This is a genomic window from Streptomyces antnestii (genome assembly GCF_004005495.1).
In the GTDB taxonomy this organism is placed as follows: Bacteria; Actinomycetota; Actinomycetes; order Streptomycetales; family Streptomycetaceae; genus Streptomyces; species Streptomyces antnestii.
In genome coordinates this window covers 1-227,655 of sequence record NZ_RZYA01000004.1, presented here as the reverse complement: position 1 = coordinate 227,655, position 227,655 = coordinate 1, and the positions used below count along the sequence as shown (strand labels likewise).

The 227,655-nt window shown below is 71.4% G+C and carries 196 protein-coding genes, 4 tRNA genes, 1 rRNA gene, 1 pseudogene and 1 riboswitch (1 of these 203 only partly in view); of the genes and pseudogenes, 103 read left to right on the top strand and 99 right to left on the bottom strand.

From position 1 onward, the window contains the following. Positions 1-31, bottom strand: the start of a protein-coding gene (locus EOT10_RS11435; protein ID WP_127828010.1) for an RNB domain-containing ribonuclease. It extends 1,430 nt beyond the left edge of the window; the window shows 31 of its 1,461 coding nt (coding positions 1-31); the start codon lies at positions 29-31; its stop codon lies off the left edge, out of view. 124 nt (positions 32-155) lie between these two features. On the opposite strand from EOT10_RS11435, the gene yaaA reads away from it, so the two are divergent. Both yaaA and eda read left to right on the top strand, forming a co-directional pair. Beyond that, positions 156-962, top strand: a complete 807-nt coding sequence (yaaA, locus tag EOT10_RS11430) for a peroxide stress protein YaaA (RefSeq protein ID WP_127828009.1) — start codon at positions 156-158, stop codon at positions 960-962. Between the two features lie 242 nt (positions 963-1,204). Next, positions 1,205-1,825: a bifunctional 4-hydroxy-2-oxoglutarate aldolase/2-dehydro-3-deoxy-phosphogluconate aldolase gene (eda, locus tag EOT10_RS11425; protein ID WP_127828008.1), complete on the top strand. Its 621-nt coding sequence runs from the start codon at positions 1,205-1,207 to the stop codon at positions 1,823-1,825. Positions 1,826-1,890: 65 nt separating this feature from the next. Here the strand turns inward: eda and EOT10_RS11420 are convergent, their stop codons facing one another. The 3 genes from EOT10_RS11420 to EOT10_RS11410 are packed head-to-tail and all read right to left on the bottom strand — an operon-like array spanning position 1,891 to position 4,786. Next, entirely contained in the window at positions 1,891-3,177 is a 1,287-nt protein-coding gene (locus EOT10_RS11420; RefSeq protein ID WP_127828007.1) for a bifunctional RNase H/acid phosphatase, read from the bottom strand. An 11-nt stretch (positions 3,178-3,188) separates the two neighbouring features. After that, a complete protein-coding gene (locus EOT10_RS11415; RefSeq protein ID WP_189491473.1) occupies positions 3,189-3,932 on the bottom strand; it encodes a zinc ribbon domain-containing protein in 744 nt (247 codons plus the stop codon). After that, a complete protein-coding gene (locus tag EOT10_RS11410; RefSeq protein ID WP_127828005.1) occupies positions 3,929-4,786 on the bottom strand; it encodes a Nif3-like dinuclear metal center hexameric protein in 858 nt (285 codons plus the stop codon). The genes EOT10_RS11415 and EOT10_RS11410 overlap by 4 nt, the downstream gene beginning before the upstream one ends. A gap of 1,001 nt (positions 4,787-5,787) precedes the next feature. On the opposite strand from EOT10_RS11410, the gene EOT10_RS11405 reads away from it, so the two are divergent. Together EOT10_RS11405 and EOT10_RS41270 are read left to right on the top strand one after the other, a co-directional pair. Beyond that, a complete protein-coding gene (locus tag EOT10_RS11405) occupies positions 5,788-7,029 on the top strand; it encodes a hypothetical protein (protein WP_223280947.1) in 1,242 nt (413 codons plus the stop codon). Positions 7,030-7,075: 46 nt separating this feature from the next. Then, on the top strand, positions 7,076-7,234 hold the full coding sequence (locus EOT10_RS41270; RefSeq protein ID WP_189491439.1) for a hypothetical protein: 159 nt from the start codon (positions 7,076-7,078) through the stop codon (positions 7,232-7,234). A 55-nt stretch (positions 7,235-7,289) separates the two neighbouring features. Here EOT10_RS41270 and EOT10_RS11400 read toward each other — a convergent pair whose 3' ends face one another. From EOT10_RS11400 to EOT10_RS11390, 3 genes are all read right to left on the bottom strand, one after another. Continuing rightward, a complete protein-coding gene (locus EOT10_RS11400; protein WP_127828004.1) occupies positions 7,290-8,231 on the bottom strand; it encodes a 3-oxoacyl-ACP reductase in 942 nt (313 codons plus the stop codon). 126 nt (positions 8,232-8,357) lie between these two features. Continuing rightward, complete coding sequence (locus tag EOT10_RS11395) at positions 8,358-9,434, bottom strand: Zn-dependent alcohol dehydrogenase (protein ID WP_127828003.1); 1,077 nt, start codon at positions 9,432-9,434, stop codon at positions 8,358-8,360. Positions 9,435-9,514: 80 nt separating this feature from the next. After that, positions 9,515-10,369, bottom strand: a complete 855-nt coding sequence (locus EOT10_RS11390; protein ID WP_127828002.1) for a MaoC/PaaZ C-terminal domain-containing protein — start codon at positions 10,367-10,369, stop codon at positions 9,515-9,517. 344 nt (positions 10,370-10,713) lie between these two features. Here EOT10_RS11390 and EOT10_RS11385 point away from each other — a divergent pair, with 344 nt between their 5' ends. From EOT10_RS11385 to EOT10_RS11375, 3 genes are read left to right on the top strand one after another with little or no spacing between them, the layout of a single operon-like run. Continuing rightward, entirely contained in the window at positions 10,714-11,736 is a 1,023-nt protein-coding gene (locus EOT10_RS11385; protein WP_127828001.1) for an ABC transporter ATP-binding protein, read from the top strand. Beyond that, on the top strand, positions 11,733-12,449 hold the full coding sequence (locus EOT10_RS11380) for an ABC transporter permease (protein ID WP_127828000.1): 717 nt from the start codon (positions 11,733-11,735) through the stop codon (positions 12,447-12,449). The genes EOT10_RS11385 and EOT10_RS11380 overlap by 4 nt, the downstream gene beginning before the upstream one ends. Before the next feature lie 19 nt (positions 12,450-12,468). After that, the gene (locus tag EOT10_RS11375) at positions 12,469-13,725 is read left to right on the top strand and encodes a sensor histidine kinase (RefSeq protein ID WP_127827999.1); all 1,257 of its coding nucleotides are present in this window, start codon (positions 12,469-12,471) and stop codon (positions 13,723-13,725) included. A 117-nt stretch (positions 13,726-13,842) separates the two neighbouring features. Here the strand turns inward: EOT10_RS11375 and EOT10_RS11370 are convergent, their stop codons facing one another. The 4 genes from EOT10_RS11370 to EOT10_RS11355 all read right to left on the bottom strand — a co-directional run bounded on the left by EOT10_RS11370 (position 13,843) and on the right by EOT10_RS11355 (position 19,477). Then, positions 13,843-14,391: an EF-hand domain-containing protein gene (locus EOT10_RS11370; RefSeq protein WP_127827998.1), complete on the bottom strand. Its 549-nt coding sequence runs from the start codon at positions 14,389-14,391 to the stop codon at positions 13,843-13,845. A gap of 718 nt (positions 14,392-15,109) precedes the next feature. Further along, a complete protein-coding gene (locus EOT10_RS11365) occupies positions 15,110-17,365 on the bottom strand; it encodes a protein kinase domain-containing protein (protein ID WP_127827997.1) in 2,256 nt (751 codons plus the stop codon). A 280-nt stretch (positions 17,366-17,645) separates the two neighbouring features. Next, positions 17,646-18,206 (bottom strand): GNAT family N-acetyltransferase, encoded by a 561-nt coding sequence (locus EOT10_RS11360; protein ID WP_127827996.1) that lies wholly within the window; start codon positions 18,204-18,206, stop codon positions 17,646-17,648. Next, positions 18,203-19,477 carry an NsdA family TPR-like regulatory protein gene (locus EOT10_RS11355; RefSeq protein ID WP_127827995.1) on the bottom strand — a complete coding sequence of 425 codons (1,275 nt, stop codon included), beginning with the start codon at positions 19,475-19,477 and terminating at the stop codon, positions 18,203-18,205. Before EOT10_RS11355 ends, EOT10_RS11360 begins: the two co-directional genes overlap by 4 nt. Before the next feature lie 236 nt (positions 19,478-19,713). Between EOT10_RS11355 and EOT10_RS11350 the strand changes: the two genes are divergently transcribed. The 3 genes from EOT10_RS11350 to EOT10_RS11340 all read left to right on the top strand — a co-directional run bounded on the left by EOT10_RS11350 (position 19,714) and on the right by EOT10_RS11340 (position 21,435). Next, positions 19,714-20,085: a hypothetical protein gene (locus EOT10_RS11350; protein WP_127827994.1), complete on the top strand. Its 372-nt coding sequence runs from the start codon at positions 19,714-19,716 to the stop codon at positions 20,083-20,085. Then, entirely contained in the window at positions 20,082-20,525 is a 444-nt protein-coding gene (locus EOT10_RS11345; RefSeq protein ID WP_127827993.1) for a glycine-rich domain-containing protein, read from the top strand. Before EOT10_RS11350 ends, EOT10_RS11345 begins: the two co-directional genes overlap by 4 nt. Positions 20,526-20,628: 103 nt before the next feature. Beyond that, complete coding sequence (locus EOT10_RS11340) at positions 20,629-21,435, top strand: protein kinase family protein (protein WP_317617337.1); 807 nt, start codon at positions 20,629-20,631, stop codon at positions 21,433-21,435. A 97-nt stretch (positions 21,436-21,532) separates the two neighbouring features. On the opposite strand, the gene EOT10_RS43090 is transcribed toward EOT10_RS11340, so the two are convergent. Continuing rightward, positions 21,533-21,805, bottom strand: coding sequence for a DUF6968 family protein (locus EOT10_RS43090; protein ID WP_431313276.1), 273 nt, complete (start codon positions 21,803-21,805; stop codon positions 21,533-21,535). Positions 21,806-22,517: 712 nt separating this feature from the next. Here EOT10_RS43090 and EOT10_RS11330 point away from each other — a divergent pair. Then, positions 22,518-22,895: a nuclear transport factor 2 family protein gene (locus EOT10_RS11330; RefSeq protein WP_127827991.1), complete on the top strand. Its 378-nt coding sequence runs from the start codon at positions 22,518-22,520 to the stop codon at positions 22,893-22,895. A gap of 72 nt (positions 22,896-22,967) precedes the next feature. Here EOT10_RS11330 and EOT10_RS11325 read toward each other — a convergent pair. Further along, positions 22,968-23,126: pseudogene (locus EOT10_RS11325) on the bottom strand (IS630 family transposase); the annotation flags it as partial. A gap of 58 nt (positions 23,127-23,184) precedes the next feature. Here EOT10_RS11325 and EOT10_RS11320 point away from each other — a divergent pair. Beyond that, positions 23,185-23,817, top strand: coding sequence for a response regulator transcription factor (locus EOT10_RS11320; RefSeq protein ID WP_127828214.1), 633 nt, complete (start codon positions 23,185-23,187; stop codon positions 23,815-23,817). 40 nt (positions 23,818-23,857) lie between these two features. Here the strand turns inward: EOT10_RS11320 and EOT10_RS11315 are convergent, their stop codons facing one another. The 7 genes from EOT10_RS11315 to EOT10_RS11285 all read right to left on the bottom strand — a co-directional run bounded on the left by EOT10_RS11315 (position 23,858) and on the right by EOT10_RS11285 (position 34,486). Next, entirely contained in the window at positions 23,858-25,336 is a 1,479-nt protein-coding gene (locus tag EOT10_RS11315) for an MFS transporter (protein WP_127827990.1), read from the bottom strand. A gap of 153 nt (positions 25,337-25,489) precedes the next feature. Beyond that, positions 25,490-26,683 (bottom strand): lipid-transfer protein, encoded by a 1,194-nt coding sequence (locus tag EOT10_RS11310; RefSeq protein ID WP_127827989.1) that lies wholly within the window; start codon positions 26,681-26,683, stop codon positions 25,490-25,492. Between the two features lie 72 nt (positions 26,684-26,755). Then, positions 26,756-27,937 carry an acyl-CoA dehydrogenase family protein gene (locus EOT10_RS11305; protein WP_127827988.1) on the bottom strand — a complete coding sequence of 394 codons (1,182 nt, stop codon included), beginning with the start codon at positions 27,935-27,937 and terminating at the stop codon, positions 26,756-26,758. A 2-nt stretch (positions 27,938-27,939) separates the two neighbouring features. After that, positions 27,940-29,244, bottom strand: a complete 1,305-nt coding sequence (locus EOT10_RS11300) for a CaiB/BaiF CoA transferase family protein (RefSeq protein WP_223280928.1) — start codon at positions 29,242-29,244, stop codon at positions 27,940-27,942. After that, positions 29,222-30,895, bottom strand: a complete 1,674-nt coding sequence (locus EOT10_RS11295) for an acyl-CoA dehydrogenase family protein (RefSeq protein WP_127827987.1) — start codon at positions 30,893-30,895, stop codon at positions 29,222-29,224. Before EOT10_RS11295 ends, EOT10_RS11300 begins: the two co-directional genes overlap by 23 nt. Before the next feature lie 390 nt (positions 30,896-31,285). Then, a complete protein-coding gene (locus EOT10_RS11290) occupies positions 31,286-32,200 on the bottom strand; it encodes a LysR substrate-binding domain-containing protein (protein ID WP_127827986.1) in 915 nt (304 codons plus the stop codon). Positions 32,201-32,284: 84 nt separating this feature from the next. Continuing rightward, the gene (locus EOT10_RS11285; protein ID WP_127827985.1) at positions 32,285-34,486 is read right to left on the bottom strand and encodes an acyl-CoA dehydrogenase family protein; all 2,202 of its coding nucleotides are present in this window, start codon (positions 34,484-34,486) and stop codon (positions 32,285-32,287) included. 261 nt (positions 34,487-34,747) lie between these two features. Here EOT10_RS11285 and EOT10_RS11280 point away from each other — a divergent pair, with 261 nt between their 5' ends. Then, entirely contained in the window at positions 34,748-36,505 is a 1,758-nt protein-coding gene (locus EOT10_RS11280) for an MFS transporter (protein WP_127827984.1), read from the top strand. 253 nt (positions 36,506-36,758) lie between these two features. Here the strand turns inward: EOT10_RS11280 and pepE are convergent, their stop codons facing one another. Together pepE and EOT10_RS11270 are read right to left on the bottom strand one after the other, a co-directional pair. Next, positions 36,759-37,484 (bottom strand): dipeptidase PepE, encoded by a 726-nt coding sequence (gene pepE / locus EOT10_RS11275; protein WP_127828212.1) that lies wholly within the window; start codon positions 37,482-37,484, stop codon positions 36,759-36,761. 56 nt (positions 37,485-37,540) lie between these two features. Further along, positions 37,541-38,359, bottom strand: coding sequence for an IclR family transcriptional regulator (locus EOT10_RS11270; RefSeq protein WP_127827983.1), 819 nt, complete (start codon positions 38,357-38,359; stop codon positions 37,541-37,543). Between the two features lie 130 nt (positions 38,360-38,489). Here EOT10_RS11270 and EOT10_RS11265 point away from each other — a divergent pair, with 130 nt between their 5' ends. The 8 genes from EOT10_RS11265 to EOT10_RS11230 all read left to right on the top strand — a co-directional run bounded on the left by EOT10_RS11265 (position 38,490) and on the right by EOT10_RS11230 (position 46,675). Beyond that, positions 38,490-39,443, top strand: coding sequence for a DUF1177 domain-containing protein (locus tag EOT10_RS11265; protein WP_127827982.1), 954 nt, complete (start codon positions 38,490-38,492; stop codon positions 39,441-39,443). Positions 39,444-39,447: 4 nt separating this feature from the next. After that, on the top strand, positions 39,448-40,821 hold the full coding sequence (locus EOT10_RS11260) for a cytosine permease (RefSeq protein ID WP_127827981.1): 1,374 nt from the start codon (positions 39,448-39,450) through the stop codon (positions 40,819-40,821). Then, positions 40,818-42,128, top strand: a complete 1,311-nt coding sequence (locus EOT10_RS11255) for a M20/M25/M40 family metallo-hydrolase (RefSeq protein WP_127827980.1) — start codon at positions 40,818-40,820, stop codon at positions 42,126-42,128. Before EOT10_RS11260 ends, EOT10_RS11255 begins: the two co-directional genes overlap by 4 nt. A 277-nt stretch (positions 42,129-42,405) precedes the next feature. After that, on the top strand, positions 42,406-43,071 hold the full coding sequence (locus tag EOT10_RS11250) for a class I SAM-dependent methyltransferase (RefSeq protein ID WP_127827979.1): 666 nt from the start codon (positions 42,406-42,408) through the stop codon (positions 43,069-43,071). 22 nt (positions 43,072-43,093) lie between these two features. Next, positions 43,094-44,122 carry an N-acetylmuramoyl-L-alanine amidase gene (locus tag EOT10_RS11245; RefSeq protein ID WP_127827978.1) on the top strand — a complete coding sequence of 343 codons (1,029 nt, stop codon included), beginning with the start codon at positions 43,094-43,096 and terminating at the stop codon, positions 44,120-44,122. Between the two features lie 149 nt (positions 44,123-44,271). After that, on the top strand, positions 44,272-45,117 hold the full coding sequence (locus EOT10_RS11240; RefSeq protein WP_127827977.1) for a hypothetical protein: 846 nt from the start codon (positions 44,272-44,274) through the stop codon (positions 45,115-45,117). 186 nt (positions 45,118-45,303) lie between these two features. Further along, positions 45,304-46,314: an LLM class F420-dependent oxidoreductase gene (locus EOT10_RS11235; protein WP_127827976.1), complete on the top strand. Its 1,011-nt coding sequence runs from the start codon at positions 45,304-45,306 to the stop codon at positions 46,312-46,314. Positions 46,315-46,378: 64 nt separating this feature from the next. After that, entirely contained in the window at positions 46,379-46,675 is a 297-nt protein-coding gene (locus tag EOT10_RS11230) for a hypothetical protein (protein WP_127827975.1), read from the top strand. A gap of 8 nt (positions 46,676-46,683) precedes the next feature. On the opposite strand, the gene EOT10_RS11225 is transcribed toward EOT10_RS11230, so the two are convergent. Genes EOT10_RS11225 through EOT10_RS11215 form a run of 3 tightly spaced genes read right to left on the bottom strand, consistent with a single transcriptional unit; the run spans position 46,684 to position 49,891 of the window. Then, positions 46,684-47,772 carry a prenyltransferase/squalene oxidase repeat-containing protein gene (locus tag EOT10_RS11225; RefSeq protein ID WP_127827974.1) on the bottom strand — a complete coding sequence of 363 codons (1,089 nt, stop codon included), beginning with the start codon at positions 47,770-47,772 and terminating at the stop codon, positions 46,684-46,686. Beyond that, positions 47,769-48,500, bottom strand: coding sequence for a class I SAM-dependent methyltransferase (locus EOT10_RS11220; protein WP_127827973.1), 732 nt, complete (start codon positions 48,498-48,500; stop codon positions 47,769-47,771). Before EOT10_RS11220 ends, EOT10_RS11225 begins: the two co-directional genes overlap by 4 nt. Further along, positions 48,494-49,891, bottom strand: a complete 1,398-nt coding sequence (locus EOT10_RS11215) for a glycosyltransferase family 4 protein (RefSeq protein WP_189491435.1) — start codon at positions 49,889-49,891, stop codon at positions 48,494-48,496. Before EOT10_RS11215 ends, EOT10_RS11220 begins: the two co-directional genes overlap by 7 nt. Before the next feature lie 249 nt (positions 49,892-50,140). On the opposite strand from EOT10_RS11215, the gene EOT10_RS11210 reads away from it, so the two are divergent. Beyond that, a complete protein-coding gene (locus tag EOT10_RS11210) occupies positions 50,141-50,806 on the top strand; it encodes a TetR family transcriptional regulator (RefSeq protein ID WP_127827972.1) in 666 nt (221 codons plus the stop codon). 25 nt (positions 50,807-50,831) lie between these two features. Here EOT10_RS11210 and EOT10_RS11205 read toward each other — a convergent pair whose 3' ends face one another. Then, on the bottom strand, positions 50,832-51,065 hold the full coding sequence (locus tag EOT10_RS11205; RefSeq protein WP_127827971.1) for a ferredoxin: 234 nt from the start codon (positions 51,063-51,065) through the stop codon (positions 50,832-50,834). Next, complete coding sequence (locus tag EOT10_RS11200) at positions 51,065-52,522, bottom strand: aldehyde dehydrogenase (RefSeq protein ID WP_127827970.1); 1,458 nt, start codon at positions 52,520-52,522, stop codon at positions 51,065-51,067. Before EOT10_RS11200 ends, EOT10_RS11205 begins: the two co-directional genes overlap by 1 nt. A gap of 179 nt (positions 52,523-52,701) precedes the next feature. Between EOT10_RS11200 and EOT10_RS11195 the strand changes: the two genes are divergently transcribed. The 9 genes from EOT10_RS11195 (at position 52,702) to EOT10_RS11155 (ending at position 62,245) form a co-directional block, all read left to right on the top strand. Next, complete coding sequence (locus tag EOT10_RS11195; protein ID WP_127827969.1) at positions 52,702-53,751, top strand: Strvi_7410 family MBL fold metallo-hydrolase; 1,050 nt, start codon at positions 52,702-52,704, stop codon at positions 53,749-53,751. A gap of 102 nt (positions 53,752-53,853) precedes the next feature. Next, positions 53,854-54,117 (top strand): hypothetical protein, encoded by a 264-nt coding sequence (locus EOT10_RS11190; RefSeq protein ID WP_127827968.1) that lies wholly within the window; start codon positions 53,854-53,856, stop codon positions 54,115-54,117. 12 nt (positions 54,118-54,129) lie between these two features. Continuing rightward, positions 54,130-55,332, top strand: a complete 1,203-nt coding sequence (locus EOT10_RS11185; RefSeq protein WP_127827967.1) for an SPFH domain-containing protein — start codon at positions 54,130-54,132, stop codon at positions 55,330-55,332. 259 nt (positions 55,333-55,591) lie between these two features. Further along, positions 55,592-55,725, top strand: a riboswitch (cobalamin riboswitch). Between the two features lie 120 nt (positions 55,726-55,845). Continuing rightward, positions 55,846-57,039 carry an SCO2321 family membrane protein gene (locus EOT10_RS11180; RefSeq protein ID WP_127827966.1) on the top strand — a complete coding sequence of 398 codons (1,194 nt, stop codon included), beginning with the start codon at positions 55,846-55,848 and terminating at the stop codon, positions 57,037-57,039. Then, entirely contained in the window at positions 57,036-57,704 is a 669-nt protein-coding gene (locus tag EOT10_RS11175) for an SCO2322 family protein (RefSeq protein WP_127827965.1), read from the top strand. Before EOT10_RS11180 ends, EOT10_RS11175 begins: the two co-directional genes overlap by 4 nt. A gap of 25 nt (positions 57,705-57,729) precedes the next feature. Continuing rightward, positions 57,730-58,953 carry a CbiQ family ECF transporter T component gene (locus tag EOT10_RS11170; RefSeq protein ID WP_127827964.1) on the top strand — a complete coding sequence of 408 codons (1,224 nt, stop codon included), beginning with the start codon at positions 57,730-57,732 and terminating at the stop codon, positions 58,951-58,953. After that, positions 58,950-60,683: an ABC transporter ATP-binding protein gene (locus EOT10_RS11165; protein WP_127827963.1), complete on the top strand. Its 1,734-nt coding sequence runs from the start codon at positions 58,950-58,952 to the stop codon at positions 60,681-60,683. Before EOT10_RS11170 ends, EOT10_RS11165 begins: the two co-directional genes overlap by 4 nt. Next, the gene (locus tag EOT10_RS11160) at positions 60,680-61,510 is read left to right on the top strand and encodes an ECF transporter S component (RefSeq protein WP_127827962.1); all 831 of its coding nucleotides are present in this window, start codon (positions 60,680-60,682) and stop codon (positions 61,508-61,510) included. The genes EOT10_RS11165 and EOT10_RS11160 overlap by 4 nt, the downstream gene beginning before the upstream one ends. Positions 61,511-61,840: 330 nt before the next feature. After that, positions 61,841-62,245, top strand: a complete 405-nt coding sequence (locus tag EOT10_RS11155; protein ID WP_127827961.1) for an aggregation-promoting factor C-terminal-like domain-containing protein — start codon at positions 61,841-61,843, stop codon at positions 62,243-62,245. Between the two features lie 130 nt (positions 62,246-62,375). On the opposite strand, the gene EOT10_RS11150 is transcribed toward EOT10_RS11155, so the two are convergent. Then, on the bottom strand, positions 62,376-63,545 hold the full coding sequence (locus EOT10_RS11150; RefSeq protein WP_127827960.1) for a steroid 3-ketoacyl-CoA thiolase: 1,170 nt from the start codon (positions 63,543-63,545) through the stop codon (positions 62,376-62,378). Between the two features lie 221 nt (positions 63,546-63,766). On the opposite strand from EOT10_RS11150, the gene EOT10_RS11145 reads away from it, so the two are divergent. After that, positions 63,767-65,011, top strand: a complete 1,245-nt coding sequence (locus EOT10_RS11145; protein ID WP_127827959.1) for a cytochrome P450 — start codon at positions 63,767-63,769, stop codon at positions 65,009-65,011. 7 nt (positions 65,012-65,018) lie between these two features. Here the strand turns inward: EOT10_RS11145 and EOT10_RS11140 are convergent, their stop codons facing one another. From EOT10_RS11140 to EOT10_RS11075, 14 genes are all read right to left on the bottom strand, one after another. After that, positions 65,019-66,302: a lytic transglycosylase domain-containing protein gene (locus EOT10_RS11140; RefSeq protein WP_223280926.1), complete on the bottom strand. Its 1,284-nt coding sequence runs from the start codon at positions 66,300-66,302 to the stop codon at positions 65,019-65,021. Between the two features lie 101 nt (positions 66,303-66,403). Then, a complete protein-coding gene (locus EOT10_RS11135; RefSeq protein WP_127827957.1) occupies positions 66,404-67,072 on the bottom strand; it encodes a hypothetical protein in 669 nt (222 codons plus the stop codon). Positions 67,073-67,094: 22 nt separating this feature from the next. Continuing rightward, the gene (locus tag EOT10_RS11130; protein WP_431313275.1) at positions 67,095-67,652 is read right to left on the bottom strand and encodes a hypothetical protein; all 558 of its coding nucleotides are present in this window, start codon (positions 67,650-67,652) and stop codon (positions 67,095-67,097) included. Between the two features lie 29 nt (positions 67,653-67,681). Next, entirely contained in the window at positions 67,682-68,320 is a 639-nt protein-coding gene (locus EOT10_RS11125; protein WP_223280925.1) for a hypothetical protein, read from the bottom strand. Then, positions 68,317-68,838, bottom strand: coding sequence for a hypothetical protein (locus EOT10_RS11120; RefSeq protein ID WP_127827956.1), 522 nt, complete (start codon positions 68,836-68,838; stop codon positions 68,317-68,319). The genes EOT10_RS11125 and EOT10_RS11120 overlap by 4 nt, the downstream gene beginning before the upstream one ends. Next, a complete protein-coding gene (locus EOT10_RS11115; RefSeq protein WP_127827955.1) occupies positions 68,835-70,181 on the bottom strand; it encodes an MCE family protein in 1,347 nt (448 codons plus the stop codon). Before EOT10_RS11115 ends, EOT10_RS11120 begins: the two co-directional genes overlap by 4 nt. Then, on the bottom strand, positions 70,178-71,422 hold the full coding sequence (locus EOT10_RS11110) for an MCE family protein (RefSeq protein ID WP_127827954.1): 1,245 nt from the start codon (positions 71,420-71,422) through the stop codon (positions 70,178-70,180). Before EOT10_RS11110 ends, EOT10_RS11115 begins: the two co-directional genes overlap by 4 nt. Then, the gene (locus EOT10_RS11105; protein ID WP_223280924.1) at positions 71,422-72,444 is read right to left on the bottom strand and encodes an MCE family protein; all 1,023 of its coding nucleotides are present in this window, start codon (positions 72,442-72,444) and stop codon (positions 71,422-71,424) included. The genes EOT10_RS11110 and EOT10_RS11105 overlap by 1 nt, the downstream gene beginning before the upstream one ends. Further along, positions 72,441-73,481: an MCE family protein gene (locus EOT10_RS11100; protein ID WP_127827953.1), complete on the bottom strand. Its 1,041-nt coding sequence runs from the start codon at positions 73,479-73,481 to the stop codon at positions 72,441-72,443. The genes EOT10_RS11105 and EOT10_RS11100 overlap by 4 nt, the downstream gene beginning before the upstream one ends. After that, a complete protein-coding gene (locus EOT10_RS11095) occupies positions 73,478-74,560 on the bottom strand; it encodes an MCE family protein (protein ID WP_127828208.1) in 1,083 nt (360 codons plus the stop codon). The genes EOT10_RS11100 and EOT10_RS11095 overlap by 4 nt, the downstream gene beginning before the upstream one ends. A 26-nt stretch (positions 74,561-74,586) precedes the next feature. Continuing rightward, a complete protein-coding gene (locus EOT10_RS11090) occupies positions 74,587-75,837 on the bottom strand; it encodes an MCE family protein (RefSeq protein WP_127827952.1) in 1,251 nt (416 codons plus the stop codon). Between the two features lies 1 nt (position 75,838). Then, positions 75,839-76,645, bottom strand: coding sequence for an MlaE family ABC transporter permease (locus EOT10_RS11085; protein WP_127827951.1), 807 nt, complete (start codon positions 76,643-76,645; stop codon positions 75,839-75,841). 5 nt (positions 76,646-76,650) lie between these two features. Beyond that, complete coding sequence (locus EOT10_RS11080) at positions 76,651-77,439, bottom strand: MlaE family ABC transporter permease (protein ID WP_127828206.1); 789 nt, start codon at positions 77,437-77,439, stop codon at positions 76,651-76,653. 56 nt (positions 77,440-77,495) lie between these two features. Continuing rightward, a complete protein-coding gene (locus tag EOT10_RS11075) occupies positions 77,496-78,509 on the bottom strand; it encodes an ABC transporter ATP-binding protein (protein WP_127827950.1) in 1,014 nt (337 codons plus the stop codon). A gap of 666 nt (positions 78,510-79,175) precedes the next feature. Between EOT10_RS11075 and EOT10_RS11070 the strand changes: the two genes are divergently transcribed. From EOT10_RS11070 to EOT10_RS11055, 4 genes are all read left to right on the top strand, one after another. Then, complete coding sequence (locus EOT10_RS11070) at positions 79,176-79,820, top strand: hypothetical protein (protein WP_127827949.1); 645 nt, start codon at positions 79,176-79,178, stop codon at positions 79,818-79,820. Positions 79,821-79,967: 147 nt separating this feature from the next. Then, the gene (locus EOT10_RS41260; protein WP_189491433.1) at positions 79,968-81,485 is read left to right on the top strand and encodes a DUF6801 domain-containing protein; all 1,518 of its coding nucleotides are present in this window, start codon (positions 79,968-79,970) and stop codon (positions 81,483-81,485) included. A gap of 14 nt (positions 81,486-81,499) precedes the next feature. Next, positions 81,500-82,465 carry a hypothetical protein gene (locus EOT10_RS11060; RefSeq protein WP_223280923.1) on the top strand — a complete coding sequence of 322 codons (966 nt, stop codon included), beginning with the start codon at positions 81,500-81,502 and terminating at the stop codon, positions 82,463-82,465. Between the two features lie 387 nt (positions 82,466-82,852). Next, positions 82,853-84,085 carry a PucR-like N-terminal domain-containing protein gene (locus tag EOT10_RS11055; protein WP_127827948.1) on the top strand — a complete coding sequence of 411 codons (1,233 nt, stop codon included), beginning with the start codon at positions 82,853-82,855 and terminating at the stop codon, positions 84,083-84,085. Between the two features lie 34 nt (positions 84,086-84,119). Here EOT10_RS11055 and EOT10_RS11050 read toward each other — a convergent pair whose 3' ends face one another. After that, complete coding sequence (locus EOT10_RS11050; protein WP_431313274.1) at positions 84,120-86,168, bottom strand: bifunctional glycosyltransferase 87/phosphatase PAP2 family protein; 2,049 nt, start codon at positions 86,166-86,168, stop codon at positions 84,120-84,122. Between the two features lie 363 nt (positions 86,169-86,531). Between EOT10_RS11050 and proP the strand changes: the two genes are divergently transcribed. Together proP and EOT10_RS11040 are read left to right on the top strand one after the other, a co-directional pair. Then, positions 86,532-87,947, top strand: coding sequence for a glycine betaine/L-proline transporter ProP (gene proP / locus EOT10_RS11045; RefSeq protein ID WP_127827946.1), 1,416 nt, complete (start codon positions 86,532-86,534; stop codon positions 87,945-87,947). 90 nt (positions 87,948-88,037) lie between these two features. Continuing rightward, a complete protein-coding gene (locus EOT10_RS11040) occupies positions 88,038-88,763 on the top strand; it encodes an O-methyltransferase (protein ID WP_127827945.1) in 726 nt (241 codons plus the stop codon). On the opposite strand, the gene EOT10_RS11035 is transcribed toward EOT10_RS11040, so the two are convergent. Further along, positions 88,748-89,143: an FHA domain-containing protein gene (locus EOT10_RS11035; RefSeq protein WP_127827944.1), complete on the bottom strand. Its 396-nt coding sequence runs from the start codon at positions 89,141-89,143 to the stop codon at positions 88,748-88,750. The genes EOT10_RS11040 and EOT10_RS11035 overlap by 16 nt on opposite strands. A gap of 106 nt (positions 89,144-89,249) precedes the next feature. Between EOT10_RS11035 and EOT10_RS11030 the strand changes: the two genes are divergently transcribed. The 3 genes from EOT10_RS11030 to EOT10_RS11020 all read left to right on the top strand — a co-directional run bounded on the left by EOT10_RS11030 (position 89,250) and on the right by EOT10_RS11020 (position 90,598). Then, on the top strand, positions 89,250-89,663 hold the full coding sequence (locus EOT10_RS11030; RefSeq protein ID WP_127827943.1) for a DnaJ family domain-containing protein: 414 nt from the start codon (positions 89,250-89,252) through the stop codon (positions 89,661-89,663). Positions 89,664-89,700: 37 nt separating this feature from the next. Next, positions 89,701-90,027, top strand: a complete 327-nt coding sequence (locus tag EOT10_RS11025) for an antibiotic biosynthesis monooxygenase family protein (protein WP_127827942.1) — start codon at positions 89,701-89,703, stop codon at positions 90,025-90,027. Positions 90,028-90,100: 73 nt separating this feature from the next. Next, the gene (locus tag EOT10_RS11020) at positions 90,101-90,598 is read left to right on the top strand and encodes a GNAT family N-acetyltransferase (RefSeq protein WP_127827941.1); all 498 of its coding nucleotides are present in this window, start codon (positions 90,101-90,103) and stop codon (positions 90,596-90,598) included. A gap of 20 nt (positions 90,599-90,618) precedes the next feature. Here the strand turns inward: EOT10_RS11020 and EOT10_RS11015 are convergent, their stop codons facing one another. The 3 genes from EOT10_RS11015 to EOT10_RS11005 all read right to left on the bottom strand — a co-directional run bounded on the left by EOT10_RS11015 (position 90,619) and on the right by EOT10_RS11005 (position 94,591). Further along, positions 90,619-92,697: an MDR family MFS transporter gene (locus EOT10_RS11015; RefSeq protein ID WP_127827940.1), complete on the bottom strand. Its 2,079-nt coding sequence runs from the start codon at positions 92,695-92,697 to the stop codon at positions 90,619-90,621. Between the two features lie 134 nt (positions 92,698-92,831). Next, entirely contained in the window at positions 92,832-93,497 is a 666-nt protein-coding gene (locus EOT10_RS11010; protein WP_127827939.1) for an HAD-IA family hydrolase, read from the bottom strand. A gap of 515 nt (positions 93,498-94,012) precedes the next feature. Continuing rightward, positions 94,013-94,591: a TMEM165/GDT1 family protein gene (locus EOT10_RS11005; protein WP_127827938.1), complete on the bottom strand. Its 579-nt coding sequence runs from the start codon at positions 94,589-94,591 to the stop codon at positions 94,013-94,015. A gap of 482 nt (positions 94,592-95,073) precedes the next feature. On the opposite strand from EOT10_RS11005, the gene EOT10_RS11000 reads away from it, so the two are divergent. The 5 genes from EOT10_RS11000 (at position 95,074) to EOT10_RS10980 (ending at position 101,246) form a co-directional block, all read left to right on the top strand. Next, a complete protein-coding gene (locus EOT10_RS11000; protein WP_127827937.1) occupies positions 95,074-95,721 on the top strand; it encodes an HNH endonuclease family protein in 648 nt (215 codons plus the stop codon). Positions 95,722-95,843: 122 nt separating this feature from the next. Next, positions 95,844-97,577 (top strand): alkaline phosphatase D family protein, encoded by a 1,734-nt coding sequence (locus tag EOT10_RS10995; protein ID WP_127827936.1) that lies wholly within the window; start codon positions 95,844-95,846, stop codon positions 97,575-97,577. Between the two features lie 153 nt (positions 97,578-97,730). Further along, positions 97,731-99,755 (top strand): FAD/NAD(P)-binding protein, encoded by a 2,025-nt coding sequence (locus tag EOT10_RS10990; protein WP_127828204.1) that lies wholly within the window; start codon positions 97,731-97,733, stop codon positions 99,753-99,755. Between the two features lie 51 nt (positions 99,756-99,806). Then, the gene (locus EOT10_RS10985; RefSeq protein ID WP_127827935.1) at positions 99,807-100,271 is read left to right on the top strand and encodes a DoxX family protein; all 465 of its coding nucleotides are present in this window, start codon (positions 99,807-99,809) and stop codon (positions 100,269-100,271) included. Positions 100,272-100,589: 318 nt separating this feature from the next. Next, complete coding sequence (locus tag EOT10_RS10980) at positions 100,590-101,246, top strand: DedA family protein (RefSeq protein ID WP_127827934.1); 657 nt, start codon at positions 100,590-100,592, stop codon at positions 101,244-101,246. Between the two features lie 55 nt (positions 101,247-101,301). On the opposite strand, the gene EOT10_RS10975 is transcribed toward EOT10_RS10980, so the two are convergent. Beyond that, positions 101,302-101,541 (bottom strand): DUF2277 domain-containing protein, encoded by a 240-nt coding sequence (locus EOT10_RS10975; protein WP_127827933.1) that lies wholly within the window; start codon positions 101,539-101,541, stop codon positions 101,302-101,304. Between the two features lie 130 nt (positions 101,542-101,671). On the opposite strand from EOT10_RS10975, the gene EOT10_RS10970 reads away from it, so the two are divergent. Then, positions 101,672-102,001, top strand: a complete 330-nt coding sequence (locus tag EOT10_RS10970) for a DUF8825 domain-containing protein (RefSeq protein WP_127827932.1) — start codon at positions 101,672-101,674, stop codon at positions 101,999-102,001. Positions 102,002-102,024: 23 nt separating this feature from the next. On the opposite strand, the gene EOT10_RS41255 is transcribed toward EOT10_RS10970, so the two are convergent. The 3 genes from EOT10_RS41255 to EOT10_RS10960 all read right to left on the bottom strand — a co-directional run bounded on the left by EOT10_RS41255 (position 102,025) and on the right by EOT10_RS10960 (position 103,817). Next, positions 102,025-102,189 carry a hypothetical protein gene (locus EOT10_RS41255; RefSeq protein WP_189491428.1) on the bottom strand — a complete coding sequence of 55 codons (165 nt, stop codon included), beginning with the start codon at positions 102,187-102,189 and terminating at the stop codon, positions 102,025-102,027. Between the two features lie 233 nt (positions 102,190-102,422). Further along, positions 102,423-102,842, bottom strand: coding sequence for a hypothetical protein (locus tag EOT10_RS10965; RefSeq protein WP_127827931.1), 420 nt, complete (start codon positions 102,840-102,842; stop codon positions 102,423-102,425). A 246-nt stretch (positions 102,843-103,088) separates the two neighbouring features. Then, the gene (locus EOT10_RS10960) at positions 103,089-103,817 is read right to left on the bottom strand and encodes a hypothetical protein (protein WP_127827930.1); all 729 of its coding nucleotides are present in this window, start codon (positions 103,815-103,817) and stop codon (positions 103,089-103,091) included. A gap of 672 nt (positions 103,818-104,489) precedes the next feature. On the opposite strand from EOT10_RS10960, the gene EOT10_RS10955 reads away from it, so the two are divergent. Together EOT10_RS10955 and EOT10_RS10950 are read left to right on the top strand one after the other, a co-directional pair. Continuing rightward, positions 104,490-105,050, top strand: a complete 561-nt coding sequence (locus EOT10_RS10955) for an SMI1/KNR4 family protein (protein WP_127827929.1) — start codon at positions 104,490-104,492, stop codon at positions 105,048-105,050. Between the two features lie 279 nt (positions 105,051-105,329). Beyond that, on the top strand, positions 105,330-105,767 hold the full coding sequence (locus EOT10_RS10950; protein WP_127827928.1) for a hypothetical protein: 438 nt from the start codon (positions 105,330-105,332) through the stop codon (positions 105,765-105,767). Between the two features lie 240 nt (positions 105,768-106,007). Here EOT10_RS10950 and EOT10_RS10945 read toward each other — a convergent pair. Next, positions 106,008-106,079, bottom strand: a tRNA-Val gene (locus tag EOT10_RS10945). Between the two features lie 185 nt (positions 106,080-106,264). Here EOT10_RS10945 and EOT10_RS10940 point away from each other — a divergent pair. The 3 genes from EOT10_RS10940 (at position 106,265) to EOT10_RS10930 (ending at position 108,804) form a co-directional block, all read left to right on the top strand. Beyond that, positions 106,265-107,695, top strand: a complete 1,431-nt coding sequence (locus EOT10_RS10940) for a hypothetical protein (protein ID WP_127827927.1) — start codon at positions 106,265-106,267, stop codon at positions 107,693-107,695. 98 nt (positions 107,696-107,793) lie between these two features. Continuing rightward, complete coding sequence (locus EOT10_RS10935) at positions 107,794-108,438, top strand: DUF4383 domain-containing protein (protein WP_127827926.1); 645 nt, start codon at positions 107,794-107,796, stop codon at positions 108,436-108,438. Positions 108,439-108,585: 147 nt separating this feature from the next. Then, the gene (locus EOT10_RS10930; RefSeq protein ID WP_127827925.1) at positions 108,586-108,804 is read left to right on the top strand and encodes an FmdB family zinc ribbon protein; all 219 of its coding nucleotides are present in this window, start codon (positions 108,586-108,588) and stop codon (positions 108,802-108,804) included. A 142-nt stretch (positions 108,805-108,946) separates the two neighbouring features. Here the strand turns inward: EOT10_RS10930 and EOT10_RS10925 are convergent, their stop codons facing one another. From EOT10_RS10925 to EOT10_RS10915, 3 genes are all read right to left on the bottom strand, one after another. Then, a complete protein-coding gene (locus tag EOT10_RS10925; RefSeq protein WP_223280943.1) occupies positions 108,947-109,726 on the bottom strand; it encodes an HAD family hydrolase in 780 nt (259 codons plus the stop codon). 77 nt (positions 109,727-109,803) lie between these two features. Then, positions 109,804-112,266 carry a phosphoribosyltransferase gene (locus EOT10_RS10920; protein ID WP_223280921.1) on the bottom strand — a complete coding sequence of 821 codons (2,463 nt, stop codon included), beginning with the start codon at positions 112,264-112,266 and terminating at the stop codon, positions 109,804-109,806. Between the two features lie 35 nt (positions 112,267-112,301). Then, positions 112,302-113,468 carry an HpcH/HpaI aldolase/citrate lyase family protein gene (locus EOT10_RS10915; protein ID WP_127827923.1) on the bottom strand — a complete coding sequence of 389 codons (1,167 nt, stop codon included), beginning with the start codon at positions 113,466-113,468 and terminating at the stop codon, positions 112,302-112,304. 188 nt (positions 113,469-113,656) lie between these two features. On the opposite strand from EOT10_RS10915, the gene EOT10_RS10910 reads away from it, so the two are divergent. After that, complete coding sequence (locus EOT10_RS10910) at positions 113,657-114,589, top strand: TerD family protein (protein WP_127827922.1); 933 nt, start codon at positions 113,657-113,659, stop codon at positions 114,587-114,589. 50 nt (positions 114,590-114,639) lie between these two features. Here the strand turns inward: EOT10_RS10910 and EOT10_RS10905 are convergent, their stop codons facing one another. From EOT10_RS10905 to EOT10_RS10880, 6 genes are all read right to left on the bottom strand, one after another. Then, on the bottom strand, positions 114,640-115,380 hold the full coding sequence (locus tag EOT10_RS10905) for a TerD family protein (RefSeq protein WP_127827921.1): 741 nt from the start codon (positions 115,378-115,380) through the stop codon (positions 114,640-114,642). A 125-nt stretch (positions 115,381-115,505) separates the two neighbouring features. Further along, a complete protein-coding gene (locus EOT10_RS10900) occupies positions 115,506-116,654 on the bottom strand; it encodes a DUF475 domain-containing protein (protein ID WP_127827920.1) in 1,149 nt (382 codons plus the stop codon). 72 nt (positions 116,655-116,726) lie between these two features. Further along, on the bottom strand, positions 116,727-117,302 hold the full coding sequence (locus tag EOT10_RS10895) for a TerD family protein (RefSeq protein ID WP_127827919.1): 576 nt from the start codon (positions 117,300-117,302) through the stop codon (positions 116,727-116,729). Between the two features lie 100 nt (positions 117,303-117,402). Then, positions 117,403-117,978 (bottom strand): TerD family protein, encoded by a 576-nt coding sequence (locus tag EOT10_RS10890; protein ID WP_127827918.1) that lies wholly within the window; start codon positions 117,976-117,978, stop codon positions 117,403-117,405. 179 nt (positions 117,979-118,157) lie between these two features. Further along, positions 118,158-118,616: a peroxiredoxin gene (locus EOT10_RS10885; RefSeq protein WP_127827917.1), complete on the bottom strand. Its 459-nt coding sequence runs from the start codon at positions 118,614-118,616 to the stop codon at positions 118,158-118,160. Positions 118,617-118,781: 165 nt separating this feature from the next. Next, entirely contained in the window at positions 118,782-119,213 is a 432-nt protein-coding gene (locus tag EOT10_RS10880) for a DUF3052 domain-containing protein (protein WP_127827916.1), read from the bottom strand. A 452-nt stretch (positions 119,214-119,665) separates the two neighbouring features. Here EOT10_RS10880 and aceE point away from each other — a divergent pair, with 452 nt between their 5' ends. Beyond that, a complete protein-coding gene (aceE, locus tag EOT10_RS10875; RefSeq protein ID WP_127827915.1) occupies positions 119,666-122,413 on the top strand; it encodes a pyruvate dehydrogenase (acetyl-transferring), homodimeric type in 2,748 nt (915 codons plus the stop codon). Between the two features lie 79 nt (positions 122,414-122,492). Here aceE and EOT10_RS10870 read toward each other — a convergent pair whose 3' ends face one another. Both EOT10_RS10870 and EOT10_RS10865 read right to left on the bottom strand, forming a co-directional pair. Beyond that, positions 122,493-122,864 (bottom strand): peptidase inhibitor family I36 protein, encoded by a 372-nt coding sequence (locus EOT10_RS10870; RefSeq protein ID WP_431313281.1) that lies wholly within the window; start codon positions 122,862-122,864, stop codon positions 122,493-122,495. A gap of 231 nt (positions 122,865-123,095) precedes the next feature. Beyond that, positions 123,096-124,706 (bottom strand): MFS transporter, encoded by a 1,611-nt coding sequence (locus tag EOT10_RS10865; RefSeq protein ID WP_127827914.1) that lies wholly within the window; start codon positions 124,704-124,706, stop codon positions 123,096-123,098. Between the two features lie 116 nt (positions 124,707-124,822). Between EOT10_RS10865 and EOT10_RS10860 the strand changes: the two genes are divergently transcribed. From EOT10_RS10860 to EOT10_RS10830, 7 genes are all read left to right on the top strand, one after another. Beyond that, positions 124,823-125,467, top strand: a complete 645-nt coding sequence (locus EOT10_RS10860; RefSeq protein ID WP_223280920.1) for a TetR/AcrR family transcriptional regulator — start codon at positions 124,823-124,825, stop codon at positions 125,465-125,467. 160 nt (positions 125,468-125,627) lie between these two features. After that, positions 125,628-126,836: an alpha/beta hydrolase gene (locus EOT10_RS10855; RefSeq protein WP_127827913.1), complete on the top strand. Its 1,209-nt coding sequence runs from the start codon at positions 125,628-125,630 to the stop codon at positions 126,834-126,836. 76 nt (positions 126,837-126,912) lie between these two features. Further along, positions 126,913-127,770: a DUF4429 domain-containing protein gene (locus EOT10_RS10850; protein WP_189491425.1), complete on the top strand. Its 858-nt coding sequence runs from the start codon at positions 126,913-126,915 to the stop codon at positions 127,768-127,770. Positions 127,771-127,920: 150 nt separating this feature from the next. Further along, on the top strand, positions 127,921-129,285 hold the full coding sequence (locus EOT10_RS10845; RefSeq protein ID WP_127827912.1) for a sensor histidine kinase: 1,365 nt from the start codon (positions 127,921-127,923) through the stop codon (positions 129,283-129,285). Between the two features lie 16 nt (positions 129,286-129,301). Continuing rightward, on the top strand, positions 129,302-129,979 hold the full coding sequence (locus tag EOT10_RS10840; protein ID WP_127827911.1) for a response regulator: 678 nt from the start codon (positions 129,302-129,304) through the stop codon (positions 129,977-129,979). A 186-nt stretch (positions 129,980-130,165) separates the two neighbouring features. Continuing rightward, positions 130,166-131,296 (top strand): alpha/beta hydrolase, encoded by a 1,131-nt coding sequence (locus tag EOT10_RS10835; protein WP_127827910.1) that lies wholly within the window; start codon positions 130,166-130,168, stop codon positions 131,294-131,296. After that, entirely contained in the window at positions 131,293-132,516 is a 1,224-nt protein-coding gene (locus EOT10_RS10830) for an acyltransferase family protein (protein ID WP_127827909.1), read from the top strand. The genes EOT10_RS10835 and EOT10_RS10830 overlap by 4 nt, the downstream gene beginning before the upstream one ends. A 72-nt stretch (positions 132,517-132,588) precedes the next feature. Here the strand turns inward: EOT10_RS10830 and EOT10_RS10825 are convergent, their stop codons facing one another. Together EOT10_RS10825 and EOT10_RS10820 are read right to left on the bottom strand one after the other, a co-directional pair. Then, entirely contained in the window at positions 132,589-133,653 is a 1,065-nt protein-coding gene (locus EOT10_RS10825) for an aldo/keto reductase (protein ID WP_127827908.1), read from the bottom strand. Beyond that, positions 133,650-134,120, bottom strand: coding sequence for a MerR family transcriptional regulator (locus EOT10_RS10820; protein WP_127827907.1), 471 nt, complete (start codon positions 134,118-134,120; stop codon positions 133,650-133,652). Before EOT10_RS10820 ends, EOT10_RS10825 begins: the two co-directional genes overlap by 4 nt. A 109-nt stretch (positions 134,121-134,229) precedes the next feature. Here EOT10_RS10820 and EOT10_RS10815 point away from each other — a divergent pair, with 109 nt between their 5' ends. Next, complete coding sequence (locus EOT10_RS10815) at positions 134,230-135,039, top strand: serine hydrolase domain-containing protein (RefSeq protein WP_127827906.1); 810 nt, start codon at positions 134,230-134,232, stop codon at positions 135,037-135,039. Positions 135,040-135,090: 51 nt separating this feature from the next. On the opposite strand, the gene EOT10_RS10810 is transcribed toward EOT10_RS10815, so the two are convergent. Further along, on the bottom strand, positions 135,091-135,747 hold the full coding sequence (locus tag EOT10_RS10810) for a pirin family protein (protein WP_127828199.1): 657 nt from the start codon (positions 135,745-135,747) through the stop codon (positions 135,091-135,093). A gap of 97 nt (positions 135,748-135,844) precedes the next feature. Here EOT10_RS10810 and EOT10_RS10805 point away from each other — a divergent pair, with 97 nt between their 5' ends. From EOT10_RS10805 to EOT10_RS10785, 5 genes are all read left to right on the top strand, one after another. Next, on the top strand, positions 135,845-137,059 hold the full coding sequence (locus EOT10_RS10805) for a PucR family transcriptional regulator (RefSeq protein ID WP_127827905.1): 1,215 nt from the start codon (positions 135,845-135,847) through the stop codon (positions 137,057-137,059). Positions 137,060-137,148: 89 nt separating this feature from the next. Then, positions 137,149-138,087 carry an ACP S-malonyltransferase gene (locus EOT10_RS10800; protein WP_127827904.1) on the top strand — a complete coding sequence of 313 codons (939 nt, stop codon included), beginning with the start codon at positions 137,149-137,151 and terminating at the stop codon, positions 138,085-138,087. Between the two features lie 17 nt (positions 138,088-138,104). Then, complete coding sequence (locus EOT10_RS10795; RefSeq protein ID WP_127827903.1) at positions 138,105-139,136, top strand: ketoacyl-ACP synthase III; 1,032 nt, start codon at positions 138,105-138,107, stop codon at positions 139,134-139,136. Positions 139,137-139,205: 69 nt separating this feature from the next. Beyond that, on the top strand, positions 139,206-139,454 hold the full coding sequence (locus EOT10_RS10790) for an acyl carrier protein (RefSeq protein WP_127827902.1): 249 nt from the start codon (positions 139,206-139,208) through the stop codon (positions 139,452-139,454). 83 nt (positions 139,455-139,537) lie between these two features. Next, positions 139,538-140,809 (top strand): beta-ketoacyl-[acyl-carrier-protein] synthase family protein, encoded by a 1,272-nt coding sequence (locus EOT10_RS10785; RefSeq protein WP_127827901.1) that lies wholly within the window; start codon positions 139,538-139,540, stop codon positions 140,807-140,809. Between the two features lie 164 nt (positions 140,810-140,973). Here EOT10_RS10785 and EOT10_RS10780 read toward each other — a convergent pair whose 3' ends face one another. Further along, the gene (locus EOT10_RS10780; RefSeq protein WP_127827900.1) at positions 140,974-141,468 is read right to left on the bottom strand and encodes a DUF3145 domain-containing protein; all 495 of its coding nucleotides are present in this window, start codon (positions 141,466-141,468) and stop codon (positions 140,974-140,976) included. A gap of 380 nt (positions 141,469-141,848) precedes the next feature. Here EOT10_RS10780 and EOT10_RS10775 point away from each other — a divergent pair, with 380 nt between their 5' ends. Both EOT10_RS10775 and EOT10_RS10770 read left to right on the top strand, forming a co-directional pair. Beyond that, positions 141,849-142,769 carry an SGNH/GDSL hydrolase family protein gene (locus EOT10_RS10775; protein ID WP_127827899.1) on the top strand — a complete coding sequence of 307 codons (921 nt, stop codon included), beginning with the start codon at positions 141,849-141,851 and terminating at the stop codon, positions 142,767-142,769. Between the two features lie 61 nt (positions 142,770-142,830). Further along, a complete protein-coding gene (locus EOT10_RS10770; RefSeq protein WP_127827898.1) occupies positions 142,831-143,865 on the top strand; it encodes an aldose epimerase family protein in 1,035 nt (344 codons plus the stop codon). A gap of 56 nt (positions 143,866-143,921) precedes the next feature. Here the strand turns inward: EOT10_RS10770 and EOT10_RS10765 are convergent, their stop codons facing one another. The 5 genes from EOT10_RS10765 to EOT10_RS10745 form a co-directional block, all read right to left on the bottom strand. Then, positions 143,922-144,251, bottom strand: coding sequence for a YrdB family protein (locus EOT10_RS10765; RefSeq protein ID WP_127827897.1), 330 nt, complete (start codon positions 144,249-144,251; stop codon positions 143,922-143,924). 20 nt (positions 144,252-144,271) lie between these two features. Beyond that, on the bottom strand, positions 144,272-145,081 hold the full coding sequence (locus tag EOT10_RS10760; RefSeq protein WP_127827896.1) for an NAD(P)-dependent oxidoreductase: 810 nt from the start codon (positions 145,079-145,081) through the stop codon (positions 144,272-144,274). Between the two features lie 116 nt (positions 145,082-145,197). Further along, the gene (locus EOT10_RS10755; RefSeq protein ID WP_127827895.1) at positions 145,198-145,977 is read right to left on the bottom strand and encodes an EI24 domain-containing protein; all 780 of its coding nucleotides are present in this window, start codon (positions 145,975-145,977) and stop codon (positions 145,198-145,200) included. A gap of 65 nt (positions 145,978-146,042) precedes the next feature. Further along, the gene (locus EOT10_RS10750; RefSeq protein ID WP_127827894.1) at positions 146,043-146,465 is read right to left on the bottom strand and encodes an organic hydroperoxide resistance protein; all 423 of its coding nucleotides are present in this window, start codon (positions 146,463-146,465) and stop codon (positions 146,043-146,045) included. 118 nt (positions 146,466-146,583) lie between these two features. Further along, positions 146,584-147,615 carry an NADP-dependent oxidoreductase gene (locus tag EOT10_RS10745; RefSeq protein ID WP_127827893.1) on the bottom strand — a complete coding sequence of 344 codons (1,032 nt, stop codon included), beginning with the start codon at positions 147,613-147,615 and terminating at the stop codon, positions 146,584-146,586. 87 nt (positions 147,616-147,702) lie between these two features. On the opposite strand from EOT10_RS10745, the gene EOT10_RS10740 reads away from it, so the two are divergent. Then, entirely contained in the window at positions 147,703-148,152 is a 450-nt protein-coding gene (locus EOT10_RS10740) for a MarR family winged helix-turn-helix transcriptional regulator (protein ID WP_127827892.1), read from the top strand. 57 nt (positions 148,153-148,209) lie between these two features. Here EOT10_RS10740 and EOT10_RS10735 read toward each other — a convergent pair whose 3' ends face one another. From EOT10_RS10735 to EOT10_RS41250, 3 genes are all read right to left on the bottom strand, one after another. Continuing rightward, entirely contained in the window at positions 148,210-148,896 is a 687-nt protein-coding gene (locus EOT10_RS10735; protein ID WP_127827891.1) for an SCO2400 family protein, read from the bottom strand. 124 nt (positions 148,897-149,020) lie between these two features. Then, positions 149,021-150,178 (bottom strand): PucR family transcriptional regulator, encoded by a 1,158-nt coding sequence (locus EOT10_RS10730; RefSeq protein WP_127828198.1) that lies wholly within the window; start codon positions 150,176-150,178, stop codon positions 149,021-149,023. 834 nt (positions 150,179-151,012) lie between these two features. Then, positions 151,013-151,165 carry a hypothetical protein gene (locus tag EOT10_RS41250; RefSeq protein ID WP_189491421.1) on the bottom strand — a complete coding sequence of 51 codons (153 nt, stop codon included), beginning with the start codon at positions 151,163-151,165 and terminating at the stop codon, positions 151,013-151,015. Positions 151,166-151,364: 199 nt separating this feature from the next. Here EOT10_RS41250 and pgfA point away from each other — a divergent pair, with 199 nt between their 5' ends. The 9 genes from pgfA to EOT10_RS10685 all read left to right on the top strand — a co-directional run bounded on the left by pgfA (position 151,365) and on the right by EOT10_RS10685 (position 162,579). Beyond that, on the top strand, positions 151,365-152,375 hold the full coding sequence (pgfA, locus tag EOT10_RS10725; protein WP_127827890.1) for a cell envelope lipid trafficking protein PgfA: 1,011 nt from the start codon (positions 151,365-151,367) through the stop codon (positions 152,373-152,375). A gap of 240 nt (positions 152,376-152,615) precedes the next feature. After that, positions 152,616-153,767 (top strand): glycosyltransferase family 4 protein, encoded by a 1,152-nt coding sequence (locus EOT10_RS10720; protein WP_127827889.1) that lies wholly within the window; start codon positions 152,616-152,618, stop codon positions 153,765-153,767. Continuing rightward, positions 153,764-154,585, top strand: coding sequence for a class I SAM-dependent methyltransferase (locus EOT10_RS10715; RefSeq protein ID WP_127827888.1), 822 nt, complete (start codon positions 153,764-153,766; stop codon positions 154,583-154,585). Before EOT10_RS10720 ends, EOT10_RS10715 begins: the two co-directional genes overlap by 4 nt. Then, positions 154,582-158,712 carry an alpha-(1->3)-arabinofuranosyltransferase gene (locus EOT10_RS10710; RefSeq protein WP_127828197.1) on the top strand — a complete coding sequence of 1,377 codons (4,131 nt, stop codon included), beginning with the start codon at positions 154,582-154,584 and terminating at the stop codon, positions 158,710-158,712. Before EOT10_RS10715 ends, EOT10_RS10710 begins: the two co-directional genes overlap by 4 nt. Beyond that, positions 158,709-160,010, top strand: a complete 1,302-nt coding sequence (locus tag EOT10_RS10705; protein WP_127827887.1) for a condensation protein — start codon at positions 158,709-158,711, stop codon at positions 160,008-160,010. The genes EOT10_RS10710 and EOT10_RS10705 overlap by 4 nt, the downstream gene beginning before the upstream one ends. Next, complete coding sequence (locus tag EOT10_RS10700) at positions 160,007-160,738, top strand: class I SAM-dependent methyltransferase (RefSeq protein WP_127827886.1); 732 nt, start codon at positions 160,007-160,009, stop codon at positions 160,736-160,738. Before EOT10_RS10705 ends, EOT10_RS10700 begins: the two co-directional genes overlap by 4 nt. A 14-nt stretch (positions 160,739-160,752) precedes the next feature. Beyond that, entirely contained in the window at positions 160,753-161,682 is a 930-nt protein-coding gene (locus EOT10_RS10695) for a hypothetical protein (RefSeq protein ID WP_127828196.1), read from the top strand. Continuing rightward, positions 161,669-161,929 (top strand): Trm112 family protein, encoded by a 261-nt coding sequence (locus tag EOT10_RS10690; protein WP_127827885.1) that lies wholly within the window; start codon positions 161,669-161,671, stop codon positions 161,927-161,929. The genes EOT10_RS10695 and EOT10_RS10690 overlap by 14 nt, the downstream gene beginning before the upstream one ends. 50 nt (positions 161,930-161,979) lie before the next feature. Beyond that, entirely contained in the window at positions 161,980-162,579 is a 600-nt protein-coding gene (locus tag EOT10_RS10685; protein ID WP_127827884.1) for a hypothetical protein, read from the top strand. 21 nt (positions 162,580-162,600) lie between these two features. Here EOT10_RS10685 and EOT10_RS10680 read toward each other — a convergent pair whose 3' ends face one another. Together EOT10_RS10680 and EOT10_RS10675 are read right to left on the bottom strand one after the other, a co-directional pair. Continuing rightward, positions 162,601-163,503 (bottom strand): ATP-grasp domain-containing protein, encoded by a 903-nt coding sequence (locus EOT10_RS10680; protein WP_431313273.1) that lies wholly within the window; start codon positions 163,501-163,503, stop codon positions 162,601-162,603. 150 nt (positions 163,504-163,653) lie between these two features. Next, positions 163,654-164,364, bottom strand: a complete 711-nt coding sequence (locus EOT10_RS10675) for a FadR/GntR family transcriptional regulator (RefSeq protein ID WP_127827883.1) — start codon at positions 164,362-164,364, stop codon at positions 163,654-163,656. 175 nt (positions 164,365-164,539) lie between these two features. Here EOT10_RS10675 and EOT10_RS10670 point away from each other — a divergent pair, with 175 nt between their 5' ends. Beyond that, positions 164,540-165,997, top strand: coding sequence for an acyl-CoA synthetase (locus EOT10_RS10670; RefSeq protein WP_127827882.1), 1,458 nt, complete (start codon positions 164,540-164,542; stop codon positions 165,995-165,997). Further along, complete coding sequence (locus EOT10_RS10665; protein ID WP_127827881.1) at positions 165,990-167,342, top strand: carboxyl transferase domain-containing protein; 1,353 nt, start codon at positions 165,990-165,992, stop codon at positions 167,340-167,342. Before EOT10_RS10670 ends, EOT10_RS10665 begins: the two co-directional genes overlap by 8 nt. Before the next feature lie 382 nt (positions 167,343-167,724). Here EOT10_RS10665 and EOT10_RS10660 read toward each other — a convergent pair whose 3' ends face one another. After that, on the bottom strand, positions 167,725-168,627 hold the full coding sequence (locus EOT10_RS10660) for an LLM class flavin-dependent oxidoreductase (protein WP_127827880.1): 903 nt from the start codon (positions 168,625-168,627) through the stop codon (positions 167,725-167,727). Positions 168,628-169,017: 390 nt separating this feature from the next. Further along, on the bottom strand, positions 169,018-172,692 hold the full coding sequence (locus EOT10_RS10655) for a S8 family serine peptidase (protein WP_127827879.1): 3,675 nt from the start codon (positions 172,690-172,692) through the stop codon (positions 169,018-169,020). A gap of 236 nt (positions 172,693-172,928) precedes the next feature. On the opposite strand from EOT10_RS10655, the gene EOT10_RS10650 reads away from it, so the two are divergent. The 4 genes from EOT10_RS10650 to EOT10_RS10635 all read left to right on the top strand — a co-directional run bounded on the left by EOT10_RS10650 (position 172,929) and on the right by EOT10_RS10635 (position 180,669). Continuing rightward, on the top strand, positions 172,929-173,273 hold the full coding sequence (locus EOT10_RS10650) for a CU044_2847 family protein (protein WP_127827878.1): 345 nt from the start codon (positions 172,929-172,931) through the stop codon (positions 173,271-173,273). Then, positions 173,270-174,976, top strand: a complete 1,707-nt coding sequence (locus tag EOT10_RS10645) for a VMAP-C domain-containing protein (RefSeq protein ID WP_127827877.1) — start codon at positions 173,270-173,272, stop codon at positions 174,974-174,976. The genes EOT10_RS10650 and EOT10_RS10645 overlap by 4 nt, the downstream gene beginning before the upstream one ends. Before the next feature lie 64 nt (positions 174,977-175,040). Then, on the top strand, positions 175,041-176,057 hold the full coding sequence (locus EOT10_RS10640) for an AAA family ATPase (protein WP_127827876.1): 1,017 nt from the start codon (positions 175,041-175,043) through the stop codon (positions 176,055-176,057). After that, entirely contained in the window at positions 176,047-180,669 is a 4,623-nt protein-coding gene (locus tag EOT10_RS10635; RefSeq protein WP_127827875.1) for an SAV_2336 N-terminal domain-related protein, read from the top strand. The genes EOT10_RS10640 and EOT10_RS10635 overlap by 11 nt, the downstream gene beginning before the upstream one ends. A 3-nt stretch (positions 180,670-180,672) precedes the next feature. Here the strand turns inward: EOT10_RS10635 and EOT10_RS10630 are convergent, their stop codons facing one another. Then, entirely contained in the window at positions 180,673-181,899 is a 1,227-nt protein-coding gene (locus EOT10_RS10630; protein WP_223280940.1) for an MFS transporter, read from the bottom strand. Positions 181,900-182,156: 257 nt separating this feature from the next. On the opposite strand from EOT10_RS10630, the gene EOT10_RS10625 reads away from it, so the two are divergent. Both EOT10_RS10625 and EOT10_RS10620 read left to right on the top strand, forming a co-directional pair. Then, complete coding sequence (locus EOT10_RS10625) at positions 182,157-183,194, top strand: rod shape-determining protein (RefSeq protein WP_127827873.1); 1,038 nt, start codon at positions 182,157-182,159, stop codon at positions 183,192-183,194. A 54-nt stretch (positions 183,195-183,248) separates the two neighbouring features. Then, the gene (locus tag EOT10_RS10620) at positions 183,249-184,718 is read left to right on the top strand and encodes a sensor histidine kinase (RefSeq protein ID WP_127827872.1); all 1,470 of its coding nucleotides are present in this window, start codon (positions 183,249-183,251) and stop codon (positions 184,716-184,718) included. Between the two features lie 176 nt (positions 184,719-184,894). Here EOT10_RS10620 and EOT10_RS10615 read toward each other — a convergent pair. The 3 genes from EOT10_RS10615 to EOT10_RS10605 all read right to left on the bottom strand — a co-directional run bounded on the left by EOT10_RS10615 (position 184,895) and on the right by EOT10_RS10605 (position 185,308). After that, positions 184,895-184,971, bottom strand: a tRNA-Ile gene (locus EOT10_RS10615). Between the two features lie 186 nt (positions 184,972-185,157). Further along, a tRNA-Asn gene (locus EOT10_RS10610) sits at positions 185,158-185,230 on the bottom strand. A gap of 5 nt (positions 185,231-185,235) precedes the next feature. Then, positions 185,236-185,308 (bottom strand) — tRNA-Asn (locus EOT10_RS10605). Between the two features lie 137 nt (positions 185,309-185,445). Between EOT10_RS10605 and EOT10_RS10600 the strand changes: the two genes are divergently transcribed. From EOT10_RS10600 to EOT10_RS10585, 4 genes are all read left to right on the top strand, one after another. Further along, positions 185,446-185,754, top strand: a complete 309-nt coding sequence (locus EOT10_RS10600; RefSeq protein ID WP_127827871.1) for a YtxH domain-containing protein — start codon at positions 185,446-185,448, stop codon at positions 185,752-185,754. A gap of 50 nt (positions 185,755-185,804) precedes the next feature. Next, positions 185,805-187,244 (top strand): xylulokinase, encoded by a 1,440-nt coding sequence (locus EOT10_RS10595; RefSeq protein ID WP_127827870.1) that lies wholly within the window; start codon positions 185,805-185,807, stop codon positions 187,242-187,244. A gap of 146 nt (positions 187,245-187,390) precedes the next feature. After that, entirely contained in the window at positions 187,391-189,124 is a 1,734-nt protein-coding gene (locus EOT10_RS10590) for an ABC transporter ATP-binding protein (RefSeq protein WP_127827869.1), read from the top strand. Then, positions 189,124-191,052: an ABC transporter ATP-binding protein gene (locus EOT10_RS10585; protein ID WP_127827868.1), complete on the top strand. Its 1,929-nt coding sequence runs from the start codon at positions 189,124-189,126 to the stop codon at positions 191,050-191,052. Before EOT10_RS10590 ends, EOT10_RS10585 begins: the two co-directional genes overlap by 1 nt. A 39-nt stretch (positions 191,053-191,091) precedes the next feature. Here the strand turns inward: EOT10_RS10585 and EOT10_RS10580 are convergent, their stop codons facing one another. The 5 genes from EOT10_RS10580 to EOT10_RS10560 all read right to left on the bottom strand — a co-directional run bounded on the left by EOT10_RS10580 (position 191,092) and on the right by EOT10_RS10560 (position 198,198). Continuing rightward, positions 191,092-192,411 carry an RNA polymerase sigma factor gene (locus EOT10_RS10580; RefSeq protein ID WP_223280918.1) on the bottom strand — a complete coding sequence of 440 codons (1,320 nt, stop codon included), beginning with the start codon at positions 192,409-192,411 and terminating at the stop codon, positions 191,092-191,094. Between the two features lie 102 nt (positions 192,412-192,513). After that, the gene (dnaG, locus tag EOT10_RS10575) at positions 192,514-194,412 is read right to left on the bottom strand and encodes a DNA primase (protein WP_127827866.1); all 1,899 of its coding nucleotides are present in this window, start codon (positions 194,410-194,412) and stop codon (positions 192,514-192,516) included. A 34-nt stretch (positions 194,413-194,446) separates the two neighbouring features. Continuing rightward, positions 194,447-195,721 (bottom strand): NAD(P)/FAD-dependent oxidoreductase, encoded by a 1,275-nt coding sequence (locus EOT10_RS10570; protein ID WP_127827865.1) that lies wholly within the window; start codon positions 195,719-195,721, stop codon positions 194,447-194,449. A gap of 161 nt (positions 195,722-195,882) precedes the next feature. Beyond that, positions 195,883-197,226 (bottom strand): deoxyguanosinetriphosphate triphosphohydrolase, encoded by a 1,344-nt coding sequence (locus EOT10_RS10565; protein ID WP_127827864.1) that lies wholly within the window; start codon positions 197,224-197,226, stop codon positions 195,883-195,885. 33 nt (positions 197,227-197,259) lie between these two features. Then, positions 197,260-198,198, bottom strand: a complete 939-nt coding sequence (locus EOT10_RS10560; protein ID WP_127827863.1) for a sirohydrochlorin chelatase — start codon at positions 198,196-198,198, stop codon at positions 197,260-197,262. Between the two features lie 219 nt (positions 198,199-198,417). Here EOT10_RS10560 and EOT10_RS10555 point away from each other — a divergent pair, with 219 nt between their 5' ends. After that, entirely contained in the window at positions 198,418-199,032 is a 615-nt protein-coding gene (locus tag EOT10_RS10555) for a SanA/YdcF family protein (protein WP_127827862.1), read from the top strand. Positions 199,033-199,295: 263 nt separating this feature from the next. Next, complete coding sequence (locus EOT10_RS10550; RefSeq protein ID WP_127827861.1) at positions 199,296-201,359, top strand: molybdopterin oxidoreductase family protein; 2,064 nt, start codon at positions 199,296-199,298, stop codon at positions 201,357-201,359. Positions 201,360-201,364: 5 nt separating this feature from the next. Here EOT10_RS10550 and cutA read toward each other — a convergent pair whose 3' ends face one another. Beyond that, positions 201,365-201,679 carry a divalent-cation tolerance protein CutA gene (gene cutA / locus EOT10_RS10545; RefSeq protein WP_127827860.1) on the bottom strand — a complete coding sequence of 105 codons (315 nt, stop codon included), beginning with the start codon at positions 201,677-201,679 and terminating at the stop codon, positions 201,365-201,367. 157 nt (positions 201,680-201,836) lie between these two features. Here cutA and EOT10_RS10540 point away from each other — a divergent pair, with 157 nt between their 5' ends. Then, positions 201,837-203,477, top strand: coding sequence for a M4 family metallopeptidase (locus tag EOT10_RS10540; RefSeq protein ID WP_127827859.1), 1,641 nt, complete (start codon positions 201,837-201,839; stop codon positions 203,475-203,477). Positions 203,478-203,533: 56 nt separating this feature from the next. On the opposite strand, the gene EOT10_RS10535 is transcribed toward EOT10_RS10540, so the two are convergent. Continuing rightward, positions 203,534-204,139, bottom strand: a complete 606-nt coding sequence (locus EOT10_RS10535) for an NADPH-dependent FMN reductase (protein WP_127827858.1) — start codon at positions 204,137-204,139, stop codon at positions 203,534-203,536. A gap of 291 nt (positions 204,140-204,430) precedes the next feature. Here EOT10_RS10535 and EOT10_RS10530 point away from each other — a divergent pair, with 291 nt between their 5' ends. The 5 genes from EOT10_RS10530 to nirD all read left to right on the top strand — a co-directional run bounded on the left by EOT10_RS10530 (position 204,431) and on the right by nirD (position 209,949). After that, positions 204,431-204,952, top strand: coding sequence for a GVDTG sorting domain-containing protein (locus EOT10_RS10530; RefSeq protein WP_127827857.1), 522 nt, complete (start codon positions 204,431-204,433; stop codon positions 204,950-204,952). A 132-nt stretch (positions 204,953-205,084) separates the two neighbouring features. Next, on the top strand, positions 205,085-205,723 hold the full coding sequence (locus EOT10_RS10525; RefSeq protein WP_127827856.1) for a class F sortase: 639 nt from the start codon (positions 205,085-205,087) through the stop codon (positions 205,721-205,723). 98 nt (positions 205,724-205,821) lie between these two features. Beyond that, positions 205,822-207,045 (top strand): NAD(P)/FAD-dependent oxidoreductase, encoded by a 1,224-nt coding sequence (locus tag EOT10_RS10520; RefSeq protein WP_127827855.1) that lies wholly within the window; start codon positions 205,822-205,824, stop codon positions 207,043-207,045. 1 nt (position 207,046) lies between these two features. Then, on the top strand, positions 207,047-209,590 hold the full coding sequence (gene nirB / locus EOT10_RS10515; protein ID WP_127827854.1) for a nitrite reductase large subunit NirB: 2,544 nt from the start codon (positions 207,047-207,049) through the stop codon (positions 209,588-209,590). Beyond that, positions 209,587-209,949 (top strand): nitrite reductase small subunit NirD, encoded by a 363-nt coding sequence (gene nirD, locus EOT10_RS10510; protein ID WP_127827853.1) that lies wholly within the window; start codon positions 209,587-209,589, stop codon positions 209,947-209,949. The genes nirB and nirD overlap by 4 nt, the downstream gene beginning before the upstream one ends. A 17-nt stretch (positions 209,950-209,966) precedes the next feature. Here the strand turns inward: nirD and EOT10_RS10505 are convergent, their stop codons facing one another. From EOT10_RS10505 to EOT10_RS10495, 3 genes are read right to left on the bottom strand one after another with little or no spacing between them, the layout of a single operon-like run. Then, entirely contained in the window at positions 209,967-210,806 is an 840-nt protein-coding gene (locus tag EOT10_RS10505) for a carbohydrate ABC transporter permease (RefSeq protein ID WP_127827852.1), read from the bottom strand. After that, positions 210,803-211,741 (bottom strand): carbohydrate ABC transporter permease, encoded by a 939-nt coding sequence (locus EOT10_RS10500; protein ID WP_127827851.1) that lies wholly within the window; start codon positions 211,739-211,741, stop codon positions 210,803-210,805. The genes EOT10_RS10505 and EOT10_RS10500 overlap by 4 nt, the downstream gene beginning before the upstream one ends. Before the next feature lie 8 nt (positions 211,742-211,749). Then, the gene (locus EOT10_RS10495; RefSeq protein WP_189491418.1) at positions 211,750-212,997 is read right to left on the bottom strand and encodes an ABC transporter substrate-binding protein; all 1,248 of its coding nucleotides are present in this window, start codon (positions 212,995-212,997) and stop codon (positions 211,750-211,752) included. A gap of 225 nt (positions 212,998-213,222) precedes the next feature. Between EOT10_RS10495 and EOT10_RS10490 the strand changes: the two genes are divergently transcribed. Continuing rightward, entirely contained in the window at positions 213,223-213,786 is a 564-nt protein-coding gene (locus EOT10_RS10490; protein ID WP_223280917.1) for a hypothetical protein, read from the top strand. Positions 213,787-213,814: 28 nt separating this feature from the next. On the opposite strand, the gene EOT10_RS10485 is transcribed toward EOT10_RS10490, so the two are convergent. From EOT10_RS10485 to ppdK, 3 genes are all read right to left on the bottom strand, one after another. Beyond that, a complete protein-coding gene (locus EOT10_RS10485) occupies positions 213,815-214,729 on the bottom strand; it encodes an oxidoreductase (RefSeq protein WP_127827850.1) in 915 nt (304 codons plus the stop codon). 88 nt (positions 214,730-214,817) lie between these two features. Continuing rightward, a complete protein-coding gene (locus EOT10_RS10480; RefSeq protein ID WP_127827849.1) occupies positions 214,818-217,202 on the bottom strand; it encodes a glycoside hydrolase family 20 protein in 2,385 nt (794 codons plus the stop codon). 211 nt (positions 217,203-217,413) lie between these two features. Further along, a complete protein-coding gene (ppdK, locus tag EOT10_RS10475) occupies positions 217,414-220,131 on the bottom strand; it encodes a pyruvate, phosphate dikinase (protein ID WP_127827848.1) in 2,718 nt (905 codons plus the stop codon). A gap of 575 nt (positions 220,132-220,706) precedes the next feature. Between ppdK and EOT10_RS10470 the strand changes: the two genes are divergently transcribed. Continuing rightward, positions 220,707-222,119 carry an MGH1-like glycoside hydrolase domain-containing protein gene (locus tag EOT10_RS10470; RefSeq protein WP_223280916.1) on the top strand — a complete coding sequence of 471 codons (1,413 nt, stop codon included), beginning with the start codon at positions 220,707-220,709 and terminating at the stop codon, positions 222,117-222,119. A 6-nt stretch (positions 222,120-222,125) separates the two neighbouring features. Here the strand turns inward: EOT10_RS10470 and dusB are convergent, their stop codons facing one another. Further along, a complete protein-coding gene (dusB, locus tag EOT10_RS10465; RefSeq protein ID WP_127827847.1) occupies positions 222,126-223,256 on the bottom strand; it encodes a tRNA dihydrouridine synthase DusB in 1,131 nt (376 codons plus the stop codon). A gap of 252 nt (positions 223,257-223,508) precedes the next feature. Here dusB and EOT10_RS10460 point away from each other — a divergent pair, with 252 nt between their 5' ends. After that, positions 223,509-224,966, top strand: coding sequence for an MFS transporter (locus EOT10_RS10460; protein ID WP_127827846.1), 1,458 nt, complete (start codon positions 223,509-223,511; stop codon positions 224,964-224,966). Here the strand turns inward: EOT10_RS10460 and EOT10_RS10455 are convergent. Then, positions 224,936-225,823 carry a helix-turn-helix transcriptional regulator gene (locus EOT10_RS10455; RefSeq protein WP_223280915.1) on the bottom strand — a complete coding sequence of 296 codons (888 nt, stop codon included), beginning with the start codon at positions 225,821-225,823 and terminating at the stop codon, positions 224,936-224,938. The genes EOT10_RS10460 and EOT10_RS10455 overlap by 31 nt on opposite strands. 224 nt (positions 225,824-226,047) lie before the next feature. Between EOT10_RS10455 and EOT10_RS10450 the strand changes: the two genes are divergently transcribed. Further along, positions 226,048-227,490 carry an MFS transporter gene (locus tag EOT10_RS10450; RefSeq protein WP_127827845.1) on the top strand — a complete coding sequence of 481 codons (1,443 nt, stop codon included), beginning with the start codon at positions 226,048-226,050 and terminating at the stop codon, positions 227,488-227,490. A gap of 70 nt (positions 227,491-227,560) precedes the next feature. Here the strand turns inward: EOT10_RS10450 and rrf are convergent. After that, positions 227,561-227,655: ribosomal RNA gene (gene rrf, locus EOT10_RS10445) — 5S ribosomal RNA — on the bottom strand; the annotation flags it as partial.

Below are 227,655 nucleotides of genomic sequence, written 5' to 3'. Positions count from 1 at the left end.
CGCCGGTCACACGGAGATGACGGCGGGGCATGCACCGAGCGTAGGACGGGGCGGGGCGGTCGGCACCCCGTGCTTTTCCGTACCCTTTCGCAGGGGCCCCGCACGGCCCGCACCCCCGTCACGCGTTACGCGCCACCGCCCCGAGGAGTCCGATCGTGCTCGTGCTGCTGCCGCCGTCCGAAGGCAAGGCCCCGTCGGGCCGCGGCGCCCCGCTGAAGCCTGAGTCGCTGTCCCTGCCGGGGCTCGCCGGGGCGCGGCAGGCCGTGTTCGACGAGCTGGTCGAGCTGTGCGCCGCCGACGAGGACAAGGCGCGCGACGTCCTCGGTCTCAGCGAGGGGCTGCGCGGCGAGGTCGCCAAGAACGCGGAGCTGCGTACGGCGGGCGCGCGTCCCGCCGGGGAGATCTACACCGGTGTCCTCTACGACGCCCTGGGTCTCGCCACCCTGGACGCGGCGGCGAAGCGCCGGGCGGCGCGTTCGCTGCTCGTCTTCTCCGGCCTGTGGGGCGCGGTGCGGGTGAGCGACCGGATCCCGTCGTACCGCTGCTCGATGGGCGTGAAGCTGCCGGGGCTCGGCGCGCTCGGCGCGCACTGGCGGGCGCCGATGGCCGAGGTGCTGCCGGAGGCTGCCGGGGACGGGCTCGTGCTCGACCTGCGCTCGTCGGCGTACACGGGCGCGTGGAAGCCGAAGGGTGAGGTCGCGGGGCGTACGGCGACGGTGCGGGTGCTGCACGCGCAGACCGACCCGGTGACCGGCATGGAGAAGCGGTCGGTCGTCTCGCACTTCAACAAGGCGACGAAGGGCCGGATCGTGCGCACGCTCCTGGAGACCGGTGTCGCGCCCGCGGGCCCGGCCGAGCTGGTCGAGGCGCTGCGGGATCTGGGCTACGTGGTGGAGGCGAAGGCGCCCGCGAAGGCGGGGACGGCGTGGGCGCTCGATGTCGTGGTGACGCAGATCCACTGACGTGAGCCGGTTGGCGTGAGCCGGCTGACGTGAGCCAGCGACGTGAGCCGGGTGACGTGAGCCAGCGACGTGAGCCGGGTGACGTGAGCCAGCGACGTGAGCCGGGTGACGTGAGCCAGCGACGTGAGCCGGTGGGCGTGAGCCAGCGACGTGAGCCGGTGGGCGTGAGCCGGTAGAAGCAGGCATTGCAGCATGCGCAACGGTCTTTGCGCATGCTGCTCGCGCCGGGGCAGGATGGCCCCATGACTGAATCCTCCGTGCTCGATCTCGCCCCCGTCGTCCCCGTCGTCGTCGTGGAGGACGTCGCCGACGCCGTGCCGCTCGCGCGGGCGCTCGTCGCGGGTGGCCTGCCGGCGATCGAGGTGACGCTGCGGACCCCGGCCGCGCTCGACGCGATCCGCGCCATCGCCGCCGAGGTGCCGGACGCCGTCGTCGGCGCGGGCACGGTCATCTCGCCGCGGAACGTCGCCGACTCCGTCGCCGCCGGCGCGCGCTTCCTCGTCAGCCCCGGCTGGACGGACGCGCTGCTCGACGCGATGAAGGCGTCCGGGGTGCCGTTCCTGCCGGGCGTCTCCACGACGTCCGAGGTCGTGGCGCTCCTGGAGCGCGGGGTGAGCGAGATGAAGTTCTTCCCGGCCGAGGCCGCCGGTGGTGTGCCGTATCTGAAGTCCCTCGCGGGCCCCCTGCCTCAGGCGCGCTTCTGCCCGACCGGCGGGGTCTCCCTCGGCTCGGCGCCCTCGTACCTGGCACTGAAGAACGTGGGCTGTGTGGGCGGCAGTTGGATGCTTCCTGCGGACGCGGTGGCGGCCAAGGACTGGGCGCGGATCGAGACGCTGGCCCACGAAGCGGCCGGCCTGCGCTGATCTCGGAGGCCCCGCCCCCGAAACCCCCGAACCCTCGCGCCCCCGAACCCCCGCGCCCCTCGTCCTCAGACGCCGGACGGGTTGTTCGTCCTCAGGTGTGCCGTCTCGTTGAAAAGCCGCACGCTCGCGTTCCCGTCCCGGTAATACGCGACCGCCGAGAGCGACGCCGCCGAGAGCTCCATCCGGAACAGTGACTCCGGCGGCGCGCCCAGCGCGAGGCGCAGCAGCGTCTTGATGGGCGTGACGTGCGTGACCAGGAGGACCGTGCGGCCCGCGTACTGGCCCACGAGCCGGTCCCGGGCCGCGGCGACCCGGCGGGAGACCGCCGCGAAGCTCTCGCCGCCCCCGGTCGGCTCCGCCTTCGACGAGGAGAGCCAGGCGCTGATGTCGTCCGGGTAGCGCTCGCGGACCTCCCCGAAGGTGAGCCCCTCCCACGCCCCGAAGTCGGTCTCGCGCAGGCCCTCTTCGATGTGCACGTCGAGCCCGAGGCGCGCGGCGACGGCCCCCGCCGTCTCCTGGCAGCGCCTGAGCGGCGACGACACGATCGCCTCGACGGTGCCGCGCGCGGCGAGCGCGGCCGCGACCCGCTCGGCCTGCTCGCGTCCCGCCGCGGACAGCTCGGGGTCACCGCCGCCCGAGCCGGAGAACCGCTTCTCGGGCGTCAGCGCGGTCTCCCCGTGGCGGAGGAGTACGAAGGTGGCGGGCGCGCCGAGATCGGGAGCTCCCGACCAGCCGGGCGCGGCGGTCGTGGAAGCAGCGGGAGCCGTGGTCGTGGCCGGGGCCGCCACGTTCTGCGCGGCCCGCACGTCCGCCCCGGCACCGCCCCGTGTCCCCGCGAGCGCGGCCCGCGCCTTCGCCGCGCCGGCCGCCGCGTCCCCTGGCGGGCCCGAGGGCTTCGGCACGTCGAGTTCGGCCGTGGACCGGGCGGCGGACCACTGCTCGCCCCGCTTGCCCGCGTCCATCGCCTCGTTGGCGAGCCGGTCCGCGTGCTTGTTCCGCTCGCGCGGGATCCACTCGTACGTCACCTGCGCCGACGGGAAGACGGTCGACGCCTCCGCGGCGAGGGGGCGCATGTCGGGGTGCTTGATCTTCCAGCGGCCCGACATCTGCTCGACGACGAGCTTGGAGTCCATGCGTACGTGGACGGCGGCGGCCGGGTCGAGGGCATGGGCGGCGCGCAGGCCGGCCACGAGCCCCCGGTACTCGGCGACGTTGTTCGTCGCGATACCGATGTACTCGGCGGCCTCCGCCAGGGTCTCCCCCGTCGCCGCGTCGATGACGACCGAGCCGTAGCCCGCGGGACCCGGGTTGCCCCGGGAACCGCCGTCGGCCTCGACGATGAACTCCCGCACGACGAAGGCTCCTACAGGCCGGACTCGGACGTGCGCACCAGGATCCGGTGGCAGTTCTCGCAGCGCACGACCTCGTCGGGGGCGGCGGCGCGCACCTCGTTGAGCTCGGTGATGTTCAGCTCCAGCTGGCAGCCCTCGCAGCGGCGCTGGTAGAGGCGGGCCGCACCGACGCCGGCCTCCTTCGCGCGCAGCTTGTCGTAGAGCTTCAGCAGGTCCTCGGGGACGGAACCGGCGATGACCTGGCGCTCCTTGGTGACCGAGGCGACCTCGCCGTCGATCTCCTCGAACGCGGCGTCGCGGCGGGCCGTCGCGTCGTTGATCTTGCCCTCGACGGAGGCGACCCGGCCGGTCAGCTCCTCGAAACGCTCCTGCGCGGACTCGCGGCGCTCCATGACCTCGAGGACGACGTCCTCCAGGTCACCCTGGCGCTTGGCGAGCGAGGCGATCTCGTGCTGGAGGTTCTCCAGGTCCCGGGGGGACGTGACGGCGCCGGAGTCGAGGCGCTGCTGGTCGCGGGCGGCGCGCTGGCGGACCTGGTCGACGTCCTGCTCGGCCTTGGTCTGCTCGCGGGCGCAGTCGCTCTCCTCGGTCTGCGCGGCGACGTGCAGGTCGCGCAGCTGCGTGAGGTCCTTGTTCAGCGACTCGATCTCGGCGTGCTCGGGCAGCGACTTGCGCTTGTGGGCGAGCTGCGACAGTCGTACGTCCAGGGCCTGGACGTCGAGGAGTCGGATCTGGTCGGCGGGCGCGGCGTTCAGTTGGGGGCTCCAGTTGGGATCGGTGTGGCGTTGGACGCCGCGTGGGCGGTCCAGGGGTCGGTGACCGTCTTCGAGACGTGGACGCGAAGTCCCCATCCGCTGCGGTCGGAGATCTCGTCGAGCTGGGCTGCGGCCAGCTCGCACCAAGGCTGTTCGGTGGCCCAGTGCGCGGCGTCGAGCAGCGCGAGGGGGCTCTGCTCGCGGGCCTCGGAGGCGGGGTGGTGGCGCAGGTCCGCGGTGAGGAAGGCGTCGACGCCCGCGGCGCGCACGTCGGCGAAGAGGCTGTCGCCGGAGCCGCCGCTGACGGCGACCGTGCGGATCGTCGCTTCGAGGTCGCCGGATACGCGGATGCCCTGGGCGGTGGCGGGCAGCCGGTCGGCGGCCCGCCCGACCAGTTCGCGCAGGGTGACGGGGTGTTCGAGCTCGCAGATCCGGCCGAGTCCGCGGCGGCCCGCGGGGTCGGTCGGGTCCGGTACGAGGGGGCCGGTGACGCGCAGGTCGAGGGCGCCGGCGAGCGCGTCGGAGACTCCCGGGTCGGCGCGGTCGGCGTTGGTGTGCGCGACGTGCAGCGCGACGTCGTTCTTGATCAGGGTGTGGACGACACGACCCTTGAACGTGGAGGCGGCGACGGTCGTCGTGCCGCGCAGATAGAGCGGGTGGTGCGTGACCAGGAGGTCCGCGCCCAGCTTCACCGCCTCGTCGACGGTCTCCTGGACGGGGTCCACGGCGAACAGGACCCGCGTGACCTCGGCGTCGGGGTCGCCGGCGACCGTACCGACCGCGTCCCACGACTCGGCCCGCTCGGGGGGCCACAGCTTCTCGAGCGCGGCGATGACTTCAGACAGACGGGGCACGGTGAAAGGCTACCTTCCCTCCTCACCCCCTCGGCCCTGCCTCACGTCCGTCCGGGTCCGGTAGCGGTACGGGCTCACGTACCGCTACCGGACGCGGACGGTCGGCTACTTGGCGTGGTGGCCGCGCAGGTCGTCGAGGACGGAGTTCGCGGCGCTGACGCCAGCCCTCCCGGACGTGCAAGCACATCCGACCCACGCCTTTCAGGCAGATACGGACATGGCCACCCTTTGGTGTGAAGCCTGGGCCGCGAGTGCCACGGCAGCGCGTGCGAAAACTAGCTTCGGCTCGGACGAACCGGAGGTGAGTGATCCCCATGACGGCCTTGGCGATCGAGCCCACGACGGAGCCGGAGAGCGGAGCGGGCCCGGAGAGTGGACCGGGCCCGGCGTGCGGACCGGACCCGGACAGCGGGGAGGCCCCGGACCCCGACCCGGCCCGGGAGGAGGGACCCGCGGTCCCGGACAGCGCGCGGACCCCTGAGCACCGGCAGGACGACGGCACCGGGGAGCCCCCGGAGAGCGGCCACGCCGTGGAGAAGGAACGGGTCCCGCACGACGGGCCGCGACAGGAACACCGGCGGGCGCTGGGACGCGGGGTGGCGCAGGACGCCGCCCGCGGCCGTGCGGACGAGCAGCCCGGGCGGTCCCCCCAGGTCCCCGGCACCACGCAGGAGCCACGGGCCGCCCAGGACCCACGGGCCGCCCAGGACCCACGGGCCGCCCAGGAGCCGAGCGGCCCCCCGCGCGCGGGCAACCCGTCGGACGCCGAGTCCGCCGCACCTGCCATAGCTGCCACGCCCGACATGCCTGCGGCGCCCGCCGCGCCCGCCGCGCCTACGACGACGCCCGCCGCCCCGGCCCCCCGGATGCCCGGCCCCCTCGCGCCCACCCGGCCCACGGCCGCTTCCCCGAACGTCGCTCCCCCGACGCCCGGCCCCCTGACACCGGTCCTGCCGACGGCCACTGCCCCCGTACCCGCCCGGCCGACGGCCGCTCCCCCGATGCCCGCCGCGCCCGTGCCCACGCCCGCCCCACCGGCACCCACGCCCGCCCCACCCACAGCCACCCCACACACCCCCACCTCACCCCCCACTCCCCCACCCGCCGCCTGCGTCCTCACCGCCGACGGGGCCTACGCCGCGCGGCTCGCCTGCGACGGGACGTCGTGGTTCCCGGAGCGCTGGACCCTGGACGGGCCCGAGCCGTACGCCGTGCCGTTGCCCGGGAATCAGCCGGAGGAGCCCGGGACCGAGGTGGCGCCCATGGGCGACGGGCGGGTGCTCATCCGGCGCGTGGTGGACGGACGGCACGCGTTCTCGCTGCTGTATCCGACCGGCCCCGGGACGGGCGAGGTGCCTCTCGGGGCCGTGGAATGCGGGGAGTTGGCCCTGTTACCGCCGGCGCCGGACGGCAGGTGCGCGTACGCCGTCGCCGTGGGCGAGACGTCGACGACGCTGTGGCGGGTCGCGGGCGGCGCGTTCGGGCCCGAGTGCGTGACCGAGATCCCGGGGCACTGCACGGGCGGCGTGTGGCTGGACCGTACGGGCCGGATGCTGGCCCTGGACCGCTCACTCGACGGTGGTCCCGCCAAGGCGGTCGCCGTGGACCTGGGGCGGGGCGGCGAGGTGACGCCGCTGCTGCAGATCACGGACGGCAGCGCGGACCGGCTGCTGCTGGCCGACCCGGACAGCGGGCTGCTGCTGCTCCGCTCGGACGCGCCGTCGCCCGGCCATGAGCGCCTCGGCTGGGGCGTGCTTGGCTCGACGCTGCCGGTGCGCTTCCCCGAGTGTCTGCGCCTCGACGACTGCGCGGTGACGCCGTTCGCGATCCAGCCGGGTCAGACGCTGATGCCGGAGAGCTGTGCGGTGGCGCTGCGGATCGACGGCGCGGCGGGCACCTGGCTGGGACTGTGGCGGCCCGCGGAACGGCGGCTGCACCAAGTCGCCGCCCCACAGGGCTGGTTGGCGGGCGCAGGGCTGTGGACGCGTGACGGCGAGCTGCAACTCCCGTACTCCACCGGGGTCGTGCCGTGCGGTGTCGCACGGACGTCGGTGCCGGATCCCGCCGACCATTCCGCCGGCCATCCCGCCGGCCATCCCGCCTGCCATCAGGCCGAGTCGGTCGCGCGGGCGGTGCCCGAGCCGCCTTCCGCGCCCCGTCCGGTGCCGCTCCAGCAGGCTCCTCTAGCGGGACTCAGGCGACGCGCGACAACCGCCGGGACACGGACGGCGCCCGCCGGTTAGACTCGCCCGGCTGTATCGAAGGATCTTGTTACGGGGTGAGTTTCCGATGGCCGAGACGATGAACGCGGAGATGACCACGGCGGAGTCCAGGGAGGCGGCGGACCGGTCCGCCGGTCCCGGCCGGCACCGTGGTGGAGTGTCCTCGCGCGACGAGAACGCGGCGCCGCGAGGCCGGCACCGCAGGGTCCAGTCCGAACAGGGCTGAACGGCATGACAGAGGGGCCCGGAACCACACGGTTCCGGGTCCCTTTGTCGTCGCGTCAGGCGTGCTTGAGCCCGAGCACCTCCGCCGCGGCGAACGTCTCGTTCGGCGGCCGGTCCGCGTAGTGCGGGGTGAGCAGGGCGTCCAGCTCCTCGTAACTGAACGCGTCCTTCGTGGTGTCGAACTTGGCGGAGACCTTGGGGCGTTCGACGACGGCGACGATACCGCCGTGCACGACGAGCAGCTGGCCGTTGACGTTGCCCGCGGCCGGGGACGCGAGGTAGCCGACGAGCGGGGCGACGTGTTCGGGTGCCAGCGGGTCGAGTTGACCCTCCCCCGGCTCCTGGAAGCCCGCGAAGACGTCCTCGGTCATCCGGGTGCGGGCGCGCGGGCAGATGACGTTGGACGTGACGCCGTACTTGGCGAGTGCCAGGGCCGTGGACGTGGTGAGGCCGACGATGCCGCCCTTGGCCGCCGCGTAGTTGGGCTGGCCGGCCGAGCCGGCGAGGAACGCCTCGGAGGAGGTGTTGACGATGCGGCCGTACACCGGGCCGCCCGCCTCCTTGGAGCGGGCGCGCCAGTGGACGGACGCGAAGTGGGTCGTGTTGAAGTGGCCCTTGAGGTGGACGCGGATCACCGAGTCCCACTCGTCCTCGCTCATCGAGAAGATCATGCGGTCGCGCAGGATGCCCGCGTTGTTGACGAGGATGTCGAGTTTGCCGTAGGTGTCGACGGCCAACTGGACGAGTGCGCGGGCCTGTTCGTGGTCGGCGACGTCGCCGAGGTGGGCGACGGCCTGTCCGCCCGCGGCCCGGATCTCGGCGGCGACCTCCTCGGCCGGGGTGGCGTCCGCGCCGCCGGAGCCGTCGCGGCCCGGCTGCCCGAAGTCGTTCACGACGACGGATGCGCCGAGCCGGGCGAGTTCGAGCGCCTCGGCGCGGCCCAGGCCGCGGCCCGCGCCGGTGACTATTGCGGTGAGGCCCTGGAGCGGCGTTGACATGGTGGGGCTTTCCTCTCGCCGTTGCCGGTTGCTGTGTCGTCGGTGCGTGCGGCTTGCGTCGTGGCCGGTCGCGCGGTTCCCCGCGTCACTGGCGGGGCGCGTCTTCCCCGGCGGCCGGCTGCGGAGCTAGATCTCGATGCACGTCCTCAGCGCCGCGCCCGTCCTCATCTGGTCGAGCGCCTCGTTGATCTCCGCCAGGGGGACCCGGTGCGTGATCAGGGACTCCAGGTCGATGCGGCCCGCGCGCCACAGGGCGATGGCCCGCTCGTAGGACGTCAGGACGTCGCCGCCGCCGTACATGGACGGCAGGATCTTCTTCTCGTCGAAGAACAGCTCGAACATGTTGAGCTGGAGGAAGTCGTCGAGGGCGCCCGCGCCGACGACGCACAGGGTGCCGCCGCGGCGGGTCGTCTCGTAGGCGGTGCGGGCCGTGGCGGACTTGCCGACGACCTCGAAGACGTAGTCGAAGCCCTCGCCTGCGGTGATCCGCTGCTTGGCGTCGGCGAGCGCGTCCGGGGCGACGGCTTCGGTGGCGCCGAATTTGAGGGCGGCCTCGCGGCGGGATTCCACGGGGTCGACGGCGATGATCTGGGCGGCGCCCTTGAGGCGGGCGCCCTGGATGGCGGAGATGCCGACGCCGCCGCAGCCGATGACGGCGACGGACGAACCGGCCGCGACATCCGCGGTGTTGATGGCGGCGCCGAGTCCGGTGGTGACGCCGCAGCCGATGAGCGCGGCGATGTCGAAGGGCACGTCGTCGGGGATGGGCACGGCGCAGCCCGCGTCGACGACGACCTCCTCGGTGAAGGTGCCGGTGCCGGCGAAGCCGAAGACGTCTCCGCCGGGGCGCTTGAAGTTGGGGGTGCCGGCGTTCATGAACCCGGCGAGGCAGAGCTGGGTCTGGCCGCGCTTGCAGGAGGGACAGGCGCCGCACGCGGGCAGCCAGCAGACGAGGACGCGGTCGCCCGGCTTGACGTGGGTGACGCCGTCGCCGACGTCAAGGATCTCGCCGGCACCCTCGTGGCCCGGGATGAAGGGGGCGGGCTGGGGCAGCACGCCGTTCATCGCGGACACGTCGGAGTGGCACAGGCCGGTCGCCCGGATCCGGATCTTCACCTTGCCGGGGCCGAAGCCCACCGCCTCGACGTCGTCGAGGACCTCGAGTTTGTCCTGGCCTATCTCGTGCAGTACGGCTGCGCGCATGACGTGCGGCTCCTCTCCCGGAGGGTCTCGAAGGGCTCAGGGGTGGGTCGGGCGTGGGTCAGGCGTGGATCAGGCGTGGATCAGGCGTGTTCGACGATGGTGTCGGCGAGTACGGGTGCCTCGTCGCGCTCGACGGCCGTGACCGTGACCTGGATCCGGCCCTCGGTGCGCCACATGCGGATCCGCAGGGTCTCGCCCGGGTAGACGACGCCGGCGAACCGGGTCGCGTACGAGCGCACGCGGGACACGTCGCCGTCGAGGAGCGTGTCGACGACGGCCTTGAGCGTGATGCCGTACGAGCACAGGCCGTGCAGGATGGGCCGGTCGAAGCCGGCGAGCTTGGCGAACTCCGGGTCGGCGTGCAGGGGGTTCCAGTCGCCGGAGAGGCGGTAGAGGAGGGCCTGGTCCTCCCGGATGGTGCGGTCGACGGTCTTGTCCGGGTCGCCGGTGGGTGCCTCGACGCGGGTGGAGGGTCCGCGGTCGCCGCCGAAGCCGCCCTCGCCGCGGACGAAGATCTGGGCGTCGGCGGTCCACAACGGGCCGTCGGCATCGGCGACTTCGGTGCGCAGGACGAGGATGGCGGCCTTGCCCTTGTCGTAGACGGCGGCGACGCGGGAGGTGGAGGTGGCGCTGCCCTTGACGGGGATGGGGCGGTGCAGTTGGACGGTCTGGCCGCCGTGCAGGACGTGGGCGAGATTGACGTCGATGCCCGGTGCGGAGAGGCCGCCGACGACGCCCATGCCGGCGCCCGCGACGGTGGCGAAGCTGGGCAGGACGTGGAGCTTCGACTCCAGGGTGTAGCGCAGCTCGTCGGGGTCGGTGGCGGGGGTGCCCGCTCCGAGGCCCAGGTGGTAGAGCTGGATGTCCTTGTGGTCCCAGGTGATCTCGGCGGACCGGGGTTCGGCAGCTACGGCCTTGGCGGCGTCGATCGGCATCAGACACAGACTCCTTGTGCGGGGAAGACCTCGGTGCGGCCGTCCGCACCGTCGGTCGCACCGAGGTCGTTGCAGGGCCGGGTGGAGCACGGGCGAACACGGGTGCACACGGGTGACGCGTCAGGCGCCCGCCCCGTTCTAGAACGCGTTCCAGTCCGGCGATCCCATGTATAGCCAAGACCACGGCAGTTGGGAAGACTCCTGACGGCATGTCAGATTCTCTCGTACGAGTTCCGGAGCGGAACCGGAACGGGACCGAAGCCGGCGGCCGTGACATTTGTACTGCCCGGCCGCGTACACAATTCTCTGCCGCCGCACCGGCCCCCGTCCGTAGTGTCGTCGTCATGACGAAGACAGACGGGACACCGGCACCACCGGTCGCCGTGTCCTTCACGGGGGCGGTCAAGACGTTCGGCGCGGTACGCGCCGTGAACGGGGTCGATCTGGAGATCAGGCGCGGCGAGACCGTCGCCCTGCTCGGCCGCAACGGCGCGGGCAAGTCCTCCACGATCGCCCTTCTGCTGGGCCTGGACGAGCCCGACGAGGGCTCGGTATCGCTGTTCGGCACGTCCGTGGCGCAGAGCGTGCGCGCCGGACGCGTCGGCGCGATGCTCCAGGAGGGCCGCGCGGTCCCCCGGGTCACGGTCCGCGAACTGGTCTCCTTCGTGGCGGGCCGCTACCCGGCGCCGATGCCGGTCGGCGAGGCGCTGGCGCTCGCCGGGATCGAGGAGCTCGCCGGGCGGCGCGTCGACAAGCTGTCCGGGGGCCAGACCCAGCGGGTCCGCTTCGCGGTGGCCCTGGCGGGCAACCCCGCCCTGCTCGTGCTCGACGAGCCGACGGCGGCCCTGGACGTGGAGGCGCGGCACGCGTTCTGGGCGTCGATGCGGGCGTACGCGCGGCGCGGTCACACGGTGCTGTTCTCCACGCACTACCTGGAGGAGGCCGACGCCCACGCCGACCGGATCGTCGTGATCGACCACGGCCGGATCGTCGCCGACGGCAGCGGCGAGGAGCTGAAGCGGGCCGCGGGCGGCAGCCTCGTCGCGTTCGACCTGGCCGGGCGCGGCACGGAGGGGCTCTCGCTGCTGCCCGGTGTGACCGCGGTCGAGGTCCGCGGGGACCGGGCCAGGCTGCGTACGGACGACTCGGACGCGACGGTGATCGCGCTCGCCGAGCTGGGCGCGATCCGGGGCCTGGAGGTCGCCCCGGCCTCGCTCGACGACGCGTTCATGGCGCTGACCAGCGCATCTGACAGCGTTTCCGAAAGCAGCTCCCCCGGCGCTTCCGGTACTCCCGGTACTCCCGGTACTCCCGGCGCTTCCGGCGCTTCCGGCGCTTCCGACACGGATCTGGAGACGGTTCGATGATCGACTACCTGAGGCTCGAAGTGCGCAGGACCCTGCGCGACCACGGGTTCGTGATCTTCGGTGTCGGGATGCCGGTGATGATGTACCTGCTGTTCACCAACCTGGGCGAGAACGACCCCGCGTGGAAGACGGTCTCCATGGTCGGCATGGCCGCGTACGGCGCGGTGGGCTCGGCCCTGAACACCGGCGGCGGGGTCGCCGAGGACAAGACGATCGGGTGGCTGCGGCAGCTGCGGGTCACCCCGATGACTCCGCGTCAGGTGGTGACGGGGCGGGCGCTGACCGGGTCGGTGACGGTGCTGCCGTCGATCGCCGCGGTGCTCCTTGCCGGCGGCCTGGTCAACGGGGTGCGCCTGGACGTGTGGCAGTGGGCCGCCATCGCCGTCCTGCTGTGGCTCGGCTCGATCCCCTTCACGCTGCTCGGGCTCGGCAACGGCTACCGGCTGACCGCGCAGACCACGGGCGTCGCGAACATGGTGTGCAACCTGGGCCTCGCGGTCCTCGGCGGCCTGTGGTTCCCGATCACCCTGTTCCCCGGCTGGCTGCGGTCCGTGTCGTCGTACACGCCGACGAACCGGTTCGCGCAGCTCGGCACGGCCGTCGCCGAGGGACACGCTCCGGCGCCCGCCGCGGTCGCCGTGCTCGCCGCCTGGCTGCTGGCCTTCGGCTCGTACGCTGTGGTGTCGTACCGCAGGTCCGCCCGGACCGTCTGAACGGGGAGCGGGGAACGTCATGTCCTGGATGCGCCGGGCCGGCCGCCGGATCAGTGAGCTGCGGGACGCCCGCGCGCGGCGGAAGGCCGACCGGGACGCGTGCAGGCCGGGCCGGACAGTGGAGGACATGGGGCCGCCGCGCAGCGGATTCACGCTGCTGCCCTGGCTCCTGATGGGGCTCGGCGCGTTCTCGAACCTCCTCCAGGGCAAGACGGCCAACCCGTGGGTCGGCGGCATCGGCCTGCTCGCCTTCAACTCCCTCTACATCGCGGTCGTGTTCCGCGCGTTCGACAAGCGGCGGCGCGAGGCCCGCTCCACGATCCTGGCGCTGACCGCCATGGGCGTCCTCACCTGCGGTCTCGCCATCGGTTACGGCGGCAGCTGGCTGGTGTTCTTCCCGCTGTTCGGCCTCGCGGCGGGCTCGGTCCTGAGGAGTCGCCGCCTCGGCCTGGCCGGGCTCGGCCTGAGCGTTTTCGCCGGGAGCGTCGCCACGTTCAAGGAGGGCATGGGCTGGGACGCGGTCAACATCGCGTACGGCACGTTCCTGTCGACGATGGTGACCGCCGCGATCCTCTCCCTGTCCGAGGCGGTGAGCGAACTGCGCGCGGCACGCGAGGAGTTGGCGCATCGGGCGGTGGAGAAGGAGCGGCTGCGGTTCTCCCGGGACCTGCACGACCTGCTCGGGCACACGCTCTCCGTGATCGTGGTGAAGTCGGAGGCGGCCCGCCGGCTCGCGCACCGCGACCTCGACGCGGCGCTCACCCAGGTCTCCGACATCGAGTCCGTGGGCCGGCAGGCGCTCACCGAGATCCGTGAGGCCGTCACCGGCTACCGGGAGGGCAGCCTCACCACGGAACTCGACCGGGCCCGCTCGGCGCTCACGGCGGCCGGGATCGAGCCCGTCGTACGGCAGTCGGGCCCGCCGCTCGCCGCACAGACGGAGGCGCTGCTCGGCTGGGTGGTGCGGGAGGCGGTCACGAACGTGGTGCGCCACAGTGGGGCGGCGCGCTGCGAGATCTCGGTGGACGGGGGCCCGGAGCGGGTCCGGCTCCGGGTCCACGACAACGGGCGCGGCGCCGCCGCCGACCCGCCGGAGCCGGGCATCGGCGGCACGGGCCTGCGCGGCCTGACCGAACGACTCGCCGCGGCGGGCGGCTCCCTGGAGGCGGGCCCCGCCCCACGCGGCTTCACGGTGACGGCCGAGCTACCGGTCCTACCGGCCCCGCCGAGCGGCGCGGACCCGGACGGGGTACGGGAGCGGGAACGCGCGGGGTGAGACAGGGGGTCCGGCGCCGGCACGGCCCTGCCCCCGTGAATGCTGCCCCCCATGGGGGTCGCTACTGCTAGGCCCCGGCGTCTGGTCGTGACGCCGGGGCCTGGCCGCGGTCCGGTCCTAGACGCGACCGTAGAGCAAGGATCCCGGAGCGTCAGGGTCCTCGGAGTAGTGGTACTCCTGGACCGTCCGGATGAACTCCTGCCTGGAGATGGCGCCGTCCCCATCCGTGTCGATCCTCACGAAGGTCTCCATGGCAGGGGCGGTCACCTGCCACACGTCCTTGAGGTAGCGGGTGAACTCGTCCTGGCTGATCTCGTTGTCCCCATCGGTGTCGATGACGTCGAACACTGCGTGGGCGTGGCTGTCCGCGACGTTGAACCGGCTGGTGTCGTTGCTGACCTGCCGCGAAGCCGTCACGTACTGCTCGCGGTCGAGGCGATCGCCGGAGGCGTCTGCGTGGCGCCGCAATTCCGACCACTGCATCTGGAAGACGACCTTCAGGCTCTGGACGCGTCGGTCGTCCTTGGTCAGGCTGTAGGCCGTGATGAAGCGGCCGATCAGGGCCTCGTAGTCCGTCCAGGCGAGGTACCCGTCCTTGTCGGCGTCGAGGGTGTCGAAGACGAGCCCGTGCTTCTTGCTGATCGGGTCGTTCACCGCTGTGGTCATGCCAGATTCCCCTTTGTGCATTGATGTCGCGCCGGTCGCGCTCATCCTTCGTGGTCCTCGCGCAGGAGACGGGGGCTTCGCTTCATGATCACCCATTGGTGTGATCAACATCTGGCCACCGATAAACAGCCACCATCCGGCTCCACATCGCGGCCGGCCGGGCCGGATCGCGTTGGCCGCTCAGTATTCGATCTAGTGGTCTTTTGCGAAAGTGGATCTTGATTGCGGATGATCACATGCTCAGGCGCGTGGAGGCCTGCCGGATGCACAGTGGTCACGGCGGTCCTGAAAACACCGTTGCCGCAAAGGAGTTGGCGTCTCGCATGAGATGTCAACGCTCGCGGTCACTGGACGTCACCACCAACTGCGGGACCCGGGGAGCCATGACGGCAAGCGCCGACGCCCGCGCGATAGAACTTTCCCTACTTCATCAAGACCCGCCCACAGCGCGGGCGCGCCCCGCCTCCTGTCTCCGCCCCAGCTGGCCGCTCCCGGCGGCGCGCTCGGCGGCTACGGGCATAAAGCGGGAGACACCCTCGTGGCTGGGGCGATCGGCTCCACGGCTTTAGGCAGCCACTTTGGGGCGAGCCTCTAAGATCATGGCTCCAACGTCGTGCCCTACCGGGCAGCCTCACAGACTGCCCGACTCGCTGGAAGCTTAAGGGGCCATGATCACTCGCCCCAAAGCTGCTCCGCCGACCTATTTGTCGAAGCAGCTCTACTGTTCGAGAGCCGAGAAGACCCCTCGAAGCACATCAGCAAGCTCCAGGACATCCGCCCGAACCATACGCGAGGGAAACCACTCAACGAATACCTCGAAAGCTCCCCGTTGCCCTGGATGACGGGCAGCCTTATTCCTGTGCGACTGTAGGGCTTGATCCACTCTTCTATTCAATATCCGCCTCATTCTATCGTTGGACACGTTCTCCAGCGACACACGTCGGGTGGGCGCCAGGCGCATGACCAGCAAAGGGCGGAACTCCCTGCCAGCCAACTTTTCTCGCCACTCAACCGAAACTTCCCAGGCCCCCGAAGCGCTGAGAAAAGAGGTTGCTTCATCCTGCCTCTGCGCCTTTCGAGTGATCTGAAAAGCAAGCTCCTTTGCGTACTGCGCAGTGGTGATGCGAGCGTCTAGCTCAGTATGCTGAAGTTCATTGTAGATTTCCCCCAAACGGCCTACTATCTCGGGAAAACCTTGAACTCGCTCACGCGGGTTGAACTGGACGCAATCCTCGTACAGGCCGATCAGCTTAGAAGACGTCTCGTTCGAGCAGGAACCCTTAACCGAATCACCAAGCTTCTCGGCGTTTCCCGCCACATTGAGTGGGTCGGGGTCACGATTCACAAAGCAGAATGCGAGCAACTGGCCGAATGAGAATACGTCCAGCGTTGGTTCCCTGCTATAGGCAGCCTTTGGATCGAATGAAATGTATTGCTCGGGAGCTGCATAGTAGACGACCCCCATTGCGCTTTTTGTCGCCCTCTGCGTTTGCGTACTAAACCAAGCCAGGTCAAAGTCTGTGAGATATGGGAGGTATTCCCCATCGTCACTATAATTGCACACAATATTTTCGGGCTTGATGTCGCGATGAATCACACCATGTGCATGCGCATGCTCGATTGCCTCTGCAGATTTCAACAAGATGGCAACTATTTCTGCGGGGTGAAGAAATGTTCCCGGCTGCAGTTCTCGAAGATTGCTGCCGTCCACATAATCCATCACGAATCCAGTTGGGCAGTCGCTGTAGCGATGCACTTTGACGATTCGCGGGTGAGCCAATAGCTGCATCGCATCATAGCCGTTCTTAAAACGCTTCACCTTCTCTCGATCATGCAGCTCGTGTGGATGATAGACCTTATAGGCGTAAGCCCTGCCCGCCTCATCCGCACTCTCCAGCTTCCAAACAGACCCAAAACCGCCGGCGCCGATTTGCTTGGAGACCACCCCCTCTTTCATTCTCGTTTCAACCTCAATCAGGCCAAGCTCGGTTTGATAGCGCGTCAGCGTGTCACGGGCTTGCCTATAGCGGAGCCTTGAATAAAGCCCCTGAATCTTATCCTTCTCGTCGAACCATTTCGCAATATGCTCTAGTCGCCGGCAAGAGTCATAGTGGCCAATTGTGCGCCATTTACTAATGTCGAACGCGGACTTAAATTTGTTGTAAGAATCCAGAAATCCTTGGGCCTCACCCTCATAACGCTCATACTCCGATTCTGGAGGGGGTGGCCCGAGCTCGGGAGTGAAGCCATCTCCAATAATAAGCCTTCCGTGAACACGACCACCAAATACGGGCAACTGGTCGTGTTCGTGATTCCCCTGCGCCATTTCACGAGAAATCACCTCATAGACGCTATGCGCGGTCACATTTCCCGTATGGTCAGCTGCTGCACCGGTAAGTGCATACAGGAGGTAGTACGTGAATATTCCGTGCCCGAGGTTGTTCACTTCCCAAGCTGCTTGATTTGCTGTACAGGCTGCCACCACTGCCGAAGACGATTCCACTCGGTGCACCACTTCTAGCACATCCGAGTTCTTTAGTTCCGTCACGCGAAGAGCAGACCCGCCAGCTCCAGTCACTGCACCACCAGAGTGGCAGCTATCAAGCAGAACGAAAACTTGACACTCTTGCGCTTCGTCGGGCTCCAAGATGCGAAGAATATCGGGAAGCGCCACCCCCTCATCAAGATCTCGGTTGTCGTACGTCACAAGATAGTGGCCTAGGTCCGTGGAAGCTCCATGCCCAGAAAAGTAGAACAGAATTCTTTCAGCGCCAGAATTTCTTGCGTCAATGAGCCAACGCAGAATATCTGTCTTAGTAGCCTGCTCATTCTGAAGAAGCGTGACACTGAAACCGTATTCCTCCATCTCTAAAACTGCCGCAACCTGGTCAGCGTCATGCGCACAGCAAGAGAGCTTGGACCAACGATCTTTGTAGGTATCAATCCCGATTACCAGTGCCAGCGCGAGCCCCATAACCCCTCCTGTGGCGTGAGTCACAGCATCATAGGGAAAATAGACTGCCCGCACTACGGGTTCGACACCTTCAAAGTAGGACGCGGCAGCAGCCGCCACTGTTTCTGGCCATCAGGCAGGGCCCGTTCGTCTGGCTGCGACACAGCAACTCGGAGCCGAGGTATCTGCTGCACGCGTGCCCAAGGAGGGCCGCAACCCCACCCGGGGAAGATCAAGACCCTAACGCGTTCCCAGGGCCGAGCGCCCTCCCGGATCACAACGTGGCCGGCCTGCCGTCGCCCTAGGCGTCAACAGAGGAGGCAGACAGGTGGATCGGGCGGATCATGACCGTCAGCGCGGGTGCGTCCGGGGCCGACTGGGAACGGCCGATCACCTCGTAACCCCACTTCGTGTACAGGGCCTGGACGCGGCCGTCCTGGTTGGCCGGGGACACCATCAGTGTTGCCTGCACTTCTTCGCGGCCGGCGAGGAGGGAGTCGTGGAAGGCTCGGGCGATACCTCGGCGCCGGAAGATGTCCAGGACCATCATTTCCTTGATGGCCACCGTCGTCCGGGCCAAGACCTCCGGTGCGGGGGCGGGGTCGGTGCGCTTCCACCAGCGGTCTTCGACCGGGATGAGGGTGTTGCAGTAGCCGTAGCCGACCGGGACGCCGTCCACGCGGGCGATCACGGTTTCCCAGCCGGGCTCCTTGCCGTGCCGGGCCAGACGTTCGGCGTAGCGCTCCACCGAGTAGTGCGGGAGGTGGAGCTGCTCGGCGCGGACCTGGGCGTAGATGTCGATCAGGGTCTCCCACACGGCGTCGATGTCGTGGGCGTGTTCCAGGGTGACGTCGTTGGTCATCGCAGGGGTCCTTTGAGGTGGTGGTCGTGGGCGTAGCCGGCCCACAGGCGGGCGTGACTGGAGCCGGCGGCGATGCGTTCCAGGTTCTGGCCGAAGGTGGTCAGCATGCCGTGGACGCGCGGGTGCGCGGCCTGTGGGTCGGGCATGGACATCGCGGTGCGGACGGCCGGCCCGATGTCGCCCTGGCCGAGCTGGGCGCGGGCGAGGCGGGTGGTGGTGATGGCGCGGGAGCGGGTCAGCGGGGCGCGCAGGAGGGCGAGGCTCTTGTGGGCGTGGCCTTCTGCCGCTTCGTAGTCGTGTGCCGCGAGGTGGGCGGCGGTGGCCAGGGAGTGGAGTTCGGCCCGGTCGAAGAACGCGGTGAGCCATACCGGGCGGGGTGCTTCGGGCTCGGCGCGGTCGTAGGCGTCGATGGCCAGGTCCATGCACCGCTCGATCGCTCTCGTATCGCGGCCGACGCCGTGGATGGCGGCCTGCCGGGCGTGCCCGAGGGCGGCGAACATCGGGTCGGTGCGGGTGATGCGCAGGTGCCGGGCGGCGTCGTTGGCGGCGAGGGCGTCGACGGGGCGGCCGAGGTGGCGGTACATGGATCCGGCGTGGGACCAGATACGGAACTGGATGGCCTGGTCGCCGGACATGCCGGCCAGGGCGGTGGCCCGGTCGAAGTGACGTTGCGCTGCGTCGAAGCGCCGGCCGTCGATCGCGGCCCACATCGCCGAGCTGGTGAAGGAGGCTGCGGTGGCGAACAGCATGCTTTTCACGCGCTGCGACGACGAGCCGGTCTGCACCAGGCCCAGTGCTTCGCCGGCCAGAGCGAGCGCTTGATGCTCGATGCTCGCCCGTCCGCCTTGGCGGTGATCCTTGGCGACGATCTCCGCGAACTTGCGATGCAGGCGGGTGACGTCGCTCGCGCCGACGCGGTGCACGGTGGCTCCCGCTGTCGTCGCGGGCAGGGCGGCGCCGATCGCCAACGAGGCGGTCAGGGTTCCGAAGGCGCGGCGGTGCACGTCAGGGTCCTCACTCTCGACGGGCGTGTTCGTCCGCGGGGTGAAGCCCAACTCGACGGCGGGCAACCCGAACACGATCTCCAACGCCATGCGCTGCTTGGTGCGCGGCCAACGGGTTCTGTAGACCAGGTTGTAGACGGTGCGCGCCGACATCGAGCCTCGCGTACCGGTGAGGGACTCGATCGCTTCGTTGCACGCCTCGGCTAACTCGTCCTGTGTCAGGTCGAGTTCACCCATCCGATCCAGAAGTACCCGGTTGGCCTCCATGCCCTGGACGGTAGCGGTGCGGTGACCTGCGTCTGAAGCCCGAAGGTAAAACTTTCCGGTCAGCCGCGTCCAGCCGCCACCCGAACTTTCCTGGGCCCTGGCGCCCGCCGGCCCTGTACTGGGTGACGCAACACAACGCCCCTCCGGGAGCTGCCACCCGTAACGGCTCTCCCCGCGCTCCCGGAGGGCGCGCACCAGACATCCCGCACGAGGCGAGGGACCCCTAGGTGAGTGCCGTGACGACCAGCAGACCGCACCAGCAGCAGGACGATCCGACCGACGTCAGGCAGGTCGACGCCGACGTGCAGTGGGCTCGGCAGATCCGCCTCACCCTGCCCCCTCGCGGGACGGTGATCGAGCGCGCCATGCGGCTGCGTGGGCTGCTCGCCGACCTCGTCTCATGCGGCGTCGTCCCCGAGAACACCCATACACGGCCTCTGTACCGCGACGCCCACTTCCTCATCCAGCTCGACGTCCACGGGATGAAGCACACCGGTGCCGTGGACCACCTGCGGGCGCTGGCGACTTCGGCCCGCGCCTTCAACGCCCTGTACCGACTCCACCGACCGAAAACCCAACCCAGCACGGAGATCGAGGAGAAGGCATGACCATCACCGACAGCGCCCTGAAGACCGGCCGCGACATCGCCGGCGAGGAGCTCTTCGACAGCCTCGCGCACTTCGTCGTCCTCCACGACCACGTCGAACGGGAGGTCGCCGAACAGGTCGCGGACCAGGCCGTCGCCTTCCTGGTGACAGTCGCTACCGCTACGGTGCCGATGGTGCCGTCCGACGAGGTGGACATGGGCCTGCACGCCCTCATCCTTCACACCAAGGAGTACGCCGAGCTCTGCGACCGGTTCGCCGGCCGCTTCCTGCACCACAACCCCAAGCCCGGCGGTGGCGCACGCGACCCAGAGCTGGTGGCAGCCTCCGCCCACGCGATGAAGGTCGCGGGGTTCCGCGTGTTCGACGCACGGTGGACGGTCGACGGCGAGAATCTCGCCCAGTGCGACTCGGACTGCGGCCGCCCGTACGGCGCTGCCTGAACCCCCCGATGCCCACGGCGCCCCCGCCCGCTCTCCACTCGGCGGGGGCGCGCCCCTTCGGCCCGCGAGAGGACCCTCAGTGCCGCCGTCCATCCCCCACGACTTGCTGACCAGCCTTTCCATCGAGTCCCACCACCTCGTCCTCGACCGCCGCGGCTCGACCGTGTGGGACATCGTTACGGGTTCCGGCCGCTACGCCCTCAAGCTCGGCTATCCCGTCGCAGCCACCCCTGAATGGCCCGGCCAGCACTGGACAGCATTCGCCCCGGGCCGGGAAGCCGCCGTCCTCGCCCACCTGGACACCCAGCACGTGGCATCCGGCTACTGGGAAAAGGGCACCTGGAACATCCAGCCCTGGCACGAGGGCCCAGACCTCCAGCACCTGTGGACGCACTCCCGCACCGACGGCACCCCACCGGACGTACAGACGGCCATGGAGTGCGCCGGCGCTTTGGCCGACCTGCACAAGGCCGGATGGGCCCACGGAGACGTACAACCCGCCCACTTCCTCATCGGCCCCGACCGCACCCACCTCATCGACCTGGCCCTCGCACACGGCAAGCCAGTCCCCGAGGCCGTCGACTTCCCCTTCAAGGGCTGCCTGGTCCACTACGAGGCGCCGGAGATCTCCGCCGCCGTCCTCGACGAAGGACACGCCGCCCCCTCACAGGCGGCCGACGTGTACGGACTGGGCGCCACTCTGCTCATGGCGGCGACCGGCAAACGCGCGGTGATCTACCCCGACGACGCACCCAGGCCGGCACAACGCGCGGCGATCGTGGCAGGCAACCGGCGGGCTGTGACGATGCCCGGCCCGATGGGACCGCTGGTCGTCGAGATGCTGCGGTACGCACCGCAAGACCGCCCGACCATCACCGAAGCCGTGAGCCAACTCGCCGAACTCACCTGATTCCATGAGCAGTCCAGGTCGCCACTGCCCTCGCGACCGTTGGCCACTCCGATTGCACGGCCTCAGGGGAACAGAAGGTTCTCTTCGCCGTTGAGGGTCAGGGCGAACCGTGGAGGTCGTGCGCCCCGCGCAGGGCGCCGCCGATCGCGATGCAGGCGTTCTGGATCGCTTGGATGCTGTCCACGCCGAAGACCCGCATCCGGTGCTCCTTGGTCAGCCCGCTGATGCGGTACTCGCACGCCCAGTCGCCGCCTGAGGCGGTGTCCGGCACGGGTTTCCCAATCTCCACGACTACTTGACGAGCGCCCTGGATGCCTTCCCTCGTCGCCTCCAGTTCCCGTGTTGCGATGACGTCGAAGTCAGAGCACAAGGTGGGCCCTTCTCTCGTTGACGGACCAGGTGCAGATCTGTACCTGTCGGCATCATCTCCTCAACGGCCCAGCTCGGTCCGTGCGGTCGGACGGGCCGCGGTGGAGTCCCCCTCCCACCTGCGACTGACGGCCCCTGCGGCCCGCGCCTGCCTCAGCCCCCGCGCGGCAACGTCCCCGGACGACGGGCGACGTGTCGTCTGGCTGCTCGCCGCCGACGGGTCATGGGCACGCGCCGAAGACGGGACCACGCCCATGGTTCACCAGGCGGACCGCGCCGACTTTGGGATGACTTGGAACGTGTCCGTCGCAAGTCGGGCAAGACCAACCGGTTCCCTCTGCACACGCTGCGGGTGGAACTGACCGCCGATGGCAGTTCCCTACTGTCCCCGGACGGGTCCTGGTCCTTCCGCATCCGACAGGCACTCGCGCCTGCCGAAGGCCGCAAGCGCCGTCCGCTCGTTCGGCACGTTGAGCCGACGGGCGGGGGGATGACGTGATCAGCACCCGCTAGTCCAGCCCGCACAGAGCCCCGCTCGGCCACATGCCGAGCGGGGCTTTCGTGTGCCCCGAACCTGCGCGGCACTGCCTCAACAGGCCACCAGTCACACCCTGTTTCGATACACGGCCTAGTGCTGTGACCGGGATGGTCCACCGTGATCGAAAGGCGGCTCGCGGGACGGGCGCACGCGCAACGGCTGGTATTACTGGGGCATGCAGGAAGAGACGGCACGCTCCGCGATCGACACGTTCATCTCCGCATTCAACGCCTCGGACGACAGCTATGTGACTGCCCTGCTCTCCCAGGCCCTGACCTCAGACGTGGTCTTCTGGGGGCCGTTGGGTCGCAGCGAAGGAATCGCGGCGGTCGAGCGGTTCGTGCTGGACATCCGGCGCCACCCGGCGGGGACCGGCACGATGGTGCGCTGCTCAGCGGTGGACATGCCTGACGAGTGGGCCCGGTACCAGTGGGTCTTCACCACGCCGGATGGAGGCCCCCGCCTTGCGGGAACGGACGTCGTCCATCTGCGGCGGAGCCTCATCGACCAGGTCATCGTCTTTGCGGGGGAGATCGGGCCGTCCGCCTCCTGAGTCGTCCGTCTGTCGCTGTCCTTCTCGTGAACTTGTCCCTTTCGGCACTCCGGGGCTGCGGTTCGCGGTCGGTCAGGCTGCGGCGTTGAGGGGGCCGCCCCAGCGGATGTCCTTCTCGCTGCGGATGCGGGCGCGTTCCTTGCAATGGGCGGCAAGTACGTCGGGGTGGCGGGCGTTGGCGTTGTGCCAGCGCACGTAGCGGTGCCGGGCCTGGGTTTGCGTGGGGTGGCTGAGACCCGCCGCGCTGCCCCAACAGGCCACCAGCCATACCCTGTTCCCCGTGAACGAGATGCCGCGCGACCATCGGCCCACGAAGTCCATCCGGGTGCTCCTCGCCGAGGATCAGGGCATGATGCGGGGCGCGCTCGCGCTGCTGCTCGGGCTGGAGGAGGACATCGAGGTCGTGGCGCAGGTCGCGACGGGGGACGCGATCGTCGCCCGGGCGCTGGAGACGCGGCCCGACGTGGCGCTGCTCGACATCGAACTGCCCGGCCGCAGCGGCCTGGACGCGGCGGCCGACCTGCGCGAGGAGTGCCCGGACTGCCGGGTTCTGATCCTGACGACGTTCGGCAGGCCGGGCTATCTGCGCCGGGCGATGGAGGCGGGCGCGGCCGGCTTCCTGGTGAAGGACGGTCCGGTGGAGGACCTGGCGGAGGCCGTACGGCGGGTGCTGCGCGGCGAGACGGTCATCGATCCGGCCCTCGCCGCGGCGGCGCTGAGCGCTGGCCCGAACCCGCTGACGGCCCGCGAGTGCGACGTCCTGAAGGCGTCCGTGGACGGGGCGACGGTCTCCGACATCGCGGGCAAGCTGCACCTGTCGGAGTCGACGGTGCGGAACTATCTTTCGTCGGCCATCGGCAAGACGGGGACGCGTAACCGGATGGAGGCGGTGCGGGAGGCTCGGCAGCAGGGGTGGCTCTGAGCGCTCCCACCTCTCGGGGCTCCGCCCCGGACCCCGCTCCTCAAGCTCCCCCAGACTCCGTCCGGGGGGACCCCCAGGGGCTGGATTTCCGGAGGCTGAGCTTCCTGGTTCGCGGCATCCATGTCAGCAGTACCAGCGCCGCCACCAGCAGGATTCCCGTACCCCACTGGAAAGCCGCCGCGTAGCCGCGTGTGAGGTCCTCCGGTCCCGCTCCCCCGGCGGACCGGCTCGCCGCGACCGTGGACAGGATCGCGAGGCCGAGCGAACCGCCCAGCGTCCGCGACGTGTTGACGAGCCCGGACACGAGTCCCGCGTCGCCGGGCGCGGCCCCCGACGTGGCGAGCGAGGCGAGCGGCGTCATCGCGAGGCCCGCGCCCGCCATCATCGCCATGCCGGGCAGCATGATCGCGGTGACGTACTGGCCGTGCGCGGTCATCGTCGACTGCCAGGCGAATCCGGCGGCCGTGATGAGGACGCCGGCCATCGCGACGTTGCGCGCGCCGACGCGCCGCATCAGACTCGGGGCGATCTTGGATCCGGCGACGACGGCGAGCGAGCTGGGCACGAGGGCGATGCCGGACTCGACCGGGGTGTAGCCGAGGACGTTCTGCGCGTAGAGCGTCATGAAGAACCACATCGCGAAGCTGCCCATGCCGCACACGAACATCGTCGCGTTGGCCGCGGCGACCGAACGGACCCGGAACAGGCCTAGCGGCATGAGCGGCACCCGCGTCCGCGCCTCGACGACGAGGAACGCCGCGATCAGGGCGAGGGCGGCGCCGAGGGGCACAAGCGTCGCCGCCGCGCCCCAGCCCTCGGCCTCCGTCTGGACGACGCCGTACGCGAGGGTGGCGGTGCCCGCGGTGACGAGCAGCGCGCCCGGCAGGTCGAGGCGCCGCTCGCCGCCCGCCCTGGACTCCCTGATCCAGCGGGCGGCGGCCGCGAGGACCAGGGCGCCCAGGGGAACGTTGATGAGCAGCACCCAGCGCCAGCCGAGGCTCTCGGTGAGGACGCCGCCGACGAGGCCGCCGGCCGCGCCGCCGCCCGCGCCGACCGCGGTCCAGGTGGCGATGGCGCGGGCGCGCGCCGGGCCCTCGGGGACGGCGGACGTCAGGATGGTGAGCGTCGACGGCGCGAGGACGGCGGCGCCGAGTCCCTGGACGGCGCGCGCGGCGAGCAGTTGCCAGCCCTCCTGCGCGAGCCCGCCCGCGAGGGAGGCGAGCGTGAAGAGGCCGAGGCCCACGAGGAACATCCGCTTGCGCCCGAACAGGTCGCCGGCCCGCCCGCCGAGCAGCATGAACCCGGCGAACGCGATGGAGTAGGCGTTGACGACCCATTGCAGGCCGGTGGCGGAGAGTCCCAGGTCGGCGCGCATGGACGGCAGGGCCACGTTGACGACGGAGACGTCGAGGACGACCAGGAACTGTCCGGCGCAGGCGGCGGCCACGACCAGCCAGGTGGGCGGCGCGGCCGTGCGGGCTATGGCGGTGTCGGCAGGGGCTTCGAGCATGGGTGTCATGGTCGCAGGCCCGGGACGGTCCCGTACATCAGGATTTCGGCGCACCCCGTCTGGGTCACCGGCCCTGGGCCGTCGGACCTAGGACCGGCGGGCCCAGGATGGGTGCGCCCAGGACCGGCGGGTCCAGGACAGGCGGGCGTAGGACCGGCGGAGCTAGGAGCGGCGGAGCATGGTGACCACCGCCGCGCCGCCGAGGCCGATGTTGTGGGCGAGTGCGACGCGGGCGTCCGCGACCTGCCGTGCCCCGGCCTCGCCCCTCAACTGCCAGGTGAGTTCGGCGGCTTGGGCGATGCCGGTGGCGCCGAGCGGGTGCCCCTTGGAGATGAGGCCGCCGGACGGGTTCACGACCCAGCGTCCGCCGTACGTGGTGGCGCCGTCCTCGATGAGCTTGCCGGACTCTCCCGGTCCGCACATGCCGAGCGCCTCGTAGGTGAGGAGTTCGTTGATGGAGAAGCAGTCGTGGAGCTCGATGACGTCGACGTCTTCGATGCCGAGTCCTGACGCCTCGTAGACGCGGGCGGCCGCGGCGCGTGACATGGGCTGGCCGACGACGTCGATGCAGGAGCCGGACGCGAAGGACTCCCCCGTGTCGGTCGTCATGGCCTGCGCGGCGATCTCGACGGCCTTGTCGTCCAGGTCGTGGCGTTCCACGAACCGCTCGGACACGACGACGGCCGCCGCCGCGCCGTCCGAGGTGGGCGAGCACTGGAGCTTGGTGAGCGGAGCATGGATGGTCTTGGCGGCGAGGATCTCGTCGACCGTGTACGCGTCCTGGAACTGCGCGTAGGGGTTGTTGACCGAGTGCCGGTGGTTCTTGGCGCCGACCGCGGCGAGCTGGGCCGCTGTCGTGCCGTACTGCTCCATGTGCTCGCGGGCCGCGTCGCCGAAGATCTGGGCGGTGGGCGGGGACATCTCGAAGCCGTGCTTCGCGGCCATGATGCCGTAGTGCCGGGCGACCGGTGAGGTCTTGAAGTCACCGCCGTCGGCGCCGCCGCCGAGCGCCCCGCGCTGCATCTTCTCGAAGCCGAGCGCGAGGACGCAGTCGCTGATGCCGCCCTCTACGAACTGGCGGGCGAGCATCAGCGCGCTGGATCCGGTCGCGCAGTTGTTGTTGACGTTGTAGACGGGGACGCCCGTCAATCCCAGTTCGTACGTGGCCCGTTGGCCCGCCGTCGACGCCTGGAAGCAGTAGCCGACGGGTACCTGCTCCACGTCCTCGTACGAGATCCCCGCGTCGTCGAGGGCTTTGGTGCCGGCCTCCTTCGCCATGTCCCAGTACTGCCAGTCACGGCTCTCGGGCTTCTCGAACTTGGTCATTCCGACGCCGACTATGTACGCCTTGCCCATGGAAACGGCCTCCTGCCAGTATCTGACGAGTCGTCAGATACTGGCAGGAGTGAGCTGCCTATGGAAGGGCTTCTAGCGGAACGCCGCGTGCCCCGTGAGCGCCTGGCCGAGGGCCAGCGTGTGCATCTCGGTCGTGCCCTCGTACGTCAGCACGGACTCCAGGTTGTTGGCGTGCCGGATCACCGGGTACTCCAGGGAGATGCCGTTGGCGCCGAGGATCGTGCGGGCGGTGCGGCAGATCTCGATGGCCTCGCGGACGTTGTTCAGCTTGCCGAAGCTGATCTGCGCCGGGTGGACGCCGGCGGGCGAGTCCTTGAGCGCGGACAGGTGCAGGGCCGTCAGCGTCGCCTTGTGGAGTTCGAGCGCCATGTCGACGAGCTTCTGCTGCGTCAGCTGGAACGCGGCGATCGGCTTGCCGAACTGCTCGCGCTGGAGGGCGTATTCACGCGCCGCCTGCCAGGCCGAGCGCGCGGCGCCGGTGACGCCCCACACGATGCCGTAGCGCGCCTCGTTCAGGCAGGTCAGCGGCGCGCCCACGCCACGCGCCTCGGGGAGCTGCGCCGAGGCGGGCAGCCGTACACCGTCCAGGACCAGCTCGCTGGTGACGCTCGCCCGCAGCGACATCTTGTGCTTGATGAGGGGAGCGGAGAAGCCGGGGGTGTCGGTCGGGACGACGAAGCCGCGCACGCCGTCCTCGGTCTGCGCCCAGACGACGGCGACGGCCGCGACCGAGCCGTTCGTGATCCACATCTTGCGGCCGTCGAGAACCCAGTCGTCACCGTCGCGGCGGGCCCGCGTCGTCATGGACGACGGGTCGGAGCCGTGGTCGGGCTCGGTCAGGCCGAAGCAGCCGATGGCCTCGCCCGCCGCCATGCGCGGCAGCCACTCCTGCTTCTGCTCCTCGGAGCCAAAGCGGTGGATCGCGAACATGGCGAGCGAGCCCTGGACGGACACGAAGGAGCGCAGACCCGAGTCGGTGGCCTCCAGCTCGCGACATGCGATGCCGTACGCGCGGGCCGACATGCCGGCGCAGCCGTAGCCCTCCAGGTGCATGCCGAGCAGGCCCATCTTGCCGAATTCGCGGGCGAGTTCGGGCAGCGCGGGCAGCTCCCCGCTCTCGAACCACTCGGCGATGTGCGGCTCGACCTTGTCGTCGAGGTACTGGCGGACCGTGTCGCGCACGGCACGCTCCTCGTCGGTGAAGAGCGCTTCGAGGTTCAGCGGGTCGACGGGGTCGAGGGCGGCGAACGCCATGGTCAGGCTCCTTGAGGGTGGTTGAGCAGCCGGTCGATCCCGGCTTCGTCGTAGCCGAGTTCGGCGAGTATGTCCCGGCTGTGCAGGCCGAGGGTGGGCGGTGCGGTGCGCACGGCGGGGCGCTCACCGCGGAACGTGACGGGGAAGGCGACCTGCTGGAGCGGGCCCACCTCCGGGTGGTCGACCTTCTGCACCATGCCGAGCGCCTCGGTCTGCGGGCAGTCGTACACCTCGTCGAGGGTGCGGATGGCGGCGACGGGGACGCCGCGCGGCTTGAGCAGGGCGATCCAGTGCGCGACGGGCTCGTCGACGAGGACCGACTCCAGCTTGGCGTTGAGGGCCGCCCGGTTCGTGACGCGGTCGCGGTTGGCCGCGAAGCGCGGGTCGTCCGCCCACTCCGGGTGCCCGAGGGCGTCGACGAGGCGGCGGAACAGGCCGTCGTTGCCGACCGCGATCACGAAGTGCCCGTCGGACGCCGGGTAGGCCTGGTACGGGACGAGGCTCGGGTGACCCGAGCCGAGGCGGGTGGGGCGCTCCCCGGTGGCGAAGTAGCCGGTGGCCCAGTTGATGTGCAGGGCGAGCTGGGACTCGTAGAGCGAGGTCGTGACGTACTGGCCCCTGCCGGTGCGTTCGCGTTCGACGAGGGCGGAGGTGACGCCGATGAGGCCGAAGAGGGCGGCACCGAGGTCGCCCATCGCGTAGCCGGCCTTGACCGGGGGGCCGTCGGGTTCACCGGTCAGGGACATCAGGCCGGCCGACGCCTGGGCGACCATGTCGTAGCCGGGCTCGTCCCGGAGGGGGCCCGTGTCGCCGAACGCGGAGATGTGCAGGAGGACCAGGCGCGGGTAACGCTCGCTGAGTTCGCGGTAGTCGAAGGCGCGGGCGAGGGAGCTGCCGGGGCGGAAGTTCTCCACCATCACGTCCGCGTCCGCGAGCATGCGGTGGACGGCCTCCTGCCCCTCGGGGGACTTGAGGTCGAGGGTCACCGAGCGCTTGTTGCGGTTCGCGGCCAGGTAGTAGGTGGCGTCGGGGCCGTTGAAGGGCGGGCCCCAGGCGCGGGTGGGGTCGCCGCCGTCGGGGTGCTCGACCTTGATGACGTCGGCACCCAGGTCCGCGAGGGACATGGTGACGTAGGGCCCGGCGAGGATCTTGGACAGGTCCACGACCTTCATCCCGGCCAGGGGGGATGCGGGGCGGGGCGGCTCGGGCGGGTGGGGCTGGGGCAGGTGCGGCTCGGGCAGGTACTGGTCAGGCTCAGACATGTGCGGCTCGGGCATGTGCTGGTCAGGCATGTGCGGCTCGGGCATGTGCGGCGGGCTCCTCGGCCGTTTCGAGCGGGATGTGTCCACCCTCGGCCAGTTCGGCCAGGTGGTCCAGGGCGGTGCGGGGCGGCGTGTCCGGGTCGTCGAGAAGCGCGGTGCAGGTGCGGGCGACGAGGAGGGCGCGGCCGTTGCCGGTGGTCCGCGCCTCGTGGGCGCCCTGTTCGTACAGGAGGGTCTCCATGACGGCGCGCGTCAGCTCGTCCGCGTAGCGTCCGATCCTCATCTCCTGTTCCTCCGGCGGGAGTTCGAGGAGGGCGTCGCCCTTCGTGCGGAGCCGTTCCCAGCGCTCCCGCGTCTCGGCGACGCGGTCGCCGTAGGTGTCGGCGAGGGTGCGGTGGGCGGCCTGGCGGCGCATGCAGCGCAGGACGTCGAGCGCGATGACGTTCGAGGAGCCCTCCCAGATGGAGCCGAGGTGGGCGTCGCGCAGGAGCCGGGGGTTGACCCAGTCCTCGATGTAGCCGTTGCCGCCGCGGATCTCCATGGCCTCGCCGGTGACGGAACGGGCGCGCTTGCACAGGGTGTGCTTGGCGAGGGGGGTGAGGACGCGGACGAGTTCGCGGGCGGCGGCGTCCCCGGCGTCGGCCTCGGTGAGCCGGGCCGCTGCCTCGACGACCAGGTGCAGGGCGGCTTCCGCGTCGATGATCATCGGCAGCAGCGTGGCCCGCATGAGCGGCTGGTCGAAGAGCGGCTTGCCGAAGACGTGGCGTTCGCGGGTGTGGTCGATGGACTCGCGGACGGCGCGGCGCATCAGGGCGGTGGCGCGCATGGCGTTGGAGAGCCGGGAGACGTTGACCATCTCGGCCATCTGCCGAAATCCGTCGGTGAGTTGACCGACGGGAGTCGCGTACGCCTCGTCGAGCGTCACCTCACCGCTGGCGATGGACTTCGAGCCGAGTTTGTCCTTGAGCCGGTCGATGCGGATCGCGTTGCGGGTGCCGTCGGGGCGCAGGCGCGGGACCAGGAACATGCCTAGGCCGCGCGTGCCGTCGCCCTGGCCGGGGACGCGGGCGAGGGTGAGGACGACGTCGGCGGAGGGGTTCGACGCGAACCACTTCTTGCCGGTAAGAGTCCAGTGGGTGCCCTGGTCGGTGGCGACGGTCTCCGTGCGGCCGACGTCGGTGCCGCCTTGCTTCTCCGTCATGAACATCGCGCCGGTGGCCCGGATTTCGGGGTCGGTGGAGGACAGCGCGGCGATCTCGGCGGCGTACCGCTCGGGGTCGAACAGGCGCAGAATGCGGGCGGCGGAGTCCGTCATCGACAGGGGGCAGGCCATGCCGAACTCGGACTGCACGTACAGGTAGGACAGGGCGTACTTGACGGTGTGCGGGACCTTGGTGGGCCAGCCGTGGACGCCGGGGCGGTGCGACATCGCGGCGAGGCCGAAGCGCTCGTAGGCGATCGCGGCGGCCCTGTCGTGGGCCGGGTGGAAGGCGATCTCGTCGATCCGGGTGCCGTCGGGGGCGTACTGCACGAGCTGCGGCGGGTTGGCGTCGGCGAGGGCGGCCTGCCGGTCGAGCTCGCCGGCGGCCAGCTCACCGAGCTCGGCGAGCAGCGGCTCGACGCGGGCGCGGTCGTCGGCGGACAGGACACGGTCGAGGAGGGGCCGCAGGGCGGGGTCACGGTCGGCGAAGTTCATACGGATCCCTCCGGGTCAGGAGCGGGAGGCGTTGGTGCGGGTGTGCCGTTAGGGGTGTCGCGGTCGGCGGGTGCGGGTTTCGTCGTGGCTGGTCGCGCCCACGCGGCGGAGCCGCATGTCGACACAGCCCCGCGCCCCTGGGGCATGCGGCTTCGCCGCTGCCCCGTCGCGCGCCCCTGAGATGGCGCACGAAGTGCGCCTTTCAGGGGCGCGGGGAACTGCGCGACCAGCCACGACGAAACCCGCACCCGCCGGACGCCCCCGCCTTCGTCGGCACCACATGCGGGGCGTCCTCTCGTCTCTCCGTCCTCGCTCCGTCGCGAGCTGCTGATCACTCTGCCCCGCACCATTAGGTGCTGTCCAAGACCAATAGCGACCCCGATTAAGACGCTATCCAGCAAGATCCGGGGCGTCCGGCGGCGTCGGAAGGACCTCTTCCGCCACCCGGAGGACCGCTTCGAGCGCCGCCGAGGTGTTGCCGGTGCGCCAGCCCAGGGCGATCGGCAGCACCGGTACGTCGTCCCCGGCGAGCGGCCGGAAGACGACGTGCTCCAGATGGATGTTGCGCGCGGACTCGACCACGACGGCCACCCCGACACCGGCGCCCACCAGGGCCAGCATGTTGTACGAGTCCGGCGCCTCCTGCGCGATCCGGGGCGCGAACCCGGCGTCGTGGCACGCCTGCACCATCGCCTCGCGCACCGCCGACTCCCGGGAGAGCGGGAACGTCACGATGGGCTCGCCCGCGAGCTCGCGCACGGGGACCTCGGCGCGGTCCGCGAGAGGGTGGCTGTCCGGCAGGGCGAGCACGAGGCGCTCCATGCGGACGACGCGGGCGGTGATGCCGCGCCGCACCGGCAGCGCGACGAACCCGACGTCGAGGCTGCCTTCGGTGACCCTCCGCAGCGCCTCGCCCGTATACATCTGACCCTCCAACACCAGCTCGATGCCGGGGAGTTGGGAGGTCACGGCCCGAGTGAGCAGGGGCAGCGCGGAGTAGCTGCTGGCCCCCGCGAAGCCGACCGTGACCCGGCCGACCTCGCCGAGGTGGGCGGCGCGCACGGTGCGGCGCACGGCGGAGGCGTCGGCGAGCAGCCGCCGGGCCGGCTCCACGAGGGCCTGCCCGGCGGGGGTGAGCCGGACCGTGCGTGTCGTCCGCTCGAAGAGCTTCACCCCGAGGTCGCGCTCGAGCAGCTTGATCTGCTGGCTGAGCGGTGACTGCGCGATGTGCAGCCGTTCCGCTGCGCGGCCGAAGTGCAGTTCCTCTGCGACGGCGACGAATCCTGACAGGTGACGTAGCTCCACGGGGCGACGATACGGCGGGGCGTTGTCGTCTGCGGGTGAGTGGGGGCTGGTCGCGCAGTTCCCCGCGCCCCTTCGGGGCGCCCCTTAGTCCCTGGGCAACCCAAGAATCCGTTCCGCCACCACGTTCAACTGCACCTGCGTGGTCCCGCCGGCGATCGTCAGGCACCGCGACATCAGGAATCCGTGCAGCGCCCGCTCCCCCACGCCCTCCCTCACCGCGCCCTCCGGGCCGAGCAGCTCGAGCGCCAGCTCGGCGACCTTCTGCTGGTGCGGCGTCTGTACGAGTTTCCTCACCGAAGCCCCCGGCCCCGGCTCCGCCCCGGCCACCTGCCGCATCGTCGTCCGCAGCCCGATGCAGCCCAGCGCGTGTGCCTCCGCCGCGAGGGCGCCCACGCGCGCCCGGTACGCGCCGTCGAGGGAGCCGGCCCGGGCGATCAGTGCCTCCAGGCCCGTGTCGAATGTCAACTGGTCGGCCATGTGGACCCGTTCGTTGCCGAGGGTGTTCCGGGCGACGCGCCAGCCGTCGTCCACCTGCCCCACCACGGCGTCCGCGGGAAGCAGCACGTCGTCGAAGTACACCTCGTTGAAGAGCGCGTCCCCGGTGATCTCCTTCAGGGGCCGTACGTCGATGCCCTCGGTCCGCTTCATGTCGACGACGAAGTAGGTGAGCCCCTTGTGTTTGGGGGCGTCCGGGTTCGTGCGGGCGAGCAGGATGCCGTGGTCGGCCCACTGGGCGGCGCTCGTCCACACCTTCTGCCCGTTGACGCGCCAGCGCCCGTCCTCGGTGCGCTCGGCCTTCGTGCGCAGGGAGGCGAGGTCGGAGCCCGCGCCGGGTTCGGAGAAGAGCTGGCACCACAGGAGGTCGCCGCGCAGGGTGGGCAGGAGGTAGCGGTCCCGCTGCTCCGGGGTGCCGAAGGCGAGGAGCGAGGGGACGACCCAGGTTCCGATGCCGAGGTCGCTGACGCGGACGCCCGCGGCCGTGAGTTCCTGCTGCACGGCGAGCTGCTGGACCGGGCCCGCGCCGAGCCCGTACGGCTCGGGCAGATGGGGCGCCGCGTATCCGGTGGGCACGAGGGCGCGGCGCGCGGCGGCCGGATCGAGACCCCGCACCTCCCGCACGGCCTCGCGGGCCCGCACCTTGAACTCCTCGGCCTCCGCGGGCAGTTCGAGGCGCAGCTCCCGCCGCGCCCCGCCCTCCGCGAGCCGTACCGCCCTGAGCCGGTGCGCGTCCCCCGCGCCGAGCAGCTGCCGCGCGACGACGGCCCGCCGCAGGTACAGATGCGCGTCATGCTCCCAGGTGAAGCCGATCCCGCCGAGGATCTGGATGCAGTCCTTGGCGCAGGAGTACGCGGCGTCGAGCGCGGTCCCGGCGGCTAGGGCGACGACGAGGCCGCGCCCGTCACCCGACTCACCGTCCCCGCCCATGTGCCCGCCCATGTGCTCGCCCGCTGCGCGCGCCGCGTCCCACACGAGGGCCCGCGCCTGTTCGACGCGTACGAGCATGTCCGCGCACAGGTGCTTGACGCCCTGGAACTGTCCGATGGGCCGGCCGAACTGTTCCCGTACCTTCGCGTACTCGGCCGCCGTGTGCAGCGCCCACGCCGCGACTCCGCAGGCGTCGGCCGCGAGGACGACGGAGGCGAGGTCGCGGACGGTGGCCGTGTCGACGGCGAGGATCCGGGCGGCCGGGACGAGGGCTCCGCGGGCGGTGATCTCCGCGGTGGGGCGTGTGGGGTCGGCGCTCGTGTGGACACGGCTGCTGAGCCCGGGGGCGGTGGCGTCGACGGCGACCCATACCGTCCCGGCGGCGGACTCGGCGGCCAGGACGAGGAGGTCCGCGTCGCCGCCGGACAGGACGGGCGGCGCCACTCCGTCGAGGACGAGCCCGTCGGCCACCTCGACGGCGGTGAGCGTGCCCGTACCGAGAGCGACGGCCCCGATGCGGTCGCCGGACGCGAGGGGCCCGGCGAGGTCCGCCGCGCCCGCGTGGCTGAGGACGAGCGAGGCGGCGGCGTTGGCCGCGAAGGGGCCGGGCAGCGCGGCCCGTCCCGTCTCTTCGAGGACGACCGCGAGGTCGACGAGGTCACCTCCCCCGCCGCCGTGTTCCTCGGGCAGGTGGAGGCCGAGCAGCCCCTGCCCGGCGAGCCCGTCCCAGTGGGCGGGGCGGCCTCCGGCGGCGGGGGCGTCGAGCAGTTTGCGCACTTCCTCGGGCGGTACGGCGCGCGCGAGCCAGCCGCGTACGGCGTCCGCCAACTCCTCTTGCTCCTGCGTGATCGCGATGCCCATGCGGCGCACGGTAGAACACGTTTCAATCTGACGGAAGGTCAGATGCGGATCTCGCGACCCCCGGGCGTGTAATCAAAAGGTAAAAACCGTCAAGACTTCCCCTTGTACGACACCCGTCGGAATAGTCGCCCCGGGTAACAGGTTCACCTTGCACGTACAGACCGCTCGCACGTATCGCACGTACAGACCGCGCATTGCACGTACCAGACCGCGCACCCCCGCCCGCAAGACCCCTCATCTCTGCCTCCGGAGGCCCTACGTATGCCGCAGACGACCCAACAGCCGACCGCGCAACGCGGAATACGCGGAGTCGTCCCCGTACTCGCCTTCGCCGGCATCACCGTCGCGGTGATGCAGACGCTTCTCGTGCCGGTCATCAAGGACCTCCCGGTCCTGCTCGGCACCGCACCCTCCAACGCGACCTGGGTCATGACCTCGACCCTCCTCGCGGGCGCCGTCTCCACCCCGATCATGGGCCGCCTCGGCGACCTCTACGGCAAGCGCCGGATGCTGCTCGCCAGCCTCGCCGTCATGGTCGTCGGCTCACTGATCGCCGGATTCACCAGCGACCTCGTCGTGATGATCGTGGGCCGCGCGCTCCAGGGCTTCGCCATGGGTGCCATCCCCCTCGGCATCGGCCTGATGCGCGACGAGCTGCCGCGCGAGAAGCTCGGCTCCGCGATGGCCCTGATGAGCTCCTCCATCGGCGTCGGCGGCGGACTCGCGCTGCCGCTCGCGGCCCTGGTCGCCCAGCACGCCGACTGGCACGCCCTCTTCTTCGGCGCGGCGGGCCTCGGCGTCGTCGCGATCCTGCTCACCCTCGCCTTCGTCCCCGAGAGCAAGGTCAAGGCCGAGGGCACCTTCGACGTCCTCGGCGCGCTCGGTCTGTCGGCCGGACTCGTCCTCTTCCTGCTGCCGATCACCAAGGGCAGCGACTGGGGCTGGACCGACCCGATGACGCTCGGCCTGTTCGGCGCCGCCGCCGTGGTGCTCGTGCTGTGGGGCGTGATGGAGCTGCGTGTCAAGGCCCCGCTCGTGGACCTGCGCACCACCGCGCGCCGTGAGGTGCTGCTCACCAACCTCGCCTCGATCATGGTCGGTGTCGCGTTCTACGCGATCTCGCTGGTCCTCCCCCAGCTCCTCCAGCTCCCGAAGGCCACCGGCTACGGCCTCGGCCAGTCGATGGTCGTCGCGGGCCTGTGCGTGGCACCGCTCGGCCTGACGATGATGTTCACGGCCCCCGTGTACGCGCGTCTCTCGGCGAAGTACGGCCCCAAGATCACCCTGCTCCTCGGCATGCTGATCATCGGGATCGGCTACGGGTCCGGCCTCGGCCTGATGGACGCCGCCTGGCAGACCATCATCATCTCGGTGGTCGTGGGCGCCGGCATCGGACTCGCGTACTCCTCGCTGCCCGCCCTGATCATCGGCGCCGTAGACGCGTCCGAGACGGGCGCGGCCAACGGTCTCAACACGCTGATGCGCTCGATCGGCACCTCGGTGTCGAGCGCCGTGATCGGCATGGTCCTCGCCAACACCGCGAACCACGTCGGCGGGGCGGCCCTGCCCTCGATGCACGGCTTCCGGATCTCGTTCATGATCGCCACCGGCGCGGTCGCGATGGGCGTCGTGCTCGCCGTGTTCCTGCCGAAGCAGCGCCGGGCCACCCGGCCGCAGCTGCGCGCGAGCAGCGAGGAGGACGCCGCGCTCGCCCGCGCGGAGGAGGTGCTCGGCGGAGGGTTCCGGGGCCAGGTGCTCGACGCGGCCGGACTGCCGGTCGCCCGCGCCAAGGTCACGCTGATCGACCGGCGCGGCCGCCAGGCGGGCGCCGCGCTCACCGACCACGAGGGCCGTTACGCCCTCGCGGTCCCGGACGGCGGCTCGTACGTCCTGGCCGCGACGGCCACCGGACACGCGCCGCGGGCCGCCGCGGCGACGCACCACGGCGAGGACCGGCCGGTCGACGTCGACCTGGCGCTGCAGGCGATCGCCGAACAGGCCGCGCAGGCCGCCCGATAGGCGAACCGGGGCCGCGGGCGGCCCTGCCGAAGACGCGTCGCGCATCCGCGCGGCGCGTCTTCTTGTTGCCCGGGGGCCTGATGCCTGGCGGTTTATCGCGTGGCGGCTTATTGCGTGGCGGTTTATTTCGTGGCGGCGCCGTGGAACCGGCGGCTACCGTCCGCCCCATGCCCGGTCTCACGAGCACGCGCTGACGACTCCGTGGCAGCCAGCGCCCACGGGCGCCTCTAGCCCCGTACGTCAGCCTCGTACGTCAGTCCCGTACGTCGAACCGGGGCTTCCCGTCGAGGAGTTCGGAGACGTCGGTGCCGACGGCCAGTTCTCGCGGTGCGGCGCCCCGCCGGAACAGACGGGCGTCGCACGCGCCCTCCACCGTGGCGCGTTCGCCGTTCACCCGCAGCCAGGAACCCTCGCGGAGCCCGAGCACCGGTACGTCGTTCTCCTCCAGGAACTCGGTGAGGCGCTCCTCGCGGGTCTCGCCCTTGTGGGTGGAGGACGGGTCCGGGTCCAGGTAGTGCGGGTTGATCTGGAACGGGACGAGGCCGAGCGTCTCGAAGGACGGGGGCTGCACGATCGGCATGTCGTTGGTCGTGCGGAGGGTGGGCGCGGCCATGTTCGTGCCCGCGCTGGCGCCCATGTACGGCAGGCCGGACCCCGCCGCCTTGATCAGGGCGTCGCGCAGACCTGTGCGGTAGAGCGTGCTCAGCAGCCGGAAGGAGTTGCCGCCGCCGATGAACACGGCGTCCGCGGCGGCGAGTTCGGCCACCGGGTCGTCACCCTCGTGGACGCCGCGTACGGAGATCCCGGTCCCGTCGAGCGCGCCGCGCACCCGGTCCGTGTAGGTGTCGTGGTCCGCAAGGGCGTACGGCACGAACGCGAGACGGGCCCTGGGCGGCAGAAAGCCGGTGACGGTGTCCAGGGCGTGGGCGAGGTACCCGCGGCCGTGCTGGGTGGAGTTGGAGAGCAGCAGCAGATTCATCTTGGAGTGACTCATTTCAACAGGCGCACATAAAGGTCAGCAGGCGCATATAAAGGTCAGTTGGGGCGGGCCGCGCGGCGCGTGCGCTGCGGCGGGTGGGTGAGGCGCTGCTCCAGCAGACGGGCCGCCTTGCGCAGTGCGTCGAGCCGGTCGCCGGGCCCGTCCGGGAAGCGCTCCTTGGCGGCGCCGAGGCTGAGGCTGCCGTAGGGCTCACGGCCCAGGAACACCGGGACGGCGACCGTGCCGATCCCGGCGTCGTACTCGCCGACCGTCCAGGCGTACCCCTGGGCACGCACGGCGAGGAACTCCCGCTCCAGTTCGTCGGGGTCGGTCACCGTGCGCTCGGTGAAGCGGGCCATGGGGCGGCCGCGGAAGAGGCGGTGGCGCTGCTCGTCGGGCAGGAACGCGTAGTACGACTTGCTGGTGGCGCCCGCGTGCGCCGGGTACAGCTCGCCGACCAGCGGGTAGTAGCGCAGCGGCCCTTCCTTGCCCTCGACGGCCGCGACGCAGCGCATGTGGAAGCTGTCGGGCAGGCAGAACAGGACGGTGTCGCCGGTGGCGGCGCGCAGTTCCTCCAGGACCGGCCCGGCCAGCAGCTCCAGTGAGCCCGAGCGCTCCCAGAGCCTTCCGAGCCGAAGCACGGCCGGACCGATCCGGTAGCGCCGGGTCGCCGGGTCCGAGACCAGGAAGCCGCGCCCCGCCAGCGTCGACAGCAGCCGCTGTGCGACGGACGTGTCCCAGCCGAATTCTGCGGCGACCTCCGTCACGCCCCAGTCGGGCCGGGTTCGCTCGAAGGCGAGCAGCACGAGGAGCGCACGGTCGACGGTCTGCAGGGCCCCGGCCGGTGTCTTCCGGTCCAGCGGGATCTCTGTCACGCCATCTCACCATCCAGACCTTAATTGCAGATAACGGGAAACAGTTGCCGACAACGCTAGCCGATCCCGAATCTGCTGTCAGCACCGGTGGAACCGCGACCGGGCGCCGAGCAGTGAGAGGGACCCCCGCATGCTGAAGTACGTCCTGGATGTCGTCGATCTGCTGGACGACCCCAACGCCGATGGCAAGCGCGCCGTCGCCCATCTCGACTCGCTCGCCGGCCCGGAGGGCTCCGGCGCCGAGGTGACCACGGTGGAAGGCGAGCGCGGATCGACCGATTTCGTCCGCGTCCTCATCCCCGGCGCCCAGGGGCGCAGCCGGGGCGGCAGCGCCCGCACGCTCGGCGTGATCGGCCGGCTCGGCGGCGTCGGCGCCCGGCCCGAGATGACGGGCCTCGTCTCCGACGCGGACGGCGCCGCCGCCGCGCTCGCCACCGCCGCCAAGCTGCTCGACATGCGCCGCAAGGGCGATGTGCTGCCGGGCGACGTCATCGTCGCCACGCACATCTGCCCCGACGCGCCCACCGCGCCGCACGACCCGGTCCCTTTCATGGACTCCCCGGTCGACATCGCCACGATGAACCGGCACGAGGTCACCGACGAGATGGAGGCCGTGCTCTCCATCGACACCACCAAGGGCAACCGGATCATCAACCACAAGGGCCTCGCCCTGTCCCCCACGGTCAAGGAGGGCTGGGTGCTGCGCGTGAGCGAACAGCTCGGCGAGCTGCTCGCGGTCGTCACCGGTGAGCCGTTGGTCACGTATCCGGTGACCACGCAGGACATCACCCCGTACGGTAACGGGGCACATCACATCAATTCGATCCTCCAGCCGGCCACGGCGACCGCCGCCCCGGTCGTCGGCCTCGCGGTCACCTCGGCCGCCGCGGTCCCCGGCTGCCAGACCGGCGCGAGCCACGAGACCGACATCGCCGCCGCCGCCCGCTTCGCCGTGGAGACCGCCAAGGCGTACGGCGCCGGCCGCCTCGACTTCCACGACGCGGAAGAGTTCGACGCCCTCGTGAGCCGCTACGGCTCCCTCGCCCACCTGCAGACCCTCGGCAACGCACCCTCGGAGTCGTGACGCCATGGCCACCAACACCACCACCAAGAAGAACGTGGGCAGCGACGACTACGCGTTGTCCCGGGTCCCTCGCGACCAGCGCCTCGGCTTCTGGACGATGCTGCTCCAGTGGCTCGCCCAGTCGGGATCGATCTCGCAGTTCACGCTGGGCGCCACCATCGGCGTCGGCATGACCTTCAAGGGCGCGTTCCTCGCGTTCACGCTCGGCGCGGTCATCCTCGAAGTGGTGATCTTCGCGATCGGCCTGGCCGGCATGCGCGAGGGCCTCGCGACGCCGATGCTCACCCGCTGGATCGGCTTCGGACGTAACGGCTCCGCGCTGGTCAGCTTCGTCATCGCGGTGAGCCTCGTCGGCTGGTTCGGCGTGCAGAACACGATCTTCGGCACCAGCGTCTCGGCGCTCGTCGGCGGCCCGGCCTGGGTGTGGTGCGTGGCCGCGGGCCTCGCCATCACCGTCCTGGTCATCTTCGGCTTCCGCTACATGGCACTGTTCGCGAAGATCGTCACGCCGCTGTTCTTCGCGCTGGTCGCCTGGTCGGTCACCAGCACCCTGGCCGACCACTCCATCGGTGACCTGATCAGCTCCCCGGCCCCCGGCCCGACGATCCCGCTGGCCGTCGCGGCCACCGCCATCGCCGGCGGCTACATGACCGGCGCGATCGTCTCCCCCGAGATGACCCGCTACAACCGCAAGGGCTCGCACGTCTTCCTGCAGAGCGCCTCCTCGATGATCCTCTCCGAGTACATCGTGGGCCTCACGGGCGTCCTGCTCGGCCACCTGGTGAAGTCCAACCAGGTGTCGCACATCGTGCTCTCCACCTCGGGCGCCATCGGCGTCATCGTGGTCCTGATGTCCACCGCGAAGATCAACGACTGGAACCTGTACGGCTCCTCGCTCGGCGTCGTGAACTTCTTCCAGGTCGTCTTCGGCAAGCGCCTGCACCGCGGCGCGGTCACCGTCGCGCTCGGCCTCGCCGGCACCCTGCTCTCGGCCGTCGGCATCATGACCCACTTCACCGAGTTCCTGTCCGTGCTCGGCGTCGCCATCCCGCCCGTCGGCGGCATCGTCGTGGCCGAGTACTGGGTCGTACGCCGCATGCGCAAGCCGCTCGACGAGACGCGTGAATCCGGCACACTGCCCACGTCGTCGCCGACCTGGGTGCCCCTGTCGATCGTGATCTGGATCGCCGCGTTCTGCGTCGGCAAGTACGTGACCGTCGGCATCCCCGCGCTCAACTCCCTGGCCACCGCCTTCGCCCTGTACTCCGTCCTCGGCCTCCTCGGCCTCGTGCGGCCGTACGGCACCTCCGCCCTGGACGACGAGGACACCACCACCGCCCCCGCCGCCCCCGACGCGACCCCCGTAGGAGCAGCATGACCACCCTCGCCTCCGAAGACGCCCAGGCCGAGGTCGTCGAGCTGTGCGCCGAGCTGATCCGCTTCGACACCTCCAACCCGACGAGCGACGAGCGCGCCTGCGCCCACCGGGTCGTGGAACGTCTCGCCGAGACCGGCATCGAGTCGGTCCTGGTCGAGAGCGCCCCCGGCCGGGCGAACGTCATCGCACGGATCCCCGGCACGGACCGCGAGCGCGGCGCGCTCCTGGTCCACGGCCACCTCGACGTCGTGCCCGCCGACGCCTCCGAGTGGCAGGTGCCGCCCTTCTCCGGCGAGATCCGCGACGGTTACCTGTGGGGCCGCGGGGCGATCGACATGAAGGACACGGTGGCCGTCATGCTGGCCACCGCCCGCCACTTCGCCCGCACCGGCACCCGCCCCTCGCGCGACATCGTCCTCGCCTTCCTCGCCGACGAGGAGGCGGGCGGCAGGTTCGGCGCGCACTGGCTCGTCGAGCACCGCCCCGAGCTGTTCGAGGGCGTCACGGAGGCGATCGGCGAGGGCGGCGGATTCTCGTACGCGCTCGACGGCACCCGGCGCCTCTACCCGATCGAGAACGCCCAGCGCGGCATGGCCTGGATGGAGCTCACAGCGACGGGCCGGGCGGGCCACGGCTCGTCCCCCAACGACGAGAACGCGGTCACCGACCTCGCCGAGTCCCTCACCCGCATCGGCCGCCACACGTTCCCGATCCGCCTCATCGAGCCCGTACGGGCGCTGCTGGCGGAGGCCGCCGCGCTCACGGGCGTGAAGGTCGACTTCGAGGCCGAGGACCTCGACGCGGAGCTGGCCAAGCTGGGCCCGGTCGCCGACTTCATGCAGGTGGTGCTCCGCAACTCCGCGAACCCCACCATGTTCTCGGCCGGCTATCAGACGAACGTCATCCCCGGCAGGGCCACCGCCCGCGTCGACGGCCGCTTCCTGCCCGGCCACGAGCAGGAACTCGTCGACACCATCGACGAGTTGCTCCTGCCGTCCGTGCGGCGTGAGTGGGTCAACCACGACATCGCCATGGAGACCACGTTCGACGGACCGCTCGTCGACGCGATGTGCGACGCCGTGCGCGCCGAGGACCCCGACGGCCACCCGGTCCCGTACTGCAACCCCGGCGGCACCGACGCCAAGGCCTTCACGAAGCTGGGCATCCGCTGCTTCGGCTTCAAGGGCCTCAAGCTGCCGCACGACCTGGACTACGGCCGCCTCTTCCACGGCGTCGACGAGCGCGTCCCGCTCGAAGGCCTGCGGTTCGGTGTCCGCGTCATGACCCGCCTCTGGCAATCCTGCTGACCGAACCGCCACCCCGGGCGGCCCGCCGCCCACCCACCCCCCGCCGCCGCCTTGGGCAGTCTGCCGCCCAAGCCCACCCCTCCCCCGCCGCCTTGGGCAGTCTGCCGCCCAAGCCCACCCCTCCCCCGCCGCCTTGGGCAGTCTGCCGCCTGGGGCGGCAGGGTGGGCAAGGCGGCACCCCGGCGCGGGGCGAGCGCTCACACCCGGCCTCAGCCACCACCCGGGGCGCCCAGAACCCGCCGGGCCCGCGCCGGACGGCGTAGGGCAGCATGTCGCCATGACCACGACCGCCGCCGGACACACCCCCGCCCCCGAGATCGTCGCCGCCTTCGAGGCCGCCAAGGGCTTCATGCCGCTCGACGAGGGACTCGCCCTGTACGCGGCCGCGGCCGAGGCCACCGCGCTCGGGCTGCCGCTCCTGGAGGTCGGCACGTACTGCGGGCGCTCCACGATCCTGCTCGCCGACGCGGCCCGGCAGGCCGGGGTGAGCGCGCTCACCGTGGACCACCACCGCGGCAGCGAGGAGCAGCAGCCGGGCTGGGACTATCACGACCCGGAGACCGTGGACCCGGTCGTCGGCCGCATGGACACGCTCCCCACGTTCCGCCGCACCCTGCACGCGGCCGGCCTGGAGGACCACGTCGTCGCGCTCGTCGGCCGTTCCCCGCAGGTCGCCGCGGTCTGGGGCGGCCCGCTCGGCCTGGTCTTCGTCGACGGCGGCCACACCGACGAGCACGCCACCGCCGACTACGAGGGCTGGTCCCCGCACCTCGCGGAGGGCGGCCTGCTCCTCATCCACGACGTGTTCCCGGTCAAGCTCGACGAGTGGACGGGCCAGGCCCCGTACCGCGTCTACCTCAGGGCGCTGGAGTCCGGCGCGTTCACCGGGGTCTCGGCGACCGGATCCCTGCGCGTCCTGCGCCGAACGGGCCCTGGCATCTGAGCGCGGCGTTAGGCTCCTAGGCGTGTCATACGTAGGTCCGGACAGCGACGGTTTCTTCGACGATGCCGACAACAACGACGACGGCCCGCGGCGGCCGCGCCGGTTCAGCGGTGGTCCGCTGACCGTGACGCTCGCCGCACTCGTGCCCACGGCTCTCGCCGGGTGGCTGATCTGGCAGGTGACGGGCGGCGGCCCGGGCGAGGGCGAGCCCGCGAAGACGCTGCCCGCCGCGAGCCGGTCGTCGACGGCGCGGCAGGACAGCCCCACCCCCTCCCCGTCGAGGTCCGGCGACGACGGGAAGAAGGGCCACGGGTCGCCGAGCGCCACCCCGTCGGCGTCGAAACCGCCCGCCTCCTCGGCCGGGCCCGCCGGGTCCGGCGCCCTCAAGGGCAAGATCATCGTCATCGACCCGGGTCACAATCCGGGCAACTTCCGGCACACCGCCGAGATCAACCGGCTCGTCGACATCGGGACAAATCGCAAGGAATGCGATACGACAGGCACGTCGACCAATGGCGGTTACACCGAGGCCCAGTTCAGCCTCGACGTCTCGCGCCGGCTGCGCACACTGCTCCAACAGCAGGGCGCCACCGTCGAGTTGACCCAGAACGGCGACCGCGCCTGGGGCCCGTGCGTGGACGAGCGCGCCCGCATCGGCAACAAGGCGCACGCCGACGCCGTGATCTCCGTGCACGCGGACGGCTCCGCGGCCGGCAACCGCGGCTTCCATGTGATCCTTCCCGCATCCGTGAAGGCCGGCGCCGCGGACACGACGGCGATCACGGCCCCCTCGCGCGCACTCGGCGAACGCATCGCGGGCAACTTCGTCCGCGCCACCGGCTCGGCCCCTTCGAACTACATCGGCGACGGCACCGGCCTCGACGTGCGCCGGGACCTGGGAGGCCTCAACCTCTCGACCGTGCCGAAGGTGTTCATCGAGTGCGGCAACATGCGCGACCCGAAGGACGCGGCCCTTCTGACGAGCGGCACGTGGCGGCAGAAGGCGGCTCAGGGGATGTCTGACGGAATCGTGAGTTTCCTGCGGGGGTAGTTCCCGGCCTGCGGATCGCGGCAGACACCCCCGGCGCGTGGACGATAGTGTCTCCATACGATGTGGGGCCACCCCCGCGCTTCGCACGGCACAGCAGCGACAGCGACGCCTCCGCCGACGACCTGACGACTGACGAAGGACCTCCTGAAGTGAATATCCGCTCCCTCACTCGAGGCGACGGCGTGGTGATCGGAGCAGCGGTGTTGCTGTTCATCGCCTCGTTCCTCGACATCTATTCGATCGACGGGATCTCCAGCGGCGCAGACCTCCCGAACGCGTGGGAGAGCGCACCGCTCCTGATGAGCGTCTTCCTCGCGGGCATCTTCGCCGCGGTGCTGATCGTCGTCGCCCGCGGGCTGCCCACCGTGCCGAAGGTCGCCGGTCTCGACCTCGGCCAGTTCGGTGTCGCTCTCGCCGTCTTCTCCGCGTGGAGCGCGCTCGGGAACATCTTCGACCCGGCGGGTGGCTTCAACAACAGCGGCCAGGGCACGAGCGGCTTCGGCGCCGGTACCGGCGTGATCCTCGCTCTGATCGCGACCCTCGTGCTCGCGGGTGCCGCCGTCGCCACGCCGCTCGTGCCCGCGCTGAAGGGTGCCCTCGTCGGCGCCCCGCGCCCGCAGGCCCCGCTGCCGTACGGCGCGCAGCCCGCCGGCGGCTACGGCTACCCGGGTGCCCAGCAGCCGGGCCAGCCGTACGGTGCGCAGGCCGGCCAGCCGGGGCAGCCCGGTCAGCCTTACGGTGCGGCCCAGCCGCAGCAGCAGGCGCCCGCGCCGCAGGCCGCGCAGGCCCCGGCCGGCGACTTCTCGCCGTTCTGGTTCGCCGTTCCGGTGCCTCGTCCGCTGTATGCGGAGGACGGGGCGCCTACGCCGATCGCCGAGTTGGCGCCCGGTACGTGGTACCTGGCGGTTGAGCAGCGTGGGCCTGGGCTTGTCGCCCAGACCCAGGATGGTCGCCGGGGTGTGCTGCAGGACACGACCGGGATTCAGCGGGGCTGATCGCTCCTGTTGGCTGCGAGCCGCCTCTGGCTGGTCGCGCCCACGCGGCGGAGCCGCAAATGTCACAGCCCCGCGCCCCTTACGGGGCGCTCTTCTCGGCCCCTCGCCCGTCTTCCGGGTGAGGGGCCGTTGTCGTACAGTCGCCCCCGGCACGTGAACTGACACTGCGTCAGAAAAGGGGATGGCATGCGACTCGGACTCGCGCTCGGGTACTGGGGGCGGGGGCCCGACCCGCATCATCTCGAACTCGCCCGGGAGGCCGAGCGGTTGGGGTACGACTCGGTGTGGACCGCCGAGTCCTGGGGCAGTGACGCGTTCACGCCGCTCACCTGGATCGCGGCGCACACCTCCCGCATCCGGCTCGGCACCGCGATCGCGCAGATGGCCGCCCGCTCCCCCACCACGACGGCGATGCACGCCCTCACCCTCGACCATCTCTCCGGTGGCCGCATGATGCTGGGGCTCGGCCTCTCGGGGCCGCAGGTGGTGGAGGGCTGGTACGGGCGGCCGTTCCCGAGGTCACCGCTGACGGCCACCCGCGAGTACGTGGACGCCGTGCGCCAGGTGCTCCGGCGGGAAGGGCCGGTCGAGGTCGACGGACGCTTCCATTCCCACCCCTACCGCGGCGAGGACGGCACCGGCCTCGGCAAGCCCCTCAAGCCGATCACCCACCCCCTGCGCGCCGGTCTGCCCATCCTCCTCGGGGCCGAGGGGCCGAAGAACATCGCGCAGACGACCCGTATCGCGGATGGCTGGCTCCCGCTGTACTGGTCGCCGACGCGCACGGACGCGTACGAGGCGTCCCTCACCGACCTGCCCGAGGACTTCGTGATCGCGCCGATGGCCCGTGTCACGGTCTGCGACGACGTCGCCGAGGGGCTGCTGCCGGTGAAGGCGATGCTGGGCTTCTACATCGGCGGCATGGGCCACGCCAAGCGGAACTTCCACGCGGACCTGATGGCGCGCATGGGGTACGAGGAGGAGGCCCGCCGCATCCAGGAGCTGTTCCTCGCGGGGCGGCGCGAGGAGGCGATCATGGCCGTGCCGGACGCGTTCGCCGACGAGATCTCGCTCATCGGCCCGCGGGCCCGTATCGCCGAACGGCTCGAACTGTGGCGCAAGGGCCCGGTCACCGACCTGCTCGTCCTGGCCCCGGACCCGCACACCCTTCGGGTCCTGGCCGAGCTCAACTCGTAGCGCCAGACGTCTGCTCAGAGGCTCGGGCATGTTTCGGCGTGCGAGGAAGGGAGACCCGTGCTCCATGTCTCACAGCCGCACGATCCGAGGCACCAACCAAGCCGCGACGATCGTCACGGTCGTCGCCGACATCCTGGCCGCCGTCCTCGGCCTGTGGATCCTGATGTACCTGCTGGACGCGAACCGGGCCAACGACCTGGTGGGGTTCATCCACGGCGCGGCCCGGTGGCTCGCCGGCTGGTCGCACGACCTGTTCACGTTCGACGACGCCTGGGCACGGGTGGTCGCGGGCTACGGCCTGGCGGCCGTGGTGTACCTGGTCGTCGGCCACGCGCTCGCCGACCGCCTGCGCCGCTACTGAACGCGCCCCTACTGAGCTGCGCTTCCCTCACAGCAGTCCGGCTCGAACCCCGCAGGGAGCCGCTTCCCGTCGAACACCGAACACGTCGCGTCGTCGCCGCCGAGGGCCGCGACGGCGAGGAGGACCGAGCCCGCCGTCCACGCGGTGAGTTCCCTGGGCCAGATCGCCTCGTCCTCGAAGACGTAGCCGGTCCAGTACAGGCCCGACTCCGGGTCGCGCAGGTGCTGGATGGACTGGAGGATCTCCAGGGCCCGGTCGGACTCACCCACCGCCCACAGCGCGAGGGCGAGTTCGGCGCTCTCGCCGCCGGTGACCCACGGGTTGGGGACGACGCAGCGCACGCCGAGGCCGGGGACGACGAAGCGGTCCCAGGAGGCCGCGATGCGTTCCTGGGCCTCGGGGCCGGTCAGGGCGCCGCCGAGGACGGGGTAGTACCAGTCCATCGAGTAGCGGTCCTTGTCGAGGAACCGCTCGGGGTGGCACCGGATCGCGTGCCGCAGGCTCCCGGCGGCCAACTCCCAGTCGGGCTGGGGTTCTTCGCGCTGTTCGGCGATGGCGAGGGCGCAGCGCAGAGCGTGGTGGACCGACGAACTGCCGGTGAGGAGCGCGTCGTCGACGGGTGTCCCGTCGGGTTCGCGCTTCCAGCCGATCTGCCCGCCGGGCTGCTGGAGCCGCAGGACGAACTCCATGGCCGCGTACACGGTGGGCCACATGCGGTCGAGGAAGGCGTCGTCACCGGTGGAGAGGTAGTGGTGCCAGGCGCCTACGGCGACGTAGGCGACGAAGTTGGACTCGCGGCCGTGGTCGGTGACGTCGGCGGCGTCCCCGTCGGCGTACGCCGCGTACCAGGAGCCGTCGTCGTTCTGATGGCGGGCGAGCCAGTCGTAGGCGCGTTCCGCGGCGGTGTGCTCGCCCGCCGCGTCGAGAGCCATCGCGGCCTCGGTGTGGTCCCACGGGTCGAGGTGGTGGCCGCGGAACCACGGTATGGCGCCGTCCTCGCGCTGCACGGCGAGCAGGCCGCGCACGGTCGCGGCGGCCTGATCGGCCGTCAGAACGCCGGGCAGGACGAGGAGTTCGGTCTTCTCCGGGCTCGTCACGCCTCGGCCTTGGGCAGGTGCGGCTTGGTGGCGTAGGCGACGAAGCTCTTGCCGACGACGGGGTTGAGGAGCTGCTCGGTGACCCGGGTGAGCGCCGGCTTCTTCATGATGTCCCAGACGAGGAGCTTGTGGTACGCCCGCACGGGCAGCGCCTTGTCGTTGTCGACGCCGAACGCGCACTTGAGCCACCAGTACGGCGCGTGCAGTGCGTGCGCGTGGTGGGTGCCGTACGGCTTGAGGCCCGCTTCGCGCATCTTGCCGAGGAGTTCGTCGGCCTTGTAGATGCGGATGTGCCCGCCCTCGACCTCGTGGTACGCGTCGCTGAGCGCCCAGCAGACCTTCTCGGGGCCGTAGCGCGGGACGGTCACGGCGATGCGGCCGCCCGGCTTGAGGACGCGCACCATCTCGGCGAGGACGCCCTTGTCGTCGGGGATGTGCTCCATGACCTCGGAGATGATCACGACGTCGAACGACTCGTCCGGGAAGGGGAGGTTGAGGGCGTCGCCCTCCATGGCGGTGGCCGTGGCCCCGGCCGGCGCCTCGCCCGCCTCCTTCATCGCGGCGAACCACTTGGCGACCTCGCGGATCTCCTCGCCGTTCTGGTCGAGGGCGACCACCTGGGCCCCGCGCCGGTAGCACTCGAACGCGTGCCGACCGGCTCCACAGCCGAGGTCGAGGACGCGGTCGCCTGCGGCGAGCGGGAAGCGGGTGAAGTCGACGGTCAGCACGTGGCCCTGCTTTCGCGGTCGGATCCTGCACGTTCGTGGGGGGTGGTGGCGCGGGCCCCGGCGGGCACCCGGCCGGCCGAGCGGGCGATGGACTCGCGGTAGAGCTCGGCGGTGCCGAGCGCGGCGCGGGCCCAGGTGAAGTTCCGCAGGACCCGCTCGCGGCCCGCGGCGCCGAGCCGCTTCCGCAGTTCCGGGTCGTCCAGGAGCCGGGTCAGGGCGGCGGCCAGGGCGCCCGCGTCGCCGGTGGGCACCGCGAGGCAGGTCTCGCCGTCGCGCCCGGCGACCTCGGGGATCGCGCCGCCGGTGGTGGCGACGAGCGGGGTGCCGGTGGCCATGGCCTCGGCCGCGGGCAGCGAGAAGCCCTCGTACAGGGAGGGCACGCAGGCGACTTCGGCGGAGCGCACGAGGTCGACGAGTTCGGCGTCCGTGATGCCCTTGACGAAGGTGACGGCGCCTTCGAGGCCGTACCGCTCGATGGCCGCGGCGACGGGCCCGTCCTCGGCACGCTTGCCGACGACGACGAGATGGGCGTCCGGGTTCTCGGTGCGGACCTTGGCGAGCGCCTCGACGAGGAAGACGAGTCCCTTGAGGGGGACGTCGGCGCTGGACGTCGTCACGATGCGGCCCGGCACCTCGGCCACCGACCGGTCCGGTGAGAAGAGGTCGGTGTCGGCGCCGATGTGCACGACGCGGATCCGGTCCTGGCGTACGCCGAGGTGGTCGACGATCTCCTGGCGCGAGGTCCCGGAGACGGTGAGGACGGACGGCAGGCGGCGGGCGACGCGCTTCTGCATGCGCGTGAACGCGTACCAGCGGCGCTTGGACATCCGCTGCTGCCACGTCTCGGCGGCGTCGATCTCCAGCTGCCGGTCGACGGTGATGGGGTGGTGGATCGTGGTGACGAGGGGGGCGCCGAGCGCGGCGGGCCCGCCCAACAGGCCGTAGCCGAGGGTCTGGTTGTCGTGCACGACGTCGAACTCGCCGCGCCTGGCCCGCAGATGACGCCGGGCGCGCAGCGAGAACGTGAGGGGTTCGGGGAAGCCGCCGGTCCACATGGTGCCGACCTCGAGGGCGTCGACCCAGTCGCGGTACTCGTCGCGCTTGGGTGTGCGGAACGGGTCGGGGCTGCGGTAGAGGTCGAGGCTGGGGAGTTCGGTGAGGCGGAGACCGGTGAGGTCCTCGCCCTCGTCGAGGACGGGGTAGGGCTGGGATCCGATGACCTCGACCTGGTGCCCGAGCCGGGCGAGTTCGCGGGACAGGTGGCGTACGTAGACGCCCTGTCCGCCGCAGAACGGGTTCCCCTTGTACGTGAGGAGAGCGATGCGCAACGGACGGTCACCGTCAGTGCGCGACCCCGCCCGGGGACCGGCCTCCATGGCCTCAGCGGTCACTCGGGGCCCCCTTCTCACGGCATGTTCACGCGAGAGTACGCGTGGGCGGTAATCTAGAACAAGTTTCAGACTTGCTGACTCTTCGATAGCTCGAGGAGCACAGAATCTACCGGCAGGTAGCTTCGTTGTGACGCCCGGATCAGGTGATTCACGCCACGACGGAGCCGGCGAGGCCCTGCCATGATGAGCTCCCTGGAAAAACCGGACACGAAAAACCGGACACCGGCTGACGGCCACGGAACGGGACCCATGACAGCGGAAGCGAAGACCGCGGAAGCGAAGACCTCCGAAGCGAAGACCTCGGACGTCAGGACGGCACATCCGGCGTCGCCGCCCCTCACCGAGCGCCAGGAGGCGCGCCGCCGCCGCATCCTGCACGCGAGCGCGCAGCTGGCCAGCCGGGGCGGGTTCGACGCCGTACAGATGCGTGAGGTCGCCGAGTCCTCGCAGGTCGCGCTCGGCACGCTGTACCGCTACTTCCCCTCCAAGGTCCATCTGCTCGTGGCGACGATGCAGGACCAGCTCCAGCACATGCACGCCACGGTCCGCAAGCGCCCGCCGTCGTCCGACCTGCCCTCGGAGCGGGTCGCGGAGACCCTGATGCGGGCCTTCCGCGCGCTCCAGCGCGAGCCGCACCTCGCCGACGCGATGGTGCGCGCCCTGACGTTCGCCGACCGCAGTGTGAGCCCCGAGGTCGACCAGGTCTCCCGGCAGACGACGGCGATCATCCTGGACGCGATGGAGCTGGACGCCCCGACCCCGCAGCAGCTCTCGGCGGTCCGCGTCATCGAGCACACGTGGCACTCGGCCCTCATCACCTGGCTGTCGGGGCGCGCCTCGATCGCGCAGGTGAAGATCGACATCGAGACGGTGTGCCGCCTGATCGACCTCACGGAGCCGGAACCGCGGAAGTAGCGGCCCGGCTCCCGTCGACACCGCGCTACTCCTCGGGCGGGAACACCACTTCGCCGCTGTCGGACAGCGTGATCGTGATGGCCTCCACCGGGCAGCCCTCGGCCGCCGTGAGCACCTTCTCGTTGGCGTCCGTCTCCGCCTCCGCCGGGTGGGACTGGCGGGCGGAGTCGAGGCGGAAGCCGCCCGGGGCATGGTTCACACACATTCCGGAGCCGATGCAGACGCCCCGGTCGACCTCGACGTGCCAGCGGTCCCCCATCACGCCTCCCAGCCGGCCGGCAGATGGATCATCTTGTGCTCCAGATATGCGCCGTACCCCTCGGGCCCGAACTCCCGCCCGAGACCGGAGTTCTTGTAGCCGCCGAAGGGGCCGAGCATGTCGAGGCTGAAGGTGTTCACGCTGTACGTGCCGGTGCGCACCTGCCGTGCGACGTCGATGCCGTGCGCGACGTCGGCTGTCCACACGCTGCCGCTCAGCCCGTAGTCGGAGTCGTTGGCGATCTTCACGGCCTCGGCCTCGTCGCCGTACGGGAGCAGGCAGATGACGGGGCCGAAGATCTCCTCGCGGGCGACGCGCATGGAGTTGTCGACGTCGCCGAAGAGGGTCGGCTCGACATACCAGCCGTGGTCGAGGCCTGCCGGACGGCCGCCGCCGGTGAGGATCTTGGCGCCCTCCTCCTGGCCGATGCGGATGTAGTCGAGCGAGCGGCGCTGCTGGCGCTCGGCGACCAGCGGGCCGACCTGGGTCGCCGGGTCGAGCGGGTCGCCGACGACGAGCGCGGCCGCCGCCTCCGTGAGGGCCCCGGCGAACTCGTCGTAGCGGGAGCGGGGCAGGAGGATGCGGGTCTGGGCGACGCAGGCCTGGCCGTTGTTCATCCAGGCGGACTGGACGAGGCCGGGGACGGTCGTCGCGAGGTCCGCGTCCGGCAGGACGACGGCCGCGGACTTGCCGCCGAGTTCGAGGGTGACGTGGGTCAGGTTGCGCGAGGCGACCTCCATGACGCGCTTGCCGGCGGCCACGGATCCGGTGAAGGACACCTTGTCGACGCCGGGGTGCCCGACCAGGTACTCGCTGGTCTCGCGGTCGGCCGGGAGGATCGACAGGACACCCTCCGGCAGGCCCGCCTCCTTCGCGATCTCGCCGAGCAGATACGCGTCGAGCGGCGACTCCGGAGACGGCTTGAGGACGACCGTGCACCCGGCGAGCAGCGCGGGCGCGAGCTTGGCCGCGGCGACGAACTGCGGGACGTTCCACGGGACCACGGCCGCCACGACGCCGACCGGTTCGCGCCGCACGAGGATCTTGCCGAGCGCGCCGTCGCGCGTCTCCTCGTACGTGAAGTTCCTGGCGACGTTGATCGCCGAGTCCCACACCATCATCGCGCCGAGGGCCTGCGCGAGGACGCTCCACGAGTACGGGGAGCCGTTCTCGGAGGAGATGAGGCGGGCGATCTCCTCGTGCCGTACGGCGATCGCGTCCTTGATGCGGGTGACGACCGCGATGCGTTCGTCGAGGGTGGCCCGTGGCCAGGGCCCCTCGTCGAAGGCCCGGCGGGCGGCGGCGACGGCGCGGTCCACGTCGGCGGGGGCCGCGTGCGGTACGCGGCCGAAGACCTCGCCGGTGTGCGGGGAGATCACCTCGATGACGTCCGTGCCGAGGGGATCGGTCAACTCCCCGCCGATGAACAGCTGTCCGTGTTCCACGAGCTCGGTCATGGCTGACTTGCCTCCTGCGGCCGTTTCCTGACGCCGTTTCAGAACTGATACCAGTTCTAGTTCGCATCCGGAAGGGTCGCGCCGCCTTCACCGGCCCTGGATCTGACGGTTGATCAGGTAGATACTTGCAACAAGTTTCAAAGACAGTGTTCGGCGGTGCACGCGAGAAGTGGGGACCCATGACTGAGGCGACCGGCCAGGTGAAGGACCACGGCGGAGGGGTCTGGAGCATCCAGGTCCCGATCCCGGACAACCCCCTCGGCTACACCCTCGTCCACCTCGTGGCCACCGACGCGGGCCCCGTCCTCGTCGACACCGGCTGGGACGACCCGACGTCCTGGGACACCCTCACCGCCGGTCTGGCCGCGTGCGGCACGTCCGTCGGCGAACTCACCGGCGTCCTCGTCACCCATCACCACCCCGACCACCACGGCCTGTCCGCCAAGGTCCGCGAGGCCTCCGGTGCCTGGATCGCGATGCACGAGGCGGACGCGGCCGTCGTCCGCCGCACCCGCCAGAACCCGCCGTCACGCTGGTACGGGTACATGGTCACCAAGCTCATTGGCGCCGGCGCCCCCGAGGAGCACATCGCCCCGCTGATCGCGGCCCGCGACAACGGCCGTACCCGCAGCATGCCCGGCCTCGACCCGGCCCTGCCCGACCGCACCATCACCCCCGGCGACCTGCTCGACCTGCCGGGCCGCAGACTCCGCGCGATCTGGACCCCCGGCCACACCCCGGGCCACGTCTGCCTGCACCTGGACGAGGAGCACCCCGCCGGGCTCGAGGGCAACGGCCGCCTCTTCTCCGGCGACCACCTGCTCCCCGGCATCACCCCGCACATCGGCCTGTACGAGGACCCGGATGACGCCACCGTCACCGACCCCCTGGGCGACTACCTGGCCTCCCTCGAACTCATCGGCCGCCTCGCCCCCGCCGAGGTGCTCCCCGCCCACCAGCACACCTTCACCGACGCTCCCGCCCGCGTACGGGAGCTGCTCGACCACCACGAGGAGCGCCTCGCCGGGCTGCGGGCGCTGCTCGCCGGCCCGCTCACCCCGTGGCAGCTCGCCGAGCGGATGGAGTGGAACCGGCCCTGGGAACAGATCCCCTACGGGTCGCGCACCATCGCCGTCTCGGAGGCCGAGTCCCACCTGCGCCGCCTGGTGAAGCTGGGCCACGTGCAGGCCGTGGACGGGAGCGATCCGGTGACGTACGTGGCCGTCTGACGCGATCACCGCACCGTCGGCCGCCCTGCACGTAGTCCACCGGTCCCAACCGGCGTAATGTCAGTCACCTCAGAACCGGAAACAACAAGGGGGCGGCCACCGATGGCGCCGGACGAGGCCGTGGTCGGCTGCACGGGGAAGCTGATCATCGGCACGCGCGGATCGGAGGGCCCGGGCGAGGTACTGGTGAGGGTCAGGGGCGGCAGCGAGACGTTCTTCGCCTGGTCCGACGAGCCTCTGCGACGCGGGACGACGGTGCTGGTCATCGAGTCGCGCGGCACCCGCCAGGTCGTCGTCATGCCCTGGTCCGATCCGTCGCTGGACGAGCCCGACCACGGCTCCGGCGACATCGGCGGCTCCCGCTAAGGAGACTCAAGGATGTTCGGATATCGCGTCCCCTCACCCGACGAGGCAATGCTGATCTCGGGTGGCAGGCGGGGACTTGGGGGAGCGCCGTTCCGGGTGGTGACCGGGCACGGAAAGTTCGTCCTGCCAATCTTCCGCAAGACCCGTTTCCTTTCCTTGGCCATGTCGGAGGCCGAGGTCGTCGAGAAGTGCGTGACCCGGCAGGGCATCTCCCTGACCGTGCGCGCCGTCATCGCCTTCAAGGTGGGCAATGACACGGAGAGCATCGTCAACGCCGGCCAGCGGTTCCTCTCCGACCAGGACCAGATGTCGGTCCTCACCGGCCGGATCTTCGCCGGTCACCTGCGCTCCATCATCGGCTCGATGACGGTCGAGGAGATCGTCACCGAGCGGCAGAAGCTCGCCGCCGAGGTCCTCGACACCTCGAAGGCCGAGATGGCGAAGATCGGCCTGATCGTGGACTCGCTCCAGATCCAGTCCATCGACGACGGCGCGACCGGCTACATCGACGCGATGTCGGCCCCGCACAAGGCCGCGATCCAGCGGCAGGCCCAGATCGCCCAGGCGCAGGCCACCCAGGCCTCGACCCAGGCGGAGCAGGAGGCCCAGCGCAACCAGGCCGAGTACGCCCGGCAGACCGCCGTCGTCCAGGCCCAGTACAAGGCCGAGATCGACCGCGCCCAGGCCGCGGCCGCCCAGGCCGGCCCGCTGGCGCAGGCGCACGCGGAGCAGGAAGTGCTCATGGCGCGCACCGAACTGGCCGAGCGTGCGGCCGAACTGCGCCAGCAGCAGCTGGTGGCCGAGGTCGTGAAGCCCGCCGAGGCCGACGCCGAGCGGATCCGCGTGATGGCGATCGCCGAGGCCGAGCGGATGAAGATCCAGGCCGAGGCGGCGGCGTCGTACGACCGGGTCGCGCTCGACCGCATGCTCATCGACCAGCTGCCGCAGATCGTGAAGGAGGCGGCCAGCGGTCTCGCGGGCGCCAACGTGAACGTGCTGAACGGCGCGGACGGTCTCGGCGAGATCGCCGCCGGGCTCGTCGGCCAGGGCCTGACCATCCTCGACTCGGTCCGCCGCAACCTCGGCACACCCGACGGCGAGACGAAGCAGCCGGGCGGCGACATCCAGCGCTACCTGGGCGCGGCGTCGAGCCCGGTGGACGGCGGCAACGCCGCCAAGCGCTCGGGCGACGACGGTCCGGTCGACATCCGCTAGGGGGTGACCGTCGGATCAGGGTCGGACAGGTCACGGCGTCCGGTGCGGTGCATCGCAAGGCGCCGGAGCGTCCTGGCAGCGGAGCTGTCCGGGCGTTTCGGCAACGCGGCGAGGTGCCGTGCGAATGCGGGCACCTTCCAGCGGTAGCTGGGGAGTCGCGACCCCGGCCATGATCCGCCGGACACGCCCTAGGCACATCGGCTGTGAAGGGGGCGGGGCAGGTGTCTGCCCCGCCCCCTTCGGGCACCCCGTGGGGGTGTGGCTACGGGCCGGTACAGTGAGCGGGTCGTTCTCATGCCCGCACGGGGGGAAGCCGGTGCGAATCCGGCGCTGACCCCGCAACCGTGAGCCACCTCCGTGGCGAGCCGGACTGCCTCGTACGGGACATGACCGGCTCGTGTCATCGGCAGCCGCCGGTGGCCGGCACCGTCGAGGCATACGGAGCCGGAGCCGCCCGGTGCCCGCGTGTGCCGTGCCGCCCGGCTCCCCGCAGGGAGAGGCACCCGCCCCACCATGAACATTCGCCGCAGCGCCGCGCTCGTCGGCGCGACCGTCGTGATCGGCGCCGTCTGTGCGCCCGCCGCGGTCGCGGACAGCGCCTCGCCCTCCCCCAAGGTCGTCGTCCCCTCCGGTCTCTACGGCACGTCCGACCCGACGTACGACGGTGTCTGGCGGCAGTCGCTCTCGCTGCTCGCCCAGGACACCGTCGGTGTGAAGCCCGCGGCCAAGGCCGTGGACTGGCTGACCGGGCAGCAGTGCGCGAACGGCGGCTTCGCCGCGTTCCGCGTCGACCCGGGCAAGGCGTGCGACGCCAAGACCCCTCTCGACTCGAACAGCACGGCCGCCGCGGTGCAGGCCCTCGCCGCGCTCGGCGGGCACGACGCCGAGGTCGGCAAGGCCGTGACGTGGCTGAAGTCCGTCCAGGTCAAGGGCGGCGGCTGGGGGTACACCCCGGGCGGCGCCGCCGACGCCAACTCCACGTCCGTCGTGATCGGCGCGCTCGCCGCGGCCGGCGAGAAGGTGACGTCGGCGCAGGACGCGCTCGTGAAGCTGTCGATCCCGTGCGGCGAGGACGGCGGGGGCGCGTTCGCGTACCAGCCGGACAAGAAGGGGAAGCTCGCGGCCAACGCGGACGCGACGGCGGCCGGTGTGCTCGGCGGGCTCGGCAAGGGCCTCGCCGCCGACGGCGCGAAGCAGGCCGGGAAGCCGGTCTGCAAGGGCTCCGGCACCCCCGGCGCGGCGCAGGCCGCACAGAACGGCGCCGCGTATCTGACCCAGGCGCTGGCCAAGGACCACCACCTCATGTCGGCGATGCCGGGCGCCAAGGCACAGCCCGACTTCGGCAACACGGCCGATGCGGTCACCGCGCTCGCCGCCTCCGGTCACCCCGACCAGGCCGCCCCCGCGCTGAGCTGGCTGGAGAAGAACTCCTCGAAGTGGGCCGAGCAGAGCGGCCCGGCCGCCTACGCCCAGCTGATCCTCGCCGCGCACGCGGCCGGCGCGGACCCGCGCGACTTCGGCGGCACCGACCTGGTGAAGTCCCTGAACGCGACGGGCCCCGCGCCCGCCACCACGCAGGCCGGCAAGAAGGACGAGAAGAAGAAGGACGGCGGCGGCATCAGCGTCTGGTACGTCGTCGCCGTGGCGGCCGTCGCCGGTATCGGCATCGGCTTCCTGTTCAGCGGCCGCAAGAAGCAGCAGCTGTGAGCAGCCGCCGACGCCTGCCCGTCCTCGCCCTCGCGTTCGGCGCGCTGCTCGCGCTCCTGGCCGGCGCGGGCCAGGCCCAGGCCACCGGGTACCGCTACTGGTCGTTCTGGGACCGCGCCGGGGACCACTGGGTGTACGCGTCCCAGGGGCCGTCGACCGCGCGTCCCTCGGACGGTGACGTCCAGGGGTTCCGGTTCTCCGTGAGCGAGGACTCGCAGGACTCGGCGAAGCCGCGCGGTACGGCCTCCTTCGCGTCGATCTGCGCGGCCACTCCCGCGCGGGGCGGCGAGAAGCGGGTCGCGCTCGTCATCGACCCCGGCACCGCGCAGGACGCGCCGTCCGGTGAGACGCCGCCGAAGCCGCGTGCCGCGTGTGCGCGCGTCGCGGACGACGCGACCACCGCGGAGGCGCTGGCCGCCGTCGCGAAGCCGCTGCGGTACGACAACCAGGCCCTGCTGTGCGCGATCAACGGCTACCCGAAGTCGGGCTGCGGTGAGCAGGTGTCCGCCTCCAACTCCAAGGACACGAAGGCGGTGACCGGGAAGGGCGAGGCGAAGGGCGACTCCGGCAGCGGTGGGCCCTCCGTCGGTCTGCTCGCCGGGGGCGGCGCCGTGGTCGTGCTCGGCGCGGCCGCGGTCTGGCAGGCGCGCCGCCGGCGCGGCTGACCCGGAACACGGAAACGACGACACGATGAGCGCCGGCGCGGACGCCTCGCACCCCATACCGCCCCCCATACCGCACCCCGCACCCCGTCCGCGCCTCGCGCACGGGACGGGGGCGGGGCCTTCCGTGCGTCCGCGTCCGCTCGCCGCGCCCCGGGCCCACCGTTCGAACGCGCTGCATCCCGGCGCGTGGTGGCTCTGGGCGCTCGGGCTCGGCACGGCGGCGTCCCGGACGACGAATCCGCTGCTGCTCGCGCTGCTCGTCGGGGTCGCCGGGTATGTGGTGGCGGCGCGGCGCACGTCGGCGCCGTGGGCACGGTCGTACGGGGCGTTCGTGAAGCTGGGGCTCGCGGTGATCGGGATCCGGCTGGTGTTCGCGGTGCTCCTGGGGTCGCCGATCCCGGGGACGCACGTCCTCGTCACGCTGCCCGAGGTGCCGCTGCCCGCGTGGGCGCAAGGGGTGCGGATCGGCGGCCGGGTCACGGTCGAGGGCCTGGTGTTCGCGCTGTACGACGGCCTGAAGCTGGCCGCGCTGCTGATCTGTGTGGGCGCGGCGAACGCGCTCGCGAGCCCGGCCCGGCTCCTCAAGTCGCTGCCGGGCGCGCTGTACGAGGCCGGGGTCGCGGTCGTCGTCGCGATGACGTTCGCGCCGAACCTGATCGCCGACGTACGGCGGCTGCGTGCGGCGCGCCGCCTGCGAGGGCGGCCCGACAAGGGGCTGCGCGGTCTGGTGCAGGTCGGACTCCCGGTCCTGGAAGGCGCGTTGGAGCGGTCCGTGGCGCTGGCCGCCGCGATGGACGCGCGCGGGTACGGGCGTACGGCCGAGGTGCCCGCCGTCGTGCGGCGGACCGGGGCGGCGCTGACGCTCGGCGGTCTGGTCGGGGTGTGCGCGGGCACGTACGGGCTGCTGACCGCGGACGGCGCGCGGTACGGGCTGCCCGTGCTGCTCGCCGGGGTGGCGGCCTCGCTCGGCGGGCTCTGGGTGGGCGGGCGCCGTTCGGTCCGCACCCGGTACCGGCCCGACGTGTGGGGCGTGCGGGCGTGGCTCGTCGCCGCGTCGGGGGCGGCCGTCGCCGCCGTGATGATCCTGGCCGGTTCCCACGATCCCGCGGCGCTGGCGCCCGGCGTGGTGCCGCTGGCCGCGCCGGCGCTGCCCCTGTGGCCGGCGGCCGGGGTGCTGCTCGGGCTGCTGCCCGCGTTCGTGGCGCCCGCGCCGCCGCTCGCCGAAACGCCCTCGAAGGAGGCTTCATGATCCGGTTCGAGGACGTCTCGGTGACGTACGACGGGGCCGCCGAACCCACGGTCCGCAACATCGAACTCCATGTGCCCGAGGGCGAGTTGGTGCTGCTCGTCGGGCCTTCGGGGGTCGGCAAGTCGACGCTGCTCGGCGCGGTGAGCGGGCTCGTGCCGCACTTCACCGGGGGCACGCTCAGCGGGCGCGTCACCGTGGCGGGCCGGGACACGCGGACGCACAAGCCGCGCGAACTCGCCGACGTGGTCGGCACGGTGGGGCAGGACCCGCTCTCCCACTTCGTCACCGACACCGTCGAGGACGAACTCGCGTACGGCATGGAGTCGTTGGGCCTCCCGCCGGGCGTGATGCGGCGGCGCGTCGAGGAGACCCTCGACCTGCTCGGCCTCGCCGAGCTGCGCGACCGCCCCATCGCGACGCTGTCCGGCGGGCAGCAGCAGCGCGTCGCCATCGGTTCCGTCCTCACCCCGCACCCGCGGGTCCTGGTCCTCGACGAGCCGACGTCCGCGCTCGACCCGGCCGCCGCGGAGGAGGTCCTCGCGGTGATCCAGCGCCTCGTCCACGACCTCGGCACGACGGTCCTGATGGCCGAGCACCGCCTGGAGCGGGTGGTCCAGTACGCGGACCAGGTCGCACTCCTGCCGGGCCCCGGCGAACGTCTCCAACTCGGCGCCCCCGCCGAGATCATGGCCGTGTCACCGGTGTTCCCGCCGGTCGTGGACCTGGGCCGGCTCGCCGGCTGGTCACCGCTGCCGCTGACGGTGCGGGACGCGCGGCGCAGGTCCGGGGAGCTGCGGCAACGCCTGGCGGGACACGAGCCGGGCGAGCCCCCGGCCCCGGCCCCGGCCCCGGCCCCGGCTCCGGCCCCGGCTCCGGCTCCGGCTCCGGCTCCGGGTCCGGGTCCGGTGGAGTCCCCCGCCCCGCGCCGGCCCCCGCTGCGTTCCCGTAAGCAGCCCGCCGTACCAGCCGTCGCCGAGGTCACGGGGCTTGCCGTGCGGCGGGGGCGGGTCGAGGCGCTGCGTCACGTGGACCTCACGGTCGCGCCCGGCGAGATCGTCGCCCTGATGGGCCGCAACGGCGCCGGAAAGTCCACCCTCCTGTCCACCCTGGTCGGCCTGGTCCGCCCCTCCTCCGGCACCGTCCTGGTCGGCGGCGCGGTCCCGCACCGCACGGGCCCGCGCGAGCTGATCCGCCGCGTCGGCCTCGTCCCGCAGGAACCACGTGACCTGCTGTACGCGGACACGGTCGCCGCGGAGTGCGCGGCCGCGGACCAGGACGCGGGCGCGGATCCGGGCACCTGCCGTGATCTGATCTCGCGGCTCCTGCCGGGCATCGCGGACGACACCCACCCCCGTGACCTCTCGGAGGGCCAGCGCCTCACACTCGCCCTGGCGATCGTGCTGACGGCGCGCCCTCCGCTGCTCCTGCTGGACGAGCCGACGCGCGGCCTCGACTACGCGGCGAAGGCCCGCCTGGTCACGGTGCTGCGCGGCCTCGCGGCCGACGGACACGCCGTCGTCCTGGCCACGCACGACGTGGAACTGGCCGCCGAGCTGTCCCACCGCGTCGCGGTCCTGGCCGACGGCGAGATCGTGGCGAACGGCCCCACCCCCGAGGTGGTCGTGGCGTCCCCCGCGTTCTCCCCGCAGGTCGCGAAGGTCCTGGCGCCGGGCAGGTGGCTCACGGTGTCCCAGGTCCGCGAGGCCCTGGCCGCACAGGAGGAGGCATGAGCACGCGCCGGCAGCCGCAGGCGCGGGCCATCCGCCTCGGCCCCCGCTCGGTGATCGCCTTGCTCCTCGTCAGCGCCGTGGGCGTGGCCGCCTTCGGGTGGCCGCTGCTCGCGGGCCCTTCGTCGCAGGTCAGCGCCCATGCGCAGGACGCGCCCTGGTTGTTCGCGGGGCTGCTCGTGCTCCTTGTGGGGGTGGTCACGGCGGCCGTGTCGGACGGCGGGGTCGGGCCGAAGGCGGTGGCGATGCTGGGGGTCCTCGCCGCGACGGGCGCGGCGCTGCGGCCGATCGGGGCGGGCACGGCGGGCATCGAGCCGATGTTCTTCCTGATGGTGCTGAGCGGGCGCGTTCTCGGGCCCGGCTTCGGGTTCGTGCTCGGGTCGGTGAGCATGTTCGCGTCGGCGCTGCTCACCGGCGGGGTCGGGCCGTGGATGCCGTTCCAGATGCTGTCGATGGGCTGGTTCACGATGGGCGCGGGACTGCTGCCGGGCCCTGACCGGCTGCGCGGCCGCGCGGAGGTCCTGATGCTGGCCGCGTACGGGTTCCTCGCCTCGTTCGCGTACGGCACGGTCATGAATCTGGCGGGCTGGCCGTTCCTGGACTCGCTGTCGTCGAGCGTCGCCTTCCAGGCGGGGGCCCCGCTGCACGAGAACCTGGTCCGCTTCCTCGCGTACTGCCTGGCCACGTCGCTGGGCTGGGACCTCGGGCGCGCGGTGATCACCGTCGTACTGACCCTCACCGTCGGGCCGGCCCTCCTGAGGGCGCTGCGGCGGGCCACGCGCCGGGCCGCGTTCGAGGCCCCCGTCACATTCGAGAGCGCCGAGCCGTAGGGGCGTGCGCGCGCTGCGTCACCGGGACCCGCCCGCGCCGTGAAGCACCCCACATGACGCACGTCACCTACGATGCGCGGCCGTAGACCCGATCGTTTGACGCGTCCGGGCCAAAATGCCCGCTGACCTGGGGAATGAGAGCCAGCTCACATGGGGGACATTTCAACCATATGCGACCTCCACTAGTAAAAGGGGTGATTGCGGCGGCGGTCCCGGCCTGTTTCTCTGGAGGAGTCGCAAGGCGCCGACGGCCCCCGCCAGGGCCCCGGCGCCTCCGTACGCCGCAGGGCGGACGGCGCGACTCCCCCGTCCTCCACGGAAGGCCACCTCTTGTCCGCCACCATCCTCCGCCGCATCGCCACCCCGAAGAAGGCCCTCGCCGGTGTCGCCCTGGCCGCCGCCACCGCCGGCATGGTCATGGCCGCCGCCCCCGCGTCGAACGCGGCCTCCGCTTCACCCAAGGCGATCGCCCAGCAGAAGATGAGCGCCGCACAGTTCCAGTGCTTCGACAAGATCGTGTCCCACGAGTCCGGCTGGAACCCGCACGCGACGAACGCGTCCTCGGGTGCCTACGGTCTCGTCCAGGCCCTGCCCGCCAACAAGATGGCGTCGGCCGGCGGCGACTGGAAGACCAACCCCGAGACCCAGATCAAGTGGGGTCTGAAGTACATGAACGAGCGCTACGGCAGCCCCTGTGGCGCCTGGGCCCACTGGCAGACCGCCCACTCGTACTGAGCCGGGCCCCACGCGTGACGCGACCTCGCACGAGGTGACCTCACATGACGAAAGCGGCGCCCTCCCCCCTCGGGAGGGCGCTGCTTTCGTCATGCCGGACGCCCGCCTTCGTCATGCCGGACGCCCGCCGTCACAGCCGCTGGATGATCGTGCCCGTCGCCACCGCGCCGCCCGCACACATCGTGATCAGCGCGAACTCCTTGTCCCGGCGCTCCAGTTCGTGCAGGGCGGTGGTGATGAGCCGGGCGCCGGTCGACCCCACGGGGTGGCCGAGCGCGATGGCGCCGCCGTTCACGTTGACCTTCTCCAGGTCCTGCTCGAAGACCTGCGCCCAGCTGAGCACGACGGACGCGAACGCCTCGTTGATCTCGACGAGGTCGATGTCCTTGAGGGACATGCCGGCCTTGCCGAGCACGGCACGGGTGGCGTCGACCGGCCCGTCCAGGTGGTAGTGCGGGTCGGCGCCGACGAGCGCCTGGGCGACGATCCGGGCGCGCGGCTTGAGCTTGAGGGCGCGCGCCATCCGCTTGGACGCCCACATGATCGCGGCGGCGCCGTCGGAGATCTGCGAGGAGTTGCCCGCGGTGTGCACGGCGGTCGGCATGACGGGCTTGAGCCCGGCGAGCGCCTCCATGGTCGTGTCGCGCAGCCCCTCGTCGCGGTCCACGAGCCGCCACATGCCCTGCCCCGCGGCCTGTTCCTCCTCGGTCGTGGGCACCTGCACGGCGAACGTCTCGCGCTTGAAGCGCTCCTCGGCCCAGGCGGCCGCGGCGCGTTCCTGCGAGATGAGGCCGAGCGAGTCGACGTTCTCGCGGGTCAGTCCGCGCTTGCGCGCGATCCGTTCGGCGGCCTCGAACTGGTTGGGCAGGTCGACGTTCCACTCCTCGGGGAACGGCTTGCCGGGCCCGTGCTTGGAGCCGGAGCCGAGCGGCACCCGCGACATCGCCTCGACGCCGCAGCTGATGCCGATGTCGATGACACCGGCGGCGATCATGTTGGCGGTCATGTGCGAGGCCTGCTGCGAGGAGCCGCACTGGCAGTCGACGGTCGTCGCGGCGGTCTCGTACGGGAGGCCCATGGTGAGCCAGGCCGTGCGCGCCGGGTTCATGGACTGTTCGCCCGCGTGCGTGACCGTGCCGCCCACGATCTGCTCGACACAGTCGGCGTGGATGCCGGTCCTGCCGAGGAGTTCGCGGTATGTCTCGCCGAGGAGATACGCGGGATGAAGATTGGCGAGCGCGCCTCCGCGCTTGCCGATGGGGGTACGTACGGCTTCGACGATGACGGGTTCCGCGGCCATTGCTCGTCCTCTCCACACTTTCCCGGACCGAACCAGAAGACGTCAGAACTAGAACGCGTACCAGTTCTCCGTGCAGTCTCGACGGTGCTACTCCCGGTACGCAAGGGTCGTGCACGTACCGCGCGCGCAATCGGACTTACCGCGGGTATTGCACCTTGTAGAACCCGTTACTACCGTGCCGACAAGCTGACGCCCCGTCAGACCGTCACCGGGAGTTGCCCATGCCGTGCCCCGCGCTGCCCGAAGGGTTCGACTTCACCGACCCCGACCTGCTAGAACACCGCGTCCCCTTCCCCGAGTTCGCCCAGCTTCGGCAGTCCGAACCGGTCACCTGGATCGCCCAGCCGGCCGGCATCGCCGGTTTCGGAGACTCGGGCTACTGGGCCGTGACGCGGCACGCGGACGTCAAGTACGTCTCCACGCATCCCGAGATCTTCTCCTCGAACCTCAACACCGCGGTCATCCGCTTCAACGAGTCGATCAGCCGCGACCAGATCGACGTCCAGAGGCTGATCATGCTGAACATGGACCCGCCGGAGCACACCCGGGTCCGGCAGATCGTCCAGCGCGGCTTCACACCCCGTTCCATCCGGGCCCTGGAGGACACCCTGCGCACCAGGGCCCGTGCCATCGTCGAGGCGGCCCTCGCGAACGCCAAGTCCGACGGCTCCTTCGACTTCGTCACGAACGTCGCCGTCGAACTCCCCCTCCAGGCCATCGCCGAGCTCATCGGCGTACCGCAGGACGACCGCACCAAGATCTTCGACTGGTCCAACAAGATGGCCGCGTACGACGATCCGGAGTACGCGATCACCGAGGAGGTCGGCGCCGAGGCGGCCATGGAGCTCGTCAGCTACGCGATGAACCTGGCCGCCGCCCGCAAGGAGTGCCCGGCCAAGGACATCGTCAGCCAGCTGGTGGCCGCGGAGGACGAGGGCAACCTGAGCTCGGACGAGTTCGGTTTCTTCGTGATCCTGCTGGCCGTGGCCGGCAACGAGACGACGCGCAACGCCATCACGCACGGCATGCACGCCTTCCTCACCCACCCCGACCAGTGGGAACTGTTCAAGCGGGAGCGTCCGGAGACGACGGCCGAGGAGATCGTCCGCTGGGCCACCCCCGTGGTCTCCTTCCAGCGCACCGCGACCCAGGACACCGAACTGGGCGGCGCGCAGATCAAGAAGGGCGACCGGGTCGGCATCTTCTACTCGTCGGCCAACCACGACCCCGAAGTCTTCGAGAACCCCGGTGCGTTCGACATCACCCGCGACCCGAACCCGCACCTCGGCTTCGGCGGCGGCGGCCCGCACTTCTGCCTCGGCAAGTCACTGGCCGTCCTTGAGATCAACCTCATCTTCAACGCCGTGGCCGACGCGATGCCGGATCTGCGCCTGACCGGCGACCCGCGCCGGCTTCGCTCGGCCTGGCTCAACGGCGTCAAGGAGCTCCAGGTCAGCACCCGCTGACCCGCCGTCACGCGCCCGGCGCCGGGCATCCTGACGTCGAGGGATCCGGCGACGGGGTCGCGGGCGGGGACTCCCCCGGCCCGGCGGAGGGGTCCGGGCCGGGGGACGGGGACGCCGTGCCCGTGGGGCAGTCCGCCGACGGCTCGGGGTTGCCGGGGCCGGTGGGCGTGCCCGGGTCCTGCGTCACCGGAGGGTCGCTGGGGCCGGGCGAGGGGGACGACGGATCCGCCGGGTCGCCGCCCGGGCCGGGACCGGGGTTCGGATCAGGGCTCGGATCAGGGCTCGGATGAGGGTTGGAACCGCCGCCGTGGGGCCCGGAGGGTGTCGGATCGGGACCCACGACGATGCCGCTGCCGTTCCCCGGGCCCTTCCCCGGCCCCCTTCCGCCGCCCACCGGCCGGGTCGCCGGGGTGTCGCCTCCCGCGCCGGGGCTCTTCGGCAGGACACCCTTGCCGTCGGGCACGGTGTGCACGCCCTCGCGGTAGAACTCCATCCAGTACAGGACCAGCCGGAGATAGTCGCGCGAGTAGTTGTAGCTGAGGATGGCGCGTTCCCGGCCCGCCGCGCGGCTGACATCGCGGTCGCCCGCGCACAGGTAGTGGCCCGCCGCCAGGGCCGCGTCGAAGATGTTGTTCGGGTTCCTGTCCCCGTCCCCGTTCCCGTCGGCGCCCCAGCGACGCCACGTCGACGGCAGGAACTGCAGGGGCCCGACCGCCCGGTCGTACACCGTGTCCCCGTCCCACGCCCCGCCGTCCGAGTCCCTGATCAGCGCGAACCCCTGGCCGTCGAGCGCGGGCCCGGTGATACGGCGGAGGGTCGTGCCGTGCGCGTCGACGGCGCCCCCGCGCGCCTGGCCCGACTCCACCTTGCCGATGGCCGCGAGCAGTTCCCAGGGCAGCCGGCAGCCCGCGTCGGTCCGGGCGAGCGCCGCCTCGGCCCTGCGGTACGCGGCCAGGACGGTCGCCGGGACGCCGGCCTGGGCGCGGATCTGGGCGGCCGGAAAGAGGTGCGTGGGCGCGTCCGGGGTGTTCAGGGGCGGGAGTTCGGTGTGGTACGAGTCGTCGCCCTGCGAAGCCACGTCGGGCAGCGGCGCGGCGGCCGGCCCCGGGCTCCGCGTGCCGCCCCCGTCCCGCCCGGTGGCCGCGCGGTCGATGAGTGACGGGGCCTGGGACGCCGTGAGCAGGGCCACCGCGGCCGCGGCGACGGCGGTGCCGCGCAGACCCCGGCGGGCGCGGGCGTCGCGGGGGCGCAGGCGCGCCAGGAGGTGCGGGGCTCGCTTCACGGATCTCACGGGTCGGTCTCCTTGTCTCACGTGATGCCGGGGGCGCGTCGGTCGAGCCGGTCTGATCGGTGTGGGCGGTGCCGGTCGCGTCAGCCGTGCCAGCCGCGTGCTCAGCGGCCGAAGGTGTCGATGCCCGAGACCAGCCAGCGGCCCTCCTGGCGCACCCACTCGACGGCGAACATGGCCCCGGCGTACGCCGTGCCGCTCTTGCCGTGCGTGGTGCTGCTGCTCTGGTCGGCGAAGACGAGCACGCGGGCGCGGTCGCCGCTGATGCGCTCGACGGCGCTCTCGGTGACCGTCGTCGTGATCACAGCCTTGGACTTCCTGGCCTGCGCGAGGACACCCCCGAGCAGCTGCTGGTGCTGGGCCACGGCCTTGCCGGTGAGCAGCGAGGACACGGCCTTCCGCGCGGCCTCGGGGTGGGCGTAGTCGTACGAGAACAGGTCCGCCACGGCCTTGTCGGTGCGGCCCTTGATCTCGCTGGTGCGGGCGACGTCGGTGAGCGCGGTGTTGCGTGCGGCCGGCACGTCCCGTTCCGCGGCGGCCCGGGCGTGCGCCCACCCGGCGAACGCGCCGAGGAGCAGGGTGAGCGCGCAGACGACGAGGAGGGCGCGGCGTGGCCGGGGGGTGGGGATGACCGAGCTCTGCCCCGTGGCAGCCTTTCGGTCAACAGGCCGTTTTCGTACGGGTTTTGGCTCGGCGACCGCTTCAAGTCGGCGTGGCCTGGGGGCCGCGGCCAGGCGGCGGGTGCGGTTGATGTGGTGACGCGTCGTCGACATGGTCCGTCCGTCCTCTCCCGGCTCAGTCGGCCGAGGTGTCTCCGACCGGCGCCTGCCCGAGCGCGCTCAGCTTCCAGTGGCCTTCGGTGCGGGTGAGTTCGCCGAGCATGCGGCTGTCCTTGTCGCTCGCCTCGCCGCCGGGCGCGCGCACCGTGACGCGCAGCGCGATCAGGACGCGGGCCCGGCCCGCCCGGTCGTCGAGTTCCGTCACGGCGCCGGACAGCACCTTCGCCGTGCTGACCGTCTTCGCCTGCCTCACCTGTTCCTCGAACTTGGCTCGCCCTGCGACGAGTTGGCTGTGCAGCTCGCCCGTCGTGGACGACTCCCACAGGTCGAGGCCGCGCTCCAGGCTGTTGTGGTCGAGCGTGTTGAGGTTCTGCACGGACTGTTCGCCGGCCGACAGCGCGTTGTCGCGCTCGACGGCGTACGCGGCGGAGTCGTCGTGCGCGGCGCGGTACCAGGACACGCCGGACCGGGCCGCGAACCCGCCCGCGACGAGCAGGAGCGCGAGGGCCGCCACGAGCAGCGGCCGCGCGACGAGGGCCGCGCGCAGGAGATGGTGCGGGCGCGTGCGTGGCACAGGGTGCCCCTTTCTGTCCCGTACGGCCCTCAGCGGGCCTTGATGTCGACGATCTGCCAGTGGTCGCCGCGCAGTCGCGCCGTCACCGAGAGCTGGGCGGCGGACGTCACCGGCTTGTGGTCGCCCCGCCGCGCGGTCTGGTCGAGGAACACCAGGACCTGCGCGCTGTCGCCGTCGAGGCTGACCACCCCGGATCTGACGCTCTGGGTGGTGAGCGTGACGCGCTGTTCGGCGACGCGCTCGCGCACCTGCGCGAAGAGCTGCGTGTACTGGCGCGCCGCCCGCCCGCCGAGCAGTTCCCGCGCAGAACGCCCGGTGGCCCCGGTGCCGTCCGGGGTGTACGAGAAGATCTTGGCGAGCGCGCTGCTGACGTCCCCGTTGACGCGGGTGGTGGCCTCGGTGTCGGTGAGGGCATGGTTGGCGGCGGCGGGCGCCGCCCTCAACTCCTGTGCCTTGACGAGGAGTCCGGCCCCGGCGAGCACGAGCACGACCGTGACACCGCCGAGCAGGAAGCGCCGACGCCGCGACCGCGCGGGCGGCCGGTCCGGCGCGTCCGTGTCCCCGCTCTCCTCGACGGCCCCACTCTCCCCGACGGCCTCGGTCTCCGTCGTCACGGCCTCCCCCTCCGCCACCTTCACCACGCGCCCGATCCCCTCCCACACGCTCATGGCTGCGAACTCCCCGTGACAGGCACGGCGTTGAGGGCCTTGAGCTTCCAGCCGCCGTCCCCCGTGCGGGCCAGGACCGCCTCCAGGCGTTTACGGTCCGTGCTCGCCGCCCCGCCGCCCTTCGGCGTGACCGAGACCCGTACCGTCGCGATGACCTTCGCCGTTCCCGCCCGCGTGTCGAGCGCGGTGACGGCGGCCTCGGTGACCGTGCCGCGCGCCGAGGCGCCCACCGCCGGCCGGGTGTGCCCGAGTTCCGTGCGCAGCGCCCCGGTGGAGGCGCGGGTCCAGGCGCGGACGCCCTCCCTGGCCCGCTGTCCGGTCGTCGCGTCGAGTGTGGTGAGCGTGGCGATGCCCCGGCGCCCGTCCGCGAGCGCCTGGTCGCGCGCCCTGCTGTAGGCGAGCGCGTCGTCGCCGCGGGCCTGGGCGTAGGACACGGCGCCGTATCCGCAGAAGGCCGCCGCGGCCACGAGCACCGCCCCGGCCAGGACGGCCCCGCGCCGGTCACGGATCACGTTCATCTCCCGCCTCCTGTGGTGAGCCCGCTTCCTGTGGCGAGACCGCTTCCCGTGGTGAGCCCGCCTCCTGCGGTGAGCCCGCCTTTGCTGGTGAGGCCGAGCAGTCCGGCCATCCCGGTCGCGCCCGGCGCGTCGGCGAGGCCGAGCGCTCCCGGCAGCGCCGCGGCCTGTGTGGCGGCGGCGGGTGCCCGGTTGCCCGAAGGCAGCGACCCCGGTTTCGCGGCTTCCGGGACGGGGCCGCCCTTGGGCGCGTTCGCCGAGCCCCGGACGTCGATTCCGCTGGAGGGCGACGACGCGCAGCGGGCCGCGGTGTTGAGCGGCGGGGCGGTGCCGAGGTCGAGGCCGCCGCGGTAGCGCGTGCCCGAGTAGCCGGCCGTGCAGGGCAGCGGCTTGAAGAAGGTGACCGCCATGCCGAAGTTCACCTTGTCGCCCTCGACGGCCGTGGCGCCCGCCGCGACCGCCTGCGGGACCTTCACGAGCAGCTCCTCGGTGCCGTGCTGCCGGGTGACGGCCACCTCGGACGTGGTGAGGAGGTTGGCGAGGACGACACCGAGGCTCGGGTCGAGGTCGCGCAGCAGCCCGCTCAACTGGGTCGCGGCGGCGGGCGCCGCCTCGATGAGGCGACGCAGGTCCGCGTCCGAGCCCTTCAGCGCGGCGGCGAGTTCCTTCGCCCCGCCGGCGAAGTCGCGTATGGCCCGGGCCTCGTCGGCCTGGGTGCGCAGGACCACCTCGCCGTCCCCCATGAGTTTCGTCGTGGCGGGCAGGGCCCGGTCGGCGGCCCGCACGAAGGCGCTGCCGTTGTCCATGAGGACCTGGAGGTCGTCGCCCCGGCCCTCGAAGGCCTTCCCGAACTCGTCGACGACGGTGCGCAGGGAGTCCAGGGGGACGGAGGACGTGAGGTCGTTCATGCTGGTCAGTACGGAGGTGACCGGTTCCGGGACGCTGGTCTGCGCCTCGTCGATGTGTGCTCCGTCGGCGAGGTAGGGGCCGTCCGCGCGCTCGGGCCGCAGGTCGATGTACTGCTCGCCGACGGCGGACAGGCTCGCGACGACGGCGTGCGCGTCGGTCGGGATGCGCGGGGCGGACTTCTTGATGCGCAGCTCGGCGACGACCCCGTCCGCGGTCAGCCCGATGGGTCCGACGCGGCCCACGGAGACACCCCGGTAGGTGACGTCGGAGTATGTGAACAGGCCGCCGGTGCGCGGGAGTTCGACCTTCACCGTGTAGTAGTCGGCGACGCCCGCGTACCGGCCGAGGTCCGCGTACCGGATGCCGAGGAAGCTGAGGACGAGGACGGCGATGACGAGGAAGGCGAGGTTCTTGAGGCGGATCGCGAGGGTGATCACGGGGTTTCACCGCCGGACGTCGTCACCGACGGGAGCGGCAGCGGCGGGTCGGCGTGGCTCGTCGAATCCGGCGTCGGATCCGGCGTCGAATCCGGCCCGGCCTTACGGGAGCCACCCTTACCGGGAGCGGCCTTCGCCGGCGACGGGCTTGACGACGGTGTCGGTACCAGCGGCGGGATCACCTGCGTGCCCGGCTCCGCGACCACGTCCAGATAGGTGTTGAGGTAGTCCCCCTTGACGCCCCGCAGCACCTCGTCGGTGAAGGGGTACGTCAGGAGCACCTGGAGCGAGTCCGGCAGGTCCTTGCCCGCGTCCGCGAGGGACCTGAGGGTCGGGGCGAGGGCTTTGAGGTCGGCGACCATGTCCTCCTTGCCCTGGTCGATGGTGGACACGGCGACCGTGGAGAGGCGGTCGAGGGAGCGCAGCATCGTCAGGAGCGAACCGCGTTGCTCCTCAAGGGTCTTGAGTCCCGGGGACAGGCCGGTGAGGACCGTGCCGACGTCCTGCTTGCGTGTGGCGAGGGTCGCGGAGAGCTTGTTGACGCCGTCGAGGGCGTCCGTGATGTCGCCGCGGTGGTCGTCCAGGGTGGTCACCAGCTTGTTCACCCGTTTCAGCATTGAGCGGACCTGGGGTTCGCGGCCGCCGAGCGCGGCGTCGAGTTCCTTGGTGATGGTCTTGAGCTGGTTGACGCCACCGCCGTTGAGCAGCAGGGACAGGGCGCCGAACACCTCCTCGACCTCGGTGTCGCGGCCGGTGCGGGCGAGCGGGATGGTGACGCCGTCCGCGAGCCGGGCGCCGCCGCCGCTCCGCTTCCCGGTCCCGCTCCCGGTGGCCGTCCTGCCCGGCGCGATCAGCTGGATGTACTTCTCCCCGAGCAGGCCGGTCTGTTCGAGGCGGGCCGTGGTGTCCGCGGGCAGCCGCACCTCCCCGTTGATCTTCATGGTCACGCGCGCCGTCCAGTCGTTCCCGCCGAGCCGGACGGCGGTCACGCGGCCCACCGCGACGTCGTTGACCTTGACCGCGGACTGCGGCACCAGGCTGAGCACGTCGGCGAGTTCGGCGTGCACGGTGTACGGATGGCTGCCGAGGTCGGCGCCGCCGGGCAGCGGCAGGTCCTGGATGCCGTCGAACTTCGGCGCGGTCGCGGAGAACGCGCCGAACGCGAGCGCGAACCCCAGGCCGAGCGCGACGAGCCCGCCGAGTCCCGCCCCCGCGATCCCTCCCTTCCTGAACCGTCGCATCACCGACCGCCTCCCCCGACCGCGGGCAGCGGCAGCAGATTCCCGCCCATGCTCAGCTCGTTGAGGTTCGCCCGCCCGTCGAGCGTGCGACTGTCCTTGTCGTACGCGCTGACGACGTTGTCCGCGGCGAGGGGCGCCGTGTCGAGCGCCTCGGCCAGCGAGGCGCGCTGCTTGACGAGGGTGCGGGTGATCGGCACGAGTTTGTCGACGTTCTTCTTCAGTTCGCCGCGGTTGTCCTCGATGAACGTCTTCACCTGGCCGAGCGCCTTGCCGAGTTCCTTCAGGGCGCCCGTGAGGTCGTCCTTGTTGTCGGCGAAGAACCCGACGACGTCGTCGAGGCGTTCCTGGGCGGTGCGCACCCCGCCGTCCTTGTTTCTGAGCATCGTGGTGAACGCCTGGAGCTGGGCGAGCGTCGTGAAGAGGTCGTCGCTGCTGCCGTCCAGGGTCTTCGCGGCCTTGCCGAACTGCTCGATCGTGTCGCCGATCGCGGCGCCGTTCCCGTCGAGATTCCTCGCCCCGGTGTCGAGGAGGTCGGACAGGGCGCCGTGCGCGTTGGCGCCGTTGGGGCCGAGAGCCCGGCCGAGTTCGGTGATGCTGTCGTAGAGCTGGTCGATCTCGACGGGGGTGCGGTTGCGGGACGCCGGCAGGACGGCCCCGGCGGCGAGTGCGGGTCCCCCGGTGTAGGCGGGGGTGAGCTGGACGTACCGGTCGGCGACGATGCTGGGGGCTACCACGACCGCCCGCGCGCCGTCGGGGACGCGTACGCCCTCGTCGAGGCCGAGGGTGACCCTCACCTGCTTGCCCTGGGGGTGCACGGAGCCGACCGAGCCGACGCGCACGCCGAGGATCCGCACGTCGGATCCGGCGTAGACGCCGACGGTCCGGTCGAAGTAGGCGGTGACGGTGGTCCCGTCGCCGCCGAGGGCCCGTACACCCACCAGGCCGCCCGCCGCGAGGATCGCCAACACGAAGGTCCCGACGACGAGTTGGCGCTTCCTGCCCTTGATCCATGCCCGCGTCACCGGCCGGCTCCCTTCGCGCTCACGCCCTGCTGCGGTGGCTTGCAGTCCTTCGTCCGCTGTTCCTTCGGGAGGTACGCGGCCGGCACGACACCGCACAGATAGCTGTCGAACCAGCGGCCGTTGCCGAGGGTGTTGCCGATGAGCCGGTAGTAGGGGCCGACCAGCGCCAGCGTCCGGTCGAGGTTCCTGTTGTTCTTCTCCAGGACCGTGGTGACCCGGCCGAGCGCCTTCAGGGTCGGGCCGAGCTGTTTGTCGTTGTCGTCGACGACTCCCCTCAGCTGCGTGCCGAGTTCCTCGCTGCCCTTGAGGAGCGCCTTGATGGCGGCGCGCCGGTCCTTCAGCTCGCCGAGCAGCGAGCCCCCGTCGTCGATGAGCGTCTCGAAGCTGGACTTCTTCGACTTGAGGGTCCTGGTGAGCGTGCGGCTTCCCTTCAGGAGTTCGGCGAGCTGCGTGTCCCTCTTCGAGACGGACCTGGACAGTTCGGAGAGTCCGGTCGCGGCGGCGCGCACGTCGGGCGGCGAGTCCTTGAAGGTGTCCGAGATGGTCTCGAAGCTCTTGGCGAGCTGTGCGGTGTCGATGGCGTCGACGGTGCCGCTGAGGTCCTGGAAGGCCTGCGTCACGTCGTACGGGGACGTGGTCCGACTGACCGGGATGCGGGTGCCGGGGTCCTGGCGGGCGGAGCCCAGCGGGTCGACGGCGAGGTACTTGTCGCCGAGGAGGGTCTTGATGGCGATGGCGGCGGTGGACCGGTCCCCGATCCAGGCGTCGCCCGCGTCGAACGTCACCTTCACCCGGCCGCCGTCCAGCGAGACGCCGGTGACCTCGCCGACCTTGACGCCGGCGATGCGCACCTCGTCGCCCTCGCCCAGACCCGCGGCCTCGGTGAAGTCGGCGGAGTAGGTGGTGCCGGAGCCGATGAGGGGGAGCCGGCCGGCGTTGAACGCGGCGAGCGCGACGACGGCGAGCACGACGAGCCCGGCCAGCGCGACGGCCACGGGGTTGCGCTCCTTGACGGGTCTGGGTCTGGGCAGTCTCATCCCCGGCACCTGTCCTGACTGAGGGCGATGCCGGTCGGCGGCTTCGACCCGTCGCTGGTCGTGACGCCGCTGACCCTGGCCTCGCAGAGGTAGAGGTTGAACCAGGACCCGTACGACGACAGGCGGGTGAGGGCCGTCAGCTTCGCCGGGCTCCTGTTCAGGAAGTTCTCGATCTGCGGGATGTGGTCGCCCAACGTCCCGGACAGCCGCCCGAGTTGGCGGATGTCCTGCTTGAGCGGCCGCCGCCCGTCCTGGAGGAGTCCGGCGGTGGCGGTCGTGAGGTCGCCCATTGCCGTGACGGCCCTGCCGAGGGGTTTACGGTCGCTGTTGAAGCCGGACACCATCGCCTTGAGCGTCTCGACGAGGTCCTTGAAGCCCGCCTCACGGGTGTTGATGGTCGTCAGCACGGTGTTGAGGTTGCCGACGACCTCGCCGATCACCTTGTCCTTGGCCGCGACGGTCCCGGTCAGGGACCCGACGTGCTTGATGAGGCTGTCGACGGTGCCGCCCTCGCCCTGGAGGACCTGCACGATCGAGCCGGCGAGCTCGTTGACGTCCTTGGGTGACAGGCCCTCGAAGAGCGGCTTGAAGCCGTTGAAAAGGAGGGTCAGGTCGAGTGCGGGCGTGGTGCGGGTGAGGGGGATGGTGTCCCCGGGCCGCAGCGTGCCGCCGACGGCTCCGCTGCCCCGGCCGAGCGCCACATAGCGCTGCCCGACCATGTTCAGGTACTTCACGGAGGCGGTCGCGGACCCGGGCAGGTCGCGCTCGTCCCGCACGGAGAACGTGACCTGGGCGGTGCGGTGGCGCACCACGCGGACGTCGGTCACCTCGCCGACCTTGACCCCCGAGATCCGTACGCTGTCGCCGTCCATCAGCCCTGTGACGTCCGTGAAGAGGGCCTTGTACGTCGTGGTGGGGCCGCCCACGCCGGTGTTGGCGATGCTGAAGCCGAGGACGGTCGTGGCGAGGGCGGTGACGAGCACGAAGACGAGGGACTTCACGAGGGGGCCCGTGAGGCTCCTGCGCCGGATCGCGCTGTTCTCGGAGTCTTCGCCGGTGTGCGTGTCGTCGGTGTGCATGTCGTCGGTCGTGTCGCTGGTGTCGCTCACTTGAGGTTCACCTCCGCTCCCCGGAAGGCGGGCCCGGCGAGCAGGCTGCTCCAGTCGGGCAGGTTCTCGGGCCGCTCCCTGAGGGCCGGCGCGAGCAGTTCGTTGACGAGTTCGTTCTCCTGCGGCGAGTTCGCGGGCCCCAGGTCCTGCCGCGCCGACACGGTGCCCGCGGGGGATCTGGCCGGGGCGCCGAGGTAGGGAACGGGGTAGCAGTGCGGGCCGCCCCCGGAGCCGTAGACGGGGGTGTCGCGTCCGGGGACGTAGGCGCCGCGCGAGGGCACCATGGTGACGTCGACGTGCAGACCCGGACGGTTCGTGCCCTTGCCGAGCGCCTTGTCCATGCGGGGGACGAACGCGGCGAGGGTGCGCAGGGTGCACGGGAAGGACGAGGAGTACCGGCCGAGGAGTTCGAGGGTCGGCCGGCTCGTGGCGCTCAGCCGGATGATGTTGTCCTTGTTCTGCCGGAGGAAGGCGGTCAGGTCCTCGGCGGTCCTGGTCGTGGCGCCGTAGGTGGCGGCGAGGCCCTGTTCCTTCTCGGCGATCGTGCCGCTGGTGGTGGTGAAGTCGGTGAGTGCGTCGAGGACGTCGGGCGCGGCGTCCGCGTAGACGTGGCTGACCTTCACCAGCTCCTTCAGGTCGCGGGTGAGGGTGGGCAGGTTCGGGTTGAACTTCCTGAGGTGCGCGTCGAGTTGGGCGAGGGTGGCGCCGAGCTGGTCGCCGCGCCCGCCGAGCGCCTGCGCGACGGCGGACAGGGTGGCGGAGAGCTTCTGGGGCTGTACGGCGGTCAGCATCGGCAGCACGTTGTCGAGGACCTGCTGGAGTTCGACGGCGTTCCGCGAGCGGTCCTGCGGGATGGTGGCCCCGGCCGGCAGCGGCTCGGCGGAGGGGTTCGCCGGGGGCACGAGCGCCACGAACCGCTCTCCGAACAGGGTCGTCGGCAGCATCTGGGCCCGTACGTCGGAAGGCACGTGCCGCAGCGCGCCCGGCTTCAGGGCGAGGGTCAGACGGGCGCCGGCCGACGTCGTGTCGATCTTCCGGACCTCGCCGACGACGACGCCGCGCAGCTTCACCTCGGCGCCCAGGTGCATCTCGTTGCCGACGCTGCCGGTCTCCACGGTCACCGGGTCGGAGCGCGTGAAGTCCTTGTCGTAGACGGCGACCGCGAGCCGGATCAGCAGCACGGGTACCAGCAGGAACGCCACGCCGGCGAGTCTGCGGCGCACGACGGAGCTCTTCGTCTCGCTCATCTCACCCCGCCACCTTCACCGTCGTGGTCGCCCCCCACAGGGCCAGCGACAGGAAGAAGTCGGTGACGCTGATCAGGACGATGGCGTTGCGCACGGACCGGCCGACCGCGACGCCCACCCCAGCGGGGCCGCCGCTCGCGCGGAAGCCGTAGTAGCAGTGGGCGACGATCACCATGACGCTGAAGATCAGCACCTTGAGCACGGAGAGCAGCACGTCGGTCGGGGAGAGGAAGAGGTTGAAGTAGTGGTCGTACGTTCCCTGCGACTGGCCGTTGAACCAGACGGTCACGTAGCGGGACGCGAGGTAGGAGGACAGGAGCCCGATCGCGTACAGCGGGACGATCGCGACGACGCCGGCGATGATGCGGGTGGTGACGAGGTAGGGCATGGAGCGGATGCCCATGCCTTCCAGGGCGTCGACCTCCTCGTTGATGCGCATGGCGCCGAGCTGCGCGGTGAATCCGGCGCCGACGGTCGCGGACAGGGCGAGCCCGGCGACCAGGGGCGCGATCTCGCGGGTGTTGAAGTACGCGGAGACGAAGCCGGTGAACGCGGCCGTGCCGATCTGGTCGAGGGCCGCGTACCCCTGGAGTCCGACGACGGTGCCGGTGAACAGCGTCATCGCGAACATCACGCCGATGGTGCCGCCGATGACACCGAGCCCGCCGGACCCGAAGGCGACCTCGGCGAGGAGGCGCTGCACCTCTTTCAGATAGCGGCGCAGGGTGCGCGGGATCCACACCAATGCCCGTACGTAGAAGATGAGTTGGTCACCGGAGCGGTCGAGCCAGACGAGCGGGGACGCCATCGCGGTCAGCCACCCTTCGGCGGAACGATCTGGAGGTAGATCCCCGTCAGCACCATGTTCACGAAGAAGAGGAGCATGAAGGTGATGACGACGGACTGGTTGACGGCGTCGCCGACGCCCTTGGGGCCGCCGCGCGGGTTGAGGCCCCGGTAGGCGGCGACGATCCCGGCGATGAACCCGAAGACCAGCGCCTTGAGTTCGCTGACGTAGAGGTCGGGGAGCTGGGCGAGCGCGGAGAAGCTGGAGAGGTACGCGCCCGGGGTGCCGCCCTGGAGGACGATGTTGAAGAAGTAGCCGCCGAGGGTGCCGACGACGGAGACCATGCCGTTGAGCAGGAGTGCCACGGACATGGTGGCGAGCACGCGCGGCACGACGAGCCGCTGCACCGGCGAGACGCCCATGACCTCCATGGCGTCCAGCTCCTCGCGGATCGTGCGGGAGCCGAGGTCCGCGCAGATCGCGGAGCCGCCCGCGCCGGAGATCAGCAGCGCCACGATGAGCGGGCTCGCCTGCTGGATGACGGCGAGGACGCTGGCGCCGCCGGTGAACGACTGGGCGCCCAACTGTTCGGTGAGGGAGCCCACTTGGAGGGCGATCACCGCGCCGAACGGGATGGACACGAGGGCGGCGGGCAGGATCGTCACGCTCGCGATGAACCAGAACTGCTCGACGAACTCCCGGAACTGGAAGGGCCGTCGGAAGATCGCCCGCGCCACTTCGAGCGCGAGCGCGAAGAGGCGTCCGGTCTGGCGGAGGGCACCGAGGCCGGGGACGGGAGCGCGGGGGGCCCGCATTTCGGGCGACTCCGGCGGCTCCGACTCCCCTTTCGGGGACTGCCGTTCGTCCAGGCTCATGAGGCGCTCCCCGCCGACGGCATCGCGAGGGTCGGCTCCTCGCCGCTGCCGGCGTACGTCGCCTCGATCGCGGCCCGCGCGGCCGGCGGCAGCCCGTCGAGCATGCCGAGGACGCGCTCGCGGCGCCGGGCGACGGCCCTGCGCGGCGACAGCCCCGGAGAGGGTTCGAGCTGCGGCACGATCACGCGGGGCGGGCGCTCCTCGTCGCCGGTGCGGCCCGCGGCCTCCGCGGCGAGCGTCGCGGCGTCCTTCTCCTCGGACATGCCGATGGGGCCTTCGACGCTGCCGCTCAGGAACTGGGCCACGACGGGCTCTTCGCTGGTCAGCAGCACCTCGCGGGGCCCGAACGTGACGAGTCCGCGCCGGAACAGCATGCCCATGTTGTCGGGCACCGTGGAGGCGATGTCGAGGTTGTGCGTGACGATGAGCATCGTGGCGTCGATCTGCGCGTTCAGGTCGACCAGGAGCTGGGAGATGAACGCCGTGCGCACCGGGTCGAGTCCGGAGTCCGGCTCGTCGCAGAGGATGATCTGCGGGTCGAGCACGAGAGCGCGGGCGAGCCCGGCCCGCTTGCGCATACCGCCGCTGATCTCCCCCGGCAGCTTCCCCTCGGCGCCGAGGAGTCCGACGATGTCGATCCGCTCCATGACGATGCGGCGGATCTCGGACTCCTTCTTCCGCGTGTGCTCGCGCAGCGGGAAGGCGATGTTGTCGAAGAGGGACATGGAGCCGAAGAGGGCACCGTCCTGGAACATCAGCCCGAAGAGCTTCCGGGTCTCGTAGATGTCGCGCTCGCGGCCGCCCGCCATGTCGACACCGTCGATGAGGACGCGGCCGCGCTCCGGTTTGAGTAGACCGATGATCGACTTCAGGAAGACCGTCTTCCCGGTGCCGGACGGCCCGAGCATGACGCTGATCTCACCGGCGGGCAGGGTGAGCGACACGTCCTGCCAGATGTTCTGCCTGCCGAAGGACTTCGTCAGACCCTCGACCTTGACCTCGATTCCCATCTCACCTCCAGCACGCTCGAATTTCTCCGGACTTGTCACGCCCGTGACAGGCGAGGACCGCGGGGCGCACGGTAAGTCGCCCTGAATCGCCCGGACAAGACCCGGGACCCACATTCCTGCCCCCCTCACCGAACTTGTCGCCGGGCGATAATGCGCGCCGCTCTTTTTGTCATCGCGGAGATATGTACGAGGACGCCTACGGCAATACCTGACGAAAGGAAAGCGGGGTCTCGCGCTTCCGGGGGGTTGGATTCGCGAGGCCCCGCTCACCGGGGTCGGCCGATCCGGAAGGAGGGTCGGCCGGCCGATTCCCCGTTGCCGCTCCGAGCCGACAAGGGGGCGCCGACCAGGAGTTCAGCGGCCACGCCAGCGACGCTACGGCCGGGTAACCTCCGTCGGCAATACCGGTGTCCCAGATTTGGCACGAGCCGCGCACACGATGTCGACTTTCCTCACCGCGGAACCAATACGGGGATTCTGCTTTCTCACCGGGGAAACAGAACACGGCGCCCGAAAAAGAATCATGGACGGCGGGATTGTTCCGTGAAGTTTCCGGCCAGTAACGTCACGGCTCGCGAGACTCTCGGCCTGTGCGAATCCACTCGGGACCGGCCACCCCGACTCGGCGCAGGCGAAATCCGAATGGGACGATTCCGGAGGACCAGCATGAAGTCTCCCCTGAGAAAGACCGCACTCGTCGTCGCGGCGGCGGGCGCCGCCCTGGGCCTGGCGGCAGCCCCGTCGTCGGCCGCCTCCACCAACTGGGCCGTGGGCCCGGGCTCACCCGAGACCGTGACCGCGACCACCGGCCACGCGTCGCTCGGCGTCAACGGCATCGACATGACCTGCACCTACGCCGACGCCGAGGCGGTCCTTGCGAGCGCCACCGGCAACCCGGCCAAGATCGGCACCATCAACTCGGCCAACTTCGGCCGCACCGGCGAGCCGTGCACCAGCATCCTCGGCAACGTCACCGCCACGACGACCATGCCGTGGACCCTGTGGGCGTACGGCGACTACGACCCGGCGACGGGGACCACACCGGGCTACATCGACAACATCAAGGCCCGGGTCAGCGTCGCCACCTGCGCCTTCGACGTCACCGGCACCGCGCACGGGAACTACAAGAACGGCGGTGCCGGCACGGCCGGCAAGCTCACGATCCACGCGACCGCCACCGAACTGACGGTCGCCAACCCCACCTCCGGCTGCTCCGGGCTCGTCGCGGCCGGCGACCACCCCACCTTCGACGCCGTCTACGACGTGGTCGTCAAGGGCACCTCCAACGGCGCCACCGTCGTCGGCTCGTAACCCGTTCCACGTCACCTCGTCCCGCCCGCCGCACCCAGCGCCGGGCGGGACCACCGGTGTCCAGCCGACACCCATCCGGTGCCCAGCCGACACCCATCCGGTGCCCAGCCGGTGCCCTCCCGCCCGAGCGACAGGAGCTGAAGGACCGTGACACGCAAGGCATCCCGTCCCGCGCGCCTGCTCCGCCGCAGGGCCGCCGCGGTGGCTCTCGGCGCGGTGGTCGTGACATCGGTGCCGGGCGCCGGGGCCACCGCGGAGACACAGAAGGTGGACGCCCGGCTCGACTACGTGTGCAGCTTCCCGTCGGGCGAGCAGCCGGTGACCGTCGCGGTCACCGCCCGGCTCCCGGCCGAGGCGGCGGTGTCGCAGGAGATCGAACCCTCGGACGTCGCCACGTCCGTGGAGCTGCCGCAGGCCGCGGTGGACGAACTGCGCTCGCTCGGCGCCGCGACGGCGACGCCCGCCTCCGCACTCTCCATCGACCTCACCCAGGGTGCGGAGAAGGCGACGACGGCCTGGCACGGCACCGGACAGCCGGTCCCTCTCCCGCAGACCGGTCCGCTGAGCCTCGGCACCTCGGGCGATGTCGCGGCCCTGAGCAGCGGCACCCCCGGCGACCTCGCCCTCACCGCGACCACCATCGACCTGGACCTCACCCTCCTCACGGACCAGGGAACCCCGGCCAACACGCCCTCTCTGTCCGTGAGTTGCACGCCGAAGCCGGGCGACCCCGGCTCCGGGCACCTGGCCACCGTACGCGTGACAGCGGACGCCTCCGCGTCACCGTCCGGCCCTCCGGACTCCCCGGGCGCGACTCCGTCGGCCTCGCCCGGCGGTGACAGCGCACGCCCGGCAGGGCCCGAGCCGGCCGCGCCGAAGCCGGCGGCCCCGCGCAAGGCCACGGCGCCGCCCTGCCACAAGAACGCGGCGGACACCCTGCCCCTGGTCGCCTACATCACCGGACTCTCCAACGTCACCAAGCTCGGGGGCGCGTCCCTGATCCCCGTCTCGTGCAGCCAGATCAACCAGGGACCCAGCTCCCTGAAACCGCGGCCGGACGGCCTGCACCTCCTTCAGCACTCCACCGGCCGCCTGTTCAACGGCGGCGCGCCCCGGTCCGTACCCGGCACGAGCACGTTCCTGACCTTCGGCTTCACCCCGACCACGGCCAGGATGGTCCTGGAGCAGACCGGCCCGCTGACGATCGACTCCGACCTCAACCTCACCAAGGGCACGGGCGTGACGGACCTCCGCGTGCCGCTGGTGCTCCGCGTGTACGACGTACGGGTCAACGGAACCCCCCTGGACGTCGGCCCCGACTGCCGGACCCGCGGCTCCCTCTACTCCAAGGACCCCGACCCGGCCCAGGACACCCAGGACCACCTGCACCTCCAGGGCACCGTCACCCGGCAGCCCAACGGCGTCTACGCGGGCTACACCCTCACCACCGGCGGCGTCCTCACCTCCACCCTCACCATTCCGCCCTTCACGGGCTGCGGCGTGGGCGAGGACCTCGACAAGCTGCTCACCGCCTCCATCTCGGGCCCCGACAACTTCACCAAGCAGGTCCAGGGCCAGGTGTGCGCGCCGGACACCGTGCCCCGCGTCCCGACCGAATGCACGGAGGACGGCCGGCCGGTCGTCGTCCCCGAACCGCAACGCTGAATCGAGGAGCCGCCATGCCCCGCCCCACCCTGCGCCGCCCCACCCTGCCGCGCGCGAGACTCGCCGCGTTCTCCGCCTTCTCCGCGATCACCGCGCTGGCCACCTTCGCCACGACCGGCACGGCGACCGCGGCCGACGCCCAACTGGCCGGATCCTGGGCGCCGTTCACCCGCTGTCCGGTGGACGCGCCGCCGATGGCCGGCGCCGACGGCCGGGCCACCACCCCCCAGTGCGTCGCCTCCCACTCCGACAGCGGCTCCATCGTCCTCGGCAACACCACGGTGACCACCGGCGCCAGCGACCTCCAGCTCGGCGTCGTGCAGAACTCCGACGGCACCAGCACCCTCGTACCGCCGGCCTCCGGGACGATCATCGCCGACTCCGCCACGATCCCGGGGGGCCTGCTCGGCCTGATGTGCCCCAGCGACATCCCCGTGATCACGGACATCTGCAAGCAGCTCGACGACTCCTCGCTCAACCGGATCACCGCCACGGTCGAATCGGTCGGCGCACCCCATGACTTCGCGCTCGCGGCGGGCGCCACGACGGGCCAGCCCATCATCGCGATCCCGGTGCGCATCCGGCTCAAGAACCCGTTCCTGTCCGACCACTGCACCATCGGCTCGGCCTCGGACCCGGTCGTGCTGCGCCCGCAGAACCTCACGCAACCCGCCTTCAAGATCGAGCGGTTCGCCGCCGGCGGCAGCCCCGACCCGGCCGGCACGATGTCCCGGATCGGCCTGACCGGCTCCACGCAGGGCGACTCGTCCTTCGCCGTGCCGGGCGCGAGCGGCTGCGGGCTCCTCGGCCTGATCGACCTGGCCGTCAACGCCAAGACGGGACTGCCCTCCGCCGCCGGGCACAACAGCGTCACCCTGAACGACACCCACACCTACCTGGGCGGCCTGTACGCGCCCGGCACCGTCTACCCCGACGCCGGAAAGATCCTCGCGCAGAACTGGCACACGGCGGCCGGATGACGCCCACCGCGGCAGGTCCCGCCGAGCGATGACATCGATATCACGCCAATCTCCGGACCCAGTCCGAGCGGTGGGCTTGCGGACCCGCCGCCCGCCGCGCCTTCCGGCGGCCCGGATCGGCACGCCGCAACAGTCCAGGTGAGGGGTGCGCGTCCCCGGAAGACGTCCGGCGGTGCGCGCCGCCCGCCGGACGTTCCGGGCCCCTCACACCACGTGCAACATGAAGCTACTTGTTCATCAAGTGGTGTACATCACACAGCAGTTGTTCTAGCTTCGGCAGTCCCACCAGGTACGCACCTGCCGGTCCGTGGGAGCGCTGCCCCCCACCCCGGGGCGGCACGCCCGCGGCTCGCCCCCCACCGGGCGCAGGAGAGCAAGGGGAGCGTCATGCCCTCAGCCGCACCGTCGTCGGAAGTGGAAGAACCGCTCGGCCCGCTGCCCCCGGAGTTCGCCGCCATCATGCGGCCCGAACTGCCCAGTCTGATCAAGGAGATCCGGGTCGAGGTCACCCGCACCTACCCGGAGTTCGCCCGGCTGCTCGACGGCCCCAACAGCGCGGTGATCCGGCTCGGCGTCGAGCAGAGCCTCGCCGCCTTCGTCGACCGGGTGGCCGAGCCCACCGCGTCGGCCGGTGAACGCGACGAACTGTGCCGCAGATTCGGGCGGTTCGAGGCGTACGAGGGCCGCAGTCTCGACTCGCTGCACGGCGCGTACCGCATCGGCGCCCGGATCGCGCTGCGCCGCGCCAAGCGCGTCGGCCGCAAGTACAACCTCTCCCCCACCCTGATCCTGACCTTCGCCGACGCGCTGTTCGCGTACGTCGACGAGCTGGAGGCCCTGTCCAGAGAGGGCTATCTGGAGGTGCAGTCGCAGTCCACGGACCGTCTGGACTCCCTGCACCGGCGCATCCTGCATCTGCTGCTCGCCGGTCACCCGCTGCCGGGCGACGCGCTCACCGAACTGTGCGAACAGTCCGGCTGGCGGATTCCCGAGCGGGTCACGCTCGTGGCGCTACGGGCCCCGGCTCCCGTTCACCTCAGGGCCGGCCTCGACCCCGACGTCCTGGCCGACCTCGGAGACCCCCAGCCGCATCTGCTGATCCCGGGATCCCTCGAAGGTCCGGACGGAGCGACCCGCCTCGACATGCTGACGGCCACCCTCGGTGACACCCGGTGCGTGCTCGGGCTCACCGTGCCCACCGCGCGGGCCTCCGACTCGATCCGCTGGGCCCGCCGGGTCCTGGAGCTCATCGACGAACAGGTCATCGCCGACGGTCCCGCGGTGCGCTGCGCGGACCATCTGACCACGCTGTGGCTGCTGTCGGACCCGGCGCTCCTCGACCGGCTCGCCGCCCTCGAACTCGCCCCGCTGTCCGGCCTGACGGGCAACCGCCGGGCGCGCCTGCTCGACACGCTGCGGGTGTGGCTGACCACCCGGGGCACGGCCGAGCACGTCGGCGACATCCTGGGGGTGCACGCCCAGACGGTCCGCTACCGGCTGCGCAATCTGGACGCGCACTTCGGCGACCGGCTCACCGACCCGGAGCGCCGTTTCGCCACCGAGGCGGCGCTGCGGGCCCGGCACCTCCAGGGCCACCGGCACCCGTCCGACGACGCCTGACCCCCGCGCGCCTCCCGACTGCAGCCCCCTCTGGTCAGGACCGGCTGCGTTCCGCCGTCGCGGCGGCAAGCCCGGCCGGCGCCTTCGCCATGTCAGGCCCCGCCTCGGCCGTGGGGCGCGCACGCGGCCCCGACAGTGCGTAGGTGAGGGCGAAGCCCGCGCCGACGACGGTCGCGCCGCCCACCGCGTCGAGCACCCAGTGGTTGGCGGTCGCGATGATCGCGGACACGGTGAACAGGGGATGCAGCAGGCCGAGTGCCTTCATCCACCGCTTCGGGGCGAGGATGGCGACGACGAGCCCGCACCACAGGGCCCAGCCGAAGTGCAGCGAGGGCATGGCCGCGTACTGGTTGGTGAGCGCCGTCAGCGAGCCGTAGTCCGGCTTGGAGAAGTCCTGGACGCCGTGCACCGTGTCGATGAAGCCGAGCGTGGGCATCAGGCGCGGCGGGGCCAGCGGGTAGAACCAGAAGCCGACCAAGGCGAGGAGCGTGGCGAAGCCGAGCGCGGAGCGGGCCCAGCGGTACTGGGCGGGCCGGCGGACGTAGAGGACGCCGAGGACGGCCAGCGGCACGAAGAAGTGGAACGACTCGTAGTAGAAGTCGAAGAAACCCTTGAGCCACGGGACGTGCACGATCGCATGGTTGGCCCAGTGCTCGATGTCGATGTGGAGGACCTTCTCCAGGGAGTTGATCTGCTCGCCGTGCGCTTCGGCGATGGCCCGGCCCCCGGAGTTCGTACCGCCGTGGGCGGCGAGCCTGACCTGCTGGTACGCGGAGTAGCCGACGCGGATCAGGAGCAGTTCGAGCAGCAGGTTCGGGCGGCCGAGGACCCGGCGCCAGAACGGCACGAGCGGCACCCACGACCAGCGCGCCGGCGCCGGCTTCGCGTACGCGGTGGGGACGGGCGTGCGGTACTCGGGCGCCGTGCGGGACAGGAACGGGACGACCGTGGCGGCGGCGAGCGCGGCGATCAGGACGACGTTGTCACGCAGCGGCTGGGCGAGGGTGACGTCCGGCAGCATCATCTTCGCCGGGAGCGTCATCACGAGGACGACGGCTACGGGCCACACATAGCGGTCGGACACCTTCCGGCCGACGCGGCCGACGACGGCGAGCAGCACCCACAGGAGCTGGTGCTGCCAGGACGTGGGCGACACGGCGACGGCGACGCAGCCGGTGAGGGCGACGGCGAGGAGGAGCTGCCCGTCCTCGGCGTAGCGCACGGCGCGCCGCAGGCCGACGGCCGCGATCGCGGCGCCCAGGACGAGGAAGAGCCCGATCTCCAGGGGGCCTGCGAGGCCGAAGCGCAGGAGCGCGCCGTGCAGGGACTGGTTGGCGAGCCCGTCGGGGCGCGACCCGAGGCCCGCGCCGGCCGCGTGGTGCACCCAGTACGTCCACGAGTCGTGCGGCATCGCGGCCCAGGCGAGGAGCGTGCACGCCAGGAACGTGACGCCGGAGGACACGGCGGCTCGCCTGCGCCCGGTGAACCACAGGAGGGGGGCGAAGACGATGACGGTGGGCTGGAGCGCGGCGCCGACGCCGATGAGGAACCCCGAGCTCCGCTCGCCGCGCGCGGCGAAGCAGCCGAGCAGCACGAGGAGGACGGGGATGATGCTGGTCTGGCCCAGGTGCAGGGTGTTGCGCACCGGCAGGGACAGCATGAGGAGGCTGATCGCGACGGGGGCGGCGAGCAGGGAGGTGCGCCGGGTGACCGGTTTCGGCAGGGCGCGCGCGGCGACGAGACCGAGGACGACGACGAGGCCGAGCGTGCCGAAGGTCCAGGCCCAGCCGAGCGACTGTTCGGCACCGCTGGCGAGGGGTTTGAGCACGAGCCCCCCGAAGGGGGTACCGGTGAACTGGTCGGCGTCGTAGAGGGAGTCCTTCACATGGAGGACACCGTCAGGACCGATCCAGGTCTCCAGGTCCGTGAGGCGTTCACCGCTCGGAGTGCTCAGGACGGCCACGACCTGGCGCACCGCCAGGACCGCGGCGATCAGCCACAGGCCTGCCCGGACCATGCCGAGCCGCGCCGTCGCGGCCCCCGCCCCCAACGCTTTGCCCGCTCCATGCTCCACGTTCGCCACGTGCCGTCGGCCCTCCCGCCGTCCGTACTGTCCAGAGGCTCGCACCACCCCCGAGGTGAGACGCATGCAACCACTACTTCACCTGGCCGTCACCGGTTTTTGACCGGATGACGTGGACGAGGGATCCGTGCGGTTGCAGGCGAGGGCCGCGACATAGCTCACAGAATTGTCCGATTACGCCGCGCCGGATCCGGTGCGTCATGCCTGGCCGGACCCGCTTTTACCGCTCTGCGCGACGACGCGAACACTACCCGTAATGATCCCTGCTGCCCCTATGGTCGATTTCAGGCCGTCCCGTCGTGGGCGGCCTCGTCCGTGGCCCGGACGTGTCCTTGTCCCCTTCGAAAGCAGGCGAGCAGACCCTTGTCGAGCGCACTCACCGTCGCACCGGATACCAACGCCTCCACGAGGGGCGCCTCCCCCGAGGTCACCGTGACCGACCCGGCGCTCGTCAAGCGCGCGGTCAAGGCGGCGGCCCTCGGCAACGCGATGGAGTGGTTCGACTTCGGCGTCTACAGCTACATCGCCGTCACCCTCGGCAAGGTCTTCTTCCCGTCGGGCAACCCCACGGCCCAGCTCCTGTCGACGTTCGGCGCCTTCGCCGCCGCGTTCCTCGTCCGCCCCCTCGGCGGCATGGTCTTCGGCCCCCTCGGCGACCGCGTCGGCCGGCAGAAGGTCCTCGCCATCACCATGATCATGATGGCGGCGGGCACGTTCGCCATCGGCCTGATCCCGTCGTACGCGGCGATCGGCGTCGGCGCGCCGATCCTGCTCCTCGCGGCGCGGCTCGTGCAGGGCTTCTCGACCGGTGGTGAGTACGGCGGCGCGTCCACCTTCATCGCCGAGTACGCGCCCGACAAGAAGCGCGGCTTCTTCGGCAGCTGGCTGGAATTCGGCACGCTCGCCGGTTACATCGGCGGCGCGGGTCTGGTGACCCTGATGACGGCACTGCTGTCCGACCACGACCTGGTGTCCTGGGGCTGGCGCATCCCGTTCCTGATCGCGGGCCCGATGGGCATCATCGGCCTCTACCTGCGCATGCGACTCGAGGAGACCCCGGCGTTCGCCGCGGCCGCTGCCGCCGCCGAGAAGTCGGAGAAGTCCCGCCCCAAGGTGCGGATCCGCGAGATGGTGACCGGCCAGTGGAAGGCGATGCTCCTGTGCATCGGCCTCGTCCTCGTCTTCAACGTCACCGACTACATGCTGCTCTCGTACATGCCGAGCTACCTGACCGGCCAGCTCCACTACGACGAGACGCACGGGCTCCTGCTGATCCTCGGCGTGATGGCGCTGATGATGATCGTCCAGCCGTTCGCGGGCAAGCTGTCCGACAGCCTCGGCCGCCGTCCCGTGATCGCGGCGGGCTGCGTCGGCTTCTTCGCCCTGTCGATCCCGGCCGTGCTCCTGATCCGCCAGGGCGACCTGTGGGCGGTCTCGCTGGGCCTCGGCGCCCTCGGCCTGCTCCTCGTCTGCTTCACCGCGGCGATGCCGTCCGCGCTCCCCGCGCTCTTTCCGACCCGGGTGCGCTACGGCTCCCTGTCGATCGGCTTCAACGTCTCCGTCTCGCTCTTCGGCGGCACGACCCCGCTGGTCGTCACGGCGCTGGTCGGAGCGACCGGGAACCTGATGATGCCCGCGTACTACATGATGGCCGCGGCCGTCGTCGGCGGCGTCGCGGTCTGGTTCATGACCGAGTCGGCCCGCCGCCCGCTGCCCGGCTCGCCGCCCGCCGTGGAGAGCGGCGACCTGCCGCGCGGCGCGCACGCCACGGCCGCGTAACACCAGGAACCGCGGGCCTGAGGTGTACGCCCCGCCGCCGCTCGGCTGAATCGCCAACGGCCCGCGGGCTCGTGCGCCCATCATGGGGCCATGTCTGAGCACGCACCCGAAGAGCAGTGGACCGCCGTCGACGACTACCTCACCGGCCTCCTCGCCCCCGCCGACGAGGCCCTGACGGCGGCCCTCGCGGACAGCGAAGCGGCGGGCCTCCCGCACATCAACGTCGCCCCGAACCAAGGCAAGTTCCTCCACCTCATCGCCCGGATCCAGGGCGCGCGCCGCATCCTGGAGATCGGCACACTCGGCGGCTACAGCACGATCTGGCTGGCCCGCGCCCTGCCCGCCGACGGCGTCCTCGTCACCCTCGAGTACGACCCCCGGCACGCCGAGGTGGCCCGCGGCAACCTCGCCCGCGCCGGCCTCGACAAGATCGCCGAGGTGCGGGTCGGCCCCGCCCTCGACTCGCTGCCCGGCATCGCGGCCGACCACCCCGAGCCGTTCGACCTCGTCTTCATCGACGCCGACAAGGCCAACAACGCGCACTACGTCGAGTGGGCGCTGCGGCTGACCCGCCCCGGCAGCGTGATCGTCGTCGACAACGTGGTGCGCGGCGGCCGCGTCACGGACGACTCCGGCACGGCGCCAGACATCCGCGGCACCCGCGACGCGCTCCGATTGATCGCCGACCACCCGAAGCTGGACGGCACGGCCGTCCAGACGGTGGGGGTCAAGGGCTACGACGGCTTCGCGCTGGCCCGCGTACTCCCGGACCGCCGCCCATCATTGGATCTGACGCGCCATCAGACCTCATGGTAGAAACCCACGTTCACGCTGCGGGCCTGGGTGCGGTCCAGGACCACGATCTCGCCGGACGCGCCCGGCGCGAGCGCCGCGGCCCCTCCGTACTCGAGGGGCTGCGGCCGGCCGCCGGTCAGCGTGAGGCTCACCTCGGACGAGGGCTCGTCGTGCGAGCCGCGCAGCCAGAACACGGACCACGCGCCGTCCTGCCCGCACCGGAACTCCAGATGGACGCGCGAGACGAACAGCCAGTCGTCGGGCGTCGCGAGCCGGCACACGTTCCGGTCACGCCCCACGCGCAGCACAGCTCCCGGCTCGCTCGGCGCGTCGGCCATCAGCATCCCGGCCGTCGCCCCCGCGTCCGCCCCCGCGACGGAGGCCATGGTCAGCTCCAGCACCGCACAGCTCCTTCGGTCTTCGCGGCCCCCGGAACCGGGTTCCCGCCGAGGCCGCATCCTAATTTGTCCCCTGCCTCCGTGGTACGCCCTCTGGGACAATGGCGACATGACCGAACGCAAGCCTCCGGACGTCAGCTTCGAGTCATGGGTCGACAAGCAGATCCGCGACGCGGAGCGCGCGGACGACTTCTCCCACCTCCCCGGCGCGGGCAAGCCGCTGCCGGAAACGGCCGACACGACGTACGACGAGAACTGGTGGATCAAGCGGAAGATGGCCCGCGAGGGCTTCTCCGTACTGCCCCCGTCCCTCGCCCTGCGCAAGGAGGCCGAGGACGCGCTGGCCGAGGCGGCGCGGGCCCCTTCCGAACGGATCGTCCGCCGCATCGTCACCGAGATCAACGTCAAGATCCGCGACATGATGTTCAAACCGCCCCCGGGCCCACCCCTCGGACTCAAGCCGTACGACGTCGAGGAGATCGTCCACGACTGGCGGCGAAACCGCGAGGCACGCGGGACCTGACGCCACGCTGACGCGGGGGTGCGCGAGGATGGGCGGCATGAGCATCGTGAAGATCAACGTCCTGACCGTCCCGGCCGAGCAGCGGGAGACCCTGGAGAAGCGCTTCGCCTCGCGCGCCGGCGCCGTGGAGAACTCGGACGGCTTCGAGTGGTTCGAGCTGCTGCGTCCCATCGAGGGCACCGACGACTACCTGGTGTACACGCGGTGGCGTGACGAGGCGTCGTTCCAGGCGTGGATGGAGGGCCCGATGAAGGCGGCCCACCAGGGCGGCGGCGACCGGCCGAAGCCGGCGGCGAGCGGGTCGTCGGTGTGGTCGTTCGAGGTGGTGCAGCAGGCGGCGCCGAAGTCGCAGACGGAGTCGTAGACCGAAGCCGTAGACCGAAGCCGTAGACCGAAGTCATGGTCAGCGGCGGAGGCCGCGGTCCACAATGCCCCTCATGAACTCGCCCTGGACCGTGGCCCCCGAGCCGTTCGACTCGTCCGTCGCCGCCGAGTTGTGGCGTGCGTACTACACGGAGGTCAGCGACCGCTGGTACCTGCTGCATGAGGGGCGCACCACGGATCCCGGCGAGCTGGAGCGTGAGGTCGCGGCCGACACGGGGGACTATCTCGCCGCTCCGGACGGGGTGTTGCTGGTCGCGCGGTACCTGGGCGAGCCCGCCGGGATGGCCGGCGTGCGGATGCTCGACGCGTCGACCGGCGAGCTGAAGCGCGTCTTCGTCCGGCCCGCCATGCGCGGGAAGGGCGGCGCCGACCTGCTGCTCGCTGGGGCGGAGAGCGCCGCGCGGGAGCTGGGTGCCGAGCGGATCGTGCTCGACACCCGCACCGACCTGGTGGAGTCCCGGACGCTGTACGCGCGGCACGGCTACGAGGAGACACCCCGGTACAACGACGACCCGTACTCCGAGCACTGGTTCGCCAAGAAGCTGCTCTGAGCGGCGCCGGGGAGCGGGCTTCAGGGGCGGGTCGCCAGGCCGTCGTGCGGGCGCTCGGCGTCCGACCCGCACAGCTCCGCGTTGAGCTGTTCGACGAGTTTCGTGAGGTCCGTGGGACGGTCCGGGTCCCACCAGTCGCCCAGGAGTTCGGCGAGCGACTCCTCACGGGCCGTGGACAGCCGGGCGGCCACCACGCGGCCCTCGTCGGTGAGGACGAGGTCGACGCCGATGCGGGTGGCGAGGCGCCGCTCCTCCAGCTGCCGCGCCGCCGCGATGATCACAGGCAGGGGTACGGCGCTGTGCTGGGCGAGCGCGGACGGTTCCGCCCATCCGTACCGCTTGATGCGCAGCAGGAGCCAGCTGGCGGCAGGGAACAGGTCGTATCCGGCGCGCGCGGTGATCTTCTCGTAGATCTCGCGGCGCCCCTCCCGGGTGCCGAGGGTGGACAGGGCCCGCGCGCACTCGTCGTACGAGGAGCGTTCCACGGGGTTGCTGGCCAGGGTCTCGGTCGCGTCCGGGGCGGTGACCGAGCCGCGCAGCTTGTCCTCCTTCAGGAACCAGGCCAGCGCGAAGGCGACGAGGGCGACCGGGGCGGCGTAGAGGAAGACGTCCGTGATGGATGACGCGTAGGCGTGCAGGACCGGTGCGCGGACGGCGGGCGGCAGGGCGGAGATGCCTCGCGGGTCGGCTTTGAGGGCGTTCACGTCGACGCCGGGCGGCAGGGTGCGGCCCGCGAGGGCGTCCGTGAGTTTGCCGGTGAGCCGGGTGGCGAAGACCGTGCCGAAGATCGCGACGCCGAAGGAGGCGCCGATGGAGCGGAAGAACGTCGCGCCGGAGGTGGCGACGCCCAGGTCCTCGTACGAGACGGCGTTCTGCACGATCAGGACGAGGACCTGCATGACGAGGCCGAGGCCCAGGCCGAAGACGAAGAAGTAGGCGCTCATCTCGGCGGTGGAACTGTTCTCGTCGAGCTGGTGGAGGAGGAGCAGGCCGATGGCGGTGACGCCGGTGCCGACGATCGGGAAGACCTTCCAGCGGCCCGTGCGGCTGACGATCTGGCCGGAGGCCGTCGAGGAGAGCAGCAGGCCGAGGACCATCGGCAGCATGTGCACGCCCGACATCGTCGGCGAGACACCCTGGACGACCTGGAGGAACGTCGGCAGGTACGTCATGGCGCCGAACATGGCGAAGCCGACGACGAAGCTGATGACGGCGGACAGCGTGAACGTGCGGATGCGGAACAGTTTCAGCGGCAGGACGGGTTCCGCGGCCCGCCGCTCGACCTTGACGAACACCACGGCGAGGACGACGCCGAGGACGGCGAGACCGATGATCTGCGCCGAGGCCCAGTCCCAGGTCGTCCCGCCGAGCGAGGCGACCAGGACGAGACAGGTCGCCACGGAGGCGATCAGGAACGTGCCGAGATAGTCGATCGTGTGCTTCGTCGAGCGCACGGGGATGTGCAGCGCGGCGGCGATGACCGCGAGCGCGACGACGCCGATCGGCAGATTGACGTAGAAGACCCAGCGCCAGCTGAGGTGTTCCGTGAACAGGCCGCCGAGCAGCGGGCCGAGGACGCTCGTCGCGCCGAAGACCGCGCCGAACAGACCCTGGTACTTGCCCCGTTCGCGGGGCGGAACGATGTCGCCGACGATCGCCATGGACAGCACCATCAGGCCGCCGCCGCCCAGGCCTTGGAGGGCGCGGAAGCCGATCAGCTGCGGCATGTTCTGCGCCATGCCGCACAGCGCCGAGCCGACCAGGAAGATCACGATGGCGATCTGGAAGAGCTTCTTGCGGCCGTACTGGTCGCCGAGCTTGCCCCACAGGGGCGTGGCCGCCGTCGACGCCAGCAGGTACGCGGTCACGACCCAGGACAGGTGTTCAAGGCCGCCGAGGTCGCTCACGATCGTCGGCAGCGCCGTCGAGACGATGGTCTGGTCGAGGGCCGCGAGCAGCATGCCGAGCAGCAGCGCGCCGATCGAGACCAGTACGCCGCGGGGGGCGCGTCCGGCACCGGTGGTGGCTCCGGTGCGGTCCCCGGCGGGGCCGGTCGTCAGGTCCGTACGGGGAAGGCCCCCGCTAGCGTCCTGGGTCATGGACACCTCCTGAGGCACCACGCCGGACACGGCCGACGGGGCGCTGCCACCTACCAGGATGGTGGGTGCGCCCTGGTTTGGCCTGTTGAGACCGGGGTGTCCAGGAGGGGGAGCGGCGGTGGGGGCTAGCCGAGCTAGCCGATGTGCAGCAGGATCCCGCCGTCGGGGCCCGCCTCGACCCGGACCTGCGTCAGGTCCGCCACGAGCGCCGTGGGGTCGTACGCGCCCGCGCGGGGGCCGACGCCGACGACCCGCATGCCCGCGGCGCGGCCCGCCGCGATACCGGCCTCCGAGTCCTCGAAGACGACGCAGTCCGCCGGGTCGACGCCCAGTTCGGCGGCGCCCTTGAGGAATCCCTCGGGGTCGGGCTTGCTGGCGCCCACGCTCTCCGCGGTGATCCGCAGGTCGGGCTGGGGGAGGCCGGCGGCGGCCATGCGGCGGGTGGACAGGGCCACGTCGGCGGAGGTCACCAGGGCGTGCGCGAGGCCGCCGGTGCGCAGGGCGGCCAGGAAGGCGGCGGCGCCGGGCACGGGCACGACGCCGTCGACGTCGGCGGTCTCCTCGGCGAGCATGCGCGCGTTGTCGGCGTGGTTCTCGGCCATGGGGCGGTCGGGCAGCAGGAGGGCCATGGACGCGTAGCCCTGGCGGCCGTGGACGACCTTCATGACCTGGTCGCCGTCGAGACCCTGGACCTCCGCCCAGCGCCGCCAGCAGCGCTCGACCACGGCGTCGGAGTTGACCAGCGTGCCGTCCATGTCGAGCAGCAGGGCGCGGGCGGACAGAACAGTGGTGGCCGTCATCGGCGGGGTCCTCCAGAAGTGGGAACAAGGCGGCCCCGCCCACCGGTCAGGGTGAATGGGCGGGAGCCACTTTGTTCCTCGACTGTACAAAACAAGTCCGCACCTACGCCAGCCGCCCAGGTCAGGACCGGATTCACGACGTAGACGGGCGTGAGCGACGGCCCAGGTCCGGGCCGGATCACGGCCGGTCCGGGCCGGATCACAGCTGGTCCAAGCCCGAGGCCGGATCCCGGCCGGTCCGGGCCGGATCACGGCCGGTCCCGGCCCGGGTCCGGATCACGGCCGGTCCAGGCCCGGATCACGGCCAGTCCAGGCCCGGATCCGGATCACGGCACACGACAGAACCGGAGCCCGAGCCCGGATCACGGCATACGCGCAGACCCGGGCCGGATCGCGGGGCACGCCCAGACCCGGACCCGAGCTCGAATCCCGGCCTACGCCCAGACCCGACCCGACCCGAGCCCGAATCCCGGCTTAAGCCCAGACCCGACCCGGACCCGAGCCCGAATCCCGGCCTACGCGACCGCCTCGTACAGGCTCCACACGCCGAGGCCGAGCATCAGGACCGCCGCGATCTTCGTGATGAGCGCGAGCGGCACCCGCTTCATCAGCGCCTTGCCGCCGACGATGCCGAGGGCCGCGACGGCCCACAGGCCGAGGACGGCGCCGATGCCGACGGAGAGCGGGTTGTCGTAGCGGGCGGCGAGGTTCGCGGTCATGATCTGGGTCAGGTCACCGAACTCCGCGATCAGGATGAGCATGAAGCCCGCACCGGAGACCTTCCAGAAGCTCTGGTCCCCGGGCTTGCGGACCTCTTCCTCCTCCTCGTCCTTCTTCAGCAGCAGGACGGCCGCGCCGCCGAGGAAGAGCACACCGGTCAGGGCGTGCACGAGCTGCTGCGGCAGCAGGGTGAGCACACTGCCGGCCGCGACGGCGAGCGCGACATGGACCGCGAAGGCGGCGGCGACACCGGCGAAGACGTACGAGGCGCGGTAGCGCGTGCCCAGGACGAGTCCGGCGAGCGCGGTCTTGTCGGGGAGCTCGGCAAGGAAGACGACGCCGAAGACGACCGCCATCACGCTGAAGCTGATCAAGATTCCTCAATCGGTCGGGCTGCCGGCCGAGAGTGAGGGGAATTCGCGTACGACACCTCGGCACGGCAGCGCACAAGTACGCACACAGGTGTGCACGCACGTAAGGCACTGCTTTGCCGAAGGTCTCGCTGGCCGGACCCGGTGTGCGGGTCCTGCCTCCGGGCGCCGGCTCAGACGAGCTGAGCAGTATGTCGACGGTCCGGCGAAGAGCTACTCCCCTTCTGCGCCGTCCATCGTACGCGAACACCCGAGCGAAACGGCATGACCCGGGTCACGCCCGGTCGGCCGCCGGTCAATACCGGTCCGCATCGCACCGGATCCCCTCACGTCACGCACGCCCCGCGACAAGTCACGTACGCCCCCTTGATGTGTACGCGCCGTTGACGCGACCCTGTCACTCGGCGCACATCTCCCGGAAACCCCGGGGCGCCAGCATGGCCGGGCTCGCCCGGTCAACTTCCCCCCACTTCAAGGGAGTTCACATGCGCATGTTCTACGCGCGTCGACGCGCCGCCGCACTCGGCGCCGTCACCGCCGTCGTCTCCGCCCTGACCCTGCTGACCGGCCCGGCCGCGCAGGCCTCTCCCCCGACCCCGGTCAGCGGGGCCACCGCCCGCACGTACCTCGCCGAGCTCACGGTCAAGGCCGAGGGCTCCTCCGACGGCTACAGCCGCGACAAGTTCCCGCACTGGATCACCCAGTCCGGCACCTGCAACACCCGCGAGGTCGTCCTCAAACGGGACGGCACGAACGTCGTGACCGACTCCAGCTGCGCGGCCACGTCCGGGAGTTGGTACTCCGAGTACGACGGCGCGACCTGGAGCGCCGCCTCCGACGTCGACATCGACCACGTCGTCCCGCTCTCCGAGGCCTGGAAGTCCGGCGCCAGCGCCTGGACGACCGCCCAGCGCCAGGGCTTCGCCAACGACCTCACGCGCCCCCAGCTCATCGCCGTCACCGACAACGTCAACCAGGCCAAGGGCGACCAGGACCCGGCCAAGTGGATGCCGTCGCGGGCCGCGTACAAGTGCACCTACGTCCGGATGTGGGTGCAGGTGAAGCACTACTACAACCTCACCGTGGACTCCGCCGAGAAGAGCGCCCTGACGTCGTACCTCAGCGGCTGCTGACACGGGCGCCGGCCGCAGGACCGTGAACCCGGGGTTCAGGACGGTGAACCCCGGGTTCCCGGAACCTCCCCGACGGCCTCCGTCGTTCCGTACCGTACGGGGCGACCGAGGAGGCTGATCAGGTGGCAGGGCTGCGACTTGGACCACTGCTGAGATTCGTGGACGAGTCGGCGGCGACCGTCTGGGTCGAGGCGAGCCGTCCGTGCACCGCCGAAGTGCGCTGCGCGGACGGCTCGTCCGGGCGCACCCGCACGTTCCAGATCTGCGGCCACCACTACGCGCTGATCCCGGTCACCGGCCTCACACCGGGCAGCACGACGGCGTACGAGGTGCTGCTCGACGGCGTCCAGGTCTGGCCGCTCGCCGGCTCGCCCTTTCCGCCGAGCACGATCCGCACACCCGCGTACGACGACACCGCGCGCCCGTTCCGTGTCGCGTTCGGCTCCTGCCGGTGGGCCGCGGCGCCCGCCGGCGAGCACGACCCCGTCGGCCCCGACGCCCTGGACACCCTGGCCGCACAGCTCGCCGCCGAACCCGAACCCGACACCGAGCACCGCCCCGACGTCCTGCTCCTGCTCGGCGACCAGGTCTACGCGGACCAGACCTCGCCGGCCACGCGCCGCTACCTCGCCGCCCGCCGCGACCTGCGCGACGCCCCGGGCGCCCAGGTCGCGGACTACGAGGAGTACACCCGGCTGTACTACGAGTCCTGGCTCGACCCCGAGGTGCGCTGGCTGCTGTCCACCGTCCCCAGCTGCATGATCTTCGACGACCACGACGTCATCGACGACTGGAACACCAGCGCCGCCTGGCTCGCCGGGATGCGCGCCACCGCCTGGTGGAACGAGCGCGTCCTCAGCGGCCTCATGTCGTACTGGGTCCACCAGCACCTGGGCAATCTGGCCCCCGCCGAACTGGCCGCCGACCCCGTCTACGCGGCGGTGCGCGCGGACCCCGACGGGACGGACCGGCTCAGGGAGTTCGCCGCCCGCGCCGACGCCGACCCGATGTCCGCCCGCTGGAGCTATCGCCGCGACTTCGGCCGCGTACGGCTCCTCATGGTGGACACCCGGGCCGCGCGCGTCCTGACGGAGGGCGACCGTTCGATGCTCGATCCGGCGGAGGCGGCGTGGCTGCGGGAGCAGGCGCTGGACGGGGCGGCGCCAGGACCTGCCGCGGGAGGGGCGCCGGAGTCCGCCGTCACCGCGTCCGGCGCGTACGACCACCTGCTGATCGGGACCTCGCTGCCCTGGCTGCTGCCGCATCTCGTGCACGACATCGAGGGGTGGAACGCCGCGCTGTGCCGGGGAGAGCGAGGTGCGCGCTGGGCCCGGTTCGGCGAAAAGCTGCGTGGACGGGCCGACTTGGAGCACTGGGCCGCGTTCCCCCCGTCGTTCGACGCGCTGACGGCGCTGATTGCCGAGGCGGGCGGCGGCGCGGACTCCCCGGGCTCCCCGGGCTCCCCGGCGACGGTGTGCGTGCTGTCGGGCGACGTCCATCACGCGTACGTCGCCGAACCCGCCTGGCCCGCGGGGGTGCCGGCCCCGGCCGCGCGCGTCGTCCAGCTGACATGCTCGCCGCTGCACAACTCCATCCCCGCCTCGATCCGAGCCGGGTTCCGGCTCGGCTGGAGCCGCTTCGGGCGCGCGCTCGGACGACGCTTCGCCCGGCACGGCCGGCTCGCCGCTCCCCCGGTGTCGTGGCGGAGGACGGGCGGCCCCTGGTTCGGGAACCAGCTGATGACGCTGACGCTGCGGGGACGCGCGGCACGGCTCCAGCTCCACCGGGCCCGGGCGGCGCGGGGCGGACCGGCACGGCTACGGAAGACGACGGACGTGACTCTCAGTAGTCCGTAGGCGGACCCGATGGCCGGCCACCAGCTCCGCACTCAGTGCTCCGTACTCGGCGCATGACGGTGAGTGACCAGCGGGGAACCCCAGGGGAGCGCCGGGTGAAGATACGGCGCATACCGGGGCTCGGCCCTTCCGCACGCGGGGCGACCCGGCATGATGAGCAAACGTTCCGCTTCCAGCAGCCCCACATACCCTTCCGCTTCCAGCAGCCCCACATGCCCCGGGAGTCCCTCTTTGTCCGCAGTGTGCTCGGCGCCGGCCGCAGCGATAGTCGGCGCCGGCCCGCGCGGCACCAGCGTCCTCGAACGGCTCTGCGCCTCCGCCGGGGAACTCCTCGCGCCGGGTGCCCGCCTCACCGTCCACGTCGTCGACCCGGCATCGCCGGGCCCCGGCAGCGTCTGGCGGACCTCGCAGGCACCCGAACTCCTGATGAACACGGTCGCCTCCCAGGTCACCCTCTTCACCGACGACAGCGTGGACTGCGCGGGCCCGATACGCCCCGGCCCGAGCCTGCACGAGTGGGCCGAGCGGCAGGGCCTCGGCCTCGACCCCGACGCCTACCCGCCCCGCGCCCTCTACGGCCGGTACCTGGAGTGGGTGTTCGCCGAGACGGTCGGGGCCGCCCCCGACGCCATACACGTGGAGGTGCACCGGGCGCGCGCCGTGCGGCTCGACGACGCGGAGGACGGCCGCCAGACCCTCGTACTCGACGACGGGCGCGAACTCACCGGCCTCTCCGCCGTCGTCCTCGCCCAGGGCCACCTGCCCACGGCCGCGAACCCAGCGCAGGGCCGCCTCGCCGAGTTCGCGCGGCACCACGGCCTGCGCCACATCCCGCCCGCCAACCCGGCCGACGTCGACCTCACGCCCATAGCCCCCGGCGAGCACGTCCTGCTGCGGGGCCTCGGCCTCAACTTCTTCGACCACATGGCGCTGCTGACCGAGGGCCGCGGGGGACGCCATCTCCGCACGTCCGCCGGGGAGTTGCGGTACCGGCCCTCGGGCCGCGAGCCGCGTCTGTTCGCCGGGTCGCGCCGCGGCATCCCGTACCAGGCGCGCGGCGACAACGCCAAGGGGCCCTACGGGCGGCACGAACCGGCCGTCCTCACCGGCGAGGTCATCGCGCGCTTCCGCGAGCGCGCGGACGCCGGTGACGCGCCGGACTTCCTGGGCGAGGTCTGGCCACTCGTCGCGAAGGAGGTGGAGACCGTCTACTACGAGACGCTGCTGAGGCGCGCGGGCGCGGGGGACGTAGGTTTCCGCGAGGGGTTCCTCGCCACCCGCCACGGGAGCCCCGAAGAGGCCGACGTCCTCTACGAGTTCGGGATTCCCGGGGTGCTCCACTGGTCCTGGGACCACATCTCCCGGCCGCACGCCGACCTCTCCTTCGCCTCGCCGGCCGAGTGGCGTACCTGGCTCCTGGCCCATCTGCGCGAGGACGCCGCGCACGCCGCGCTCGGCACCGTGGACGGCCCGGTGAAGGCGGCCCTTGACGTGCTGCGTGACCTGCGCAACGAGCTGCGCCTGGTGGTGGACCACGGAGGCATCGGCGGCGGTTCGCGCCGCGACCACCTGGACCGCTGGTACACGCCGCTCAACGCCTTCCTGTCGATCGGCCCGCCCCGGCGCCGCGTCGAGGAGATGACCGCGCTCGTCGAGGCGGGCGTCCTGACGGTGGTGGGACCGCGCCTCGACGTGCGGCTCGACGACGAGGCCGGGGCGTTCGTCGCCCACTCTCCCGATGTGCCCGGATCATCCGTGACGGCCACCACACTCATCGAGGCGCGGCTGCCCGGAACGGACGTGTGCGCGACCGGCGACCAACTCCTCGCGGGCCTCCTGAAGAAGGGCCACGCCCGGCCGCACACAATCGACGGCTATGTGACGGGCGGCGTCGACGTGACACCGAGCCCGTATCACCTGATCGACCGTCACAGTAGGCCGCACTCAAGGCGGTTGGTGTTGGGTGTGCCTACCGAAGGGGTGCATTGGGTGACCGCGGCGGGGGCCCGCCCCGGAGTGGACTCGGTGACCTTGTCGGACGCCGACGCGGTCGCGCGGGCGGCCCTGAGGAGGGCCACCGAGGACCTCCGTGGGCCCGGCATCGTTCACCAGCCCTCGCCCGCCACGGCCGACCACGGCCAGAATTTGAACTTGCAAGTAGAGGTTAGGCGAGCCTAACCTTTGGCCTCCCATCGGTTACGTCCCCAACCGACCCAAGGAGTCCCCATCATGTCTGGACGTCTCGACAGCGCCCAGCCCTACGCCCTCGGCCTCTTCCGCATCATCGTGGGCCTGCTCTTCGCCTGCCACGGCGCCGCCTCGCTCTTCGGCGTCCTCGGCGGAGCGATGGGCGGCGGCACCGTACCGACGGGCGCCTGGCCCGGCTGGTACGCGGCCGTCATCCAGCTCGTCGGCGGCGCCCTGGTCGCCCTCGGCCTCGGCACCCGCGCCGCGGCCTTCATATCCTCCGGCTCGATGGCCTACGCGTACTTCAGCGTCCACCAGCCGGCGGCGCTCTGGCCGCTGCAGAACGGCGGCGAACCGTCCGCGATGTTCTGCTGGGCCATGCTGCTCCTGGTCTTCACCGGCTCCGGAGCACTGGGCGTGGACCGGCTGTTCAAGGCCCGCACCGAGCACACTGAGCGCACCACGGAGAGCCCGGCCGGCGCGGACCGCGAGCCGGTGACGGCCTGAGGGCCTGAGGGCCTGAGGGCTCTCGCCCGCATCCTGCCTGTCTTGCGCGAGGGGGTGTCCCCGTTCCGTCCCGGCCCGACCGCGACGGAACGGGGGCACCCCTTTTTCCTCTGCCCCTTATTTCTTTCCGCCCCCCTCCTCGCCGCGCGGCGTACGGGTGAACGTGACCTGGCGAACACATGAGCCCCTCGCGCCCCTCCAGCAACAAGCGAGGCGTACGCTGTACAGCTGTCATCAGCCGCCCCTTGCCGCCCCCGCGACACCGCGGCGTCAGTCGCTGACCGGGGAATCGACGATCACGGAGTACGGGGAGTCGCGGTGCTGGAGAGTGTGGGGTCGTTGACCGGCGGCCCGTGGATCTACGCGGTGGTGGCCCTCTCGGTCCTGCTCGACGTGTTCCTGCCCGTCCTGCCGAGCGGCGTCCTGATCATCACGGCGGCCACCGCCGCCGCGGCCGGCACGGGGGCTGCGGCCGGCACAGGGGCCGCGGCCGGGCAGGTGTCGCACGAGGTCCCGTCCATCCTGGCGCTGACCCTGTCGGCGGCCACGGCGTCGGTCGTCGGCGACCTGGCCGCGTACCGCGTCGCGTGGCGCGGCGGCGAACGTCTCGACCGCGCGATCGCCCGCTCCCGCCGCCTGACAAGGGCGCAGGAACGTCTCGGCGGGGCGCTGGCCCGGAGCGGCGGCGGGATTCTCGTGGTCATCGCCCGGTTCGCGCCGGCGGGCCGCTCGATCGTCTCTTTCGCGGCGGGCACGGCGCATCGCCGGGTCCGCGAGTTCCTGCCCTGGTCGGCCCTCGCCGGTGTGGCCTGGGCGGGTTACAGCGTGGCGCTCGGCTACTTCGGCGGCCAGTGGCTCGGCGCGAGCTGGCTGGCGACGGGGGTGTCGCTGCTGGCGCTGTTCGCGGCGGGGGCGGGGGCGGCGTTCCTGATGCGGAGGCCTGCGGCGGCGACGGCGGCGGAACGGGCGAGCTGAGGGGGGCTGGGGTGCCGGGCCTACGCCTTGACGGCTCGACGGCTCGGCGCATGACTCACACAGCCTCTTGGGCCAACTGGCGCCCCTGACCGCGGACTTCGAGCCCGTCGAGCAGGTCGGCGGTCGCCTGGGCGATGACGTCGACGGCCCGGTCGAACACCTCCTTGTTGTGCGCGGCGGGCGCCCGGAAGCCGGACACCTTGCGCACGTACTGCAGGGCTGCGGCCCGGATCTCCTCCTCGGTGGCCTCTTCGGGGAGGACGGGCGGGCGAAGGGTCTTGATGCTGCGGCACATGCCTCCAGTCTCGCGCGCTCCCCGGCCCCCGCGCACGCCTTCGCAAAGAACGCGCGTTCGAAACACACGTACGAATGAACACGCCCGCTATCGCTCGCTTCAAGAAATCGAACAGACGTATCATTGAGGGGTGGCAGCGACCTATGACTTCCCGAGTGACCTCCTGGCGGGCCAGGAGGAGCTGCACCAGGTCAGGGCGGAACTCCTGACGCTCCTGAAGCGGCTTCCCTGGTCGGTGGACCCCCAAGAGGGCTTCAGCGACGACCACGGCTGGCGCAAGCGCGAACGCCCCGCCTCCCCCGGCTGGACCCCCGACGAACAGGCGGAGGTCGAGAAGCTCCGGCAGCGGGAGCGCGAACTGGCGGTCTTCGTGACCTGCCACCGCTACTGGAAGGACATATCGGGCCCGGACACGGTGGACGCCCGCATGCGCCTCAAGCACGCCCCCGAACCGGAGTAACCCGGCTCACGCGGCGGCGACCTTCACACCACCTGACGCATCGCGGCGGCCCACTCGACCACGAGCCCGTCGTACTCCGCCCGCTCCTCAGCACTCAACCGCCCTCCGGCGCGCAGCCAGAGGGCCCGTATCTGCTCATTCACTTCGGCGGCAGTCCGCACGGTCGCGGGTTCGGAAGTAGTGGCCATAACGTGAAGCCTACGTCCACACGCGTGAAGGCCGCGTGAAACCCCCACAGAGTGACGGAAGTTACCAGGCGACACCCCCTGCAACCCACGCCCCGAACACCCCCATAACGGGAGGCAGCTTCACGTTCCCTTCACATGTGGCATAGCCCCCTTCTACGCACATACCACCCACCCCCGAAGCCCCGAAGTTCGACGAACCGCGTCGAAGCCGCCAGCCGCCAGGATCAGTCGAATCAGCCTTCCTTCCGGCTGAATTCGCCCGTGCACCCCCCGGACGCCAAGTCCCGGGTGAAGCAGACGACGAAGGAGCTCGGGGAGCCCTGGAAGCCGATTTTCATGCCCTCGCAGTCCACGCCGTCGAAGGTGACCTCGCCATACGACCCGAAGAGGGACACGGTTCCATGTTGCCGGTCGGCGATCCCGGGGCACTCGTCGCCGGCATCCGCCTTGTCCAAGCCCTGGGCCGTGAACGTGCCGTCACCCTCGAACTCGACTGTCCTCCCGGCGAAGTCCGACCACACACCCGCCAATTGGCCGTTGGTGTTCACCTCGACCGGATAGTCGGAGCAGGAGGACAACAGGAATGTCACCGCACATCCCAACGCGGCACCCATGAACGCACGCCGTATCCGCTGATGCTGGTCGGCAGCCACGCGGCCCCACCTCTCGTGTCTCGCACATGCCCCGTAGCGACACCTCAAGAAGCCGCAAACATCATTTTGAACGCGTTCAACTCCTGGTGTCAATGAGACTGGGACACACGTCGCGATCAACCGCCGACATCTGCCTCGTAAGTTCGAGCGCGGGCCCTCTGGATGCGCCTCACCGCAGAAGGGCACAGCCATGTCTGACTGCCCTGGACCGCTGGTGTTCCTCGACATTTACGTCAGCCGTGGATGTCACCCGCCTCCGTTGAGTGCGTCCGCGAGGGCTTGGGCTTGGCGCGGTGTGATGCCGAGGGCTAGCGGTATGTGTCGGGCGCTGTAGGGCGACGAACACACTGCGATCGGGCTGTCTGTAGTCACGGTCCAGCGAGGTTCGCTATCGGCCTCCTGCTCGCCGACCAGCACGGTAGCCAACTTGTCGGCTGCGTCAGAACGTATGCGGCAGCGGGCCAGCGCCTGCGCCACCATGTGACGCGCTTCGCGGGGCATCTCGGCGTCGCCGAGCATCGGAAACAGGAGCAGAAGGCGCTGTGAGCTGTCGGTCAGACCTTCACTGCTGTTCTGTGCGGCCTCAGCAAGTGTGGTGAGCTCCGTCCAGGACAGTCCGGGGCCGGCCTCGTCAGCGCCGCACTGGCCGAGGTAACCGAGTCGTCCCCACTCGTGGTGGCGTACGAAGAAGTCGACGTTGTTCGCATCGTCGAAGTTGGTGTACACGGTGTAAGCGGTATGCCCGCCTTCGAAGGGGACACGCAGCACCGGCCAGGGCTCCTCAGGGTCGCTGAGGCGCTCCACCATCTCCTCGTAGACCGAGGCGTCCACTCCGTAGCGCTCTGGATCCTCGCTCGGATCTCCCACAGTCAACATGAGATGCGCGAGCCAGAAGGCGGGCTCGCGCGCGAGATCCTCGCCTGCTACCAGCTCGCAGTCCTCCAGATATTCGGGGATGTGCACCGTGAGAGCCATGCGCGGAGCGTACGCGCCGTCATCGCTTCCCCCCTCCGCGAGGGCCCGGGGGACTGTCCCGCCTGACGTCGGGCCGGACGGGAGCAGCCCCGCTTCAGTAACGCAAAGCTCTTTGGCCTGCTGTGCGGCAAGCCCCGTACCTTCCATGGCCCTGTGCTGGGTTTTGGCTGCTGCTGGGGGGGGAGCCGGGCCGGCCTGCGCCTCCCTTGCTCGCGCGGTCCTCGATTCTCCTGGATCGACCTCACTTCGTTAGGCGGCGCGGGTCTGGTGGTGTTGATGGGGTCGCTTGTTCCGCGTGCGCTTTCCGGGCCTATGGATGCTGACGAGTTCCCCCTTCTAGGTCGGATCGCGGCGGCGGTACCCCGCGGGTTGCCCCCCGACAGCGCAGGCCACCCCGGCTCCGGAGAGCCCGCAGGGCTCCGCCCCATCTCCGCCGAGGCGAACCGTGATTGACCGTGATTGACCGCTCCATGTGGCACGACTGTGGCACGCACTGCGCGACCAGGCGCTTAGAACGGGCTGGGGGCTTCGAGCGAGGCCCGTCTCTTGTTCCCCGTTCGATCTGGTGCCGACGTGGTGCGGTGCTGGTGCGCCCCTCGGCGGCACTGTCAGTGCGCGTCACTAAGGTCACCGTCACTGACAACTGAGCAGAGATCTACCAGGGGGAACTTCATGGCAAACAAGATCGCGGCGGCTGTTGTGGGCGCGTGGGATGAGATCGAACGGTGGTACGAGGCCCAGGGTGCTGCGCATCTGATCCTGCCTCCGGCTTCCGGCGAGCAGATCGCCGCCCTTGAGGCCACGCTCGGTGTCGAGCTACCGGAGGCGGTCACGGCCTCGCTGCAGCGACACAACGGATCGACTGACGGGGGCTGGCCCACGGGCACGCTGTTGTCCTGTGACGGCATCCTGCAAGAAGTGAGTGTGTGGCGAGACCTCCTGACCAGCGGCGACTTTGACGACCTCAAGGACTTCGTTGCGGACGGCGAGGCGCTCAAGGCCGGCTGGTGGCAGATCGGTTGGGTCTCGCTCGATGCAGACGGCGGGGGAAACGGCGCGGTGCTGGACCTGTCACCGGGGCCTGGTGGAAGGATCGGCCAGGTCATCGACATGGACCACGAAGCAGGGCCGAGCGGGCCCATAGCGAGTGACTTCGTCGGATATCTGACAGGTGTGGCGGCTCGGTTGGACGACTTCTCAGTGATCGACGGACAGTACGTCGAGGAACAGTAGACGGCGCGCCCCATGCACCTTGGCCCAGCCCTGGCGCGGGATGACCTCGTGAACTTTGCTGCACTGCCTCATCTTTATCAGGTCGATCGAGGGGGCCTCTCGACCTCGACTAACTCCGGCTGTTACAGATCCGCCTGCCGCTGAGGTTCGGCGTTGACCGGCGCTGTTGGGGCTCGTTGGTGTCAGTCGTCGATGTCAGCTATGGCAGTTGGGCTTGACTCAGGCGGCCAATAGACAGCCTTGTGGGGCAACCCCAGCCTGGTACTAGATCATGTCGCCATGTCCCTGACTTTCGGTCCCGACCGGCAGACCCGCGAGTTCGAGTGCGAGTGCTGCAACGCCCCCATAGAGCGGGCGTGGAACTTCATCTACTCAGACGGTGACCCGTACGCTGTCTACTTCGCGAACTGCTACCACCATCGTGACCGCGATCACGATGCCTGGATAGACGTGATCTTCGGGACGTGGGGCGACGGGCCAGACGCTTGGGTTGATCACGTCGCGTTCGCATGCCGTGTCGGGCCTGTGGCTGGGCAGACGACTCCGGCTTCGACAGTCGTGACTGCCGGCCTTGCCAGCCCTGACGGGTCGCTGTTCGGGTTGAAGCTCGATCGTGAAGCGGCCTTGCAGCATCCGCGGTTGTCCGACTTCTGGGCGGCCTCTGACTTCGTCCTGGAGCACGATCCATTGGTTCGTGGCCACATCTACGGGAGCTGATCCACAGAGATCGGTGGAGCGGCTTTGGGCGGGGAAAGCCCCTGCACGCCACCGACCGAATCCGGTCGTGTCTCGTCGCCCCCCGCATGTCGTACAGGACCCGCAGCGCGAGGCCGTCAGTCACATGGATCGGCTGCTCAGGCGGCTCGACTGCGATTGACCATGGGCGTTGATGTCAGCCCTGGATGTCCTGGATGTCAAAGACCCCCGACCGTAAACGGCCGGGGGTCTTCTCCCCGGTGGGCGCGGACGGTTTCGAACCGCCGACATCTGCCTTGTAAGGGCAGCGCTCTACCACTGAGCTACGCGCCCGGGATGATTCGACAGCCTACCTTGCCGGTGGCGGTGCCTCGCAAACCCGTTTGCGCTGGGGCGTCGGGTGAAGTGTGGGGGCCGAGAGCGAACTATCCGGCCCGTGTGTTCGTCATTAACGGGTGGGAGAATGACACCGGGCAGGGCGGATGAGTGCACGGGCGAGGGCAGCACGGGAGAGGGTAGTGACGGCGACACCACCGATGCGGCCGTATGCGTCGTCCACGCGACCGCGCTCCGCGCCACGTGAACTTCATGGCCCGCGCGATCCGCGCGAGTCTCGATGTCGTGGGCTACGCGATCTGCTCGGGCTTGTTCTGCTTCCGTTGCCTCTCCTCGTCGTGGCCGTCGCCGCGGCGCCCGCCGCGTTCGCCGGGGGCGGGACCCGGCGCTGGTTCGGGCGTGGGGAGGGGCAGCGGGCCGAGGCTCAGGCCGCCAAGGACGCCGCCGCCGCCGCGTTCTACGAACTCGACACCGCGCAGCGCGATCTGCGGATCTCCATCGAGACCATCACCGCCGTCGACGACTCGCCCGCGGCCCGCCGCACCGTCTCCGAGTTCGAGGCGCTGGGCCGACGGATCGACGAGGCCAGCCTGCAGTACATCACCGCCGTCGACGCACACGACCTCGACCGGGACGACCTGGAGGCGTCGGTCGCCTCGCGGGCCCGCGCCGAGCTGAGCCGGGCCAAGGACGAGCTGACCCGGGTGAAGCTGGACCTCGACCGGTTCTCGCAGGGCCTCGGGCCGCTGCTCGGCAAAGCGGAGACGCAGCTGGCGCGGCTCGCCCCCGCCGTCGAACGGGCGCGGCAGGCGCTCCTCGCGGCGAGCAACTCCCTGGACGCCGTGCGCGGCGCCGGGCTCAAGGCCGACGATCTCGCCGCCCGGCTGGCCGCGCTCGGGCCCGAGCTCACCCGGCTCAACCAGGGCGCCGGCCAGCATGGCGTCCCGGAGACCCTGGAGCGCGCCGAGCGGGTCGCGCGGGACGCCGAGTCCGTGCGGGCCGAGGCGCAGCGGCTGCCGGAGCGCGCCGCCGAGATCGACCGCCGTCTCGTGTCGCTGCGGACCCGCGCGCAGGCCCTGACGACCCGGGCCGGGCAGGTGGAGCCCGTTCTGAGTGAGCTGCGCAGACGGTTCACGGCCCCCTGCTGGCAGGACCTCCAGCACGTGCCGGAGCGCGCCGCGGAGAACGTACGGCAGGCGGAGCGGAAGCTGGCCGAGGCGCGGGCCGCGCGGGACGAGCAGCGGTGGCCGGACGCGACGTCGCTCCTTTCGACGGTACGGGCCCTGCTGAACTCGACGGACGAGGACGTGTCGGCCGCCTCGGACCGCCTGCACCGGCTGAACGCCGTGGCGAAGGACCCGCGGCAGGAGATCGACCGGACGCGGTTCGCCATCCGGGACGCGCAGCGGCTCGCGATGTCGGGGCGCAGCACACCTGACCCGCGGCACGCGCGCCCGCTCGACGACTCCGTGGCCCGCCTCGACCGCGCCGTCACCGGTCTCGAAGGACATCATCCCGACTACTGGCACTTCCTCACGGAGACGGAGGCCGTCCGGCAGACGGTGGCCCGCGTCGTCGCCCAGATCAGGGAGGAACGGGGCACGGTCTCCTGAGCCCCCCCCCCGCTGAGCCCACACTCCTGACCACGCCCTGTTGGCACTGCCCGCGCGGCGGGCGGACCCTTGAGATACGTACGTGCAAGGGAGGCGCCATGGCCACGCATGTACCCGAGATGCGTCCGTCCCGGTTCCGGCACCAGCGCGTCGTGCTCGACGATCACCTGCCGGTAGATCACGGGCTCAGCAAGGTCTACCGGATCGGCGCGGGGCTCATGGGGCTCGTACTCGTCGCGTTCGGCATCCTGGGGCTCATCGACACGATCGGCTTCTTCGACACCGGCGGTGACAAGGTCGCCGGGCTGAACACCAACGGCGCCCTCAGCGTCCTGTCGATCTGCGTGGGCGTGATCCTGTTCGCCGGCATGGTCATCGGGCGGAACGTCGCGTCGACGATCAACATGGTCTTCGGCGTCCTGTTCATCCTCAGCGGTTTCGTGAACCTGGCCCTCCTCCAGACCGACTACAACTTCCTCGCGTTCCACATCCAGAACGTGCTGTTCAGCTTCGTGGTCGGCGTGATGCTGATGGCCTTCGGGATGTACGGGCGGGTCAGCGGAACGCTCCCGCACGACAACCCGTACTGGCGGGCCCGCCACCCTGAGGCCGCCGCCAGCGAGGACCGCGAGCGAGCCAGCCGTCAGACACACCCCGTCCCGCTCGGGTCGGTATCGCACGGGTCGATGTCGCAAGGGTCCGCGTCGGCGCCCCGCCGCCGACCGGGGATTATCGATAAATAGCCCACTCGGAGCTCGGGCTGCTGCGAGCGGGGGGCGGGGACCGTCGTTCGGTGAGGGTGAGGCAGGCGTGAGGACAGGCCAGGGCAGGCGGTAGAGGGTGGGCGGCGCGGCATACCCGGACAGGGGCCGCGCCAGTAATCTGTGCCCATGCCACGCTACGAGTACCGCTGCCGGACCTGCGGCGACACCTTTGAACTGAGCCGTCCCATGGCCGAGTCCTCGGCCCCCGCCGACTGCCCCGCCGGTCACGACGACACGGTGAAGCTCCTGTCCACCGTCGCCGTCGGCGGCACGGCCGCGTCCTCCGCCCCGGCGCCGTCCGCGGGCGGAGGCGGCGGGTGCTGCGGCGGAGGCTGCTGCGGCTGACCGGCCACCGGGCCCGGGTAGGTGTTCGACATCCCGGGCCCGACGACCGGGCCCGGGTGGGTCTCGACGCCCCGGGCCCGACAGCGGGACGTCAGCGCGCCCGGCAGCCCCGGGCACCCCATTCGCAGACCCCCGGGACCCCTCAGCCCCGCTCCGCCCGCACCCCCGCCGACCCTGCCGACCCCGCTGCCCCCGCCGCCCCCAGCAGTTCCCGCAGGATCGTCTCCCCCGCTGCCACTCCCCTGTCCTCCAGGGCCGTGACGTGGGGTGCCGTCCAGCCCACGTCCGCCAGTTCGCCATGGCCCGGGCGCCAGGCCCGGTCCGCGGCGAGCAGCAGGTCCGCGTCGAGCAACGAGTCGCCGGCCGCCAGCGTCAGGTCCGCGCCCGTGCGGCGGGCGACCTCACGCATGGCCGCGCTCTTGGTGAGCGGCTTCGGCACGGCGTAGATCTTGCGGCCCTGGAGCGAGACCGTCCAGCCGCGGCTCTCCGCCCAGACCGCCAGCTCCTTGACCCACTCCTCGGGCAGCAGGGACCGCTCGACCACGAGGTACGCGAAGAGGTCCTCGGCCACGCGCTCCTTGAGGAGCCACGCCGGGTCCGCCGTCCGCACCAGATGGGCCCGCACCTCGTCGAGCGGCGCGCACTGGGCGGCGAGCCGTTCGCCGACCGCGGCGCGCCAGTCCGGGTCGGACACTCCGTCCACCAGCAGGTGCCCGCCGTTGGCGCAGATCGCGTAACGCGCTGCGGGGCCCGGGAGGTGGATCCGGCCGTACTGCTCGCGGGTGCGGGTCGTGGTCGGGACGAGGACGGTGGCGCGGCCGAGGTCGTCCAGGAGTCCGGCCGCGGTCTCGGTGACGTAGGACAGGGGCTTGCCCCCGTAGACCTCGACGCACAGGAGTCGCGGGGCCTGGGCGTCGGGCATGGTCAGGCCGAGGGCCGCCGCGGAGTAGATCAGGGTGCGGTCGAGGTCGCTGGCGACCAGGGTGACGGATGTCGCGGTCACTTCGCGGCCACCGCCCTGCCGTCCGCGCCGGTGGCGCCCCGCGTGTACTTCGGGTGGATCAACCCGACGCAGGTGTAAGGGAGTTCGGCGACCTCCTCGACCGGCACCCCGCGCTGCTCGGCGAGCAGGCGTACGTGGTCGAGGTCGGCGCCGGCACCCTTGCGGGCGAGTATCTTCCAGGGGACGCGGCGCAGCAGCACGCGGGTCGTCTCGCCGACGCCGGGCTTCACCAGGTTCACGTCGTGGATGCCGTACTCCTCGCTGATCCGCTCGACGGCCGCCCAGCCCTCCCAGGTCGGGGTGCGGTCGGCCGACAGGACCTCCTTGACCTGTATGTCGACCGCGTCGGCCACCTCGTCGAAGCGGGCTTCGACCGTGTCGAGGAAGTGCGTCGAGACATCCGCCTCCGCGAGCTCGCGGTAGAACTTGCCGCCGTGGAAGTCGTTCGGCCCGACGAGGTCCGCGCGCAGGACCGTACGCGATATCAGCCCGGAGACCGTGGAGTTGAGGCACGCGGAGGGGATGAGGAAGTCCTCGCGGGTGCCGTAGGTGCGTACGCAGGAACCGGGGTCGGCTAGCACCGCGATCTCCGGGTCGAACCCGGGGCCTCCCTCATTTCGCTGGTGGGCCCTGAGTGCTTCCGCCAGTTCGCGGGTGATCGCGCCCTTGCCGGTCCAGCCGTCCACGAAGACGACGTCGGCCGGGTCGTGGTGGGCGGCGAGCCAGCGCAGCGCGTTCGTGTCGATGCCGCGGCCGCGCACGATCGAGACGGCGTAGTGCGGCAGGTCGAGGCCGCGTCGCGCCTGCGCCCAGCGGCGCATCAGCACGCCGACGGGCGTGCCCGCGCGGGCGAGCGAGACGAGTACGGGCCGCGGGGACCGCTCGGCGAGCACGGTCTCCGTGACGACGCCCACGGCCTGCGCGATCCGGGCGGCGGACACGTCGAGGGCGGACTGGAACAGCGCCTGGTACTCGGCGCTCGGCTGGTACTCGACAGGCAACGACTCGGCGTAGTGCGCGCCGCCTGCCTGTATCGCCTCCTCGCGCTCCTCGGTGGGCGCCTCCAGGGCGACGTCCGAGAGGTCCTGAAGCAGCCAGCCGACCTCGTCGGGCGCGTACGAGGAGAAGGCGGGACCGCGCAGGGGCTCGGGGAGCGTCACAGGGCGCCTTTCAGGGGTGGCCGAAACCGGCCCGGCCGTTTCGGGGACGTACGACGGCACGACCGCGAGCAGCACGTGCGGGGTGTGCTCGGTGAGGCGGGCGAGGAGGCCGTCGGGGGCGTGCAGTTGGGGGGTGTCGGCGGTGGAGTCGACGACGGCGACGATCGCGTCGAAGTCGCCGCCCGCGACGTTGTACGCGTAGCGCTCGCCGGGGCCGTCGGCCGGGTCGTCATGGGCGGGGAAGACGAGGCGGGTGCGGATCGCGTACCCGGGGTCGTCGACGGCGAGGACCGGTGACCGGGTCGTCGTCGAGTACCGCACCTCCGCCCCCGTGGCCGCCTCGACCTCGCGGGCCAGGGCGAGCGGCGCGTACATCAGCTCCTCGAACCCGAGGACGAGCACGCGGCGGGCGCCGCCGAGGGCCGGCGAGAGGCGGGCGGCCATGCCGGGGAGCGCCGCGTCGAGGGCCGCGCGGTGCTCCGGTGTGAAACCGTGCCGGCCGCCGTCGGGCACGGACGCGGGCCAGCCGAGGTCCACGCGGGTCACCCGGCCGGGTTCGGCGCGCGGCGTCGGCGTCGTGGTGCAGGATTCGTGGTGGGCGACGAGCGCCTGGCCCTTGGCGAGGACGTCGTCGGGCAGCTCGACGGTGCCGGACGCGGACGCGACGAGGTCGACGCGGGCGCCGATCTCACGGGCGAAGTCGGCCAGGCGGCCCCGGTCGTCGGGCGAACGCATGTCTACGAGGGCGACGATGACGTAGCGCCCGCGCGGGTAACGCTCGTGCAGGGCGCGGATCGTGTTGAGGACCGTGTTGCCCGTGGAGAACTCGTCGTCGACGAGGACGAGGGTCCCGTCGCCCGCGAGGAGGCGGGGGTCCTCGGGCAGTAGGAGGTGCGAGGTGGCGTGCGAGTGGGACTCCTCGAAGCCGCCGGCGCGCGCCACCCCGGCGACCGGGCGCCGCGTCGAGTGCAGATAGGGCGCGAGGCCGAGCCCGTCGGCGACGGAGTGCCCGAGGCCCGTGGCCGTCTCGGCGTATCCGAGGACGACGGCCCGCCGCGCCTCGTGCTCGCCGAGCAGCTCACGCACCCGCAGTCCGAGGTCGTACCCGGAGCGCCAGACGACCGCCGGCGACTGGGGCACGTGCTTGCCGAGGACGTTCGACACGAGCAGATGGGCCCGCTTGGGATTGCGGCGCAGGGCAAGACCGAGCAGCCCGGATATCTCCTCGTCACCGACGAGCTCGACTCCGAGCCGCTCCGCGACCCATGTCCCCGACCAGACCACTTCGCCCCTTTTCATCGCATTTACCATCATCGTCATGCCGCTCGCGCCCGTCACGCGGGCAGGCCCGCGGTCAGCAGCTCCACGAAGCCGATGTCCTCGCGGGCGACGCCGAACGCCTCCGCCCGCTCGAGGGTCCGCTCGGCCCAGGCCCGGTGCGGCTTCACCTCGTTCATCTTGTTCGTGTACGCGGACCTCAGGACGCCGCCACCGCCGCGCTCGGGCCGCAGGATGTCCTGGGCGTCGCCGTACTCCTCGTGACTGACCACGGACAGCGCATGCACCGGCATCACATGCGAGGGATGGATGCAGGTCTTGCCGAGGAGGCCGTTGGCCCGGTCCAGCTCGATCTCGCGCAGCAGGCCGTCCATGTCGTGCTCGATGAGGGCCTGGCGCAGCTCGACGGCCCGGCCCTCCAGGAAGGGGCTGCGGCGCAACTGCGGCTTGAACATGCGCTCCTGGTGGCGGAAGTACTCCCACACGGGCCCGGTCACGGTGAAGCCCGTACCGTCGGCACGGCCGAGCAGATTGACCACGTCCCCGATGACGGAGGCCACTATCTGGACGTCGTACGCGGTCATGTCCGGCGGCCTGCGCAGCCCGTACGCGGAGCAGAAGTCGGTCACGCCGAGGCGCAGGGCCAGGACGCGGTCGCGGTACTTGTCGACGGTGCGGGCGATTCCGGCGAGGGTGTCGCCGCGCGTGTCCAGGTGCAGGAGCTCGGGCGACTCAAGGACGGGCATCGCGAAGAGGCGCCGTCCGGTGGCCGACTCGGCGGCGGAGAGCGCCTCCAGGAACGGGGTACCCCGCTCCTCGGTGAACTTCGGCAGCACGAATCCGGACAACAGGCGGACGGCGGGGCCGAGGCGGCGGACGAGATCGGTGATCTGGCCGGGGGCTCGGACCCGGACGAACAGAAGCGGAGGCCGCGCGTCTGGCCGGGTAGCCAGGTCGGTGAACTGCCCGACCAGGTTCTCCTCGGCGTCCGCGACCTCGGCGTCGTCGATGGAGTCCTCCAGACACAGCACCATCGAGACGACACCGCGGCCCGCCTGCTTGAGGACGTCGTCGGCGAGACGCGGCCGCGTGGCCGGGCTGTAGAGCGTGGCCCCCAGGGCCGCCGCGAGCATGCCGGGCGGTGAGTCCGCGGTGAAGTCACCGGGCTCCCGGTGAAACAGGCGCTGCCGCACCTCAGGGGCAATATGCCCGAAATGATGCATGGAATTTCCCCCGTACTGCCAGTCCGGCCGACATTATGTGGCCGGTAATAGTACGTAAAAACCCCTGTCAAAAGTTCCCACCAGGCGTGAAATTCAGGTAACTCACCCATGTCGAACAGGCCACCCGGCCCCCGCCGCCTCGGGCCCCCGCGTTGTCCTGGCCAGGACAGGGAAGGCAGGATGACCGCATGACGCACGCGATGCTGAAGGGGTCGAACGTCCCTCTCGAAGCCACGGCGGTCCGCGCCGTGCTGCGCTGGACCTCCGGGCAGGGCGTGCCCGACGTCGACGCCTCCGCGCTGCTCCTCGGCCCCGACGGTCGCGTGCGGTCCGACGAGGACTTCGTCTTCTACAACCAGCCCCGGCACCCCTCGGGCAAGGTCTGGCGCCTCGGCAAGAAGCGCGTCACCGACGGCCTCACCGACACGATCCAGGCGGACGTCTCGGGCCTCGGCCCCGAGGTCGGCCGGGTCCTCCTCGTGGCCTCCGCCGACGACGTCCCCTTCGACCACGTCCCCGCCCTGCGGATCCTCCTGTACGACGCCTCGGCGGCGGAGGGCGAGCCGCTCGCCCACTTCGACGTGAAGCCGGAGACGGGCGCCGAGACTGCGCTGATCTGCGGTGAGCTGTACCGGCGCGGCGAGGGCTGGAAGTTCCGCGCCCTGGGCGAGGGCTACTCCAACGGTCTGGTCGGCCTGGCCACCGACTTCGGCATCTCGGTGGACGAGTCGGAGCCGGCCCCGACGCCGCCGCCGCCCGGCCCGATGCCGGCCCCGGAGCCGTCGTTCCCGCCGCCGAGCCCCGAGACGTCGTTCCCGCTGCCGCCCCAGCAGCCACCGCAACAGCAGCCGCACGGCACATCACATGGCACGTCACGTGGCGCGTCACATGGGGCAGAGCCCGCCCCGCAGCCCGTCGCCGCGACGCTGCACCAGCCGGCACCTCAGCCCGTGGCCCAGCCGTCGTACGGGTATCCGCCCGCGGCGCCCACACAGCCCGCGCCGGCGGCCATGCCGGTGCCCTCGACCCAGCCCGCGTACGGCTATCCGCAGCCCGTCCAGGGACCGCCCGACCCGAACTTCGCGCTGCCGCCGCAGGGACCGCAGTTCATCTCGCACTGACCGGGCAGTTCATCCTGGCTCGGGAAGTTCCTGGCTCGGGAAGTTCCTGGCTAGCGCTCCCCGACCTTGGACTTGTACCCCCGGCCCCACTGCAGGCCCCACCCGTACAGCCGGTCCAGCTCGGCCTGGAACCCGTAGACGAACTTCACCTCGCGGCGCACGATCAGCTCGTCCTTGACGTTCTCGATCGTGACGACGGCGCAGGAGCGGGCCTGCGGGTGGCGTTCGTCGAGGCTGATCTCGATGCGCGGGCCGTTGCTCGGGTAGAGCGTGACGTGCGCGTGCGTACGGTCGAACGCCGGCGTCTGGTCGTAGATGTAGACGAACACGAGCAGTCGCTTGATGGACTCGCGGTGGTCGAGATTGACGTAGATCGTCTCACCCGACGCAGAGCCGAAGCGGTCGTCCCCGCTGAGCTTCACGTACGGCGGTGCGTTGAGCGCGCCGAAGTAATTGCCGAGCGGCTGGACCACGCCCTTCTCGCCGTCGGTCAGCTCATACAGGCACCCGAGGTCCAGGTCCACATTGACCATGCTCTGGGTATGTGCCTGCACCACATCGGGCTTGAACAGCTTGAAGGGGTGCCGCAGCGCGCTCTCGCGCTCGGGGCCGCCGATGTCCGAGGTCCGCATCCGCCAGGACAGGTTGATGCGCAGATTTCCGGTGGCCGCGCCCTGTTTGGTGAGCGAGACGACCGGGTGCCGCTTGGTGAGTTCGATGGAGTTGGACGCGGCGCTGCCCGACTCGAACTCCGCCGCGCGCCCCCGCCACAGTCCGTCCCAGAAGGACATATCGCCCCCAAGTGTCCTACGTAGACCTGTCTTTGCTGAGTTCATGCCCAGCATGCCGGACACGCAGACGGGGCGGTCGGGGAGGATCTCTCCTCACCGGCCGCCCCGCTCGGTACGTTCCAGGATCAGACCCCGGACGAAACCTCAGCCTTGTCGTCCGAGGCTGTCGGTTTTCCCTCGGCCCCCGCGAGCTTCTTGTTGCGGTTCAGGGACGAGAGGAACGACCAGGCGATCAGTACGACGCCGATGAGGCCGGTGATGATGTCGTTGATCTCGTACTGGATCGTGACCAGGAGGATCACGGCGAGGGCACCGATCGCGTAGTGCGCGCCGTGCTCCAGGTACACGTAGTCGTCCAGGGTGCCCTGGCGGACCAGGTAGACCGTGAGCGAGCGGACATACATGGCGCCGATGCCGAGGCCGAGCGCCATCATCACGATGTCGTTGGTGATGGCGAAGGCGCCGATGACACCGTCGAAGGAGAACGACGCGTCCAGGACCTCGAGGTAGAGGAACATGAAGAACGCGGCCTGGCCTGCGAGGACGACGGCGGACTTCTTCTTGCCGGTCCGCTTGGCCTCTTCCTCCTCCTCGTGCTCGCGCTCCTCCTCTTCCTCGAGTCGGTTCTCGAAGAAGCCGGAGAGGCCGCCGACGATGAGGTACGTGATCAGGCCGGCGATGCCGGAGAGGAGGACGGTCGCCGCCTTGTCGACGTGCACGCCGCCGTGCTGGTGGGCGTGGGTCGCGACGGTCACCGAGGCGACAAGCAGCGCGATCAGCGCGATGCAGACCGAGAGCATGTCGACCTTGCCGAGCTTGGCAAGGGGACGCTCGATCCAGCGCAGCCACTGGATGTCACGCTCCTCGAAGATGAAGTCGAGGAAGATCATCAGGAGGAACATGCCACCGAAGGCGGCGATCGAGGGGTGCGCGTCCGTGACCAGCTGCTGGTAACGGTCGGGCTGGCTGAACGCGAGGTCGACCGCCTCGATCGGGCCGAGCTTCGCGCTGATCGCGACGATCACGACAGGGAAGATCAGGCGCATGCCGAAGACGGCGATCAGGACACCGACCGTGAGGAAGATCTTCTGCCAGAAGGCATTCATCTTCTTCAGGATTCCGGCGTTGACCACCGCGTTGTCGAAGGACAGCGAGATCTCGAGGACGGCGAGGATCGCGACGACCCCGACCGCTGTCCACCCGCCATAGAACACCGCCGCGACCAGGCCGAGCGCAGTGATTGCGAACGACCAGCCGAAGGTTTTCAAAACCACTGGCTACCCCATCAGGTGAGTACGGGTTTCCCCGCGCCGCTAGGACGGGGCTCCCCCGCTCCGCGCACGGCTTTACGAAACATTGACCCCGAAGTCTAGAGCGATGCCGCGCAGGCCGGACGCGTACCCCTGTCCCACGGCCCGGAACTTCCACTCGCCGCCGTACCGGTACACCTCGCCGAAGATCATCGCGGTCTCCGTGGACGCGTCCTCGCTCAGGTCGTATCGGGCGAGCTCCTGGCCGTCCGCCTGGTTGACCACGCGGATGAACGCGTTGCTGACCTGGCCGAACGTCTGGCCCCTGTTGTCCGCGTCATGGATCGACACCGGAAAGACGATCTTGTCGCAGTACGCCGGCACCTTGGACAGGTCGATCTTGATCGACTCGTCGTCGCCCTCGCCCTCACCCGTGAGGTTGTCACCGGTGTGTTCGACGGAGCCGTCCGGGCTCGTGAGCTGGTTGTAGAAGATGAACCACTCGTCGCCGAGCACCCGGCCGTCCTTGCACAGCAGCGCGCTGGCGTCGAGGTCGAAGTCGGCTCCGGTGGTGGAACGCGCGTCCCAGCCGAGTCCGATCAGCACCTGCGTGAGGTTCGGTGCGGCCTTGGAGAGGGAGACATTGCCCCCCTTGGCGAGCGTGACACCCATGATCGTGTTCCTCCCCGGAGTGATGTCGCTGTGAGTTGTCGAGCGCGTCCGGCGCCGCACACGGGTGCGGCGCCGGACGGTCGGATCAGTCGTACTCGGCTCAGACGTTGACGCCGAAGTCCTGCGCGATGCCGCGCAGGCCCGAGGCGTAACCCTGGCCGATGGCACGGAACTTCCACTCCGCGCCGTTGCGGTACAGCTCGCCGAAGACCATGGCCGTCTCGGTCGAGGCGTCCTCGGAGAGGTCGTAACGGGCGATCTCCGCCTCGCCCGCCTGGTTCACGACGCGGATGAACGCGTTGCGCACCTGGCCGAACGACTGCTGGCGGTTCTCCGCGTCGTAGATGGAGACCGGGAACACGATCTTGTCCACATCGGCCGGGACGCCGGCGAGGTTGACCTTGATCTGCTCGTCGTCACCCTCACCTTCGCCCGTGGTGTTGTCGCCGGTGTGCTCGACCGAGCCGTCCGGGCTCTTCAGGTTGTTGAAGAACACGAAGTTGGCGTCACTGCTGACCTTGCCCTCCGCGTTCGTGAGGATGGCGCTGGCGTCCAGGTCGAAGTCCGTACCCGTGGTGGTACGGACATCCCACCCGAGGCCGACGATGACCGCGGTCAGGCCAGGAGCCTCCTTGGTCAGCGATACGTTGCCGCCCTTGCTGAGGCTGACTCCCACGAGTCCTCCCATTGGTGTCGGGGGCGGGGAGCCCCGTCGTGCATTGGTATCGGATCAACGTCTGGATCCTAGTGACCGGTTCCCGGCCGCCACAGGCTCCGCACCCGAAGAATCCCAGGGTGTCATCCCCGGGACGCCCCTGAGAGATGCGCGGAGACGCCCCGGTGACCCCTGAGGGGTCAGAGGGTGTCGATCGCCTTGACGTACTCGTTCAGGTCGCGGGCGTCGGGCAGAGCGTTCACGACGGTCCAGCGGACCACGCCCTCCTTGTCGATGATGAAGGTGCCGCGCACCGCGCAGCCCTTCTCCTCGTCGAAGACGCCGTACGCGCGCGAGGCCTCACCGTGCGGCCAGAAGTCGGACAGGAGCGGGTACTCCAGGCCCTCCTGCTCGGCGAAGACGCGCAGGCTGAACGGCGAGTCGTTCGAAACGGCGAGCAGCTGCACGTCGTCGTTGACGAACTTCGGCAGCTCGTCGCGCAGAGCGCACAGCTCGCCGGTGCAGACGCCGGTGAAGGCGAACGGGTAGAACAGCAGCACCACGTTCTTCTCGCCCCGGAAGTCCGAGAGGCGCACGGTCTCGCCGTGCTGCGTCTTGAGCTCGAAATCCGGAGCCTTCGTGCCGACCTCGATCGTCATGGTCAAGCTTTCCTTCCGTGGGGCTGTTCAGGTGAGGCCCAGCCTAGATCCAGAGCGGGAGGCCCTGCGCCGGGGCCCGCCGGGCGCACGCGCGTGAGGCCCCCGCGGATCGCGCTGGACGCGCCCGCGAAGGCCTCACATCAGGATCTTGGTTCCGCCGGAGTGCTACCGCTTCTTGGCGGCCCCCTTCGGCGTGATGAGCCGACTGCCGTTCCAGTCCTTGCCCGCGTTGATGCTCTTGGTCTGAGAGAGCCCTGCGGTGGTGGCCGCCTCGCCGATCTCGCTCGGCTCCACGTAACCGTCACGCCCGGTCTTCGGCGTCAGGAGAAGGATGGAACCGCCTTCTTCCATGTACGTGATGGCATCCACCAAAGCATCAGTAAGGTCCCCGTCGTCCTCACGGAACCAGAGCACCACGGCGTCAGCCACGTCGTCGTAGTCCTCGTCGACGAGCTCGGAGCCGATGGCTGTCTCGATAGCCTCGCGGAGCTCCTGATCGACGTCGTCGTCGTAGCCGATCTCCTGGACCACCTGGTCGGGCTGGAACCCAAGCCTTACGGCAAGGTTCGTCTCCGCGTGGTCCGCGGTCGCGCTCACGGATTGCCTCCTGATCATGTTTACGAAGTTGTCTGCCGGCTTCGCGCGTGCGCGAAGCGTTGGCCGTAGTCCACACGGGCGGGGCGGATCGCGCAAGTACCCGGCCCCCGAGACCGCCGAAACGGTGACGTTCCAGGCGGTGTCACCGCAACTCCAGTCAAGGATCCCCGCAGGCCGGTGATGTATGCCACACCGGTCTGCCGGATTTGCCCACCCCGTGGAGGGTCGTCGCCCACCTCGGCCGAACGGCCTCACGAAACAGGCGAACGACATGAGCGTATCGTTGCGATTTGGCCGCACCCGTCCGGGGAACCCCGGGGAATCACCCGGATTACCCCTCGGTACAGATGACGATTGCGTTCCCTAGGTACACGATGGGGAGCGGCACAGCCCCACGGCACAGTCCCACTTGCACCTCAATCGCACATCTCGACCGACAGTGAAGGAACAGCGTGGCTTCCGGATCCGATCGCAATCCGATCATCATTGGCGGCCTTCCCAGCCAGGTCCCGGACTTCGATCCTGAAGAGACCCAGGAATGGCTCGACTCCCTCGACGCCGCCGTCGACGAGCGCGGGCGCGAGCGGGCCCGCTACCTGATGCTCCGGCTGATCGAGCGCGCCCGCGAGAAGCGTGTGGCCGTGCCCGAGATGCGCAGCACGGACTACATCAACACGATCGCCACCAAGGACGAGCCGTTCTTCCCCGGCAACGAGGAGATCGAGCGCAAGGTCCTGAACGCGACCCGCTGGAACGCCGCGGTGATGGTCTCCCGCGCCCAGCGCCCCGGTATCGGGGTGGGCGGTCACATCGCCACCTTCGCCTCCTCCGCCTCGCTCTACGACGTGGGCTTCAACCACTTCTTCCGGGGCAAGGACGACGGGAAGGGCGGCGACCAGATCTTCTTCCAGGGGCACGCGTCGCCGGGCATCTACGCCCGCGCGTATCTCCTGGACCGGCTCACCGAGAACCAGCTCGACTCGTTCCGTCAGGAGAAGTCGAAGGCGCCCAACGGCCTGTCGTCGTATCCGCACCCGCGGCTGATGCCGGACTTCTGGGAGTTCCCCACCGTCTCGATGGGCCTCGGCCCGCTCGGTGCGATCTTCCAGGCGCGGATGAACCGCTACATGCAGGCCCGCGACATCGCCGACACCTCCGCCTCGCACGTATGGGCGTTCCTGGGTGACGGCGAGATGGACGAGCCCGAGTCGCTCGGCCAGCTGTCGATCGCGGCCCGCGAGGGCCTCGACAACCTGACCTTCGTGGTGAACTGCAACCTGCAGCGCCTCGACGGCCCGGTGCGCGGCAACGGCAAGATCATCCAGGAGCTGGAGTCGCAGTTCCGCGGTGCCGGCTGGAACGTCATCAAGCTGGTCTGGGACCGCAGTTGGGACCCGCTGCTCGCGCAAGACCGCGACGGCGTCCTGGTGAACAAGCTGAACACCACGCCCGACGGCCAGTTCCAGACGTACGCGACGGAGCCCGGGGCGTACATCCGCGACCACTTCTTCGGTGGTGACCACCGGCTGCGCGCGATGGTCGCGAACATGACCGACGACCAGATCCTGCACCTGGGACGCGGCGGGCACGACCACAAGAAGATCTTCGCGGCGTTCACGGCGGCCAAGGAGCACAAGGGGCAGCCGACCGTCATCCTGGCGCAGACGGTCAAGGGCTGGACGCTCGGCCCGAACTTCGAGGGCCGTAACGCGACCCACCAGATGAAGAAGCTGACGGTCTCCGACCTCAAGGCCTTCCGCGACCGGCTGCACCTGCCGATCTCCGACAAGCAGCTCGAGGACGGCGCGCCGCCGTACTACCACCCGGGCCGCGACTCGGAGGAGATCCAGTACATGCACGACCGCCGGCACGGGCTCGGCGGCTATGTGCCGACCCGCATCGTGCGGTCCAAGCCGCTGCAGCTCCCCGATGAAAAGACCTACGCGAGTGTGAAGAAGGGGTCCGGCCAGCAGTCGATCGCCACCACCATGGCGTTCGTGCGACTGCTCAAGGACCTCATGCGGGACAAGGAGATCGGCAAGCGGTTCGTCCTCATCGCGCCGGACGAGTACCGCACGTTCGGCATGGACTCGTTCTTCCCGAGCGCGAAGATCTACAACCCGCTCGGCCAGCAGTACGAGTCCGTGGACCGCGACCTGCTCCTCGCGTACAAGGAGTCGCCGACGGGTCAGATGCTGCACGACGGCATCTCGGAGGCGGGCTGCACGGCCTCGCTGATCGCCGCCGGGTCGGCGTACGCGACGCACGGCGAGCCCCTGATCCCGGTCTACGTCTTCTACTCGATGTTCGGTTTCCAGCGCACCGGCGACCAGTTCTGGCAGATGGCCGACCAGTTGGCGCGCGGGTTCGTGCTGGGTGCGACCGCCGGCCGCACGACACTGACCGGTGAGGGACTGCAGCACGCCGACGGTCACTCGCAGTTGCTCGCCTCGACGAACCCGGGCTGTGTCGCCTACGACCCGGCCTTCGGCTTCGAGATCGCGCACATCGTCCAGGACGGTCTGCGGAGGATGTACGGTGCCACGGCCGAACACCCGCACGGCGAGGACATCTTCTACTACCTCACCGTGTACAACGAGCCGCTCCAGCACCCGGCAGAGCCCGCCGACGTCGATGTCGACGGCATCCTCAAGGGCATCCACCGCTTCAGCGCGGGCACGTCGGGCGCCATCCCGGCGCAGATCCTCGCCTCGGGTGTGGCGGTGCCGTGGGCCCTGGAGGCCCAGCGGATCCTCGCCGACGAGTGGAACGTCAAGGCGGACGTCTGGTCGGCGACCTCCTGGAACGAGCTGCGCCGTGAGGCCGTCGAGGTGGAGCGGCACAACCTGCTGCACCCCGAGGAGGAGCAGCGCGTCCCGTACGTCACGCAGAAGCTGTCCGGCTCCGAGGGCCCGTTCGTCGCGGTCTCCGACTGGATGCGGTCCGTGCCCGACCAGATCTCGCGCTGGGTGCCGGGCACGTACCAGTCGCTCGGCGCGGACGGCTTCGGCTTCGCGGACACGCGTGGCGCGGCCCGTCGCTTCTTCCACATCGACGCCCAGTCGATCGTGGTGGGAGTGCTCACGGAGCTGGCCCGCGAGGGCAAGGTCGACCGCTCGGTCCTGAAGCAGGCGATCGACCGCTACCAGCTTCTGGACGTCACGGCGGCCGATCCCGGCGCGGCGGGCGGCGACGCGTAGGGGCCCTGCTCCGACCGTCGTCGAGGTTCGAGGTGCGGTGCGGCCACGGGGGCCGCACCGCACCTCGCTCTCTGTCATCTCAGCGCTCCCAGATCTTGAACGCCCGCACCTGGTAAGGGGATTGGGGAGCCCATGTACCGCTGCCCGGATAGGTCTGGAACTCCCCCGTCTCCGCGCACTCCGCGGACTGGTAGGCCGTGACCGGCCGTCCGGTGCGATTGGCGAGAGCCTGCGCGCTGCCCCCCTCCGGCAGCGCGACGCAGCTCTCGATGTCGGTCCCGGACAGCTCGTACACGTGCCGGTGGCCCTTGAACCCGGGCTTCTCCCACAGGCACAGCTGCCCCGCCGAGCAGTCGCCGGCTGCGGGTGGGGCCGTGGCCCCCGCGTGAACCGGTGTCAGCAGGACGGCCGCCAGTGCCGCCGCGGTCGCCATCGGCAGCGTCGCCTCCATCGCCACGCGCATCCTCGTACCCATATCGATCAACCCCCGTGTCGTGCTGGTCACTTGTCAGCACTCTGGACCCGTCGGCGATCAGGCGGGAAGGGCTGAGGGATCAGATCACCCGGATAAGCGAAATGCCCCCAGGATTTCCCTGAGGGCACTTCGGGGTGGGCTCGCGAGCGCTTTCGGGGTGGCCTGCGGGTTTCCCCCGAGGGCCACCCGATTGGCTACCCGACGGGACTAGATGTGCGCGGCCCCCGCGCCCGCCTCGGCGTTGGCGCCGCGCTTGGTCAGCAGCGCGACGAGGACCGCCACGACGGCGACACCCGCGGCGACCAGGCAGGCCAGGCTCATGCCGGAGATGAAGGTGTCGTGCGCGACACCGGTGATCTTCTCGGCGAGCGCGGCCGGGGTGCCCTTCGGGACCGGCCCCACGCCGACCTGGACCGCCTCGGACGCCTGGTCCAACTGGCCGGGCGTGAGCTTCGGAAGCTGGGCGGCCGCCCAGTTGCCCGCGAGGTCGTTGTCGACCTTGGAGGCCATGACGGCGCCGAGCACGGCGGTGCCGAGGCTTCCGCCGATCTGCATCGCGGCCTGCTGGAGGCCGCCCGCGACGCCGGAGAGCTCCATCGGGGCGTTGCCCACGATGACCTCGGTGGCGCCGACCATGACGGGGGCGAGGCCCAGGCCGAGGAGGGCGAACCACAGCGACATGACGCCGCTGCCCGTGCCCGACTCCAGCGTGGACATGCCGTACATGGCGACGGCCGTGAGCAGCATGCCGCCCGCGAGCGGGATGCGCGGCCCCGCCTTCGTGATCATCGCGCCCGCCAGCGGCGAGCCCACGATCATCATTCCGGTCAGCGGCAGGAGGTGCAGTCCGCTGTCGACGGGGCTCATCCCGTGCACGTTCTGCAGGTAGAAGGTGACGAAGAAGAGGCCGCCCATGAAGGCGATGGCCATGAGCACCATCAGGACCACGCCGGCCGACAGCGGCACCGAACGGAACAGTGCCAGCGGGATCAGCGGCTCCTTGACGCGTGTCTCCCAGACCGCGAAGAGCGCGAAGCAGAGCACGGACGCCGCCAGGAACGTCCAGGTCAGTCCGTCGCCCCAGCCCCACGTCGGGGCCTTGATCAGCGCCCAGACGAGGCAGAACATCGCGCCGGAGAGCAGCGCGATGCCGAGGACGTCGAAGGACCGCGGCGCGTTCTCGGCGCGGTGGTCCTTGAGGATGACAAGGCCGAGGACGAGGGCGATGACGCCGACGGGGACGTTGATGAAGAACACGGACTGCCAGCTGACGTGCTGGACGAGGAGCCCACCGAGGATCGGGCCGCCCGCGGTCGAGGCGCCGATCACCATGCCCCAGATGCCGATCGCCATGTTCAGCTTCTCGGCGGGGAAGGTGGCCCGCAGGAGGCCGAGCGCAGCCGGCATCAGGAGCGCGCCGAAAAGACCCTGGAACACGCGGAAGGTGACCACCAGCGCGATGCTGTCCGAGAGGCCGATGGCCCCCGAGGCCGCCGCGAACCCGACCACGCCGATGAGGAAGGTCTGCCGGTGGCCGAACCGGTCGCCTAGCTTGCCCGCGGTGATCAGCGTGACCGCGAGGGCGAGGAAGTAGCCGTTGGTGATCCATTGCACGTCGGCGAAGCTCGCGCCGAGGTCCTTCTGGATGGCCGGGTTGGCGATGGCCACGATGGTGCCGTCGAGGGCGACCATCATCACGCCGATCGCGACGGAGAACAGCGTCAGCCAGGGGTGGCCACGAAGCCCTTTGGCCGGGGCCGGAGCGGACACGGGCTCCGGAGCCTTGTCCGCCTTTTCGACGGTGGTCTGACTAGTCATGCGTTCGAGGCTAATGACAGCGACTGACAGTTGACAAACCAATTCACAAGTCGGTAACTGTCACGTTGCTCACAGGTAAGCTGAGCTGGACAAACAGGCGAAAAGAGGGGCGCGTAGTGAAGACGCAGGAAGCGGGTTCAGGGCTGCGAGAACGCAAGAAGCAGCGCACCCGTGACGCCCTCCTGCGCTCCGCGCTCGAACTCTTCACCACCAAGGGGTACGACCGCACGACGGTCGACGAGATCGCGGAGGCCGTCGACGTCTCTCAGCGCACCTTCTTCCGGTACTTCACGAGCAAGGAGGAGACGGCGTTCGCGGTCCAGGACATGGTGGAGTCGCGCTTCATCGCCATCCTGCGCGAACGCCCGGCCGCCGAGAGCCCGTTCGAGGCTCTGCGCGCCGCTGTGCTCGACGCATGGGACACCCTCGGCGAGTCCATCGAGGAGGTCGTCCCGGTCGAACTCCACATGCGCACCTACCAGATGATCGAATCCACCCCCTCCTTGATCGCCGTCCATCTACGCCGCTCCACGGAGGTGGAGGAGGAGATCGCGCGCGTGATCGCCGAACGCGAGGGGCTCGACGTGGAGACGGATCCGCGGCCCCGCGTGACCGTGGCCGCGTTCAGTGGCGTGATGCGCCTGGCCGGACGCCTGTGGGGAGCGGGAGAGGACATCAGCGTCGAGTCGATCCGCGCGGTCACGGAGTCGTATCTCGACCAGCTGGGGCCGGTGTTGGCGGGGAAGTGGCGCGCGAAGTGACGGACCGTAGGCACACGCGCGCGTAGAGCGCGATCGACACCTACAGAGGGTGACGACACCACTCAAGGTGAGTCCGATTTGCCCTAATTGCACACCAGGAAACGTGATCTGCCTCACGCGTTTCGCGGGTTGGTCCGCCGTTCTCCTAGGGTGTCCCGCAGTGACTTCCTTCGACTCCTCCCCGCAACTCAGCGTCTGGCGCGCACTGCTCGCTCTGGCCGTCGTGTTCGTCATGCTGGCGACCACGGGCTGGACCGCAGTGCGCCACAAGGGCGTCACCTCGCCGCTCGACGCCGCCGTCACGGCCTGGGACCACGGCCACCTCAACGGGCGTGCCCTGCCGGACCAGGACGGCTCGCCCACCCGCATAGCGCATTTCTTCGCCTCGCTCAGCGGTCAGCAGCGCACCCGGCTCGCGACCCGCTACCCACTCGCCGTCGGCAACATGAACGGCGCCCCGGTCGAACTGCGCTACCGCGCCAACCGCATCGCCCTCGACCAGGCACGCGAAGTGGCGCTGAAGAGCACGCACGACAACCGGCTCTCCGCCGCGGGACAGCACGACGCCGCCCAGCGCATGAACCGGTACGAGTCCCTCATGAACCCGCACCGCAAGATCCTCGCGTTCGACCCCCTGGGCACCGGCCGCGTGGCGGAGGTCTTCGGAGACCTCGGCAGGGCCCAGCGTGTCTCCGTCGTGGTGCCCGGCGTCGACACCGACCTCCTGACATTCCAGCGCACCTTCCGTCAGTACTCGGCACCCGTGGGCATGGCCCGCTCCCTGTACCACGCGGAGCGCCAGGCCGGCCCCCGCACGAGGACTGCCGTGATCGCCTGGGCCGACTACACGACGCCCGCGGGTCTCGGCGTCGACGCCGCCACCGCGATGCGCGCGGAGGAAGGCGCCACCCGGCTCAACGCCCTCGTGCGCGCACTCCCGGGCCGCACGCCCGTCGCCCTTTACTGCCACAGCTACGGTTCCGTCGTGTGCGGTGTCGCCGCGCGCAAGCTGCCCCCGCGCGTGACGGACATAGCGGTGGCCGGCAGCCCCGGCATGCGCGCCGAGAAGGCCTCGAAACTGGGCACCCACGCGCGCGTGTGGGCGATGCGGGACCACGACGACTGGATCCAGGACGTGCCGTACCTGGAGGTCGGCGGGCTCGGCCACGGCGCCGACCCGGTCTCCCGCGCGTTCGGCGCCCGGGTCCTCTCGGCAGCGGGCGCCCACGGGCACACGGGCTACTTCGAGCCGGGCACGCAGAGCCTCAGCAACTTCGCCGACATCGGCGTCGGCTCGTACCGCAGCCTGCAGTGCGCGAGCGGCCATGACGCCTGTCGTGACGGATCTTCCGGCGGCGCCTCCGCCTGACGCGCGTAGAAATCGGTGAAACAGGGGCACGACGCAACAGGGGACGGAGGCGCGCGTGCCGCATACGATGAGCCGCATGGGTGACGTACTGGCCGGATTTCATGCCGCCTGGGAGTTCGGGTCCGACTCCGTGCTCATCCGCTTCGAACGGGGAATGCGCACGCCGAAGCTGCTTCAGGCACTCGGTGAGCGCCGCATCCCCCATGAGGCGATCGCGGCGGTGACACTCACTCCCGGGAAGCGGGGGACCGTCGTTCTGCACGCGGTGCCGAGACCTGGCGCCGATCCGCTGATGGACGCGGCCGCGGGACAGCTCAAGGAGGGCTGCGACCCCTACCGGCTCGTCCTGCCCGCCGAGCGGGGGACGCTCGCCGAGTACTACGCGGACGAGCTGCGCGCCCTGCTGTCCCTGGACGACGGCATACCGCCCGCCCGCTACCTGGTGACGCCGCCCGAGGCGCCACTGCACTTCAAGGCCTACGACGGAAAAGCGTCGTTCGACGGCCGGTCGGTGGCCTTCCGGTGGTTCTGGACCGGGGCGTCGTCCGCGAAGTGGAAAGCCGGCGACAAGAGCTTCGCCGTCTCGGAGCTGAGCGGCGTCGAATGGCGCTCGCCCGAGGTGTTCGAGGGGCATCTGCGGCTGTTGCGCCGCGACGCGTCCGAGCAGCCCGCCCAGGCCGACCAGGACCCGGCCGCCGTGATCTTCGGTCTCGGGTACGGGCCCGTGCACGAGTCGCTGCCGTTCGCCGCGTCGGTCCTCGCGGCGGTACGGGCCACCGGCTCGGCCGTCCCTGTGTCCGGGCCCTCCCCCGCACGGCGTGACCCCGCCGACATCGCCGACCGCATTCGCCACCTGGGCGAACTGCACCAGGCGGGCCTGGTCACGGACGCCGAGTTCACGACGAAGAAGGCCGAACTGCTGGCGGAGCTGTAGGGACGGGCGCCTTCTGCGGGGGCGCGGCCCGGGCTTCGGCCTGGGCGGTCCCGTACGCCGCGACCGCCCATGTCATACCTGGGTACGGGGTCCGGTGAGCTCCTGGGTATGACGGCGCCGCGGGTTGTTCTTGCCTACGCTGAGCAGGCCATGAGCATCACATCGAGTCCACCCGATCAGGAATCCCTCCCGCCGGACGGCAAGGCCGCACCGTCGGGACGTCATCGTCGCGCCCTCGCTTCGGCTCTGGGTGGACTGCGGGCGGCGGGTGCCCTGCTCACCGCTCCCTCGGGACCGGCGGAACCCCTGCTGGGGAACGCGTCGAGGCGCTGGGTGCGGCTGGTGCCCTATGTGATCGCGCTGGGCTTCGTCGCCACACTGATCCCGGTCACCACCGAGGTCCTGTCGAATGATTACGGGATCCCTGGCGCTCTCGCCGGTGCGCTGGGCGTCGCACAGGCCGCTCCCCTGCTGCTCGCGGTCAGTCGGCCTCTGCTCGCCTGGGGCATCGTGATCGTCGCGGACATCGTCGGGGCGATCGTCGTCCTGACGTCGGCGACCCCTCGTGCCGCGCCGTGGACGCCCATGGTCATCGTGGGATATCTGGTCCTGTGCTTCGTCCTGTCCGTGCGGGAGAGCAGACGCACGGTGCTTGGGATCTGGCTGGTCACGGTGGCGTCCGGACTCGTCCTCGACATGTTCCGCCCCGCGGGCAGCCCTGACACGGCTGTGCTCCTCATCGTGCTGAGCGGTGGGGTGCTGTTGCTCGGGACGCTGCTGCGCGAGCGCGGGGAGGCGCAGCGCAGACTCGTCGAGCAGGAGACGATCAGCGAGGCCGAGCGTTCGCGTCGCACGCTTCTCGAGGAACGTGCGCGTATCGCACGGGAGTTGCACGATGTCGTCGCGCATCACATGTCGGTGATCACGGTGCAGGCGGACTCCGCTCCGTACCGGCTGCAGGGCCTGACGCCCGAGGCGTGCGAGGAGTTCGGATCGATAGCGGCGGGCGCGAGGGAATCCCTCGGTGAGATGCGGCGGCTGCTCGCGGTGCTCCGCAGCGAGGACACGCCGGACGGCGAGCGCGCGCCCCAGCCGGGGCTCGGCCGGCTCCAGCAGCTGGTGGAGGCCACGGTGCGGGGCGGGGTGCCGGCCGAGTTGTCGATGCCCGAGCTGACGCTCGTCGGGGAGCTGACGGACGTGCCACCCACAGTGGACCTGTCCGCGTACCGGATCGTGCAGGAAGCCCTGGCCAATGTCGTGCGGCACGCGCCCGGAGCGCGCACGCAGATCTCCGTCTCGAAGGACGAGGAATCCCTCCTGGTGATCGTGGTCAACGGCCCGGCGGGCGAGCACGCCTCCCCCGTGGAGACGACGGGCACCGGACACGGCCTCATAGGGATGCACGAGCGCGTACGGTTGGTCGGCGGCACACTCGACGTGGGACCGCTGCCCGGGGGAGGCTTCCGCGTCGCGGCCCGACTTCCGCTGGCCGATCCCGACTCCCCCTCGTCGTAAAGGAATTCGGCACCGCATGACCATCCGCGTGATCATCGTCGACGACCAGGCCATGGTGCGCGCGGGGTTCGCCGCGCTGCTGGCCGCGCAGAGCGACATCGACGTCGTGGGCGAGGCTCCGGACGGCAGGCAGGGCGTCGAGGTCAGCCGGACCACACACCCGGATGTCGTCCTCATGGACGTGCGGATGCCCGAGATGGACGGGCTCGCCGCGGCCCGCGCGCTCCTCGACCCACCGCCCGGCGTGATCCACCGCCCCAAGGTCCTGATGCTCACCACGTTCGACGTGGACGACTACGTGTACGAGGCGCTGCGGGCGGGCGCGTCCGGTTTCCTCCTCAAGGACGCACCGCCGGCCGATCTCATCGCGGCGGTGCGGGTGGTGGCCGCCGGCGAGGCGCTGCTCGCCCCCTCGGTCACGCGGCGACTCATCGTGGACATCGTGAAGCAGCGCCCGTCGGGCCGCAGGGACCGCTCACCGGAGCTGAACAGTCTGACGCCGCGTGAGAGGGAGGTACTCGAACTCATCGCCCGAGGCCTGTCCAACCAGGAGATCGCGGACAAGCTGGTCCTCGCGGAGCAGACGGTGAAGACCCATATCGGCCGTGTGCTGGCCAAGTTGGGGCTGCGGGACCGGGCCCAGGCCGTGATCTTCGCGTACGAGACCGGACTCGTCACGCCCGGCGACCAGTAGGTCCCGGCTCCGGTATCACCCGGCACGCGCAGGTCAGCGCGGGTCTGACCTCGGAACCCCCTACCTGAGTATCACGTTCGAATACCCCGGTATCACCTCGGAGTTGGCTCCCCAGTGTGACGTGGAGCCGGACGTCGTCTCTCTACCTTCCCCTCGTTACACCAACGGACGGAGGGGAGACGGGCGATGCGCCTGCACTCATGGAAAGGACGCGGCCGACGGACTCTGGTCGCCGCCGCGCTCACGACTACTGTCGTGGCGGGCACGGCCGGCTGGGCCACGGGCAGCGAGCAGAGCCCCCTCACCGGGCCTCCACCCGGCGCGGCTTCCTGGCGGGCGGACCACGAGCTCGGACTCGCGCTGCCCGATCCGGCGACCGCCGGCCCTGCCCGGGTCGCCTCGTTCTTCGGCGGGTTGGACGCGGCCCAGCGCCGTGAGCTGGTCGCGCGGCATCCGACGGTGGTCGGCAATCTGGACGGGGCTCCGGTGGAGCTCCGATACCAGGCCAACATCCGCTCCCTGAAAGCCGAGCGCGACCGGGCCCGGGCCCGCGCGGAGGACCCGTCGCTCACAGCGGAGGACCACGCCCAGGCACGTTTCCTCGTCGCCCGCTACACCGAACTCCTCGATCCGGGGCGCAAGATACTGGCCTTCGACCCGCGAGGCCGTGGTCAAGTGGCCGAGGTGTACGGGGAATTGGCGGATGCCGAACACGTGTCCGTGATCGTGCCGGGCTCGGACATCGACCTGAGTTCGTTCGACCGGTCCGCGGATCCCTATGGCACCCCGGCGGGGATGGCCCGATCGCTGTACGAGGCGTCGGGCGGCCGCACCGCGGTGGTGGCGTGGGTGGGGTACACGACGCCCGTCGGGCTTGGGCCCGATGCGGCCACCGGCCGGCTCGCCGAGGCGGGTGCGCCGAGACTGGTCCGCTTCGTCCAGGGCCTGACGGCGTCGGGCGCTCCGCGTCCCAGCGTCTTCTGCCACAGCTACGGGTCGGTGGTGTGCGGATTATCTGCCGCCCGCCTGCCCGCTTCCGATCTCGTGGTGCTCGGCTCCCCGGGCTTGCGCGCGGACAAGGTGGCCGAACTGCGCACCTCGGCCCGGGTCTGGGCCGCGCGGGACGACAGCGACTGGATCAGCCGCGTGCCGAACGTCGAGGTGTTCGGCCTGGGCCACGGCACCGACCCGACGGACCCCTCCTTCGGCGCGCGCCGCGTTCCCGCGCACCGCGCCGAGGGCCACACCGGCTATTTCGCGCCCGGCACGGACTCGCTGCGCGCCTTCACCCGCATCGCGACCGGAGCCACGTCATGAGCATCGTGACCACCTTGCGTACGAGCGCGTCCGCCATCGACGCGAAGACACCCGCCCACCGGGACCGGGCCATAGACGGACTGCGTGCGCTCGCGCTGCTCGCCGTGCCCCTGGGCCACTGGCTCCTCGGCGGCTTCTCCCTCGACGCCCAGGGCGCGCTGCACAACGCGAGTCCGCTGTCGTCCTTCGGCTTCTTCGCCCCGCTCAGCTGGGTGCTGCAGATGCTGGGCATCTTCTTCCTGGTGGGCGGCTACGCGTCCGTCCTCTCGTACCGCCGGGCTGTGGAGGAGAGGGGCGGTTCGACCGGGGACTGGCTGCGCGGCCGGCTGGCGCGCCTGGGCCGTCCGGTCCTCGGGGTGACGGCGGTGTGCGCCGCACTGATCCCCGTCCTGTACGCGCTCGGGGTGCCGACGACGACGTTGCACACGGGGTCGACGCTGGTGATACAGCCACTGTGGTTCGTGGGTGTCTACACGGTGATCACCGCGCTCACGCCGTATTGCGTACGGGCCGCCCGGAAGCTGGGGGCGTGGGCGGCGGCGCCGCTCCTCGGTTCCGTCGCCGTGATCGACTTCCTGCGCTACGGACCGTACGCGGACGCCATGCCGTACTGGCTGAGCCTGCTCAATCTGGTGCCGGGCTGGATGTTCGCCTACCAACTGGGCGTCTGCTGGGGCGAGAAGAGGATCGGCCGGCGTGGCGCGTGGGCGCTGTTGATCGGCGGCACGGCCTTGTTCGCGACGCTGCTCCTCGCGTTCCACTATCCGGAGTCGATGGTGGGTGTGCCAGGCGAGGCGCGGACGAACTCTCATCCGCCGTCGTTGTTGGTGCTGGCGCTGGCGGCCGCGCAGAGCGGTGCGGCGATGCTCCTGCGGGACCGGATCGGCAGGCTGCTGCGGCGGCCCGCGCTGTGGGCGCCGGTCGTCGTCATCAACCTCTCGGCGATGACGATCCTGTGCTGGCACCAGACGGCTCTGCTCACGGCGGCGATACCGGGTTCCTTCGCCGGTGCGATACCGGGGCTGACGACGAGTCCGGACTCGCTGGGCTGGATAGCGGCGAGGCTGGCGTGGCTGCCCGTACTCGCGGGGCTGCTCGTGCTGATCGGGAGGCACACGCGGGGCTTCGAGGCTCCCTGGAAGCGGGCGACTCATGTGAGGCGGGCGCTGGCGGGGGTGCTGGCCGCGGGGTTCGCGGTGTTCGCGCTGGGGCTCGCGTGAGGACCGGCCGGCCGGCCGCCGTCGGGGCAGGGAACGCCCACGACGACGGACCGGACCGGGCAGCCCACGGGACTATTCGCGCCCCGCCGAGGTGAAGGCCATGTCGGCGTAGCGGTCGCCTGCCACCCGGGAGGCGATGGGGGCGATCAGGGCGAGTTCGTCGTCGGTGAGGGTGATGCGGGTGGCCGCGGCGTTCTCCTCGATGCGACCGCGCCTGCGGGTGCCGGGGATCGGGACGACAGGGAGTCCGAACGTCTGCGCCTGCTGCTGCACCCAGGCCAGCGCGATCTGGCCGAGGGACGCCTCATGGGCCTCGGCGACCTGGCGCACCGGCTCGAGCAGAGCCGCGTTGGCGGCGGCATTGTCGCCGGTGAAGCGGGGCTGCTGACGGCGGAAGTCGTCCGCGCCGAGCTCCTTGTCGGCGCTGACGAAGGAGCCGGTGAGGAAGCCGCGCCCGAGCGGAGAGTACGGGACGAGGGCCACGCCGAGTTCGGCGGCGGTCGGCACGACCTCCTTCTCGATGTCGCGGCTGAACAGCGACCACTCGGACTGGAGGGCGGCGATCGGGTGGACGGCCTGGGCGGCACGCAGTTCGCCGCCGGTGACCTCGCTGAGACCGAGGTGCTTGACCTTGCCGGCGGCGACCAGTTCGGCCATCACACCGACGGTCTCCTCGATGGGCACGTTCACATCGCGGCGGTGCATGTAGTAGAGGTCGATGGTGTCGACGCCCAGGCGCCGGAGGCTGGCGTCGACGCAGGCGCGGATGTACGCGGGATCGTTGTTGATGACGCGCTTCGTGGGGTCGCCCGGGTCGATGCCCAGGGCGAACTTGGTGGCCAGGACCACCTCGTCACGGTGCGCCTTGAGGAAGGGAGCAAGGAACTTCTCGTTCTCGCCGTCCGCGTAGGCATCGGCGGTGTCGTACAAGGTGACGCCGAGTTCCAGGGCCCGCTCCAGGGTGGCCCGGGCCTCATCGGCGTCCGTCGGTCCGTAGGCCCAGCTCATGCCCATGCAGCCGAGGCCCTGCACGCCCACCACGGGCCCGTTGTTTCCCAACTCAACAGTGGATATCCGCTGCGGCTCCCCCGTGTGCCGCGTCTGTTCCGTGTGGTGCGTCAGCTCCGTGCTGCTCATGCGCTTGAGGCCCTCTCCGACGCCCGCCGGGCGCCCGCATAGAAGTCGATCTTGAAGTCGAGTACGGACAAGGTGTCCTGGAGTTCGGCGATCCGGGACAGGACGTCTCGGCGCGTCGATTCGAGAAGCTCCTGGCGCTCCTCGAAGGTGTCGTCACCGACCCGCACGAGTTCGGCGTAGCGCACCATGTGCGCCACGGGCATGCCGGTCAGCCGCAGCTTGCCGACGAGGGCGAGCCAGTCGAGATCCCGGTTGCTGTAGCGGCGCTGGCCCGTGTGCGAGCGGTCCACGTGCGGCATGAGCCCGATCCGCTCGTACCAGCGCAGTGTGTGGGCGGTCAGTCCGGTGAAGGCCACGACCTCGCTGATCGTGTAGTGGTCGTGTCCGTCCGGCCGGGGGTGAGCGGTGGGGGCCGAGGTGCAGACGTCGGCCTTGTTGGGTGCGGGGGTGGTCTCCATCACCGTCATGCCCCCACGCTAGAACCCTGAAGTGCACTCCAAGCAAGCGCATCGGGAAGGAATTCCGGACGGCGACCGTCGCCACGACGCCCTCTCGGGGCCCGTTAGGCTCGTGGCCATGCAGAGCCTTGCGATGATCGAGAACTGGCCGGTCCCGACCGCCGCCGCAGCCGTCGTCCGCGCGGACGGCACGGTCCTCGGGGTGCACGGACCGACGGCCCACCGCTTCCCGCTGGCCTCGGTCACCAAGCCGCTCGCCGCCTACGCGGCCCTCGTCGCCTATGAAGAGGGCGCGATCGAGTTGGACGACCCGGCAGGGCCCGAGGGGTCCACGGTGCGCCACCTGCTGGCACACACCTCCGGGCTCGCGTTCGACGAGCACCGGGCCACGTCGGCGCCCGGCACGCGCCGGCTGTACTCGAACGCCGGTTTCGAGGTGCTCGGGGACCACATCGCGAAGGCGACGGAGATCCCGTTCGCGGAGTATCTGCGCCAGGCGGTTCTCGAGCCCCTCGGTATGAACTCGACCACGCTGGAGGGGTCGCCCGCCAAGGACGGGGTGTCGACGGTGGACGACCTGGTCCGGTTCGCCGCCGAGGTACAGGCCCCCAGGCTGCTCGATCCGCGCACCGTCGCCGAGGCGATGACCGTGCAGTACCCGGGCCTCAAGGGCGTACTGCCGGGTTACGGGCACCAGAACCCGAACGACTGGGGGCTCGGGTTCGAGATCAGGGACTCCAAGTCGCCGCACTGGACGGGGAGTTCGTCGTCGACGCGGACCTTCGGGCACTTCGGTCAGTCGGGCACGTTCCTGTGGGTCGACCCCGTCGCGGGCGTCGCCTGTGTGGCGCTGACCGATCGGGCGTTCGGGCCCTGGGCGGCCGAGGTGTGGCCCCCGTTCACGGACGCGGTGCTCGCCGAGGTGTGAGCCGGGTGTGAGGGCGCGCGGCCGTTCACGGCGGAGCTGTCAACGGAGGGGTCAGCGGGCGGCCATCTCCCACATCAGCAGTTCCGCCGGCCCCGACGCCACGGCTTCGAGGCCGGACTCCCCGTCGATCCTCACCGAGTCGCCCGGCCCCAACTCCTCGCCGCCGAGCGCCACTTCACCGCGGACGACATGGACGTACACCTGGGGCGCGTCCGGGACCGCGGCGCGTTCCCCCGGCCCGAGGCGGCGCACGTGCAGGAGGGATCCGGCCTCCGGGACGGCGTAGGGGGTGGAGTCGGCGATGCCGTGCACGACCTCGTAGACCGGGTCGCCGCCCGGCTCCAGAGGGGCGAGCCACATCTGGACGAAGACGAGCGGGTCGGGGCCGTCGTTGCGCTCGACGTGGCGCACACCGCCGCCCGCGCTGAGGCGTTGCACGTCGCCGGGGCCGACCACGGACTCGTGCCCGGTCGAGTCGCGGTGGGTGAGCCGGCCCGAGACGACCCAGGTGACGATCTCGGTGTGGCTGTGGGGATGCTCGTCGAAGCCCGCGCCCGGCGCGAGCCGCTCCTCGTTGCAGGCCAGGACCGCCCCGAAGCGGAGATTGTCGGGGTCGTAGTGAGGCCCGAAGGAGAAGGCGTGGAACGACTCGATTCCGGCGTCCGGCTCGCCGCCGGGGTACCGGTCGCCGGAGCGACGTACATCCATCACGCCGTACACGGTAGACCCCCGGACGGGGCCGTTCACGCAGTCACCTCGCACCCTCCACTCCGCTGAGCCGTCCCGATAAGGCAGTCTTGTCCCCGTGCCTGAACCCTCAGCGAACGAAACACCCGACCATCGCGACCGCCGTACGGACACCCACCCGCACTCCGCGACTCTGAAGCGTCTGGAGAAGTCGTCCGGCAGCCTGGCCGCGCAGGCCATCACGCGCATGGACGAGACGCTGTCGTGGTACCGGGCGATGCCACCGGAGAACCGCTCCTGGATCGGTCTGGTCGCGCAGGCCGGTATCGCGGCCTTCACCGAGTGGTTCCGGCATCCGGACGCGCCCCAGGCGATCTCGACCGATGTCTTCGGCACCGCGCCCCGCGAGCTGACCCGGGCCATCACCCTGCGCCAGACCGTGGAGATGGTCCGCACGACCATCGAGGTCATGGAGTCCGCGATCGACGAGGTGGCGGCGCCCGGCGACGAGTCCGTCCTGCGCGAGGCCCTGCTCGTGTACGCGCGGGAGATCGCCTTCGCGACCGCCCAGGTCTACGCACAGGCGGCGGAGGCACGCGGCGCCTGGGACGCCCGGCTCGAATCCCTGGTGGTCAACGCGGTCCTCTCGGGCGAGGCCGACGAGGGCGCCGTCAGCAGGGCCGCGGCGCTCGGGTGGAACTCGCCGGAGCATGTGTGCGTGGTGCTCGGCACCGCTCCCGACGGGGACAGCGAGCTGACGGTCGAGGCGATCCGGCGGGCCGCCCGGCACGCCAAGCTGCAGGTCCTGACCGGGGTGCTCGGCGACCGGCTCGTCGTCATCGCCGGCGGCAGCAACAATCCGCTCCAGGTCGCGAAGTCGCTGATCGGCCCGTACGCGGCGGGTCCCGTGGTGGCCGGGCCCGTGGTGCCCGACCTGCTCGCCGCGACGAGGTCGGCGCAGGCCGCGGCCGCCGGGCTCAAGGCGTGCGGGGCCTGGCAGGACGCTCCGCGCCCCGTTCTGGCGGACGATCTCCTGCCGGAGCGGGCCATCGCGAGTGACCCTGCCGCGCGCGAGCAATTGGTGGAGGAGATCTACAGACCGCTGGAGGAGGCCGGCTCGGCGCTCCTGGAGACGCTCAGCGTCTATCTGGAGCAGGCGAGCAGTCTCGAAGGTGCGGCGCGGATGCTCTTCGTGCATCCGAACACCGTCCGCTACCGGCTTCGACGTGTGACAGACGTCACCGGTTGGTCACCCTCCGATGTCCGGTCGGCATTCACGCTGCGTATCGCGCTGATCCTGGGGCGCCTGGCCGACGCAGATACTCAGTCGTAGCCTTTTGTCGGGGGCCTACAATTCCCCCTTCGGTTCTTCGTCCCTGTCCCCACGGGCGGCCGTGGCCGTCCACAAGAGAGAGTGTGAGAGTGCTCGTACTCGTCGCTCCCGGCCAAGGCGCCCAGACGCCCGGCTTCCTGACTCCCTGGCTCGACCTCCCCGGTGCAGCGGACCGCATCGCCGCGTGGTCCGACGCCATCGGGCTCGACCTTGCCCACTACGGCACGCAGGCCGACGCGGACGCGATCCGTGACACGGCCGTCGCCCAGCCCCTGCTCGTCGCGGCCGGACTTCTGTCGGCCGCCGCGCTCGGCGACATCACTCCGGACGCCGTCGCGGGTCACAGCGTCGGCGAGATCACCGCGGCGGCCTTCGCCGGGGTGCTCGACGACACCGCCGCCCTCCAGCTCGTGCGCAAGCGCGGCCTGGCGATGGCCGACGCGGCCGCCGTGACCAAGACCGGTATGTCCGCCCTCCTCGGCGGTGAGCCGGACGTCACCGTCGCGCACCTGGAGAAGCTGGGCCTGACCCCGGCGAACGTGAACGGCGCGGGCCAGATCGTGGCCGCGGGCACCCTCGAGGAGCTCGCCGCGCTCGAGGCCGACAAGCCCGAGGGTGTACGCCGGGTCGTGGCGCTGAAGGTGGCCGGCGCGTTCCACACCCGTCACATGGCTCCCGCGGTGGCGAAGCTGGAAGAGGCCGCGAAGGACCTGACGCCGGCCGACCCCACGGTCGCGTACGTCTCGAACAAGGACGGCCGGACGGTCGCCACGGGTGCCGAGGTCGTCGCGCGTCTGGTCGGCCAGGTGGCCAACCCGGTCCGCTGGGACCTGTGCATGGAGACTTTCAAGGCGCTCGGCGTGACCGCGCTCGTCGAGGTGTGCCCGGGCGGCACCCTCACCGGTCTCGCCAAGCGCGCCCTGCCCGGCGTGCAGACCCTCGCCCTCAAGACCCCCGACGACCTCGACGCAGCCCGCGCCCTGATCGCCGAGCACTCCTCCGCCGCGGCGGACACGCAGACGGCCTGACAAGGAGCCCCGAGAGCATGTCGAAGATCAAGCCCAGTCAGGGCGCCCCGTACGCGCGCATCATGGGCGTCGGCGGTTACCGGCCGACCCGGGTCGTGCCGAACGAGGTGATCCTCGAGAAGATCGACTCGTCGGACGAGTGGATCCGCTCCCGTTCGGGCATCGCGACGCGTCACTGGGCCTCCGACGAGGAGACCGTGGCCGCGATGTCGATCGAGGCCTCCGGCAAGGCCATCGCCGACGCCGGGATCAGCGCGGAGCAGATCGGCGCCGTCGTCGTGTCGACGGTGTCGCACTTCAAGCAGACCCCGGCCATCGCGACCGAGATCGCGGACAAGCTCGGCACGGCGAAGGCTGCCGCGTTCGACATCTCCGCCGGCTGCGCGGGCTTCGGCTACGGCCTGACCCTCGCCAAGGGCATGGTCGTCGAGGGCAGCGCCGAGTACGTGCTGGTGATCGGCGTGGAGCGGCTGAGCGACCTGACCGACCTGGAGGACCGCGCGACGGCCTTCCTGTTCGGTGACGGCGCGGGCGCCGTCGTCGTCGGCCCCTCGCAGGAGCCGCACATCGGCCCCACGGTCTGGGGTTCCGAGGGCGACAAGTCCGAGACGATCAAGCAGACCGTGCCCTGGGACGAGTTCCGCGTGGGCGACGTGTCGAAGCTGCCGCTCGACAGCAAGGGCGACATCAAGTTCCCTGCGATCACGCAGGAGGGCCAAGCGGTGTTCCGCTGGGCCGTGTTCGAGATGGCGAAGGTTGCCCAGCAGGCGCTGGACGCGGCCGGGATCAGCCCGGACGACCTGGACGTCTTCATTCCGCACCAGGCGAACATGCGGATCATCGACTCGATGGTGAAGACTCTGAAACTGCCGGAACACGTCACGGTCGCACGTGACATCGAGACCACCGGCAACACCTCGGCCGCCTCGATTCCGCTCGCGATGGAGCGGCTTCTGGCGACCGGGAAGGCGAAGAGCGGCGACACCGCGCTCGTCATCGGCTTCGGGGCGGGTCTCGTGTACGCCGCCACGGTCGTTACCCTCCCCTAGGCGGACTGTCCGGATCACTCCGGGCGCAACCGCCGCCACACCCTCTGGATACATAGAAGGAGCGCCAACATGGCCGCCACTCAGGAAGAGATCGTCGCCGGTCTCGCGGAGATCGTGAACGAGATCGCCGGCATCCCGGTCGAGGACGTCCAGCTGGACAAGTCCTTCACCGACGACCTGGACGTCGACTCGCTGTCCATGGTCGAGGTCGTCGTCGCCGCCGAAGAGCGCTTCGACGTCAAGATCCCGGACGACGACGTCAAGAACCTCAAGACCGTGGGTGACGCCACCACCTACATCCTCGAGCACCAGGCCTGATCACCAGTTCGCCTAGTGCTGTCGCTCCGCCACCCGGCGGTGGCGCCGCTGAATCCCTCGCATCCGTTGGAGAAAGAATTCCTGTGAGCTCGACCAATCGCACCGTGGTCGTCACCGGTATCGGCGCAACCACACCGCTGGGTGGCGACGTGACGTCCACCTGGGAGGGTCTGGTCGCCGGTCGTTCCGGTGTCCGTCCCCTCGAACAGGAGTGGGCCGCCGACCAGGCGGTCCGTATCGCGGCGCAGATCGCCGTGGAGCCGGGCGAGGTCATTCCGCGCCCGCAGGCCCGCCGCCTGGACCGCTCGGCGCAGTTCGCGCTGATCGCGGCCAAGGAGGCCTGGGCCGACGCCGGTTTCACCGACAAGGCCGGTGAGGACGAGGCCGTCGCCCCCGACCGCCTCGGCGCGGTCATCGCCTCCGGCATCGGCGGCGTGACGACGCTCCTCGACCAGTACGACGTGCTGAAGGAGAAGGGCGTACGCCGCGTCTCCCCGCACACCGTCCCGATGCTCATGCCGAACGGCCCCTCGGCCAACGTCGGCCTGGCCGTGAACGCCCGCGCGGGTGTGCACACCCCGGTCTCCGCCTGCGCGTCCGGCGCCGAGGCCATCGGCTACGCGATCGAGATGATCCGCACGGGCCGTGCGGACGTCGTGGTCGCCGGTGGCACCGAGGCGGCCATCCACCCGCTGCCCATCGCCGCCTTCGGCAACATGATGGCCATGTCCAAGAACAACGACGACCCGCAGGGGGCCTCGCGCCCCTACGACATCGGCCGGGACGGCTTCGTCCTCGGTGAGGGCGCCGGCGTCCTGGTCCTCGAGTCCGCCGAGCACGCCGCCAAGCGCGGTGCCCGCGTCTACGCGGAGGCGGTCGGCCAGGGCATCTCCGCCGACAGCCACGACATCGTCCAGCCCGAGCCGGGCGGCCGCGGCATCTCGCAGGCCCTGCAGAACCTGCTCGACAGCACCGACCTGGACCCGGCCGAGATCGTGCACGTGAACGCGCACGCGACGTCGACGCCGGCCGGTGACGTGGCGGAACTCAAGGCGCTGCGCAAGGTGTTCGGCGACGACACCGACCACATGGCGGTCTCCGCCACCAAGTCGATGACGGGTCACCTGCTCGGTGGCGCCGGCGGTATCGAGTCGGTCGCGTCGGTGCTCGCCCTGTACCACCGGGTGGCTCCGCCGACGATCAACATCGAGAACCTCGACCCGGAGGCGGAGGCCAACGCCGACATCGTCCGTGGGGAGGCGCGCAAGCTGCCCGTCGAGGGCCGGATCGCTGCGCTGAACGACTCGTTCGGCTTTGGTGGGCACAACGTGGTGCTGGCGTTCCGTAGCGTCTGACGCTCCGCGAGCCTTTGAAAATGGGCGGGGCCCACTCGGAAGTTTCCGGGTGGGCCCGCTTCATATTCGTCTGCAGCCCGGTGGGGGCTTGTCGCGCAGTTCCCCGCGCCCCTTTCAGGGGCGCAACTCACGCCCGCGCAGTGACACCAGCACCCCCTACAAGGTCACACCACCTGGTGGAGCCATCTCACCGGGGCGCCCTCGCCCGCGTAGCGGAAGGGTTCGAGTTCGTCGTCCCAGGGCTTGCCGAGGAGTTTGGCGAGTTCGGCCTCGAGGTCCGTCTCGCCGCCCCTGGAGCGGGCCAGTGCGGCGCGCAGCCGGTCCTCGGGGATGAGGATGTCGCCGTGGATGCCGGTGACGGCGTGGAAGATGCCCAGTTCGGGGGTGGCGCTGTAGCGCTCGCCCTCGGCCGCCGCGCAGGGTTCCGCCGTGACCTCGAAGCGCAGGAGCTGCCAGCCGCGCAGCGCGGACGCCAGCTTGGAGGCGGTGCCCGCCTCTCCGCGCCAGGAGAACTCTGATCTCCAAGTGCCGGGCGCCGCGGGCTGCCTGATCCAGTCGAGGTTGATACGCGCGCCGAGCACGCCCGCGACTGCCCATTCGACGTGCGGGCACAGCGCGCGCGGCGCGGAGTGCACGTACAGAACTCCACGTGTCGTCACCGGGACCTCCAGTGTGGGACGAGTGCGCCTTTCCCGGCGGCCTCGCGCCCGTGCCGAGCAGATTTCCCCAGAGACTAGTCGAAGCAGGGGAATCAGGAAAAAAGGGGACAGATGTGACGTGATGTAATTTAGCGGAAGCTGTGCAGCGGGTTCTCACCGGGTTGTCGGACCGCTCTGCCGCTGCCGTGACAGCAGTGGCCGGGCCGCCTCGGGCCGAGGCTACCGTGTGGCGGCGCAAGGAGTGTGACGTACCGTCGGTCCCGGCGCCGATACACACCGACGTTTCACCCGCGGGGACTCAACCGCGGGGGTGTACGCAGCGTCACGTTCGACGACAGAGGCGCCCGCGGCGGCCAGGAGCGGTGAGAAGGGACAAGGAGATGCGGATGCGAAGCCACCGGTCAGCCGCGCTCCGGGTCTCCGTCGCCGGTGTGACGGCGATCCTCCTCGGTGCCGCGGGGCTCGCCGCGTGCGAGGTCACCGGTGGCAACTCCCCCGGTTCCACCGGCGGTACGGCCGGTGGCAAGCCGTCACCGAAGCCCACCCCCACGTGGGACACCAGTCCACGCTCGGTTGCCGCGGTGGGCGACTCCATCACGCGGGGTTTCGACGCCTGTTCGGTGCTCGCCGACTGCCCGGAGGTGTCGTGGGCGACCGGTTCCGACACCGGGGTGCGCAGTCTCGCGGTACGGCTCCTGGGGAAGGAGCGGGCCGCCACCCACAGTTGGAACTACGCGCGTACGGGCGCCCGGATGGCGGACCTTCCGGCGCAGATGGAGCAGGCGGCCGCGATGTCGCCGGGGCTGGTGACGGTGATGGCGGGGGCCAACGACGCGTGCCGTCCGACACCTTCCTCGATGACTCCGGTGGACACGTTCCGCGAGGACTTCCAGGACGCGATGCGCACCCTGCGGCGTGAGGCGCCCAAGGCGCAGGTGTACGTGTCGAGCGTGCCGGACCTCAAGCGCCTGTGGTCGGCGGGGCGGTCGAGCGCGCTGGGCAAGCAGGTGTGGAAGCTCGGCATCTGTTCGTCGATGCTGGCCGACCCGGACGACCTCGCCAAGGCGGCCACGCGGCGCCGGGCGGCGGTGCAGGATCGGGTGGTGGCCTACAACAAGGTGCTCGGAGACGTGTGCGCGAAGGACCGGTTGTGCCGGTACGACGGCGGGGCGGTCTTCGACTACCGGTTCGACGGCAGGCAGCTGAGCCACTGGGACTGGTTCCATCCCAGCAAGGACGGTCAGTCGAAGCTCGCGGCCATGGCGTACCGCCGGGTGACGTCCGAGGAACCGATCGCCTGAGTCGCGCGAGGGCGACCGATCGCCTGAGTCGCGGACAGGGCCCCGGCGTAGGGTCTCGATCATGCGCAGCGAACTCTTCGGCACGCTCCCCGGCGGCAGCCCCTACGGCAGTTCCGATGGCACCCCCGTCACCGCCGTCACCCCCGTCCACCGCTGGACGCTCGAACGTGGCGGGGTGCGGGTGCGCGTCCTGACGTACGGCGGGATCGTGCAGTCGGCGGAGGTTCCCGACCGGGCGGGTGTGACGGCGGACGTGGTGCTCGGGTTCCCGTCCCTGGAGGGCTATCTGGCGCATCCGGGGCCGTTCCTGGGCGCGCTGGTCGGCCGGTACGCGAACCGGATCGCGGGCGGCCGCTTCCTGCTCGACGGCCGGACCTACCACCTGGCGCAGAACAACGGGCCGAACGCGCTGCACGGCGGCGGGCGCGGCTTCGACAAGCGTGTCTGGGACGCGGAACCGGTCGAGCACGGTGTGCGCCTGCACCGCGTGAGCCCGCACGGCGAGGAGGGTTTCCCCGGGCGCCTGGAGGTCTCGGCGACGTACACGCTCGACGAGGACGGGGCGCTGCGGATCGCGTACGAGGCGGTGACCGACGCGCCGACCGTCGTGAATCTGACGAACCACACGTACTGGAATCTGGGCGGCGCGGACTGCGGTGACGCGGCGGGCGGGCACGAGGTGCGGATCGCGGCCTCGCGGTACACGCCGGCGGACGCGGATCTCGTGCCGACCGGGGAGTTCGCCGAGGTGGCGGGCACGGCGTACGACTTCCGGGAGCCGAGGGAGCCGGGGCTCGGTCACGACCGCAACTACGTGCTCGACAAGGGGGTGACTGCGACGCCGGTCGAGGTGGCCGGGCTGTACGACCCGGCGTCGGGGCGGACGCTGTCCGTGGCGACGACCGAGCCGGGGCTCCAGCTGTACACGTCCGACCACTTCGACGACGCGCTGCCGTTCGCGCCCGGCGCCGGGATCGCCCTGGAGACCCAGCACTTCCCGGACTCCCCCAACCGGCCGCACTTCCCGACGACGGAGCTGAGGCCGGGCGAGGTGTTCCGGTCGGAGACGGTGTACGGCTTCGGCACGCGCGTGTGACGACGGACGGGCCGGCGGGCGTGAAGGCGCGTTAACTCCCTTGTGTATGGCGGCGCTTACTGGTGCCAGATCACCGCGAGCGTCTTGCTCACCACGCACACTGCGGCGTAGACGACCGCCCAGCCGATCGCCCCGGCCAGCACGAGCCCGGCCGCGCCCGCCCCGAACCAGACCACCTCGAAGGCGACCCGGACCGCGCCCCTCGTCTTGTACGAAGCCTTCTGGGATCCGAACAGCGCCCACAGCGTGACCATCACCGCGACGGCCCCGAGCGCGAGCAGCCAGGCGAGCGGGGTCGCGACGTCGCGGGTGAACCCCCAGTAGGCGACCGCCGCCAGGGCGGCCAGTTCTATGAGGAAGAGGACGCCCAGGTTCGCCGTTTTCATGGCCGCAGTATGGACCGGGCCTACCGCTCCCGGATACGGGTGACGGCCCGCGCGATGTCCTCGTGGGCGAGGGACGGGTCCGCGGCGACCGCCTTGAAGTGGCTGAGGACGGCTTCCATGGCGGGGAGTTCGGTGGTCGCGGTGGCCAGGGCGATGTCCTTGACGGCGAGGTCCGAGCCGAAGTGCACGTCCGTCGCGAAGGCGCGGGCGAGGGCCCCGCCGAGGGGACCCGCGGCGAGCGCGCCCTTCGCCACGTCCTCGGGCAGGCCGAGCGCGTCGGCGAGCGCCATGGCCTCGGCGACCAGGCCGACGCCGCCGAGGACCGCGGTGTTGACGACGAGTTTGAGCGCGGCGCCGGAGCCGGGCGCTCCGGTGCGGGTGACCGTCCCGAGACGGGCGAGCACGCCTTCGACGCCGGCCGCGTCGCCGCCCGCGAGGATGCCGAGTTCGGCCGCCTCGGCCTTGTCGGTGCTGCCCATGACGGGCGCGTCGACGAGGGTCACCCCGTCTCCCAGGCGCGCCGCCAACTGCCGTACGGCGTCGGGTCCGATGGTCGACATCTCCACCCAGTGCGAGCCGGGGCGCAGCACGGGCGTGATGGCGTCGGCGACCTCGGACACGGCGTCCGGGGTGGCGAGCATGGTGATGACGACGTCGGCGTCGCGCACGGCGTCGGCGGGACTGTCGGCGAGCGCGGCGCCCCGTTCGACGAGGGGGGCGGCCTTCGCGGGGGTGCGGTTCCAGACGGTCAGGGGGTGTCCGGCGTCGAGGAGGTGGCGCGCCATGGGTGCGCCCATGTGACCGAGGCCGAGGAAGGCGATCTTTTCCATGTCCCGACGCTAGCGCCTGGGCGGCGGGCAGGGCGCTACGACGTGGGAGACCGCGTCACGTGGCAGACCGCGTCACGTAGGTGTGCCCGCCCAGGGCATCTGGGCGGGCGGCGGAGTCAGCGTGTCGCCGGTTCGCCCGCGCCGCGTGCGGGGCCCGCGGTCTCGCCGAGCAGGTCACGGGCCATCAGGGTCGCGCCCGCCACCGCGCCCGGCATCAGGAACACCGCCACGAACGGCACCAGGAACGCGACCGCGAGCGGCGTGCCGAAGCCCCAGGCGAGGCCCTTGCGGGAGCGCAGCAGGGCGAGGCGCTCACGCAGTTCGACGCTGCGGCGCTGGAGCGCGACCGCGGTGAGCTCCTCGGTCAGGAAGAAGCCGGTGATGAAGAAGCCGATCACCGGGACGACGGTCTGACCGACGAACGGGAGGAAGCCGAGGGCGAAGAGCAGGACGCCCCAGACGGCGGCACGGACCAGGATGCGCAGGCTGTCGCGCGCGGAGATCCACAGTTCGCGCCAGAGCGGCAGGCCCGACTCGGGCGCGTGGCCGCCCTCGGCGAGGTCGACCTTCTCCGACAGGGACTCGTAGAAGGGCTGGCCGACGAGGAGGGTGACGGCGGTGAAGGTGAGGACGGCGAGCAGCAGGACGAGGGCGAAGAGGACGCCGGTCAGGAAGCCGCGGAACAGGCCGGCCCACGGCGAGGTCCAGCCGTCGGCGAAGGGGGTCGCCCAGGTGACGAAGTCGTCGCCCCACACGGCCAGGCACACCAGCGCCGCCGCGTACAGGACCAGGGTGATCAGGCCGGGCAGGAGCCCCATGCCGAACTGCTTGCCGTGCTGGGAGACCCAGCGCTGGCCCTTCATCAAGTAGCCGAAGCCCGCCCCGAGATCACGCATGGGAACACCCTAGGGGACCGGCCCGCACCCCTCGCGTGGGGTACGGGCCGGGACCGGGTCGCGGCTCAGGCCGAGAGCGTGACCGTGATGTTGCCGCGGGTGGCCTTGGAGTACGGGCACACCTGGTGGGCCTTCTCGACCAGGGACTTGGCGGTGGCCGCGTCCACGTTCGGGATCTTGGCGGCGATCTCGACGATGAGGCCGAAGCCCTCGTCGTTCTTGCCGATGCCCACGTGCGCGGTGACGGTCGAGCCGGAGATGTCGGCGTTCTCCTGGCGGGCGACCACGGCGAGGGCGCCCTGGAAGCAGGCGCTGTAGCCGGCGGCGAACAGCTGCTCCGGGTTGGTGCCGGCGCCGCTGCCGCCCTGCTCCTTGGGCGGGTTCACGACGACGTCGAGCTTGCCGTCGTCCGTGGAGACGCGGCCGTCACGGCCGTTCTCCGCGGTGGCCACGGCGGTGTAGACGACGTCCGACTGCTGGATGGGCATCCCGTACTCCCTCATTCGATCACGCTTGATCCGGCACGTTGATCCGGTAGGCGGAAAGAGATTATCGAATCCCGGAAGAAACGAGCGTGACCGGGGTCACTCGGGGGCCATCCGGCGGTCACTCACCCAGCTTGACGACCATCTTTCCGATGTTGTCGCCGCGCAGAACCCCGAGGAACGCCTCCAGGTTGTTCTCGATGCCCTCGACGACGGTCTCGCGGTACTTGAGCTCGCCGGAGCGGACCCAGGCGCCGACCTCCTGCACGAACTGCGGCTGCAGGTCGTAGTGGTCGCCGACCAGGAAGCCCTCGATACGGCCGCGGGTCTGGATCAGGCGGGCCAGGTTGCGCGGGCCGGGGGCGGGCTCGGTGGCGTTGTAGACCGAGATCGCGCCGCAGATCGCGATGCGCCCGTCCCGGTTGAGCTGCCCGATCGCCGCTTCGAGGTGGTCGCCGCCGACGTTGTCGAAGTAGACGTCGATGCCGTCGGGGGCCGCCTGCTTGAGCTGCTCGAAGACAGAGCCGTTCTTGTAGTTGAACGCCGCGTCGAAGCCGTACTCCTCGACGAGGAGCTTGACCTTCTCGTCGGAGCCCGCGGAGCCGATGACGCGCGCGGCGCCCTTGAGCTTCGCGATCTGGCCGACCTGGCTGCCGACCGCGCCGGCCGCGCCGGAGACGAAGACCGTGTCGCCCTCCTTGAAGGAGAGGGTGCGCGTCAGACCCGCATACGCCGTCAGACCCGTCATGCCGAGGACGCCGAGGTACGCCGACAGGGGCGCGGCCTCCGGGTCGACCGTCACGGCCTGCTTGGCGTCGAAGGTGGCGTACTCGCGCCAGCCGTTGAAGTGCAGCACGTGGTCACCGACGGCCACACCCTCGTCGTTCGAGGCGACGACCACGCCGACCGCGCCGCCCTGCATCGCCTTGCCCAGCTCGTACGGGGCGACGTACGACTTGGCCGCGCTCATGCGGCCGCGCATGTACGGGTCCACGGACACGTAGAGGTTCTTCACGAGCACCTGGCCGGGGCCGGGCTGTGCGATCTCCACCTCGCGGAGCTCGAAGTCCTCGGGCTTCGGCCAGCCGACCGGGCGGCTGACCAGGTGCCACTCACGGCTCGTGGCGGGGAGCTGGGGGGTGTCGACAGACATGCGTGGACCTCCTGATTGCTTCACTTGCTGAAACAACCATGCTCCTCGATATTTCATAGTGTCAAGTAAATGGGTACTCTGGGGGACATGGCCGCAAGCAATTCCGTCCCGGAACCCGACCCCGCGACAGCCGACCTCGTCGCAATGATCGGCACGTTCGTCGCGCGCCACTACAAGGAGTACGAGCAGGCCGCCGGAGGCCAGGGCCTCACGGCGGCGCAGGCGCGCGTCCTCGACCTGCTCTCCCACGAGCCGATGCCCATGCGGCGCATCGCGCAGCAGGTGAACTGCGAGCCGTCGAACATCACCGGGCTCGTCGACCGCCTGGAGGCGCGCGGCCTCGTCGAACGCCGCCCCGACCCGGCCGACCGCCGGGTGAAGCTGGCCGCCCCGACGGACGAGGGCGTACGGATGGCGCGCGGCGTCAGGGGAAACCTGAGCTTCGCGTGCGGGGCCGTCGCCGGGCTCACCGAGACGGAGCAGGAAGTGCTGCGGGGGCTGCTGCGCAAGATGCTGGGCGGGGACACGGCGGACTGACACCGCCCGCCAGGACCTCCGGGGCGCTAAGGGGCGCTAAGGGGTGTCAGACACCCCCTAGGTGCACCACCACAGGAACCGGTCGCATGAGTGCGTCGGGGTGGGGACCGGCGCGGGGGGTGTGGTCGTGGGGTGAGGGGCGGGTCGGCGGGGGGTCTCGGTGGGCGCGCCGCCGGACGTCGGTGTGGCGGCGGGCGCGGCCGTGGCACCGCCCGGGTTCCGGTCGACCGCCGCCGCCTCCTTCTCCTTGTCGCCCTTCTTCACGTCGTCGGACTCCGACGCGGACGGCGACGGGGAGGCCGAGGAGGTCGGCGCGTGCGGGTCCGGCGCGGTCGTGGCGCCGCCCGTCGGGGAGGCGGCCGCCGAGGACGCGGCGGCCGCGGCCTCGCGGTCGGCGGCCTCCTCGGCGGACGAGGACGAGCCGCGCCCGTCACCGTCGGCCGACGACTCCGTGCCGAGCTCCGCGAAGCTGAGGCCGCCCGCGGCGAGCGCGAGTCCGGCGGCGGCGAACACGATCTTGTTGCGCCGACGCCGGTGCGCCCTGCGGGCAACCGACTCACGGCGTTCCCTGCGGGAGCGGCGGGGGTACGCGGGTTCGTCGGCGTGAGCGACACCGGCACCCTCGGCCGGCTCCTGTGCGGCGAGCGCCTCCGCATGCTCGCGGCACGCGTCGGCGGGCGTGCCGCACCCCGGGCAGGCGAGGGCGCCGTTGAGGTGCCTGCGGCACGGGTGGCAGTAGTCCATGACGCATGGAGGCTAGGCGCCACGCCGTAACGGGAAAAGCCGGTGCTGTGAAAGTTCTGTGCGGAAGCGGGTGTTCCGACACCTTGCCCGCTTCCGCGGTCACCGTCCTTCGCCGTCACCGGCGTCACCGTCCCCCGCGCCGGTCCCTCAGCCGGCGTGCGCGCAGGACCAGTTCCAGTTCGAAGCGGCGGTCCGGGTCGTCCACCTCGTCGCCCCACAACTCCCGTATCTGGCGCAGCCGGTAGCGCACCGTCTGCGGGTGGACGCCGAGGAGGGCGGCCACTTCCGGAGCGCCGCCGCGGGTCTCCAGCCAGGCGAGGAGCGTGTCGGCGAGGCGGGCGGCGTGGGTGGGTCCGCAGTGGGCGAGGGGGGCGAGGGCGCGGCGCGAGAGGTCGTCGATGAGTTCCTCGGGCTGGAGCAGGACGAGTTCCTGGGTGTGCTCGGTGCAGTGGAGCACCTCGCCGCCCGGGAGCAGCCCGCGTTCCACGAGCCGGACCGCGGCCTCGGCCCAGCGCAGCGACTTCGCCGCGTCGGCGAGCGGCACCGGCGGGCCGATGGCGCCCGACCAGCCCGCCATGGCGCGGCGCAGCAGTTCGGGGCGGCCCGCCGCGTCGGGGTCGGGCACGACCATGCGGGGCTGCTCGGTCTCCATGTCGAGGAGCACGCCCTGTCCGACGGCGGGCGCGACGGCCTCGCGCGCGGGGCGCAGGAGGACGCCGACGGAGACCCGGTCGGGCAGCGGCCAGCCGATCTTGGCGGCGCGCTCGGCGAGGGCGCGCGCGGGGTCGGGTCCGCCGGCCTGTTCGGCGGGGCCGGCGAGCAGCAGGTCGATGAGCCCCCGCTGGAGGCGCAGGCGTTCGCCGGCCTGCCGGGCCGCGGCCTCGGCGTAGCCGCGTACGGACTGGTCGACGAGTCCGTCGAGGTACTCGAAGCCGGACTCGGCGAGTTCGTACATGGCGGGCGGCGGGATGAGGGCCCGCTGGCCGAGTTCGGCGAGGCGGCGCCAGGCGAGGCGCACACCGAGCCGGTACATGGCCTGGAGGGAGTCGAGGCTGCGGCCGTGCAGGCTCTGGCCGCGGCCGAACTCCTGGAAGACGGCCGGGTGGGAGCGCGGCCGGTCCTCCGCGTCGGCGAGCTGGAGCTGCACGAAGCCCTCGATGGCGCGGCGGATGCCGACGAGCGCCATGGGCTCGCCGGACTCGTCGAGCACGAGGGGCAGATGGGGGTACTCGCGGCGGATCTCGCGCAGGATGTCCTCCGCGAGGGCGGGCGCCTCGGCCATGGCGAGACCGGCGAAGCGCTTCACCTGGAGCCGCGGCACATCACGCCAGGCCGACCGCTCGCACCGCGGGGCGGCGGCGCGGTCGGCTGGACCGGGAGGCGTGGAGGCGTGGCCGGCGGAGGCGGGAAGCGTGGCGGCGCGGTCGGCGGAACCGGCAAGCGTGCCGGCGTGGCCGACGGAGCCAGGAAGCGTGCCGGAGTTGCCGGCGGAACCAGGAAGCGTGGAGGCGTGGCCGACTGAGCCAGGAAACGTGGCGGGATTGCCGGCGGAACCGGGAAGCGCGGAAGCGCGGTCGGCTGAGCCAGGAAGCGCGGCAGCGTGGCCGACAGAGCCGGGAAGCGCGGCGGCACGGTCAGCAGAACCGGGAAGCACGGAGGCGTTGCCAGCGGAACCGGGAACCGAGGAGGCGTGGCTGCCGACGGAACCGGGAAGCGCGGCAGCGCGATCGGCGGAACCGGGAACCGAGGAGGCGTGGCCGGCGGAACCGGGAAGCGTGCCGACGTGGCCGGCGGAGCCGTGGTCAACGGCACCGACCTCACCGGCACCCCGGCCACCCGCACCACGGTCACCGGCACCCCGGTCACCGCCACGATCACCGGCACCCCGGTCACCGCCGCCACGGCCTGGGCCACCGCCACCGGCCTCACCCGCGCCACGAGAGCCTCCGTCGCCACGAGAGCCCCCGCCGTCACGAGAGCCCCCGCCGTCACGAGAGCCCCCGTCGCCACGAGAGCCCCCGCCGTCACGAGAGCCTCCGTCACCGCGAGAGCCCCCGTCGTCACGGGCGACAGCCCCCCGTCCCGTCGGGCCGCCCGTTGGAACGGCCGGCACCCCTCAGCGCTCCCGGCCGGCTGTCTCGTACGTCACGAGTGGCACGTTCGGCTGGTCCGGGGTGGCGTTCAGGAGGGCGACGACGCCCAGGGCGGCGCCGATGGCGAGTGCGGCGCCTGCCGCCATGGTCAGGGCGGCGGCGAGCAGTCTGTTCATCGCAGGGTGAGCCTCTCGTTCTCGGAGGTCGAATCCCCACCCGTACCGCACCGCTTGCCGGCCCCGTTCCGGCAAGTGCCCAGTGTCGGCAATGCATTGACACTCCGTCAAGTGTGCGCCTACGGTTCCCGGCCCTGGGCCTGTCCCCAGCCGCACTGCGCCCGCACCAGAGCTCCCTCCCACCCCCCAGGAGTGCCGGATGCGTCGTACCGCCTCAGCTTTCTCCCTGCTCACCCTGGGTCTCGGCGCGTTCCTCCTCGCCCTGGCCCCACTACTCGCCTGGTACGTCGAACCACGCGCCGAGCGCACCCCGCTCGACGTCGACACCACGACCGTGTTCACCGGAACCGGAAGCTATTTCGACACCGGTGCGGTGCGGACGGTGCACGGCAGACGGATCACCGTCACGCGCCAGGTGCGCGGCGACGTGGCCGCCGGCGAGAAGAGCGGCCGGGCGGTGTGGGACGTGGCGACGTCCGTCGACACCGACGCGACGCTGCCCGCGTCGGACCCGCACGACGCGCTCCAGTGGACCCGGGAGCGCTGGGTCACCGACCGTGCGACGAACGCGCCCGTGCACTGCTGCGGCGAGCAGCCGTCGTTCGCGGGCGAGGCCTATCTCAAGTTCCCCTTCGACGTCCAGAAGCGCGCATACCGCTGGTGGGACAACACGCTCGGCGCGACGGTCACGCTCTCCTACCGGGGCACGAAGAGGGTCAAGGGCCACGAGGGCTACCGCTTCACCGGCACCGTCCCCGCCACCAGGACCGGCTCGCGCCTGGTGCCCGGCGCGATCGTGGGACAGCCGAAGCGGAATCAGGTCCTGGCCGAGGAGTGGTACGCGAACCACGGCATCGAACTCGTCGCCGACCCGAAGACGGGCCGGATCGTCTACGCGGCGATCGGCCCGCGCAAGACGCTGCGCGCCCCCGGTGCGGCGAAGGACGCGGTGGTGCTCCTGGACAGCGAGCGCATCGCGTTCACCCCGGCCACCCAGCGGCAGCAGGTGGCGCTCGCCCGGGACGACAGCGGCCGCCTTCGCCTGCTCGGCACCACGCTGCCGCTCGCGGCGGGCGCGGCCGGACTCGCGCTCGCGGCACTGGGTGCCGTGCTCGTCGTGCGGGGCCGGGGCGGACGTGGCCGGTCGGCCGGAAGCGGGCCGTCGAATCCCGATTCGTCCCCAACAGTGCTGGAACCCTCCACGATGTGATGAGACGTCAGCCGGTGAAAGCTGAGAAATTGTCACCTGCGTGAGTAGCCGCCGCGCACAGTGCGGCGAAAACTGTCCCACCCCACCCCCGCACAGTTCGCGCACGGCCCCCGCACAGCCCCGGCACAGCTCCTCCAGATCCACCGCCCGGCCATCCGCTCCGCGCAGCCCCGCGTCACCCCGTGCAACCCCGCACAACCCCCCACACCGTTCCGCACCCCGAGACGAGTTGGAGCACCCATGCCCCAGCACGTGCCCACCCCCCTGCGCACCCCCCGCCCGGGAGACGCGCGTCCCCATCCGGCGCCGCACCCGCCGCCGCACCGGATCGTCTTCCTCGCCCACCGCGACCTCGGCAACCCGGCCGCGGGCGGTTCCGAACTGCTCGTCGACCGGCTGGCCGACGGGCTCACCCGGCTCGGCCACGAGGTCACGCTGCTGTGCGGCGGACCGGCCGCGTTCCGCGACTACCGCGTCGTGTCGGCGGGCAGCGACCTCGGCCACTATGTGCGGGCCCGCTCCGCCTTCGCCCGCCAGGTCGGCGACTGCGACCTGCTCGTGGAGGTGTGCAACGGCATGCCGTACCTGGCACCGCTGTGGCATCGCGGCCCGACGCTCCGCCTGGTCAACCACGTCCACACCGACCTGTGGCGGATGCGCTTCGGCGGACCGCTCGCGCCGGCCGCGCAGCTCGGCCGGCGCCTCGAACACTGGGCGCTGTCCGGCGCCGAGCGCAAAGGTCTGCTGGTGGCCGTCTCGCCGTCCACGGCGGCGGCGCTGCGGGCGCTCGGCGTCGAACGGGAGCGGATCCGCGTCGTCCACAACGGCGTGGAGGAGCCGGGCCCGCGCGCGGACCGCTCCCGCGAGCCGCTGTTCCTCGCCATGGGCCGGCTCGTCGAGTACAAACGGATCGATCTGCTGCTGCGCCTGTGGGAACGGGTGCGGCCGGTCACCGGCGGCCGGCTCGTGATCGTCGGCGACGGGCCCGAGCGTGAACGGCTCGGACAACTCGCGGGCCCCGACGTCGAGTTCAGGGGACATGTCTCCGAGGCCGAGAAGGACCGGCTGCTCGGCGAGGCGTGGCTGCTCCTGCACCCGTCCGCCGTGGAGGGGTGGGGTCTCGTCGTGACGGAGGCCGCCGCCCGCGGGACGCCGGCGATCGGCTTCGACGTGCCGGGCCTGCGGGACTCCGTCGAGGACGGGGTCACCGGCCTCCTCGCGCGGGGCGAGTCGTCGTTCGCGGCGGCCTGGTGCGCCCTCGCGCTGTCCGGGGAGCGGCGCCGCCTGATGGGCAAGGCCGCGGAGGAACGGGCCGCGACCTTCCGCTGGGCGCACACGGTGCGGCAGTTCAGAGCCGTGGCCGCCGAGGCGGTGAGGAGCCCCGCGCCATGAACCACTCCACACGGACACAGTCCACACCGACGCAGCCCACGCCGACGCCGTCCACACCGACGCAGTCCACCCGCACGCATCCCACCCGCACACCCCCGCGCGACCCGTCCCTGCGCCGCTCGATCGCCCTGTTCCGCGCGTTCCTGCGCGAGCAGCGGGACCCGGAGGCCTGCTACTCCCTCCTGGCCCGTGACGCCGCCGACCAGGTCGAGGCGGTCATCGGCGGCGTACGGGGGAAGGTCGTCGTCGACGTGGGCGGCGGATCCGGCTACTTCACCCGCGAGTTCCGCGGGCGCGGCGCGCACGCCTTCCTCTTCGAGCCCGACCTGCGGGAGCTGGGCGAGTCACCGGTCGCGCCCGCGGTCGTCGCGGACGGCTACCTGCTGCCGCTCGCGGACGGCGCGGCCGACGTCACGTTCTCCTCGAACGTCCTGGAGCACGTGGCCGACCCGCAGACCTTCGTCAGCGAGCTGGTGCGGGTGACCCGGCCCGGCGGGATCGTCTATCTCTCGTTCACCAACTGGCTGTCGCCGTGGGGCGGTCACGAGTGGGCGCCCTGGCACTACCTGGGCGCCCGCCGGGCCCACGCCCGCTACCGGCGGCGTACCGGCAGGCAGCCCAAGCACACGCTCGGCGAGAACCTCTTCGCGCACCACATCGGCCCGACGCTGCGCCAGGTCAGGGCCCGTGACGACATCACCGTCGTCTCCGCGCGCTCCCGCTACTGGCCGTTCCTCGCGGCGACCGTCGCGAAGGTGCCGGGGCTGCGCGAGTTCGCCACCTGGAACCTCCTCCTCATCCTCCGGCGGTGTCCATGACGAGTACGGTCCAGGCGCCGCCCCCGGCGGCTGCCCGCCCCGCCCCCGACCCGGCAGGACACGGGCGGGGGCCGCGCTCGCGGCGCTGGCTCCTCGCCTTCTGGGCCACGGTGTTCGTGCTGTTCCTCGCGGTGTCGCCGGGACGCATGACGTTCGACACGAAGCTGGGCGTGGCGCTCGACCCGTGGAAGTTCCTCACCGACCTGGGCAGCCTGTGGCACGACCGGGCCGGGTTCGGCGGGATCTTCGACCAGTACGTGGGTTACGCGTTCCCGATGCTCCCCTTCTACGGGCTCGCGCGGCTCACGCACCTTCCGGTGTGGCTGGCCGAGCGGCTGTGGCTGTCGGTCATCGTGACCGTGGCGTTCTGGGGCGCCCTGCGGCTCGCGGAGCGCCTGCGGATCGGCAGCCCGCGCTCCCGGCTCCTGGGCGCGGCGGCGTACGCGCTGTGGCCCGCGTTCACGATCGTCGTGGGCTCGACGTCGGCGGCCGCGCTGCCGGGCGCGTTCCTGCCATGGGTGCTGCTTCCGCTCACGAACGAGCGGACGTGCGCGCGCGTCGCGGCGACCCGTTCGGCGCTCCTCATCCCGTTCATGGGCGGGGTGAACGCGGCGGCCACCCTCGCCTCGCTGCTCCCGGTCGGCCTCTATCTGCTCTCCCGCCCGCCCGGCCCGCGCCGCCGCAAGCTGATCGCGTGGTGGACCCCGTCGGTGATCCTGGCGACGGCGTGGTGGATCCTGCCGCTGCTCCTGCTCGGCGTCTACGGCGAGAACTTCCTTCCGTACGTGGAGACTTCGCAGACGACCACCGGCACGATGTCGGCCGCCGAGGCCCTGCGCGGCGCCGGGAACTGGGTGGCCTATCTGCACTTCGGCGAGGCGTGGCTGCCGGCCGGCTGGACCGTCGCGACGGCGGCCGTCACCGTCGTCGGCTCGGCGCTCGCGGCGGCCCTCGGTCTCGCCGGGCTCGCCCGCCGCGACCTGCCCGAGCGCCGCTGGCTCGTCCTGACCGTCCTCACGGTCGCGCTGATCACGCTCGCGGGCTACGGCGGCGCGCTCGGGGCGCCCTTCCACTCCACGGTCCAGTCCTGGCTGAACGGCGGCCTGGTCCCGTTCCGCAACATCTACAAGTTCCAGACCGGCCTCGGTCTCGCCCTCGCGTTCGGCCTGATGCATCTGACGGCGGTCGCGGCCGAGCCGCGCGGCGCGCGTCCTCTGCGCCACCGCCGGTACGCGCCCCTCCTCGCGGCGGTCCTGATCCTGCCGGGCCTCGCCTGGCCGTATCTCAACGGTTCGATCCTGCAGCCGGGTTCGTTCCGCTCCCTGCCCGCGTACTGGGACACGACGGCGCACTGGCTGCAGAAGTACTCGCCCGACTCGCGTGCCCTCGTCGTGCCCGAGACCGCGCACGGCATCTACACGTGGGGCTCCCCCATCGACCAGCCGCTCGACGTGCTCGCCGACTCCCCCTGGGCACAGCGCGACTACGTGCCGTTCGGCACCCCGGGAAACCGCCGCGCCCTCGACGCCGTGGAGCAGGCCCTGACCACCGGCGGCGAAGTCCCCGGCCTCCAGGACTACTTGAGCCGCGCGGGCCTGCACTACGTCGCCGTAAGGGGCGATCTCGACCCCGACCAGCTGGGCTACGTACCGACCGCGACCGTCAAGCGCACCCTGGAGGAGTCCGGGTACGAGCGCGTCGCCGGGTTCGGGCCCGTCACAACCGGCGGGCGCATCGCCGAGGGCACTCCGCTGCAGGTCGAGGGGCTGTATCCGCGGCAGCGCGCGGTGGAGATCTACGCGCCGAAGTCCGCGCGCCGGCCCGGCCGGGCCGAGCTGCTCCCGGTGTCCGCCACTACGGAGGTCAGCGGCGGGCCCGAGTCGCTGCTGCCGCTGTCCGCCGACCCCGGGATGCGCGACCGGCCCACCGTCCTCGCCGGCGACAACCATCCGGGCATCGGAACTCCCGTCCTGCGCACGGCCGGTGACGGGCTGCGGCGCGCCGACACCCGGTTCGGCCTGATCGGCTCCAACACCTCGTACACGTACACGCCCACGGAGCGGAACGCGCCGGGCAGCACTCAGGATCCGGGCGCGAAGCCGCGGCAGATCCTCCCGGGCAAGGGCACGGCGCATCAGACGACGGCGGTGCTGCGCGGGGCCGCGCAGGTCACGGCGTCGTCCAGCGGGAACTGGCTGTTCCATCTGCCTCAGTGCGATCCCGTGAACGCGTTCGACGGGGATCCGGACACCGCGTGGGCGGAGGGCAGCCCGGGCTCGCCGCGCGGGCAGTGGCTGCGGATCGCGTTCTCGAAGCAGACCCCTGTCCCGGGGACGATCCGGGTCACTCCGCTGCCGCAGGACGGCGTCCGGGCCGCGCCGACCCGGATCCGCGTCGAGACGGAGCGCGGCGCCGTCACCTCCACCCTGCAGCCGAACGGACAGCCGCAGACCGTCAAATCCCCCGCAGGCGCCAGCAGTTGGCTTCGGATCACCATCCTGGACGCTGAGCGCGCGCACGCGCGTCTGACGGGTGCGGGGTTCTCCGGCGTGGACATCCCGGGCGTGCGGGTGACGCGGTTGCTGCGGATGCCCCAGGACTCCGCGGGCGCCCAGCAGTTCGCCTTCCACGCGACCGCCGCCGAGCCCGGCCTCGGTCGCCGGTTCACGACGCACGAAGGCGGCACGTACACCCTCACGGCGAGCGCGCGGCCCGCACCCGGCGACGCGTTCGACAAGCTGCTCTACCAGGTGGCGCCCGATCAGCAGAGCCGCGTCACGGCGACCGCCGACTCCACCTCCGCGCTCGGCGGCGATCTGTCGGCGCGCAATCTCACGGACGGCGACCTGACCACCGCGTGGATCGCGGGCGACCGGCCCACCATCCATCTGCGCTGGCCCGACAAGCAGCCGGTCGGCGAGATCGTCCTCGCGGCGGCGGGCGGCCTGTCCACCCGGCCCGAGAAGATCGAGATCAGCTCCCCGGACGGGGCCGCCGTCGCGGGAGTCGACGAGAACGGGGTGGCCCGCTTCGACCCGATCACCACGGACCGCCTGGACATCACGGTCACGCAGACCGCGCCCCTGACGGTCCACAACCCGGTGGCGGACGCCGATCTGCAGCTGCCGGTCGGCCTGACCGAGGCCTACCTCCCCGCCCTCGACCAGTACCGCACCCCGCAGCCCTCCCCCACCCGCACGTTCCGGCTGCCCTGCGGCAAGGGGCCGGACGTCACGGTCGACGGGACACGGCACGCGACCAGCGCCAGGGGGACGGTCGCGGACCTGGTGGAGCGGCGGCCCGTCGAGGTCACCGTGTGCGGACAGGTGCCGGGGACGCGGACGCTCCCCCTCCCGGCGGGCACCCACACCCTTGAGGCTCCGGGCAAGGGCCCACTGCGTCTCACCGACGCCGTCCTCACCCGCACCGACGCACCGTCCACCACCCCGCCGGCCACCCGCGAGCTGCGCGTCCGCGACTGGGCCGGCGACCGCAGGGAAGTCACCGTCGGCTCCGGCCAGGCCGCCTATCTGACGACGTACGAGAACGTCAACGACGGGTGGAAGGCCACGCTCGACGGCAAGGAGCTGACCCCGCTGCGCCTCGACGGCTGGCAGCAGGGCTTCCTCCTCCCCCGGGGCGCGGGCGGCACCGTGAAGCTGTCGTACGAACCGGCGACCACGTACGAGGCGGGGCTGACCGGCGGTGCCGTGGGCGTGCTCGTGCTCGCCGGGGTCGCCCTGTTCCGGCGGCGCGCCACGCACACCGACGAGACACCGCCGCCCCCGCCGCCGGGGTTCCTGCTCGGCACGGTGGCGCTCACCGTCGTGGGCGTGGTGATCGCCGGTCCGCTCGCCCTGCTCGTTCCGGTGCTGGCGCTCGTGGCTCGGTGGCGGCACACGCTCCTCGTCCCGGTCGCGTTCCTCGCGATGGCGGGCGCGGGGGTCGCCGCCGCGGCCGGAGCGGGCGAACCGGCCCGCTCGTCCACGGGAGCGTTCGGGCCGGTGGCCCAACTCCTCGCGCTGGTCGCCCTGTTCGCGGCCCTCGCGACGACCCGCCGACAGGTAGCTCCCGCGCAGACAGCGGCACCCGGTCACGGCCACCCCGCACAGGAAGGCGAAGCATGAGCGTTCCGGCCCCGCCCGCGCCGCGGCGCGTCCCCTTTCCCGTGGTCGACGAGGTCGCCCGGCACTGTCTCCGGGAGGAGGAGCCGGAGACCGTCCACATCGAGGTCCACCTGCCGGGCACCCCGAACCCCGCCCGCCTCACGGCCGCCGTCACCGGGGCCCTGCGGCGCCATCCGCGCGTCCTGATGCGCGAGGCGGCGGGCCCCTGGTACCGGCGGCGCTACGAGTGGGAACTGACGCACGGCCCGGACGTGGACGTCGTCACCTTCCCGCCGCCGGGCCCCGACGCGCTCGAACGTGCCAGGACCCGCGCCCTGACCCACGCCCCGCCCCTGACCGCGTCACCGCCGGTCCGCCTCGAAGTGACGCGCGCGAGCGAGGAATCCGGCGCCGTCCTCCTCCTCACCGTCAACCACACCGCCCTGGACGGCCCGGCCTGCCTGCGCGTCCTCGCCACGGCCGCCGAGCTGTACGGGGGCCGCGACAACTCCCCGGCGGCGGCCCCGCACCGCGCGCCGCCTCCGCACCGCGCGCCGCCCGGCGGCCCCCCGCCCGGCCGGCGCGCTCCCTCACCCTGGGTGCCGCCCGCCCGCGTGGCCCCCGGCACCCCGGCCCCACGGCCCGGCAACGGCCTGCTCGTCGCTGACCTCCCCCTGCCGCGCCGCCCCGCCGGAGCCCCGTACACCGTCAACGACCAGCTCATGGCCGCCACCGCCCTGATGATCGCGCACTGGAACCGGGAGCACGACGCGCGCCCGCGCCCCCTGCGCATCACCATGCCGGTGGACGACCGGTCCCGGGGTGCGGACATGCCCATCGGTAACGGCACCCGGCTCGTCGAAGTCGCTTTCGAACCAGGCGAGTTGGGTGACGGCGGCGTGCCGCTGCTACTGCATCGCACCGCCGTCCGCACCCGCGCCCTGAAGGCCCTCGCCCGGCCCCAGCTCGGTCACGGCGCCGCCCTCCTCACCGCCCCGCTCGCCCCCGTCGCCTGGCGCGGCGCGGTGACCCGCGGACTGCGCAGGGCCGCCGCGCCCTGGACGTCGACCACGCTGCTGAGCAACATCGGCCGCGTCCCCTACCCGCTCGACTTCGGCGACGCGGGCCGCGCCCACGCCGTCTGGTTCTCGGCGCCCGCGCGCATGCCGCGCGGCCTGACCGTGACGACCGCGTCCACCGCGGGCCGCCTGCACCTCGCCCTGCGCTGGTCGCGCACCCTGCTCGGCGCCGGCGACGGCGCCCGGCTGCGGGACCTGTTCGAGCACTACCTGGACGCGACGCAGGAGGCGACGCCATGACCACCACCTCCGCCCCGCCCGGCCTTCGGGACTTCTACGAGGACCCGGCGACCCCGGTCGCCTCCGGCGAACAGCGCTCCCACCGCCAGGCCCGCGCCCTCGCCGCCGCGCTCGGCAGGCCCGCGCCCCTGCCCGCCCTCGTCGTCGACATCGGCTGCGGCGACGGACAGGCCGCGGCCACCGCGGCGCCGCTCCTCGCGGGCCACCGCATCGTCGGCGTCGACTGGTCGCAGGACGCCCTCAAGCGGGCCAGGACCCGTATCCCGCACGTCGTGCGGGGTGAACTCACCGCGAGCGGGCTGCCGTTCGCGGCGGGCTCCGCCGACGCCGTCCTGTTCAGCGAGGTGATCGAGCACCTCGTCGACCCCGACGCCGCGCTCGACGAGATCCGCCGGATCCTGCGCCCCGGCGGCCACCTCATGCTGTCCACGCCGAACCTCGCCGCCTGGTACAACCGCGCCCTGCTGCTCGCCGGTGTGCAGCCGGTCTTCTCCGAGGTCAGCCTGCGCGCGGTGCACGGCAGACCGGGCACCGAGGTCGTGGGCCACCTGCGCCTCTACACGGCCCGCGCGCTGCGCTCGTTCGTCGCGGCGGCGGGCTTCGACGTCGTACGGGTCACGGGTGCGCCCTTCCACGGGGTGCCGCGCCCACTGCGCCCCCTGGACCGGCTCGCCTGCACGGCGCCGTCCCTCTCGTCGATCCTGCTGCTGCACGCCAGGAAGACGTGAGCGGCGTGCCCCCGATGTGGTGGGGCGTCGGCGCGGCACTCGTCGCCAACGTCCTCTACAGCACCGGGTTCGTCCTGGAGAAACGAGCCCTTGCCGCACTGCCGCAGGTGAGCGTGCGCCGCCCGGCGCGGCTGCTGCGCCTCGTCGCCGGCAGCCCGCTGTGGCTCGGCGGCTGCCTGGCCCTGGCCGCCGGGTTCGGGGCACAACTCGCCGTCTACAGAACGCTTCCCATCGCCGCCGCGCAGGCCATCTTCGTCTCGGGCCTCGTCCTGCTGCTGCTCCTGTCGTCGTCGCTCCTCGGCGAGCGGACGACGGGCCGGGAGCGGTACGCGATCGCGGCGATCCTCGCCGCGCTCCTCATGGTCGTCCTGTCCCTGCGCCAGGGCAGCGACACGGTCAGCAAGGGCGCGCCCGCCGCCCTCATCCTCGGCGTGTGCGTGCCGACCCTCGCGGCGGGTCTGCTCCTGTACGGCCTCGCCGAGCGCCGCACCCGCCGCCGCCACCGGCTGCCGACGGCGGGTGTCGAGTACGGGGTCGCGGTGGGCCTGCTCTACGGCGTCAGCTCCCTGGCGATCAAGGGGGTGGCCGGGTATCTGACGACGGACCGGCCGGTCGCGGCCGTGCTGCACCTGCTGACCTCGCCCTACCCCTATCTCCTGCTCTGCACGGGCGGGTTCGGGCTCGTCATGTCGCAGGCGGCCCTCCAGCGCTGCCGCGCCTCGCTGATCGTGCCGGTGTGCACGACGGTGACATGCCTGTTCACGGCCGTACTGGGGACGCTCGCGTTCGGCGAGTCACTGCCGCGCGAGCCCGTGGCGCTCGGGCTGCGCCTGGCCGGTACGGCGCTCGCCGTGTCCGTGCTGCTCCTCATGCCGAAGCACGACAACTCTCCCCCTCAACCCCCCTCACCTGCCAAGGAGTTGGCTACCCGTGAAGCCCGATGACCCGCTGCTCAAGATCCTCGCGTGCCCGCTCGACAAGGGCCCGCTGCACCTGCTCCCGCCCGGCGACGCCACCCCGCTGTCCGGTGAGCCGCTGTCCGGCGAGGCACGGTCTGGTGAGGCGCTGTACAACCCCCGGCTGCGGCGCCGCTACCCGATCGTCGACGGCATCCCCCAGCTCCTGCCCTCGTCGGGCGAGCAGGTCCCGGAGGACGAGCACGAACGCCTTGTCGGGCGGATGTCGCCCTGAACGCCCCGCCGTGCGCGACCAGGGCGCGGCCGTGCGCGACCATGGACCGTATGGCAGCGCGACGCGGGCCCACCCCCACCGGCGAGCCCTTCACGGTCATCGACTTCCAGCTGGTCCTGCTGCGGCGTATGGCGGACCACAACCCGGACCTGGTCGAGGACGCCCGACGGCAGCTGGGCGCGTCGGTGGCGCGGATGCGGGAGGCGAACCGCCGGTACCAGGCCCGGCGGCATGTCCGTGGCCCGGTGACCACCCGCTCGTTCCACCGCTCACTCCTCGGCGCCCCCGAGCAGACGGTCACCCGCCGCATCGGCGATCTGACCTGCGAGGCCCTGCGGTGGCGGGTGCCGCTCTGGCCCGACCTGCTCTTCGAGGTCCTCGCGGCGCCGAACGGCGCGGTCTGGAACGAGTCGCTGATCCGGGCGCCCGGCGCGCCCGCCCCCGTGCTCCGGACGCTCGACGACCTGGCCCCTTGGGTGTGCACGGTCGACGAGGCGTCCGACGCGTTCCCCCCGGCCCGCCCGATGGAGGGCTCGGCGCCCACGCGCTGGGGGCTCGTCTTCATGGCGCCGGACGCGCAGGGCACCCTGGCGAAGGTCCGCGCGGAGTTCACCTACGGGCTCCTCCAGCGCTGGACCGTCACCGGGTGACGGCCGCTTCACCCTGGACCGTCACCGGGTGACGCCGGCCGCCGCCTCGACGATCGCCTCGGCGACGACCGGCACGGAGGCGGGGTGCGCGGCGCTCAGGAACAGATTGGGCTCGACGAGCTCCAGCTCCATGACGCACGGCTGCCCGTCGTCCCCGTCGACCAGGTCCACGCGCGCGTAGAGCAGCTCGGGCGCGCACGGCACGGCGGCCAGCGCCCGTGCGGCCACGTCGAGTTCAGCGGCCGTGGGCTCCCACGGTTCGAGGGACGGGTGGGGCACCTTGTCCGCGTCGTAGGCCACGCCCGATTCGAGTACGGCGGCCTTCCGGATGGCGTGCAGGTAGCGCCCGCCGCAGAAGAGGACGGCGCGCTCACCGGTGACGTCGATGTTCGCGAGGTAGGGCTGCACCATCGCGGTGAGCCCGTCGCCGTGCATGCGGGCCAGGTGGCGCAGGGCGGTGTCGTGCTCGTCGGCCCGGTAGCGGGCGGCGAACCGGGCGCCGGCGCCCGCCGTCGGCTTGATCACGTACTCGCGGTCGGCGGGCAGCTCGGGCGTGTCACCGGGCGCGAAGTACCGGGTGGGAACGGCGGGCACCCCGCGCCGGACCAGCTCGCCCAGGTACCGCTTGTCGGTGTTCCAGCGCACGACGTCCACCGGGTTGGCGAGCCGGGTGAGCGCCGCGCACCGTTCGGCCCACGCCACGAACTCGGCCGTGCGCCAGCTGTAGTCCCAGGTGGAGCGGATGACGGCGAGGTCGAAGGCGGCCCAGTCGACGTCTGGATCGTCCCAGAACACGGGCTCCGCGTCGGCGCCCGCGTCGCGCAGCGCGGCCACGAGCAGCGGCAGATCCGCGTCCATCTCCCTGCCGGACCGGCTGGTGACCAGGGCTATGCGGCCTGCGCGGCGGATGGGGATGCCTGCCACGGAGAACTCCTCGCGTCGGTGTACGACCATCGGGGCGCAGGCTAACAGCGCCCGAAGGGGCGCGGGGAACTGCGCCCGAAGGGGCGCGGGGAACTGCGCGACCAGCCACAAAGCACCCGCAGGTGACCTACCGGAATCCCAGCGGGACGCTCACGCGCCGTCTTCCGGGTCCCAGTCCAGGAGCCGTACCTTCGCCACCGTCCGCACATGGCGGCGCATCGCCGCCGCGGCCTGTGCGGGGCGGCCCGTCTCGATCGCGTCGAGGATCGCCCGGTGCTGGGCGAGGGAGCGGGCGGGGCGGCGGGGCTGGCGCAGGGACTCGGTGCGGGACTCGGTGACCTGGTCGGCGATGGACCTCATGAACTCGGCGAGCAGCGCGCTGTGGGCCGCGGCCGTGACCGCCGCGTGGAACAGCCGGTCGCCCTCGACGCCGTGGCCGCCCCCGTCGATGTCGGCGGCCATGCGGTCGAGCGCGTCACGCAGCGCGGCCAGGTCCTCGTCGGTGCGGCGTTCGGCGGCCAGCTCGGCGAGCTTGGTCTCCAGGGCCTCGCGCGCCTCCAGGACGTCGGGCAGCCGGCGCCTGCGCTCCACCATGTGCTCGACGGGCTCCGCGTCGAGGCTGTCGCGCAGCAGGTACGTGCCGCCGCCGTGCCGGCTCTCGACGAGTCCCTGGACCTCCAGGACGACGATGGCCTGCTTCACGGAGGCGCGGCTCACGCCGAGGCGTGCGGCCAGGTCGCGCTCCGGCGGGAGCCGGTCGCCGGTGCGCAGGCCGCCGTCGGCGACGTAGGCGCGCAGCCGGTCGAGCACCTGCTCGTACAGGCGCGGCCTGGCCGTCATCGGCCGCAGTGCGTCGGTCATCGGGGGGTCCTCCTCGCTCGCTCCGCAGCGTAACAGCGGGCCGAAAAATGGCCCAGTGGCTGAACCAATCCTCCTCCGCATCCTTGACGTGCGGCCACCGGCACCCGCACATTGGTTCAGCCACTTGGCCACTGCCGTCACTGTCGACCGCCGACCACCGCTAGGAGTGCCACCCGTGTCCTCCCTCTTCCCCGCCCTGGCCCAAGAGCCCGACCGCCCCGCCCTGCGCTTCGGTGACCGCTCCCTCACCTACGGGGAGCTGGCGTCGGCGGCCGGCGCGCTGGCCGCCCGCCTCGACGGCGCGACCCGGGCCGCCGTGTGGGCGACGCCCTCCCTGGAGACCGCCGTCGGCGTCGTCGCGGCGCTGCTCGCGGGCGTGCCCGCGGTGCCGATCAACCCGAAGTCGGGCGGCAGCGAGCTGGCGCACATCGTGGCGGACAGCGCGCCGAGCGTCGTCCTCGCCGCCCCGGGCACCGAACTCCCGGACGCGCTCGGTGACTTGACGTTCGTCGGCATCGACATCGACACGGCCGCCGCGCCGGGCCCGGCCCTCGACGGACCCGAGCCGGACGCCGGGGCGCCCGCGTTCGTCGTCTACACCTCCGGCACGACGGGCCCGCCCAAGGGCGCGGTCCTGCCCCGCCGCGCGGTCACCTCGACGCTTGACGCGCTCCAGGACGCCTGGGAGTGGACCGGCGACGACGTCCTGGTGCACGGACTGCCGCTGTTCCACGTGCACGGCCTGATCCTGGGCGTCCTCGGCCCGCTGCGGCGCGGCGGATCGGTGCGCCACCTGGGCAGGTTCAGCACGGAGGGCGTGACGCGCGAGCTCGGCAGCGGCGCGACGATGCTGTTCGGCGTTCCGACGATGTACCACCGCATCGCGGAGGCGCTGCCCGCCGACCCTGAGCTGGTGAAGGCCCTGTCCGGCGCACGCCTCCTGGTGTCCGGGTCCGCGGCGCTGCCCGTGCACGACCACGAGCGGATCGCCGCCGCGACGGGCCGCCGGGTCATCGAGCGGTACGGCATGACGGAGACCCTGATGAACACCAGCGTGCGGGCGGACGGCGAGGCCCGCGCGGGCACCGTCGGCGTGCCCCTGCCGGGCGTCTCGGTGCGTCTCGTGGAGGAGGACGGCGTCACGGAGATCCCGGCCGGCGACCCGGAGGCCGTCGGCGAGATCCAGGTCAGGGGCCCGAACCTGTTCACGGAGTACCTGAACCGGCCCGACGCGACGGCCGGCGCGTTCGCCGAGGGCGGTTGGTTCCGCACCGGCGACATGGCGGTCCGCGACGCGGACGGCTATGTCCGCATCGTGGGCCGCAAGGCCACCGACCTCATCAAGAGCGGCGGCTACAAGATCGGCGCGGGCGAGATCGAGAACGCCCTGCTGGAGCACCCCGGCGTGCGCGAGGCCGCGGTCACGGGCGAGCCCGACGACGACCTGGGCGAGCGCATCGTGGCCTGGATCGTCCCCGCCGACGCGGAGCGGCCCCCGGCCGCCGACGAGCTGGCCTCGCACGTCGCCGACCGCCTGGCGCCGCACAAGCGCCCCCGCGTGGTGCGCTACCTGGAGGCCCTGCCCCGCAACGACATGGGCAAGATCATGAAGCGGGCGCTGCCCCGTGACTGACGCGACGAGGCTCTCCGCCCGCGACGCCCTCGCCCGCGTCGCGGACCCCGGCACCTTCGGCGAACTGCCCGCCCCCGAGGGCAAGTACGGCCCCGACGGGCCGCTCTCCTGGGAGGGCTACGACGCGGCACGGGCGCGCGCCGCCGCACGGACCGGCGAGGCCGAGTCCGTGGTGTGCGGGACGGCGTCGGTCGGCGGGACCCGGGCCGTCCTCGTCTCCTTCGAGTTCGGCTTCCTCGGCGGCTCGCTCGGCGAGCGCGCCGGGGACCGCATAGAGGCCGCGTACACCTACGCCCGCGAGCACCGGCTTCCCGTCGTGCCGCTGGTCGCGACGGGCGGCAGCCGGATGCAGGAAGGCATGCGAGCCCTGGTCCAACTCCAGCGTGTGGCACGGCAGTCGGTGCTGAACCGGGAGGCCGGACTGCCACAGGTGGCGGTCCTGCGTGACCCGACGACGGGCGGCGGCTGGGCGACGCTCGGTGCGGGCGCCGACGTGATCCTGGCTCTTGAGGGGGCGCAGGTGGGCTTCGCGGGCTCGCGGGTCAGGCCCGCGGACGCGGATCCGTCGGCGTACACGGCCGAGGGCCAGTACGCGGCGGGCGCGGTCGACGCCGTCGTGCGCCCGGACGACCTGGCGGGGACCCTCGCCCGGTGGCTGCGCCTGCTCACCCGCCCGTCCGACGCGCCCGCCCCGGTCCCGTACGCGCTCGGCCGCGGCGATCTGCCCGCCACCGGACGGGAGGCCGTGCTCCGCGCCCGCGCTCCTGAACGGCCGCGTGCCGGCGCCTACTTGGACGCGTACTTCACCTCGCGGGAGGCCGTCAGCGGTGACCGCTGCGGGGGCACCGACGAGGGCATGCTGTGCGGGTTCGGGGAGAGCGCGCGGGACGGCCGGACGATCGCGTTCGCCGCGCAGACGGGCACGGCGACGCGACCGGCCGGCTACCGGACGGCGGCCCGCATGGTGCGGCTCGCCGGGCGGCTCGGCGTGCCGGTGCTCACGCTTGTGGACACACCGGGCGCGGCCAATGACGCGGAGGCGGAGCGGTCGGGGGCGGGCGCCGCGATCGCGGACCTGTTCACGGCGCTCGCCGCGTCCCCGGTGCCGGTGACGACACTGGTCGTCGGCGAGGGCGGCTCGGGCGGTGCGCTCGCGCTCGCCGCACCGGACCGCACGTGGGCGACGCCGGACAGCTACTTCTCCGTGATCGCGCCCGAACTCGCCGCGGCGATCCTCAAGCGCGCGCCGGAGGAGACGGACGCGACGGCCGACCAACTCCAGGTCAGGCCACAGGATCTGGAGGATCTCGGCGCGGTGCGCGGCATCGCGCAGCCGGCTCCGTAGGCGGCTCCAAAGGCGACCGGCGAGGTATCGCAAAGAGGTATCGCAAATACGAACAGGGGAGCAGTTGTTCCCTCGAACAGGTGGTCGTTCCGCCAGGAATTGCATGAGGCCCGGGTGACCAACGATGCTTACGGTGCGCAAGCAACGGGCTGCAGACCGTAATCGTGCACCCGGTCCATGTCCCATACGTGGCCGGGGAGTTGGTCCCACTCAGGCAACACCGCAAGGAGAACGCACCACCATGAACCTCATCACCGACATCCTCGCCGGCCTCGCCCACTTCCTCGGCTGGCTCGTCTGACGCCGAGCGCGAAGGTCACGCGGAGTCACCGCGACGGCGCCGTCTCCCCCGGTCCCACGGGGAGGCGGCGCCTCCGCGCGTTCACCCTCCGCACGCCACGGCCGCGTCCGTGAGGGCACGCAGCCGCGGCAGGATCTCGCCGGCGACCCGGGCCGGCTCGTCCGTACACGGACACCCGTACAGGATGAACTCGTCGATGCCGGCGCGCCGGTAGGCGGCAAGCCGTCGCGCCACCTCGTCATACGTGCCGACGACGGCATCCTCCCCGGCACCGGTCCTTCCGTCGTCCGGGATCCGGCCCGCCGCGTCCCACGCCTCGGACGCCTCGGCCCTGCCCACCACCCGCAGCCGGATCCCGTACCGCAGCCGGGACCCGTCCCCCCGAGTCGCACGCTCCCCCGCCCCCCGCTCCCGCGTCCGGGCGACCCGTTCCGCCACGGCCTCCGGCGGCGCGCTCCGCACAAGCCGTACGTCGGCCCGCCGCGCCGCGATCCCGTCGGCGGCCGGCGACGCACCCCCGAAGTAGAGCGGCACGGGATGCTCGACGGCCGGGTCCGTCAACTGGGCTCCCTCGACCTGCACATGCTCCCCCTGGAAGTCGATGCGCCGGCCGTCGAGCAGATCCCGTACGACGGCCATCACCTCGTCGGTACGCCCGTAGCGCTGGTCGTGCGTCAGTCCCGCGCCGTGCGCGCCGACGTCGAGCCGCAGCCGCCCGCCCGCGAACCGGCGGAAGGCGTCGGCCTGTTGGGCGATCACGGTGGGCCGCGCGGCCTCGAAGGGCAGCGCCACGAGGAAGCCGATCCGCTCGGAGCGGCGACACAGCGCGGAGGCGAGCACCCACGGGTCGGGGCCGCCGGCCGGGATCGCGAGCGAGTCGAACCCGGCGGACTCGGCGGCCAGGGCCGTGCGGGCGAGCGAATCGACGTCGGCGGGGCGCCGGGCCGGCAGGTACCAGTGCAGCAGGGGATGGTTCTCGGGCATGACGACACCTCGGGAATCGCGCGGGGGCGTGGGCTACTGCAGGAACGGACGCGAAGGGCCGCCGGAGCGGCCGGGGTCGGGCGCGGCGCGATGACGTACGGCGCCGGAAAGGCGCGGCGGCCCGCGTCAGGAGCGGGCGGCGCGGCGCGGGTGAGCCCGACAGAGCATCGTCGACACACGCAGAAGATCCACGTGGCGGCGCGAGACGAGCACGCGCGAGACGAGTACCGGGGCCATGCACGCATCCTGTCCGCGGGCCCGGCGCCCCACAAGTGCGCTCCCGCATGTCGGACATTCACGTCTCACAGACTGGACATGACCGCATGCGCGAGGGCCCGGCGCGGCTGGCTGCCGCACCGGACCCTCGCATCAACACCTCGACAGGGGCGCCTACTTCACGCCCACCGCGCGGATGATCTCCTGCTGGACCGAGCCGCCCTTGTCATCGCTCGCCGAGGCCCGCAGGGACACGAACTTCGCGTCGCCCGGCACCGTCAGCGTCCCGTTCCAGGACGCGCCGCGCCCGTCGAGCGCGACCGCCGTCCAGGTCTTGCCGTCGTCGTACGACACCTCCAGCTTGCCGCCACCGATCGTGCCGGTGCCCGCGGCGCCCTTGACGTACTCGGAGTGGATGCCGACGGGGATCCGCTTCCCGGCGGGCACGTCGCCCGCGAGGTCGGTGTCGACGTCGAAGCCGAGGTTGAGCAGCGGCAGGAACGTGTACCGGTCGGAGGGCGTCCGGGCGGACTTGAACGTCCACTCGGCGTGCCCCTTCGTACCCAGCTTCCAGCGCTCCGGGGCGAGCGTGGTGTCGGTCGTGACCTTGTAGGTGTGCTCCGCCGGGTCGGCGCCCCACACGTACACGCCCGAGCTCTTCTTCTTGTCGGCCAGCACGCCGTCGACGTACACCGCGGAGGTCTGCGTCTGGGTGGGATCGCTCCAGACGTCGCCGAAGCCGGTGTGGTCGGGACCGGAGTCGCCCCAGCCGGGCACGTTGAACCGGAGGTTGTCACCGGCACGCTGCTGGCCCCAGCCGAGACCGCTGCCGAGCCACGGGTGCCAGACCGGCTTGAACCAGTCGAGCTCCTTGTGCGTGCCGCCCTTGTAGGTGATCAGGCCGCTGCGCTGCTCCAGGTCGGTCGGCCCGGTCTGCACGGACTCGTGCCACTTCTGGCCGGTGCCGGTGGAGACGTGGTCGGTGCGCTCGGCCGGGTAGGCGATCCGCTCCAGGAAGCCGAGGCCGATGGGGAAGGCGTCGGTGAGCGAGTAGCGGTACTCGCCGCCGTCCTGCGGCTTCACGGCGTGGAACTTGGCGTCCAGGACGGCGAGTTCGTCACCACCCGGCTTGTAGGTGAGGTCGTGGTCGGGCACGGCGCCCTTGTGCTCGTCGGTGAGGTCGTACACCCAGGGGGTGTAGGTCGTGCCGGTCATGTCGATGCGGCGGCCGGCCCTGGCGGCGGCGGCCAGTGCGGCGCCGTCGGCGGCGTTGACCGAGGCGATCTGGATCGGCCGGTCGCCGTAGTTTTCGTCACCCCACCATTCGCTGAGGCGGCCGGGGGCGTCGTCGGTCACGAACAGGGCCTTGACGCCCGCGTCCTGGGCGGCCTGGGCGAGTTCGGCCGGGGTGAGCGCGTCGGTGCGGCGCACCAGGACGGCCTTGCCGCGCACGTCCTTGCCCGCGTAGTCGGCGGCGGCGCCGTTGCCCAGATCGACGATGTCGAGCTTGTTGCGGCCCTCGATCAGCGTGCTGCCGGCCTGCTGGAGGACGTCGCGCACGCCGTCGACCTGGAGCCGCGGCTTGCCGAGCCGCCACACCGTGCGGTACTCGAAGCTGCCCTCGGCGGCCTTCTCGGTGGGCGCCGCGAAGATGCTGTCGTACTTGACGGGCACCTGGACGGCGCTCATGTAGTCGGCGCCGCCGCTCTTGCGGTCCGCCTCCATGAGGAGCTGACGCGTCTGGGCGGTGCGGCCGACGTCGGCCGAGATCTCGCGGAGCTTCCGCCCGTCGAGGGTGATCTCCCGGTCGCGGTCGAGCTTGACGCCGGGGTCGGCGAGGTAGCCGAGGCCTAGCGAGTCCTTGCCGTGGCTGCCGCGCACGTCGAGGTAGGACTCGACGTAGTACGAGCCGGGCTTCAGGCGCAGCTGGAGCGTGCCGGAGTCGCCGACCACCGCCGGGAACGGGTCGGTCTGCGCGGCGAGTTGCTGCACACCGAGGTACGCCGCCGTCGCGGCGCCGTCACGGTCCTTCACATGGATGGTGAGCGTGTACCGCTCCTCCTCCTTGACCATGCCGAACGCCGTGTGCGCGACCGGCCGGCCTGCCGCGGACGCCACGATCTGCCCGCTGGTGTTGCCGACGGCGGCCTTGGTGCCGTCGCCGGTCACGGTCGTGGAGGCGGTGCCGTGAGCGGGCACGGTCAGCTTGCTGTCCGCGAGCGAGACGACACCGTCGGGCGCGCCCTGCGCGGCCAGCGTCAACTCCACCGCGCTGTCCGAGGAGTTGGTGTAGGTGACGGTCTTCGTGACCGGCTTATCACTGTCGTACGGCCACTTGACGAAGCCGAGGTCCGCGCTGCCCGTCGCGGTGATGTCGGCGGCCACGGCGTCCGGCACGCTGACGCGCCCGGCGCCCAGGTCGTAGGCGGAGTCGGGGAGTTGCTTCGATGTCGACATCAGCGCGTCCTTGAGCTGCGCGCCGGTCCAGTCGGGGTGCTTCTCGGCGAGCAGGGCTGCGACACCGGCGACGTGCGGCGTCGCCATCGACGTACCGCTCATGGTGGTGTACGAGCCGCTGCCGGAGACCAGTGAGGAGCGGGCGGCGAGGATGTTCACGCCGGGCGCGGACAGGTCGGGCTTGAGCGCGTTGTCGCCGTAGCGGGGGCCCATGCTGGTGAAGTAGGCGGCCTGGTCGGCCGAGTCGACGGCGCCGATGGTGAGCGCGGAGTCGGCGGCGCCGGGCGAGCCGATGGAGCCGGCGTAGCCGGAGTTGCCCGCGGCGATGACGAAGAGGGCGCCGGTGTCCTTGGAGAGCGAGTTCACGGCGGCGGCCATGGGGTCGGTGCCGTCGCTGGGCTCGGTCGAACCGAGGCTCATGGAGACGACCTTGGCGTGGATGTCCTTGGCGGCCCACTCCATGCCGGCGATGATCTGGGACTCGCTGCCGGAGCCCTGGTCGCTGAGGACCTTGCCGACGGCGAGGGTGGCGCCGGGTGCGACGCCCTTCTCCTTGCCGTCGGACGCGGCGCCGCTGCCGCCGACGGTGGACGTCACATGGGTGCCGTGCCCGTTGCGGTCCGCGACCTGCTGGCCGTCGATGAACGACTTGGACTCGGAGACGCGCGAGGCGAGATCGGGGTGCGTGGCGTCGTAACCCGTGTCGAGGACGGCGACCTTGACGCCCTTGCCGGTGAGTCCGGCCTCCCACGCCTTCGGGGTGCCGATCTGCTCGTTGCTCTGGGCCATGTCGGCCTTGACGCGGCCGTCGAGCCAGATCTTGCCGATGCCGTCGGCGAAGCCCTTGCCCCCGGCGGCGGTCGCGCTCTTCCAGAACGTGCGGCCCTTGTCGGCGGCCACGGCAGCGCCGCCGATGCTGGCGAGGGACCGGGTGCGCTCACCGCCCTTCGGGGTGCGTGCCGCTGCGCGGGCGCTCTTGCCGCTGTACGACACGATGAGCGGCGTCGCGTCCGCCTTGGCGTCGGCGAGGCCCTGGCGTATCAGCTCGCTCACGTCGAACAGCCGCGCGTCCAGGGTGCCGGCTGCGAGATAGGGCCGCGCCTCGTCGGGCACGACGGTGATCCTGCCGTCCGACACCTGGGTCCTGACGGCTCCGGTCGCGCCCTTGGCCCGGTCGACGGTGACGGCCTTCTTGTCGCCGCCGAGGTCCGTCACGGTCACCTTGTCGCCGGTCACCAGGGTCACGGTGTGGGCGGCGCGGGCCGCGGGCGTCGTCGCGTGGTCCGCCGGGGTGGTGACGTTCCCCGCGACGGCCTGGCCGCCCGGAAGCAGCGCGAGCGCGAGCCCGGCCGACAGCAGGGCGGCGCCCCGTCTCGCTGGTCCTCTGGTCATCGTTGCCTCTCTCCGTAAGGCCCGGGTGGGGGTGTTACCCAGGCGCTGCGACGAGTGTGAAGTGCCCACTGTTACGGCGACATCGCCCGGACCTGGCGGAAAGCTGCCCTGGCACCTTCCCGCCAGAGCCACGATCCGGCCGCACGCCGAACGTCGGCTGACAGCGCCAACTCCTTTCGGCCACAATGACGTTGATCGAGTGGCACACACGTTTCGACCGGTTTCACGGGGGCGGCATGGACGGTTTGGTGGAGTACGAGACCGAGGACGGCGCGCCCGTCGTCTTCGAGGCGTCCGACGACACGGGCTCCGGGGCCCGCCTCGTCTCCCGAGGGGGCCTGCCCACGGCGCAGGCGGTCGGCACGTTCGAATCCGCCCTCGACGGGGCGCGGGCGGCGGCCGAGTCGGCCCTGCGCGTCTTCCGCGAGGGCCCCCTCAAACCGGACGGCGTGGAGATCGAGTTCGGCGTGAAGATGTCCGCCGAGGCGGGCGCGGTCATCGCCAAGGGCACGGCCGAGGGGCATCTGGTGGTGAAGCTCAGCTGGTCGGCGGCGGACCGCGCGGCCACGGACGGCGCGTGAACAGCGCGCGCTGGCACGCCAGGATCGAGTGCGGGCGCCAGATCGGGGCGGGTTTCCTGGTGACCGGCCGCAAGGTCGTGACCTGTGCCCATGTGATCGCGGACAGTGGCGCCGCGCCCGTCACGGTCACGTTCCCGTACCAGGCGGGCGCGGCCGCCGTACCTGCCAGGGTCGTCGCGTGCGGCGGCTGGGGCGGCCGTCCCACCGACCCCGGAGACCTCGCCGTCCTCGAACTCGACGAGGAGGCTCCGGTGTCTCCGGCGGCTTTTGCCCCGCCGGACGCCGCGTTCGGCGAGCCGGCGCGCAAGCTGGTCGCGTACGGGTTCCCGCGCGGCTACGACGAGGGCACGCTCGCCGAGTACCGGGCCACGGCCGCCCAGCTGATCGGCGGCGAGTGGATCCAGCTGGAGGCGTGGAACGGCCACGGCCAGCCCCTGGAGGCCGGGTTCAGCGGCGCGGCGGTCGCGCTCGCGGGCACCGGGGAGGTCGTCGGCATGGTCACGGCGACCGGCGGCCGCGGCGTGCGCAACGGCCGGATGCTGCCCACGCACGTCATGGCCCGCTACTGGCCCGAACTCGGCGCGCACCTCCCGGTCCCCGCCCACGAGGACGCGGACCGGGACCGGTTGCGGATCCTCGTCCAGAAGGCGGCCCGCGCGGGCGTCGACTGCTCCCCGGAGCGCCTCTATCTCGACGCGGCGGGTCCGTTCGGCCCGCCCCTGCCGCCCGGCGGCTTCGACTCCTTGTGGGCCGCGGCCTGGTACGTCCTGTGCGAACTGGACGACCCGGAGGCGGTGACCCGCTTCGCGGACCGGCTCGACGCCCTCCTCGACGCGCCGCGGGCCGGTGCGGCCGTGCGCCGTGCCCGGCCCGACTGGTCGCCGATCCTCGTCGAGATCGACCGCAGCGGCGCGGGCGACGGCCAGGTGGTGGTCGAAGTGTCGGCGTACAGCGCGGGCCGCCGTCACCCGGTGGACTCGCGCACCCTGGCGCACGGCGAGCTTCGCCCCTACGTCCGCGAGCGCATCGACGAGGCCTTCCGTCATCTCGCCCTGGACTCCGATGAGTTGATCGCCTTCGCGCTGCCCCGCGAGTGGCTGAACTGGCCCGTCGACCAGTGGGAGAGCGGCCCCGACGACCCCACGCCGCTCGGCTGCTCGTACCCGCTCGTCGTCACCGACCACGCGCGGCGCAGGGGCGGTCTGCGGCACCGGCTCGCCCGCCGGTGGCAGGGCGTCGACGCCGGTGCGAGTGCCTCGGTGCACCGCGTCGAGTGCGACAGCGGCGAGGACCCCCGAAAGCTGCGGCTGCGGCTGCGCGCGGCCGATGTCGCGGGCTTCGCGGGTCCGCCCGCGGCCCGGCTCTCCGGCCCCCGCTTCGACACCGCCCTCACCAAGCCGGTGCCGGTCCTGCTGTGGCCGCGTTCGGGGTGCCACGGAGAGCACGGGGCAAACGGAGCCGAGGAGGAGGGAGAGGACGGCGGCTGCGCGGGCGCGGAGTTCCTGAACGCACTCGGCCCGTACGTCGCCGGGGTGACGCCCGCCGAACTGCCGCGCCACATCCTGTCGTTGCGCGAGGCCGCGGACGCGGCGGACGACCCGGACGGACACTGGGCCAGAGACGTCCAGCTCCTGTGGGACGACCCGCGCTGCTTCCCCGACCCGCACGCCACGACCGCCCATCTGCACTCACCCGTCGCCTGACCACCCGTCGCCCGACCACCACCACGTCCGCCACACCCGCCCGCCCGTTACGGAGATCCGGATCATGCCCCTGTGGCCCGTCTACACCGGTACGACCGAGCCGCACGACGGCATCGACCTGCTGCCCGCTCCGCCGCCGTGGCGGGCCTTCGACGGCGGTCCCGCGCTGCCGGCGCCCGCCGACACCGACGACGCGGCGGCGGTCTCCCCGGACCGCCGGCACCGCGCCCACACCTACCGGGCCACCCCGGAGAGCGTCCAACTCGTCAACGCGGCGCTCTACCTGCGCCGCCCCCTCCTCGTCACGGGCCCGCCCGGCACCGGCAAGTCGTCCCTCGCCTACGCGGTCGCCCGCGAGCTGCGCCTCGGCCCGGTCCTGCGCTGGAACATCACGAGCCGCAGCACGCTGGCCGACGGCCTGTACCAGTACGACCCGCTGTCCCGCCTGTACGCGGCCCGGGGCGACGACCGGTCCCCGACCGGTGACAGCGGCGTCGAGGACCATCTGCGCCTGGGCCCCCTGGGCACGGCACTCCTCCCCTACGCCCGCCCCCGCACCCTGCTCATCGACGAGATCGACAAGAGCGACCTGGACCTGCCGAACGACCTGCTGAACATCCTGGAGGAGGGCCAGTACGAGATCCCGGAGCTGGCCCGCGCCGCACGCCACGCGCCGGACGCCCACGCCGAGGTGATGGCCCACGGGACGGACGCGCGGGTGCCGGTGGTACGCGGCCGGGTCCGCTGCCGCGCGTTCCCGTTCGTCGTCCTGACCAGCAACGGCGAGCGCGAGTTCCCGCCGGCGTTCCTGCGCCGCTGTGTGACGCTGCGCCTGCGCCGCCCCGACGAGTCCCACCTCGCGGAGATCGTCCGCGCCCACCTCGGCGAGCCCGACGAGCACGCCCGGCCGCTCATCGCCCGCTTCCTGGCTCGTGCGGGCAGCGGCGACCTCGCCACGGACCAGCTCCTGAACGCGATCTATCTGACGGGCGCGGCGGGCCTGGACGAGAACTCCCGCGACGAACTGGCGGAGCGCCTGATGCCGTACCTGAGCCGGGCGGCCGACCCCGATGCGCACTGAACCCGTCCTGCTCGGCGACCTCGCGGCCGCCCTGACCGCGGCGTCGGGCGGTACGGCCCCGACACCGGTGGAACTGGCGGAACTGCTGTGGCTGGCGGGGCGGTTGGAGGACGCCGACCGGCGCGCCGAGCCGTCGACCGGAATCCTGCCCGACGGCCCGCACCCGTCACCCGCCCCCGTGGCCACACCGCCCCCACTCCCTCAGCAGCCCCCACCCCGCACGCCCCCGAAAGCGCCCACGCCCGCACCCCCCGGGCCCGGCAAGCCCGACCGCGTCCCCCTCTACCTCGACCAGGCGGAGGACACCGCCGCGGTCACCGCCGCCTCCCTGCTCGCCCCCACACCCCCCATGCTCCGCCACCCGCTCCCGCTCCAGCGGGCCCTGCGCCCCCTGAAACGGCGCGTCCCCTCGCCGACCGGGGGCCGCGTCCTGGACGAGCGCGCCACGGCCGACCGCATCGCCCGCCTCGGCGCGCACCCCTCTTCCTGGCTGCCGGTCATGCGGCCCGCGCCCGAGCGGTGGCTGCGCCTGGTCCTGCTCCACGACACCGGCCCGACGATGCCCGTGTGGCGGCCGCTGGTCAGGGAACTGCACACCGCGCTCGCCCAGTCGGGCGTCTTCCGCACTGTCAGCCTGCACCGCGCCACCCCCGACGGCCGCGTCGAGCATCTGACCGTGCCCCACGACGGCCGCACGGTCGCGCTGCTGCTGAGCGACTGCACGGGCCCGCAGTGGCGGGAGGGCGAGGCGGGCAGACGCTGGCTCGGCACGCTCCACTCCCTCGCGACGCGCATGCCGCTGGCCGTCGTCCAGCCCCTGCCCGAACACCTCTGGCGCACCACGGCCCTCCCGGCCCGCCCCGGACTCCTCACCGCGCCGCACGCCGCGGCCCCGCTCTCCTCGCTCGGCTTCACCCCGTACGCGGAGAGCGGTCCCGGCCCGTCCCGGCATCACGGCTCGGTGCCTCTCCCCGTCCTCGAACCCGGCCCGGCCTGGCTGGCGAACTGGTCCCGCCTGACCGCGACCACGGGCGGTGTCCATGTCCCGGGCGCGGCGGCCTGGTTGCCCCCGTCACCGGTCGCGGACGAACCCCGCGAGGACGTCGCGTCGCTCACCCCCGAGGAACTGGTCCTGCGCTTTCGCGCGACGGCGTCCCCGCAGGCCTTCCGCCTGGCGGGCCACCTGGCGGTCGGGGTCCCGCACCTGCCGGTGATGCGCCTGGTCCAGGCGGCCCTGGAACCCGAACCGCGCCCCCAGCACCTGGCCGAGGTGATCCTCAGCGGCATGCTGACGACGACACCGGGCCCTCCGGGCTCGTACGCCTTCCGGGACGGGGTACGGGACCTGCTGCTGCGCTCCCTGCCCCGCACGGCCCGCGGACGCACCTCCGAACTCCTGGTCCGGGTGGGTGAGTTGATCGACGAGCGGGCCGGTGTCGCGGCGGGTGAGTTCCGTGCGACGACGCGGGGGGCGGCGGCGGAGGCGTTCGCGACGGTCAGCGAGGAGAGCGTGCGGAGGCTGTCGGGCGGGACCGGAGGGGTGCCGTCGCGCGGCATCGGCAGCCGGTACCGGTTGCTGCGGCGCCTGCGGGCCGGCGGGACCGTGTGGCAGGCCCGGGACGAGGAACGGGGGCACGACGTCGCGGTGAAGCTGTACGAGGCCATGCCCGCGCGGCAACACCACGCGTTCCTCCATCACTCAGGCGTACTGGCCCGTATCGATCACCCGAACGTGGTCAGGGTCCACGACTTCGGTGTCGAGGACGGGACGGCGTACGCCGTCATGGAGTATCTGGAGGGCGTCCCTCTCAACACCCTCGCAGTGAGCGGCAGTTACCAGCTGCCGGCGCCCCTTCGCACATCCGTCACGATGCAGCTCGCCGGCGCCGTCGACGCCGTGCACTCCGCGGGGATCCGCCACGGCCGGATCGGCATGCCGCAGGTCACCCTGCTGCCGGACGGCACGGTGAAGCTCACTCTGTTCGCCCCGGGTGCCGCGAGCGACCCCACCGGGATCGCCGAGGACCTGCGCCAGCTCGGCTCACTCGTCGACCTGCTGTACAAGGGGGTGTCCCCCGGTGGCGACACCGCCGTGAGCCGGCTGCACCTGTCCACCGCGAAGGTCCTCATGACGGAAGCTCCCGCCCGTCAGGAACAGGCCATGAGCCTGCTGCTCAGGCCCCTGCCCGACAACGACCGCTCCGCCGGCCACGACCCCCGCCACTACCGCCTGCTCGGCCCCCTGACCGTCACCCGCAACGCCACGCCCCTCACCCCGTCCGCCCCCGCCCTCCAGTCCATGCTCGGCATGCTGCTGCTCAGGAACGGCAGCCCCGTCAGCCGCGGCGAACTGCTCGAAGGCCTGTGGGACGCGGGCAGACGTCCCGACCGCGCCGACGCCCTCCTCGGCACCTACGCCTCACGCCTGCGCAACGCGCTCGGCCCCGGCGCCCTCGCCACGCTCCCCGACGGCTACGCCCTGCACACCAGCACGGACACCGTCGACATCGTGCGGTGCCAGGCTCTCGCCGCCCTCGTCGAGTCCGCACGCGCGGCGGGCGACCTTCCCGCGGCCCGCGACCATGCCGCCGAGGCCCTCTCCCTCTGGCGAGGCACCCCACTCGACGGAGTCCCCGGCCCCGCCGCCCGCACCGCCCGCACCCGCTTCACCCAGCTCCATCTGACACTCCTCAAGACCCGGGCCGAACTCGACCTGGGTCTCGGCGACTTCGAGCGCGCGGCCACCGACCTCTCGCCCCTCGTCCGCGACCACCCCTCCCACGAGGACTTCCGCCGCCTCCAGCTGATCGCCCTGCGCCAACTGGGCCGTGAGGGCGAGGCGTTGGAGGCCTACTCGCAGTACGTGAGGTCCGGCGGCCGACGAGGCGACTTACTGGAGGAAGTGCAGCGGGAACTGCAGGGGGCACGCGACACCGCGCGATCCGCGGCCCGCGCCCATACGTCCGCCACGTTCCGGTTCGCCGAGGACCCCGTGCACCCGGACGCGCACACCGCGCTCGGCCGGGCCGTGGCGCTCCTGGTCACCGAGGCAGGCCTGGACGCCCGTGAACACGGCCTGCTGGCGCGCGCGGACGGCCACGAGGTCCTGCTGAAGACGGCGGACGCCGCGCTCCTGCTGCTGACCGCGACCCAGGCTCAGCGACGGCCCTACCTGTGGGATGTGGTGCCGGGCTGCCCCCGACTGCTCGTGACGTTCTGGCCCACCGCCGGGCCGGGCCGGCCGGACGCCGGCACCTTGCGCGCCGACCTCGACGCCGCCGACGCGGACGCCATGATCGTCGTGCCCCCCGCGCTGCGCTCCGCGCTCCCCAAGAGCGCTTCGGCCGGCATCGGGGCCACGTACTGGCGCTGGTTCGAGCACCTGCCCCAGACCGTCGTCGACGAGGGCACGCGGAACAACGTACGCGGCCCGCACGCCCTGCCCCCGGCCGGCGAACTCCCGCGCCCGGCCCCCGAACACGCCGTAGTCGTCCACCGCCGCCCGGACGGCGGCCTCACCCTGACCCCGCCGGCGGAGCCCGACCCGGCCTGGGAGCACTACGAGGTCGACCTCACCCGGCACAGCCTGTTCGTCGACGCGGGCCCCGGCGCCCTGGTCTCCGTCCGGGTCACGGACCCGGTGGAGGCCGTACGCCACGCCGACCTGGACCTGACGGAGGAACTGACCGACCACCTGGAATCAGAACTCGGCCGCCTCCCCACCCCCCTGGACCGGGCGGAACTCGAACGCCGCCTGGCCGCCGGCCACCCCCTGCCCGGCCACGCGGTCCGCTGGCAGCTGCTCGACACGGAGCCGCCCCCCACCTCACACGCCCTGAGTTTCACCGAGGCACTCGACGTCGCGGAGTCCGAGGACGTCCACGCGCTCGACCTCACCCTGGGCCTGCAGACGCGCCGCGCGCCCTCCCTGGCCGACACACTCGCCACCGCCGAGGCCTTCCTCCTGGGCTTCGACGGCCCGCTGCTTCAGCTCTACGCCGGTGTCCGGGCGGCCCGGAACGCGGCCCGGGAACTCGCCGAGCTGGCCACCGAACTCCGCGACCCGGAAGAGGCGTTGTCCGGCGATCCCCTGCGCACCGTCGACACCCCCATGGAGGTCGACGTCCACCCCTTGGACGTCCTGCGCACCTTCGCCGGCCATCGCCGCCTCGCCCAGCCCCTGCGCGAACGCCTCGACGCCATCGAGCTCCGCGCCCTGCGCACGGCCCGGCCCACCCGCGACGCGGACCGCCTGCTCCGCGCCCTCGGCGCCACCGGCCGCCCGCTCTCCGTGGTCAGCGACGTGTCCCCGCACGTCGTCTCGGCCCACCTCCAGAACCGCGCCCTCACCGTCCACGGCCGCGCCGACGACCTCCGCCTCCTCATGCCGAACCCGGACGTCCTGCACCGCGCCCTGCACCGCCCGGGCTCCCCCACCCCGCACGCGGTACTCATCGGCTCCTCCCCCGCGGAACTGACAGCGGCCCGGACCCTGGGCATCCCCTTCATCGGCTACGCCCCCAACCGCCGCACAGCCACCCGCCTCACCACCACCGGCCCCCACCACCTCGTCCACAACCTGGCGGAACTGATCGAAGCCCTGCCCCGATGAGCGTCACGCCGCCGGTTCGCGCGCGTCGTAGCGCAAGAACCTTCGCCACCTCAGCGCCAGCAGCAGTACCGCCGTCACGCACGCCGCGCCTCCGCCCGTTATCGCCCACGTCGGTGACGACACGTCGGCCACCGTGCCCGCGAGGAAGTCGCCGAGGCGGGGGCCGCCCGCGACGACGACGATGAACACGCCCTGGAGGCGGCCCCGCATCTCGTCCGGCGCCGCCACCTGCAGCATCGTGCCGCGGAACACCATGGAGACCGTGTCCGCGCAGCCGGCGAGGGCGAGGAAGACCAGGCCGAGCCAGAGGTTTCTGGTCAGGCCGAAGACGGCGATCGCGAGGCCCCACGCGCACACGGCGAGGACGATCGCCAGGCCGTGCCGGTGCACGCGGGCCAGCCAGCCGGAGAACACCCCGCCGAGCAGCGCGCCCACCGCGGGCGCCGCGACGAGGAGGCCGGTGGTCCGTGCGTCACCGCCGTACCAGAGCGCGGCGACCGCCGGATACAGCGCGCGCGGGTGTGCGAGGACCATCGCGCACATGTCGGTGAAGAAGGTCATGCGGAGGTTGGGGCGCCCGGCCAGGAAGCGCAGGCCGTCCACGACCGAGGCGCGGCCCCGCCGTTCCCCCTCGGGCGCGTCCGGGAGCATCGCCGGGAGGCGCCACATCGCGTACAGCGCCGCCGAGAAGGCGACCGCGTCGATCAGGTACGCCGTCTGATAGCCCCACAGGCCGACGACGACGCCGCCCAGCATGGGTCCGACGAGGGTGCCGGACGTGGTGGTCATCGAGTTGAGCGCGTTCGCCGCCGGCAGGTGTTCCGGCGGGAGCAGGCGCGGGATCATCGACGTGCGCGCCGGGGAGTTGAGCGCCCCGCAGACCGCCTGGAGCGCCACGACCGCGTACAGCAGCCAGACGCGGTGGTACCCGGCGAGCGCGGCCACCGCCAGCGCGACCGACAGCGCGCACGAGCCGCTCGCGCTGTACAGGCCGAGCTTGCGCCGGTCCATCGTGTCCGCGATCGCACCCCCGTAGAGGCCGAAGGCGACCAGCGGCACCAGCGAGAACAGGCCGACCAGGCCCACGGAGAAGCTGGAGTGCGTGATGTCGTACACCTGCAGGGACACCGCGAGCGCGGTCATCGCCTGGCCCGTCCAGGACACCGTGTTGCCGACCCACAGGCGGCGGTAGTCGACGGAGATACGCAGCGGGGTCAGATCGGCGAGAATCCGGCGCCGCCCGCCGGGCCGTGACCCCTTTTCCGGGCCTGCGGCGGATACGCCGGGGGTGCCGGAGGTGTCTGCCTGATCTGGAGATGCGGGGCTGCTGGTCACAGGGGATGCTAACAACGGCCCGCAAGACCACCCGTACGGCGGAACCCCGCCCGGCGCATTCCAGCGCGCGCCCCGCGCGCCCCCGCCGCACGATTCCAAGAGGGCCGCCACTCGGCGTCCCGTCACGGTCTGCGCTCTCGGGAGGATCTGCCATGACCGTCAGTCTGGAGCAGTTGCGCCGCTGCCATCTCGCCGTCGACCTGGGGGCCGCAAGGACCCGGGTGTTCGTGAAGGGCGCGGGCCTCGTCGTCGACGAGCCGAGCGCCGCCGCCGTCAACACCCGCACCGGCGCCCTGATCGCCGTCGGTGAGCTCGCCGAGAAGATGACGGGCCGCACCCCCGACTACATCCGCGTCGTGCGCCCCGTCTCCGGCGGCACCGTCGTCGACATCGACATGGCCCAGCGGATGCTGCGTCACCTCATCGGCGAGAAGCTGCGCCGCACCCTGCGCCGCAAGCCCCGTCTGCGGGCCGCCGCCTGCACCCCGCACGACGCCGACCCGCTCGCGCAGCGCGCCGCCGTGGAGACCATGGTCGGGCTCGGCGCGCGCCGCGTCGAACTCGTCGACACCCTCATCGCGGCCGCGGTCGGCTGCGGTCTGCCCGTCGAGCGCCCCGAAGCCACGATGATCATCGTGTGCGGCGCGGCCACGACGCAGATCGCCGTCCTCTCCCTGGGCTCGATCGTGACCGCCGACCGCGTCCCGGTCGGCGGCGACGCCATCGACCACGCGGTGGTCCAGCACCTGCGCCAGCACCACGAACTGATGCTGCCGAGCCAGTCGGTACGGCCTCTGCAACTCGCCCTCAGCGGCAACGGCCTCACCCCGCACGGTCCCGAGTCGACGGAGATCCACGGCCGGGACGTGGCGACCGGCCTGGCCCGCTCGGTGCACGTCGACACGGCGGCCGTGCGGCACGCGATCCACACCCCGCTGACCGCCGTCCTCGACGGCATCGGCAAGGTCCTGCGGGACTGCCCGCCCGACCTGGTGGCCGACCTCACCGACCGCGGCATCATGATGGTCGGCGGCAGCGCGCTGCTGCCCGGCTTCGACCAGATGCTGCGCGACGCCACGGGCGTGCCGGTCCATATCGCCGAACGCCCGGACGTGTGTGCGGTCCTCGGCCTCGGGGCGATGCTGGAAGGCAAGATCCAGCCCCTCACCCTCGCCCCGCTGGCCGGCTGAGACCGGCGGCGGGGCAGGGACGGCGGGGACCGGGACGGGACCGGGGAGCCGGCCATGACGACCCTGGACGCCGACGACCCCCAGGCGCCGCCCCGCCCGCCGGTCGCCGCGGACGCGGCACCCGGCGCCGGGTCCGGCCCCGAACTGCGCGGCACCCTCCAGCACGTGGTGGACAGCGCGGCCGAACTGACGGCCGCCGGCCACGCGGCCCTGACCGTCCTCGACCCCGGCCACGGCGCGGTGGTCCTCCACGTCACCTCGGTCTCACCCCGTGAATCCGGTGCCCCAGAACCCCCAGCCCCCACCACCCTGACCGTCCCCATCGGTGACCCCGCCGGCAGCTCCGGCCGGCTCACCCTCACCCACGACCGGCCCGGCGCCCGCTTCGGCGCCGACGACCACGACCTCCTTCGCGCCCTCGCCACCCAGGCCGGCATCGCCATCGCCAACGCCCGCCTGTACGAGGCCGCCCGGCAGCGGGAGCGCTGGATCGAGGGGGCCTCCGCCGTGACCAGGGCCCTGCTCACGGGCGAGCCCGCGTCGGACGCCCTGATGACGGTCGCGGAGCAGGCCCGTCTCCTCGCCGACGCCTCCGCCGGCGTGATCCTCCAGCCCACCCCGGCGGGCGGCATGGAGATCGTCGCCGCGTCCGCGTCGGTGGACCCCGAGGATCTGCTCGGCGCCACGATCGAGCCGGGCAGCGCGGTCCTCGAACAACTCCTCGGCGGCGAGCCGGTGTTCATCGACGACTCGGCCACGGACCCCCGGATGACGACCCGGGTCCGCTCCCGGTTCGGCCCGAGCATGATGCTTCCGCTGCAGTCGGGCGGCCGTCTGATCGGCACGCTCGCGCTCCCCCGCGGCCGCGGCGCCCGCCCCTACACGTCGGTCGACCAGCTGCTCGCCACGCAGTTCGCGTCGCAGGCCGCGCTCGCCCTGGTGCTCGCCGACGCCCAGCAGGGCCGGGAGCGCCTGGCCGTCTTCGAGGACCGCGACCGCATCGCCCGCGACCTGCACGACCTGGTCGTCCAGCGGCTGTTCGCCACGGGCATGATGCTGGAGTCCACCCAGCGCCGGGCGCGCCGCAACGACGTGCACGACACGCTCGGCAGGGCCGTCGACGAGCTGGAGTCGACGATCCAGGAGGTCCGTACGGCGATCTTCGCGCTCCAGCAGCCGCCGGCCGACGCGCCCACGACGTTCCGCGGCAAGGTCCTGCGCGAGACGGCGGGCGCCTCGGCCGTGCTCGGCTTCCAGCCGTCGGTGCACTTCACGGGGGCGGTCGACGCGCGCGTCACGGACCCGGTCGACGGCCAACTCCTCGCGGCCCTGCGCCGCGCCCTGGCCGCCGCGTCACGCCGCCCGGGCTGCTCCCGTATCGACGTCGCCGTGGACGCCCGCGCCACTCTGCCGGACGGCAGAAAGGGCGTACGGCTCACGGTGTGGGACGACGGGGTGACGGACGACAGGGTGACGGAGGACGGCGGTGTCGGTACGACCGTTGCCTGGCTGTCCCCGCTCTGACCGGCGACGAGGCCGGCACGAGGCCGGCCGGTGAAGCCGTTCAACACACGGCCGCGCCGCTCCTGTTCGGGTGCCAGTGGTCATGGCTACATCCTCGCGGGGACGCGGCGCGCACGCAGCCCGAGGGGCCCATACAGAGCACATCCCCGCGGCGATACGTTTCTGCCCGGGGACTTTGGTGGGGCGGGTGGGACTCGAACCCACGGCCGACGGATTATGAGTCCGCTGCTCTAACCGGCTGAGCTACCGCCCCGTAACGGCGTGTCGCGTACATGTGTACGCGCCGTCTGCCGCAGCATAGCCGCTCATACGATCTCCTGCTCCGGATGGTCGGCTTCGCTCGACGTAGAGGACTTCGCGCGCCCGCGGACGGTTCCACCTGATCCATAAGACGACACGAAAAGACCCCCGGGGTTCTCCCGGGGGTCTTGTCCGTCAGCTCTCCCGACTGGACTCGAACCAGTAACCTGCCGGTTAACAGCCGGCTGCTCTGCCAATTGAGCTACAGGAGATCGAGCTCCCCCGACTGGACTCGAACCAGTAACCTGCCGGTTAACAGCCGGCTGCTCTGCCAATTGAGCTACAGGGGAATGTCTCGTTGCATCGAACGCACCTACCTCGGCACTTGCCAGGGGGCGTGCGCTCGCTGCGACACATACATTAGCGCAAGCAGGGGGGTGCTCCGCCAATCGGTTCCCCCAGCGATCACTAGGGAAGGGTGGCAGCCATGCGCTACCGGCTCACATTCGTCGCCGGACTGGCCCTGGGTTACGTGCTCGGGACCCGGGCCGGGCGCGAGCGGTACGAGCAGTTGAAGAAGTCCGCGCGCGCGGTCGCGCAGAACCCCGCCGTGCGGAACACGGCCGAGTCGGCGGCCCAGCAGACCCGCCACTTCGCGGGCAAGGCGCTCCACTCGGTGAGCGACAAGGTCGGGAGCCGGGTGCCCGACTCGGTGGCCGGCCGGGTGCGCTCGATCCGGGAGCGCGGCCAGGCCGGTGACGCGCTCGAGGACGACTGGGGCACCAGCAACACCTGAGCCCCCGGCCCGCCGGAAGGGGCCGCCGCGGGGTGCGGCAGACTTCAGTCATGGGGATAGTCGCCGGGCTGGACAGTTCGCCCGATTTCACTCGGATCGTGGTCTGTGACGCGGACTCCGGTGCCGTCATCAAGCAGGGCTACGCCCCGCACCCGCTGGAAACCGCCGAGGGTGGCGGCCGCCTCGCCGATGTCGATCCACAGGCGTGGCTGCTCTCCCTCGGTGAGGCCGCGGGCGGCGGGCTGCTCGAGGGCGTGCAGGCCATCGGCGTCTCCGCGCAGCAGAACGCGCTGGTGCCGCTGGACAGCCAGGGCAACACCGTGCGGGCCGCGATGCCCGGCGGCGACCGGCGGACGCAGGCGTCGGCGGCGGATCTCGTCGACCGGTTCGGCGGGCGCGAGGCCTGGGCGCAGGCCGTCGGATGTGTGCCGCAGGCGGCGCATCCGGTGACGAAGCTGCGCTGGCTGGCGAAGCACGAGCCGGAGGCCGCGCAGCGGATCGCCGGTGTGATGCAGGCCCACGACTGGCTGGTGTGGCAGCTCCTGGGCCGGCCCTCGCGTCGGACCACCGACCGGGGCGGCGCCTCGGGCACCGGCTACTGGTCGGCGGCGAGCGGTGCGTACCGGCCGGATCTGGTGGAGCTGGCGCTCGGGCACCAGGCGCTGCTGCCCGAGGTCCTCGGCCCGGGGGACGCGGCGGGCACGACGCCGGAGGGGCTGATCATCTCTGCCGGTACGGGCGAGACGATGGCCGCGGCGTTCGGGCTCGGGGTGCAGGAGGGCGACGCGGTCGTGTCGCTCGGCGCCTCGGGATCCGTCATGGCGGTGCATCACGAAGCCCTGGTCGACGCGTCGGGGACGATCACCTCGCTCGCCGACGCGACCGGCATGCACCTGCCCGTCGTCCACACGCTCAATGCGGTACGGGCCCTGCGCGGCACGGCCGACATGCTCGGCCTCTCCGGGATCGAGGAGCTGTCCGACCTGGCGATGAAGTCGACGCCGGGCTCGCACGGGCTCGTCCTGCTGCCGTACCTGGAGGGCGAGAAGACGCCGAATCTGCCGCACACCGCGGGCACCCTGAGCGGGCTGCGGCGGGAGTCGATGAAGCCGGAGCATCTCGCGCGGGCCGCGTTCGAGGGCATGCTGTGCGGGCTCGCGGACGCCATGGACGTACTGCGCGGGCGGGGCGTCGCGGTGCGGCGGGTGTTCCTGCTGGGGGCGGCGGCCGAGCTGCCGGCGGTGCAGGCCGCGGCGCCGATGCTGTTCGGGACGCAGGTCGTGGTGCCGCAGCCCGCGGACTACGCGGCGCTCGGTGCGGCCCGGCAGGCGGCCTGGGCGCTGAGCGGGCAGCTGCCACAGTGGCAGGGCGCGGCGGCGCAGGTGCTCGAGCCGGGTGAGGAGTTCGCGGTCGGGCAGGCGGTGCGGCAGCAGTTCACCGCCGTACGGGAGCAGACGCATCCCGGAGCGTTCGATTCCGTGGGGGCGTGAGCGGTTCGCCCGGTTCGGGACGGTATTTCTTGGCGCGCTCTTGGGTTATTCGGTTGAAGTAACACCGGTGGAGTGTCGGACGATGGGGGTCGTGCACCACTGACCCTCACCGATCCCTCATGCCAGCCGACTCCGAGAGACCGAGCGTGCTCATACGACTCCTGCGGACCCACCTCAGTCCGTACAAGAAACCCATCGCCGTGCTGGTGCTGCTGCAGTTCCTGCAGACGTGCGCCTCGCTCTATCTGCCCACCCTCAACGCCGACATCATTGACAACGGTGTCGTGAAGGGGGACACGGGTTACATCCTGACCTTCGGCGGCATCATGATCGCGGTCACCGTGGTCCAGATGATCTGCAACATCGGCGCCGTGTACTACGGCGCCCGCACCGCGTCGGCGCTCGGGCGGGACGTCCGGGCCGCCGTGTTCGACCGTGTGCAGTCCTTCTCCGCGCGCGAGATGGGCCAGTTCGGGGCGCCGTCCCTGATCACCCGCACCACGAACGACGTGCAGCAGATCCAGATGCTCACGCTCATGACGTTCACGCTGATGGTGTCGGCGCCGATCATGTGCGTCGGCGGCATCGTGATGGCCCTCGGCCAGGACGTGCCCCTGTCGGGCGTGCTGCTCGCCGTCGTCCCGGTCCTCGGGATCAGCGTCAGCCTGATCGTGCGGCGCCTGCGTCCGCTGTTCCGCACCATGCAGACGCGGCTCGACACCGTCAACCGGGTGCTGCGCGAGCAGATCACCGGCAACCGCGTCATCCGCGCCTTCGTCCGCGACCCGTACGAGAAGGGCCGCTTCCGCGAGGGGAACGCCGATCTGACCGAGGTCTCCCTCGGCACCGGCAAGCTCCTCGCGCTGATGTTCCCCATCGTCATGACCGTGGTGAACGTGTCGTCGATCGCCGTCGTCTGGTTCGGCGCGCACCGCATCGACAGCGGCGGCATGCAGATCGGCGCGCTGACCGCGTTCCTCGCCTATCTGATGCAGATCGTGATGAGCGTCATGATGGCCACCTTCATGTTCATGATGGTGCCGCGTGCCGAGGTCTGCGCCGAGCGCATCCAGGAGGTCCTCGGCACGGAGTCCAGCGTCGTGCCGCCGGCGGAGCCCGTGCGCGAGCTGCGCGGTCACGGCCATCTCGAGATCCGGGACGCGGGCTTCCGCTATCCGGGCGCCGAGGAGCCCGTCCTCAAGGCCATCCAGGTCACCGCGCGCCCGGGTGAGACGACCGCCGTCATCGGCTCGACCGGCAGCGGCAAGTCCACCCTCCTCGGCCTGGTGCCGCGCCTGTTCGACGCGACCGACGGCGAGGTCCTGGTGAACGGCGTCGACGTGCGCACCATCGACCCCGTGCTCCTCGCCAGGACCGTGGGCCTCGTCCCGCAGAAGCCGTACCTCTTCGCCGGGACCGTCGCGACCAATCTGCGGTACGGCAATCCGGACGCGACCGACGCGGACCTGTGGCGCGCGCTCGAAGTGGCGCAGGCCAAGGACTTCGTGAAGAAGCTGGAGAGCGGGCTCGGCTCCCCCATCGCGCAGGGCGGCACCAATGTGTCGGGCGGTCAGCGACAACGGCTCGCGATCGCACGGACACTGGTGCAGCGGCCCGAGATCTATCTCTTCGACGACTCGTTCTCCGCGCTCGACTACGCGACGGACTCCGCGCTGCGGGCCGCGCTCGGCGAGGAGACCGCCGAGGCGACCGTGGTGATCGTGGCCCAGCGGGTCTCCACGATCCGTGACGCGGACCGCATCGTGGTCCTCGACGAGGGCCATGTGGTGGGCACGGGAACCCATCACGAACTCATGGCCGGCAATGAGACGTACCGGGAGATCGTTCTCTCCCAGCTCACGGAAGCGGAGGCTGCCTGATGGCGGGGCCAGGCGGGCGGATGATGGCCGGGGGCGGCCCCGACCAGCGTTCGATGGACTTCAAGGGCTCGGGCAAGCGGCTTCTCGCCCAGTTCAAGCCCGAGAAGACGACGATGTTCGCGATGATCGCGTGCGCCGTCGTGAGTGTGGGCCTGTCCGTGCTCGGCCCGAAGATCCTGGGCCGGGCGACTGACCTCGTCTTCGCGGGCATCGTCGGGCGCCAGATGCGGCCCGGGACCAGCAAGGCACAGGTCCTCGAAGGGATGCGGGCCAGGGGTGACTCCGGGGTCGCCGACATGCTCTCCGGGATCGACTTCACCCCGGGCAAGGGCATCGACTTCGGCGCCGTGGGCTCCGTGCTCGGGTTCGCCCTGTGTACGTTCCTGGGCGCCGGTCTGCTGATGGCCGTCACGACGAGGCTGTCCAACCGGGCCCTCAACAGGACCGTCTACCGCATGCGCGAGGACATCCAGGCGAAGCTGTCGCGGCTGCCCCTGTCGTACTTCGACAAGCGGCAGCGCGGCGAGGTCCTCAGCCGCGCCACGAACGACATCGACAACATCGGCCAGACGCTCCAGCAGACGATGGGCCAGCTCATCAACTCGCTGCTCACGATCATCGGCGTCCTGGTGATGATGTTCTGGATCTCACCGCTGCTCGCCCTGGTGGCGCTGATCACGGTGCCGCTGTCGTTCGTCATCGCTACGCGCGTCGGCAAGCGCTCGCAGCCGCAGTTCGTGCAGCAGTGGAAGACCACCGGCAAGCTGAACGCACACATCGAGGAGATGTACACCGGGCACACGCTGGTGAAGGTGTTCGGGCGTCAGGAGGAGTCGGCGAAGGCGTTCGCCGAGCAGAACGACGCGCTGTACGAGGCCGGGTTCAAGGCGCAGTTCAACAGCGGGATGATGCAGCCGCTGATGTTCTTCGTGTCGAACCTGAACTATGTGCTCGTCGCCGTCGTGGGTGGTCTGCGGGTCGCCTCGGGGTCGCTGTCCATCGGTGACGTGCAGGCCTTCATCCAGTACTCGCGGCAGTTCTCCATGCCGCTGACGCAGGTCGCCTCGATGGCGAACCTGGTCCAGTCGGGCGTCGCGTCCGCCGAGCGGATCTTCGAACTGCTCGACGCGGACGAGCAGGGCGCCGATCCGGTGCCGGGCGAGAAGCCCGATCTGCTGCGCGGGCTCGTCGAGTTCGAGCACGTGTCCTTCCGCTACGAGGAGGACAAGCCGCTCATCGAGGACCTGTCGCTCGCCGTCGAACCGGGCCACACGGTCGCCATCGTCGGCCCGACGGGCGCCGGCAAGACGACACTCGTCAACCTGCTGCTGCGGTTCTACGAGGTCACCGGCGGGCGCATCACGCTCGACGGCGTCGACATAGCGAAGATGGCCCGGGACGAACTGCGGTCCGGGATCGGCATGGTGCTCCAGGACACCTGGCTGTTCGGCGGCTCGATCGCGGACAACATCGCGTACGGCGCCGCGAAGGATGTGACCCGGGCCGAGATCGAGGAGGCGGCGCGGGCGGCCCACGCGGACCGGTTCATCCGTACGCTGCCCGAGGGCTACGACACCGTGATCGACGACGAGGGGTCGGGGGTCAGTGCCGGTGAGAAGCAGCTGATCACCATTGCTCGGGCGTTCTTGTCGGATCCGGTGATCCTTGTTCTTGACGAGGCGACGTCGTCGGTCGATACGCGTACCGAGGTGCTGATCCAGAAGGCGATGGCTCGGCTTGCTCATGGGCGGACGTCGTTCGTCATCGCGCATCGTCTTTCGACGATCCGCGATGCCGACACCATCCTGGTGATGGAGAACGGGGCCATCGTGGAGCAGGGTCGGCATGACGTGCTGGTCGCCTCCGGTGGGGCGTATCAGCGGTTGTACGAGGCGCAGTTCGCGCAGGCGGTTGTTGAGGTGGAGTAACCGGGTTGGGGCGCGGGGGTGCCCCTTACGGGGTGCCCCTCAGTCCAAGTAACCCCTCAACTGGTCCGCGAACGCGTGGTCCCTGAGTTTGTTGAGGGTCTTTGATTCGATCTGGCGGATGCGTTCCCTCGTCACCCCGAAGATGCGGCCTATCTCCTCCAGGGTGCGGGGGCGGCCGTCCGCCAGGCCGTAGCGGAGCTGTACGACCTTGCGTTCGCGTTCGCCGAGGGTGGAGAGGACCGCCTCCAGGTGTTCGCGCAGCAGGAGGAACGCGGCGGACTCCACGGGGGACGCCGCGTCGCCGTCCTCGATGAGGTCGCCGAGCGCGACGTCGTCCTCCTCACCGACCGGCGCGTGCAACGACACCGGTTCCTGCGCCAGGCGCAGCACTTCACTGACCCGCTCGTGCGACAGGTCGAGGTGGGCGGCGACCTCTTCGGGGGTGGGTTCGTAGCCGCGTTCCTGGAGCATGCGGCGCTGGACGCGGACGACACGGTTGATCAGCTCGACGACGTGCACCGGGACGCGGATGGTGCGCGCCTGGTCGGCGAGGGCCCGTGACATGGCCTGGCGGATCCACCAGGTCGCGTACGTCGAGAACTTGTAGCCGCGGGCGTAGTCGAACTTCTCAACCGCCCTGATCAGACCCAGGTTGCCCTCCTGGACGAGGTCCAGCATGGTCAGGCCGCGGCCCACGTAGCGCTTGGCGACCGAGACGACCAGGCGGAGGTTCGACTCGATGAGGCGGCGCTTGGCCATACGGCCCATCACGACGAGTTTGTCGAGGTCGATGGCGAGCTGCGAGTCCGGGTCGGGGGTGCCGGTGAGTTTCTCCTCGGCGAACAGGCCGGCCTCGACCTTGCGGGCCAGGTCGACCTCCTCGGCGGCCGAGAGCAGCGGGATCCGTCCGATCTCGCGCAGATACTGGCGGAAGAGGTCCGACGAGGGTCCGCCCGTGTCGGTGCGGCCGCGCGCCGGCGGGGCTTCGGGCGGCTCGGCGTCCACGGAGTCGAGGAGGAGTTCGACGGGGGCCACGGGGGCGGTCTCGCGTCCGGCGGTCTGTCCGGCGCTCTGTGCGGTGGTCTGTCCGGCGCTCTGTGCGGCGGTCTGTCCGGCGCTCTGACCGGCGGTCTCCGGCCCGTCGGGCTCCGGCTGTTCCGGTTCGGCCGCGGGCGGGTCGCTCTCGGGGTGGTTCGCGGGCCGGCTCTGCGTCGGGACGGCCGGGAGTGCCTCCGCGTCCGCTCCGTTCTGGCTGAGGGTCTGGGTCTGCACGGGGGCGACCTCCAAGGTGATCGCAGCTGAGGCGTGCGGCTGGGAGTTCGTAGCCCGGTTCCGGCCGCGCTCCGAGGACTCAGGCACCGGACCCAGTGTGCTGTACGACACATCGCCGCCACGAGGGGCGTGCGGTGACTTTTTGCGGTCGGTCCGTGACCGCGCGGTAACCCTGCCGGACGGAACGGCTCAGAGCGCGGCGGCCCCGTGCCCCTTCAGCGCCTGGTCGTACTGCTGGAGTACCCAGAGTTCGTCCTTCACCGCGGCCAGCTGGGCGGGATCGCCGCCCGCCTCCAGGCGCCTGACGGTGATCTGGATCTCCTGGATGCGGCGCTGCACGGCACGGCGGCGGACGGTCACGAGCTGCTCGCCCGCGTAGTTCTCGTCGACCGTACGGCGCATGATCGCCTCGACGGCCAGCTCCGTGACCATCGCACGCACCGCGTCGTCCGGTGCCGCCTCGCGCACCCGGACCAGATAGTCCTGCGAGTCCCGCGTGCCGTACTCGGCCCCGCCGACCTCCATGATCGCCTGACGGACGGCGGCGTAGGGCGCGGCGGTGAACTCGTCGACGCCGTACGCGTCGAAGGCCGGGGAGACCAACTCCGGGCGCTGGAGGGCGAGTTTGAGCAGCTCGCGCTCGGTGGCGTAGACGGGGTTGCGCAGGTTGAGGGCCGGGCCCGAGGAGGTGGGGCGGGGGGCGGCGTCGTACGGCTGAGGGCCCCGGGCCGGCGCCGGGCCCTTGCCGCCGCGGTCGCGGGCCCAGCGGGCGAGCTGCGCGACGCGCTTGACGACGAACTGGGTGTCGAGGATGCCGAGCAGGCCGGCGAGCTGGACGGCGACCTCGTGCTGCGCGCCGCTGTTCTTGATGCGGGCGACGACGGGCGCGGCCTCGTCCAGGGCGGCGGCACGGCCGGCCGGGGTCTCCAGGTCGTAGCGGGAGACGATGCTCCGCAGGGCGAACTCGAAGAGCGGGGTGCGGGGTTCGACCAGGTCGGCGACCGCGTCGTCGCCCTTGGCGAGGCGCAGGTCGCAGGGGTCCATGCCGTCGGGGGCGACAGCGATGTACGTCTCGGCGGCGAACTTCTGGTCGTCCTCGAAGGCCCGCAGGGCGGCCTTCTGGCCGGCCGCGTCGCCGTCGAACGTGAAGATCACGCGGGCGCTTCCGTTGTCCATGAGGAGGCGCCGGAGGATCTTGATGTGGTCCGTGCCGAAGGCCGTGCCGCAGGTCGCGATGGCGGTGGTGATGCCGGCGAGATGGCAGGCCATGACGTCCGTGTAGCCCTCGACGACGACCGCGCGGCTCGACTTTGCGATCTCCTTCTTGGCGAGGTCGATGCCGTAGAGGACCTGGGACTTCTTGTAGATCGGGGTCTCGGGCGTGTTCAGGTACTTCGGCCCGTTGTCGTCCTCGCGCAGGCGGCGGGCGCCGAAGCCGACGACCTCGCCGCCGATGTCGCGGATCGGCCACATGAGGCGGCCGCGGAACCGGTCGATGGGGCCGCGCCGGCCCTCCTGGGCGATCCCGGAGGTGATGATCTCCTTGTCGCTGAAGCCCTTGCCGCGCAGGAAGCGGGTGAGGTGGTCCCAGCCGGCCGGACTGTAGCCGACGCCGAAGTGCGCGGCGGCGGCCTGGTCGAAGCCGCGCTCGGCGAGGAACTTGCGGCCGATCTCGGCCTCGGGGCTCTCCAGCTGGTCCACGTAGAACTGGGCGGCCACCTTGTGCGCCTCGACCAGGCGGATGCGCTCACCGCGGCCGCTGGTGCCGGCGGTGTAGCCGCCCTCCTCGTACCGCAGCGTGATGCCCGCCTGGCCGGCCAGGCGCTCGACGGCCTCGGAGAAGGAGAGGTGGTCGACCTTCATCACGAACGTGATGGTGTCGCCGCCCTCCTGGCAGCCGAAGCAGTGGAAGAAGCCCTTGCTGGGGCTGACCTGGAAGGAGGGCGACTTCTCGTCGTGGAAGGGGCACAGGCCCTTCAGGTTCCCGCCGCCGGCGTTGCGCAGCTGCAGGTACTCGGACACCACGGCGTCGATCGGGACCGCGTCCCGGACCGCCTTCACGTCCTCGTCATTGATCCTGCCTGCCACGCAAGGATTCTACGGTGACCGGCCGACACTCACGTCACCCGTCCTCCCCCTCGAGCAGCGCCGTGAGCGGAACGGACGGGTCCGCCAGGCGGTCCGCACCGGGGCGGGCACCGGAGCGGATGAGCTCCTGGATGGGGTCCGTGACGTCCCACACGTTCACGTTCATCCCGGCCAGCACCCGGCCGTCCTTCAGCCAGAACGCGATGAACTGCCGCTTGCCCGCGTCCCCGCGGATCACCACCTGGTCGTAGCTGCCGGGGGGCGCCCAGCCCGAGTACTCCAGGCCGACGTCGTACTGGTCGGAGAAGAAGTACGGCACGCGGTCGTACGTCACCTCCTTGCCCAGCATGGCGCGGGCCGCCGCCGGGCCGCCGTTGAGCGCGTTCGCCCAGTGCTCGACGCGCAGGCGGGTCCCGAAGAGCGGGTGCTCCACGGACGCCACGTCGCCGGCCGCGTAGATGTCCGGGTCGGAGGTGCGCAGCGAGGTGTCCACGGCGATGCCGCCGCCGTGCGCCCGGTCTGCGAGCTCCAGGCCCGCGGACTCGGCGAGCGACGTGCGGGGGGCCGCGCCGATCGCCGCGAGGACGTCGTGCGCCGGGTGCTCCTCGCCGTCGTCGGTGAGGGCCGCCAGGACCATGCCGTCCTGGCCCGTGATCTCGGTGAGCTTGGCCCCGAAGTGGAAGCGGACGCCGTGCTCCGCGTGCAGGTCGGCGAAGATCTGGCCGATCTCGGGGCCGAGCACCGCGTGGAGCGGGGACCCCAGCGGTTCTACGACCGTGACCTCGGCGCCGTACTCACGGGCCGCGGCGGCGACCTCCAGGCCGATCCAGCCCGCGCCCGCGATCACAAGGTGGCCGTTGTCCCGGCCGAGGGAGGCGAGGACGCCCTTGAGGCGCTCCGCGTGGGAGAGGCGGCGCAGGTGGTGGACGCCCGCGAGGTCCGTGCCCGGGATGTCCAGGCGGCGCGGCTCCGCGCCGGTCACCAGGAGCAGCTTGTCGTAGTGGACCAGCGTGCCCTCGCCCAGGCGGACGGTCTTCACGACCCGGTCGATCGCGACGACGGTCTGGCCGAGGTGCAGCTCGATGTCGTTCTGCGCGTACCAGGCGGGCTCGTGCACGAAGACGCTGTCCCGTTCCTCCTTGCCCTGGAGATAGCCCTTGGACAGGGGTGGGCGTTCGTACGGGTGCTCCCCCTCGTCCCCGATGAGGATCACTCTGCCGTTGAACCCCTCCGAGCGGAGCGTCTCGGCGGCCTTCGCTCCCGCGAGCCCTCCACCGACAATGACGAACGTCTGATCCGCGTCGACCACGTGTTCCTCCTCGTTGCCTTGGCTCCGGCTCGGTAAGCGGCTCCATACGCGAGCGTCCCGCACGGAGCGTGATGCGGGAAGGGGGCGTGGCCCGAACAGGGCATCTTTTCGTCACCCCCAGTGGTCGAGGGGCCGTCGTCGGGGGCGGTTCTGCGTCTCGTTCACGGGCGGGGGCCTGTGAGGCGCGCGTGCAGTTCGCGGGCCGAGGCGTCCGTGAGCGATGCGATCTGGTCGACGATCACGCGCTTGCGGGCCCGGTCGTCCGCCGCCTCGTCGAACAGGGCTCGAAACTGCGGGTCCAGGCCGTCGGGCGCGCGCCTGGTCAGCGCCTCGGCGAGCTCCGCCACCACGATGCGCTGATCGGCGCGCAGCCTCTCCTGCTGCGGGCGCTGCATCACGTACCGGTCCGCCACCGCCTTGAGCACCGCGCACTCGTGGCGGGCCTCCCGCGGCACCACCAGCTCCGCGGCGTAGCGCGTGAGGCGGCCCGAGCCGTGGCGGGCCCGCGTCGCGCCCTCCGCGGCCAGGCAGAACCGGCCGATGAGCTGGCTCGTCGCGTCCTTGAGTCTTGCCTGCGCCACCGCCGTGCCGTCGTAGCCGTGCGGCCACCACTCCTGGTCGAGCAGCCGGTCGAGGGCCGCCGCGAGCTCCTCCGGGTCCGTGTCCGACGGTACGTACCTGCCGATCGCCACCGCGTAGACGTCCTGGCGCTCGGGCTCCGCGTGCAGCATGTTCGGGTCGAGGTGGCCCGCGTGCAGGCCGTCCTCCAGGTCGTGCACCGAGTACGCGACGTCGTCCGACCAGTCCATGACCTGCGCCTCGAAGCACGTGCGGTCGCTGTCGCCGCCCCCGGGCGACTCCTTGCGGATCCAGTCGAAGACCGGGCGGTCGTCCTCGTACACCCCGAACTTGGGCGACGTGGGGTCTGTGGGGTGGGCGCCTCTCGGCCAGGGGTACTTCGTCGCCGCGTCCAGTGCGGCTCGGGTCAGGTTCAGGCCTACGCTCACCAGCTCGTCCGTGTCCGCGCTGCGGATGAAACGCTTTGGTTCGATACGGGTCAGCAGGCGCAGTGACTGCGCGTTTCCCTCGAAGCCGCCGCAGTCCTGCGCCACCTCGTTCAGCGCCTGTTCGCCGTTGTGCCCGAAGGGCGGGTGGCCCATGTCGTGCGCCAGGCAAGCCGTCTCCACCAGGTCCGGGTCGCAGCCGAGAGCGGCGCCCAGCTCGCGGCCCACCTGCGCGCACTCCAGCGAGTGCGTCAGGCGGGTGCGGGGGCTGGCGTCCCAGGCGCGGTTCGTCGTGCCCGGGGTCACCACCTGCGTCTTGCCCGCGAGGCGGCGCAGGGCCGAGGAGTGCAGGACGCGGGCGCGGTCTCGCTGGAAGGCGGTGCGGCCGGGGCGCTTGTCGGGTTCGGACGCGTAGCGCTCCGCTGCGGCTGCGTCGTAGGCAGGGGCGTTGTAGGCGGGGGCTGCTGTTTTGTGCGTGGGGGTCTCGTGTGTGCCTTCCATGATGTGACAGTAAGCGCAAGCAGTGACAAACGGTCAGGCTGACGTGAGCTGCCGCTTTACGGGGGTGAGGGTTGGGGTGGGTGTGGGTGTGGGTGTGGGTGTGGGGGCATGCGCTGCGTTCAGTGCCGCGTCGTAGCGGTGCAGGAGCAGGCGTGCCATCGCCGTGTGCGCGCCTAGCGGGGCCGCGGCTGTCCCGGGCGCTGCCTGCGCGCACTGCGTCGCGAAGCGGCCTGGTGCCGTGAAGTACGCGGCCACCGCCGCCCGGTGGCGTCCCCTCGCCGCCAGCGCGCGCAGCGCTGTCGGGACCGTGGGCGACGCCGCCGACGCGTACGCCGGCAGGACCGGGACGCCCAGCCGTTCCGCGAGCATCTCCGCCGTGCGGGCCGTGTCCGTCGCCGAATCCGGATCCCGGGAGCCCGCCGCCGCCAGGACCACTCCGGTTGTCCTGCGTGTACGGGCGTCGGGCGTGGGGTTCCAGCCCGCCTCCACCAGCCGTGCGTACAGCGTTTCCACCAGGAGCGGGTGCGGGCCCAGGGGTGCGGCGACGCTTGCCGTCAGGTGCGGGGCCTTCGCCAGGGCCTCGGGGATGTCCTGCTTCACGTGGTAGCCCCTGGAGAGGAGCAGCGGGGCCAGGATCGCTCTGCCCGGCGCCAGGTTCGCGAGAGTGTCCGTCAGGAGCGGCTCGTCGAGTTCTATGTGGCCCAGGTGGACGGGGAGGCCGGGGCGCTCCGCCCGCACCTTGTCCAGCAAGGCGTTGACCGTGGTCAGGGCTCGTGGGTCCCTGCTGCCGTGTGCCACTACCACCAGGGGTGGTGGGCAGGGTGCGGACGGGGCGAAGCGGCGGCTGCCGTTCAGGCGGACGTGGCTCAGCTGGGTGCCCAGCTGACTGGTGATTCTCGTCATCAGTTGCGCCGTACTGTCGAGGTGGGCGGTGCCGGTGGGCTCGTCTCGCTGCGGGTTCGACGCCGTCATGCATCGATCCTCGCCTCGGTAGGTTGCCGCGTCGTTGCCAGACGGTGACGGGTCCCTTCCTCGGGGCTCCCCGGGGGGTGGGAGGGGCTGTGAGGGGAGTGCGTTGAACCGGTTGGGGGTCTGGTGCGTCCACCATGTGATGCTTCGTGGAGGGGGCCTGTAGTGCGTGTTCGGTTGCCGCGTACGCGGCGTGGGTGGCGGGTGTCTGTGCAGGGTCTTATGGGGCTGTGCGTGCTTGGCTTGTTGCCTGTCACCTGGATGTTCGTCACCACCGGGGACCGGCTGCGCTCCGTCGACGACGTGCCCCGTACCGATGTCGCCGTCGTCTTCGGTGCCGGATTGTGGGACGGGGAGCCCTCGCCCTATCTTGCGCATCGGCTTGACGCGGCTGCGCGGCTCTATCGGGATGGGGGCGTCCGGGTTGTTCTTGTTACGGGAGACAACAGCCGTGACGACTACGACGAGCCCGACGCCATGCGGGCCTATCTGACGCGGCACGGCGTGCCGGGGCGGGCCGTCGTGCGCGACTACGCCGGGTTCGACACGTGGGACTCGTGCGTGCGCGCCAAGAAGATCTTCGGGGTCGACCGGGCCGTCCTGATCAGCCAGGGGTTCCATATCCGGCGGGCCGTCGCCCTTTGTGAGGCCGCGGGGGTCGTGTCGTACGGAGTCGGCGTCGATGACCGGCATGACGTGACCTGGTACTACGGCGGTACCCGGGAGGTCTTCGCTGCCGGGAAGGCCGCTCTTGACTGCGTCTTTCGGCCCGATCCCCGGTTTCTCGGGGAGCGGGAGACAGGGGTGTCTGACGCTCTGGAGGCGGGTGGGAGGTAGGCGGGGGTTCGTCCGGTTGTCCGTGCAGCGGGGCCGTGGGGGTGGGTCCGTCCTCGCCATCGCGGTGCCTCCCCCGTCTTGCGTTCACCCCGCGTCCGCACCTCCGCGCTGCGGGCGGACCCACCCCCACGTCCCCTCAGGTCTGCGTTCCGGCTGATCCGCCGTTGTTCTCACCGGGGCTTCGGTGCTGTTGAGAGCGCGGGTTTCGTTTTACGTAATGCGGGGCGGGGCGGTGTGTAACAGCGGGCGCGGAGGTTTCTTTCATGCGCCCTGATACTCCTACTCATTGCCCCTACTGCTCCCTCCAGTGCGGGATGAATCTCCGCCCGTCCTCGTCCGGTGGTGTCGAGGTGATGGAGCGACCTGAGTTTCCCGTCAATCGTGGGGCCCTGTGCGGTAAGGGGCGTACGGCTGCGTCTTTGCTCGATCCTGGTGTGCGGCTGAGTTCGCCCTTGGTGCGTCGAGGGGGCTCGCTCGTGGCCGCGTCGTGGGATGAAGCTCTTGACCGGGTGGCTGAAGGGCTTGGCCGTGCGCGTGCCGGGCATGGGGCGGACGCGTGTGGTGTCTTCGGTGGGGGCGGGCTCACCAATGAGAAGGCTTACGGGTTGGGGAAGTTCGCCCGCGTTGTGCTCGGGACTTCGCAGATTGATTACAACGGGCGGTTCTGTATGTCCTCTGCTGCGGCTGGACAGCTTGCCGCCTTTGGGCTCGACCGTGGGCTGCCGTTTCCTCTGGAGGACATTCCTCGTACGGGGTGTGTTGTGCTCGTTGGGTCCAATCTGGCTGAGACCATGCCGCCGGCTGTGCGGTATCTGCGGGAACTTCGTGAGAACGGGGGGTCGTTGGTTGTTGTTGATCCTCGGCTCACTCGTACTGCTGAGCTTGCTGATCTGCATTTGGCTCCCCGGCCCGGGACCGATCTGGCTCTGGCCCTCGGGATGCTGCATGTGGTGGTGACCGAGGGGCGTGTTGATCAGTCGTTCGTGCGGGAGCGGACTCGGGGGTGGGAGGAGGCGCGGGCAGGTGTCATGGCTCACTGGCCCGAGTATGTGGAGCGGGTGACCGGCGTTCCTGTTCCTCAACTGCGTGAGGCCGTACGGTTGTTCTGTGAGCCCGAGGCCGCGATGGTCCTTACGGCACGTGGGCCCGAGCAGCAGTCCAAGGGAACCGACACCGTGGGCGCCTGGATCAATCTGTGTCTGGCCACCGGTCGCGCCGGGCGGCCTCTGTCGGGGTACGGGTGCCTGACCGGGCAGGGCAACGGGCAGGGCGGGCGCGAGCACGGGCAGAAGGCCGATCAGCTGCCCGGGTACCGGAAGCTGACGGACCCGGCGGCGCGCGCGCATGTGGCCGGGGTGTGGGGCGTCGACCCCGACTCCCTTCCTGGGCCCGGGCGTTCCGCTTACGAGCTGCTCGACGCCCTGGGGCGTGATGTGCGCGCCCTGCTGGTCATGGGGTCGAATCCTGTGGTGTCCGCGCCTCGTGCCGCCCATGTGGAGGAGCGGCTGCGGTCCGTTGATTTTCTGGCCGTGGCCGATGTGGTGCTGAGTGAGACCGCTGCTCTTGCCGATGTCGTGCTGCCCGTGACCCAGTGGGCCGAGGAGACGGGGACCGTGACCAGTCTTGAGGGGCGCGTGCTGTTGCGGCGTGCGGCCGTCTCGCCGCCCCCGGGTGTGCGCAGTGATCTCGAGGTGATGCACGAACTCGCCCGGAGGTTGGGGGTCGAGGAGGGGTTTTCCGTCGATCCCGAGGTCGTCTTTGAGGAGTTGCGGCGGGCTTCCGCGGGAGGGGCTGCCGACTATTCGGGGATCTCGTATCCGCGGCTCGTGGAGGAGGGTGGGGTTTTCTGGCCCTGCCCCGAGGAGGGGCATTCCGGGACTCCTCGGTTGTTTCTGGAGCGGTTCGCCACCGGGGACGGGCGCGCCCGGTTCGCAGACGTCTCCCACCGGGCCGCCGCCGAGGAGACCGATGACTCGTTTCCTCTTTATCTGACCACCGGGCGTGTTGTTTCGCAGTATCAGTCGGGGGCTCAGACCCGGCGCGTGGGCGAGCTCAACGCCGCCGCGCCCGGGCCCTTCGTCGAGATGCATCCGCGGCTCGCTGCGCGGGTCGGTGTCGTCGAGGGTGAGCCCGTCGTCGTTGTCTCGCGGCGTGGGCGGGCCGTTGCTCCCGCGCGGATCACCAGCGGTATCCGGCCAGATACCGTGTTCATGCCCTTCCACTGGGCCGGCGCCGGGCGTGCCAACAATCTCACCAATCCCGCTCTTGATCCCACCTCTGGGATGCCTGAGTTCAAGGTGTGTGCTGTGCGGGTGGAGGCCGCGTAATTTTTTTATTGCGTCGTTTCTGTGGTGATCCAGTCGATGTAGGCCGCGCTTCCGCGCACCACTGGTGTCGCGATGATCTCCGGAGTGTCGTAGGTGTGCGCCTCCAACAGCCATGACTCCAGGGCCTCGTAGTTCTCGGGCGTGGTCTTGAAGAGCACCTGCCACTCCTGAGCCGTCTCCGTGTTGCCCTGCCAGCGGTAGACCGAGGTGACCCCCGCGATCTGCGCACAGGCCGCCAGGCGTGCCTCGACGGCGCCTGTGGCCAGGTCGCGGGCCTTGGTCTCGTCGTCGGTCGCGGTGAGGACAGTCAGTGCGTTCATGTTCGTTCCTTTCGGCGTTCGTTGATTCTCGCGTGAACGCTTGTTCACGACACCCCTACGAAGGCCCTATGGACATGACATGTCATGGACCCTTAAATCTGAGGCGACATCAGTGTGACTTCCCCCAGCGCGCCCGCGCGCCGTCACTAGGAGCCCGATGAGACCTCCCCGGACCACATCGAGACTCACCACGGCCGGCATAGCCACGGCGGCCGCCGCCCTGCTGGCCGCCGCCCTCTCCCCCACCGCCAGCGCCGCCCCCGCCCCGCCGACCCGGGCCGGCGCCCTGCGGCACGCGGCCGCGGTCCTCACCTCCGAGGCCGCCCGGCTCGGCATCACCCGCGCGCAGGGCACCGCCGTCCGCGACGTCATCGTCGACCCCGACGGCACCCAGCACGTGCGCTACAACCGCACCTACCGGCAACTGCCCGTTCTCGGTGGTGACTTCGTCCTTCATCTCAATCGTGACGGCGGCTATCGGTCCGCCGACCGTGCCGTGCGCGGCGATGTCGCCGTGCCCAGCGTGACGCCGGAGCTCTCCGCCCCGAAGGCCGCCGACCTGGCTGCCTCCGCGCTGCGCGCCGCCAACCCCGGCGAGCTCCTGCGCAAGGTCGTCGCCAAGCCCGCCCTCGTGGTGGACGCCCTGCACGGCGCGCCGAAGCTGGCCTGGCGCACCGACGTCGCGGGCAAGGACTCGCTCGGCAACCCCGTCGCCCGTGTCCTGCTCACCGACGCCCGCACCGGCAAGCAGATCGACGCCTGGGACACCATCGAGACCGCCGCCGGCGACGGCCAGTCGCTGTACTCGGGCACCGTGCCGCTGGAGACGACCCAGTCGGGGTCCACGTATCAGCTCAAGGACGCCACCCGGGGCGGTACTTACACGGGTGACGCCCAGAACAAGACCGACGGGTGTGTGCTCAGCATCTGCTGGAGTCGGGCGCCCGCCGTGGTGTTCACCGACGCCGACAACCACTGGGGCAACGGTACGAACGCCGACCGTTCCTCGGCCGCCGTCGACGCCCAGTACGGCACCGACACGACCTGGGACTACTACAAGAACGTCCACGGCCGTAACGGCATCGCCGGCGACGGCAAGGGCTCGTACAACCGGGTCCACTACGGGAGCAACTACAACAACGCCTTCTGGGACGACAACTGCTTCTGTATGACGTACGGCGATGGTGACGGGTCCACGTTCGGGCCTCTCGTCGCGCTCGACGTCGCCGGGCACGAGATGTCGCACGGCGTCACGTCGAAGACCGCGGGGCTCACGTACTCCGGCGAGTCCGGGGGGCTGAACGAGGCGACGTCGGACATCTTCGGCACGCTCGTGGAGTTCTACGCGAACAACGCCTCCGACCCCGGTGACTGGATGATCGGCGAGAAGATCGTGAAGCCCGGGTTCGGCAAGCCCGCCCTGCGCTTCATGGACCAGCCCAGCAAGGACGGCAAGTCCGCCGACTGCTGGAACTCGTCGGTCGGCAACCTCGACGTGCACTACTCGTCCGGAGTCGCCAACCACTTCGCGTACCTGCTCGCCGAGGGCAGCGGCCCGAAGGTGATCGGCGGTGTCCAGCACAACGGCACCACGTGCAACGGCGCCACACTGAGCGGCATCGGCAAGGACAAGCTCGGCAAGATCTGGTACCGGGCCCTGACCGTCTACATGACGTCCTCGACGAACTACGCGGGCGCCCGCACGGCGACGCTCAGCGCGGCGAAGGACCTGTACGGGGCCGGCAGCGCGGAGTACGCGGCCGTGGCCGCGACCTGGTCGGCCGTCTCCGTAGGCTGACGCCGGACAGTAGTGGGTGAAGGCCCCCGCAGCCGTTGGCTGCGGGGGTCTTTGTGTCAACTGGTGTACGGGTGTGTCTTTTTCGCCTCCCGTAGCGCCTTCGCCCACCACGCGAGCTGGTCCAGCATCGTCTTCACCGCGGCGGCCGGGGCCTCCGGGTCGCGGTGGGCGCCGGACGCGTCGAAGTGGCTGCCCGCGTTGGCGAACGACACCGTGTCCCGCACCGTGACCGCGTGCAGCTCGGCGAAGACCGTGCGCAGGTGCTCGACCGCGCGCAGGCCGCCGGAGATTCCGCCGTAGGAGACGAAGCCGACGGGCTTCGCCTGCCATTCGGCGCGGTGCCAGTCGATGAGGTTCTTGAGGCCGGCCGGGTAGGAGTGGTTGTACTCGGGGGTGAGGACGATGAAGGCGTCGGCCGCCGCCAGCTTCGGGCTGACCTCGGCCAGCGCGGCCCGCACCTCGGGGGCCGGGTCGTAGGAGAGGGCGGTGGGGAGGGCCGTCGCGGCGACGTCGATCACGTCCACCGTGAAGTCGGGGCGCTCCCCGAGGAGGGATGTCAGCCAGTCGGCGACGACCGGGCCGAAGCGGCCCTCTCGGTTGCTGCCGATCACTACGGCGATCCGGACGGGGGGTGTGTGTTGTTGTACTGGTGTGGTGGTCATGGCGTCAGGCTCTTACCTGAAGTTTGGTTGAGGTCAAGCTGCTTTTTGGTGGGGGTGGTCACCCGTTCACCGGTGGCTGCTCCATCGGTGGGGACTTTTCTTCGGGCGTGGCTGTGACCTGCTCGAATGCTTACTCCTTGAGGTCAGGTGACGCCCTTTCAGCCGATTTCTGATGGGGCTTCAGGAGGCGTGGTGGCGCCAGGGGCACTTACCTCGGCAGGGCAGGGGCGTGACCGACGCAGCGGCACTTGGGGGTGCCGCGGGCCGCGCCCCCTCGGAGGAGCACGACAGATGCGCACACCCCGCCTGCTGACCGCAGCCGCGCTCGCCGCGGCCGCCGCGGCACTGACCGCCGCGCCCGCGTCCGCCGGTGGGGGCGGCTCGGGCGGCCTCGAGGTGTACCCGGCGAACACGACCCCGGGCGCCACGGTCACCGTGCACACCACCGCGTGCGGCACCGGCAAGGGCGCCGCCGGAGACGCGAGCGCGGTCGGCGCCGGGGCGTTCCCCCTCGCGCCGGGCACGCACCCCAAGGGCGCCGTGGGGAAGTTCGAGGTCCCCGCGGCGGCCCAGCCCGGAACGTACGAGATCGTCGCGAAGTGCTCCGGCGACGGGCAGGTCACGGGCGATCTCATGGTCGCCCTCGCGTCCTCGCGCGAGCAGGTCCCTCCGAGAGGGCATGTGAAGACGGGGGTCGGCGGCGCACTCGGCACCGACCCCGTGAAGACCGCGGCGGGAGTGGCGGCACTGGCCGTCGCCGCCGCGGGCGGTACCTGGCTCCTGCATCGCCGGGCGAGAGGCGAAGGGATCTGACGGGGGCCGGACGGACGACCTCCGCTGTCCCTCCGGCCCCCTGGTACCGCATGTCCTCTCCTCCTCCGGCCGCGCCCCCTCTTGCGGCCGGAGGGGGAAGGCCACCCCCCCCACTCCGACATGGAGGCCGAGATGCCGGAGAAGCGCTCCCGCAGGGTCAGCAGCTGGGTCATAGCCGCCGTCACCGCACTCGCCCTCTGTCTCGGGGCCTGGCTCCTGCGCCAGGGCACCGCGACGCACGGACCGCCGCAGCCCTCCGCCGCGCAGGCCGCGCACTCCGGCACCGGCCACGAGCCGGCCGGCGCCGCCCCGCTCTCCCCCTCGCCGCCCGACCGCGTCCGCATCCCCTCGATCCGGGTGAACGCGCCCCTCATGGGCCTCGGCCTGACCCCGCAGGGCAGTCTCGACGTGCCCCCGCCGGAGAAGAAGAACCTCGCCGGCTGGTACGAGGCCGGGACCCTGCCCGGCGAGCGCGGCACCGCGGTCATGGCCGGGCACGTCGACAACGCCGAGGGGCCCGCCGTCTTCTACGACCTGGGCGCCCTGACCAGGGGCCGCACCATCGAGGTCGACCGGCGCGACGGCTCCGTGGCCGTGTTCACCGTCGACGCCGTCGAGGTCTACGACGCCCGCGCCTTCCCCGATCAGAAGGTGTACGGCGCCGCTGACCGGCCCGAGCTGCGCGTCATCACCTGTGGCGGCGGCTACTCGAAACAGACCGGCTACCGGGGCAACGTCGTGGTGTTCGCCCATCTGACGGGGAGCCGCTGAGCCCTCACACCCGCCCCTCGCGCGCGCTGAGCGCAGCGTTCCCCGAGGGAAACGGGAGGGATCCGGACGGGTAACACCGGCCGCGCAGGCTTCCGTGCATGACCTCATCGACGGACCCCGGGCGCGTGGTGGTGATCGGCACCGGCCTCGCCGGAACCCGGCTCGCCCAGCGCCTCGGCCCCGCCGCCGTGCTCATCGGCGAGGAGGCGCACGCCCCGTACAACCGGGTGCTGCTCGCCGAGGTCCTCGCGGGCAGTTACGGCGCCGACGTCATCGCGCTGCCCCGGCACGACGGGGCCCGCCTGCGGACCCGTGCCGTGCGCGTCGACCGTGACGAGCGGGTGGTGCGCTGCGAGGACGGCTCCGTCGTCCCGTACGACACCCTCGTCCTCGCCACCGGTTCGAACCCTGTGCTGCCGCCGCTGCGCGGGCTGTTCGCGCCGGGTGCGACGGAGCTGCCGGGCGGGGTGCACGCCTTCCGGACCATGGACGACTGCCTGGCCCTGTCGCGGGCGGTGGCCCCCGGGGTGCGGGCCGTCGTCGTCGGCGGCGGGCTCCTCGGGGTGTCCGCCGCCCGCGCGCTCGCCCGGCGCGGCGCCCAGGTGGTGCTCACCCAGCAGTCCGAGCGGCTGATGGAACGCCAGCTCGATCCGCGGTCGAGCGCCCTGGTGCGGCGGCATCTGACCGGCCTCGGTGTCGAGATCCACACCGAGTGCCGGGTGCGCGGCGTCGGTGTCGTGGACGGTCGGGTCCGCCGCGTCGAGCTGCACGACGGCTTCCTGCTCGACACCGACATCACCGTGCTGGCCTGCGGGGTGCGGCCGCGCACCGGTCTCGCGCGGGCCGCCGGGCTCGACGTGCGTGAGGGGATCGTCGTGGACGACGAGTTGCGTACGTCCGATCCGCATATTCGGGCGGTCGGCGACTGTTCGCAGCACGCGGGCCGCGTCTACGGGCTCGCGACCCCGGCCGTCGAACAGGCCGACGCGCTCGCCGCGAACCTGCTCTCCGGGCGGCCGCGCCCCTACACCGGCACCCGCGCCCTCACCCGGCTGACCTTGCCGCACGAGGCGGGGCCCCTGGACCTCGCGGCGTTCGGCGAGGCCGAGGCGCTGCCCGGTGACGACGTCGTCCAGCTCACCGACGCCACCCGCGGCACGTACCGCAAGGTCGTCGTCCGCGGTGACCGGCTCGTCGGCGGGGTCCTGGTCGGCGAGCTCGGCACGGTCGGGGCGCTCGCCCGGGCCTGGGAGGCCGACGATCCGCTGCCCGGCGACGGCGCACCCCTGCTCCACCTGCTCACTCACGACGGAGGCCTCTGAGATGCCCACCATGCCCACTCTCGTTCTCGTCGGCCACGGCATGGTCGGCCAGCGCTTCCTGGAGGCCCTGGCCGAGCGCGGCCTCACGGACACGCACCGCGTCGTCGTCCTGTGCGAGGAGCCGCGCCCCGCCTACGACCGCGTCCAGCTCACCTCGTACTTCGCCGGCCGTACGCCGGACGAACTCTCCCTCACCGACGGGGAGTTCATCGCCCGTCACGGCATCGAGCTGCACCTCGGGGACCCGGCCGAGCACATCGACCGGGCGTCGCGGACGGTCACGGCGCGCTCGGGCCTGAAGGTCACGTACGACACGCTCGTGCTGGCCACCGGGTCCTACCCGTTCGTGCCGCCCGTGCCCGGCAAGGACGCCACGGGCTGTTTCGTGTACCGCACGATCGAGGACCTGCTCGCGATCGAGGAGTACGCCGAGGCGCGTGCCACGACCGGCGCTGTTGTCGGCGGAGGGCTGCTCGGTCTGGAGGCCGCGGGCGCGCTGCGCGGGCTCGGGCTCGACACGCACGTCGTGGAGTTCGCGCCGCGGCTGATGCCCGTGCAGGTCGACGAGGGCGGTGGCGCGGCGCTCCTGCGCACCATCACGGACATGGGGCTCAGCGTCCACACCGGCGTCGGCACGCAGGAGATCGTGGCGGACGAGGGCGGAGCGGTGCGCGCCATGAAGCTGTCCGACGGGTCGGAGCTGGCCACCGACCTCGTGGTGTTCTCGGCGGGTGTGCGGCCGCGTGACCAGCTCGCCCGCGACATGGGGCTCACGGTGGGCGAGCGCGGCGGCATCACCGTCGACGAGCGGTGCCGCACCAGTGATCCGGCGGTGTACGCGATCGGCGAGTGCGCACAGGCGGTGGACGGCCGCGTGTACGGCCTGGTCGCGCCCGGCTACGAGATGGCGCAGACGGTGGCCGCGGCGATCGCCTCCGAGGAGGGCGAGTTCACCGGCGCCGACCTGTCGACGAAGCTGAAGCTGCTCGGTGTGGACGTGGCGTCGTTCGGCGACGCGCACGGGACGGCGGAGGGATGTCTCGACGTCGTCTATTCGGACTCGCGCTCCGGCACGTACAAGAAGCTGGTCGTGGGGCGCGGGGGCGAGCTGCTCGGCGGGATCCTGGTCGGGGACGCGGAGGCGTACGGGACGCTGCGGGCGCTGACCGGGTCGGTGCCGCCGGTGGCGCCCGAGCAGCTGGTCCTTCCGGCGGGGGCGGGGGCGCCGGCCGCGCTCGGGCCCGACGCGCTGCCCGGCGACGCGGTGATCTGCTCCTGCCACAACGTGACCAAGGAGGCGATCCAGGCGCACGCCACGCTGCCCGAGGTCAAGAAGTGCACCAAGGCCGGTACGGGCTGCGGCAGTTGCGTGAAGCTGATCGGGCAGCTCCTGCCGCAGAGCGGCGACCAGGGCCTGTGCGGCTGCTTCCCGCACACCCGCGCCGAGCTGTACGAGATCGTCCGGGTCAGGCGGATCACGTCGTACGCGGAGCTGCTCGACGCGCACGGGCGGGACGGGGCGCGCGGTGGCGAGGGCTGTGAGGTGTGCAAGCCCGCGGTCGGTTCGATCATCGCCTCGCTCGCCCCGACGATCGGCGCCGAGGGTCATGTCCTCGACGGTGAGCAGGCGGCCCTCCAGGACACCAACGACCACTTCCTCGCCAACCTCCAGAAGAACGGCTCCTATTCGGTCGTGCCCCGCATCCCCGGCGGCGAGGTCACCCCGGAGAAGCTGATCGTCATCGGCGAGGTGGCGCGCGACTTCGGGCTCTACACGAAGATCACGGGCGGTCAGCGCATCGACCTGTTCGGCGCACGCGTCGAGCAACTTCCCTTGATCTGGGCGCGGTTGGTCGACGCAGGGTTCGAGTCGGGGCACGCGTACGGGAAGGCGCTGCGGACGGTGAAGTCGTGCGTCGGGCAGACGTGGTGCCGGTACGGGGTCCAGGACTCGGTGCGCATGGCGATCGACCTGGAGCTGCGCTACCGGGGGCTGCGCGCCCCGCACAAGCTGAAGTCGGCCGTGTCGGGCTGCGGGCGCGAGTGCGCGGAGGCCCAGTCCAAGGACTTCGGCGTGATCGCCACCTCGAACGGCTGGAACCTGTACATCGGCGGCAACGGCGGCGCGACCCCGCGCCACGCCGACCTCCTCGCCCAGGACCTGTCCGACGCCGAACTCGTCCGCCTCATCGACCGGTTCCTGATGTTCTACATCCGTACGGCCGACCGCCTGGAGCGCACGGCAGGCTGGCTGGAGCGCATCGAGGGCGGCCTCGACCACGTACGCGACGTCGTCGTGCACGACTCGCTCGGGCTGTGCGCCGAGCTTGAGGCCCTGATGGCCGACCATGTCGCGCACTACCGGGACGAGTGGGCCGACACGATCAGCGATCCGGAGCGCCTCGCGCGTTTCGTCTCCTTCGTGAACGCGCCGGACGCGCCGGACCCGCTGGTGCGGTTCGTGCCGGAGCGCGACCAGATCAAGCCCGACCTGCCGCTGCTGAGCATCGGCGCCCGCCCCCTGGAAGGATCGCTCACGCCATGACCGTCGCCCCCGAGAAGACCGCCGTCCTGGTGCAACTCCGTCTCGACGACGCCTGGTTCACGGTGTGTGAGCTGGCGCGGCTCGTCCCGGGCCGCGGGGTCGCGGCGCTGCTCCCGGACGGCCGGCAGGCCGCCGTGTTCCTCGACCGCACGGGCCGCCTGTACGCGGTCGGCAACCGGGACCCGTTCACGGGCGCCGCCGTCCTGTCCCGCGGTCTGCTCGGCTCGGCGCAGGGCCGCCCCTTCGTCGCGTCGCCGCTGCTCAAGCAGCGTTTCGACCTGGAGAGCGGCGCGTGCCTTGATGACGAGGAGTACGCGGTGGACACGTTCCCCGTGCAGACGGCGCCCATGGCGGCCTGACCGGCCCGGGGGTGGGGTCAGTCGTCGATGCCCGAGCGCTCCACCCCCGCCACGATCCACCGCTGGAAGAACAGGAACACCACGAGCAGCGGCAGGATGGAGACGGCCGCCGCGATGAACAGCTCGTGCAGCCTGATCACTTGAGACGTGGTGAACGACGAGAGCGCCACCTGGACCGTCCATGAGTTCCGGTCCTGCCCGATGACCAGGGGCCACAGGAACGAGTTCCACGCGCCGATGAACACGATCGTGCCGACGGCCGCGAAGACGGGCCGGGAGTTGGGCACGACCACCCGCCAGTACGTGCGCCAGTAGCCGAGCCCGTCGACACGCGCCGCGTCCTCCAGCTCCCCCGGGAAGCCGAGGAAGTACTGCCGGAAGACGAAGCAGGCGAACGCGGAGAACAGCGTCGGGACGATCAGACCGCGCAGCGTCGAGATCCAGCCGAGCGACGAGACGAGCACGAAGCTCGGCACGAAGGTGACCGCGGCCGGGACCATCAGGGTGCCGAGGATCGCGTAGAACACCTTGTTCGCGTGCCGGTACGGGATGCGGGCCAGGCCGTAGCCGGCGAGCGAGGCGAGGAACAGGGTGCCCAGGGTCGTCGCGACGGCGATGAGCGCGGAGTTGAGCAGGGAGCGGGCGAACGGGACGGACGTGTCGCCGAAGAGTTCCGTGACGTTGTCCCAGCGCAGCGAGGACGGGAAGAACGTCCACTCCGGCGAGGTGATGTCGCTCTCGGCCGCGAGCCCGTTGCGCACCAGGAGGTAGAAGGGGATGAGGAAGAGGAGCGCGAGCGCGATCAGCAGGGTGAGGCGCAGGGCGCGGCCCGCCCTGACCCGCGAGTCGTCCTTCACTCCGCCTCCTTACGGCCGAGACCGAACCACTTGGCCTGCCCCACCGTCACCACCGCGATGATCAGGGCGAGCAGCACCGCGCCCGCGCTGCCCAGCCCGAGGTTCTGCCCCTGGCCGAGCGCCGTGTAGTAGAGGTACACGAGCGGGGGCCTGGCGTACGGCGGGTAGCCGCGGGCGTCGGAGAGCAGGTTGTAGAACTCGTCGAAGGCCTGGAAGGCGTTGATGACGAGGAGCAGGACGACGGCCACGGAGGTGGCGCGCAGCTGCGGGAACGTGATGTGCCGGAAGACCTGCCAGCCGGGCCGCGCCCCGTCGACGGCGGCCGCCTCGTACAGGGTGGGGCTGATCCGCTGGAGTCCGGCGAGGAAGAGAATCATGTAGAAACCGGCCTGGAGCCACAGCCGTACGGTGACGATGACGGCCCAGTACCAGGGCGGGTCGGTCGTCGAGAGCCAGGCGATCTGGTCGGCGCCGAACCAGCCGAGGACGGTGTTGGCGAGCCCGAACCGCACCCCGTTGAAGAGCGACATCTTCCAGATCAGGGCGGCCACGACGTAGGAGCAGGCGGCCGGCAGGAAGAAGACCGAGCGGAAGAAAGCCTGCGCGCGGCGCTGCCGGTTCACCATGAGGGCGAGGGCGAGCGACAGCGCGTAGGTGGCGGGCACGATGAAGAGCGAGAAGACGAGGAACGTCCACAGGCTGTCCGTGAACGCCTCGTTCCCCAGCATCGCCGTGTAGTTGCCGAGGCCGACGAAGTCGCTCGGGGTGACGGTGTTGTGCGCGTCGAAGAAGCTGAGGTAGACGCTCCAGCCGAGCGGGATGTACGTGAAGACGCCGAGGCCTAGGAGGAAGGGCCCGACGAAGATCCAGAACCAGAGAGTGCGATTCCGGTCCCCTAACACCCTTGCTTTCGCGGCCGACTGCCGGTCACTCACTTCTTGAGTCACTTCTTCTTCACGCCGTCGAGCTCGGCCGACACCTTGCGTACGACCTTCCTGAGTTCGCTGTCCGGGTTCGCGCCGTCCTTGATGATGCGGCTCAGGGCGTCCTGGTACACGGTCTGGCTGGCCGGCGTCCACGTGAGCGGCTGGGCGTGGCCGTGTTCGGTGGTGAAGCGGACGGCGTCGGCGGCGGCGCCCTTCTTGAGCTTGCCGGCCTTCTTCGCGAGGGAGATGCGGGCCGGGATGTGGAAGCCGTACGCGAGGGCGAAGTCCTCCTGGTACTGGGTCTGTTCGATCCACAGCCACTTCAGGTAGTCCTTGCCGGCCTGCTGGTGCTTGCTGCGGGTGGAGACGGCGGCGCCGTACGCGCCGACCGGGACCGCCGGGGCGCCCGCGCCGTCCTTCGGGAAGGGCAGCACGCCGAAGTCGTCGCCGAGTGCCTGCTGCACGGCGGGCAGCGCCCACAGCCCGCACCACTGCATCGCGGTCAGGCCCTGGACGAACGCCGACGGGTCGGCCCAGTCGGCGGGCGCACCCAGGAGCAGCGACTTGTCGGCGTACAGCTGGTGGATCTTGCCGAGGGTGCGGGCGGCGGCCGGGTCGTCGAAACCGACCTTGCCGTCCGCGGTGACGAGTTCGAGTCCCGCCGCGTACAGCGGTGTGCCGCCGAGGACGCCCGCGCCTCCGTCGTTGCCGAGGAAGAGGCCCTTGGCCTTCTTCGTGGTGAGCTTCTTCGCCGCGTCCACGAGCTCGTCGAGGGTCTTCGGCGGTGTGACGCCCGCGTCGTCGAGCAGGCTCTTGCGGTAGTAGAGCATCTGCATGTCGATGACCTGCGGAATGCCCCAGATCCTGCCGTCGTACGTCTTCGGGGCGAGGACGGCCGGGTTGAAGTCGTCCCTGACGCCGTCGAACAGGTCGGTGAGGTCGGCGACCTGCTTGCCCCGGATCTGGTCGAGGCTGGGCCCGTTGACCTCGAAGACGTCGGGTCCGGAGTCGGTGAGAAGCGCCGCGGCGGTCTGCTCGTCGTAGTTGCCCGGCCGCCACTGGACGGTGACGCGCGCCTTGTCGTACGCGGCGGCGTACCGCTTCACGGCCTGTTCGGTGCCCTGCTCCCCGTACTGGTGGTACCACTGCGACAGCTTGACCGCCCCGCCCGAACTCCCGTCGTCACGACCGGTGTTGGACCCACAAGCGGTGAGCAGCCCCAGCGCCGCGCCCGTCCCGAGCAGTCCTCTGCGGCTGATGGTCATGGATCGTCCCCCTCTTCGGCGTACGGCTTGTTCCGACCGCCCAACGATCAACCATGCGGGCCGATTACGACAGAGGGACTACGGCCGTGTGTCGGCCGTTCCCGTCAGCGGGGCGTCAGTGAGGTGTCAGCGACGTATCAGCGAGGCGTCAACGTGCGCGGCCCCGGATCAGCGACACGTCAAGGGGGCTGACCGGGGGCGGTGGGCGGACTTACGGTGCGCTGCATGGGACGTGAGACGAGGGCGGGATCCGGGAGTCGGGCGGCGGGCGCGGCGCCGGCTCCGCAGGACGCGGTGGTGCGGGACCGGCGGTGGGCCGCCGATCTGCGGGCGGCGGTGTTCTGCTCGGTCGCGGTGTGCTGCCTGGTCCTGCTGATCGACACGGCCAACGGCACGCTCACCGCGGCGCGCGGCGCCCTGTGGGCGGGGCTCGCGGCCCTGCTGCAAGGTGTCTTGCATCCGCCGCTGGTGAGCGTGGGCCCCGGCTGGCTCGCCGTACGCGGTGTGTGGGGCACCCGGCGTGTGTGCACCGACCTGCTGACGTCGGTGCGCCACAGCGACGGCGTGACCCCGCGCCTCGTGCTGCGGGACGCGTTGGGCGGGCGCGTGGAGGTCGACCCGAAGGTGTTCGCCGACAACCCGGTCCTGTGGCACCGCCTGGAGACGGGCGCGCGCCGGGCCCGCGCGAGCGGGCTGCTCCGCTGCGGCGCGGGCGTCGTCGAGCGCCTCGCGGACCGCATGGACGGCGACGCGGCCCGCGCGGTCTTCGAGGCGTCAGACATGGACTGACAACCTGACGGCGCCTTAGGGGCCCGCGCTAGTACGTCACGCCCGTCAGCTGTTCCGACGCGGCCCACAGCCGCTCCCCCGCCGCGTCGTCGAGGGTCCAGCGGGCGCGCCAGGACTTCGCGGGGGCGCCGCGCCACATCATCAGCCTCGGCCCGGTGAACGAGTCCGGGCGCACGCCGGGCGCCGTCGCCGCGTACAGGGTGGGCAGCGCGCCGGCCTCGGCGGGCTGGGCGGCGATGCGGTTGCCGAGTTCCATGACGCGTTCGGCGGTCTTGCGGCCCTCCATGCGCGCGCCCGCCGTCTGGAGGTTCGTGGAGGCGTACCCGGGGTGCGCGGCCGCCGCGACGACGTCGGACCCGCGCACCGCGAGCTTGCGCGCCAGCTCGTGAATGAACAGAAGGTTCGCGGTCTTGGAGCGGCCGTACGCGATCCAGCGCCGGTAGCGGCGCTCGCTGTTGAGGTCGGCGATGTCGATGTCCGCGAGGGCGTGGAAGCCGCTGGAGACACTGACGACGCGGGCGCCGGGGGTGTCGAGGATCCGGGGCAGGAGCAGGCCGGTGAGCGCGAAGTGGCCGAGGTGGTTGACGCCGAACTGTGTCTCGAAGCCGTCGGCGGTGCGCCCGTACGGCAGCGCCATCACGCCCGCGTTGTTGATCAGCAGGTCGAGCCGCTCGCCGCCGCTGAACGTGCCGGCGAACTTCCGCACGGAGTCCAGGTCACCCAGGTCGAGCGCCCCGAACTCGGCCCGGGCGCCGGGCACTTCGGAGCGCAGCAGGTCGAGGGCCGCCGTGCCGCGCGCCTCGCTGCGGCAGGCGAGGACGACGCGGGCGCCCTTGCGGGCCAGCTCGCGTGCCGTGATGTAGCCGATTCCGCTGTTGGCGCCGGTGACCACAGCGGTACGGCCGCTCTGGTCGGGGATGTCGCTCGCGTTCCAGCCGGTCATGGCTGCGCTCCCGGGGAGAGAGGGGGTACGGGGGTGCACGACTGTACTTACCGATCAGTAGTCACGACACCCCCGGCACCCCGTTCGCTCAGCCCCGCACCTCGAACCGGTACAGCGAGTACCCGTACGTCGTCTGCCGCTTGATGCCGAGCATCCGCACGCGCCGCGCCTGCACGGCGTCGAGCTCGACCGTGTCGACGCCGGCCGTGGTGCGGCCGCGGCGCGCGGCGACGGTGCGCCAGGACGAGCCGGTGTCGTCGGCGGAGACCTGGAGGTCGTAGTCCTTTCCGGCGGCCGTCTCCCAGTCGAGGACGATCCGCCGCACGGTACGGGTCTGTTCCAGGTCGACGGCGATCCACTCGGCGTCGGTGTACTTCGACGCCCAGCGGGTGCCGGGGTCGCCGTCGGTGGCGTTGGGGGCGGTGAGGGTGGCCGTCTCGGCGGAGGACGCGGTGGTGGGGCGGCCGAGCGCCAGGTCGGGTATGTCGTACACCTGGAGGCTCCACACGGAGTAGCGCGTCCGCGCGCTCTCCTGGCCACGCAGGCGGACGTGGCGCGCGGTGGTCGCGGGGAAGCCGAGTTCGTCCCAGCCGGCCCGGTCGCGGCCGGTGCGCTCGGCGACGGTGCGCCAGGTGTCGCCGTCGTCGGAGACCTCGACGGCGTACGCGGTGCCGTGATCCTGGCCCCATTCGACGCGCACGCGCTGCACGGGCCGCGCCTGCCCGAGGTCGACGGCCAGCCAGGGGGACCGCTCGGTGTCACTCGTCCACCGCGTGACCGGGCTGCCGTCGGTGGCGTACGCGGGCCGGGACCCGCGGGCCGTGGAGGAGGCGGTGGCGGCGGCGTCCAGGGAGATCTGGTCGGGCTCGGCGAGCGTCGGGGTGATGGTGGTGAGCCCGGGTCCGGCGATCCCGCGCCGCAGCTCGGCGGTGAAGTCGCGGTAGCTCAGGCCCGCCCCTGACCCGCTCCACATCTTCTGCGCGAGCGTCCCGAAGGTCTTCTCGACGAGCCCGTGCACGTCCTGCTGGGTGTACGTGGCGTGCACGAGGTCGTTCCACACGGCGGACATGGCGCCGCGCAGCTTCGGGTCGTGCGGCGCGAGGCTCTGGTTGCCGGGGAAGACGTGCGGGGCCCAGCTCTCGTACAGGTACGGGCCGTCGAGGCCGCGCGGGTGGTAGTACGTCGCGAACGGGACGATGTACAGGAGCCCGTCGTTCGTGTTGACGATCTCGTAGCCGTCGGCGGTGGCGGCCTTGGGGCCGTACCAGCCGTTGTTCCAGCTGTGGATGGTGACGTCGCGGTCGTAGCCGGAGGTGCCCGAAGGCGCCATCTCGGTGAGGCTGCCCCAGGCGCGGGGGTGCTTGCCGAGGGAGCGGATGTGGGCGGCCATGGCGTTGAAGTAGCCGCGGTACTGCGCCTCGGGACCGGTGTACTCGTCGGCCCCGTAGTGGATCTCGGGGCTGCGGAACCAGGGCGCGAACTCGTCGAAGATCTTTTTCATGAAGTCGGTCGTCTCGGGCTTGGCGAGATCGAGGTGGTCGGAGTTGCCGCCCTTGAGGCCCAGTTCGGGGCGGAAGCGGACGAAGGAGCGGGCGTGCGCGGGCGCGTCGATCTCGGGGGTGAGCTGGACGGCGTGGGCGGCCGCGGTGTCCTCGAAGGAGTCCCAGTCGGCGCGCGAGTACGAGCCGTCGGCCGCGGCGAGCCCGGCCCATTCGGGCTTGTCGCTGCGCAGCCGGAACGCGTCGTAGGCCTTGGACCAGTCGCCGCCGGCCGGGCTGATCTCGTTGTCGTTGAGGTGCAGTTGCAGGTCGTTGAGCTTGAACCAGCCCATGAGGCGCAGCCGGTCGCGGATGAAGCCGGGGGTGAAGAAGCGGCGGCCCACGTCCAGCATGAAGCCGCGGAGCCGGTAGTCGGGCCAGTCGTACGCGGTGCCCGTGGGCAGTTCGCGGCGGCCGTCGGAGCGCAGGAGGATCTGCAGGACGGAGCGGGTGCCGTAGTAGAGGCCCGTACGGGTGGGCGCGGTGATCGTGACGGCGGACGCGGTGACGGTGAGGGTGTAGCCCTCCTCGGCGTACCGGTCGCCGCCGGGTGCGTGGCGGTCGGCCGGGTCGAGGACGAGCCGCAGACCGCCCCGCACCCCGGCGCCCGCGCGGGGAGCACCGGGGGTGATGCCGGTGACCTCTTCGATGTCGTCGGCGAACTGCCGGGCGAGCGGCAGGAGTTCGTCAGGTCTCGCGGTCTTCACGACGATCGGGGCGCCGGGTTCGAGCCGGAAGCGGCCGGTGGCTCCGGTCCAGTTCTGGAGGGCGGGGATGACTACGGGGCGTTCGTTGGCCTCGTTCGTGCCCGCGGCCCGGGCGGCGCCCGCCCCGAGCCCGAGCGGCAGGGCGGTGGCTGCCGAGGTCACCGCGAGGGCGGCGATGAACGAGCGGCGTGACAGACGTGATGGAGTCGTTCCGTTACGCGTAGGCATGAAGTGGACTACACCACTTGCCTGCCGAGCCTCACAAGGGAACGGACATCACGGAACCACCAAGAGCGGACGCGCCCGCGGGTGTACGCACAAGAGGGCGGTACCCCCCGCACAGGGGTACCGCCCTCTCTTGCGGTGCACCGGAGCCGCTGCCTTTCGTGAGGGTCGGGCACCCAGACAACGGCTCCGGAGTTTTTCGGACCAGCGGCTGTTACCGGTGGTCGCTGCCCGTCGCCGTGGACGCGGCGCGGCCGGCCTCGAGGCGGGCGACCGGGATGCGGAACGGCGAGCAGGAGACGTAGTCGAGACCGACCTCGTGGAAGAAGTGGACCGACTCCGGGTCGCCGCCGTGCTCACCGCAGACGCCGAGCTTGAGGTCGGGACGCGTCTTGCGGCCGGCCTCCACGGCGTTGCGGACGAGGCTGCCGACGCCGTCCTTGTCGATGGTCTCGAACGGCGACACCCCGAAGATGCCCTTCTCCAGGTACGCCGTGAAGAACGAGGCCTCCACGTCGTCACGGGAGAAGCCCCAGACGGTCTGCGTCAGGTCGTTCGTGCCGAAGGAGAAGAACTCCGCGGCCTCGGCGATCTGCCCGGCCGTCAGCGCGGCGCGCGGCAGCTCGATCATCGTGCCGAGCGCCAGCTTCAGCTCGACGCCGGTCCGCTGCTCGACCTCGGCGATGACCTTCTCGGCCTCGTCGCGGACGATCTCCAGCTCCTGGACGGTGCCCACGAGCGGGATCATGATCTCGGCGCGCGGGTCGCCCTTGGCGTTCTTGCGCTCGGCCGCGGCCTCGGCGATGGCCCGTACCTGCATGGCGAACAGACCCGGGATCACGAGGCCGAGGCGGACACCGCGCAGACCCAGCATCGGGTTCTGCTCGTGCAGACGGTGCACGGCCTGGAGGAGGCGCAGGTCGTTCTCGTTGGCGTCCTGGCGGGACTCGGCGAGCGCGACACGCACCGACAGCTCGGTGATGTCGGGCAGGAACTCGTGCAGCGGCGGGTCGAGCAGGCGCACCGTCACCGGGAGCCCGTCCATCGCTTCGAACAGCTCGACGAAGTCCTTCTTCTGGAGCGGCAGCAGCTCCTTGAGGGCGTTCTCGCGCTCCTCGTCGGTGTCGGCGAGGATCAGGTGCTCGACCATCTCGCGGCGCTCACCGAGGAACATGTGCTCGGTGCGGCACAGGCCGATGCCCTGGGCGCCGAAGCGGCGGGCACGCAGCGCGTCCTCGGCGTTGTCCGCGTTGGCGCGCACCCGCAGGCGGCGGACCCGGTCCGCGTACGCCATGATCCGGTGCACGGCGCCGACGAGCTCATCGGCGTCGTCGGCGCCGGCGTGCATGCGTCCCTCGAAGTACTCGACGACCGGGGACGGGACGACCGGCACCTCACCGAGGTAGACCTTGCCGGTGGAGCCGTCGATGGAGACGACGTCGCCCTCTTCGATCACGGTCCCGCCGACCGTCATCCGGCGGCGCTTGGTGTCGACCTCGAGGTCCTCGGCGCCACAGACACAGGTCTTGCCCATGCCGCGGGCGACGACGGCGGCGTGCGACGTCTTGCCGCCACGCGAGGTGAGGATGCCCTCGGCGGCGATCATGCCGTCGAGGTCGTCGGGGTTGGTCTCGCGGCGGATCAGGATGACCTTCTCGCCCGAACGCGACCACTTGACGGCGGTGTAGGAGTCGAAGACGGCCTTGCCGACGGCGGCACCCGGCGAGGCGGCGATGCCGCGGCCGAGCAGTTCCACCTTGGCCGAGTCGTCGAAGCGCGGGAACATCAGCTGCGCGAGCTGGGCGCCCGTGACGCGCTGGAGCGCCTCGGCCTCGTCGATGAGGCCCTGGTCGACGAGCTGCGTCGCGATCCGGAAGGCGGCACCGGCGGTGCGCTTGCCGACGCGGGTCTGCAGCATCCACAGCTGACCGCGCTCGATCGTGAACTCGATGTCGCAGAGATCCTTGTAGTGGGTCTCGAGCGTCGTCATGATCTGCATGAGCTGGTCGTACGACTTCTTGTCGATCGACTCGAGCTCGGCGAGCGGCACGGTGTTGCGGATACCCGCGACGACGTCCTCGCCCTGCGCGTCCTGCAGGTAGTCGCCGTACACGCCCGCGTGGCCCGAGGCGGGGTCGCGGGTGAAGGCGACGCCGGTGCCGGAGTCGGGGCCGAGGTTGCCGAAGACCATGGAGCAGATGTTGACCGCGGTGCCCAGGTCGCCGGGGATGCGCTCCTGGCGGCGGTAGAGCTTCGCGCGGTCGGTGTTCCAGGAGTCGAAGACCGCGTGGATGGCGAGGTCGAGCTGCTCGCGCGCGTCCTGCGGGAAGTCCCGGCCGGCCTCGGCCTTGACGATCTTCTTGAACTTGGTGACGAGCTTCTTGAGGTCGGCCGCGTCCAGGTCGGTGTCGACCGTGACCTTCTTGGCGCGCTTGGCCTTCTCCAGCTCGTCCTCGAAGAGCTCACCGTCGACGTCGAGCACCGTCTTGCCGAACATCTGGATGAGGCGCCGGTACGAGTCCCAGGCGAACCGCTCGTTGTTGGCCTGCTTGGCCAGACCCTGCACGGACTTGTCGGAGAGTCCGATGTTGAGGACGGTGTCCATCATGCCGGGCATGGAGAACTTCGCGCCCGAACGGACCGACACCAGCAGCGGGTCGTCGGCCTGGCCGACCTTCTTGCCCATGCGCTGCTCGAGCGCGTCGAGGTGTGCACTCACCTCGTCACGCAGTGCCACCGGCTCCGTGCCGCTCTCGAGGTAGACCTTGCAGGCCTCGGTGGTGATGGTGAAGCCCGGAGGGACGGGGAGCCCGAGGTTGGTCATCTCGGCGAGGTTCGCGCCCTTTCCGCCGAGGAGGTCCTTGAGGTCCTTGTTGCCCTCGGTGAAGTCGTAAACGAACTTCGCTACCTGAGGATCCTTGTTTTCCGACACGGGTCTCGACTCCTCGATGACTCGGTGGGGTGCCCTGACGGCCAGGAACATACCCAGATCGAAGGCATCTGGGTACGTCCACTTGCGCGTCATGTGGCCGTAACCACCCGTCCGCCGCTAGATCGAAAGTAACTAATGGATCGCGATGACCAACCGCTTGCGTTCACTTCTTGAAGACTCAACCCCCGTAGAGGCCGGATATCGCTCAGGTGAGCGGGCTCTCCTCTCACCTGAGTTCAACTCATAAATGATCGAGTGGTGGCACTGAGTGCCATGCCTTTGAGATGTACAGCCGCCCTGAAACTGCTCATCTGAGCGGTAGGGCTATCAGGGGTGGCGAGGATCACGCTGTTTTCGGACGCCAGGATGTCAGCATTCGGACAGAACGGGGGTGGTGGGCGGGGTCGAGCGGAGACGCGTGGACGGGCGGCGCGCACAGATGAGCGGGGGGAGGGAGGTGGGCGGCGGGGAGCGGGTCATGACCCGACAGATACTGACCGAGGTCAGCGCGGTCGTCGCGGCCGAGCGGGACCCTATGCTCGACGCCACGTGGCTGACCGACCGGGGGAGTTCCTGTGGACCGCACGACCCGGAAAACGGGTACGACCAGGGGAACGAGTACGACCCGGGGAACGGGTACGACCCGGGAAGCCGGTGCCGGCCGCCCCATCCTGCGGGAGCGGGCCGCGGCGGTCCTGGAGGCGAACTGGACGGGCACGTCCACCGTCCCCTCCCGCACCCTCTATCCGCACCAGTGGTCATGGGACTCCGCGTTCATCGCCGTCGGACTGCGCCATGTGTCGCCGCTGCGCGCCCAGTTGGAACTGGAGACGCTACTCGCCGCCCAGTGGGGTGACGGCCGGGTGCCGCACATCGTGTTCAACTCTTCGGTCCCCTGCGACGCGTACTTTCCCGGCCCCGACTTCTGGCGCTCCACGACGGCGGGGCGGGCTGCCGGGGCGCCGCGCACGGTGCAGACCTCCGGCATCGTGCAGCCGCCCGTACACGCCCTGGCCGCCTGGCTGGTGCACGGCGCCGACCCGGCCCTCTCGCGGTCCCGTTCGTTCCTGTCACGGGTCTATCCGCGGCTGGCGGCCTGGCACCGCTACCTGCTGCACCGCCGGGACCTGGGCGGCGGCGGACTCGCCGCCGTCGTCCATCCCTGGGAGCAAGGCATGGACAACAGCCCCTGCTGGGACGCGCCGCTGAGCCGGATCGCCCCGGCCCCTGCGAGCGCCTTCCGCCGCGCGGACCTGGACCACGGAGCCCCCGACGACCGCCCCACCCACCTCGACTACGGCCGCTACGTACGCCTGGCGACGGACTACCGGGACGCGCTGTACGAGGACCAGGCCGACGTTCCGAACGGGTTCGCCGTCGAGGACCCGTCCTTCAACGCCCTCCTGATCACCTCCGAACACGCCCTGGCCCGCATCGCCGTCGAGCTGGGCGCCCCCACCACAGCCCGCCACGCCCGCGCCGAACGCCTCACGGCAGCGCTCGTGGAACGCCTGTGGGACCCGGCGACGGGCATGTTCTTCTGCCGGGACCTACGGGCGCCCACCCCCGAAGAAACCGGCGCCCTCATCCCCGAGTACGGCGTCACGGGCCTGATCCCGCTGATCCTGCCGACACTCCCCCGCCACGTGACCACCGCTCTTCTGAGCACGGCTCGCAGCCCCCGCTTCGGCCTGGGCACGCCGACGGTCCGCCTCGTCCCGAGTCACGACCTGACGGGACCGTCCTTCGACCCGCACCGCTACTGGCGGGGACCGGCCTGGTTCAACACGAACTGGCTGGTCGAGCGCGGGCTACGGCTGCACGGCGAGCGTGCGGAGGCCGACCGCCTGCGGACGGCGATGCTGGACACGGCCCTCGACACGGACTTCGCCGAGTACGTGGACCCGTATACGTTGCACGGCCGTGGCGCCCGCGACTTCTCCTGGAGCGCCGCCCTCAGCCTCGACCTGCTGCACGCACGGACCTGAGGAGCGTCAGCCCCCGGACGTGTCCAGTTCCGCGTCCTCGCTGACGCCGGCGCAGTCGTAGGGATCCTTCAGCCAGCCGTCCGGGAGGACGACGCGGTTGTTGCCGGACGTGCGGCCGCGCGGGCCGTCCGCGCCGACGGGCCACGCCTGGTCGAGGTCCAGCTCGTCGAGCCCCGCGCGCAGCTCGGCGAGGGAGGACGTAATGGCGAGGCGCTTGCGCATCTCGGAGCCGACGGAGAAGCCCTTCAGGTACCAGGCCACGTGCTTACGGAAGTCGATGACACCGCGTGCCTCGTCGCCGATCCACTCGCCGAGCAGCGCGGCGTGCCGCACCATCGCGTCGGCGACCTGGCGCATGCCGGGCGCGGCGGGCTTGCCCGTTCCCTCGAACGCGGCGACGAGGTCCCCGAACAGCCACGGCCGCCCCAGGCAGCCACGCCCCACGACGACTCCGTCGCAGCCGGTCTCGCGCATCATGCGGACCGCGTCGTCGGCGCACCAGATGTCGCCGTTGCCGAGGACGGGGATCTCGGGGACGTGCTCCTTGAGGCGCGCGATGGCGTCCCAGTCGGCCGTGCCGCCGTAGTGCTGGGCCGCGGTGCGCCCGTGCAGGGCGATCGCGGTGACGCCTTCCTCGACGGCGATCCGGCCCGCGTCGAGGAACGTGATGTGGTCGTCGTCGATGCCCTTGCGCATCTTCATCGTGACCGGCAGGTCCCCGGCCCCGCTGACGGCCTCCTTGAGGATGGCCCGCAGCAGGTTCCGCTTGTACGGGAGCGCGGAGCCGCCGCCCTTGCGCGTCACCTTGGGGACCGGGCAGCCGAAGTTCAGGTCGATGTGGTCCGCGAGGTCCTCTTCGGCGATCATGCGGACGGCCTTGCCGACGGTCGCGGGATCGACGCCGTACAGCTGGATCGACCGGGGCTTCTCGCTCTCGTCGAAGCGGATGAGCTGCATGGTCTTCTCATTGCGCTCGACCAGCGCCCGCGTCGTGATCATCTCGCTCACGAAGAGGCCCTTGCCGCCGGAGTACTCCCGGCACAGGGTGCGGAACGGCGCGTTCGTGATACCGGCCATGGGTGCGAGGACCACGGGCGGCTGCACGAGGTGCGGACCGATGGTGAGCTGCTGGGACATCGGGCGGGCTCTCCGAAAACGTACGGCGGTGGACAGGGACGGCTCTCCATTGTCCCCCACCGGCCGGAGGCCTCTGTCCCCACCGGCCGGAGGCCTCTGTCCCCACCGGGCGGGAGCCTCTGTCTCCCACCGCCCGGACGCCCCGGTCTCCCACCGCCCGGACGCCCCCGTCCCCCACCGGGCGGACACCTCCGTCCCCTCTGTCCCCTCCGGGCGGGCGCCCCCTCCCCGGCTCGGGCTACCGTCAGATGCATGGCCCCTCCACTGACCCACCGCCGGCGGTTGCTCGTCCTCGCGATCTGCTGCATGAGCCTGCTGCTCGTCAGCCTCGACAACACGGTCCTGAACGTCGCGCTGCCGAGCATGCAGAAGGACTTCGGCGCGAGCGTCTCCGGCATGCAGTGGACGATCGACGCGTACACCCTGGTCCTGGCCTCGCTGCTGATGCTCGCGGGCTCGACGGCCGACCGGGTCGGGCGCCGCCGGATCTTCAAGGCGGGGCTCGTGATCTTCACGGTGGGCTCGGTGCTCTGTTCCGTGGCGCCGAACCTGGAGTCCCTGATCGCGTTCCGCATGATCCAGGCGGTCGGCGGCTCGATGCTCAACCCCGTCGCCATGTCGATCATCACCAACACGTTCACCGAGCCCCGCGAGCGCGCCCGGGCGATCGGTGTCTGGGGCGGCGTCGTCGGCATCTCCATGGCCGCGGGCCCCATCGTGGGCGGCGTCCTCGTCGACTCGGTCGGCTGGCGCTCCATCTTCTGGATCAACCTGCCGGTGGGCCTCGCCGCCCTCCTCCTGACCATGCGCTACGTCCCCGAGTCCCGCGCACCCAAGCCGCGCCGCCCCGACCCGGTCGGCCAGCTCCTCGTCATCGCGCTCCTCGGCTCGCTCACGTACGCGATCATCGAGGCGCCCGGCGCGGGCCTGACATCCCCCACGATCGTCGCCTTCGCGGCTCTCGCCCTCGCGGCCCTTGTCGGCCTGCTCGCGTACGAGCCACGCCGCGCCGAACCCCTCATCGACCTGCGCTTCTTCCGCTCGGCCCCGTTCAGCGGCGCCACGGTGATAGCGGTCAGCGCCTTCGCCTCGCTCGGCGGCTTCCTGTTCCTGTCGACGCTCTACCTGCAGAACGTACGGGGCCTCAGCGCCCTGGACGCGGGCCTGTGGATGCTGCCGATGGCGGCCATGACGCTGGTGTGCGCCCCGCTCTCCGGGCGCCTCGTCGGCAGCCGCGGCCCCAGGATCCCGCTGCTCGTCGCGGGCGTCGCGATGACGGCAAGCGGCGTCCTGTTCGCCGCGTTCGAGGCGGAGACGTCGAACGTGACGCGGTTCATCGGCTACGTACTGTTCGGCCTCGGCTTCGGCTTCGTCAACGCCCCCATCACCAACACCGCCGTCTCCGGCATGCCCCGCGCCCAGGCCGGCGTCGCCGCCGCGGTCGCCTCCACCAGCCGCCAGATCGGCCAGACCCTCGGCGTCGCCGTCATCGGCGCGGTCCTCGCGTCGGGCATCAGCACGTCCTCGTACGCGACGACGTTCGTCGACGCGAGCCGCCCCGCGTGGTGGATCACGGTGGGCTGCGGCGTCGCCGTCCTGCTCGTCGGCCTCCTCACCAGCGGAAGCTGGGCGCGCGCCACCGCCCAGCGCACCGCGCGCTGCCTGGAGCAGCCGGAGATTCAGGAGGCCACGGCCGGCGCCAGCTCCTGAAGCCGGTCGAGCCGCTTCCGTGTCTCCTCGTCGGCGGGCGTGTACGTCACCAGGCGGGCGCCCTGGTCCGGCCCCAGCCACAGGTCGGTGTGGACCAGGGACAGCGGCCCGACGTGCGCGTTACGGAAGTACTTCGTCTTGCTGCGCGAGCCCACCACCTCGTGCAGCCGCCACGCCTCCCGGAACTGCGGCGACCCGTCCTCAAGCCGCTTGAGCAGCAACTCCCAGGCGGGCTCGCCGAGATGACCGGCCATCGCCCCGCGGAACTTCGCCGCCATGAGCCGGATCGTCTCCTCCAGGAAGATGATCGACTTCTGCCACTGCTCGTTCGTGCAGACCAGCAGCATGCAGTTGCGGTCCTCCGGCGGCACCGTGTCCAGGTCGCACAGCAGCCGCCCGTACGTGCGGTTGTAGGCGAGGATGTCGTACCGGCTGTTCTGGACGCACGCGGGCAGCGGCTCCAGCTTCTCCAGCATCAGCCGCAGCGCCGGGGTGACGGTCTGGCAGCTCGCGGCGGGGGACGGGTCGACGGCCCCGGCGAGCTGGAAGAGATGCGCCCGCTCACTCGCGTCGAGGAGCAGCGTGCGGGCCAGGGCGTCCAGGACCTGCACCGACACCTGGATGTCCCGCGCCTGTTCGAGCCACGTGTACCAGGTGACACCGACGGCGGACAGCTGCGCGATCTCCTCGCGCCGAAGCCCGGGGGTACGGCGGCGCCGGCCGCGCGGCAGCCCGACCTGCTCGGGGGTGATGCGGGCGCGGCGGCTGCGCAGGAAGTCGGCGAGCTCGTGCCGCCGGATCTCGGACTCCCGCCTGGGCCCCGACTCCGCACCGCCGTCCGTCTCGGCCCGCACCACAGCCCCGGTCCCGGTCCCATTACCAGTCCCGGCCCCGGGACCAGTTCCTGTGGCCGTCCGCGCTGTCCCTGTCCCTGTCGTCGTCGTCCGCGTTCCTGTCGTCGCCCGCGCCATCGTGGTCATGCCTCCAGCGTGCCGCGCCCCGGATCCTGTTTCCAGGTAGTCCTTCTACCAGGATAAGAACACTCTGGTACCAGTCTGAGCGCCCGACGACGCTGGTACCCATGACCGGAACCGGGACCCGTTCCCCCTCTGTCTCCACCCCAGCCCGCACCGCCACCGCCCCACCGGCGCTCGGCTCGCTGGGGCTCTTCACCGTGCTCATCGGCGCGGCGCTCCCCCTGATCGACTTCTTCATCGTCAACGTCGCCCTGCCCACCATCGGCCACGACCTGGCCGCGGGCGAGGCACTCCTCGAACTCGTCGTCGCCGGTTACGGCCTCGCCTACGCCGTCCTGCTGGTCCTCGGCGGCAGGCTCGGCGACCTCTTCGGCCGGCGCAGACTCTTCCTCGGCGGCCTGGTCGCCTTCGGCCTGACCTCGCTGGCCTGCGGACTCGCCCCCGACGCCTGGTCCCTCGTGGCCGCCCGCGTCGCCCAGGGCGCCGCGTCGGCCGCGATGCTCCCGCAGGTCCTCGCCACCATCCAGTCCACGACGACGGGCCCGCGCCGCGCGAAAGCCATGGGCCTGTACGGCGCGACGGCCGGCCTGTCCATGGTCGCCGGCCAGATCCTCGGCGGCGTCCTCGTCGCCGCGGACGTCTTCGGCACCGGCTGGCGGTCCGTGTTCCTGGTGAACGTGCCGGTGGTCATCGTCGGCCTCGTCCTCGCGTCCCGCGCCGTCCCCGAGACCCGCTCCCCGCACCCCGAGCCGGTCGACGGCCCCGGCACCGCTCTCCTCGCCGCGTCCCTGCTCACGCTCCTCGCACCCCTGACCGAGGGCAGGGCAGCGGGCTGGCCCCTGTGGACCTGGCTGTCGCTCGCGCTCTTCCCCTTCCTCACCTACGCCTTCTACCAGGTGGAACGCCGTGCGGACCGGCACGGCCGCACCCCGCTGGTTCCGCCCAGCCTCTTCGAACTCACCTCCCTGCGCCGCGGCTTGGTCATGATCGTGCCGTTCTCCATCGGGTTCAGCGGCTTCATGTTCGTCATCGCGGTGGCGCTCCAGCAGGGCGAACGCCTCGGCCCGGTACCGGCGGGCCTGGCCCTCGCGCCGATGGCCGTCGTCTTCTTCGCCGTGTCCCTCGCGGGGCCTCGCCTGATCGCTCGCTTCGGTACGCGGATCGTCACGGCGGGCGGCGTCATCCAGGGTGTGGGCGTCGCCCTGATCGCCCTCACGGCCTGGCGGACCTGGCCGGATCTCGGCGTCGTCGAACTGATGCCGGGTGCGGCGCTCGCGGGCGCCGGCCAGGCGCTCCAACTGCCCATACTCTTCCGGATCATCCTGTCCGAGGTGCCGGCCGCGCGGGCCGGCGTGGGCAGCGGCGTCATGATCACCACCCAGCAGTCGGCCCTCGCTCTGGGCGTCGCCACACTGGGCTCCCTTTTCCTCACCCTCGTCCCGGGCATGGGAATGCGGGACGCCTTGGTGACGACGCTTCTCGTCCAATTGGCTGCCGTTGCCCTGACCACGGCATTGAGCACGCGACTGCCGCGCGTGGTGGGCTGACCCGTGGAAACGCAAAAAAGCCTCAACCCCCGAGTTTCCACTCGGGGGTTGAGGCTTTCTATCAAAATTAGTTCGGCGGCGTCCTACTCTCCCACAGGGTCCCCCCTGCAGTACCATCGGCGCTGTGAGGCTTAGCTTCCGGGTTCGGAATGTAACCGGGCGTTT

Excerpts from the sequence above, each read along its gene's own strand:
- EOT10_RS11295 (WP_127827987.1), bottom strand. The coding sequence starts at position 30,895 with ATGAACTTCGCCGACCGTGACCCCGCCCTGCGGCCCCTCCTCGACCGT.
- EOT10_RS11185 (WP_127827967.1), top strand. The coding sequence starts at position 54,130 with ATGTTCGGATATCGCGTCCCCTCACCCGACGAGGCAATGCTGATCTCG.
- EOT10_RS11080 (WP_127828206.1), bottom strand. The coding sequence starts at position 77,439 with ATGCGGGCCCCCCGCGCTCCCGTCCCCGGCCTCGGTGCCCTCCGCCAG.
- EOT10_RS10730 (WP_127828198.1), bottom strand. The coding sequence starts at position 150,178 with ATGGCCGAGGCGCCCGCCCTCGCGGAGGACATCCTGCGCGAGATCCGC.
- EOT10_RS11075 (WP_127827950.1), bottom strand. The coding sequence starts at position 78,509 with ATGGGAATCGAGGTCAAGGTCGAGGGTCTGACGAAGTCCTTCGGCAGG.
- EOT10_RS11200 (WP_127827970.1), bottom strand. The coding sequence starts at position 52,522 with ATGACCGAGCTCGTGGAACACGGACAGCTGTTCATCGGCGGGGAGTTG.
- EOT10_RS41270 (WP_189491439.1), top strand. The coding sequence starts at position 7,076 with ATGGCCGAGACGATGAACGCGGAGATGACCACGGCGGAGTCCAGGGAG.
- EOT10_RS10660 (WP_127827880.1), bottom strand. The coding sequence starts at position 168,627 with ATGCCCGAGAACCATCCCCTGCTGCACTGGTACCTGCCGGCCCGGCGC.
- pepE (WP_127828212.1), bottom strand. The coding sequence starts at position 37,484 with ATGAATCTGCTGCTGCTCTCCAACTCCACCCAGCACGGCCGCGGGTAC.
- EOT10_RS10480 (WP_127827849.1), bottom strand. The coding sequence starts at position 217,202 with ATGCCTACGCGTAACGGAACGACTCCATCACGTCTGTCACGCCGCTCG.
- EOT10_RS11320 (WP_127828214.1), top strand. The coding sequence starts at position 23,185 with ATGCCGCGCGACCATCGGCCCACGAAGTCCATCCGGGTGCTCCTCGCC.
- EOT10_RS10835 (WP_127827910.1), top strand. The coding sequence starts at position 130,166 with ATGCGCCTGCACTCATGGAAAGGACGCGGCCGACGGACTCTGGTCGCC.
- EOT10_RS10850 (WP_189491425.1), top strand. The coding sequence starts at position 126,913 with ATGGGTGACGTACTGGCCGGATTTCATGCCGCCTGGGAGTTCGGGTCC.
- EOT10_RS11095 (WP_127828208.1), bottom strand. The coding sequence starts at position 74,560 with ATGCACACCGACGACACGCACACCGGCGAAGACTCCGAGAACAGCGCG.
- EOT10_RS11345 (WP_127827993.1), top strand. The coding sequence starts at position 20,082 with ATGACCATCACCGACAGCGCCCTGAAGACCGGCCGCGACATCGCCGGC.
- EOT10_RS10640 (WP_127827876.1), top strand. The coding sequence starts at position 175,041 with ATGCCCCTGTGGCCCGTCTACACCGGTACGACCGAGCCGCACGACGGC.
- EOT10_RS10655 (WP_127827879.1), bottom strand. The coding sequence starts at position 172,692 with ATGACCAGAGGACCAGCGAGACGGGGCGCCGCCCTGCTGTCGGCCGGG.
- EOT10_RS11165 (WP_127827963.1), top strand. The coding sequence starts at position 58,950 with ATGATCCGGTTCGAGGACGTCTCGGTGACGTACGACGGGGCCGCCGAA.
- EOT10_RS11170 (WP_127827964.1), top strand. The coding sequence starts at position 57,730 with ATGAGCGCCGGCGCGGACGCCTCGCACCCCATACCGCCCCCCATACCG.
- EOT10_RS11310 (WP_127827989.1), bottom strand. The coding sequence starts at position 26,683 with ATGGGCAAGGCGTACATAGTCGGCGTCGGAATGACCAAGTTCGAGAAG.
- EOT10_RS10705 (WP_127827887.1), top strand. The coding sequence starts at position 158,709 with ATGAGCGTTCCGGCCCCGCCCGCGCCGCGGCGCGTCCCCTTTCCCGTG.
- EOT10_RS10460 (WP_127827846.1), top strand. The coding sequence starts at position 223,509 with ATGGCCCCTCCACTGACCCACCGCCGGCGGTTGCTCGTCCTCGCGATC.
- EOT10_RS10815 (WP_127827906.1), top strand. The coding sequence starts at position 134,230 with ATGCAGAGCCTTGCGATGATCGAGAACTGGCCGGTCCCGACCGCCGCC.
- EOT10_RS10740 (WP_127827892.1), top strand. The coding sequence starts at position 147,703 with ATGGCCGCAAGCAATTCCGTCCCGGAACCCGACCCCGCGACAGCCGAC.
- EOT10_RS10595 (WP_127827870.1), top strand. The coding sequence starts at position 185,805 with ATGGGGATAGTCGCCGGGCTGGACAGTTCGCCCGATTTCACTCGGATC.
- EOT10_RS10530 (WP_127827857.1), top strand. The coding sequence starts at position 204,431 with ATGCGCACACCCCGCCTGCTGACCGCAGCCGCGCTCGCCGCGGCCGCC.
- EOT10_RS11265 (WP_127827982.1), top strand. The coding sequence starts at position 38,490 with ATGCTGAAGTACGTCCTGGATGTCGTCGATCTGCTGGACGACCCCAAC.
- EOT10_RS10845 (WP_127827912.1), top strand. The coding sequence starts at position 127,921 with ATGAGCATCACATCGAGTCCACCCGATCAGGAATCCCTCCCGCCGGAC.
- EOT10_RS10750 (WP_127827894.1), bottom strand. The coding sequence starts at position 146,465 with ATGCCCATCCAGCAGTCGGACGTCGTCTACACCGCCGTGGCCACCGCG.
- EOT10_RS11145 (WP_127827959.1), top strand. The coding sequence starts at position 63,767 with ATGCCGTGCCCCGCGCTGCCCGAAGGGTTCGACTTCACCGACCCCGAC.
- EOT10_RS11315 (WP_127827990.1), bottom strand. The coding sequence starts at position 25,336 with ATGACACCCATGCTCGAAGCCCCTGCCGACACCGCCATAGCCCGCACG.
- EOT10_RS11390 (WP_127828002.1), bottom strand. The coding sequence starts at position 10,369 with ATGCCGATCGACGCCGCCAAGGCCGTAGCTGCCGAACCCCGGTCCGCC.
- EOT10_RS10930 (WP_127827925.1), top strand. The coding sequence starts at position 108,586 with ATGCCACGCTACGAGTACCGCTGCCGGACCTGCGGCGACACCTTTGAA.
- EOT10_RS10990 (WP_127828204.1), top strand. The coding sequence starts at position 97,731 with ATGAGCAAACGTTCCGCTTCCAGCAGCCCCACATACCCTTCCGCTTCC.
- EOT10_RS10585 (WP_127827868.1), top strand. The coding sequence starts at position 189,124 with ATGGCGGGGCCAGGCGGGCGGATGATGGCCGGGGGCGGCCCCGACCAG.
- EOT10_RS11020 (WP_127827941.1), top strand. The coding sequence starts at position 90,101 with ATGAACTCGCCCTGGACCGTGGCCCCCGAGCCGTTCGACTCGTCCGTC.
- dusB (WP_127827847.1), bottom strand. The coding sequence starts at position 223,256 with ATGTCCCAGCAGCTCACCATCGGTCCGCACCTCGTGCAGCCGCCCGTG.
- EOT10_RS10760 (WP_127827896.1), bottom strand. The coding sequence starts at position 145,081 with ATGGAAAAGATCGCCTTCCTCGGCCTCGGTCACATGGGCGCACCCATG.
- cutA (WP_127827860.1), bottom strand. The coding sequence starts at position 201,679 with ATGAACGCACTGACTGTCCTCACCGCGACCGACGACGAGACCAAGGCC.
- EOT10_RS11385 (WP_127828001.1), top strand. The coding sequence starts at position 10,714 with ATGACGAAGACAGACGGGACACCGGCACCACCGGTCGCCGTGTCCTTC.
- EOT10_RS11030 (WP_127827943.1), top strand. The coding sequence starts at position 89,250 with ATGACCGAACGCAAGCCTCCGGACGTCAGCTTCGAGTCATGGGTCGAC.
- EOT10_RS10910 (WP_127827922.1), top strand. The coding sequence starts at position 113,657 with ATGACGCACGCGATGCTGAAGGGGTCGAACGTCCCTCTCGAAGCCACG.
- EOT10_RS10565 (WP_127827864.1), bottom strand. The coding sequence starts at position 197,226 with ATGGAAGGCACACACGAGACCCCCACGCACAAAACAGCAGCCCCCGCC.
- EOT10_RS11330 (WP_127827991.1), top strand. The coding sequence starts at position 22,518 with ATGCAGGAAGAGACGGCACGCTCCGCGATCGACACGTTCATCTCCGCA.
- EOT10_RS10775 (WP_127827899.1), top strand. The coding sequence starts at position 141,849 with ATGCGGATGCGAAGCCACCGGTCAGCCGCGCTCCGGGTCTCCGTCGCC.
- EOT10_RS11370 (WP_127827998.1), bottom strand. The coding sequence starts at position 14,391 with ATGACCACAGCGGTGAACGACCCGATCAGCAAGAAGCACGGGCTCGTC.
- EOT10_RS10485 (WP_127827850.1), bottom strand. The coding sequence starts at position 214,729 with ATGACCGGCTGGAACGCGAGCGACATCCCCGACCAGAGCGGCCGTACC.
- EOT10_RS10985 (WP_127827935.1), top strand. The coding sequence starts at position 99,807 with ATGTCTGGACGTCTCGACAGCGCCCAGCCCTACGCCCTCGGCCTCTTC.
- pgfA (WP_127827890.1), top strand. The coding sequence starts at position 151,365 with ATGCGTCGTACCGCCTCAGCTTTCTCCCTGCTCACCCTGGGTCTCGGC.
- EOT10_RS11305 (WP_127827988.1), bottom strand. The coding sequence starts at position 27,937 with ATGGCGTTCGCCGCCCTCGACCCCGTCGACCCGCTGAACCTCGAAGCG.
- EOT10_RS11235 (WP_127827976.1), top strand. The coding sequence starts at position 45,304 with ATGCGACTCGGACTCGCGCTCGGGTACTGGGGGCGGGGGCCCGACCCG.
- EOT10_RS10550 (WP_127827861.1), top strand. The coding sequence starts at position 199,296 with ATGCGCCCTGATACTCCTACTCATTGCCCCTACTGCTCCCTCCAGTGC.
- EOT10_RS10975 (WP_127827933.1), bottom strand. The coding sequence starts at position 101,541 with ATGTGCCGCAGCATCAAGACCCTTCGCCCGCCCGTCCTCCCCGAAGAG.
- EOT10_RS11395 (WP_127828003.1), bottom strand. The coding sequence starts at position 9,434 with ATGCGCGCAGCCGTACTGCACGAGATAGGCCAGGACAAACTCGAGGTC.
- EOT10_RS10635 (WP_127827875.1), top strand. The coding sequence starts at position 176,047 with ATGCGCACTGAACCCGTCCTGCTCGGCGACCTCGCGGCCGCCCTGACC.
- EOT10_RS11040 (WP_127827945.1), top strand. The coding sequence starts at position 88,038 with ATGTCTGAGCACGCACCCGAAGAGCAGTGGACCGCCGTCGACGACTAC.
- EOT10_RS11110 (WP_127827954.1), bottom strand. The coding sequence starts at position 71,422 with ATGCGACGGTTCAGGAAGGGAGGGATCGCGGGGGCGGGACTCGGCGGG.
- EOT10_RS10540 (WP_127827859.1), top strand. The coding sequence starts at position 201,837 with ATGAGACCTCCCCGGACCACATCGAGACTCACCACGGCCGGCATAGCC.
- EOT10_RS11060 (WP_223280923.1), top strand. The coding sequence starts at position 81,500 with ATGCCCCGCCCCACCCTGCGCCGCCCCACCCTGCCGCGCGCGAGACTC.
- EOT10_RS11380 (WP_127828000.1), top strand. The coding sequence starts at position 11,733 with ATGATCGACTACCTGAGGCTCGAAGTGCGCAGGACCCTGCGCGACCAC.
- EOT10_RS11195 (WP_127827969.1), top strand. The coding sequence starts at position 52,702 with ATGACTGAGGCGACCGGCCAGGTGAAGGACCACGGCGGAGGGGTCTGG.
- EOT10_RS10795 (WP_127827903.1), top strand. The coding sequence starts at position 138,105 with ATGTCGAAGATCAAGCCCAGTCAGGGCGCCCCGTACGCGCGCATCATG.
- EOT10_RS11230 (WP_127827975.1), top strand. The coding sequence starts at position 46,379 with ATGTCTCACAGCCGCACGATCCGAGGCACCAACCAAGCCGCGACGATC.
- EOT10_RS10765 (WP_127827897.1), bottom strand. The coding sequence starts at position 144,251 with ATGAAAACGGCGAACCTGGGCGTCCTCTTCCTCATAGAACTGGCCGCC.
- EOT10_RS11375 (WP_127827999.1), top strand. The coding sequence starts at position 12,469 with ATGTCCTGGATGCGCCGGGCCGGCCGCCGGATCAGTGAGCTGCGGGAC.
- EOT10_RS41250 (WP_189491421.1), bottom strand. The coding sequence starts at position 151,165 with ATGAACAGACTGCTCGCCGCCGCCCTGACCATGGCGGCAGGCGCCGCA.
- EOT10_RS10620 (WP_127827872.1), top strand. The coding sequence starts at position 183,249 with ATGACGACCCTGGACGCCGACGACCCCCAGGCGCCGCCCCGCCCGCCG.
- EOT10_RS10685 (WP_127827884.1), top strand. The coding sequence starts at position 161,980 with ATGGCAGCGCGACGCGGGCCCACCCCCACCGGCGAGCCCTTCACGGTC.
- EOT10_RS11160 (WP_127827962.1), top strand. The coding sequence starts at position 60,680 with ATGAGCACGCGCCGGCAGCCGCAGGCGCGGGCCATCCGCCTCGGCCCC.
- EOT10_RS11180 (WP_127827966.1), top strand. The coding sequence starts at position 55,846 with ATGAACATTCGCCGCAGCGCCGCGCTCGTCGGCGCGACCGTCGTGATC.
- EOT10_RS10830 (WP_127827909.1), top strand. The coding sequence starts at position 131,293 with ATGAGCATCGTGACCACCTTGCGTACGAGCGCGTCCGCCATCGACGCG.
- EOT10_RS10915 (WP_127827923.1), bottom strand. The coding sequence starts at position 113,468 with ATGCATCATTTCGGGCATATTGCCCCTGAGGTGCGGCAGCGCCTGTTT.
- EOT10_RS10600 (WP_127827871.1), top strand. The coding sequence starts at position 185,446 with ATGCGCTACCGGCTCACATTCGTCGCCGGACTGGCCCTGGGTTACGTG.
- EOT10_RS10720 (WP_127827889.1), top strand. The coding sequence starts at position 152,616 with ATGCCCCAGCACGTGCCCACCCCCCTGCGCACCCCCCGCCCGGGAGAC.
- EOT10_RS10710 (WP_127828197.1), top strand. The coding sequence starts at position 154,582 with ATGACGAGTACGGTCCAGGCGCCGCCCCCGGCGGCTGCCCGCCCCGCC.
- EOT10_RS11300 (WP_223280928.1), bottom strand. The coding sequence starts at position 29,244 with ATGCCCGAGCCGCACATGCCTGACCAGCACATGCCCGAGCCGCACATG.
- EOT10_RS11000 (WP_127827937.1), top strand. The coding sequence starts at position 95,074 with ATGCGCATGTTCTACGCGCGTCGACGCGCCGCCGCACTCGGCGCCGTC.
- nirD (WP_127827853.1), top strand. The coding sequence starts at position 209,587 with ATGACCGTCGCCCCCGAGAAGACCGCCGTCCTGGTGCAACTCCGTCTC.
- EOT10_RS11150 (WP_127827960.1), bottom strand. The coding sequence starts at position 63,545 with ATGGCCGCGGAACCCGTCATCGTCGAAGCCGTACGTACCCCCATCGGC.
- EOT10_RS10810 (WP_127828199.1), bottom strand. The coding sequence starts at position 135,747 with ATGGATGTACGTCGCTCCGGCGACCGGTACCCCGGCGGCGAGCCGGAC.
- EOT10_RS10825 (WP_127827908.1), bottom strand. The coding sequence starts at position 133,653 with ATGAGCAGCACGGAGCTGACGCACCACACGGAACAGACGCGGCACACG.
- EOT10_RS11280 (WP_127827984.1), top strand. The coding sequence starts at position 34,748 with ATGCCGCAGACGACCCAACAGCCGACCGCGCAACGCGGAATACGCGGA.
- EOT10_RS10490 (WP_223280917.1), top strand. The coding sequence starts at position 213,223 with ATGGGACGTGAGACGAGGGCGGGATCCGGGAGTCGGGCGGCGGGCGCG.
- EOT10_RS10495 (WP_189491418.1), bottom strand. The coding sequence starts at position 212,997 with ATGACCATCAGCCGCAGAGGACTGCTCGGGACGGGCGCGGCGCTGGGG.
- EOT10_RS11090 (WP_127827952.1), bottom strand. The coding sequence starts at position 75,837 with ATGAGCGAGACGAAGAGCTCCGTCGTGCGCCGCAGACTCGCCGGCGTG.
- EOT10_RS10675 (WP_127827883.1), bottom strand. The coding sequence starts at position 164,364 with ATGACCGACGCACTGCGGCCGATGACGGCCAGGCCGCGCCTGTACGAG.
- EOT10_RS10920 (WP_223280921.1), bottom strand. The coding sequence starts at position 112,266 with ATGAAAAGGGGCGAAGTGGTCTGGTCGGGGACATGGGTCGCGGAGCGG.
- EOT10_RS11360 (WP_127827996.1), bottom strand. The coding sequence starts at position 18,206 with ATGACCAACGACGTCACCCTGGAACACGCCCACGACATCGACGCCGTG.
- eda (WP_127828008.1), top strand. The coding sequence starts at position 1,205 with ATGACTGAATCCTCCGTGCTCGATCTCGCCCCCGTCGTCCCCGTCGTC.
- EOT10_RS10820 (WP_127827907.1), bottom strand. The coding sequence starts at position 134,120 with ATGACGGTGATGGAGACCACCCCCGCACCCAACAAGGCCGACGTCTGC.
- EOT10_RS11205 (WP_127827971.1), bottom strand. The coding sequence starts at position 51,065 with ATGGGGGACCGCTGGCACGTCGAGGTCGACCGGGGCGTCTGCATCGGC.
- EOT10_RS10520 (WP_127827855.1), top strand. The coding sequence starts at position 205,822 with ATGACCTCATCGACGGACCCCGGGCGCGTGGTGGTGATCGGCACCGGC.
- EOT10_RS11015 (WP_127827940.1), bottom strand. The coding sequence starts at position 92,697 with ATGACCCAGGACGCTAGCGGGGGCCTTCCCCGTACGGACCTGACGACC.
- EOT10_RS10895 (WP_127827919.1), bottom strand. The coding sequence starts at position 117,302 with ATGGGTGTCACGCTCGCCAAGGGGGGCAATGTCTCCCTCTCCAAGGCC.
- EOT10_RS11025 (WP_127827942.1), top strand. The coding sequence starts at position 89,701 with ATGAGCATCGTGAAGATCAACGTCCTGACCGTCCCGGCCGAGCAGCGG.
- EOT10_RS11120 (WP_127827956.1), bottom strand. The coding sequence starts at position 68,838 with ATGAACGTGATCCGTGACCGGCGCGGGGCCGTCCTGGCCGGGGCGGTG.
- EOT10_RS11260 (WP_127827981.1), top strand. The coding sequence starts at position 39,448 with ATGGCCACCAACACCACCACCAAGAAGAACGTGGGCAGCGACGACTAC.
- EOT10_RS10535 (WP_127827858.1), bottom strand. The coding sequence starts at position 204,139 with ATGACCACCACACCAGTACAACAACACACACCCCCCGTCCGGATCGCC.
- EOT10_RS10735 (WP_127827891.1), bottom strand. The coding sequence starts at position 148,896 with ATGGACTACTGCCACCCGTGCCGCAGGCACCTCAACGGCGCCCTCGCC.
- EOT10_RS11405 (WP_223280947.1), top strand. The coding sequence starts at position 5,788 with ATGCCCGCCGCGCCCGTGCCCACGCCCGCCCCACCGGCACCCACGCCC.
- EOT10_RS10960 (WP_127827930.1), bottom strand. The coding sequence starts at position 103,817 with ATGGCTCTCACGGTGCACATCCCCGAATATCTGGAGGACTGCGAGCTG.
- EOT10_RS10770 (WP_127827898.1), top strand. The coding sequence starts at position 142,831 with ATGCGCAGCGAACTCTTCGGCACGCTCCCCGGCGGCAGCCCCTACGGC.
- EOT10_RS10700 (WP_127827886.1), top strand. The coding sequence starts at position 160,007 with ATGACCACCACCTCCGCCCCGCCCGGCCTTCGGGACTTCTACGAGGAC.
- EOT10_RS10870 (WP_431313281.1), bottom strand. The coding sequence starts at position 122,864 with ATGGAGGCGACGCTGCCGATGGCGACCGCGGCGGCACTGGCGGCCGTC.
- EOT10_RS10755 (WP_127827895.1), bottom strand. The coding sequence starts at position 145,977 with ATGCGTGATCTCGGGGCGGGCTTCGGCTACTTGATGAAGGGCCAGCGC.
- EOT10_RS10650 (WP_127827878.1), top strand. The coding sequence starts at position 172,929 with ATGGACGGTTTGGTGGAGTACGAGACCGAGGACGGCGCGCCCGTCGTC.
- EOT10_RS11210 (WP_127827972.1), top strand. The coding sequence starts at position 50,141 with ATGACAGCGGAAGCGAAGACCGCGGAAGCGAAGACCTCCGAAGCGAAG.
- EOT10_RS11400 (WP_127828004.1), bottom strand. The coding sequence starts at position 8,231 with ATGTCAACGCCGCTCCAGGGCCTCACCGCAATAGTCACCGGCGCGGGC.
- EOT10_RS11055 (WP_127827948.1), top strand. The coding sequence starts at position 82,853 with ATGCCCTCAGCCGCACCGTCGTCGGAAGTGGAAGAACCGCTCGGCCCG.
- EOT10_RS11125 (WP_223280925.1), bottom strand. The coding sequence starts at position 68,320 with ATGAGCGTGTGGGAGGGGATCGGGCGCGTGGTGAAGGTGGCGGAGGGG.
- EOT10_RS10790 (WP_127827902.1), top strand. The coding sequence starts at position 139,206 with ATGGCCGCCACTCAGGAAGAGATCGTCGCCGGTCTCGCGGAGATCGTG.
- EOT10_RS10865 (WP_127827914.1), bottom strand. The coding sequence starts at position 124,706 with ATGACTAGTCAGACCACCGTCGAAAAGGCGGACAAGGCTCCGGAGCCC.
- EOT10_RS10840 (WP_127827911.1), top strand. The coding sequence starts at position 129,302 with ATGACCATCCGCGTGATCATCGTCGACGACCAGGCCATGGTGCGCGCG.
- EOT10_RS11250 (WP_127827979.1), top strand. The coding sequence starts at position 42,406 with ATGACCACGACCGCCGCCGGACACACCCCCGCCCCCGAGATCGTCGCC.
- EOT10_RS10625 (WP_127827873.1), top strand. The coding sequence starts at position 182,157 with ATGACCGTCAGTCTGGAGCAGTTGCGCCGCTGCCATCTCGCCGTCGAC.
- EOT10_RS11255 (WP_127827980.1), top strand. The coding sequence starts at position 40,818 with ATGACCACCCTCGCCTCCGAAGACGCCCAGGCCGAGGTCGTCGAGCTG.
- EOT10_RS10525 (WP_127827856.1), top strand. The coding sequence starts at position 205,085 with ATGCCGGAGAAGCGCTCCCGCAGGGTCAGCAGCTGGGTCATAGCCGCC.
- EOT10_RS10925 (WP_223280943.1), bottom strand. The coding sequence starts at position 109,726 with ATGCCCGACGCCCAGGCCCCGCGACTCCTGTGCGTCGAGGTCTACGGG.
- EOT10_RS11135 (WP_127827957.1), bottom strand. The coding sequence starts at position 67,072 with ATGTCGACGACGCGTCACCACATCAACCGCACCCGCCGCCTGGCCGCG.
- EOT10_RS10450 (WP_127827845.1), top strand. The coding sequence starts at position 226,048 with ATGACCGGAACCGGGACCCGTTCCCCCTCTGTCTCCACCCCAGCCCGC.
- EOT10_RS11010 (WP_127827939.1), bottom strand. The coding sequence starts at position 93,497 with ATGACGGCCACCACTGTTCTGTCCGCCCGCGCCCTGCTGCTCGACATG.
- EOT10_RS11285 (WP_127827985.1), bottom strand. The coding sequence starts at position 34,486 with ATGGGCATCGCGATCACGCAGGAGCAAGAGGAGTTGGCGGACGCCGTA.
- EOT10_RS10955 (WP_127827929.1), top strand. The coding sequence starts at position 104,490 with ATGGCAAACAAGATCGCGGCGGCTGTTGTGGGCGCGTGGGATGAGATC.
- EOT10_RS11355 (WP_127827995.1), bottom strand. The coding sequence starts at position 19,477 with ATGGAGGCCAACCGGGTACTTCTGGATCGGATGGGTGAACTCGACCTG.
- EOT10_RS10905 (WP_127827921.1), bottom strand. The coding sequence starts at position 115,380 with ATGTCCTTCTGGGACGGACTGTGGCGGGGGCGCGCGGCGGAGTTCGAG.
- EOT10_RS11100 (WP_127827953.1), bottom strand. The coding sequence starts at position 73,481 with ATGAGACTGCCCAGACCCAGACCCGTCAAGGAGCGCAACCCCGTGGCC.
- EOT10_RS11085 (WP_127827951.1), bottom strand. The coding sequence starts at position 76,645 with ATGGCGTCCCCGCTCGTCTGGCTCGACCGCTCCGGTGACCAACTCATC.
- nirB (WP_127827854.1), top strand. The coding sequence starts at position 207,047 with ATGCCCACCATGCCCACTCTCGTTCTCGTCGGCCACGGCATGGTCGGC.
- EOT10_RS10695 (WP_127828196.1), top strand. The coding sequence starts at position 160,753 with ATGTGGTGGGGCGTCGGCGCGGCACTCGTCGCCAACGTCCTCTACAGC.
- EOT10_RS10885 (WP_127827917.1), bottom strand. The coding sequence starts at position 118,616 with ATGACGATCGAGGTCGGCACGAAGGCTCCGGATTTCGAGCTCAAGACG.
- EOT10_RS10950 (WP_127827928.1), top strand. The coding sequence starts at position 105,330 with ATGTCCCTGACTTTCGGTCCCGACCGGCAGACCCGCGAGTTCGAGTGC.
- EOT10_RS11365 (WP_127827997.1), bottom strand. The coding sequence starts at position 17,365 with ATGGGGCTCGCGCTGGCACTGGTAATCGGGATTGATACCTACAAAGAT.
- EOT10_RS11070 (WP_127827949.1), top strand. The coding sequence starts at position 79,176 with ATGAAGTCTCCCCTGAGAAAGACCGCACTCGTCGTCGCGGCGGCGGGC.
- EOT10_RS11190 (WP_127827968.1), top strand. The coding sequence starts at position 53,854 with ATGGCGCCGGACGAGGCCGTGGTCGGCTGCACGGGGAAGCTGATCATC.
- EOT10_RS10555 (WP_127827862.1), top strand. The coding sequence starts at position 198,418 with ATGGGGCTGTGCGTGCTTGGCTTGTTGCCTGTCACCTGGATGTTCGTC.
- EOT10_RS10715 (WP_127827888.1), top strand. The coding sequence starts at position 153,764 with ATGAACCACTCCACACGGACACAGTCCACACCGACGCAGCCCACGCCG.
- EOT10_RS10560 (WP_127827863.1), bottom strand. The coding sequence starts at position 198,198 with ATGACGGCGTCGAACCCGCAGCGAGACGAGCCCACCGGCACCGCCCAC.
- EOT10_RS41255 (WP_189491428.1), bottom strand. The coding sequence starts at position 102,189 with ATGGCCACTACTTCCGAACCCGCGACCGTGCGGACTGCCGCCGAAGTG.
- EOT10_RS10745 (WP_127827893.1), bottom strand. The coding sequence starts at position 147,615 with ATGTCTGTCGACACCCCCCAGCTCCCCGCCACGAGCCGTGAGTGGCAC.
- EOT10_RS10935 (WP_127827926.1), top strand. The coding sequence starts at position 107,794 with ATGGCCACGCATGTACCCGAGATGCGTCCGTCCCGGTTCCGGCACCAG.